Source organism: Allomuricauda sp. M10 (assembly GCF_020782875.1).
Lineage (GTDB): Bacteria > Bacteroidota > Bacteroidia > Flavobacteriales > Flavobacteriaceae > Flagellimonas.
In genome coordinates this window covers 57,672-288,357 of sequence record NZ_JAJGBN010000003.1, presented here as the reverse complement: position 1 = coordinate 288,357, position 230,686 = coordinate 57,672, and the positions used below count along the sequence as shown (strand labels likewise).

At 43.8% G+C, this 230,686-nt stretch carries 194 protein-coding genes and 5 tRNA genes; 79 read left to right on the top strand and 120 right to left on the bottom strand.

Annotated elements, in window-relative coordinates:
• Positions 1-36 precede the first annotated feature (36 nt).
• Complete coding sequence (locus LKX84_RS10205; protein WP_228237064.1) at positions 37-576, bottom strand: RNA methyltransferase; 540 nt, start codon at positions 574-576, stop codon at positions 37-39.
• 278 nt (positions 577-854) lie between these two features.
• Between LKX84_RS10205 and mutS the strand changes: the two genes are divergently transcribed.
• Positions 855-3,437, top strand: a complete 2,583-nt coding sequence (mutS, locus tag LKX84_RS10200; RefSeq protein WP_228237238.1) for a DNA mismatch repair protein MutS — start codon at positions 855-857, stop codon at positions 3,435-3,437.
• On the opposite strand, the gene LKX84_RS10195 is transcribed toward mutS, so the two are convergent.
• On the bottom strand, positions 3,434-5,890 hold the full coding sequence (locus tag LKX84_RS10195) for an outer membrane beta-barrel family protein (protein WP_228237063.1): 2,457 nt from the start codon (positions 5,888-5,890) through the stop codon (positions 3,434-3,436). The two genes, mutS and LKX84_RS10195, sit on opposite strands and share 4 nt — an antisense overlap.
• A 195-nt stretch (positions 5,891-6,085) precedes the next feature.
• On the opposite strand from LKX84_RS10195, the gene LKX84_RS10190 reads away from it, so the two are divergent.
• The 4 genes from LKX84_RS10190 (at position 6,086) to LKX84_RS10175 (ending at position 8,396) form a co-directional block, all read left to right on the top strand.
• Positions 6,086-7,192 (top strand): sensor histidine kinase, encoded by a 1,107-nt coding sequence (locus tag LKX84_RS10190; RefSeq protein ID WP_228237062.1) that lies wholly within the window; start codon positions 6,086-6,088, stop codon positions 7,190-7,192.
• Complete coding sequence (locus LKX84_RS10185) at positions 7,177-7,920, top strand: LytR/AlgR family response regulator transcription factor (protein ID WP_228237061.1); 744 nt, start codon at positions 7,177-7,179, stop codon at positions 7,918-7,920. Before LKX84_RS10190 ends, LKX84_RS10185 begins: the two co-directional genes overlap by 16 nt.
• A gap of 228 nt (positions 7,921-8,148) precedes the next feature.
• Positions 8,149-8,221, top strand: a tRNA-Gly gene (locus LKX84_RS10180).
• A gap of 90 nt (positions 8,222-8,311) precedes the next feature.
• Positions 8,312-8,396, top strand: a tRNA-Leu gene (locus LKX84_RS10175).
• A 51-nt stretch (positions 8,397-8,447) separates the two neighbouring features.
• On the opposite strand, the gene LKX84_RS10170 is transcribed toward LKX84_RS10175, so the two are convergent.
• Together LKX84_RS10170 and LKX84_RS10165 are read right to left on the bottom strand one after the other, a co-directional pair.
• Positions 8,448-8,987, bottom strand: a complete 540-nt coding sequence (locus LKX84_RS10170) for a hypothetical protein (protein ID WP_228237060.1) — start codon at positions 8,985-8,987, stop codon at positions 8,448-8,450.
• Positions 8,988-9,041: 54 nt separating this feature from the next.
• Positions 9,042-10,343, bottom strand: coding sequence for a ComEC/Rec2 family competence protein (locus LKX84_RS10165; protein WP_228237059.1), 1,302 nt, complete (start codon positions 10,341-10,343; stop codon positions 9,042-9,044).
• Between the two features lie 213 nt (positions 10,344-10,556).
• Here LKX84_RS10165 and LKX84_RS10160 point away from each other — a divergent pair, with 213 nt between their 5' ends.
• From LKX84_RS10160 to LKX84_RS10150, 3 genes are read left to right on the top strand one after another with little or no spacing between them, the layout of a single operon-like run.
• Complete coding sequence (locus LKX84_RS10160) at positions 10,557-11,324, top strand: collagen-like protein (protein ID WP_228237058.1); 768 nt, start codon at positions 10,557-10,559, stop codon at positions 11,322-11,324.
• 25 nt (positions 11,325-11,349) lie between these two features.
• Complete coding sequence (locus tag LKX84_RS10155; protein ID WP_228237057.1) at positions 11,350-12,093, top strand: hypothetical protein; 744 nt, start codon at positions 11,350-11,352, stop codon at positions 12,091-12,093.
• A gap of 30 nt (positions 12,094-12,123) precedes the next feature.
• Positions 12,124-12,858 (top strand): hypothetical protein, encoded by a 735-nt coding sequence (locus LKX84_RS10150; RefSeq protein WP_228237056.1) that lies wholly within the window; start codon positions 12,124-12,126, stop codon positions 12,856-12,858.
• Positions 12,859-12,930: 72 nt separating this feature from the next.
• Here the strand turns inward: LKX84_RS10150 and LKX84_RS10145 are convergent, their stop codons facing one another.
• Both LKX84_RS10145 and LKX84_RS10140 read right to left on the bottom strand, forming a co-directional pair.
• Entirely contained in the window at positions 12,931-13,641 is a 711-nt protein-coding gene (locus LKX84_RS10145; RefSeq protein ID WP_228237055.1) for a gluconate 2-dehydrogenase subunit 3 family protein, read from the bottom strand.
• Between the two features lie 3 nt (positions 13,642-13,644).
• Positions 13,645-15,369, bottom strand: coding sequence for a GMC family oxidoreductase (locus LKX84_RS10140; protein ID WP_228237054.1), 1,725 nt, complete (start codon positions 15,367-15,369; stop codon positions 13,645-13,647).
• 267 nt (positions 15,370-15,636) lie between these two features.
• Here LKX84_RS10140 and LKX84_RS10135 point away from each other — a divergent pair, with 267 nt between their 5' ends.
• Together LKX84_RS10135 and LKX84_RS10130 are read left to right on the top strand one after the other, a co-directional pair.
• Positions 15,637-18,012, top strand: a complete 2,376-nt coding sequence (locus tag LKX84_RS10135; protein WP_228237053.1) for a S9 family peptidase — start codon at positions 15,637-15,639, stop codon at positions 18,010-18,012.
• A gap of 80 nt (positions 18,013-18,092) precedes the next feature.
• Positions 18,093-19,337 carry an NRAMP family divalent metal transporter gene (locus tag LKX84_RS10130; protein WP_228237052.1) on the top strand — a complete coding sequence of 415 codons (1,245 nt, stop codon included), beginning with the start codon at positions 18,093-18,095 and terminating at the stop codon, positions 19,335-19,337.
• 1 nt (position 19,338) lies between these two features.
• On the opposite strand, the gene LKX84_RS10125 is transcribed toward LKX84_RS10130, so the two are convergent.
• The 7 genes from LKX84_RS10125 to LKX84_RS10095 form a co-directional block, all read right to left on the bottom strand.
• Positions 19,339-21,288, bottom strand: a complete 1,950-nt coding sequence (locus LKX84_RS10125) for an OmpA family protein (protein WP_228237051.1) — start codon at positions 21,286-21,288, stop codon at positions 19,339-19,341.
• 1 nt (position 21,289) lies between these two features.
• A complete protein-coding gene (locus tag LKX84_RS10120; RefSeq protein WP_228237050.1) occupies positions 21,290-22,282 on the bottom strand; it encodes a type IX secretion system membrane protein PorP/SprF in 993 nt (330 codons plus the stop codon).
• A gap of 3 nt (positions 22,283-22,285) precedes the next feature.
• Positions 22,286-27,256, bottom strand: coding sequence for a Calx-beta domain-containing protein (locus tag LKX84_RS10115; RefSeq protein ID WP_228237049.1), 4,971 nt, complete (start codon positions 27,254-27,256; stop codon positions 22,286-22,288).
• A gap of 175 nt (positions 27,257-27,431) precedes the next feature.
• Complete coding sequence (gene fabD, locus LKX84_RS10110) at positions 27,432-28,316, bottom strand: ACP S-malonyltransferase (RefSeq protein WP_228237048.1); 885 nt, start codon at positions 28,314-28,316, stop codon at positions 27,432-27,434.
• A 121-nt stretch (positions 28,317-28,437) separates the two neighbouring features.
• Entirely contained in the window at positions 28,438-28,953 is a 516-nt protein-coding gene (locus tag LKX84_RS10105) for a gamma carbonic anhydrase family protein (RefSeq protein ID WP_228237047.1), read from the bottom strand.
• Positions 28,954-29,035: 82 nt separating this feature from the next.
• Positions 29,036-29,767 (bottom strand): LytR/AlgR family response regulator transcription factor, encoded by a 732-nt coding sequence (locus LKX84_RS10100; RefSeq protein WP_228237237.1) that lies wholly within the window; start codon positions 29,765-29,767, stop codon positions 29,036-29,038.
• The gene (locus LKX84_RS10095; RefSeq protein ID WP_228237046.1) at positions 29,767-31,980 is read right to left on the bottom strand and encodes a histidine kinase; all 2,214 of its coding nucleotides are present in this window, start codon (positions 31,978-31,980) and stop codon (positions 29,767-29,769) included. Before LKX84_RS10095 ends, LKX84_RS10100 begins: the two co-directional genes overlap by 1 nt.
• Positions 31,981-32,178: 198 nt before the next feature.
• Between LKX84_RS10095 and LKX84_RS10090 the strand changes: the two genes are divergently transcribed.
• Positions 32,179-33,348, top strand: coding sequence for a vWA domain-containing protein (locus LKX84_RS10090; RefSeq protein WP_228237045.1), 1,170 nt, complete (start codon positions 32,179-32,181; stop codon positions 33,346-33,348).
• An 87-nt stretch (positions 33,349-33,435) separates the two neighbouring features.
• On the opposite strand, the gene LKX84_RS10085 is transcribed toward LKX84_RS10090, so the two are convergent.
• Positions 33,436-34,431, bottom strand: coding sequence for a type IX secretion system membrane protein PorP/SprF (locus tag LKX84_RS10085; RefSeq protein ID WP_228237044.1), 996 nt, complete (start codon positions 34,429-34,431; stop codon positions 33,436-33,438).
• A gap of 129 nt (positions 34,432-34,560) precedes the next feature.
• On the opposite strand from LKX84_RS10085, the gene LKX84_RS10080 reads away from it, so the two are divergent.
• From LKX84_RS10080 to LKX84_RS10065, 4 genes are all read left to right on the top strand, one after another.
• On the top strand, positions 34,561-35,457 hold the full coding sequence (locus tag LKX84_RS10080) for a NifU family protein (protein WP_228237043.1): 897 nt from the start codon (positions 34,561-34,563) through the stop codon (positions 35,455-35,457).
• Positions 35,458-35,527: 70 nt separating this feature from the next.
• Positions 35,528-35,728, top strand: coding sequence for a dodecin family protein (locus LKX84_RS10075; RefSeq protein WP_119648456.1), 201 nt, complete (start codon positions 35,528-35,530; stop codon positions 35,726-35,728).
• A gap of 59 nt (positions 35,729-35,787) precedes the next feature.
• Positions 35,788-37,908 (top strand): thioredoxin domain-containing protein, encoded by a 2,121-nt coding sequence (locus LKX84_RS10070; RefSeq protein ID WP_228237042.1) that lies wholly within the window; start codon positions 35,788-35,790, stop codon positions 37,906-37,908.
• 71 nt (positions 37,909-37,979) lie between these two features.
• On the top strand, positions 37,980-38,807 hold the full coding sequence (locus LKX84_RS10065; protein ID WP_228237041.1) for a mechanosensitive ion channel family protein: 828 nt from the start codon (positions 37,980-37,982) through the stop codon (positions 38,805-38,807).
• Here LKX84_RS10065 and tsaB read toward each other — a convergent pair.
• The 36 genes from tsaB to LKX84_RS09885 all read right to left on the bottom strand — a co-directional run bounded on the left by tsaB (position 38,804) and on the right by LKX84_RS09885 (position 83,588).
• The gene (gene tsaB / locus LKX84_RS10060; RefSeq protein ID WP_228237040.1) at positions 38,804-39,481 is read right to left on the bottom strand and encodes a tRNA (adenosine(37)-N6)-threonylcarbamoyltransferase complex dimerization subunit type 1 TsaB; all 678 of its coding nucleotides are present in this window, start codon (positions 39,479-39,481) and stop codon (positions 38,804-38,806) included. The two genes, LKX84_RS10065 and tsaB, sit on opposite strands and share 4 nt — an antisense overlap.
• A gap of 16 nt (positions 39,482-39,497) precedes the next feature.
• Entirely contained in the window at positions 39,498-40,847 is a 1,350-nt protein-coding gene (locus LKX84_RS10055) for a TolC family protein (protein ID WP_228237039.1), read from the bottom strand.
• A gap of 42 nt (positions 40,848-40,889) precedes the next feature.
• Positions 40,890-42,002, bottom strand: coding sequence for an efflux RND transporter periplasmic adaptor subunit (locus tag LKX84_RS10050; protein ID WP_228237038.1), 1,113 nt, complete (start codon positions 42,000-42,002; stop codon positions 40,890-40,892).
• A 35-nt stretch (positions 42,003-42,037) separates the two neighbouring features.
• A complete protein-coding gene (locus LKX84_RS10045) occupies positions 42,038-43,294 on the bottom strand; it encodes an ABC transporter permease (protein ID WP_228237037.1) in 1,257 nt (418 codons plus the stop codon).
• Position 43,295: 1 nt separating this feature from the next.
• Positions 43,296-44,525, bottom strand: coding sequence for an ABC transporter permease (locus LKX84_RS10040; protein ID WP_228237036.1), 1,230 nt, complete (start codon positions 44,523-44,525; stop codon positions 43,296-43,298).
• Complete coding sequence (locus tag LKX84_RS10035; RefSeq protein ID WP_228237035.1) at positions 44,518-45,219, bottom strand: ABC transporter ATP-binding protein; 702 nt, start codon at positions 45,217-45,219, stop codon at positions 44,518-44,520. Before LKX84_RS10035 ends, LKX84_RS10040 begins: the two co-directional genes overlap by 8 nt.
• Before the next feature lie 108 nt (positions 45,220-45,327).
• Positions 45,328-46,428, bottom strand: a complete 1,101-nt coding sequence (locus tag LKX84_RS10030; protein WP_228237034.1) for an efflux RND transporter periplasmic adaptor subunit — start codon at positions 46,426-46,428, stop codon at positions 45,328-45,330.
• A gap of 32 nt (positions 46,429-46,460) precedes the next feature.
• The gene (locus LKX84_RS10025; protein WP_228237033.1) at positions 46,461-47,717 is read right to left on the bottom strand and encodes an ABC transporter permease; all 1,257 of its coding nucleotides are present in this window, start codon (positions 47,715-47,717) and stop codon (positions 46,461-46,463) included.
• Positions 47,718-47,738: 21 nt separating this feature from the next.
• The gene (locus LKX84_RS10020) at positions 47,739-48,983 is read right to left on the bottom strand and encodes an ABC transporter permease (protein WP_228237032.1); all 1,245 of its coding nucleotides are present in this window, start codon (positions 48,981-48,983) and stop codon (positions 47,739-47,741) included.
• Between the two features lie 102 nt (positions 48,984-49,085).
• Positions 49,086-49,298: a hypothetical protein gene (locus tag LKX84_RS10015; RefSeq protein WP_228237031.1), complete on the bottom strand. Its 213-nt coding sequence runs from the start codon at positions 49,296-49,298 to the stop codon at positions 49,086-49,088.
• A 6-nt stretch (positions 49,299-49,304) separates the two neighbouring features.
• Positions 49,305-49,841 carry a DUF420 domain-containing protein gene (locus LKX84_RS10010; protein WP_228237030.1) on the bottom strand — a complete coding sequence of 179 codons (537 nt, stop codon included), beginning with the start codon at positions 49,839-49,841 and terminating at the stop codon, positions 49,305-49,307.
• On the bottom strand, positions 49,838-50,581 hold the full coding sequence (locus tag LKX84_RS10005; protein WP_228237029.1) for an SCO family protein: 744 nt from the start codon (positions 50,579-50,581) through the stop codon (positions 49,838-49,840). The genes LKX84_RS10010 and LKX84_RS10005 overlap by 4 nt, the downstream gene beginning before the upstream one ends.
• Entirely contained in the window at positions 50,562-51,194 is a 633-nt protein-coding gene (locus LKX84_RS10000; RefSeq protein ID WP_228237028.1) for a hypothetical protein, read from the bottom strand. The genes LKX84_RS10005 and LKX84_RS10000 overlap by 20 nt, the downstream gene beginning before the upstream one ends.
• Before the next feature lie 70 nt (positions 51,195-51,264).
• Positions 51,265-51,648, bottom strand: coding sequence for a cytochrome C oxidase subunit IV family protein (locus tag LKX84_RS09995; protein ID WP_228237027.1), 384 nt, complete (start codon positions 51,646-51,648; stop codon positions 51,265-51,267).
• Positions 51,649-51,662: 14 nt separating this feature from the next.
• Positions 51,663-52,637 (bottom strand): cytochrome c oxidase subunit 3, encoded by a 975-nt coding sequence (locus LKX84_RS09990; protein WP_228237026.1) that lies wholly within the window; start codon positions 52,635-52,637, stop codon positions 51,663-51,665.
• A gap of 92 nt (positions 52,638-52,729) precedes the next feature.
• On the bottom strand, positions 52,730-53,311 hold the full coding sequence (locus LKX84_RS09985; protein WP_228237025.1) for a heme-copper oxidase subunit III: 582 nt from the start codon (positions 53,309-53,311) through the stop codon (positions 52,730-52,732).
• A 1-nt stretch (position 53,312) separates the two neighbouring features.
• Positions 53,313-54,215: a heme o synthase gene (gene cyoE, locus LKX84_RS09980; protein ID WP_228237024.1), complete on the bottom strand. Its 903-nt coding sequence runs from the start codon at positions 54,213-54,215 to the stop codon at positions 53,313-53,315.
• Positions 54,216-54,385: 170 nt separating this feature from the next.
• Complete coding sequence (locus tag LKX84_RS09975) at positions 54,386-55,090, bottom strand: energy transducer TonB (protein WP_228237023.1); 705 nt, start codon at positions 55,088-55,090, stop codon at positions 54,386-54,388.
• 54 nt (positions 55,091-55,144) lie between these two features.
• Complete coding sequence (locus LKX84_RS09970) at positions 55,145-55,495, bottom strand: VanZ family protein (protein WP_228237022.1); 351 nt, start codon at positions 55,493-55,495, stop codon at positions 55,145-55,147.
• A gap of 49 nt (positions 55,496-55,544) precedes the next feature.
• Positions 55,545-55,925, bottom strand: a complete 381-nt coding sequence (gcvH, locus tag LKX84_RS09965) for a glycine cleavage system protein GcvH (RefSeq protein ID WP_228237021.1) — start codon at positions 55,923-55,925, stop codon at positions 55,545-55,547.
• A 103-nt stretch (positions 55,926-56,028) separates the two neighbouring features.
• Positions 56,029-63,090, bottom strand: coding sequence for a cell surface protein SprA (sprA, locus tag LKX84_RS09960; RefSeq protein WP_228237020.1), 7,062 nt, complete (start codon positions 63,088-63,090; stop codon positions 56,029-56,031).
• A gap of 62 nt (positions 63,091-63,152) precedes the next feature.
• On the bottom strand, positions 63,153-63,734 hold the full coding sequence (gene ruvA, locus LKX84_RS09955) for a Holliday junction branch migration protein RuvA (protein WP_228237019.1): 582 nt from the start codon (positions 63,732-63,734) through the stop codon (positions 63,153-63,155).
• Positions 63,735-63,770: 36 nt separating this feature from the next.
• Positions 63,771-66,068, bottom strand: a complete 2,298-nt coding sequence (locus LKX84_RS09950) for an NADP-dependent malic enzyme (protein WP_228237018.1) — start codon at positions 66,066-66,068, stop codon at positions 63,771-63,773.
• A gap of 136 nt (positions 66,069-66,204) precedes the next feature.
• On the bottom strand, positions 66,205-67,530 hold the full coding sequence (locus LKX84_RS09945; RefSeq protein WP_228237017.1) for an MFS transporter: 1,326 nt from the start codon (positions 67,528-67,530) through the stop codon (positions 66,205-66,207).
• Positions 67,531-67,659: 129 nt separating this feature from the next.
• Entirely contained in the window at positions 67,660-68,556 is an 897-nt protein-coding gene (queG, locus tag LKX84_RS09940; protein ID WP_228237016.1) for a tRNA epoxyqueuosine(34) reductase QueG, read from the bottom strand.
• Positions 68,557-68,622: 66 nt separating this feature from the next.
• The gene (locus LKX84_RS09935) at positions 68,623-69,699 is read right to left on the bottom strand and encodes a c-type cytochrome (protein WP_228237015.1); all 1,077 of its coding nucleotides are present in this window, start codon (positions 69,697-69,699) and stop codon (positions 68,623-68,625) included.
• Positions 69,700-69,894: 195 nt separating this feature from the next.
• Complete coding sequence (gene ruvB, locus LKX84_RS09930) at positions 69,895-70,917, bottom strand: Holliday junction branch migration DNA helicase RuvB (RefSeq protein ID WP_228237014.1); 1,023 nt, start codon at positions 70,915-70,917, stop codon at positions 69,895-69,897.
• Positions 70,918-70,997: 80 nt separating this feature from the next.
• Positions 70,998-71,822: a GIN domain-containing protein gene (locus LKX84_RS09925; RefSeq protein ID WP_228237013.1), complete on the bottom strand. Its 825-nt coding sequence runs from the start codon at positions 71,820-71,822 to the stop codon at positions 70,998-71,000.
• Between the two features lie 114 nt (positions 71,823-71,936).
• On the bottom strand, positions 71,937-73,751 hold the full coding sequence (locus tag LKX84_RS09920) for a cbb3-type cytochrome c oxidase subunit I (RefSeq protein ID WP_228237012.1): 1,815 nt from the start codon (positions 73,749-73,751) through the stop codon (positions 71,937-71,939).
• Between the two features lie 42 nt (positions 73,752-73,793).
• Complete coding sequence (locus LKX84_RS09915; RefSeq protein WP_228237011.1) at positions 73,794-74,852, bottom strand: cytochrome c oxidase subunit II; 1,059 nt, start codon at positions 74,850-74,852, stop codon at positions 73,794-73,796.
• A 28-nt stretch (positions 74,853-74,880) separates the two neighbouring features.
• Complete coding sequence (locus tag LKX84_RS09910) at positions 74,881-76,218, bottom strand: quinol:cytochrome C oxidoreductase (protein ID WP_228237010.1); 1,338 nt, start codon at positions 76,216-76,218, stop codon at positions 74,881-74,883.
• 17 nt (positions 76,219-76,235) lie between these two features.
• Complete coding sequence (locus LKX84_RS09905) at positions 76,236-76,805, bottom strand: c-type cytochrome (RefSeq protein ID WP_228237009.1); 570 nt, start codon at positions 76,803-76,805, stop codon at positions 76,236-76,238.
• Between the two features lie 4 nt (positions 76,806-76,809).
• Complete coding sequence (locus tag LKX84_RS09900; protein ID WP_228237008.1) at positions 76,810-77,337, bottom strand: DUF3341 domain-containing protein; 528 nt, start codon at positions 77,335-77,337, stop codon at positions 76,810-76,812.
• Positions 77,338-77,339: 2 nt separating this feature from the next.
• Positions 77,340-79,061 (bottom strand): NrfD/PsrC family molybdoenzyme membrane anchor subunit, encoded by a 1,722-nt coding sequence (gene nrfD / locus LKX84_RS09895; RefSeq protein ID WP_228237007.1) that lies wholly within the window; start codon positions 79,059-79,061, stop codon positions 77,340-77,342.
• A gap of 33 nt (positions 79,062-79,094) precedes the next feature.
• On the bottom strand, positions 79,095-82,217 hold the full coding sequence (locus tag LKX84_RS09890) for a TAT-variant-translocated molybdopterin oxidoreductase (protein WP_228237006.1): 3,123 nt from the start codon (positions 82,215-82,217) through the stop codon (positions 79,095-79,097).
• A 33-nt stretch (positions 82,218-82,250) separates the two neighbouring features.
• A complete protein-coding gene (locus LKX84_RS09885; RefSeq protein WP_228237005.1) occupies positions 82,251-83,588 on the bottom strand; it encodes a cytochrome c3 family protein in 1,338 nt (445 codons plus the stop codon).
• Positions 83,589-83,823: 235 nt separating this feature from the next.
• On the opposite strand from LKX84_RS09885, the gene LKX84_RS09880 reads away from it, so the two are divergent.
• Positions 83,824-84,198 (top strand): SPOR domain-containing protein, encoded by a 375-nt coding sequence (locus LKX84_RS09880; protein WP_228237004.1) that lies wholly within the window; start codon positions 83,824-83,826, stop codon positions 84,196-84,198.
• 50 nt (positions 84,199-84,248) lie between these two features.
• Here the strand turns inward: LKX84_RS09880 and infB are convergent, their stop codons facing one another.
• The 3 genes from infB to rimP are packed head-to-tail and all read right to left on the bottom strand — an operon-like array spanning position 84,249 to position 88,745.
• A complete protein-coding gene (gene infB / locus LKX84_RS09875) occupies positions 84,249-86,996 on the bottom strand; it encodes a translation initiation factor IF-2 (protein ID WP_228237003.1) in 2,748 nt (915 codons plus the stop codon).
• A 41-nt stretch (positions 86,997-87,037) separates the two neighbouring features.
• Positions 87,038-88,270 (bottom strand): transcription termination factor NusA, encoded by a 1,233-nt coding sequence (gene nusA / locus LKX84_RS09870; RefSeq protein ID WP_228237002.1) that lies wholly within the window; start codon positions 88,268-88,270, stop codon positions 87,038-87,040.
• Between the two features lie 13 nt (positions 88,271-88,283).
• Entirely contained in the window at positions 88,284-88,745 is a 462-nt protein-coding gene (gene rimP / locus LKX84_RS09865) for a ribosome assembly cofactor RimP (RefSeq protein WP_228237001.1), read from the bottom strand.
• Positions 88,746-89,073: 328 nt separating this feature from the next.
• Here rimP and LKX84_RS09860 point away from each other — a divergent pair, with 328 nt between their 5' ends.
• Positions 89,074-92,475 (top strand): PA14 domain-containing protein, encoded by a 3,402-nt coding sequence (locus tag LKX84_RS09860; RefSeq protein ID WP_228237000.1) that lies wholly within the window; start codon positions 89,074-89,076, stop codon positions 92,473-92,475.
• Positions 92,476-92,511: 36 nt separating this feature from the next.
• Here LKX84_RS09860 and LKX84_RS09855 read toward each other — a convergent pair whose 3' ends face one another.
• Positions 92,512-94,458: a propionyl-CoA synthetase gene (locus LKX84_RS09855; protein ID WP_228236999.1), complete on the bottom strand. Its 1,947-nt coding sequence runs from the start codon at positions 94,456-94,458 to the stop codon at positions 92,512-92,514.
• A 99-nt stretch (positions 94,459-94,557) separates the two neighbouring features.
• Entirely contained in the window at positions 94,558-95,091 is a 534-nt protein-coding gene (locus tag LKX84_RS09850; protein WP_228236998.1) for a GNAT family N-acetyltransferase, read from the bottom strand.
• A 25-nt stretch (positions 95,092-95,116) separates the two neighbouring features.
• Here LKX84_RS09850 and LKX84_RS09845 point away from each other — a divergent pair, with 25 nt between their 5' ends.
• Together LKX84_RS09845 and LKX84_RS09840 are read left to right on the top strand one after the other, a co-directional pair.
• On the top strand, positions 95,117-96,217 hold the full coding sequence (locus LKX84_RS09845; protein WP_228236997.1) for an adenylate/guanylate cyclase domain-containing protein: 1,101 nt from the start codon (positions 95,117-95,119) through the stop codon (positions 96,215-96,217).
• Between the two features lie 141 nt (positions 96,218-96,358).
• The gene (locus tag LKX84_RS09840) at positions 96,359-97,306 is read left to right on the top strand and encodes a TerC family protein (protein WP_228236996.1); all 948 of its coding nucleotides are present in this window, start codon (positions 96,359-96,361) and stop codon (positions 97,304-97,306) included.
• Positions 97,307-97,378: 72 nt separating this feature from the next.
• On the opposite strand, the gene LKX84_RS09835 is transcribed toward LKX84_RS09840, so the two are convergent.
• From LKX84_RS09835 to LKX84_RS09825, 3 genes are all read right to left on the bottom strand, one after another.
• The gene (locus LKX84_RS09835) at positions 97,379-99,637 is read right to left on the bottom strand and encodes a xanthine dehydrogenase family protein molybdopterin-binding subunit (RefSeq protein WP_228236995.1); all 2,259 of its coding nucleotides are present in this window, start codon (positions 99,635-99,637) and stop codon (positions 97,379-97,381) included.
• A 28-nt stretch (positions 99,638-99,665) separates the two neighbouring features.
• On the bottom strand, positions 99,666-100,121 hold the full coding sequence (locus LKX84_RS09830) for a (2Fe-2S)-binding protein (protein ID WP_228236994.1): 456 nt from the start codon (positions 100,119-100,121) through the stop codon (positions 99,666-99,668).
• Between the two features lie 164 nt (positions 100,122-100,285).
• Positions 100,286-100,357 (bottom strand) — tRNA-Gln (locus tag LKX84_RS09825).
• 193 nt (positions 100,358-100,550) lie between these two features.
• Here LKX84_RS09825 and LKX84_RS09820 point away from each other — a divergent pair.
• Positions 100,551-103,910, top strand: a complete 3,360-nt coding sequence (locus LKX84_RS09820) for a DUF2723 domain-containing protein (RefSeq protein ID WP_228236993.1) — start codon at positions 100,551-100,553, stop codon at positions 103,908-103,910.
• 34 nt (positions 103,911-103,944) lie between these two features.
• Here LKX84_RS09820 and LKX84_RS09815 read toward each other — a convergent pair whose 3' ends face one another.
• Entirely contained in the window at positions 103,945-104,241 is a 297-nt protein-coding gene (locus LKX84_RS09815) for a thioredoxin family protein (protein ID WP_228236992.1), read from the bottom strand.
• Positions 104,242-104,504: 263 nt separating this feature from the next.
• Here LKX84_RS09815 and LKX84_RS09810 point away from each other — a divergent pair, with 263 nt between their 5' ends.
• The 3 genes from LKX84_RS09810 (at position 104,505) to LKX84_RS09800 (ending at position 106,744) form a co-directional block, all read left to right on the top strand.
• Positions 104,505-104,858, top strand: coding sequence for a hypothetical protein (locus tag LKX84_RS09810; protein WP_228236991.1), 354 nt, complete (start codon positions 104,505-104,507; stop codon positions 104,856-104,858).
• An 85-nt stretch (positions 104,859-104,943) separates the two neighbouring features.
• Positions 104,944-105,966 (top strand): sensor histidine kinase, encoded by a 1,023-nt coding sequence (locus LKX84_RS09805; protein WP_228236990.1) that lies wholly within the window; start codon positions 104,944-104,946, stop codon positions 105,964-105,966.
• A gap of 4 nt (positions 105,967-105,970) precedes the next feature.
• Entirely contained in the window at positions 105,971-106,744 is a 774-nt protein-coding gene (locus tag LKX84_RS09800; RefSeq protein ID WP_228236989.1) for a LytR/AlgR family response regulator transcription factor, read from the top strand.
• On the opposite strand, the gene LKX84_RS09795 is transcribed toward LKX84_RS09800, so the two are convergent.
• Positions 106,745-107,683 carry a zinc metalloprotease gene (locus LKX84_RS09795; RefSeq protein ID WP_228236988.1) on the bottom strand — a complete coding sequence of 313 codons (939 nt, stop codon included), beginning with the start codon at positions 107,681-107,683 and terminating at the stop codon, positions 106,745-106,747.
• Between the two features lie 204 nt (positions 107,684-107,887).
• Here LKX84_RS09795 and LKX84_RS09790 point away from each other — a divergent pair, with 204 nt between their 5' ends.
• Together LKX84_RS09790 and LKX84_RS09785 are read left to right on the top strand one after the other, a co-directional pair.
• Complete coding sequence (locus LKX84_RS09790; RefSeq protein WP_228236987.1) at positions 107,888-108,664, top strand: sterol desaturase family protein; 777 nt, start codon at positions 107,888-107,890, stop codon at positions 108,662-108,664.
• A 154-nt stretch (positions 108,665-108,818) separates the two neighbouring features.
• Positions 108,819-109,562 (top strand): hypothetical protein, encoded by a 744-nt coding sequence (locus LKX84_RS09785; RefSeq protein WP_228236986.1) that lies wholly within the window; start codon positions 108,819-108,821, stop codon positions 109,560-109,562.
• Between the two features lie 66 nt (positions 109,563-109,628).
• Here the strand turns inward: LKX84_RS09785 and LKX84_RS09780 are convergent, their stop codons facing one another.
• Complete coding sequence (locus LKX84_RS09780) at positions 109,629-110,897, bottom strand: hypothetical protein (protein WP_228236985.1); 1,269 nt, start codon at positions 110,895-110,897, stop codon at positions 109,629-109,631.
• A gap of 146 nt (positions 110,898-111,043) precedes the next feature.
• Between LKX84_RS09780 and LKX84_RS09775 the strand changes: the two genes are divergently transcribed.
• A complete protein-coding gene (locus LKX84_RS09775; protein ID WP_228236984.1) occupies positions 111,044-112,345 on the top strand; it encodes a family 16 glycoside hydrolase in 1,302 nt (433 codons plus the stop codon).
• Between the two features lie 32 nt (positions 112,346-112,377).
• On the opposite strand, the gene LKX84_RS09770 is transcribed toward LKX84_RS09775, so the two are convergent.
• A complete protein-coding gene (locus LKX84_RS09770) occupies positions 112,378-113,610 on the bottom strand; it encodes a metallophosphoesterase (protein WP_228236983.1) in 1,233 nt (410 codons plus the stop codon).
• 55 nt (positions 113,611-113,665) lie between these two features.
• Positions 113,666-114,385, bottom strand: coding sequence for a copper homeostasis protein CutC (locus tag LKX84_RS09765; RefSeq protein ID WP_228236982.1), 720 nt, complete (start codon positions 114,383-114,385; stop codon positions 113,666-113,668).
• Positions 114,386-114,425: 40 nt separating this feature from the next.
• Between LKX84_RS09765 and LKX84_RS09760 the strand changes: the two genes are divergently transcribed.
• From LKX84_RS09760 to LKX84_RS09725, 8 genes are all read left to right on the top strand, one after another.
• Positions 114,426-115,427 (top strand): isoaspartyl peptidase/L-asparaginase family protein, encoded by a 1,002-nt coding sequence (locus tag LKX84_RS09760; protein ID WP_228236981.1) that lies wholly within the window; start codon positions 114,426-114,428, stop codon positions 115,425-115,427.
• Positions 115,428-115,611: 184 nt separating this feature from the next.
• Positions 115,612-118,446, top strand: a complete 2,835-nt coding sequence (gene polA / locus LKX84_RS09755; RefSeq protein ID WP_228236980.1) for a DNA polymerase I — start codon at positions 115,612-115,614, stop codon at positions 118,444-118,446.
• 756 nt (positions 118,447-119,202) lie between these two features.
• Positions 119,203-120,387: an MFS transporter gene (locus LKX84_RS09750; RefSeq protein ID WP_228236979.1), complete on the top strand. Its 1,185-nt coding sequence runs from the start codon at positions 119,203-119,205 to the stop codon at positions 120,385-120,387.
• Between the two features lie 54 nt (positions 120,388-120,441).
• Positions 120,442-121,683 carry a restriction endonuclease gene (locus tag LKX84_RS09745; RefSeq protein ID WP_228236978.1) on the top strand — a complete coding sequence of 414 codons (1,242 nt, stop codon included), beginning with the start codon at positions 120,442-120,444 and terminating at the stop codon, positions 121,681-121,683.
• 51 nt (positions 121,684-121,734) lie between these two features.
• Entirely contained in the window at positions 121,735-122,556 is an 822-nt protein-coding gene (locus LKX84_RS09740) for an NIPSNAP family protein (protein WP_228236977.1), read from the top strand.
• The gene (locus LKX84_RS09735; RefSeq protein ID WP_228236976.1) at positions 122,556-122,837 is read left to right on the top strand and encodes a thioredoxin family protein; all 282 of its coding nucleotides are present in this window, start codon (positions 122,556-122,558) and stop codon (positions 122,835-122,837) included. Before LKX84_RS09740 ends, LKX84_RS09735 begins: the two co-directional genes overlap by 1 nt.
• A gap of 12 nt (positions 122,838-122,849) precedes the next feature.
• Complete coding sequence (locus tag LKX84_RS09730; RefSeq protein ID WP_228236975.1) at positions 122,850-123,290, top strand: DUF1572 family protein; 441 nt, start codon at positions 122,850-122,852, stop codon at positions 123,288-123,290.
• Between the two features lie 139 nt (positions 123,291-123,429).
• Positions 123,430-124,050, top strand: a complete 621-nt coding sequence (locus tag LKX84_RS09725; protein ID WP_228236974.1) for an SET domain-containing protein — start codon at positions 123,430-123,432, stop codon at positions 124,048-124,050.
• A 44-nt stretch (positions 124,051-124,094) separates the two neighbouring features.
• Here LKX84_RS09725 and LKX84_RS09720 read toward each other — a convergent pair whose 3' ends face one another.
• Positions 124,095-124,658, bottom strand: coding sequence for a hypothetical protein (locus LKX84_RS09720; RefSeq protein ID WP_228236973.1), 564 nt, complete (start codon positions 124,656-124,658; stop codon positions 124,095-124,097).
• 358 nt (positions 124,659-125,016) lie between these two features.
• Here LKX84_RS09720 and LKX84_RS09715 point away from each other — a divergent pair, with 358 nt between their 5' ends.
• Entirely contained in the window at positions 125,017-125,766 is a 750-nt protein-coding gene (locus LKX84_RS09715) for a sulfite exporter TauE/SafE family protein (protein WP_410548877.1), read from the top strand.
• Here LKX84_RS09715 and LKX84_RS09710 read toward each other — a convergent pair.
• Positions 125,751-126,197, bottom strand: a complete 447-nt coding sequence (locus tag LKX84_RS09710; RefSeq protein WP_228236971.1) for a MarR family winged helix-turn-helix transcriptional regulator — start codon at positions 126,195-126,197, stop codon at positions 125,751-125,753. The genes LKX84_RS09715 and LKX84_RS09710 overlap by 16 nt on opposite strands.
• Positions 126,198-126,374: 177 nt before the next feature.
• Here LKX84_RS09710 and hppD point away from each other — a divergent pair, with 177 nt between their 5' ends.
• The 7 genes from hppD (at position 126,375) to LKX84_RS09675 (ending at position 134,204) form a co-directional block, all read left to right on the top strand.
• Entirely contained in the window at positions 126,375-127,508 is a 1,134-nt protein-coding gene (gene hppD / locus LKX84_RS09705; RefSeq protein ID WP_228236970.1) for a 4-hydroxyphenylpyruvate dioxygenase, read from the top strand.
• A 77-nt stretch (positions 127,509-127,585) separates the two neighbouring features.
• A complete protein-coding gene (locus LKX84_RS09700) occupies positions 127,586-128,743 on the top strand; it encodes a homogentisate 1,2-dioxygenase (protein WP_228236969.1) in 1,158 nt (385 codons plus the stop codon).
• Positions 128,744-128,953: 210 nt separating this feature from the next.
• Positions 128,954-130,174 carry a fumarylacetoacetase gene (gene fahA, locus LKX84_RS09695; RefSeq protein WP_228236968.1) on the top strand — a complete coding sequence of 407 codons (1,221 nt, stop codon included), beginning with the start codon at positions 128,954-128,956 and terminating at the stop codon, positions 130,172-130,174.
• 293 nt (positions 130,175-130,467) lie between these two features.
• Positions 130,468-131,337: a flavin reductase family protein gene (locus LKX84_RS09690; protein WP_228236967.1), complete on the top strand. Its 870-nt coding sequence runs from the start codon at positions 130,468-130,470 to the stop codon at positions 131,335-131,337.
• A gap of 130 nt (positions 131,338-131,467) precedes the next feature.
• The gene (locus LKX84_RS09685) at positions 131,468-131,926 is read left to right on the top strand and encodes an SRPBCC domain-containing protein (protein WP_228236966.1); all 459 of its coding nucleotides are present in this window, start codon (positions 131,468-131,470) and stop codon (positions 131,924-131,926) included.
• Positions 131,927-132,030: 104 nt separating this feature from the next.
• Positions 132,031-133,017, top strand: a complete 987-nt coding sequence (locus LKX84_RS09680; protein WP_228236965.1) for a DUF2971 domain-containing protein — start codon at positions 132,031-132,033, stop codon at positions 133,015-133,017.
• An 86-nt stretch (positions 133,018-133,103) separates the two neighbouring features.
• A complete protein-coding gene (locus tag LKX84_RS09675) occupies positions 133,104-134,204 on the top strand; it encodes a pyridoxal phosphate-dependent aminotransferase (RefSeq protein ID WP_228236964.1) in 1,101 nt (366 codons plus the stop codon).
• Positions 134,205-134,626: 422 nt separating this feature from the next.
• Here the strand turns inward: LKX84_RS09675 and LKX84_RS09670 are convergent, their stop codons facing one another.
• Entirely contained in the window at positions 134,627-137,281 is a 2,655-nt protein-coding gene (locus LKX84_RS09670; protein WP_228236963.1) for a DUF5916 domain-containing protein, read from the bottom strand.
• Between the two features lie 247 nt (positions 137,282-137,528).
• On the opposite strand from LKX84_RS09670, the gene rplM reads away from it, so the two are divergent.
• The 4 genes from rplM (at position 137,529) to tsf (ending at position 140,577) form a co-directional block, all read left to right on the top strand.
• On the top strand, positions 137,529-137,984 hold the full coding sequence (gene rplM, locus LKX84_RS09665; protein WP_228236962.1) for a 50S ribosomal protein L13: 456 nt from the start codon (positions 137,529-137,531) through the stop codon (positions 137,982-137,984).
• Positions 137,984-138,370 carry a 30S ribosomal protein S9 gene (gene rpsI, locus LKX84_RS09660; protein ID WP_228236961.1) on the top strand — a complete coding sequence of 129 codons (387 nt, stop codon included), beginning with the start codon at positions 137,984-137,986 and terminating at the stop codon, positions 138,368-138,370. The genes rplM and rpsI overlap by 1 nt, the downstream gene beginning before the upstream one ends.
• 213 nt (positions 138,371-138,583) lie before the next feature.
• Entirely contained in the window at positions 138,584-139,669 is a 1,086-nt protein-coding gene (gene rpsB, locus LKX84_RS09655) for a 30S ribosomal protein S2 (RefSeq protein WP_228236960.1), read from the top strand.
• 83 nt (positions 139,670-139,752) lie between these two features.
• Positions 139,753-140,577, top strand: a complete 825-nt coding sequence (gene tsf / locus LKX84_RS09650; protein WP_228236959.1) for a translation elongation factor Ts — start codon at positions 139,753-139,755, stop codon at positions 140,575-140,577.
• Positions 140,578-140,645: 68 nt separating this feature from the next.
• Here the strand turns inward: tsf and LKX84_RS09645 are convergent, their stop codons facing one another.
• From LKX84_RS09645 to LKX84_RS09630, 4 genes are read right to left on the bottom strand one after another with little or no spacing between them, the layout of a single operon-like run.
• A complete protein-coding gene (locus tag LKX84_RS09645) occupies positions 140,646-141,455 on the bottom strand; it encodes a DUF4097 family beta strand repeat-containing protein (RefSeq protein ID WP_228236958.1) in 810 nt (269 codons plus the stop codon).
• Positions 141,452-142,327, bottom strand: a complete 876-nt coding sequence (locus LKX84_RS09640) for a DUF4097 family beta strand repeat-containing protein (protein ID WP_228236957.1) — start codon at positions 142,325-142,327, stop codon at positions 141,452-141,454. Before LKX84_RS09640 ends, LKX84_RS09645 begins: the two co-directional genes overlap by 4 nt.
• A gap of 60 nt (positions 142,328-142,387) precedes the next feature.
• On the bottom strand, positions 142,388-143,182 hold the full coding sequence (locus tag LKX84_RS09635) for a HEAT repeat domain-containing protein (protein WP_228236956.1): 795 nt from the start codon (positions 143,180-143,182) through the stop codon (positions 142,388-142,390).
• A complete protein-coding gene (locus tag LKX84_RS09630; RefSeq protein ID WP_228236955.1) occupies positions 143,179-143,733 on the bottom strand; it encodes an RNA polymerase sigma factor in 555 nt (184 codons plus the stop codon). The genes LKX84_RS09635 and LKX84_RS09630 overlap by 4 nt, the downstream gene beginning before the upstream one ends.
• Positions 143,734-143,893: 160 nt before the next feature.
• Between LKX84_RS09630 and pyrH the strand changes: the two genes are divergently transcribed.
• The 6 genes from pyrH (at position 143,894) to LKX84_RS09600 (ending at position 151,287) form a co-directional block, all read left to right on the top strand.
• Positions 143,894-144,601, top strand: coding sequence for a UMP kinase (gene pyrH, locus LKX84_RS09625; RefSeq protein ID WP_228236954.1), 708 nt, complete (start codon positions 143,894-143,896; stop codon positions 144,599-144,601).
• A gap of 27 nt (positions 144,602-144,628) precedes the next feature.
• Positions 144,629-145,183, top strand: coding sequence for a ribosome recycling factor (gene frr, locus LKX84_RS09620; protein WP_228236953.1), 555 nt, complete (start codon positions 144,629-144,631; stop codon positions 145,181-145,183).
• A gap of 75 nt (positions 145,184-145,258) precedes the next feature.
• Positions 145,259-147,658: an efflux RND transporter permease subunit gene (locus tag LKX84_RS09615; protein ID WP_228236952.1), complete on the top strand. Its 2,400-nt coding sequence runs from the start codon at positions 145,259-145,261 to the stop codon at positions 147,656-147,658.
• An 86-nt stretch (positions 147,659-147,744) separates the two neighbouring features.
• Positions 147,745-149,178 (top strand): asparagine--tRNA ligase, encoded by a 1,434-nt coding sequence (asnS, locus tag LKX84_RS09610; protein WP_228236951.1) that lies wholly within the window; start codon positions 147,745-147,747, stop codon positions 149,176-149,178.
• 46 nt (positions 149,179-149,224) lie between these two features.
• Complete coding sequence (rpoN, locus tag LKX84_RS09605; RefSeq protein ID WP_228236950.1) at positions 149,225-150,685, top strand: RNA polymerase factor sigma-54; 1,461 nt, start codon at positions 149,225-149,227, stop codon at positions 150,683-150,685.
• Positions 150,685-151,287 (top strand): hypothetical protein, encoded by a 603-nt coding sequence (locus LKX84_RS09600; RefSeq protein WP_228236949.1) that lies wholly within the window; start codon positions 150,685-150,687, stop codon positions 151,285-151,287. The genes rpoN and LKX84_RS09600 overlap by 1 nt, the downstream gene beginning before the upstream one ends.
• On the opposite strand, the gene LKX84_RS09595 is transcribed toward LKX84_RS09600, so the two are convergent.
• The 8 genes from LKX84_RS09595 to LKX84_RS09560 form a co-directional block, all read right to left on the bottom strand.
• Positions 151,282-151,983, bottom strand: a complete 702-nt coding sequence (locus tag LKX84_RS09595) for a porin family protein (protein WP_410548876.1) — start codon at positions 151,981-151,983, stop codon at positions 151,282-151,284. The two genes, LKX84_RS09600 and LKX84_RS09595, sit on opposite strands and share 6 nt — an antisense overlap.
• Positions 151,984-152,054: 71 nt before the next feature.
• Positions 152,055-152,537 carry an ExbD/TolR family protein gene (locus LKX84_RS09590; RefSeq protein ID WP_228236947.1) on the bottom strand — a complete coding sequence of 161 codons (483 nt, stop codon included), beginning with the start codon at positions 152,535-152,537 and terminating at the stop codon, positions 152,055-152,057.
• Positions 152,538-152,551: 14 nt separating this feature from the next.
• Positions 152,552-153,160, bottom strand: coding sequence for an ExbD/TolR family protein (locus LKX84_RS09585; protein ID WP_228236946.1), 609 nt, complete (start codon positions 153,158-153,160; stop codon positions 152,552-152,554).
• Positions 153,161-153,170: 10 nt separating this feature from the next.
• Complete coding sequence (locus LKX84_RS09580) at positions 153,171-153,608, bottom strand: hypothetical protein (protein ID WP_228236945.1); 438 nt, start codon at positions 153,606-153,608, stop codon at positions 153,171-153,173.
• 27 nt (positions 153,609-153,635) lie between these two features.
• Positions 153,636-154,364, bottom strand: coding sequence for a MotA/TolQ/ExbB proton channel family protein (locus LKX84_RS09575; RefSeq protein ID WP_119638523.1), 729 nt, complete (start codon positions 154,362-154,364; stop codon positions 153,636-153,638).
• A gap of 79 nt (positions 154,365-154,443) precedes the next feature.
• A tRNA-Ser gene (locus LKX84_RS09570) sits at positions 154,444-154,531 on the bottom strand.
• 66 nt (positions 154,532-154,597) lie between these two features.
• Positions 154,598-155,629 (bottom strand): asparaginase, encoded by a 1,032-nt coding sequence (locus LKX84_RS09565; RefSeq protein WP_228236944.1) that lies wholly within the window; start codon positions 155,627-155,629, stop codon positions 154,598-154,600.
• 3 nt (positions 155,630-155,632) lie between these two features.
• The gene (locus LKX84_RS09560; RefSeq protein WP_228236943.1) at positions 155,633-156,400 is read right to left on the bottom strand and encodes a TatD family hydrolase; all 768 of its coding nucleotides are present in this window, start codon (positions 156,398-156,400) and stop codon (positions 155,633-155,635) included.
• 100 nt (positions 156,401-156,500) lie between these two features.
• On the opposite strand from LKX84_RS09560, the gene LKX84_RS09555 reads away from it, so the two are divergent.
• Positions 156,501-156,941 (top strand): TIGR02281 family clan AA aspartic protease, encoded by a 441-nt coding sequence (locus LKX84_RS09555; RefSeq protein WP_228236942.1) that lies wholly within the window; start codon positions 156,501-156,503, stop codon positions 156,939-156,941.
• Between the two features lie 70 nt (positions 156,942-157,011).
• On the opposite strand, the gene odhB is transcribed toward LKX84_RS09555, so the two are convergent.
• Entirely contained in the window at positions 157,012-158,229 is a 1,218-nt protein-coding gene (gene odhB, locus LKX84_RS09550) for a 2-oxoglutarate dehydrogenase complex dihydrolipoyllysine-residue succinyltransferase (protein ID WP_228236941.1), read from the bottom strand.
• Positions 158,230-158,251: 22 nt separating this feature from the next.
• Complete coding sequence (locus LKX84_RS09545) at positions 158,252-161,050, bottom strand: 2-oxoglutarate dehydrogenase E1 component (RefSeq protein ID WP_228236940.1); 2,799 nt, start codon at positions 161,048-161,050, stop codon at positions 158,252-158,254.
• 209 nt (positions 161,051-161,259) lie between these two features.
• Between LKX84_RS09545 and LKX84_RS09540 the strand changes: the two genes are divergently transcribed.
• Positions 161,260-162,360, top strand: coding sequence for an acyltransferase family protein (locus LKX84_RS09540; RefSeq protein WP_228236939.1), 1,101 nt, complete (start codon positions 161,260-161,262; stop codon positions 162,358-162,360).
• 5 nt (positions 162,361-162,365) lie between these two features.
• Here the strand turns inward: LKX84_RS09540 and LKX84_RS09535 are convergent, their stop codons facing one another.
• The 3 genes from LKX84_RS09535 to LKX84_RS09525 all read right to left on the bottom strand — a co-directional run bounded on the left by LKX84_RS09535 (position 162,366) and on the right by LKX84_RS09525 (position 164,937).
• The gene (locus LKX84_RS09535; protein ID WP_317206470.1) at positions 162,366-162,692 is read right to left on the bottom strand and encodes a hypothetical protein; all 327 of its coding nucleotides are present in this window, start codon (positions 162,690-162,692) and stop codon (positions 162,366-162,368) included.
• Between the two features lie 69 nt (positions 162,693-162,761).
• The gene (gene galE / locus LKX84_RS09530) at positions 162,762-163,781 is read right to left on the bottom strand and encodes a UDP-glucose 4-epimerase GalE (RefSeq protein ID WP_228236937.1); all 1,020 of its coding nucleotides are present in this window, start codon (positions 163,779-163,781) and stop codon (positions 162,762-162,764) included.
• A gap of 1 nt (position 163,782) precedes the next feature.
• Positions 163,783-164,937, bottom strand: a complete 1,155-nt coding sequence (locus LKX84_RS09525) for a DegT/DnrJ/EryC1/StrS family aminotransferase (protein ID WP_228236936.1) — start codon at positions 164,935-164,937, stop codon at positions 163,783-163,785.
• Positions 164,938-165,016: 79 nt separating this feature from the next.
• Between LKX84_RS09525 and LKX84_RS09520 the strand changes: the two genes are divergently transcribed.
• From LKX84_RS09520 to LKX84_RS09510, 3 genes are all read left to right on the top strand, one after another.
• Entirely contained in the window at positions 165,017-166,261 is a 1,245-nt protein-coding gene (locus tag LKX84_RS09520) for a 3-deoxy-D-manno-octulosonic acid transferase (protein WP_317206469.1), read from the top strand.
• A gap of 32 nt (positions 166,262-166,293) precedes the next feature.
• Positions 166,294-167,685, top strand: a complete 1,392-nt coding sequence (locus LKX84_RS09515; protein WP_228236935.1) for a sugar porter family MFS transporter — start codon at positions 166,294-166,296, stop codon at positions 167,683-167,685.
• A gap of 105 nt (positions 167,686-167,790) precedes the next feature.
• Positions 167,791-167,937: a hypothetical protein gene (locus LKX84_RS09510; RefSeq protein ID WP_228236934.1), complete on the top strand. Its 147-nt coding sequence runs from the start codon at positions 167,791-167,793 to the stop codon at positions 167,935-167,937.
• Here the strand turns inward: LKX84_RS09510 and LKX84_RS09505 are convergent.
• The 5 genes from LKX84_RS09505 to LKX84_RS09485 form a co-directional block, all read right to left on the bottom strand.
• On the bottom strand, positions 167,934-168,560 hold the full coding sequence (locus LKX84_RS09505) for a hypothetical protein (RefSeq protein WP_228236933.1): 627 nt from the start codon (positions 168,558-168,560) through the stop codon (positions 167,934-167,936). The genes LKX84_RS09510 and LKX84_RS09505 overlap by 4 nt on opposite strands.
• A 47-nt stretch (positions 168,561-168,607) precedes the next feature.
• Positions 168,608-168,907, bottom strand: a complete 300-nt coding sequence (locus LKX84_RS09500; protein ID WP_228236932.1) for an HPF/RaiA family ribosome-associated protein — start codon at positions 168,905-168,907, stop codon at positions 168,608-168,610.
• Between the two features lie 81 nt (positions 168,908-168,988).
• Complete coding sequence (locus LKX84_RS09495; RefSeq protein WP_228236931.1) at positions 168,989-170,311, bottom strand: ATP-dependent 6-phosphofructokinase; 1,323 nt, start codon at positions 170,309-170,311, stop codon at positions 168,989-168,991.
• A gap of 11 nt (positions 170,312-170,322) precedes the next feature.
• Positions 170,323-171,939 (bottom strand): phosphoenolpyruvate carboxykinase (ATP), encoded by a 1,617-nt coding sequence (gene pckA / locus LKX84_RS09490; RefSeq protein ID WP_228236930.1) that lies wholly within the window; start codon positions 171,937-171,939, stop codon positions 170,323-170,325.
• A 188-nt stretch (positions 171,940-172,127) separates the two neighbouring features.
• Entirely contained in the window at positions 172,128-172,919 is a 792-nt protein-coding gene (locus tag LKX84_RS09485; protein WP_228236929.1) for a universal stress protein, read from the bottom strand.
• Positions 172,920-173,115: 196 nt separating this feature from the next.
• Between LKX84_RS09485 and LKX84_RS09480 the strand changes: the two genes are divergently transcribed.
• Positions 173,116-174,075, top strand: coding sequence for an ROK family protein (locus tag LKX84_RS09480; protein ID WP_228236928.1), 960 nt, complete (start codon positions 173,116-173,118; stop codon positions 174,073-174,075).
• Between the two features lie 99 nt (positions 174,076-174,174).
• Positions 174,175-174,903 (top strand): energy transducer TonB, encoded by a 729-nt coding sequence (locus LKX84_RS09475; RefSeq protein ID WP_228236927.1) that lies wholly within the window; start codon positions 174,175-174,177, stop codon positions 174,901-174,903.
• 51 nt (positions 174,904-174,954) lie between these two features.
• Here LKX84_RS09475 and LKX84_RS09470 read toward each other — a convergent pair whose 3' ends face one another.
• Together LKX84_RS09470 and LKX84_RS09465 are read right to left on the bottom strand one after the other, a co-directional pair.
• On the bottom strand, positions 174,955-176,157 hold the full coding sequence (locus LKX84_RS09470; protein WP_228236926.1) for a succinylglutamate desuccinylase/aspartoacylase family protein: 1,203 nt from the start codon (positions 176,155-176,157) through the stop codon (positions 174,955-174,957).
• Positions 176,158-176,159: 2 nt separating this feature from the next.
• Positions 176,160-178,004, bottom strand: a complete 1,845-nt coding sequence (locus LKX84_RS09465) for a CBS domain-containing protein (RefSeq protein ID WP_228236925.1) — start codon at positions 178,002-178,004, stop codon at positions 176,160-176,162.
• Positions 178,005-178,187: 183 nt separating this feature from the next.
• On the opposite strand from LKX84_RS09465, the gene hemN reads away from it, so the two are divergent.
• Positions 178,188-179,546: an oxygen-independent coproporphyrinogen III oxidase gene (hemN, locus tag LKX84_RS09460; RefSeq protein WP_228236924.1), complete on the top strand. Its 1,359-nt coding sequence runs from the start codon at positions 178,188-178,190 to the stop codon at positions 179,544-179,546.
• Between the two features lie 18 nt (positions 179,547-179,564).
• Positions 179,565-180,386 carry a universal stress protein gene (locus tag LKX84_RS09455; protein ID WP_228236923.1) on the top strand — a complete coding sequence of 274 codons (822 nt, stop codon included), beginning with the start codon at positions 179,565-179,567 and terminating at the stop codon, positions 180,384-180,386.
• A gap of 88 nt (positions 180,387-180,474) precedes the next feature.
• Here LKX84_RS09455 and LKX84_RS09450 read toward each other — a convergent pair whose 3' ends face one another.
• From LKX84_RS09450 to LKX84_RS09410, 9 genes are all read right to left on the bottom strand, one after another.
• Positions 180,475-181,743 (bottom strand): acetyl-CoA hydrolase/transferase family protein, encoded by a 1,269-nt coding sequence (locus LKX84_RS09450; protein ID WP_228236922.1) that lies wholly within the window; start codon positions 181,741-181,743, stop codon positions 180,475-180,477.
• A 16-nt stretch (positions 181,744-181,759) separates the two neighbouring features.
• A complete protein-coding gene (locus LKX84_RS09445; RefSeq protein WP_228236921.1) occupies positions 181,760-182,470 on the bottom strand; it encodes a sulfite exporter TauE/SafE family protein in 711 nt (236 codons plus the stop codon).
• Positions 182,471-182,472: 2 nt separating this feature from the next.
• On the bottom strand, positions 182,473-182,919 hold the full coding sequence (locus tag LKX84_RS09440; protein WP_228236920.1) for a FixH family protein: 447 nt from the start codon (positions 182,917-182,919) through the stop codon (positions 182,473-182,475).
• 11 nt (positions 182,920-182,930) lie between these two features.
• On the bottom strand, positions 182,931-184,340 hold the full coding sequence (gene ccoG / locus LKX84_RS09435) for a cytochrome c oxidase accessory protein CcoG (protein WP_228236919.1): 1,410 nt from the start codon (positions 184,338-184,340) through the stop codon (positions 182,931-182,933).
• 45 nt (positions 184,341-184,385) lie between these two features.
• On the bottom strand, positions 184,386-185,345 hold the full coding sequence (locus LKX84_RS09430; RefSeq protein WP_228236918.1) for a cbb3-type cytochrome c oxidase N-terminal domain-containing protein: 960 nt from the start codon (positions 185,343-185,345) through the stop codon (positions 184,386-184,388).
• Positions 185,346-185,349: 4 nt separating this feature from the next.
• Positions 185,350-185,538, bottom strand: coding sequence for a CcoQ/FixQ family Cbb3-type cytochrome c oxidase assembly chaperone (locus LKX84_RS09425; protein WP_228236917.1), 189 nt, complete (start codon positions 185,536-185,538; stop codon positions 185,350-185,352).
• A gap of 105 nt (positions 185,539-185,643) precedes the next feature.
• Positions 185,644-187,842 carry a cytochrome-c oxidase, cbb3-type subunit I gene (gene ccoN / locus LKX84_RS09420; RefSeq protein WP_228236916.1) on the bottom strand — a complete coding sequence of 733 codons (2,199 nt, stop codon included), beginning with the start codon at positions 187,840-187,842 and terminating at the stop codon, positions 185,644-185,646.
• A gap of 2 nt (positions 187,843-187,844) precedes the next feature.
• Positions 187,845-188,051 (bottom strand): cbb3-type cytochrome oxidase assembly protein CcoS, encoded by a 207-nt coding sequence (ccoS, locus tag LKX84_RS09415; RefSeq protein ID WP_228236915.1) that lies wholly within the window; start codon positions 188,049-188,051, stop codon positions 187,845-187,847.
• A gap of 59 nt (positions 188,052-188,110) precedes the next feature.
• On the bottom strand, positions 188,111-190,495 hold the full coding sequence (locus tag LKX84_RS09410; RefSeq protein ID WP_228236914.1) for a heavy metal translocating P-type ATPase: 2,385 nt from the start codon (positions 190,493-190,495) through the stop codon (positions 188,111-188,113).
• Between the two features lie 120 nt (positions 190,496-190,615).
• Between LKX84_RS09410 and LKX84_RS09405 the strand changes: the two genes are divergently transcribed.
• The 3 genes from LKX84_RS09405 (at position 190,616) to LKX84_RS09395 (ending at position 193,299) form a co-directional block, all read left to right on the top strand.
• A complete protein-coding gene (locus LKX84_RS09405) occupies positions 190,616-191,305 on the top strand; it encodes a Crp/Fnr family transcriptional regulator (RefSeq protein WP_228236913.1) in 690 nt (229 codons plus the stop codon).
• A gap of 80 nt (positions 191,306-191,385) precedes the next feature.
• Positions 191,386-192,297, top strand: a complete 912-nt coding sequence (locus LKX84_RS09400) for a universal stress protein (RefSeq protein ID WP_228236912.1) — start codon at positions 191,386-191,388, stop codon at positions 192,295-192,297.
• Between the two features lie 66 nt (positions 192,298-192,363).
• Positions 192,364-193,299, top strand: coding sequence for a threonine/serine dehydratase (locus LKX84_RS09395; protein WP_228236911.1), 936 nt, complete (start codon positions 192,364-192,366; stop codon positions 193,297-193,299).
• Between the two features lie 14 nt (positions 193,300-193,313).
• Here LKX84_RS09395 and LKX84_RS09390 read toward each other — a convergent pair whose 3' ends face one another.
• Together LKX84_RS09390 and LKX84_RS09385 are read right to left on the bottom strand one after the other, a co-directional pair.
• Complete coding sequence (locus tag LKX84_RS09390; protein WP_228236910.1) at positions 193,314-194,765, bottom strand: sensor histidine kinase; 1,452 nt, start codon at positions 194,763-194,765, stop codon at positions 193,314-193,316.
• Between the two features lie 58 nt (positions 194,766-194,823).
• Entirely contained in the window at positions 194,824-195,213 is a 390-nt protein-coding gene (locus LKX84_RS09385; protein ID WP_228236909.1) for a two-component system response regulator, read from the bottom strand.
• A gap of 568 nt (positions 195,214-195,781) precedes the next feature.
• Here LKX84_RS09385 and LKX84_RS09380 point away from each other — a divergent pair.
• The 4 genes from LKX84_RS09380 to LKX84_RS09365 all read left to right on the top strand — a co-directional run bounded on the left by LKX84_RS09380 (position 195,782) and on the right by LKX84_RS09365 (position 199,198).
• Positions 195,782-196,279, top strand: coding sequence for a hypothetical protein (locus tag LKX84_RS09380; protein WP_228236908.1), 498 nt, complete (start codon positions 195,782-195,784; stop codon positions 196,277-196,279).
• A gap of 44 nt (positions 196,280-196,323) precedes the next feature.
• Positions 196,324-197,016: a hypothetical protein gene (locus tag LKX84_RS09375; RefSeq protein ID WP_228236907.1), complete on the top strand. Its 693-nt coding sequence runs from the start codon at positions 196,324-196,326 to the stop codon at positions 197,014-197,016.
• 99 nt (positions 197,017-197,115) lie between these two features.
• Entirely contained in the window at positions 197,116-198,060 is a 945-nt protein-coding gene (locus LKX84_RS09370; RefSeq protein ID WP_228236906.1) for a hypothetical protein, read from the top strand.
• Positions 198,061-198,064: 4 nt separating this feature from the next.
• Positions 198,065-199,198, top strand: coding sequence for a gliding motility-associated C-terminal domain-containing protein (locus LKX84_RS09365; protein WP_228236905.1), 1,134 nt, complete (start codon positions 198,065-198,067; stop codon positions 199,196-199,198).
• A 64-nt stretch (positions 199,199-199,262) separates the two neighbouring features.
• Here the strand turns inward: LKX84_RS09365 and LKX84_RS09360 are convergent.
• Positions 199,263-199,347 (bottom strand) — tRNA-Leu (locus LKX84_RS09360).
• A gap of 97 nt (positions 199,348-199,444) precedes the next feature.
• Here LKX84_RS09360 and LKX84_RS09355 point away from each other — a divergent pair.
• Positions 199,445-200,833, top strand: coding sequence for a dipeptidase (locus tag LKX84_RS09355; protein ID WP_228236904.1), 1,389 nt, complete (start codon positions 199,445-199,447; stop codon positions 200,831-200,833).
• On the opposite strand, the gene LKX84_RS09350 is transcribed toward LKX84_RS09355, so the two are convergent.
• The gene (locus LKX84_RS09350; protein WP_228236903.1) at positions 200,830-201,408 is read right to left on the bottom strand and encodes a PhnA domain-containing protein; all 579 of its coding nucleotides are present in this window, start codon (positions 201,406-201,408) and stop codon (positions 200,830-200,832) included. The genes LKX84_RS09355 and LKX84_RS09350 overlap by 4 nt on opposite strands.
• Before the next feature lie 132 nt (positions 201,409-201,540).
• Here LKX84_RS09350 and LKX84_RS09345 point away from each other — a divergent pair, with 132 nt between their 5' ends.
• From LKX84_RS09345 to LKX84_RS09330, 4 genes are all read left to right on the top strand, one after another.
• A complete protein-coding gene (locus tag LKX84_RS09345; protein WP_119638483.1) occupies positions 201,541-201,906 on the top strand; it encodes a BlaI/MecI/CopY family transcriptional regulator in 366 nt (121 codons plus the stop codon).
• 2 nt (positions 201,907-201,908) lie between these two features.
• Positions 201,909-204,332, top strand: coding sequence for a M56 family metallopeptidase (locus LKX84_RS09340; protein WP_228236902.1), 2,424 nt, complete (start codon positions 201,909-201,911; stop codon positions 204,330-204,332).
• 108 nt (positions 204,333-204,440) lie between these two features.
• On the top strand, positions 204,441-205,541 hold the full coding sequence (locus LKX84_RS09335) for a DUF4407 domain-containing protein (protein WP_228236901.1): 1,101 nt from the start codon (positions 204,441-204,443) through the stop codon (positions 205,539-205,541).
• Between the two features lie 36 nt (positions 205,542-205,577).
• Complete coding sequence (locus tag LKX84_RS09330; RefSeq protein ID WP_228236900.1) at positions 205,578-206,396, top strand: hypothetical protein; 819 nt, start codon at positions 205,578-205,580, stop codon at positions 206,394-206,396.
• Positions 206,397-206,614: 218 nt separating this feature from the next.
• Here LKX84_RS09330 and LKX84_RS09325 read toward each other — a convergent pair whose 3' ends face one another.
• From LKX84_RS09325 to LKX84_RS09300, 6 genes are read right to left on the bottom strand one after another with little or no spacing between them, the layout of a single operon-like run.
• Positions 206,615-208,384, bottom strand: a complete 1,770-nt coding sequence (locus tag LKX84_RS09325) for a MutS-related protein (protein WP_228236899.1) — start codon at positions 208,382-208,384, stop codon at positions 206,615-206,617.
• 6 nt (positions 208,385-208,390) lie between these two features.
• The gene (locus LKX84_RS09320) at positions 208,391-208,750 is read right to left on the bottom strand and encodes an MmcQ/YjbR family DNA-binding protein (protein ID WP_228236898.1); all 360 of its coding nucleotides are present in this window, start codon (positions 208,748-208,750) and stop codon (positions 208,391-208,393) included.
• 2 nt (positions 208,751-208,752) lie between these two features.
• Positions 208,753-209,151: a Dabb family protein gene (locus LKX84_RS09315; RefSeq protein WP_228236897.1), complete on the bottom strand. Its 399-nt coding sequence runs from the start codon at positions 209,149-209,151 to the stop codon at positions 208,753-208,755.
• Between the two features lie 5 nt (positions 209,152-209,156).
• Positions 209,157-209,780, bottom strand: coding sequence for a DUF4230 domain-containing protein (locus LKX84_RS09310; RefSeq protein WP_228236896.1), 624 nt, complete (start codon positions 209,778-209,780; stop codon positions 209,157-209,159).
• A 1-nt stretch (position 209,781) separates the two neighbouring features.
• On the bottom strand, positions 209,782-210,132 hold the full coding sequence (locus LKX84_RS09305; protein WP_228236895.1) for a DUF4260 domain-containing protein: 351 nt from the start codon (positions 210,130-210,132) through the stop codon (positions 209,782-209,784).
• Positions 210,129-210,881 carry a cyclase family protein gene (locus tag LKX84_RS09300; protein WP_228236894.1) on the bottom strand — a complete coding sequence of 251 codons (753 nt, stop codon included), beginning with the start codon at positions 210,879-210,881 and terminating at the stop codon, positions 210,129-210,131. Before LKX84_RS09300 ends, LKX84_RS09305 begins: the two co-directional genes overlap by 4 nt.
• A 270-nt stretch (positions 210,882-211,151) precedes the next feature.
• Between LKX84_RS09300 and LKX84_RS09295 the strand changes: the two genes are divergently transcribed.
• Positions 211,152-212,600 (top strand): ATP-binding protein, encoded by a 1,449-nt coding sequence (locus tag LKX84_RS09295; RefSeq protein WP_228236893.1) that lies wholly within the window; start codon positions 211,152-211,154, stop codon positions 212,598-212,600.
• Positions 212,601-212,747: 147 nt separating this feature from the next.
• Here LKX84_RS09295 and hemW read toward each other — a convergent pair whose 3' ends face one another.
• The 9 genes from hemW to LKX84_RS09250 all read right to left on the bottom strand — a co-directional run bounded on the left by hemW (position 212,748) and on the right by LKX84_RS09250 (position 222,204).
• On the bottom strand, positions 212,748-213,875 hold the full coding sequence (hemW, locus tag LKX84_RS09290) for a radical SAM family heme chaperone HemW (RefSeq protein WP_228236892.1): 1,128 nt from the start codon (positions 213,873-213,875) through the stop codon (positions 212,748-212,750).
• A gap of 34 nt (positions 213,876-213,909) precedes the next feature.
• Positions 213,910-214,266 (bottom strand): four helix bundle protein, encoded by a 357-nt coding sequence (locus LKX84_RS09285; protein ID WP_228236891.1) that lies wholly within the window; start codon positions 214,264-214,266, stop codon positions 213,910-213,912.
• 84 nt (positions 214,267-214,350) lie between these two features.
• Positions 214,351-214,908, bottom strand: a complete 558-nt coding sequence (gene ruvC, locus LKX84_RS09280; RefSeq protein ID WP_228236890.1) for a crossover junction endodeoxyribonuclease RuvC — start codon at positions 214,906-214,908, stop codon at positions 214,351-214,353.
• A gap of 4 nt (positions 214,909-214,912) precedes the next feature.
• Complete coding sequence (locus LKX84_RS09275; RefSeq protein WP_228236889.1) at positions 214,913-215,392, bottom strand: hypothetical protein; 480 nt, start codon at positions 215,390-215,392, stop codon at positions 214,913-214,915.
• A 44-nt stretch (positions 215,393-215,436) separates the two neighbouring features.
• Complete coding sequence (locus LKX84_RS09270) at positions 215,437-216,579, bottom strand: tetratricopeptide repeat protein (protein WP_228236888.1); 1,143 nt, start codon at positions 216,577-216,579, stop codon at positions 215,437-215,439.
• A 22-nt stretch (positions 216,580-216,601) separates the two neighbouring features.
• Positions 216,602-218,413, bottom strand: a complete 1,812-nt coding sequence (locus LKX84_RS09265; RefSeq protein WP_228236887.1) for a TonB family protein — start codon at positions 218,411-218,413, stop codon at positions 216,602-216,604.
• Complete coding sequence (locus LKX84_RS09260) at positions 218,410-218,772, bottom strand: BlaI/MecI/CopY family transcriptional regulator (RefSeq protein ID WP_228236886.1); 363 nt, start codon at positions 218,770-218,772, stop codon at positions 218,410-218,412. Before LKX84_RS09260 ends, LKX84_RS09265 begins: the two co-directional genes overlap by 4 nt.
• Positions 218,773-219,348: 576 nt before the next feature.
• Positions 219,349-221,577: a TonB-dependent receptor gene (locus LKX84_RS09255; protein ID WP_228236885.1), complete on the bottom strand. Its 2,229-nt coding sequence runs from the start codon at positions 221,575-221,577 to the stop codon at positions 219,349-219,351.
• A 186-nt stretch (positions 221,578-221,763) separates the two neighbouring features.
• Positions 221,764-222,204 carry a hypothetical protein gene (locus LKX84_RS09250; RefSeq protein WP_228236884.1) on the bottom strand — a complete coding sequence of 147 codons (441 nt, stop codon included), beginning with the start codon at positions 222,202-222,204 and terminating at the stop codon, positions 221,764-221,766.
• A 113-nt stretch (positions 222,205-222,317) separates the two neighbouring features.
• Here LKX84_RS09250 and LKX84_RS09245 point away from each other — a divergent pair, with 113 nt between their 5' ends.
• Entirely contained in the window at positions 222,318-222,830 is a 513-nt protein-coding gene (locus LKX84_RS09245; protein ID WP_228236883.1) for a DUF456 domain-containing protein, read from the top strand.
• On the opposite strand, the gene LKX84_RS09240 is transcribed toward LKX84_RS09245, so the two are convergent.
• A complete protein-coding gene (locus LKX84_RS09240; protein WP_228236882.1) occupies positions 222,827-223,381 on the bottom strand; it encodes a nitroreductase in 555 nt (184 codons plus the stop codon). The two genes, LKX84_RS09245 and LKX84_RS09240, sit on opposite strands and share 4 nt — an antisense overlap.
• A 48-nt stretch (positions 223,382-223,429) precedes the next feature.
• Positions 223,430-224,317 (bottom strand): LysR family transcriptional regulator, encoded by an 888-nt coding sequence (locus LKX84_RS09235; RefSeq protein WP_228236881.1) that lies wholly within the window; start codon positions 224,315-224,317, stop codon positions 223,430-223,432.
• A gap of 75 nt (positions 224,318-224,392) precedes the next feature.
• Here LKX84_RS09235 and hutH point away from each other — a divergent pair, with 75 nt between their 5' ends.
• The 4 genes from hutH to hutG are packed head-to-tail and all read left to right on the top strand — an operon-like array spanning position 224,393 to position 230,198.
• Complete coding sequence (hutH, locus tag LKX84_RS09230; protein WP_228236880.1) at positions 224,393-225,970, top strand: histidine ammonia-lyase; 1,578 nt, start codon at positions 224,393-224,395, stop codon at positions 225,968-225,970.
• A gap of 1 nt (position 225,971) precedes the next feature.
• Positions 225,972-227,204, top strand: a complete 1,233-nt coding sequence (gene hutI, locus LKX84_RS09225) for an imidazolonepropionase (RefSeq protein ID WP_228236879.1) — start codon at positions 225,972-225,974, stop codon at positions 227,202-227,204.
• A 2-nt stretch (positions 227,205-227,206) separates the two neighbouring features.
• Positions 227,207-229,222, top strand: a complete 2,016-nt coding sequence (locus tag LKX84_RS09220; protein WP_228236878.1) for a urocanate hydratase — start codon at positions 227,207-227,209, stop codon at positions 229,220-229,222.
• 4 nt (positions 229,223-229,226) lie between these two features.
• Complete coding sequence (hutG, locus tag LKX84_RS09215) at positions 229,227-230,198, top strand: formimidoylglutamase (protein WP_228236877.1); 972 nt, start codon at positions 229,227-229,229, stop codon at positions 230,196-230,198.
• Positions 230,199-230,686: the final 488 nt, after the last annotated feature.

The following is a 230,686-nucleotide window of genomic DNA, read 5'->3' as shown; positions in this document are numbered from 1 at the left end:
GCTTTATATAGAGCCCTGTAAAGAACAGGGCTTTTTTCATTTTTGGGCATTGAGTTTGCACCACACATCCCACACTACTATCCCTGCACTTACCGAAATATTGAGGGAATGCTTGGTCCCCAGCTGCGGAATTTCCAAAACAGCATCACTGGCCGATACCACCTCTTGGGACACCCCCTTGACCTCATTTCCGAAAATCAAGGCCACCGTTGTGTTAGCGTCCACATGAAAATCATTCAACATGATGGCATTCTCTGCCTGCTCCACAGAAATGACCTTAACCTGTTTGGATTTGAGTTCCTCGACCAGTTCCAGGGTATCCTTTCGGTATTCCCAATCCACACTCTCGGTGGCACCCAGGGCCGTTTTCCGGATATCTTTATGGGGAGGGGTTGCCGTAATGCCACAGAGATAAATCTTTTGCACCAAAAAGGCATCGGCTGTTCGAAACACGGAACCAATATTGTTCAAGCTGCGAACATTGTCCAATATTACAATGATCGGCGTCTTTTTTGCTTCCTTGAAACTGGTTACGTCCAGTCGTTCCAATTCGCTATTTTCCAGTTTTCGATTCATTTTTTTAACCATTGATGGCAAAATATCAACAAAAATTTTGGGAACCTGATGAAAGCGATATATTCGTTTTTCCCGTAGCTCGAAATTATTTCTTGTTACGAAAAAACAATTTGGTCGCCTTGAGCGCAGTCGAAAGGTTGACCAAACATCTCGACTCCGCTCGATGTGACATCAGTTGAGTATCGATAACCAATATGAACTTCTGCCTCATCAAAGGGCAAAAATAAACGAATAAAATCGCTTTGGCAGCCAATAAGACAAAGAAGGTAACCCCGTTGATGCAACAATACAATGCCATCAAGACCAAACATCCTGATGCGCTGTTGCTTTTCCGTGTGGGCGACTTTTACGAAACTTTTGGTGATGATGCCATCAAGGCCGCCAAAATCCTGGGGATTATCCTAACCCATCGGAACAATGGTGGCGATAAAACGGAACTGGCCGGATTTCCCCACCATTCCCTTAACACCTATTTGCCGAAGCTCGTAAAAGCCGGGCAACGGGTTGCCATCTGCGACCAGTTGGAAGATCCCAAGATGACCAAGAGCATCGTAAAACGTGGGGTGACCGAATTGGTGACCCCTGGTGTGGCCCTCAACGATGACATCCTGACTGCCAAGAACAATAACTTTTTAAGTGCCGTTCATTTTGGAAGGAACAAGTTGGGCATTTCCTTTTTGGACATTTCCACGGGAGAATTTTTGACTTCGGAAGGTTCGGTGGAGCAAGTGGACAAACTGCTTCAAAATTTTGCACCTAATGAAGTGTTAGTCTCCAAAAACCATAAAAAGGAATTTACAGAATATTTTGGCAATCAATACCACAGCTTTTTTACAGAAGATTGGATCTTTCAGGAAGATTATGCCGTGGAAAGCCTGAACAACCATTTTGGCACCAAAACCCTTAAGGGTTTCGGTATTGACCACCTCAACCATGGCATCATTGCCTCAGGTGCGGTATTGCATTACCTATCGGAAACACAACATAGTCGCCTACAGCATATCAACCAGATTCAACGCATTGCCGAAGAGGAATATGTGTGGATGGACCGGTTCACGATCCGAAACCTGGAACTCTACCATTCCCCTCATCAAAATGCAGTGACCTTGTTGGACATTATCGACAACACGCTGTCGCCCATGGGTGGACGTTTATTGAAACGCTGGCTGGCCCTTCCCCTGAAAAATCTGGAGAAAATTCAGCAGCGCCATCAAGTGGTGGCCCATTTGAAGGAACATGGTGATCAATTGGAAAAGATGCAACATTGGATCAAGCAAATGGGTGATCTGGAGCGTCTCATTTCCAAATTGGCGACCGGAAAAATCAACCCGAAGGAAGTCATCCAACTTAAAAATTCGTTGGAAGCCATCGTGCCCATAAAATTAGCGGCACAGGACAGCACCAATCCTTCACTGCAAAATATTGGAGAACGTTTGGAAGCTTGTGAGAACCTTCGAGCTAAAATCAAGGAGGTTTTGAACGAGGAAGCCCCTGTGAACCTAGCCAAAGGCAACACCATTGCCACTGGTTATTCCGAGGAATTGGACGAATTGCGCAACCTTGCTTTTTCGGGCAAGGACTATCTGGACAAAATGTTGGAGCGAGAAACCGAACTTACAGGGATCACTTCGCTCAAAATCGATTCCAACAATGTGTTCGGTTATTATATTGAGGTACGCAATACCCACAAGGACAAGGTTCCGGAAAATTGGATCCGCAAACAGACCTTGGTGAACGCGGAACGCTATATCACCGAAGAACTCAAGGAATACGAGGCCAAAATCCTAGGAGCCGAGGAGCGCATTCTACACTTGGAGCAACAACTATTCGAACGCCTATTGGTATGGATGCAGGAATTCATCACCCCAGTGCAACAGAATGCCCATTTGATCGCACAGTTGGATTGCCTTTGTGGATTTGCACAACTGGCCAGCGAGAACAATTATGTGCAACCGTTCATGGACAAGTCCACCGCACTGGACATTACAGAAGGCAGACACCCCGTTATTGAAAAACAGCTGCCCTTGGGCGAGCAGTACGTGACCAATGATGTATTATTGAATCGTGATGACCAACAAATCATCATGATCACGGGACCGAACATGAGTGGTAAATCGGCTTTGTTACGGCAAACGGCACTGATTGTGCTCTTGGCCCAAATGGGAAGTTTTGTACCCGCCTCCGAGGCCAAAATTGGCGTCATCGACAAGATTTTTACCCGTGTGGGGGCCAGCGATAACATTTCCATGGGCGAATCCACCTTTATGGTGGAAATGAACGAAACGGCATCCATCCTCAACAACCTTTCCGAGCGCAGTTTGGTGTTGTTGGATGAAATCGGTCGCGGTACCAGCACTTACGATGGTATTTCCATTGCGTGGGCCATTTCGGAATATTTGCACGAACATCCGGCCAGGGCCAAAACGCTTTTTGCGACGCACTACCACGAACTGAATGAAATGACCACCACCTTTACCCGGATCAAGAACTACAATGTTTCGGTGAAAGAACTGGAGGATAATGTGCTTTTCCTACGGAAATTGGTACCCGGGGGCAGTGAGCACAGCTTCGGGATCCATGTGGCCAAAATGGCGGGCATGCCCCAACAGGTCATCCAAAAGGCGAATAAAATCCTGAAAAAACTGGAAAAATCACATTCCAGTGAAGAGATTTCAGATAAACTCCAAGCCTCCCAAAACGAGATGCAGTTGAGTTTTTTCAATTTGGATGACCCCTTGTTGGAAGAAATCAAGGATGAAATTTTGCATTTGGACATTGACACCCTAACGCCTGTGGAAGCCCTGATGAAACTCAACGAGATCAAACGCATGTTGAGCAAAAAGAAGAAGGCCACTTCTTAATTTACCCGATTGAATTCCTCTTTTTCCAGATTACGTGATTTTTTGTTCGCATTTCCTCCAAAACTTCGGGAATAGGTCAAACGAAAAATACGGGTAAAGGCCGATTCATCCCTATACCGAGAGTGTGTATCAATATCAAAAACAATGGGGGTCATCCCACTGATATGGGTATGGATATCCAAACTTCGGAACACATCTGAAACACTGAACTGCAAGGTTCCCCAATCGTTCTTGAACTGTTTTGAAATCCCAAAATTCATCACCCCAAAACCCTCTGTGGAATTGGTGCCGTTATAGTGATCAAAATTGTACCAACCCGACAATTCCACATCCATTTGCCAAGGCAATTTGAAGCTTTGGTTAAAGTTGAGACCCTGGTAGAAATAGGTCTTTGAAGCTGGGTTGGGGCTGTATGAAATTTTATAATCGCGAATGGCCGAAGTGGAGGACACATTGAGCCTAGCCCAAGATGCCCACTGTACGGGAATGTTCAAAAAGAGACCTATACTTTTCTGATAATCTGCATTTTGTGGGGACACTACCAAGATGTCATTCTGGGGTGTGGACGTCAATTGGTATCGAATGATGGGGTCGATTTCCTTTTGAAGCGACAGTCCCATAGAAAATCCATTTTTCACATATTCCAATTGCAACGTATTGGTGATACCCGGCCGCAACATGGGATTGCCCGTAAAAATGGCGGTGGGATCATTGTAGTACAAACTCGTGACCAAATCGGAATAGGCAGGCCTACTGATCCGGCGATGGTAATTCAGGTTGAGTTGCCGATTTTCAGAAAGTTGGTATTGGTAGGAAACCGACGGAAAGAATTGACGGATGGCAAAATCCTCTTCCGAAGTGGACAAGTTGCGTCTCCAATCCTCATACCGTAAACCAAGGTCGACCTTCGATTTTTTATGAAGTTGCACATGAAACTGAGAGTACACTGCCCATAAAGTTTCATCACTCTCAACCAAGCTTTGGGATCGGGGATCCACGATCCATTCCCCATCAACCTGGGTTTCAATCTTGCTATCGTTGGTGTTATCGGAATAACTGCCTTTGAATCCGAATTCCGCCTCCAATTTGTCACTGAAGGCATGGTTGTAATCCAACTTGAGTACCCCCAACTGGATGGTGGATTCACTAAAACCTCGATTCCCATCCGTAAAAATTTCGTTTTCCGGGTCGTAGGGCTCATCGTTTTCATCAAAATATTCAGTCTGGGTGTTGGCCGGGTTATCATTGGTAAAGTTGAGATAGCTCACATCCACAGCAAAACTAGAATGATCGGTCAGTTTATTGGTCAGGTATAGGGAAGAAATCACATTCAACTTCGATGCATTACCGTCTGTAACCAAATGAGATCTAAAATAATCCTGACCTTCTATGATTCGTTGGTTGTTCACATCTGAAATAGCTCTATTCTTGGAAAAATTCAAGGTGAGTTCCCCGCCTAGTTCCATCTTTGGTGAAATTTGATACCCCATTCCTAAATTCAGGTTATGGGCATTGTTGTTATTATTGAAATAGGTGGAAAAAATAGCCTGACTGGGAGCGCCGAGAATAGGTTGAAAACTCGTTCCCGACCCTTCAAACCCATTTTTGCCATGATCGTGGAACAGGGAATAGTTGGCATTCAGATGCATTTTTTCCGTTCCGAAGGAATAGCCCAACGAGGTACTTGCCTTTTCCCAATAGCCATACCCCAAACTGGCGCTGTAGTTCCACTGGCTGCCCTCGTTCATTCCTTTTTTGAAGATAATATTGATGATGCCCGCTCCCCCATCCGCATCGTATTTGGCCGAAGGAGAGGTGACGAGTTCCACCTTTTCAATATTGTCCGCCAAGGTGCTCTCCAAAAGGGCCATCACATCTTCCATGGACATGGATACCCTTCGACCGTTGAAGAGGACGGTAACCCCACTTTGCCCGTTCAAGGAAAACTGGTCGTCCCTTCGGTCCAAAATCACCCCGGGTAACCGTTCCAGCAGTTGCAGGGCATTACTACCCTTGGTCATCACACTGCTCTGCACATTGATTACTTGGCCTTCCGGGGTGCGTTGTACCCAATCCCTTCGTGCCGCCAACACCACCTCATCCAGTTCGTTCACATTTTCGGTCAACACCAAAGTGCCCAATTGAAGTGATGGCACACCTGAATTCAAATGAAAGGGTTCCGTATAGTGATCGGCAAAACCGAGATAGGTCACCCGCACTCGAAATGGGCCTATTGCTTTGGTTTCCAAAGAAAAATGACCCACATCGTCCGTGATAGTGCCGGTCACCAACGTGGTATCGGAGGCCTGATACAACACCACATTGGCAAAAGGAACAGGATTGCCTTGTTCATCGTTTACCCTGCCGGTTACCTGACCCAAAACTTGGGATATTCCAGCAATCAACATAAGGTTCACACAGATTTTTTTACCAGTTAATTCCTTGACTTTCATTTGCTTTGAATTGATTTCTGCCAAATGAAGGTTGCTTTGTCCTACCAACATAATTGGATTGACAGAAGGTGATACTTAGTTGACTTCCTGCTTCTTATCCCAGATAATGATGAAAATTGTCGTTCGTCAATTATTTATGACAGGTCGTCAATTTGGCTGGGGCACAAGGCCAAAAAAAGTAACTTGTACTGATTTATGAATTTGCGGATGGACTTCAACCGACTGAAAAAGATTGCCTTGCGACTCAAACTGTACCACATCCCCTTTTGGTTGGGGTATCATTTGGTATGGTTGACCATCAATGTGGGCAGTCTATCCCAAGTTTGGGAGTATCTACTCCACAGCGACTCTTCCGTCAAATTCTATTTTTATGTGATTTTCCAGATTATCGGGGTGTACTTCAACCTGTACTATCTGATTCCGAAGTTGTTGTATGTTGGCCGCTATGCCAGTTATATTTTTTCGGTGTTGGCCACCATTTTGGTCTGCAATGCCTTTATTGTGAGCGGGTATTTTTTGGCCTCCTATCTTTCTGGAAAGACCCTGTTCGAGTTGTTCGGGGTATATCCGTACCAATTCACCACCATCTATTTTGTGTGGGCCCTGCCCTCCACCGTGGCCAGCATGACCTTGGGCATGAGCATCAAATTGGGCAAGAATTGGCTCCAAGCGGAGAAAAGACGGTTGCGACTGGAAAAAGAACACCTGGAAACGGAACTGAAATACCTGAAATCGCAGATCAACCCCCATTTTTTGTTCAATACCATCAATTCCATTTTTGCTTTGATCCACAAAAATCCGGATTTGGCTTCGGAATCCTTGGCCAATTTTTCGGACATGCTACGCTTTCAATTGTATGAATGCAATGATGAGCAAATTCCGTTGGAAAAGGAACTTCGGTTTATTGAAAATTTCATCGACCTGGAAAAACTGCGTTTGGATCCTGAACATACTGAAATGCAGTTCGATATTCTAGACCAAACGCTGCATCAAAAATCGATTGCACCCTTTATTCTTATTCCCTTTGTGGAAAATGCGTTCAAACACGTTTCCAAAGGAAAGGGGCAACCCAATTTTATCCGGATGACGCTCAAAGTGACCGACTCCTACCTCAAATTGCATATTGAAAACAGTAAAGGTCCCAATGGACTAGGTCATGAGGATGAACGACCCAAAGGCATCGGGCTGACCAACGTGGAACGCAGGTTGCATTTATTGTACCCTGAATCGCATTCGTTACATATTGATGATCAAAAAGATAGATTTTCCGTACTATTGAAACTGGAATGGCAAAAAAACTGAAGTGCATAATTGTGGATGATGAGCCGCTCGCTAGGGAGGTGGTGCAGGAATACGTGCAGGTCATCGACCATTTGGAACTGGTGTGCACGGTTGAAAATGCTTTGGAATTGGACCAAATGTTGGAAAAACAGGCCATCGACCTCATCTTTTTGGACATCCAGATGCCGTATTTAACGGGGTTGGATTTTCTAAAAGTGCGTCACGATCTGCCCATGGTCATCATCACCACGGCCTTCCCCAATTATGCTTTGGATGGGTTTCGGTTTGATGTGATCGATTACCTGTTGAAACCCATCACCTTCAACCGTTTTTTTAAGGCGGTGACCAAGGCCGTACGTTATCATTCTTATAAATCGGGCACCCAAGAACCTACCGAAACAACCGCCGAACCATCTTATTTTTTTGTAAAATGCGACGGGCGGTATCAAAAAATCTACACTTCGGAAATCCTTTTTGTAAAAGCGTTGGAAAACTATGTGCTGATCCACACCACTTCGGACAAGCACATGAGCCTGATGCCGTTAAAGACCATTGAGGAAAATTTGGATACGGAAGCCTTTATTCGGGTGCACAAATCGTACATCGTGCCCATAGCCAAAATACGGTCTTTGGAAAACCACGAACTGATCTTGGAAGAGGGCCATAAAATTCCCGTGAGCCGAAATTATGCCAAGCAGGTACAGGACAAAGTATTGAAGGACAAGGTACTGAAACGAAAAGAACCCTAAAGCCAGAACTGCTTGTTTTTGGGTACTGGCACCCGTTGCTGGACGACCTTATTTTCCTCCTTATATTTTTTTTGAAAACACTTTACATTTTAAAGAATTGTATTAAATTTGCATCCGCGCTTAGAAAAAGTGCAGAGTTCTTTAAAATGCGAAAATAGCGTCCCGATAGCTATCGGGAGTAGAGCATAAAACACCAGTGGTTTGGCTCGAAAGCTATTTGCAGAACATGCGAAAATAGCTCAGTTGGTAGAGCATCACCTTGCCAAGGTGGAGGTCGCGGGTTCGAATCCCGTTTTTCGCTCAAAAACGCTGCTTGCAGCGTTTTTTTGTTTCAAGTCCAGGCTTCGGTGTTGGCCCCGATAGGTATCGGGAGGTAGACACTGGGCAAGTTGCTCGAGTGGTGGAACTGGTAGACACGCCGGACTTAAAATCCTGTGGCCTTTTTGGCCGTGCGGGTTCAAGTCCCGCCTCGAGTACAGAAATCCCTTTTAACTTATTGGTTATTAGGGATTTTTTGTTTAAACTAATTAATATCCACCATAAATTTTGAAATCAGCCAAATATCCATTTTTAAATATTATATCGATTGTCCTCAAATCTCCTCGATAAGAATATATTTTGTTTTCTTGACTATCCTCATATGAGTTTGATGGCTTTCCCAATCTTTTCAAAATGAATAAATCAGTAGCTTTCTTTTCGATAGCATCCATCAAATCATATTTGACCATTCTTTCATGGTCAATGAAATAGTTTTTAGAATGTTCATTTTTGAAAATGTCAAGAATCGATTTAATATATTCCTTTTCTTTTCCTTTAGGAAATTCGCCTAAAATGAAAATTGGTTCATATGAAAACATTTTACAAATAATCGTTGTAAACTCAGCTTCTTTATAATCAACAAAACTGGATTTTGTTAGAACCTCTTCAGGAAAATTCTTTTCCTTAACCGAGTTTATTGAATTTCCTTCACCCACATCAAGAAGATTCCCCTGTAAATCATAAAACTTTAATTGGGAATATAAACCTGAACAAAGAAGCAGGAATAAGTACATAACTAATCTTTTCATAATAAATGGATTGCAAGTGTTTAAAATAGATTATACTTTATCGATTTCCTTTATTCAATTCTCATACCGCATCTTATACGACTCCCACTGGTAACCCATTTGTACCCGTCTATAAGCGTAAATGTATTCTCCATCGGTGCGCACGTTGATGATGCCCGGTAATATCTTTTTAAACCTACGCCTCGCCACTGTATTGGAAGCCGATAGGGAAAAATCCAAGTCGCCCAAAGTGGTCGGTTCAATAATGTTGGAAGCCGCCACATGCTCCGCATCCTCATCATCCACAAACAAAGCGGATAAGGCCGTGGAAAACAACAAGGGCTCCTCCCCACGCACCGCTCTTCCGATCGCTCCCAAAAATTTGGCTCTGGGGTGACCATGATCGGGTACTTCACCGGAAGATACCACCGTAACCATCGGGTTCACCGCCTTGAACAGGTCAGGGTCAAACTCATGGCTACCGTGATGGGGCGCCTTGAACACATGCGCATTTACGTTAAGGGCACCATCGGGTTGGGACAATAGGAGTCCACTCCCTTCAATGTTCAGGTCGCCCGAGAAAAAAGTGCGGACATGGTTATAGGACATCCGGAACACCAAGGAATGCCCATTGATGGTATGCGACTTGCCCCCGAACCATTCAAAAGCCCCGTTGGGTTTTAGGATAGGTCCCAAAATCTCCACTCGGATGTCGGGGTCGCCAATGTTCAGGATGCCTGCCGATTTATCCAGCCGATGGTAATTGATGTTATTCACCTTGATGGCATCGATCCATTTTTTAAACGTTCCCTTCAATTGAAACCCGTTCAGGTCGGTGAGGGTGCTATGTTTGGTCACCAATTCACCGTTCACTTCGTTGCCCAATTCGGTATTAAAGCCAGAATCGAACAGCCCAATCCCGTTATGATAGATGTTGCTCACCGTAATCTGCGGATGCTCGATGAGCGGAATGAGGCCTTCCACATGGTCGGCATCGGCATGGCTCAGAAACATATGGTCTATGGTTACCGTATTACCGGGGATGTCCAAGCGGTATTTCCAAATGATGAACCCCAAGGCACGATCACGAAGGCCACCGTCCACCAAGATCTTGGTATCGTTGGGGGTCACCACAAAGGCGGCATCGCCTTGGCCTACGTCTAAAAAGTACATCTCGAGGCTCCTTTTGTTCACCAAGGACGGACTTTTGATCTCCCCGTCCCTGCCTCTATAATTGATCGGGGTGTACCCTGCGGTTGGGGCGTTGCCGGGCAAAAGTTCCACATCGTCCCCATAAATGAGCACATAGCTTTTGCGTTCCCCTTGATCCTGAAAATAAAAGCGTTGGGTCTTGTTCCCCAAGAATTGTATCGCCATACGAAGTTGAATTTTAATAGCGGGGGAACCATTGTTTTAAAAATAAGGAATTTTCCTATACCCTGCCTAGTTTACGCATGATCAAATGGTAAATGAAATTAAAGAAGCCTGTCAATTGCCAAGAAGCTTTCATCAAATGGTTGGCTACATCCATCAATTATAACCTTGCCCGTTCACAGCCCCCACTACCTTAGACTTCCAAACTTTAATATCATGAGACTGAACAAACTACTCGGCCTGTCCGTCCTTTGTATAGGATTGACCCTTACCTCTTGCTCCATTGAAGATGGCAAGGATGGCATTGACGGAATAGATGGATTGGATGGCAAAGATGGGGCCAACGGACAGGATGGGGCTCCTGGAGAAGACGGTGCCCCTGGAGAGACAGGCGCAGCCGGACAAGATGGTGTGGATGGAGAAGATGGAGAAGATGGGGATGGTCTTGCAGAAATGATCCAATACGGTGCCGTAACTTTAAATTTAAGCGGCAATAGGCCTGACGGGGATGCTTTTGAACATGCTACGATTTTTAAGTATACCCCTATAAATGCCTCAAGCTTCCCAAACTACAATATTTTAGAAACAACGCAGAATGGAGATGACATCCAGTACTTCTTTAACTTCCGTCGTTTTTACAGCTCTCCAGACGATACTTACAATACAACTTTTGTAGACTGGGAAGTTACCGTGGACAATCCGGGTCAGGCCAATCAGAATATAATATCGGTTGTACTTGTGATAAACAGGTATGGCGTTATTGGCACAGACAATAAATATTTTGTAATAACCGACACCTATAAAACCGGTGGCGAAGGGGTTTCGGAAATCGTGATTCCAGACATGGCCTTTGATCCAGAAAATGGCAATCACCTTACTTTCTCCTATGAATTCACAGTTGAAGGTGCCAATAACGATTCTGGCAACTTTTTAAATGTATCCGGCACAGTAGACATAAATCTATTTGAACTGATAGCCCCCTAAAAATCTATATAATAACAACTTGATCATGAAAACAATGAAACTTTTTGGCATGTTGACCTTAGTTTTGGGTCTTACTCTAATTTCCTGTTCCGGCGAGGACGGAAAAGATGGTGTCGATGGTATCGACGGCATTAATGGTACCAACGGCACTGACGGCAAAGATGGCACAAACGGAGAAAATGGAACCAATGGAGAAAATGGAACCAATGGTAATGACGGAACCGATGGAATTGGTTTTGATGAGCTTACCGAATACGGATTCATCACCCTTAAAATGGAAGGGAATAGACCAGTGGACAACTTGGCCTTTACTGACTCCACATCTTTCAAGTTCACCCCTGCTGATGGCTTCTACCTTTCGCAATTTAGCTCTGTTGATTCCTATATGGTAGGTGAAGATCAATGGCATGACTTCGTCGTGGCCCGATTTCTGAGTACTCCAGACGATGAATTCCAGGAATCCGCCATGAGTATCAACCTATCCATTGGCAATATCGGTCAAGCGAACCAAGACTTCACTTTTAGTTACGGCATTTCAGATTATGCTGTGGTCGGGAACGACCAAAAGTATTTCATTGTGAGTCATTCTTATGAAAACGACAACCCTTCAGTCTTGGATTTTCAACTTACTGATGTGGTCTATGACGAGGAATCCAACCATTTAACCTTTTCTTTTGATTTTACCGTACAGGGTGATGCAAATGTTACCGGCAACCCCTTACATATTTCAGGGACTGTGGACGCCATTGTTTTGGAGCAAATCATTTAATCAGTAGGATCAACTATCAATATTCAAGAAATGATGGGACTAAACAAATATTTAGGATTGGCAATGGTTATCATGAGTTTGATCGTGATATCCTGCGCTGATGGAGAAGATGGTACGGATGGGACAAATGGTGTAAATGGAGTCAATGGTATCAACGGAACGGACGGTACAAATGGTGAGGATGGGACCAATGGTGAAAATGGGCAAAACGGGGAAGATGGACAAAATGGGGCCAATGGCGTGGGTTATGAGGAATTGGCCAAATATGGTCATATCAATGTGAAAATGGAAGGCAACCGACCTGATGGAGTAGCCTTTCAAGATTCTGTCATCTATAGATATACATCAGTTGAAGGTTCCTACATATCCCAATTCAACAGCATATCAGTTTCAGACAATATCACAACATTTAAGACAATGCGGTTTCTCAGTACTCCCGATAATGCATTCCAAACATCCTACTTTGGATTGGAATTAGAAGTTCTGGATTTAGGTGCGGCATCCCAACAATTTGGGTTTCTTCATATTTACTTTCTTGGCTATACCGTTGTTGGGCAAGATCACAAGTTTTTTTATTTGGATGGAAGTGATTTTATTTTGATCGAAGATGGCATGATTCAAAATTTTGCCTTTGACGATGCCACCAACCATCTTACTTATGACTTTTCGGCAACCTTACCCGCTGAACAAAACACCTCCAACAACATGGTAACCTTTACAGGCACAGTTGATGTGACGGTTCTGGAGGAACTCAATACACCATAATCAATACAATAATGCAACACAAAAAAGGCCGATACTAAAGTATCGGCCCTTTTATTTTATGATCAACATCACCTAGGTGATCAAATTCCCGTTTTCGTCCCATTCGGCTTTTATGCCACGTTTGCTCTGGTCCACACACTTGGCCAACCATTCTTCCTCATAGGCAACACCATGTTGGGCCAAGACATCATCTGGTACCCCGTCCCAAACATTGGGCATGTTACCCTTGTATCCGATCTCCTCAATCCCGATCTTGGTGGTATAAAAACCGGTCATGGTCAAGTTCCTTACCAACGAAAAGAAGTTCACCTCAAAAGGTCTCTCATTTCCTGGAATCTCAGGGTCGTAAAAGGCAATTGGGTCCAAAATGCTCTTTTGCTGTTCCACGGTACAGTCCTTGAACTCTTTGGCGAATTCCGTATTGCACTTGTGGTCCAACCACATCAGCCCGCCACGCAGATCGGGCTGGTAACGTGGATTGTCCTTTGCCATGAACTCAATGAACCCCACCACATCGGCATCACTGGCCGCCTTGAACTCTTCGCTACCCGGTAAAATAAGGTCGCACAAAATGGTCAGGGTGGCCACTTCGTGTGGGTTCAGGAATTCTTCTGCCTGCAATTCGGCAATCAGTTCCTCTTCCAAGGGAACCCTGCCCGGATAGGTTATTTTCGGGGATTCTACCAATTCCTCGGTCTCGGCACTGGGCTTGCACCCATGCAGTGCCAATCCACCGGCAACAGAACCTAATACGATCGATTTTAAACTCTTTCTCCTATCCATCACTTATATGTTTTGTTGTTTCAACTGGTCAACGATATACTCGGAGGCCCGCATGGAAAGGGCCAAAATGGTCCATGTACAGTTCTTGTCCGCCTGCGAAACGAATGGTCCTGCATCTACCACAAATACGTTGTCCACATCGTGCAACTGTTGGTATTTGTTGGTCACCGAAGTCTTGGGATCGTCACCCATTCGGGTGGTGCCCACTTCGTGGATGATGTTCCCTGGGTTATGAAGGCCGTAATTGGTATCCTTGCCCGGTTTCTTACCCAATGGCTCGCCACCCATGTTGATCAGGATCTCCTCAAAGGTATCCTGCATGTGCTTGGCCTGGTTGATCTCGTACTGCGACCACTTGTAATGGAAACGCAATACCGGGATACCGAATTCATCCACGGTGGTCGGGTCGATCTCGCAGTAGTTTTCCTTTCTCGCAATGGATTCCCCACGACCGGCCATACCTACCACGGCCCCGTAATATTTCTTGGCATCACTTCTCAGCACATCACCATAACCTCCCACCTTGGTGCCGAAGAATTGGTTGAACTCGTTTGCATTGAATCCGAAGCCGTAGCTTGGCATGCCCATACCGCCCCATACCTCAATATGGTAACCCCGTGGGAAATCCAGTTTGGAATTGTCGCCCCACCAAGGGGAGTACACGTGCATTCCACCTACCCCATCCTCGTTGTAGGATACTTTTCGGTTCATCAAATCTGGGATAAAACCAGCGCGGTCAGCCCCAGTGGAATCGTGGAGGTATTTCCCAACCACATCACTGCTGTTCCCCAATCCGTTGGGGTGCTGCTTGCTTTTGGAATTCAATAGGATCCTAGCGGAACTACAGGCAGAGGCACCAAGTACCACTACTTTCCCCTTCAATTTGTATTCTTTTCTATCTTCCTTGTTGATGTAGGACACCCCTGTTGCCTTTCCTTCGGCATCTGTGGTAACTTCACGAACCATGCAGTTCACAAAAAGATCCACCTGACCACCATTCTTTTGGGCAGGGAATATCAAACAGGTCCCAGCGGAGAAATCGGCGTACACCTGACAGGCACGGTTACACTGTCCGCAATAAAAACAAACGCCGCGGTAATCGTTCAGCTTTTTGGTCAACATGGAAAGCCTTGATGGATATACCGGAATGTTGCTCTTTCTTGCTCCCTTGATGTAGAACAACTCGTGCAACCTTGGTTTTGGTGGTGGCAAGAAGAAACCATCGGGATCGTTCGGAAGTCCTTCATTGGTTCCGAAAACCCCGATCAATTTGTCCACCTTATCATAGTATGGTTTAATATCGTCATAGCTGATGGGCCAGTTATCACCGTGTCCATCCACATCTTTGTGCTTGAAGTCCTTTGGACCGAAACGCAGGGAAATCCTTCCCCAGTGGTTGGTCCTACCCCCAAGCATTCGGGATCGGAACCATTCAAACTGCGTGCCGTCCTTTTGGGTGTAAGGCTCACCTTCAATGTCCCAGCCCCCATAGGCGGCATCAAAATCCCCAAAGGGTCTAAAACGGGTACTGGCACCTCTCCTTGGACTTTCGTAAGGCCATTTCAATTGGGTCTGGTGCTCTGGAAGGGCGGGGTCAAAAAAGGGCCCGGCCTCTACAACGGCGACCTTCAGGCCTGCCTCGGACAGCACCTTGGTGGCCATCCCGCCCCCTGCTCCCGATCCCACGATGATGGCATCGTAAACAGTGGAATTTTCAATAATCTGCATTGGCTAATCTGGTTTTATTTGTAAGTAGTTATTTGATAGCAAGTTAAATGTTTCAGTTTGAAGAAATCAATTTGCAACTCCTCCAAAAACAAGGAACGAAAGAACCTTGTAGGTTTTAAAGATACTTTTAAAATGAACAAAAAAAGAAACCTTCCCTCAATTTTTCATTTAACAAAATTTGAACAAACCCAATGCAGGTGCAACTCGTCAAAATACACGATATTTGAAAATACAGGAATCAAACCAACTTTAAACCTTTATTCCGAAATGGGAAAACATCTTACTCTAATCGCTCTTTTTTTACTGACATTCAATGGTTTAATAGCCCAAAAAGGCAATAATTCAACCCTAAAGATCAAGGACATCATGCAAGGGGATGACTTTGTGGGTCACCTACCCTCTAACCACTATTGGTCCAGCAATGGCAGCACCCTTTATTTTGACTGGAACCCTGATGGTGCCATGGCCGATTCGCTATTTGCGTATTCCATCAGTAAAAAGGAAACCAACAAGATGGGTTTTTTGACAGCAAATGCATTACCGTCTTCCAGACTAAACTACAACAAACAAAAGACCAAGGCCCTATATGCCAAAAATGGTGATATTTTCCTGTTGGATGTGGCCACCTACAAATCCACTCCCATCACCAAAACCCAGGAAAGGGAAAACAGTCCCCATTTCACCAACAATGGAAAGGCGATTGCCTATACCAAAGACGATGAGCTTTATGTTTGGGACATGGCAACCGGAACCACAGAGCAAATGACCCATTTTGTAAAGGCGAAGGACAAAGAAGAAAAACGGGATTCGAAGGATGAATTTCTGTACCAAGACCAATTGGGCCTTTTTGATGTGTTGAGCGAACGAAAAGCCAAAAAAGATGCCGGTGAGGCCATCAACAAAAAATTAGAGGCACTCGAACCTTTGGTACTTGAAACAGGAAGCAAATCAGTTATGGGTCTAGAAATAGCCCCATCCGGGAAGTATATCACTTACGTTTTGGTGGACAGACCCAAGACCAAAGGGACCATTGTACCCCATTACGTAACCGAATCGGGTTATACCGAAGACCAAAATACCCGCTCCAAAGTTGGGGACGAACCTACCAAATATGAAATGTTCGTGTATAATTTGGCCAAACGGGAAAGTTACGCGGTGACCTTGGACAATTTGGAGGGACTGGATTATGTGCCAGAATACACCAAGGATTATCCAGACAAGGCCTATAATAATGAAAACCGAATCGGTTTCATCAATGGACCCACATGGAACTCCGATGGCACCAAGGCTATTTTGGACATTCAAGCCAACGATTACAAAGACCGATGGATCGTTCTTCTCGACCCAGAAACGGGCAAAGTGGAACAATTGGACCGCCAACACGATGAGGCCTGGATTGCTGGGCCTGGCATTGGCGGATGGGGAGGCGGTTCCCTAGGCTGGATGCCCAATGACAAAGAATTTTGGTTCATGTCCGAAAAAACGGGATATGCCCATTTGTATAGCATGGACATCAATTCCAAGAAAGCAAAGGCTTTGACTTCCGGGGAGTTTGAAGTTTATGACCCCTTTATTTCCAAGGATGAAACCCGATGGTATTTTGGTTCCAACAAAACCCATCCCGGGGACCGACAGTTTTATTCCATGCCTTTAAAAGGCGGCAAATGGGAACAGTTGACAAACATGGTCGGTAGTAACGATGTGGCGCTTTCTCCTGATGAAAAACAGATGGCCATTCTGTATTCCTATTCCAACAAACCCACGGAACTGTACCTACAGCAAAACCCTTTGTATGCCAAAACAGAAACTAAGGCCGTACAATTGACCCATTCCAGTACCAAGGAATTTGAGGCATACAATTGGAAGGACCCTGAAATCATCACCTTCAAGGCAGAGGATGGAGCTGAAGTGTATGCTAGGCTATATCAACCTGAATCATCCGTAAAGAATAAAGCAGCTGTTATCTTTGTGCATGGAGCAGGTTATCTTCAAAATGCCCACAAATGGTGGAGTTCCTATTTTAGGGAATATATGTTCCACAACCTTTTGGTGGACAATGGGTATACCGTATTGGATATCGATTACCGAGGAAGTGCGGGCTATGGCCGTGATTGGCGTACCGGAATCTACCGCCATATGGGCGGAAAAGATCTTTCCGATCAAGTGGATGGCGCTAAAATGCTGATGGACAAATACGGTATTGATTCGGACAAAATTGGAATTTACGGAGGATCTTATGGCGGATTCATCACGTTGATGGGCATGTTCAATGCCCCTGAAATTTTTAGTGCAGGTGGGGCCATACGTTCCGTTGGAGACTGGGCCGCCTACAACCATGGCTATACGGCCCGTATTTTGAACACTCCTGCAACGGATAGTTTGGCTTACAGAAAAAGCTCTCCCATCTATTTTGCGGATGGTTTGAAAGGAAAACTGTTGATCCTTCACGGCATGGTGGATGACAATGTTCATTTTCAGGATATGGTAAGACTCTCCCAACGCTTGATCGAACTTGGCAAGGAAAATTGGGAAATGGCCCTTTACCCCGTGGAGCGACATGGCTTTGTGGAACCCAGCAGCTGGACCGACGAATACACGCGGATTTTCAATCTATTTCAAGAAGCACTTCTGGATAAAAAATAATTCCGTCGACAAGGATAGCTGCTTCTGGAATTTGAACAAAAAAACATATCTTCCCGCTTGAAAATTAACAAACAAGCGGGATGAAAGCGTTAATAAAAGCACTCGGCCCTGGCCTACTTTTTGCCAGTATGGCCATTGGTACTTCACATTTGGTACTCTCCACCAAGGCAGGCGCACAATATGGTTGGATCATGGTCATCCCGATCCTTTTGGCCAATCTGTTCAAATATCCCTTTTTTGAGTTCGGAATACGATATACCACTGTTACCGAAAAAAGTTTGATCCAAGGGTACCTGAACATGGGCAAGACCTATTTGTGGATCTATGCTTTTGTGACGCTCATCAGCACCTTTACCATTTTGGCCGCGCTCTACGTGGTCACCGCTGGGTTGTTCATGAACCTGTTCCATATCACCAGCATGAGTGCCGGGACCATTTCATTGGGATTGTTCATTTTCATCAGCTTGCTATTGATTGTTGGGAAGTACCGCTTTTTGGAAGAATCGTTGAAAGCTGTTATCACTATTCTATTTGTTGCCTTATTGATCACCACAATCATGGTGTTGCAAAAGGGAACTGTTCCCGGTTCTGAAACCTATCAACGTCCTGAAATTTTCAACAGTGCCGGCATACTTTTCCTTATCGGTTTGGTGGGATGGATGCCTACCGCAGTAGAAGCTTCGGGGTGGGTAAGCATGTGGGGAATGGAGAACTTGAAGACCATGAAAAACAAACCTACCTTGAAGATTGCTATCCAAGAATTCAATGTTGGCTACATTTTAACAGCACTATTGGCCGTATTTTTCATGATTATCGGTTGGATGACCCTTTATGGCACTGGAACCGAATTGAGCGGTAATTCCGTGGTCTTCGCGGACCAGTTGGTGAACCTTTTTACTACCCATATTGGCAATTGGGCCTACTTTTTCATTGCCGTAGCGGCATTCGCCACCATGTTCAGTACCTGCATGACGGCCCATGATGCCATCTCAAGGGTAAGTGTGGACATCCTTCAAAAATTATATCCCAAACAATCCCTTTTTCAAAACAAAAATGCTTTTGCCGTAACGGTAATAGCAATGACCTTGATCAACTGGATGGTGATTACCCTGTTCAGTGCCAACATGGGCAATCTGGTAGCTTTGGCCACTTTTGTATCCTTTGTTTTGGCCCCTTTATTGGGTTGGATGAACTTAAAAACGGTGATGGGCAAAGACATTCCTTTGGAATACAGACCCAAACTGGGACTACGGATCCTTACCTATACCGGTATGGTGTTCCTTTCCCTTTTTGCGCTCTACTATTGTTGGGTATTATTGGTTTGATCTAATCGAAAAGGACATTATCGTTAAGCACAACCACCAACGATCGTTGGTTTTGTTTATGTAAGGTTTCGATACAGAACACCCCATTGGTACAGTTGTTCAATATTTTATCCTCCCCATAACCGATGGAATACAAAATACTGGTAGCAGGCACACCTTTGCTCACCAAATACCGCTTAATGGCATCGGAACGACCTTGGGTCAGTGTAAAATTGGTACTGCTACCTCCCCTACTATCGGTATAGGTCTCTATTCGAAGCTGGGCACTTGGAAAAGCCTTTATGAACGACACGACCTTGTCCAATTGCGCATCGATTTCAGGAGTGAGTTGGATAGCACTGTTGGCAAAATAAAACTTTTCCAGCTTCACCACCTTTTGACCTTCTTTTTCCTCAACCAAATCATCATACAATGACAGTTCAATATTGTAGGCATCACTGCCGGCCAGTCCTTGTAAATCTTCTTCGGCAAACCGTTTTTTGAAAGTGGAATATCTGTCTGCAGTACTTTCTAGAACCAAGGTATTGGTCCATGGAATTTCCATACGATAGTTCCCTTCCTCATCGGAATAAGTTTCGGACAACAACTGACCATTGGCATCCTTAAGTCGCACTACGGCTTTGGCAACAGCTTCACCACGACCATAGGGTTTTACCACCTTTCCCTTGAAGGTAATCGTCTTCAAGCCTGGTTTTTCATCCACTTTAAATCCGTAGATATCATCTTTGCCCTTTCCTCCTGTTCGGTTTGAAGCAAAATAGCCCAACAGCCCTTCGCCCTCATTTCGGATCACAAAGCCAAAATCATCAAATTCGGTATTGATGCCATTTCCCAAGTTGATGGGTATCCCGAAACCATCCTTTTCGATGTTCGCCTTGTAAATATCCATCCCGCCGAGTCCGTAAAAAACATCAGAGGCAAAATAGAAGCTGTCCTCAAAAATATAAGGGGCGATCTCGTTCCCCGGAGAGTTGATTCTTGGCCCTAAATTGATAGGAGCCGACATGACCTGACCATTTGTGGTATATACAAAATAGATATCGGTACCTCCATAACCATCTTCAAAATCCGCAGCAAAATAGAGCTTACCGCTGGCATCATCATAAAATGGGTAGTAGAAGGAAGTGCTCAAATCTTTCAACAACAACTGAAATGCTCCCCCAATGGTTTGCATTCCGATAGACAAAGCATTTTTTCCATTGTCATCAAAGGTCATTTCCCCATTTTGGGTATTGGAAAGCACATAGAACACGCTGTTCAATTTGTTGGAATAAAAGGGCGTGGCCTTATGAAAATTGGAACTGGCCACCTGTTCAAAAGGTTGAATGGCGGTAATCTGACCATCGGGCTGCAAAGTAGACCCATACAAATTGAAATACCCCTCATTACCTGGATCATACTTCACCTTTTTGTTCTGTTGTCTTCCGCTGGAAAAGAGAAGCATACCCTTATAAAAAGCTGGTGCAAAATCGGTTTGTGGACTATTGCCTTCCAAATTGAATATTTCATAGTCCAATCCTGTATTGGCCGATTCACTTTGCAACATTTGGTTGTTGAAATCCATGTTCTCCATCAGTTCCTTTGGAAAATCGTTGGACATGGTTGCCAAAAAGGCTGTTTTACGCTCCTTGTCAGTTGTTTTGGAAAAGCTCTGGAGCATTTTATTGTAATGGTGCCCATCCATTAGGGTATCCCGCTTATAAAGATCGAGATACGCCTCAGAGGCTTTCTCAAAATTATTCGTCTGGAAATAGGCATCTGCCAGGTTCAAAAATTGTTTGGGTGTCAACGTACCATTGGCCAATTGCTCTTCATAGGCATTGACGGCCTTTTGGTATTCGTATTGAAAAAAGAACAGATCCCCTTTGGACTTTTTGGTTTGCGCAACACAAAACACCATGCCCAACATGAACATGAAAAGTACCGACCCTATTTTTTTTATTGGAACCATCTTAGAAAAATCTTGGGGAATCAATCTGTTTGCCTTTGTTTTTAGAATCCTTGTTATTGCTTTTCGTTTTGTTACCAGTACCAAATCCACCTCTACCTATATAGAATTTTAAAATGGCCTCATGGGAGCCACCACTGTATTCGCCAAGTCCGTTAATGGCGTAATCATAGGAATACCCAATGAACATGCCATTGGAAATCTGGAAGCCCGCCAGACCACTCACCGCGTTGTCAAATCGGTAGGAGGCCCCAATGGTCAGGGCATCAATAAACTGAAAATTGGCCGACAGGTTTACCGTTACCGGAGCTCCTTGTAAATAGTTGACTAAAAAAGCGGGTTTAAACTTGGTGCGGTCCCCCAATTGGAATACATATCCTCCAATGGCATTGAACTGCATATTATCTTCCACAATTGTGGAAACCTCATCATTATACAAGGTACTGGTCAAAAAGTTGGGAACGGACAATCCCAGATACCAATCCTCTTCATGGTAGAGAAACAATCCTGCCCCAACAGTCGGATAAAAATTGCTGTACTTATCCCCTAGCAATGATGGATCCGAGGGATCTTCAAAAGAGCCTTTGGAATAATCAATGTTCAATGAAGAGCCGCCAGCATTCAACCCAAAGGATAGTTTGGTGTCATTGGAAAGTTGTATCTGATAGGAATAGGCCACATCAAAATAGGTTTGGGTAGATGGACCCAATTGATCACTTATGATGTTTACCCCCAATCCCATTTTTTCATTTTTAAAGGGAATGTTGGCCCCAGCTCGAATGGTGGTCGGAGCCCCTTCGATATCCACCCATTGTGCCCTATATAGCCCTATGATCTCTGGACTTTCCACAGTGCCCACATAAGCAGGGTTAAAGCTCCCGATGTTGTACATATACTGGGTGTATTGTGGCTCTTTTTGGGCATGGAGCAAACCAACACCCAACAAAAGCATCAAAAGCGTAATCCTATATATCGATAAACCGAATTTCTTTGGCATTTCTTAATCTCTAATGATTTGTATCCACCCTTTCACTACATCCGTGCCATCTCCTCCGCGATCCAGAATATAAAAATAGGTTCCCTTGGGCAAATCCCCATTTTTCCCCGTTCCGTCCCATGAACTGTCATATCCATCCATCTGGAAGACACTGTTTCCATAGCGATCGAACACTTCAAAGGTATTGTTTGGATATAGGTCATCATCTACCAAGGTCAAGGTATCGTTGATTCCATCACCATTGGGTGAAAAGATGGTACAAATGGTACCGGGATCCTTACATTGGCTTTCGTTCACTTGTACCGAAACAGATGACGTATTATTGGCCGCAACTCCGTCATTCGGGAAACTGGCGGAAAGGGTCGCCGTATTTTGCAATTGACCCGCAGTAACCACGGTCACCGTAATGCGCAACGTAACGGCTTCCTCCGCAGTCATTTCATCAATGGTCCATTCCCCGGTTTCGGGATCATAAGTTCCTTTGGAGGCGTTGTGCGAAATATAGTTGAATCCTGAAGCCAGTAGATCATTCACCACAATGTCCAAAACCCGATTCATGGTCAGGTTTTCCAGCGTGATGGTAAAATTGATCTCCGTATTCAACAACACTTCATCCCTATCCACCTCTTTGGTGATGGCCAAATCGATATCTTGAGGATTACAATCAGGCGTTAGGAAAGGATCACAGGCATCCAAGGGGTCCGTGGCATTTTGTGGAACGGCAGTGGTGTTCGGATCATCAATGACCAAAACTTCCTCCCCATCCGTCAATCCATCGCCATCGGTATCAGGATTGTTCGAATCGGTACCCAAGGTGATTTCTTCGGTATCCAACAGTCCATCACCGTCCGTATCAACCATACAATCGCTGACCGTTATGGTAACTTGCACCGAAGCATTTGTACAAGGCGCTGTGGCCCCAGTTGTAGTATATTCAAAAACGTAGTTGCCATCTGGCAAACCGGCAAAATCAACGGTATTGCCCGAACCGATCACCAACACTCCACTGGAAGGATCCGTGATCAAGGCCCAGGTTCCAGCATCGGCACCGGTTAGGGTATTATCCAGATCAATCACATTGGGTCCGCCGTTACCCTGAACATTACAGGCTATAGTATTGGTTGGGGTACCTGCGGATTGAGAATCGTTTACTACTGCGATTACTTCCACCCTCTCGGATACACAACCGTTTGCAGAAGCAGCCACATAATACGAGGTTGTTTCACTTAAATTGTTGATGACAAAAGTGCTACCAGTTCCAAGGGGGGTGCCTCCGGTAGGTACATCATACCAGCGGTAGGTTATGGTGCTTTCGTCCTCTACCGTTGCCGAAGCGGTCAACGTTGCCGTACCTTGTCCACAAACAGGATCTCCTGCATCAGTGCTATTGATCACTGGGGTAAAGTTTCGCACCAAGGTCAGGTCCATAGTTGGACTAGCGCAATTGTTCACTTCATCAAAAAAGAAACCGTAATAGGTTCCTGGGCCTTCCACAAAGCTGCCAATATGGGCATCGACCACCAAAGGGTCGGAGTCCACACTCCAAGTAAGAACAGTTCCTGCAGGTGTTGGGTTGGTCACATAATCATTCAAATCCACTGCGATGACATCGCAAAACTCCAAATTGGCGCTTTGACCTGGAGCTTCACTGCCTGCATCACAAGGAATGGAACAATCATTCACGGTAACCGTTACGTTCACACTTTGGTTTACGCATGGCGTTGCCGCATTGTTAGTGGTATAGGTAAATACATAGCTGCCCGTAGGCTGCCCGTTAAAGTTCACGATGTTAAATCCATCGATGGAAATGGAAGAACCGGTAACCGGGGTGGTCAAAGACCAAACCCCAGGGTCGTTCCCAGAGATCCGATCATCCAAATCCACTATACTGTTTCCGTCTGCAGAATTGTTACAGACCCCAACACCAGTTGTTGTCCCTGCATTGGGTAATTCGTTCACCGTTAAAACAATCTCCAAAGTAGGACTGGCACAATCGTTTACCGCATCATAGTAAAAGCCGTAATACGTACCTGCTGCCGTTACCACACTAGAAGCCAAATAATTGGCAGAAACACTGGTATTGGAGTTAGTGCTCCATCGCAACACGGTTCCGGCTGGTGGGGTACTGCTCACATAGTCATTCAAATCTTGGTTAAAATCCACCAGGTTTTCCACACAGAATTCGGTTGGAATGCCGCTTTGTACAGGTGTACCGGAGCCAGCAAAACAAGTTTCCTTGCTAACGCTGTCAGTTGCAGGAGTGCCGGTACCATTCGTATTGGTCAAGGTGACGGATAGGGTTATCGTTCCATTTACCAATCCACTTAGGTCAATACCACTAATCTGCTGGTTGGCCGATGATATCGTTCCAGAACCTGTAACATTGGTTCCTCCCCCATTACTACTGAAGGTATACTGATATGTTGCATTTACCTCAGCACCGGCAAAAGTAAAACTTACGGCATTTTCATTGGTTTCATCTATGGGATCTTGGTTGATGTTAACCGTATACCCGGAAGGTATTGTGGTAAGTTTTATGGCCGTATCTGTTGTTGGATTACCTTCGGTGCCCAAAACATTTGAAACGGTAACGGTCAACGTTATCAGACCATCTGGCAAGCCACTTAAATTTATATTGGAGACAGTTCTGTTTTGGGTAAGAACGGCTCCAGTGCCTGTAACGGTTGCCACATTTCCATCTCCACTACTGGTGAATGTATAATCGAAAGTTGTTAGAAAAGTTGGTGCGTTGGCAAAAGTAAAACTTACGTTGTTCTGGTTTGTCGAATTGATCGGGTCATTGTTGATGATAACCGTGTAGCCAGCAGGTTGCACATCATCTTCACTGATAATGGTCACGGTATCATTATTTGGGGCACCAACGGTATACCCTGCACCCGCAGCCAATGTTACCACAACTGTTTCATCCAATTCTGTAAGCGGGTCATCAATTGGGGTCACAATAATAGAAGCATTGTTCTGGCCATTTGGAATTGCAACACTGCCCGAAAGGGTGTTGTAATCACTGCCAGGAGTGGCATCCCCGCCCACTGTGTAACCTACCACAATATTAGAACCCGTGTTGTTCACTGCATTGAGACTCACGGTAAATGATCCAGGTGTTGTTCCAAGTTCTTCAGCAGTATTATCCGAAGCAGTTATAGTGGCAATAGGAATATCATCACTACTTATGGTAACCGTATCGCTAGCAGGCGCACCGACCGTGTAGCCCGTGTCCGCGGTAAGTGTTACAATCACCGTCTCATCCCCTTCCACGGTTGTATCATTCACAGGGGTCACTGTAATCGTCGCGTTCTGCTGCCCATTGGCGATATCCACACTGCCCAATAGGGCCGTGTAATCGGTAGTGGCCGTTGCCGAACCGCCCACCGTATAGTTCACCGTTATCGGCCCGCCGGTATTGTTGGCAACATCCAGGCTCACCGTGAAGGTGCCTGTCGTGGGACCCGCCTCCGTGGCCGTGTTGTCATTTGCCGTTATCGTGGCAACAGGGTCCGGTGCGACATCGTCACTGCTTATGGTTACCGTATCGCTCGCAGGTGCCCCGACCGTGTAGCCCGTTCCGGTGTCAAGTGTCACGATCACCGTCTCGTCGCCCTCCACGTCCGTATCGTCGACAGGAGTCAGGGTAATCGTCGCTGTCTGCTGTCCGTCAGGGATGTTCACGCTGCCAGCAAGGGCCACGTAGTCGCTGCCGGAGACCGCCGTGCCAGTGACCGTGTAGGCCACCGTTATCGCGGAGCCAGTGGCGTTCACCACATCCAGACTGACCGTATATTCACCCGTGTCAAGGGGATTTTCCGAGGCCGAATTGTCATTTGCCGTTATCGTGGCGACAGGGTCAGGTGCAACGTCCTCGCTGCTTATGGTTACCGTATCGCTCGCAGGTGCCCCGACCGTGTAGCCCGTTCCGGTGTCAAGTGTCACGATCACCGTCTCGTCGCCCTCCACGTCCGTATCGTCGACAGGGGTAACCGTGATCGTCGCGGTCTGCTGCCCGTCAGGGATGTTCACGCTGCCAGCAAGGGCCACGTAGTCGCTGCCGGAGACCGCCGTGCCCGTGACCGTGTAGGCCACCGTTATCGCAGAGCCAGTGGCGTTCACCACATCCAGACTGACCGTATATTCACCCGTGTCAAGGGGATTTTCCGAGGCCGAATTGTCATTTGCCGTTATCGTGGCGACAGGGTCAGGTGCAACGTCCTCGCTGCTTATGGTTACCGTATCGCTCGCAGGTGCCCCGACCGTGTAGCCCGTTCCGGTGTCAAGTGTCACGATCACCGTCTCGTCGCCCTCCACGTCCGTATCGTCGACAGGGGTAACCGTGATCGTCGCGGTCTGCTGCCCGTCAGGGATGTTCACGCTGCCAGCAAGGGCCACGTAGTCGCTGCCGGAGACCGCCGTGCCCGTGACCGTGTAGGCCACCGTTATCGCGGAGCCAGTGGCGTTCACCACATCCAGACTGACCGTATATTCGCCCGTGTCAAGGGGATTTTCCGAGGCCGAATTGTCATTTGCCGTTATCGTGGCGACAAATGTATCATCATTGGTAATGGTAACCGTTGCTTGATCAGAAATATTCACAGAAAAAATAGTCCCCTGAAGATTATCCATTGTAATGGTCAAATCTTCATCCGTTTCGACAGTAGAATCTGATGTGGGAATCACATCAAAAGTTTGAACTTCTCCGCTAGTTCCTATAAAAGTTAAAGTTTGACTTACTATTTGTGTGTAATCATTATTAGCTATTGTGGCAGAGCCGTCAACAGTATTTACATCTACCGTAAAACCTCCTACAACATCAATATCCAAGGTAACAGAAACAGTAATGGCACCCCCATCCTCGACACCACTAGCATCTGCGATTGTCAGAGTTTGTCCATAACCAATAGTGCTAAAAACCAATAAAAGCAAACACAGGATTCCACCTCGGCACAAAGGGGCCGAAGGCATATTTGAGGTAGTTTTAAACAAGGTCAGCATCACCTAAATCAATCAGTTTCAGTTACGTTCTTAATGCCACGATAGGTTGGTGATTTGGGAGCTACCAATATTACGAAAAAGCAGGGAGTCCCCACTAGCAATTAGTTTAAATCTCTATTTAATCGGATAAACTGTTTGGGTGTATTTACGAAATTATGGCAGAGCTGGTTTCGGCTTCTGGACTGATTTTTTTCACCAATCCCTGCAATACCTTACCAGGACCCACTTCAACAAAGTTGGATGCCCCGTCTTTCACCATTTGTTGCACGCTTTGTGTCCATTTTACGGGTGCGGTCAATTGCAGGATTAGGTTCTTTTTGATTTCGTTGGCATCGGAAACGGCCGTGGTGGTCACGTTTTGGTAAATGGCACAACTGGGCACACTGAACTGGGTGGCTTCAATAGCAGCAGCCAATTCCTCTCTTGCCGGTTCCATCAACGGGGAATGGAAAGCTCCACCAACAGGCAACAAAAGGGCCCTTTTGGCACCGGCTTCCTTCAATTTTTCACAGGCTGCATTTACGGCATCCACCTCACCGGAGATGACCAACTGACCCGGACAATTGTAGTTTGCTGGCACTACAATACCTTCGATTTCTGCACAAATTTGTTCCACGATGGCATCATCCAATCCCAAAACGGCCGCCATGGTACTTGGTTTGATCTCGCAAGCTTTCTGCATGGCCAAAGCCCGTTGGGAAACCAATTTCAGCCCATCCTCAAAATTCAAGGTGCCATTGGCCACCAAGGCAGAGAATTCACCCAAGGAATGCCCGGCCACCATATCAGGTTTGAAGGTGTCGCCAAGCACCTTGCTCAAGATCACAGAATGCAAAAAGATGGCAGGTTGGGTCACTTTGGTCTGCTTCAAATCCTCGGCAGTGCCCTCGAACATGATATCGGTGATGGAAAAGCCCAGAATCTCATTGGCTTTTTCAAATAATTCCTGTGCTACCGAATGGTTCTCGTACAGGTCCAATCCCATACCTACAAATTGCGCTCCTTGCCCTGGAAAAATATATGCGTTCATCTTAGTCAGTTTTGTTGAGTGGGACAAAAATAGGGATAATTTGGAGGATTGGATTGTTGGATTTTTAGATTGTTGGATTAATAGATTTTTGGACTGTTGGACTCTTTTATGGTCAGATATATTATTCCTCCTTGAACCAACTGGAATATTTTACATAATTGTTTGCAATTCTATCAATTTCCCCTGAGCTGAGCTCCGGACTGATATCCTTGATTTTTTTGGCAGGCATTCCGGCATAAATACTGTTAGCTTCCACATGGGTTCCTTTGGTGACCACGGCACCAGCCGCGATGATGGAATTGCTCTCCACCACACAATCGTCCATAATGATGCTTCCCATGCCCACCAACACATTGTCCTTAATGGTACACCCGTGTACGATGGCATTATGCCCAATGGATACATTGTTCCCGATGGTTGTCGGTGATTTTAGATAGGTACAATGGATCACGGCCCCATCCTGAACGTTCACTTTATTACCCATTTTTATAAAATGGACATCGCCACGTACCACCGCATTGAACCATACGCTACACTGATCGCCCATGGTGACTTCCCCCACAATGGTAGCGTTTTCGGCTATAAAACAATCTTTTCCCATTACTGGGGATTTGCCTCTTACGGATTTGATGATCATAATTCGTTTGTTTGATTTTGCAAAATTACATCTTGCGAAGACATCTCGACTGCGCTCGATGTGACAACTTTTTTGATTATAACTACTGAAAATAAGACAATAGCTCAGCTTTTTTGGAAGCAGAAACGGAGAGTTCCTTGCCATTGGACAAGATTACACTGCCCCCCTTGCCTTTTTTATACTTGACCACTTCGGAAACGTTTACCAAATACGATTTATGGATCCTGGCAAATGGATAGGGTTGCAAGGCATCCTCAAAATATTTCAGGGTCTTACTCACCACGATTTTTTTCTTTTCCAGGTAGATTTCGGTGTAATTATCATCGGCCCGACAAAAATAAATATCGCCCACTTCCAAAACCTCAAAGCCATCCTGTTGCGGTAAGGTAATCTTTCCCTCGGCCTTGATAGGCCTTGCCTTCAACACCTGTCCCTCCAACGCATTTTCCTTCTCTTTAATGGCCCGTACATATTCCACCGCCTTAACCAACTCATCTATATTGATGGGTTTCATGAGATAATAAGCGGCGTGGTGGTTTAGGGCATCCATAGCATATTGGTTGTAGGCCGTGACAAAAATGATCTCGAACGAACGGTCTGGAATTTTGTCCAGAAGGTCAAAGGCGTTGCCAAAGGGCATTTCCACATCCAAGAACACTAAATCGGGTTCCTGGTTCTGGATCAAAGCCAATCCTTGCTCAATATTGGCGGCTTCCCCGAGGAGTTTTATCCCTTCACAGTACTTGGCCAAATAGTTCCGAAGGATTTCCCTGCTATTTGCCTCGTCCTCTATGATGATTGCCTTAAGTTCCATCATTGCTTCTTCAGTTTAAGGGACACCTTGGTCCCAGTATGGTCTTCATTTAGGTCGGAAATGGAAACATCCACCCGGTTTTTGTACATATCGTTCAATATCTCGATGCGCTTTTTGATATTCCCCATCCCTTTGGACTTTTGTTTCTTTTGATTACTGGTCTTCAGGTCTGCGGATTTTTTCCTTCCGATGCCGTTGTCCTCAATGGTGATTTCCAGCATATCATTGGTCACAGGACGCACCTTGATCTTTAAAAATCCCTTTTCCTCCTTGTAACGCAAACCGTGCCAAATAGCATTTTCAATATAGGGCTGAAGCAACATGGGAGGAATCTGAAACGCTTCAACATCCACAGTAGGATCTACCAACACTTCATAATCGAATTTATCCGCAAAGCGGGAATGTTCCAGTTTCACATAAAGCTCCAACAATTCGAGTTCCTTGGACAAGGGAATAAAGTCTTCCTCTGAATTTTCGAGTACGCTTCGCATAAGTACCGAAAACTCACTTAAAAAACGGTTGGCGCTGCGCTCGTCACTTTTAGCGATATAGTTGTTGACCGAATTGAGTGCGTTAAAAATGAAATGTGGATTCATCTGGGTTCGCAATGACCTCAATGCCAATAGGTTATTTGCCAGTTTCTGTTGTTTTCCACTACGATAGTATAAAAATGCGGTCAATGACATCATCGCAATTCCGAAGATGAGGGAATAAATGATCCACTTTTGGCGCTTGCTGGTTTCCTCGTACAATTCCTGTTCGGTAACGGCCAAGCTGTACTTGCTCTGCGAAAGTTCCCGTTCCTGTTCCAAACTTGAAATTCGGTTTTGGGTATTGGCTATTTCTCTATTAAACCGGGCTGCACGGGAGATTTCCTGTTCCTTTCTCACATACAAACTGTCCACAACGGCCACATAATCTTGATACGATTCCAGGGCTTTGGTAAAATCGCCCTTGTTCCGATACAATTCCGAAAGTTTACGGGTAGCATCTTTTTGAATGACCAGATCATCATCCTTATCGGCTTCCACAATACTTTTTTCGAGGTAGGGTATGGCCTCATCCAACTTGTCCTGGGCAATGTACGCACTGGCAATCTTGTAATTGATACGTTGAGAAGTAATGGTGTCGGCACCTGAAATACCCTTGCTTTCGCGAGGTACGCTCGGAGGGGAAAGTTGCTTGAGTTCGCTCAAACTTTTCTTGCGTTGTTGTATCTCATCACCGTACCTGCTTTTCTGGTTGTAATAATCGGCTACACGTTCACTTTCCTGAATCATTCGTTCCGGAGCCACTTTCTTGGATAGGTCCAACGAATTTCGATAATACCCTTCGGCTTCCACCTCACGATCTTCACTGGCAAAGGCATCCGCCATTTTTGAATTCAGGTCGATGATCTTGGGAGAAATCTGGTTCTTCTCCGCAATCACCAAACCTTGCTTGTAATACCCTTGCGCCTCTTTTATTTTTCCATTACCCTTGCTGGCATCACCAAGGGCTTCGAAAAGTTCCACTCGTTGATAGGGCACCATATTTTTTTCTTCGATCAAAGGGTTAAGGGTTCTGATGGCCATTTCGTTTTCCCCGTTCAAAGTATACGCTTGTCCCAATAACAACTTGGTCCGATTGGATTCCGTGGCAGAAAGGGCATCCTTAAAATTGTCGATGGCCAGGTCATATTGTTTGTGATACAAGTAGATTTCACCCAAAGTCCGAAGGGATTGGGCAAGTTCCCGTTTGTTGCCCGAAGTACCCAAGGATTCCATAGACTCAGCCACAAAATCGATGCTCTTTTCCAGACTGGATTTTTTATAAAAGTTGGCAGAATCCAACAACCTTTGATGGTCCATGGCCACACTCCTTACTTTTGATGATGTGCTTTCCCGCTTTTTGGAAATTCCGCTCGCATATCCTTCCACCAGAACATCCACATCTTCATTGGAAGTGATCCTATGACGCACGGTTTCGATCTCTGGACTTTCAAAAATGAGCATATCACCAATGGAAGCCCTTATGGTGAACTCTCCTAAACTATTCGTCTTGGTGTATTTCCCCTTGTCAGTGGACACTTCAACCCCAGAAATGGGCACATAGTTTTCCTTGCCCTTCACAGAGCCTTTGATTTCCACCTCGCCATTGGTTTGCCCCACTTGGGACATGGCAGTCAGGGTAGACATCAACAAGAAGATAAATATGTATATCTTTTTCATCATAATTGAAGTAAACTTAGTTCATCCCAAGCGTATTAAAAAATGCCTTTTTGGGGAAAGAGACTCAAATACCCTTCGATTTTACCACTTTACAAAGTCATTCGGTTCGTTGGCTCATTCCAAATGCCACTTGGCTCATTCTCGATTTTTCTTACAAAAAGATGCCCATACTTTTAGGCCATCATTTAAAAACATTGCATCATGAAACATTTGAATAGAGTATTAGGAACAGCATTCGCACTTATGGCCACCGGTGCCAGTTACGGTTGCAACCTCAAAGCGCAGGAAAAAGAAAACACGGTATTGGTAACCCAATCCATTGTGGAAAAACCGAGCAAACACTTTGTAAAGATTGCTTTGTTGTTGGATACCAGTAATAGTATGGACGGACTCATCAACCAGGCAAAAGCACAGTTGTGGGACATTGTGAACGAGTTTACCCATGCCAAATGTGGTAACGATACCCGACCCATGCTTCAGATTGCCCTTTATGAATACGGAAACGACAACCTTTCTTCCCGGGAAGGGTACATCCGTCAGGTATTGAGCTTTTCGGATGACCTGGATGAAATCTCAGAAAAACTTTTCTCCTTGACCACCAACGGAGGTGAGGAATACTGCGGAGAGGTCATTCAAACCTCATTAAAACAATTGGATTGGGGCAAGAATGCGGACGACCTTAAAATGATCTTTATCGCCGGTAACGAACCCTTCACCCAAGGCAAATTGAATTATAGGGATGCTGCGGCCAATGCCAAGGAAAAGGATGTGATCGTGAACACCATTTTCTGCGGTAATTTTCAGCAAGGCATCAGCACCGAATGGAAAAGTGGCGCCTCTTTGACCGGAGGGGAATATATGGCCATTGATCATAACCAGCAGATCGTGCACATCAATACCCCTTATGACGATGTCATCATCAAATTGAATTCCAAGTTGAACAACACCTATATTTCTTACGGTTCCATTGGCTATGAAAAGAAAGCACAACAAAGTGCACAAGACCTTAATGCAGCGGAATTAGAAGAAGCCGTTGTGGTGAAACGAGCCGTGAGCAAAAGTTCCCGACTTTATAAAAATTCCCAATGGGATTTGGTGGATGCCGTGGAAGATGATGAAGCCGTGCTTTCCAAATTGGATGACAATGACCTGCCAAAAGAATTACAAGGTAAATCCAAAAGTGAAATCAAAGCCTATGTTGATGATAAAAAAGCAGAGCGTGAAAAAATTCAAAAGGAAATACAAGAGTTGAACGCAAAGCGTGAGGCTTTCATCGCCCAAAGTCAAAAAGAAGAAAAAGGGGAATTGGAAAACGCTATGCTATCGGCCATTAAAAACCAAGCCTCCAAGAAAAATATGAAGTGGGATTAGTGTGGTGAAAATTGTCACATCGAGCGGAGTCGAGATGCCAAAACAGTTCTCGACTGCGCTCGAACTGACATTTTATAAGTTTGATTCTTAATTGTTGGCAGCCGGGCAATAACAATCATATCGTTTGCCATCATCGCTCTGACCAAAATCATACCCCAAGGTAATCTGGTGGAAACCGCCATTGTCAAAACGGATATCCCCGGATTGGTAGGAATAATTATAAGAGAACAAGAATCGGTTCACGTTCACTCCCACAATTGGCGTGAACAATTGCAAACGTTGCTCTCCAAAAGTGCCGTTGGATTGGTATTGGGCCCCATCAAAACTCCTGCGGTAAGAAAGACCTGCCCAAATGGTGCCAAAACTTACATCTTTGTACACCTTGGCGTTCAGGTCAACGGTTTTTTCCTTGGTATAATCCGTCATCTGGAATAAAATGGATGGTTCTATCCTTGTTTTTTTACCAAAAACATAACCTGCGGATAGTAGATATCTTCTCAAATTATCGAACTCGGCTGCGGTATACAGATCTCGACCACTTCCTAAAATGTTCAAAATGGCAGCATGGGCATAAAACTCGAACAAGTTGTAGGATGCTCCCAAATCCACATTGAAATAACTGGTGGTATTTTTTACTCCTGTCACCACCGGATCGGGAATCACAGACCTGAATTCCGTTTCATCCAAACTACTTAAGATCACTCCGGCACTAAGTCCGAAAGAAAGTTGGTTCAGTGTCCTGAAATCGCCACCAAGCTGCAAGTGGTGAGCATACGTACCTTTAAAACCTGTTTGGGAATGGTACCCGTTGGAATCATTGAATAGAATGCCGCCGATTCCGCTACGTTCTCCAACCCTAGAGTTGATGTTGAACGTTTGAAGGCTCGGGGCCTCGTCTACATTGAACCATTGTTTTCTGGCCGTAAGACGAATCTTGGTGCCCTCAGCAATACCCGCCATGGATGGATAGACTAAATAATAGTTATCCGCCAAGTAGTCAAAATACACGGGGATTCCTTCCTGGGCCTTGGCCAAAAAACCAAAGAACAGGGCAATTATGATCGAGGTTGTGCTGCGTCTCATGTGACGATCTGGGCTAATGGTTGTGATTTTAAAAATAATCAAACAATTAGATAACGGATTGCAAAGGACATTATTATAATATTTTGCTGCACATGTCAACTATTGGTATTTTTGTATCAAATAAAACCGATGAAAGAATATAATATCACCATAATTGCCACCAACAACCCCAAGATCATCAAATTGGAAGCCAACCATTTTTTGGTAAAGGGCAATTACGAATACAAGAATATAGACGAGGCCAAAAACTCACCCTTGGCACAGCAGCTTTTTTACCTTCCGTTCATTAAAACGGTTTACATCGCCAGCAACTTTGTGGCTTTGGAAAGGTATGATATCGTAACCTGGGATGACGTGAAGGCCGATGTGGCCCAACAATTGGTTGAATACCTGAACGCCGGGGAGCCTGTGGTAAACGAAGAGGATGTACAGAAAAAGCAGCCCATTACCGTTTATGCCGAAGTGACCCCGAACCCTTCAGTGATGAAGTTTGTTTGCAACAAGCGGATCGTACCTTCCACTTACGAGTTCAAGAACATTGATGAAGCCAAAGATGCCCCCCTGGCCAAGGAACTTTTCCATCTGCCTTTTGTGAAAGAAGTGTTCATGGATGAAAACTATGTTTCCGTAACCAAATATGATGTGGCCGATTGGGAAGAGATCAATATGCAACTGCGGGAATTTATCCGCGACTTTCTAGCCGATGGAAAGGATGTGGTGACCGCGGAGGCCCTTCAAAAAACGGAAAAATCCAAGCAACAGGAAAAGGCAAGTATCAGTTATGATGATATTTCACTACAGATAATCGATATTTTGGAGGAATACGTAAAACCTGCCGTTGCAAGTGATGGAGGTAATATCCAGTTTCAATCCTATGAAGAGGAAAGTGGAACGGTCAGTGTAATCCTGCAGGGTGCCTGCAGCGGTTGTCCATCTTCCACCTTTACCTTGAAGAACGGGATCGAGACGATGTTGAAGAATATGATGGGCGATAAAATCCGTGAGGTAGTGGCCTTGAACGGGTAATTTTAAGGATTTTCATAACGCCTTTCTGGTCAATTTTTGCTAAATTGAAGAAATTTAAAAAACATTGACCATGGCAGTTTTAAAAGTTATTGAAGTATTGGCAAATTCCGATAAAAGCTGGGAAGACGCAGCTAAAAACGCATTGGAACAGGCCGCAAAATCAGTGAAAAACATTCGTTCCATCTATATCAACGAGCAAAGTGCAACGGTTAAAGACGGAAAGATTGATGATTACAGAGTGAACGTTAAGATCACCTTTGAAGTGCAGTAACACCGCAATACAAAAAGTGCGTCCTTCGGGACGCTTTTTTTATACCCAAAAGTGAAGAAATGTCACTCAAGTTTCCATTCTTCCCCCTAATTTTGATGGCCGTCCTAGGCTGTAACCCAAAATCCAACGAAGTGACCCACGAACATACCAATGCCCTGATCCACGAAACCAGCCCCTATCTTTTGCAGCACGCCCACAATCCTGTGAACTGGGAAGCTTGGCATCCTGAGGTTCTGGAACGGGCCAAAAAAGAGGACAAACTGTTGCTCATCAGCATTGGTTATGCAGCTTGCCACTGGTGCCATGTGATGGAAAAAGAATGTTTTGAAGATCCAGAGGTGGCCAAAGTGATGAACGAGCATTTCATCAATATAAAGATTGACCGAGAAGAACGCCCCGATGTGGATCAAATTTATATGGATGCCATACAGATCATTTCCGGAAACGGTGGTTGGCCCCTGAACATTGTGGCCCTTCCCGATGGCAGACCTTTTTGGGGTGCCACCTATGTCCCTAAGGAAAATTGGATGAAATCATTACATCAATTGGCCGATTTGTATCAAAAAGACAAGCCTCGAATCACCCAATACGCTTCGGACCTTGCCAACGGACTTCATGCTATTAATTTGGTGGAGCACAACAAGGAAAGTGACCTTTTCAACTTGGAACAATTGGAGGCTTCGGTCCATAATTGGTCCCAATATTTTGATATCTTCTTGGGCGGGCATAAAAGGGCACCCAAATTCATGATGCCCAATAATTGGGAATTTTTGTTGCACTATGCCACAACCCAAAATCGTAAGGACATTATGGAATTTGTGGACACCACCCTAACCCGTATGGCCTATGGAGGCATTTTTGATCATGTGGGTGGAGGATTCTCGCGATATGCCGTGGATACCAAATGGCACGTTCCCCATTTTGAAAAGATGCTCTACGACAACGGGCAATTGATCAGTCTGTATGCTAAAACCTATGCCGTCACCAAAAACGAACTTTACAAAAAGGTAGTAGAGGAAACCATAGCTTTTACAAAGGAGGAACTGTTAGATGAAAACGGAGGTTTTTATTCTTCTTTGGATGCCGATAGTCTCGATGAACATGGAAATCTTGAAGAAGGAGCTTATTACGTATGGATGAAGGAAGAATTGGAACGACTACTAGGAAATGACCTTGAGGTCTTTCAGGATTATTTCAACATTAATTCCTACGGGCTTTGGGAAGAGGAAAATTATGTACTTATTCGGGATAGGAATGATGAAGAATTGGCCCAAAAACATGGAATTTCCGTTCTGGGATTACAGAAAAAAATGAAGGCCGATCTGGCCATCTTAAAAAAGGAAAGAAGCAAACGTCCCAAACCCAGATTGGACGACAAGATCCTAACCTCATGGAATGCCCTGATGCTAAAGGGACTCATAGATGCCTATAGATATTTGGGAAACCAAGAATACTTGGATTTGGCTTTGAAAAATGCCGATTTTATCCAAAAGGAAATGGTAAAAGAAGACCATTCGCTTTATCGCAATCATAAACAAGGTAAAAGCACCATCAATGCCTTTTTGGAAGATTATGCCACCTTGATTGACGCATATATTTCTTTATACGAAGTCACTTTTGATGAGCAATGGCTATACAATGCCAAAAGTTTGACCGATTATGCGCATCAGCATTTTTTTGATGTAGATTCTGGTATGTATTTTTTCACTTCGGATGAAGACCGCTCTTTGATCCGACGGAGCATTGAGACCAATGATAATGTAATCTCTTCTTCCAACTCCATTATGGCCAACAACCTGTTTAAGTTGGACAAACTTTTTTATGGGGAAGGATATGGTTCCATCGCTACCCAGATGCTTAAAAACGTACAGCAAGATTTTGGTCAACGCGCGCAAGGATATGCCAATTGGTTGCATCTGGTCCTATACTTGAACCAAAATTTTTACGAGATTGCCCTTGTTGGAACACAATCAAAAACCATGGGAACGGAAGTAGCATCACACTATATCCCCAATAGTATTTTAGCCGGTTCCAAAGGAAAAAGCAACTTGGAATTACTACAAAACAGGGAAGTTCCGGATAAAACCTTGGCCTATGTTTGTATTGAAGGAGCCTGTAAGTTGCCTGTCAGCACTGCAGAAGAAGTCTTGGTCCAAGTCATGTATCCCGAACAAGATTAACAATTGTTTACCTTTCATTTTTTTTATTTTAAGGTAATAATGATTAGGTTGTCCACAAAACAGAAAACTTTATGACACAACTGGAAAACTATCAAGAATACGTTGATAAAGCCGTACTATGGGGGCTTGGAGTACTACCAAACCTTGTAATGGCCATCATTATCTTTTTTGTCGGATTTTGGGTCATCAGGTTCATCAATAAAATGGTCGGTCGCTTTTTCGCCAAGAAAGATTACGATGAGACCTTGGAATCTTTTCTTCAGAGTTTTATCAGCATTGCCTTAAAAGCCCTGCTGTTTGTTTTGGTGGTTACCCAGTTGGGAGTCAAAACCTCATCTTTGGTTGCTATTATCGGTGCCGCAGGTTTGGCCATCGGTTTGGCGCTACAAGGATCCTTGGCAAACTTTGCCGGTGGTGTGCTCATTCTCATATTTAAACCGTTTAAAGTGGGCGATTTTATTTCTGCTCAAGGCATTGATGGCACTGTAAAGGAAATATCCATTTTCAATACAAAATTGAGCACTTTTGGCAACCAGATAGCCATTCTTCCGAACGGGCAATTGTCCAACGGCAACATTATTAATTTTAATATGGAAAGCACCCGTCGCGATAAAATTGATGTTGGAATCGGGTATGGCTCTAACATCAAGGAAGCAAAAGAAATTCTTTTGGAAATCTGTGCCGAAAATCCAAATATCAACACTGAACCCGCCCCGGAAGTATACGTTGGTGCATTGGGTGATAGTTCCGTAGATCTGACCCTACGCTTTTGGGCGAACAATGATGTTTTCTGGGCCGCCCATTTTTATGTGATCGAGCAAACCAAGTTACGCTTTGATGCTGCCGGAATCGAAATCCCTTTCCCGCAAAGAGTTATGCACCAAGCCTTAAAAGGTTAGGTATTCTTTTTTGTCTGAAGGACAAAATCCTTTAAATAATAGGGTTCAAAATAAGCCACATCCTCAAATTCCGCTTTTTGGAATTTTTGATGGGCCAGTATAGCCATTTGCTTTGCAGAAGGCACCACAGTGGTATAAAAATTGAAGTTAGGAGCCTGCAGGATCGGCTTGCACTTTTCCGCACCACTACCCACAACATGCACTTTGGAAAACGAGGCATAATCCCCAAAAGAATTCTCATCAATGATTTCGGCACGGGTTTCCCGGATCTCTTGGTATTGATGGTCAAACACGCAGGAATACACCTCCATTCTTCTGGCATCCAAAACAGGAATGACAACCTCCCCTTCCTTCAAGCTAATCTGATGGGCCATACTTTCCAAAGTGGGGATGGAAATTAAAGGCAAATCCAAGGAAAAGCAAAGTCCCTTAGCTGCAGAAACTCCAATTCGAAGACCAGTATAGGAACCAGGGCCTTTACTGATGGCAACGGCTTCTAGGTCTGAAAATGACAAAGAAGCCTCTTGCAAGGCTTCTTTGATAAAAATGTGCAATTGTTCCGAGTGCGAATAATCTGCTGCATTGTCCTCTTTTAGACAAAGGATTTCATTGCCTTTGGAGACACTTACGGAGCAATTGGTGGTAGCTGTTTCTAAGTTTAGTATGATGGCCATAGCGGCCACAAAGATACTAGTTTAATGAAATGGGCAAACCAAAGTAGAACTCCAATATTTTAAGTCGGAAAATATAATCGTACTTGGTACGGATCACATCTGCCTTCGCATTGTCTACCCTAGCCTGGGCTTGACTAAAGTCAAAGGCGTTCATCAACCCATTGTCATAACGCTCCTTGGCATAATCGTAAGCCAGCGTGCGGGCTTCCAAAGACTTCAGAGCAGCCTCATAGGCTTTTTCAAAAGTACTTACATCTACATAGGCCTGTTGAATGGTATTCTCCAAAGCCAATTTATCCTGTTCGAACTGCACTTTTGCTTTTTCCAAACTGATCTGGGAACGTTTCACATTGTTACGAGTGCTCCATCCGTTAAATATGGGAACGTTCAATTGTGCTCCGTAGCTGATACCATCAAAAATCCACAACTGATCGGTAAAATTTGGTGTATATACACCACCATTACCATCAGGAATTTGGGTAACATCGGAATAACGGCTACCATATTGGAAGAAAGCTCCCAGGGTAGGCAAATAAGCTCCCTTGGCAATCTTTAGATCCTGTTCCGCCAATTGCACGTTTGATTCAGAAAATTTGATGTCATTTCTAAAGGTCAAGGCCTTATCAAAAATCACTTTGGCAGAGTTTTTCAAAATATCGGATGGTGGAATGGCAAACTCTTCCTCGGCTATATCAAAGTTTTCATAATCCGTAAGTTGCAGCAATTGGGCCAAGTTTACACGGGCTATCAACACATTGCCCTCACCGTTCACGATTTGTTGTTCCTGATTGGCGGCAGTTGCCTCAATTTCCAACAGATCGCCCTGTGGCAAAACCCCTGATGCAACCAGTTCCCTGGTCTTTTTCAAATCTTGCTCCGTAACAGCATACTGTGCCCTAAAAGTCTTCAATTGTTCCTTTCCTGATAACACCAACAAATAGGCATTGGCTACATTCAAACGGATATCATCCTTTAGGTTATCCAATCGATATTGGCTGGAAATGGCACTCATTTTGGCCCGATTCAATTGATGAATATTTCTTAACCCGTTGAATAAGGTCACATTGGAGCTAATACTTGCATTTACGTTGAACGCAGTACTGTTCGTTGGCAAGTTGTTCGTTGGGTTAATGGAGAAACCGGTGTTACTTGATACCGAAGTTGAACCGTTCAAGTTTGGAAGCAGGTCACCGAGAGCATCCGACTTATCGATTTTGACATTTTCCAGATCCAATTCAAACTGCTGTATGGTCAAATTGTGTTCCACTGCATATTCCACACATTCCTGAAGCGTCCATTTGCGCATTTGCGCCGTGGACACGGAGACCGTGAACAACAGTAGGAGTATCGTTATGCTATTTTTCATTCGTTTTTTGATTTTTGGTTCTTAATTATTGGTCAGCTGTTATTAGTTATCCTCGGATTTTTTCTCCAGCTTGTTCCAAACCTTGATCTTGGAATTTTCATCGATTCCGGAAACCACTTCCACATCGATACCATCACTTACACCCAACTCCAGGTCTTTTCTTTCGAACTTGTTCTCACCTGTTTCTACTTCAACATAAGGTTTTTCCGTATCCTTATCGAACTGTAGCAAAGCTTCTTTAATGGACAGCACATCCTTCTTCTCTTCCAAAACAATGGAAGCATTGGCACTGTACCCTGCACGGACATAAGAAGTAGTATCGGTCAAAGCCAAATCGCCCTCAATCTTAAACTGTACGGCTCCTTCCTCTTCCACACCTTTAGGTGCGATGAACTTCAACTTGGCCTCAAACTTTTGCTCCTCCAAAGCTCCCAGACTAATTTCCAAAGGCATACCTACATGTAATTTTCCTACCTCGGCTTCATCTACTTCCCCTTCGAAGATCATTTTACCCATATCGGCAATGGTGGCAATGGTGGTACCATCGTTAAAGTTGTTACTTTGGATCACCTGGTCTCCTTCTTTCACCGGAATTTCCAAAATGGTTCCGGAAACGGTGGCCCTGATATTGGTGTTGGCGCTAACCGATCCACCGGCAGATCCTTTTCTAATGATTTGGTAATCGGCCTGGGCATTTTTCAACTCTTGGGTGGCTTGATCATAGGTCAATTTCAAGGTGTTGAAATCTTGACTGGAAATCACCCCTTTATCGAACAATACTTTGTTCCTGTCATATTCAATTTTGGCATTGTTTAAGGCCAATTCGGCATTGCGTACCCTACCGGCCGCTTGGTTCAAGGACTGCTCGTTTGGAACAACTTTGATTACCGCGATAAGGTCTCCGGCCTTAACTTTTACCCCTTCTTCCAAAATGATCTTGTCTATGATTCCGGATATTTGGGGTTTGATATTGATCTCGTCTTCTGGAATGACCTTTCCCGTAACAATTACCTTGTTCACAATATCCTTGCGGGTGGCGGTTTCGGTCTTGTAGAGTTCAACGGGTGTACTGTTCTGTTTTAGAAAGTATACCATGGCAGCCAAAATCCCAATGACCGCTACCCCTATCAATCCGTACTTTACATACTTGTTCATTATCGTTTATTTGATTCGTTATTTATTTGTGTTGATTATTCTTCTCTTAAAGCTTCAATTGGCCTTACCCTTACTGCGCGGTTTGCCGGAATCAATCCGATCAAAACACTCAGTCCGACCATCAATATAAAGGAGACCAAAAACTGTGGTACACTGATCATGGGCTTCACGAAAGGGAAATCGTCCCCACTGCCCCACATGGAATCCATTATGGATAAAATTCCAACGGAAATGGCAAAACCAACCAGACCCGCAAATGTGGTCAATACAATGGCTTCCACCACAATTTGTCGTTTCACGATTTTTGGAGTGGCTCCCAATGCTCTCCGTACTCCAATCTCTTTGGTCCTTTCCTTTACCGTAATCAATAAAATATTACTGATGGCGATAACCCCTGCGAGCAAGGTAAAAATGCCTATGAAAAAGGAGAATCCTTGAAGCACCGTGGTAAAGGCGGTAATGTTGTTAAAGATCTCTGACATATCAAAACTTCCTATGGCACGTTCGTCATCAGGATGTATGTCATATTTGGCCTTTAAAATATCCTTGATCTGGTTTTCTACCACTGGAACAGGTGTATTTTCCTTTACTGCAATGGCCATCCATCCCATTAAATCTCCAGAATTGAATGCTTTTTGAAAGGTGGCAAACGGGATGAACACGGCATTCTCCCCATCAATGTTGATGTTGTTATTGGGTTTGTAAATACCTACAACAGAAAAATATACTCCGTTGATCCGAATATCTTCACCAATGGCATTTTCTCCCTTATCAAACAATAGTTTGTAAGTTTCCTCACCGATAACACAGACCTTTTTGGATTGGTCCATATCGGTCTGGTTCAAAAATCGACCTTCAACCAGTTTCTTTTTGGTGATGTTATCAATTTCCGGGTAATCCCCATAAACGGATGAACCACTGGTCTGGCCATTTCTATAAACGGTTACCGTTCCCCTGTGGCTTGCCAATTCAATCCTGGGCGCCAATACTTCAATTTCAGGAATCTGTTTTTTCAGAATATCGGCATCCTCAATTTTATAGCGGATCCTACGCCCCCTTTCAAACCCTTTGTAGGGCATGGAGGTCTGTTGCCCCCAAACAAACAAACTATTGGAAGCCGTTCCGGCAAAAATCTTATTGAAACCGTTACTCATACCATTGGCAGAACCCAGCAATAGTACCAATATGACCATGGCGAAAATCACACCCAGCATGGTCAAGAAAGTACGGAACATGTTCTTGCCCAATGTGTGAAAAATCTCAATCCATAAGTCCCTGTCGAATACCCACATATTATTTATCGCTTAGTGCTACAATAGGTTTAACATTTGCTGCCTTCATGGCCGGTAACAGGCCGGCCAATACCCCAGCAATGATCAATATGATGGTGGCGGTAATTACTGTAGAGGCACTTACCGATGGATTGCTAAAGGCAGGCGTCTGGAACATAGGACCCAGTGCCGCCAGTATCAACCATGCAATCAATAACCCTACAAATCCGGAAATGGCAGTGATGAAAACAGATTCCAAGAGCACTAGATTTATTATTTGCCTAGGTCTTGCCCCCAACGCTTTACGCACTCCAATTTCCTTGGTCCGTTCCTTGATCGTGAAGACCATAATGTTACCGATTCCCACGATACCGGATATCAATATCAAAAAGGCAACACCGATACCCACTCCATTCAATACTGCAGTAAAACTGCTGATATTGTCAAAAGCTTCCGCATAGTTCCAAACATTGAGTCCAGATTGATCCTCAGGATCTACTTTGTGCCTTCTTTTCATCAAATCCTCCAATCGTCCTGAAAATTCGAGGGCCTTGGTCAAATCGTATTCTGGGTTATAGGTAAGGGCAATGGTATTAATGTCATTGGTATTCCCGTAGATACGCTGATAGGTGCCCAATGGGGCATGTATCCTTCGTTCCGCATTGTCATCCCCATCATCCGTAAAAATACCTACAACCCTAAACGGCAATCCGTTGATTTCTACAAAATTCCCTAGCGGGTCTTCTTTTTTGAACAGATCCTCGGCAACTTTCCTACCAATTACAGCCACTTTTGCTTTGTTAACCTGATCGGCCTCGTTGATATACCTTCCGGCCATAACCAACGTTTTTTCAATGATCTGATCATTTGGCAACACGGCCTGTACAGAATAGGACCCTGTTTCACTTTTGTATCTGGCCGTACCATTGGCATAATATCGGGCGCTGATGTATTCAATATCGTCAGGAAAGCTTCTTTTGATATATTCAATATCGTCGTTCTTGAACTGGATCCTTCTGCCAGCTTCAAATCCGCCATAGGCTTTGGAAGTGGTGCCGGAGCGGACAAAGATGGAATTGGTGGCATCATCATTGAACTGATTGTAAAAACCGTTCTGCATACCGTTGACCGAAGCCAACAACATCACCAAGATAAAGATGGCCCATCCTACGGAAAACCCCGTTAAAAAGGTCCGAAGTTTGTTCGTCTTAATCGTGTTGAAAATTTCCTGCCAAACGTCGCGATCAAACATATTGCCCAGCTCTTACTTGTTCAATTTTTTTATCCTCCACGATTACACCGTCCTTAAGGTGAACAATGCGTTTGCACATATGCGCAATATCCTCTTCGTGGGTCACCACTAAAATGGTATTGCCTTCATCGTTGATTTTTTGGATCAGGTCCATGACCTCATAAGAAGTTTTACTGTCCAAGGCTCCCGTTGGCTCATCCGCCAAGAGCACTTTGGGTTCCGCTGCCATGGCCCTGGCAATGGCCACCCTTTGCTTTTGCCCACCAGAAAGTTCCGATGGATGATGGCTTGCCCAAGGTTTTAGACCTACCCTGTCCAAATACTGCATAGCCTTTTCCTGACGTTCCTTCCTTGGTACTTTTTGATAGTACAGGGGAAGCGCCACATTCTCCAAGGCACTTTTGTAATTGATCAGGTTGAAGGATTGAAAGATGAAGCCCAGAAACTTGTTCCTGTATTGGGCTGCTTTGGTTTCGCTAAGATCTTTGATAGGCACCCCATCCAAGGTATACTCCCCTGTATCAGCACCATCCAACATGCCCAAAATGTTCAACAAGGTGGATTTACCCGATCCCGAAGATCCCATAATGGCCACTAGCTCCCCTTCTTCTACTTTAAAATTGATTCCCTTTAATACATGAAGGGAGTTGCTGCCCATTTTATAGGACTTATGAAGATCTTTGATTTCTATCATGATTGGTTATGTTAGCTATCTTTTTTAACCTCTTGCTTGTTAGACCTACAAGTTGTTAAATTGTTACAGCATTTATTTAAATTTTTTGTTAAATGATTGATTGGAGGCCTATTCTTCTGCGATTGCGTTCCAAACTTTTATCTTATCCGTAGCTGCCAGACCCGATTTGATCTCCACAAAGATGCCGTCACTGACCCCTAATTTCACATCGCGACGTTCAAATTGTTGGTTGGCAGTTTCCACTTCCACGAATGGTTTTTTGGTGTCCCCATCAAACTGAACCAAGGCTTCTTTAACGGCCAACACACTATCGGCACGGGCTAAAATAATAGAGGCATTGGCACTAAGCCCGGCCCTAATGAAAGTAGTGTCCTGTTTTTTCAAGGACCCTTTGATCTCGAACTGAATGGCCCCATTTTCCTCTTTTCCTTTTGGGGCGATGTAATCCAGAACGGCATCAAATACTTTATTTTCAATGGCACCAACCGTAATTTCCAACGGAAGGTCTTCTTTGATTCGGCCTACTTCAGATTCATCCACCTTGCCCTCAAAGATCATTTTGTTCACATCGGCGATGGCGGCAATGGTGGTCCCTTCATTAAAATTGTTGCTCTCTATGACCTGGTTACCCACTTCTACAGGCACCTCCAAAACCATTCCACTCACGGTGGCCCTGATCATGGTATTGGCTGCATTGCTAAAACCACTGGTGGTTCCCGTTTTCACGATATCATATCTTTTATTGGCGGCCGCATAGGCTTGTTTGGCCTGATCATATGTGACCTGGGCACGCTCCATATCAGTTTTGGAGATGACTCCCTTACCAAATAGTGTGGTTTGACGCTCCAGATTTCGCATTTGGTCATCAAGATTGATCTTGGCTTCATCAATGGCGTTCTTGGCATCGTTAAGTGCCGAAAGGTTGGGAACGACTTTGATCTTGGCCAACAAATCGCCAGATTTAACAAAATCCCCACCTTCCACAAATATTTCCTCTATCACCCCAGAAATGTTGGGTTTGATCAATACTTCTTCCAAAGGAAGAATACTGCCTGTGGCCACTGCTTTTTTTACAATGGTCTGTGTGGATGGTGTTTCGGTCTCATAGATTATCGGGTCCTCCGCATTTTTCTGATAGAGATAATACATGGAGCCACCGAACACGATCACGATGAGCAACAGGATGGCAATGGTTACCGACTTTTTCATTTTTGTATGCTATTATTTTGATTGATTTCTATTTATTCTGTTCGCAATGCTTCAATGGGCCTGACCCGAATGGCACTCTGCGCCGGGATAAACCCGGCCAATAATCCAGAGACCATTAAAATGGTCAGAGCACCTGTCACCACCCCAACACTCACACTGGGGCTCATGAACATATCCACTGGACCAACGCTATCCAAAAGGGAATTGATCCCGAAAATGACCAAGGATCCAAAGATGATACCCACCATCCCTGAAATCAGGGTCAAAAAGATGGATTCCATTAAAATCTGTTTTTTTATGGACCAAGGTTGTTCCCCCAAAGCCCTTCGGATTCCGATTTCCTTGGTACGTTCCTTCACCACGATCAGCATAATATTACTGACCCCGATAATTCCGGAAAGCAACACCATGATTCCCACGATATAGGCCACGGCCTTCAATGCACCGAATAGGCTTTCCACCCGATTGTATTGTTCGTACAGGTCAAAATAACCAACAGCCCGGGTATCTTCAGGATGCACTTTGTGTCTCTCTTTCATTACACTCACAATCTTATCCTTCAACACGGAAATGGAACTGCCATCATTGGCCGTAATGGCCATCCAACCTACATCTTCTCCCCTGTTAAAGGCTTGGGAAAACGAAGTGAAGGGCACAAAAATCTCCTTTTGACCTTCTTCCCCTCCTCCGCTATTGTTCTTTTTATAGGTACCGATTACCAGAAAATTCACGCCTTGAATTTTTATGTAGGTCCCCAACGGATCTTCATCCTTATCGTATAGATCATTTTGGACCCCCAACCCAATAATGGCCACTTTTCTTTTCTCGTTGATGTCGTTGTAGTTCAAAAACCTTCCCGAAGTAACCGCCATGGGATCTTGATTGATGATTTCCGGATAATCGCCATACACATTGTAAGCACCGGTTCGAATGCCATGCACTACGTTGTTGTTCCCCCCAAATCCGCCCAATTGGTTCCTTGGAGAAATAAACCGAAGGTTGGGTACATTATCCCGAATGGCCTGCACGTCATCTATCTTAAACTCAAATCGCCTGCCCTGGGGCAACCCTTCATAAGCTCGGGTAGTAGCACGCGTCCACATGAACATGGTATTGGTGGCGATATCGCCAAAATCCTTTTTGATACCATTTTCAAGACCCTTACCTGCGGCCAATAACACAATGAGGATAAAGATTCCCCAACAAACCCCGAAAGCCGTAAAAATTGTCCGCCACGCATTTTTCGTAAGCACCTCCAGTATTTCCTGCCATCTATCTCTATTGAACATCTTGTTTTACTTTGGCATTTTTTATTCGTCCCGAAGGGATTCTATCACTTTAACTTTTGCAGCACGGTAAGCTGGGACAAAACCCGCCAAAGTACCTGCCGCAATCAGCACGAGGACTGTGGAAAAGGCTACATTGAAATTTACGGAAGGGTTCATTACATAATCCACTTCAATATTGGGACCCACAAGTTCCAACAAAGTCATACTGAAAATCAACCCGGCAAACCCTGAAATGGCTGTAACAAAAATGGCCTCGTGCAGGATCATCCCGATGATGGACCATGGTTTGGCCCCCAATGCCTTTCGTATCCCAATTTCACGAGTACGTTCTTTTACCACGATCATCATAATATTGCTGACACCAACCACACCGGCAATGATGGTACAAATGCCCACAAACCAGAAAAAAATCTTGATGTTGTTGGTAAGTCCGTAGTATCTTTTTGCCTCTTCCATGGCACTCCAAACTTGCAAGGCGCCTGTGTCATCAGGAGCAATGGTATGCACCTGTTGCAAATATTTGTTCAGGCCATTTTTAAAATCAATGGCCTGGGCCACTGCTTCGTCAAAGTCTTCCACAGGAGGAAGGGTAAAGGACATATTGTTCACTCGGTTGCCTCCATTAAAGGCTTTTTGGGCTGTGGTTATGGGAATATAAATACGTTCCTCCTCACGGTCTTCCATTTCCTTGTAAACACCAATGACCTTGAAAGGAATTCCGGAAATATCAATGAACTCTCCGATTGGTGTTTCCACTTTGTTGAATACATCCTTTTTGATCTTATTGCCAATGATGGCCACTTTGCCTGCACTCGTTTCATCTTGGTAATTGATGAACCGACCTTCTATCATGGAGGCATTCTCTATAAATTGAAAATCGGCCGACACTCCCTGTACTCCATAAATAAGGGCTTCCTTTCCGTAGTTGACCGTTACCCCACGCACAAAGGTGCGTGATGAACCATACTCAATTTCGTTGTTGAACATGGCCGTGGCATTGTCGTAATTTTCATTGACCAACTGAATGGGTCTACCTGGATTAAGGCCTTTGTATTCTTTGGAAGTAACCCCTGGCCAGACCCAAACACTGGTAGAGGCATCTTCCTTGAACTCGTGCTCAATACCATTACGCATGCCTTGCCCAAAACCTAAAAGGATGACCAAAATGAAGATACCCGAAGCCACGGAAAGCCCGGTTAAAAAAGTACGGAGTTTGTTCTTTCGGATGGTGTCAAATATTTCTTGCCACCGCTCTAGGTCGAACATAGGTTAGCGATTTTGATTGATGAAATACGCAAGCGTACATCTATTAGATGAAAAAAAGCGCTAAATGTTACACTTCAAAAGAAAAAAAGTGAGGTCTGGGGCTTATCCCCTCATTTTTCTGTAGATAAAATAGAAAAGGCCGGCGATCAAAACGTAAGGAACGGCCATTAAATACACAATGCCATTGTTGATGCCTTCGGCCGTACCACCTTCCGCTTCACTTTCCACCACTGCACGGCACATGGCACATTGTGCATCCATCACCGATGGAAAAGCAAAAAGTAAAACCAGAATTAAAAGCAGTCTAGCCTTCATCTCAAATCAATATTGGTAGTAAGGGGAAATCATAAGAAAAACTATCACCCCTGTTACGGCAACATATAGCCAAATAGGGAATGTATACTTGGCCCAAAGCCTGTGGCTTTCAAAATCATCCAAATACACTTTGGAATAGGTAATCAATACCAAGGGAATCACTGAAATGGACAGTACAATATGTGTTAAAAGAATAAAATAGTATACATATTTTATAAAACCTTCCCCACCGTATATGGTGGTTTCCGAAGTCATGTGATAAGCAACATACATCACCAAAAACAAGGTTGACAATACGATGTTAGTGGTCATCAATTTTTGGTGGAGCGACTGCTTGCCATTTTTAATGGCAATGACTGCAATCACCAACAAAATGGCCGTTAACCCATTAATGGTTGCATAAATGGGTGGCAAAAACGATAGGGGTTTTGCATTGGGTATCTTATAACCGAACAACAATGCCACCACTAATGGTATCGCAATGGATATTACCGTAATCCATTTATTGAACCGCTTTTCCCTCAAAGAAATTTCCTCGGTCATTCTGCCAATAATTTTTTAATGTCCTCTTTTAAAATGGTAATCTGTTGGGGCTCGCCCTCATCGTTTACCCCTTCCTTTTCCATAATGGTACCCCTGTAATAAATCAGGGGGTTACCGTATTCATCTTCACGGGAACGAAGATACCCATTTTTATCTACCAATGCGAACATTCCAGAGTGTTCAAACCCCCCGGGGGCCTCTTCATCCTCATTGGCAAAAATGTAAAATCCCTCTTGAGCCAAAGTATAAATTACTTGCTGGTCTCCGGTCATTAGATGCCAATCCTCATCGGTGATACCATATTTTTCAGCGTATTTTTTCAGGATTGAAGGACTATCGTACCTTGGATTTATGGTAAAGGAAGCCACTCCAAAATCATCATCATCTTTGAAGGTCTTTTCAATCTCCACCAAATTTTTGGTCATGATCGGGCAAATGGTAGGGCAAGTGGTAAAGAAAAATTCCACCACATAGACTTTGCCGAGATAATCCTTGTTGGAGATCACTACGCTATCCTGGTCCAAGAAGGAGAACTCGGGAACCTTTCTTCTTTGGCCTTCGTTCACGATAAAGGCCAATGGCCTGTGCTGCATTCCCACGCTCATACGGTCGTTTTCCACAATGGATCCACCTTTTATACGTTTGGTAATCTCATACACGGCAAAACTGCCAAAAATCAAGATGATGGCAGATACCCAAACATAGGTGTATTTCTTTTTGCTATTTGATCCTGTCGGCATTGTTCTTTTTTAGGGCTAGGCGATATTCTGCCAGAATAATCTTGACATCGTCCACCATTTTATTGTTAAGATCCGCCACGGAAGAGGTATCAAAACCGTATTTCATGCCTTGATCCTCATCATCGTTTCTTCCGCGAAGGGCCAAATCTTTATCGATAATAAACACATAAGGGGTTGAAAGGTCATTGGCCAGTTTCAAATCTGTTCCAAGCCAATTAAAATAAGATTGCACCTCCTCCTCTGAACCGTAAACAAAATACCATTTATCCACTTCGGAAAGTTCTCCAAGTTCCTTTTTAAGCTCCATGGCCTTGGCTTCATTCCCTTCGGGAACCACCATGACCACCTGAAAGTCGTTGAATTCCCCAAACCGCTTGTAAATCTTTTGGTTCAGGTTAAAAGCATACCCTTTTTTGTTTTCCAAATCGTTGCCTAAAAATCCCAAAACCGTAATCTTACCTTTTAACTGCACATTCGGGTCCATTTCGGTTATATCAGGAACCTTATCAGTCAAAATGGGAAGTTTGCCAAAGTTGTTCACACCGGAGGCAAAAAACAGATAGGCTACCACCGGGAACACGAAAAGAATAAATAAAACTGCCTTTTTCTTCATGGGAATTTCAACTGTACAAAAATAAAAAAAGACGGTTGGAAAACCGTCTTTTCATATCGTTAATACTTTATTAGAAGTTCCAAGTTACAAACCCGTCCTTGTATACGGTATAGATGTAATCCGCTTCAAAAAGCAAGATGAAAATCAAATAACAAATAAGAAACACAGGGGTCCAGACGATAACCCTTCTCAAAGAGGTTTTCTCATCACGCAAGTGCATAAAGTCCCAAGCAATGTAGTAGGCCTTTACCAAGGTAAGGATGATAAAGATCCAGTTAAGCAATTTCATACCCAACAAATGGCTATGGGTCAACGCTCTTGGTTTACTGATACCCAGAAATACCTCCACAGAAGTCACAATGGAAAGGAATATCAATACGCCCCATATTTTTTGGGTGTTCGACTTAAATTTTAAAAGTCCTCTAAAAATTTCGAGTTTATGATCGTGTGCCATGAAAAATCAATGTTTTAAACCAAGTAAAAGAATGTAAATACGAATACCCAAACCAAATCCACAAAGTGCCAGTAAAGACCAACTTTCTCTACCATTTCATAATGGCCCCTGCGCTCATAGGTCCCCAAAATTACATTGAAGAAAATAACAATGTTGATGATAACCCCTGAGAATACGTGGAATCCGTGGAATCCTGTAATGAAGAAGAAGAAATCTGCAAACAATCTGTGACCGTATTCGTTGTGGACAAGATTGGCACCTTCCACCACCTGAACGGCATGTGAAATTTGTGTAAGCGATTGCGCCCTATCCAAAACGGTCTTGTGGCCTTCTTCATTCAATTGTTCGGTTCTGATAACAATGTTCGGGTTCGCTTTAAAACCTTCCACAACCTCGTTCAAGGAGAAAGATGTTTTGTATCCTTCGCCCTCAAACCAAATGCCTTCACTCTTTTCGTGTTTTACCCTTTCTTCTGGAAGTGTCTTAGCAAATTCCGCCAAAGATAATCTTGCTCCGCTTTCTGCATCCACAAACTGAAGAATTTTCCCGGCTTTGGTCTCAACGGCACCATGGTCTCCCCTGATGAAGGTAGCCCATTCCCAAGCCTGTGACCCAACGAAGATTAGACCACCGATAATGGTAAGGAACATATAGATGATCACCTTGTTCTGCTTCATTTTGTGCCCCGCGTCCACGGCCAATACCATGGTTACAGAAGACATAATCAGAATAAAGGTCATAAAGGCCACATAGTACATTGGAAAGTTACCGTGGAAAAAGGGTACGTGCGTGAAAACCTCATCGGCAATTGGCCAAAGCTCAATGAATTTGAACCTTGAAAAGCCATAAGCCACCAAAAATCCAGAAAAGGTAAGTGCATCAGACATGATAAAGAACCACATCATCATTTTTCCATAGCTAGCGCCCAGAGGTTGATTACCACCTCCCCAAACGCTTTCTTCAGTACCGGTTGTTACCGTTGCATCCATATAAAAGGTCGTTTTATTAAAACTTTCACAAATTTACACCTTTTGATGTATTCGAAAAGATAAAGTTGAAGTAAAACTACTCCAACCTAAATTTATTTCATGAAATACATGAAGACGATCAAATACACCCAAATAAAATCCAAAAAATGCCAAAATGTAGCACCCAGTTCCAGCCCCAACATTTTCCCAGACGTGTACTTACCCCTCAATTGCTGCACCATCACCACCAAAAGAGTGATCAAACCAGCCACAACGTGGGCAATGTGCACGGCGGCAAGCAAAAACACGTAGGACATTTTAATGTTGCTCGTGGGTCCCGTAAAATAATATCCATTCTCCAACATTTGTGAGAATCCGATAAACTGTAACACAATAAAAGTAACACCCAAAACCAAAGTGGTCGCCAAAAATATGGTGGCTTGCTTTTGGTTCTCCTTTTTGATGGAAGATTTTGCCAGCCAATAGGTAATGCTACTCAAAATGATGATTGCCGTACTTATGAAAAACGCTTGTGGCAACTCCAGGTCACTGATCCAATCCTCGCGTTTGCTACTCACAATGTAGGCACTCGTCCAACCGGCAAAGCCCATGGTCAAACTCACAATTCCGAACCAGAGCATCATCTTTTTCGCCCGGATTACTTTTTCTTCTTCTGTTCCTTGGGTTAAATCCATATCAACTTACAAACTTGTCTATAACGTAAATTACTTGAATCAATGAAATATAGGTCACACTGGCCAACATCAGTTTTCTTGCAGATGCATTGTCCCTGTTTTCATACAGTTTGAACGCAAAGAACAACATCACCAATCCGGCCAAGAACACCAATACAGCCGACACAACGGACAATTGCAATCTACCGGTGATCCCAAACACTGGGATAATTGAAATCACGATCATCCAAAACGTATAAAAAATGATCTGAATGGCAGTTCCCTTATCCTTATTTCCTGTGGGAAGCATTTTAAATCCCGCTCTTTTGTAGTCTTCGTCCAACATCCAACCCAAAGCCCAAAAATGGGGAAATTGCCAAAAGAATTGAATCATAAAAAGGGTTCCTGGTTCTATGCCGAAATCATCCGTAGCTGCCACCCATCCCAACATAAAAGGAATGGCCCCAGGAAATGCTCCTACAAATACCGAAAGCGGTGTTTTAGTCTTTAGCGGAGTGTATACACTGGTATATAAAAAGATGGAAATAGCGCCGAACATGGCAGTCTTGGGACTTAATGCCAAAAGTGAAAGAATACCTAGGACCGTTAACGTTATGGCAATGGTCAACGCGGTTTTTACCGACATTCTTCCAGAGGGAATGGGTCGGTTTTTGGTCCGGTTCATCAAGGCATCCAAGTCCTTTTCTATGACTTGGTTATACGCATTGGAAGCCCCAACCATGCAATAGCCACCAAAGGTGAGCAACAAAACGGAAACGAGATTGATTTGGTAGGCACCCAAAAAATACCCCGCTATGGATGAGAACACCACACTGATGGCCAACTTGGCCTTGGTGATTTCCTTGAAATCGGTATAAATCAAGGAGAGGGTATTGTTTTTAACGGAACCTACTGCAGATTTCATCCACTAAGTTAATTGGCTGGCAAAGATAACGTCAGTGGTTATCTTATGCAACCTAAGTTGTGGTTTTATGATTCACTTGCAACAAATTGAAAATGAAATGCCGTAAAAAAAGCCCTGATGTGATTATCAGGGCTTTTTCCATTCCTGCCTCAACAGGAATCAACTATATTTTACTGCAATTTGAAGGTAATCGGAATACTGAAAGGTACTTTTACCGGTCTTCCCCTTTGCTTACCTGGGGTCATTTTAGGCAATTTCTCAATGATTCTTCTTGCTTCAGCTTCCAAGTTTTTATCTGGTCCACGCATTCTGATATCCCCGATGCTTCCATCTTTCTGGATTACGAAAATTACGCTCACCCTTCCTTGAACACCCATTTCTTGGGCGATTTCAGGATAACGGAAGTTTTTACGGATATGCTCCTGCATTTGATCTTGGAAACAGGCTTTTTTATCTTTGGCACCTTCGCAACCTGGAAATACGGGTACATCCTCGATTACGGCAAAAGGAACAGAAATATCTTCTTCAACCTCTTCAACCTCTACCTCTTCGATTTCAACCACTTCTTCTTCTTGGCTGGTTTCGGTAGACTCGATTACGGTTTCCTCCACTTCTTCCTCATCCTCTACAACCTCGATCACTTCTGGTGCTGCTGGAGGTGGTGGAGGTGGTGGAGTCTTGATCTGCTCCGTCATCGGAACTTCTTCGTCCAACTGATCTTCTACGTTCAAGGCAATGTCATAATCGTTCGCCTTGTCGTATTTCTTCCACTCCATAGCGCCATAGACCAAAGCCAAAACAGCAGCCATCCCTACAACAAAGTAAAGGGAGCTGTTTCTACCTACGTCCGCTTTTGGATTCTTTTTTAGTTCCATCCTTTCAAAAATTTAGTGTTCGCTAATTTAATTATTAATTGGTTAAATAAACAATTAAAATTTCCATTTTAACGGCTTTTCTTTAGAAAATAACCATCGAATTAATCCGATTCCTGTTAATGCCCCCAAAGAATTTGCCAAAACATCACCAATTTCGGCCATTCGGTCCGTGGTGAACAAGTATTGTAATAGTTCTATCAATATGCCATAACATATGGCGGTCACTACCGTGATCATTGTTGCCTTGCCCAAAGGAACATTTCCTTGGGTACGCTCCCTTAAACACAGACTACCCAAAAATGCGAACCCGGTATAGAACACAAAATGTGTCATCTTATCCGCGTAGGGAATGTGTATTTTACCTGTATTCAGATGCAAGGTAGAGAAAGAAAATAAGCTGAGCATTGTGACAAACACCGCCCAGCCTATAAACAATAAGGTATATCGGTTTGCTTTAAGCACCAATCAATGCCTTGTAATCGTCAGCGCTCAAAAGTTCTTCAACTTCGGCGGCATCACTGATTTTTATCTTGATCATCCAACCATCACCATAAGGATCAGAGTTTACCTTTTCGGGTTCATCTTCCAAAGCCGAATTGAACTCGATAATTTCACCGGTCAATGGCAAAAAAAGATCGGAAACCGTTTTTACAGCCTCCACGGTTCCAAAAACCTCTTCCTTGTCCAAGGTCTCATCCAAGGTTTCCACTTCAACATAAACGATATCTCCCAACTCTCCTTGGGCAAAATCGGTTATACCAACTGTGGCAATATCCCCATCGATCTTAACCCATTCGTGGTCCTTGGTGTACTTTAATTCTGATGGTATGTTCATTATAATAGGTTTGAATTAGTCGCTGGGCAAATGTAACGGATTGCGGATAGCTTTTCAAACAATACCTTCAATTAAATTGAAGGAAATTTGATTCGATTCCAGATTAGTTTCCAAAGTTGTACCGCAAGGTAAACCCACCATTGATGGTCGTTTGCGGAAATGCTGTGGATACCGCAAACTTGGAAAAAGAATGGTCGTAGAAGAAAAGGGCATTCAAACTTTTGCTCAAGGCGTAATCGGCCGTGAATTTCATGGAGACCAATTTCTGACCAGAAGTGATCTGGTTATTGTCGATATCCAAGTTTCGGATAATGGTGATGTTATCTCTTAACGACAAGTCGGCCTTTAGGTTCAAGTCTCCCTTCAATCTGGTTTTTTCGCCTCCAATATTGGTAACGAACTTTACATCTTTAAATCGATAACCCAAACCAAGGGTATACTCCTTTCCATTGATCTCGGTCAACAGATTATTGTCAAAACTCATGGACAAGGTCCTATCCGTGCGCACTTCTGCCAAAAAGCTAAAGGAATTGACCATTTCAAAATCTACGCGCATCAACGGATTGAACTGATCGGTAAGCACCACGTTATTGATCAAGGTCTCGGGCAACAAATCCCCTGTCTCGGCATCAAATTGGGTATTCTGGCGCTCCAAATTGGTCTGGAACTGGTTGATACTGTATGCGGCACGATAGCCATGGCTCAACGAGAATCGTTTGAATTTCTTTTTGAACCAGCGGTTCTTCATCAAACCGGTGTACTTAATATTCCAGTTCGGAATCGGAATTTCTCGGAACGCGTCCAAATTCACCCGGTTCACATCTTGTCCTGTATAAGCAGCGAAGAAGGCTGGCAACAATACCTCTTGTTGGGTTTTTCCATACATTTCAGGGAAGCCATCCTCATCCAATTCCCCTGGATCTTGACCCCGGTCGGAAACCAAACGATTGGCAATGGTGATCCTGTTCTGCTTGAACTGTTCAAAGGTCTTGGAATCAAATTGGTCGCTCTTGTTGAAAATGGTACCAATCATAACAGTAGAAATACTAAAATTCCCCATTTCGTTGACCAAGCCGTCCTCAAAATTGATCCATTGCTCCGGACTATAATTTTCTTGTGATGTGTTCGTGTATTGTCTGTCCGCACTAAAATCGATGGTGATATCCTGGGTAGGCTGGGCCGTGGCGGTCAGGTTCAATTGTTTCCTTGTATTTTGGATGTATTGCGAATTGTATTCGGGATAACTTGTCAACCAGCCATTACGGGCAGCTTCGTAGCGTACATCGGACTGACTACCGAAAACAAATCCCAAAGTGGGTCTTGCCGTTCCGATGAATCCTACCGATTGGGTGTACCCTGGCAAAACGGTACCGTTATTCTCACTGTAGTTGATGTTTATCCTTTTTACCATCGTCACCACATCTACCAACGTATTGAAACCTTTACTGGTCTTTCTTGGACCCTTGTCTTCTTCGCCACCTGCAGGGTTGCCCGCTTTGTCCCTTCGGATGGGTTGCTGATTGGCCGTTACCTTGCCATCCTTTTTCTTCAACCCCAAAAAGTCGTACAGGCGTTGCATGCTCAAGTTGGCGGTCAGGTTATGGGTATTGGCATTTTGAACTATGTTTACTTGTTCTCCAGGATTTTGTAATTGTATCACTTCATTTAAAGCATCACCTCCACGCTGCCAATCAAAATTGCTCGTATAGGTATATTGGGCATTGATGAAATTCAAGAACGGAATCTTGCTGAACGGCAATTCGTAGTTCAACTGCATTTGTTGTGCATGGCGGTTGGGTTCCCCAATGTCGAAGAAACCATCCCAAAGATCCAACGCCTGGTTGATACCCGAATCGGAATCATCATCTACATTGAAATAATTACGAACAATATTGTTATTGGATGCGGTTAGGTTTACTCGCAATGATTTGGTAATACTGTAATTCAAGGCATATTGCCAATTGAAAAGATAATTTCGCTGTTGCAACAAAGGCAACGCCAAGGATTCCACCCCTGGTTCCAACACATCCCTAAAACGCTGTTGATTAAAGGAACGATTGTAGTTTGCATTGACCGAAATACTGGTTGGCAACAAATTAAAGTTCAGATCCTTTAACCATTGCCAGTACTTGCTCATGAACAAGGAGTCCTTTTTGGCAAACGGGGCCACACTGGCCGGCTTAAAGTTATAATTGTACACCGCACCTGTGGTCACATTTTGATCCTTCAGGTCGGCCACCTCAAAATCGCGGTGATTGGTTTCGTTGTATGAATAATTAAAGGTGAAGTTTTCAATATCGAAGAAATTTTCCTTCGCTTCTTCTCCCCTGTTCTTGCGCACCCCAATCAAGTTGAAACTCGTACGTTTGGTATAATCCTCGGCCTGTTTTTTAATGGTTTCCGCTTCTTCGGCAGTTGATGCAGCGGCGATGCGATCATCCAATTTTAAATCGTCATACACGGGATCGAACTCTGGTGTGATCAAGGTTTCAGAAATTCCGTAGTTGAAAGGCAATTGCAGGTTCCATTTTTTGGGGAACAATTGGCCCACATTCACATTTGTGACCACATCATACGAAATGGCATCTTCCCTAGATCTTTCGTTCGGGGTTTGATCAATGGAACCAAATCCCGAGGTACTTTTGCTACCTGTTGCCGTAACGTTTGCAAAATCGGCCATGTTGGCGTCCAAAGCGGCGATAGCTGCCCATCCCCCTTTGTTGTCCAAGCCAGCCATACGCAATTCGTTGAACCAAACCTCACCACGGGCCGGCACATCATCAATGTTCTTTACACCCACCATCATGGCACGGATGCTTCCCAAAGATGGATTTCCACTGATTCCAATTCGGATAGTTCCCAAGGTCCTTGGTGCGAATTCATCCACAAGCACCGCTTCGCCATCCACTATTTCATAATAATTGACCTGGGTAAGGGTTTGGTCGGAAATGCCCCTGGCCTTTACCTTGTTCAAATCACTTAAGGCGATATTGATCTCGTTGACATCGGGCCAGATTTCTTCTGAAGTGGAAGCACCATAAGAGGTAAACTGCAAAGGCAATTCAATTTGATAGAAGTTCTCGGAAAAGTCGGTTCCAATACGAAGGAAACCAACCAATGGGGTATCACTATCGGAATAATCCCCGTTCAATATTTTTTCGGCGTGCATGAACATTTTAAGGCGTTCGTACTGCCTCACATCAATGTTCACACTTTTGAAAACACCTCTGGAATCCTGAGATTCCAAATTTTCCACTACAAAAGACAAGGACTGTTCGTTCTGACGGATGATGGTGTTGTTGTTGTTCAACTGTTCCCTAACCACCCCTGGAGGCAACACATACGGTATGGGTTGTCTGCCATAATTTTCCTCAATGTTCACGGTGTTCACATCCGTTACGGTACCATCATCAGTTGGATCATTGTCCACATCTGGCTGAAGGGAACTGGTATACGTTCTCCAATCGCCACGCACCAAATCCAAAGTGGCAAAACGGAGCACTACGTCATTGGTAAAACCGGTCAGGTACATCCTCATAAAACTGATGGACCTAAAATCGGCAATACCACCTACCGCATCGGTAAAATCGCTCAATGGAATTTTATACTGGATCCACCTTCTGTTCAACTGTGTACCGTTGGGTAACGTTGGGGTGAGTCCTTCACGGATATCCGTCACGTACTCATCATTGATGGTGGTATTCGGTTTGATCTGGATACGATATTCGTAATAACTGTTCACCGTGTTCATGGTAAGGTCCCTATCAATGTCCTCCACATCCGGAAGCGTAGTAGAACCCCTATTGGTATTGGTCACGGTAATGGGAGAGTTTCCTTGGGTATTGTTAAAATCGAGGTAACGATTCAAGATGCTCCCTTCCCTGTTCAAGTAATATTGATAGTTATCCAAAGCCGGATCACTTGCCGGTCCGTTATAAATGGCTTGTTCCTCGGTGTCATTAAGTCCATCCAAACCGGCATCTTGGGCCGTCCTGTTAGCTTCGTCCGCATCAAAGGCATACACCAATGATTGTGTGGAGGGCACTTGCCCCCAAATGGTTTCCCTTGGGACTTCATTATTGGTGGTTGCAGGAAGTCCGTTCTCGTATTGTTTACGGCCATCCTTCAAAATATCTTCCGAAATGTTACCCAAGTTCAAGACTAATTCGCCCACATTGGCATCCGTAGCTTGTCCATCTACATAAGGATCCAACACCCAAAACTGAACAAACTCCACATTGGATTGCTCAAAGTTGGTGCTGCTCAAAGGCCTCATGATACCCGCCCATTTGTCGTTGGCCGTTTCATTTTCAAAAGTTGGGTTGGCATTGTATGGCCCCTTTTGATTGGGATAGTATGCAATATCCAACGTACTTTGTACTTGGGTCTGGCCTTGGGCAATATCGGTTTCGGTAAACACCTCATCAATGAACACCCTTCGAGTGGCGTTCAAGGAAATATCATTGTCCGATAAGCTGGTAGGTCTTTGGTTGGTATAAAAAATAGGGTCGATGGTGTACCAAGCCATTTTGGCCCTTTCGTACCCCACATCAATTCCTGTTCTGTCCTGCAAAAATTCTACTGGAGGACTTGCTAAGGTCCAACCCAATGAAGAACGGATATCAATCAAAGATTGTGCTCCCTCAAAATCATCGATATAGGTTGTGGTCTCTCCTTGAAAATCGGCGTTCTTTGGCGAGTTCGGCTGTAAAAATGCCACTTCTCCCCTCAAGGATAGATTGGAAGGCACATCGGTATCAATGTTAGGTAACTTGTTCGCCAATCGGGTCAGGAACGGAATTTCGGTACTGAAGTTTCCGTTCAGACCAAAAATGGTATTGTTCACGGGCTCCACTCCGTAATTGGATTTTTGGGTTAGTGGGCGCTCGTTCAGATTGAGCATGGTACCTCCCAAAACAAAATTTTCGTTGAACTGATGTTCCACGTTCACACCAGCAAATCTTCTTGTCTGTTGTCCGAAAACTGCATTGTTTTCCACAGAAATGTTGATCGGGGTATCCGAAGCGGCCAAGCTAGGGTCCAAGATCTGGACCGTGCCCGCTTGATAGTTCACTGTATAGTCGATACCTTCCTGCAATTGTCTTCCTCCTGCGGTCACGCGAACCGAACCTTGTGGTACGTTAAAGGCCCCGATCGGGATGCCGTTGTTTCCGGAAGACTTATATCGACCTTTGATCTGAAAACGGTTTTTTTCCGCATTTTGAAGGGAGGCTGCCTTGGTTTTGGCATACATATTCCTAAATACGTAACGTCTTTGGTTGGAGTTGTATCCTTGGTCATTTTCCACATCATAGGTACCTCCTCCAAGTAAATCGAAAAGGAACTCCCCGAAAGGTTCCACCTTGGTAAAGATGATGCGCCCCGACTGGGAATCTACCGTAATGCCTTCGTAATAATCGAAAAATCCATCACCACCGGGTTGAATATCGTTATAGGAGTTCAATCGGTCCAAGTTGAAAACCCGAAGCAAAATCTGATCTTCCAAACCGGATGGCCACCCAATGTTTTGATCAACAGGCGTTATGTAGTTCCTTGGTGTAGGATCGGAATATAGAATGTTCAACCTGAAATCCTCTTGGCTCAATTGATAGGCACCTGTGGAATAGATGTTTTTCATCATCAAATCCCAAATAGGATCCTCCACATTGGTGATGTTGCTTTTCAAAAGCTTCAAAATCAATGTGTTGTTCTCAATAAGGTTGGTTGTAGTTGAGACGGTAGTAGCATCTATCCCACCGTTGGCAAATTCACCTACCTGATACACCTGTCCGTTAAACGTATACTGGAAGGCAACACCCAATACCTCATCGTTACTCAAACTTTGGCTCAATGAGATATATCCTAATTGGGGATCAAAATCATAATCCCTACCCGATTCCAATTTTCTTGCATTTTCAAGAATGGCATAGTCGAATCCTTGGTTCACAGGATACCCTGGAATGTTAAACCCAGATTCCACTGTGGCGATATCGCGAATGGATTGCGTCAGTGCTCCACTTCCAATTTGGTTAGGGTCATAGGCGTTTGCAGGGTTTTGTGGTAATCCTGATGCAATGGCGGATGGATTGAAAAATCCGGCTGGATCGCCATTGTTCCGTCCGATTCGGGTATTATCCTCATTGGCCTCACCCAAATCCTGGATGGCTACCACATTCCGAACATTCTGTGTCTGTTGGTTCCTGTTGGTCACCCAAACTTCCAAACGGGTAATCTGAACCTGACTTTGGATAAACGGATAATTTTCGAGTGCACGGTCATAATTGTCCCTAAAATAATGGGCCAAGAAAAAGTGCCTGTCCTCGTCATAATCCAAGGCTGTCATGGTAAAATCCTTTACCTGTCCACCACCTTGTGCCACTACTGTATTGTTTTGGGAACGCTGTTCCGAAAAGACAGCCGTAACGGTGGTTTTCCCAAACTTCATTTGGGTCTTTACCCCAAAAAGACTTTGTGCACCGGTAATCAAGGAACTGTTGAGGGGCATGTTCACGTTACCGATTTCTATTTTTTGGAGAATATCATCTTCCGTTGGGGTATAATCCAACTTTACCAAATTCTGAAAATCGAAGGTGGCCTCTGTGTCATAATTGGCGGTCACCTGAAGGCGCTCCCCCACTTTTCCAAGTAAACTCAAACTGATACGTTGATCAAAATCGAAAGACAGGTTGGTCCGGTTACGGGGCGATAGGGCCGGATTATCATTCTTTTGCCACAACACACCCAAATCCATGGCCACTGAACCTTGGGGGATCACTTCAATTGTATTGCCACCAAAAATGGATTCGAAGAAATTACTGTTCACATAAAAGTTGGGCAACAGGTTTTTTCTGGCTTCCTCACTACCTTCCTTTTTACCGGCATAAGCATCCGACTTTTGCTTGAAATAGGATTTCATCTGCTCCTTCCGAACCAGTTCGTAATACTGCTCCGGGGTAAGGATAATGGGATAGTTGATATTGAAGTCCCCAACGCTTTCCGTATAAATGTAACGGTCGGTCTTGGGATCGTAGGTATATTTGGCAATAATGCTATCGGGATTGTTTAAAATAAGGCGACCAAGCTCCACTCCGGTCGGTACGGAATCCTGAGCCTGCTCGGTAGTTTCCTGGCCTTTGGCAATTGCCACGACCATAAAACAGACCATAAAGAAAATGTACTTAAAACGTGTTGGTTTAAGTATTGGTTTCGCCCCTCTTTTCAAACTAGTTACAAATTTTTCAGCGCCAGTTTTATAATGTTCTCTACGCTAAGTGAAGTGTCTTGGGCAACGACCTTATCCACCACCTTTTCAGATTGCTTTCTGGTGAAACCAAGAACCTCTAATGCAGATAACGCTTCTTCTTTATTTGTATTGTTTGTTTGAGGTGAAACTTCACCCATATCGTAAACTTTCAAAATCTTGTCCTTTAGGTCCAAGATTACACGCTGTGCCGTCTTTGCCCCAATGCCCTTTACGGCTTGGATAGTGACCACATCGCCACCGGCAATGGCATCCCTCACATCACTTGGGGAGAGTGAAGATAACATGGTTCGCGCGGTACTGGAACCCACCCCGGAAACAGATATCAACAAACGGAAAACTTCCCGTTCGGAACGCTCCGCAAATCCGAAAAGAGTGTGGGAATCTTCCTTGACCAATAAGTGGGTGTATATGTGGATGTTTTCCTGATCCTTGAGCAAGGAAAAAGTGTGAAGGGAAATGTTCAAAAAATAGCCTACCCCATTGCACTCCACGATAACGTAGGTCGGATTTTTTTCTGCCAGTTTTCCTCTTAAATGTTCTATCATCAGGTTTTTGGATTGCTTGTGTTGCGGGTTACGGAATTACTCCTCGCCCATTCGAGCTTTTCTTCTTTTTTCCCTTTCTTGGGCATCGATGACCGCCACGGCAGCCATATTCACCATTTCATCCACACTGGCACCCAATTGAATGATGTGGGCCGCACGTGGCAAACCAACCATGATCGGACCAATGGAATCGGCATTGTTCAATCCTTTCAACAATTTATAGGTAATGTTGGCAGATTCCAAATTCGGGAAGATGAGGGTGTTCACCTTTTTGCCTGAAATTTTGGAAAACGGAAAATTATTATTGGAAAGATCGGAGCTTAAAGCAAAATCCGTCTGGATTTCCCCATCCACAACCAGTTCGGGGTTACGTTCATGCAAAATGCGCACGGCTTCCCTGACTTTTTGGGCGTGTGGGTGGGCCGATGACCCAAAGTTGGCATAGGACAACATGGCCACTACGGGATCAAAACCAAAGGTTTTGGCAACATTGGCGGTCATTTGTGCAATTTCTGCCAGTTGTTCTGCATCTGGGTCTATGTTGATGGAAGTATCCGCCAAAAACAAAGGCCCCCTTGCCGTGATCATAATATTCACGGTGGATGCATTCTTCACTCCTTTGGCCCTTCCCAAAACCTCAAAAACGGGACGAAGCACACGTGGATATGATCGGGAGTAACCTGAAATCAATCCATCCGCATCCCCTTCCTGCAACATCATGGCACCAAAATAATTGCGTTTGCCCATGTTTACCCTAGCACTGTATTTGGTCTCCCCTTTTCGTTGCCTGGATTCCCAAAGTTTCAACGCATATCTTGTTCTCATGTCACTGAACTCATCGGAACGTGGATCAATGATAGGAACTTGTGCATCAAAATCAAGGTCTTTCTTTAACTGCTCAATGGTTTCCTTATGACCTAAGAGAATAGGTTTCGCAATGCCTTCGTCATGAACAATTTGGGCTGCCTTCAACACATCCAACAATTCCGCTTCCGCAAAAACGATACGTTTTGGATTTAGTTTGGCCCTATTGTGCATCAAACGCACCACTTTGTTATCGTTGCCGGAACGTTGATACAATTCCTCCTCATATTTGTCCCAATCTTGAATGGGCGCTTTGGCCACACCACTTTCCATGGCAGCTCTGGCCACAGCAGGTGGGATTGTGGTGATCAAGCGGGGATCAAATGGTTTTGGAATGATATAGTCTTTACCGAAGGTCAAGCGTGTAGTATCGTATGCAATATTTACCTGTTCGGGAACGGATTCGCGGGTCAAATCTGCCAGGGCCCTTACGGCCGCCATCTTCATTTCTTCATTGATCTTGGTAGATCGAACGTCCAAAGCGCCCCTAAAAATAAATGGGAATCCCAGTACATTGTTCACTTGGTTCGGATGATCGGAACGACCCGTTGCCATGATAATATCCTCTCGGGTCTTACAGGCCAATTCGTATTCAATTTCTGGATCGGGATTGGCCATCGCGAACACAATCGGGGTATCTGCCATGGAAAGCAGCATCTCTGGAGTAACCACATTGGCAATGGAAAGTCCAATAAAGACATCAGCGTCTTTCATGGCTTCCTCCAACGTATCAATTTTTCTATCTGTGGCGAACTCCAGTTTTTCAACACTGAGATTGGGTCTATCGCTTCGGATTACTCCCTTGCTGTCCAACATCACAATATTTTTGGCACTCGCCCCAAAGGCTTTGTACAGTCGGGTACAAGAAACCGCAGCAGCACCTGCGCCACTCACCACGATCCTTACTTCCTCAATTTTTTTATTGGCTATTTCCAAGGCGTTCAACAAAGCAGCGGCAGAAATAATGGCCGTACCATGTTGATCATCGTGCATTACGGGAATATCAAGTTCTTCCTTCAAGCGTCTTTCAATTTCGAACGCTTCGGGGGCCTTGATGTCTTCCAAATTGATACCTCCAAAAGTTGGGGCAATGGTCTTTACCGTTTCGATAAACTTCTCAACATCTTCCGTATCCAACTCAATATCAATCCCATCGATATCGGCAAAAATCTTAAATAGCAAGCTCTTCCCTTCCATTACTGGTTTGGATGCTTCGGGACCTATATTCCCCAATCCCAAAACCGCGGTACCGTTGGAAATGACGGCTACAATATTTCCTTTGGCGGTGTATTTATAGACATCATCCTTGTTCTTTTCAATTTCCAAACAGGGTTCTGCCACTCCCGGTGAATAGGCCAAAGCCAAATCACGTTGCGTAGCATATGGTTTAGTGGGAACGATCTTTATCTTTCCAGGTTGGGGCTCTGCATGATACTGCAATGCCTCCCGTCTTTGTTTTTCCTTGCTCATAAGTTAGCCAATGATGCGGTAAAGTTAGGGCATTCCGATATTTTTAGGGAATAATCAAGCTATCAATTATTGATACCATGTTACCCTAATGTTCCTAAAAGGGAGATCCCATGGTATTCGATTGGTATCCTGAAGGTTATATGTCCACCTCTGGAATATTGGAGCTTTTTGGCATGTTCAAACGTGTGGCCAAAAGACCGGCAATTACAAAAAACACACCTGCAAAAAGCATGGCATTTACGGAGTTTCCTCCTAAAAAATTCTTGAATATGGGTCCGAAAGATACGGTCTGAATGCCCATGGGAATTACAATCATCATATTCAAAATGCCCATATACACCCCTCTCCGTTCCTGTGGCACAATTTTGGAGACCATACTATAAGGGATTCCCATCATGGCTGCCCACCCAATACCGAACAATACCATCGGGAACAATACATATACCGGATCTGAAATATGGGGAATGGCAATCAAAGCAATGGCGGTGCCAAAAAGACTCAGGGCATAAATCTTCTTACCTCCAAACCGAAGGGTAAGCGGAACCAAAATCAAAGCCACAACGGCGGTGACCACGTTATAAGTAGTACTCATTTTGGCTGCTTGTGCGGCTGCTTCGGAAGTATCATAACCCATGGTAACCCGGAACAAGGGCGTTATAAATTGCCAATACACAAAAAGGGCATACCATTGAAAGAGGTACACGGCCGAAAGTCTCCACATAAATCGTGGCATTTCTTTGACCGCGTGGCTGATCTCCACAAACGGCATTTTAAACCTTTCGGCAAAGGGAAGACTTTTATGCCTGTTGATTTCTTCCAATTCTTTATCCGACGGAGGAATTTCAGGGGTCTTGAAAACAGACCATGTAATGGTCGCTATGGAAAGGAACGATCCTATAAAAAACGAATAGTATAACCATTTGGGAATGGTTCCTTCAATATCCTGACCTCCTCCAAACCAATCCTGAAATAAAAACAGGGATGCATTGGCCAACAAAATACCCGCTCCAACAAACAAACTTTGCATTTGATACCCTATGCTCAATTGTTCATCGGGCAATTTATCGCCTACAAAAGCACGGTAGGGTTCCATGGCCATATTGTTACCCACATCCAAAATCCAAAGAAGACCAACGGCAAACCAAAGGGCGGGACTCAACGGAAAGGCAAAAAGACACAAACTACCCATAAGGGCACCAATTAAAAAAAACGGCTTTCTTCTGCCCCATCGAGGGGACCAGGTCTTGTCCGAAATGGCACCGATCAAAGGTTGAATCACCAATCCGGTAACAGGACCAGCAATGTTCAAAATGGGTAGGATTTCCTCTTTTGCACCGAGAAAAAGAAAAATGGGATTGATGGCACTTTGCTGTAATCCAAAGCTATATTGGATTCCAAGAAACCCAACGTTCATATTAAAGATCTGCCAAAAGCTGAGTCTGGGTTTTATTCTGTTGAGCATAGTCTGAGTTTGGTTAATTTTCTATTGGATATATCCTGAAATGTGAATTTATCAAAATATATAGGTTAATATAGCATTTTTCATCATTTCAAGTACTCCATTTTAAAAACAAACCAACCTCACTAGCATTTATTCTTTCAAAAATGTAATATTTCGTCTCAGACCTTCCAGTTTGGTCCTTTTTACCGCCGACTTCTTGAAGATTTTATGGAACACGTCTTCGGTAATTTCTTCCCAATCCTTTTTGCTGAAGTTGAGCAAATCGGGATTCGGGTTGAATAAAGGTTCTTGATGTGGTTTTGAAAATCGGTTCCAAGGGCACACATCCTGGCATACATCACAACCGAACATCCAATCATCCAATTTGCCATGAAACTCGGAGGGTATTTCATTTTTCAATTCGATAGTGAAATACGAAATACATTTGCTACCGTCCACCACATAAGGTTCCACAATGGCCTGGGTCGGGCATGCATCGATGCAGGCTGTACAGGTTCCGCAATGGTCCGTTACCGGAGTGTCATATTCCAATTCCAGATCCACAATGAGTTCTGCAATAAAGTAAAAAGACCCCACTTGTTGCGTCAACAGATTGCTGTTTTTGCCGATCCAACCCAAACCACTTTTGGCTGCCCATGCCTTGTCCAAAACGGGCGCCGAATCTACAAAGGCACGCCCATGCACTTCCCCGATTTCCTCTTGGATAAATTGAAGCAGATGTTTGAGTTTGTCCTTTATCACAAAGTGATAATCGGTTCCGAAGGCGTATTTGGAAATCTTGTATGAATCCGGTTGCTGCTCTTCGGAAGGAAAATAATTCAACAAAAGGGAAATGACGGATTTGGAACCTTCCACCAATTTGGTCGGATCCAAACGCTTGTCGAAATGGTTTTCCATATACCTCATTTCGCCATGCATGTTCTGGTTGAGCCATTTTTCCAATCGCGGCGCTTCGATTTCCAAAAAACCGGCCTTGGAAATACCGCACGACAAAAAACCGAGGCGTTTGGCTTCAGTCTTGATCATTGCTGTATGGTCTTGGGTATTCACAAAACGAATATAGTTATTTGTTTGGCCTACCTAAAAATGATCTTATTTCGTTTTGGTGATATGATATTCCTTTTGGTAGAATTCCATGATGGGTTGGAAGGGTCCCAGCTGATGCTGTTCCTCTGAGAAAGGATCCACGTAGGGGCCGTAGGGCGTGGAGACAGGCTTTTTGAGAAGATTTGGAAAGTCGGCTTCCCGATTGGCCTTAGTGGGCCGAAGCTGTTGGTTGATGAATCCGGCCACATCATAGGCCTCTTCATCCGTCAAAATTGGATTTTCGTATGTAGTGCCAAAGGGCATATTGGCCTTGATGAATTCTGCCGCAGTAATGACACGGGTCATACCTGCTCCGTTATTATAGGAATCAGGACCCCATAACGGTGGATAAAGATATAAATCACTATCGACCATTTTCTGGCCTTGGCCATCCGCTCCATGGCAAACTGTACATTGTTGTTCAAAGACTTTCTTGCCATGCTCCATATCTACGGCACGGTTCGGCAGTTCTACGGTCACAAACCCTTGACCTTCAATATTCCCGTCGGATGGCGCCGTTTTTCCCAGCCAATCCATATAGGCAACCAAAGCTACCATGGCCTCGCTATCCTCTGGCATTTTACTTCCGTTCATGCTGCGTTCCATACAACCATTTACTCGTTCCTGAATGGTTCCGATCTTGTCCTCCCGCCCACGATATTGTGGAAAACGTTTGACCACTCCTATAACAGGAGCAGCAAAAAGTTGGGTACCCGCATTGAGGTGGCAACTGGCGCATGCGAGATTGTTTCCAGCGAATTTCTGATTACTATCCGTTTGTTGGGGTCCAATATGAAGGGGGGTATTCCTGAAAATTTCAAAGCCTTTTTTGATCAGGTCATTTTCAACAGAGGCGGTTAGTTGGTTAACGTCATATTCGCCATACTCAACCATTTCAGGTTCGGTTTCGGAAGAAAGCAACCCATCAAAGGCACCAAAACGCAACATCAAAATGACAAAGGAAAGAAGCATGATCATCCCCATTCCAATTCCAACTTTAAGGCCAAGCCTTTTGATTTGAATCGAAAGCGATTGTCCATCTTCCAAGTGTGATGGTTTCGTGTTCTTTATTGGTTCACCCATAAGGTTTAAAGGTTGTGACCACTTTTCAAATGCAGTAAGTACAAATCGTAGAATTGGGGACTAACACCTTGTTTTTCCATTGTTGAATAGTCAGAAATAATCCTAAACCACTGATAAACATAGCACTATGTAAGATACGAAAAAGAAATGGATTTTTTTAACATTTTGGATGCCCGCCTAAAATGAAAGCAGCTTTTAAAAAAGACCTCCCTGAACGCCTCCTTTAATCCTGCCCAAGTGCTTGTATGCCAATTCGGTAACCTCTCTTCCACGAGGTGTACGCATGATGAACCCTTGTTGGATCAAGAAAGGTTCATACACTTCTTCAATGGTTTCGGCACTTTCAGAAACGGCCGTGGCCAAAGTGGTAATCCCCACGGGGCCACCTTTAAACTTATCGATGATGGTTGTAAGAATCTTATTGTCCATTTCATCCAAACCATGGGCATCAACATTTAATGCTTTGAGACCAAATTGAGAAATACCCAAGTCAATGCTTCCATTTCCCTTGATCTGGGCAAAATCCCTTACCCTACGCAATAAGGCATTGCAAATCCTTGGAGTACCCCTACTCCTACCAGCAATTTCAATGGCCGCTTCTTGGGATATAGGCACTTTTAAAATTTCGGCGCTACGTTCCACGATGGTGGACAACAATTCGGTATTGTAATATTCCAAACGACTTTGTATACCGAACCTGGCCCGCATTGGAGCCGTGAGCAAACCAGATCGGGTAGTGGCCCCGATCAAGGTGAAGGGGTTCAAATTTATCTGGACGGTACGGGCATTGGGACCCGTTTCGATCATGATATCAATTTTGTAATCTTCCATGGCGGAATACAAGTATTCTTCCACTATGGGGCTCAAGCGATGAATTTCGTCAATAAAGAGTACATCCCTTTCATCCAGATTGGTCAACAATCCTGCCAAATCGCCTGGTTTGTCCAGTACCGGGCCGGAAGTAACCTTGATATTTACCCCAAGCTCATTGGCCAGAATATGTGCCAAAGTAGTCTTTCCCAATCCGGGAGGGCCATGAAAAAGGGTATGATCTAATGCCTCCCCACGAAGGTTAGCCGCCTGCACGAATACCTTCAAGTTTTCCAATACCTGTGCCTGCCCTGTAAAATCATCGAATGAAATGGGCCGTAATGCCCTTTCAATATCGAGTTCTTCTTGGCTGAAATTATCCGCAGTTGGGTCTAAGTGTTCGTTCATCGCTTAACAAATATAGTCCAAAACGACATGGCAAGAAATAATCTTGATGTATTGAAAAATGGAGATGTCATTTACCACTTTCACTCTATTTTTTTGATGAGTTGGGAGGTATCCAAAAACTCTAGCATGGTAATTTGTGGGGTTCCATAAAGGTACACCCTGGAGTTGCCTTTTAAACTAAGTTCAATATCCCGAAAGGCATATACCCACGCACTGGGGTCATTTTCCATCGTCAGGATCAAATTGCCCACTTCCATCTTTTCACCTTTCAATTTGGCATCGCCCATTAGCTTGGCCTGGATTCTATCCGAAGTTCCTTCAATGGCCAAGGTGGCATTTCCTTCCAGATCCACCAATCCGGTTTCGTTCACCGCATATACAAAAGCTTCGGCCCTGTGTCCCATGCTGATGTTCAACGAATCCACATCCACATTAAAATTTCCGTTGCTGTTATCTTCCAAATTGATATCCATAACAGCCGCATTTGCCTTGATATCCAATTTGGTCTGATTGAACCCATCCACAAAGAGCTCATCACTTTCAATAATATCCTTTGAAACAACACTGCCATCCTTGAGGGTTATGGCCCTTAGATCTGTATAGTTGATAGTGACATCGAATTGCTTCTTTGCGGTAACATCGTAATAGGAACTGATGATCAACGTACCATCTTCCACATTGAATTTTAGGATATCGATCAAATTATCATCTGCGGTAACGCGATAACCCGGTCCGAATGATTTTTCCAACACTATATCCAAATTATCATTGAGTACAATGGCATTGAACGGAGGAAGTTCTTCGCTCACTTCAGTAACAATACGACTGCCCTTTATTTTGGGTTTTCGTTGACCGATGGACAACAGGGGCAAGAGCGCAATCAATAGCAGAATAATCTTTTTCACGGTGAACTATTTTGGGGTATCGTTATCTAAAGATATTATAAATCTATACATATCAGAACACTACAAACAAAAAAGCCCATCCTAAAGGATGGGCCCTGTATTTGGTTCAACATATTAATGGTTGAGTTCTTCCTCATTTTCTTGCAGTGGAACGTTCTGGGGAACGAAATCCTGTCCTGCAATGATGTACTCCCCATTTTCATAAGTCTTACTATAATCGTAAGCCCAACGGTATACATGGGGAATTTCTCCTGGCCAGTTTCCATGGATGTGCTCCTGTGGAGCGGTCCACTCCAATGTATTGGAGCTCCAAGGGTTAGCTGGTCCCTTTTTACCGTAGAAAATGCTACTGATAAAGTTGTACACGAAAATCAACTGGGCCAAACCTGCGATGATGGCAAAAACCGTCATCAACACCTGAACATTGGTCAATTCATCAAACATTGGGAAAGCGGTGTTCTCATAGTAACGCCTTGGTACACCGGCCATACCCACAAAGTGCATCGGGAAGAAAATACCATAAGCACAAATGGCGGTAATCCAGAAGTGTACATAACCCAAGTTTTTGTTCATCATCCTACCTTGGAACATTTTAGGGAACCAATGGTAAATACCGGCGAACATACCATACAAAGCTGAGATACCCATTACCAAGTGGAAGTGAGCCACAACGAAGTACGTATCGTGTACGTTGATGTCCAATGTACTGTCACCCAAAATAATACCAGTTAAACCACCAGTGATGAAGGTAGAAACCAATCCGATGGAGAACAACATGGCAGGGTTCAACTGAAGGTTACCCTTCCATAGCGTTGTGATATAGTTAAATGCTTTAACTGCAGATGGAATCGCAATCAACAAAGTTGTAAAGGTAAATACGGAGCCCAAGAATGGGTTCATACCTGAAATGAACATATGGTGACCCCATACGATGGTTGATAGGAAGGCAATGGCCAAGATAGAGGCCACCATCGCCCTATATCCGAAGATAGGTTTTCTAGCGTTGGTAGACATTACTTCTGAAGTAATACCCAAAGCAGGCAACAATACGATGTAAACCTCTGGGTGACCCAAGAACCAGAATAAGTGCTCATACAATACGGGTGAACCACCTTGATAATGCAATACTTCACCTTGAATAAAGATATCAGAAAGGAAGAAGGAAGTACCAAAGCTTCTATCCATGATCAACAACAACGCTGCTGACAACAATACTGGGAAAGAAACCACACCGATGATGGCAGTTACAAAGAAAGCCCAAATGGTCAATGGCAAACGGGTCATGGACATTCCCTTGGTCCTTAAGTTGATTACCGTAACGATATAGTTCAACGAACCTAAAAGGGATGATGCGATAAAGATTGCCATGGATACCAACCAAAGGGTCATACCCATACCAGAACCGGATTGTGCCATAGGCAAGGCGCTCAATGGTGGATAAATGGTCCAACCAGCAGCTGCAGGTCCTGCTTCAACAAACAAGGAGAGAATCATAATCACACTGGAAACAAAGAACATCCAATATGATACCATGTTCATAAAACCAGAGGCCATATCCCTAGCACCGATTTGCAATGGAATAAGCAGGTTACTAAAAGTACCGCTTAATCCCTGAGTCAATACAAAGAATACCATCAATGTACCGTGGATGGTGACCAAAGCCAAGTAAATATCGGCATCCATAACACCTTCTGGTGCCCATTTGCCTAAAACAGCCTTGAAAATCCCGAAAGACTCCCCTGGCCATGCCAATTGCATTCTAAACAACAATGACATTGCAATACCGACGAATCCCATGATCAGACCCGTAATCAGATATTGTTTGGATATCATCTTGTGGTCTTGACTGAAGATATATTTGGTTACGAAGGTCTCCTTATGATGATGCCCGTGATCTTCGTGTCCGTGTTCGTGTGCAGTAGCTGACATAATCTCTTTTAAATTTTGTATTGGTTCTTTTCCTAGCCTGTATTATTCCGCGGGTGCCATGCTGGCCTTAAAGGTCTTCTGCTCCGCCATCCATTTATTGAATTCCTCCTCGGTCTCCACTATGATCTTCATTTGCATGTTATAGTGAGACTTACCACAAATCTTATTACAAAGCAAGATATAATCGAATTCCCATGGGTCTGAATTTGGCAAGCCTTCGGCTGCCTTTTTGGCCCTGATCTCATTGGTTCGTTTTACCTTTTCAACGATATCGGGGTTTAAACGCATTTCTTCCGTAGTAATGGTTGGTGTGAAAGAAAACTGTGTGATCATACCTGGTACGCAGTTCATTTGTGCCCTAAAGTGGGGCATATATGCGGAGTGCAAAACATCCTGAGACCTCATTTTAAAGTTTATCTTTCTTCCAACTGGCAAGTGCAATTCTTTTACGATAACATCGTCATCACCATTGGGATCGGATTCATCGATACCCAAAACGTTTGCCCTATCAATATCGATCAAACGCACGTTGGCATCACCCAATACATTGTCTTCGCCAGAGTAGCGAGCGGTCCAGTTGAACTGCTGTGCATATAGCTCCACAACCAAAGGATCATCATCATCATTGAAATCCATAATGTTGCTCCAAGTATATAATCCCCAAAGGATCAAACCTGCCAAAACGATTACGGGAATAATGGTCCAGATGAACTCCAAACGGTCGTTGTCCGCAAAGAAAAGTGCTTTATTGCCTTTTTCTCCCCTGTATTTAAACCCAAAGTAGTGCAATAACGCTTGGGTAATGGTCTGTACAAAGAAGATGATAGCGAAGGAAATCCACATCAATTGGTCATAATCACCACCATGTTCCGAAGCAGCTTCCGGCAACAACATTTTTCCATAGCTCACAAAGCTAAAAATGGTGATTCCATAGATGAAAATCAGGAATCCGAACAAAAGATAGCCGTTGTTCTTGTTATCGGAGTCGTTCGCAATCTCTGCGTACTCTGTTTTAGCTTGTGACAATTCGAAAATCTTGGTCATTTGCCAAATCGCAATCGCCACCAATACCAGAACAGTCAATGTTAATAATGCAGTCATCGTTTATCTATCTAAGACTTAAATCGTATTAATAATGAAAATGCTTACTTTCCTCAATGAACGGGTTACGTTTGGGCTGCAATGGAGCCTTCGTCAAGGTGGTGAACACCCAGAACACAAACAAACCACCAAAGAACAGTACGCCACCAATCTCCGGCAATCCAATATACCACTGATCCCCAACCGTAGCTGGCATCACCATGTTGAAGATATCCAAATAGTGACCTGCCAATACCACAATACCGGCCATTACCACAAACCAGTTTACCCGTTTGTAGTCACTGTTCATCAACACCAACAATGGGAATACAAAGTTCATGACCAACATACCAAAAAATGGCAATTTGTAATCTTGGAACCTTGCGATGTAATACGTTACTTCTTCAGGGATATCCGCATACCAAATCAACATGAATTGGGAGAACCATAGGTATGTCCAGAAAATGCTGATACCGAACATGAACTTGGCCAAATCGTGGATGTGGCTGTTGTTTACATTTTCCAAATATCCTTTGGATTTTAGATAAATGGTCACCATAGCGATAACGGTAATACCCGATACGAACATACTGGCAAATACATACCATCCAAATAGGGTACTGAACCAGTGTGGATCCAAACTCATGATCCAATCCCAAGACATCATGGACTCGGTAACCAAGTAGAACACCAAGAAACCGGCAGACCACCTAAAATTCTTCACAAAGTTGCTGTTGTCATCAGACGCATCTTGGGCCAAGGACAATTTTCTGGAATACTCCCTGTAGAAAATCCAACCTCCCAAGAATAGGGCGGCCCTGACCAAGAAGAATGTAGTGTTCAAATAGCCAGATTTGCCTTGCAACAGTTCGTCATGGGCAACAGTATCTGCATCCATCCAAACGAACAAATGGTTGATATGAAGGGAGGAAAGAACCAAAATCACGAATACAATGATACCACCAGGCACCAAATATCCGGTGATACCTTCCATCACCCTGAACAAAATTGGGGACCAACCAGCCTGAGCGGCCCTTTGAATGGCATAGAATGCCAATACCCCCAATGAAATCATAAAAAAGAAGAAAGCGGCAACATATAGTGCAGACCAAGGTCTGTTCTGTAATTGATGCAACAAATGTGTATCATGTGAAGCATCATGCCCTTCTTCGTGGGAAGCTTGTGCACCATGGCCCTGTTCCTCTCCGTGGCTCTCCACAGTAGCTTCTGCGTGGCCACCTCCATGTCCTTCTTCATGTACCGCTACCATGGCCTTGGCCTCTTCCACTGTTGATGGGGCGGATACAAAACCGATTACCAATAAAATTGCCCCAAGGGCCATGGCAATGAAAGATCCTATTCTAAGTCTGTTTGAAAAGGTGTACATAGTTTGCTCTTATCCAATTATTTTGTTAGGTCTTCCTTTAATTTCATCACATATTCAGATACCTGCCACATCTCTTCTTCATTGGCGAACTGAGAGGCGTAGGAACCCATGGAATTCAATCCGTAGTAGATGGTGTGGTACGTTGTACCAACGGTAATGTTACGGGCCACATCATCATAACTGGGAACACCCAATATTTTTTCACGTTTTACAAGATTACCCTGTCCGTCTCCTTTTGTACCATGGCAAATGGCACAATAGATATCGTACAGCTCCCTGCCCTTGGCCAAGTTGGAATCCATTTGAAGGGAATCCAATGGACTTGGGTTCAATCTTGCCAATTCTTTTCCTTCCGGAGTGTTTTCGAACTCATAGGGCATGTAACCTCTGGAGATGGTACCTGCTACAGGCAACATGGCCTCGGTTCCATCGGGGAACAAGCCATTGTCAACACCTTGATAGGTTTCATAACCAACGGGTTCGTACATGTTCGGCATGAATTGGTAGTTTGGACTGTTCTTATCGGCACAGGATGCCACGAGCAGTACCAAGACCAAAGCAACACTTATTTTACCTAATTGCTTCATATTATTAAGACTCCTTTTCTGTAACTTTTACTTCTACCGCTCCTGTTTCCCACAAAAGATCGGCAAGTTCCTTTTCATTGTCGTGTACTCCAATTTCCATCAAAAAGTGGTCGTCGGTAGTACGTTTATCCGGGTTTTCCGCTTTTTTAAAGGGCCACATCCTACTTCTTAAATAGAAAGTGATCACCATCAAGTGGGCCGCGAAGAAAACCGTTAACTCGAACATGATCGGTACAAAGGCCGGCATGTTTTCCAAATAGCTAAAACTTGGCTTACCACCAATATCCTGTGGCCAGTCCTTGATCATGATATAGTTCATCATGACAATAGCTACTGTAAGCCCCAAACAGCCATACATAAAGGAGGTGATCGCAATACGGGTACCTGCCAATCCCATAGCCTTGTCTAGACCGTGAACAGGGAACGGGGTGTACACTTCCTCTATATGATGGTGCTCTGCCCTAACTTTTTTTACGGCATGCATCAACACATCGTCATCGTTGTAAAGTGCCTGAATAACTTTTGATGCCATAATTACTGTTTATCTTCATTTAGTTTTTTTGCCTGTCCGGCCCAATCATCACGTTGTGCCCTTCCTGGAAAGGAACCGGTAATGGAATCCAACAGGTCATATTCTTTCTCGGTCATGCGGCTTACCTGAGCAAAGGTGTAGATACCAATTTGGTTCAACGTCTGCTCCATTTGAGGACCGATGCCCTTCACTTTCTTCAAATCGTCCGCAGTCTCCGTTTCTGGGTCGAATGTTCCAATAGTCTCCAACAACGTAGAAACATGAGCCTCGTTTGCTTCCGCTTTTGGAGTTTCTGCAACTGTAGTTTTTCCTTTTACAGCAGGCATTTCATACAAAGGCTTGCCTGCTTCACGTAATTTTTTGTACTTCTCACCAGAAGCCTTCAAGATGGATTTTACTTCCGCCTGGGCGATTACTGGGAATGTTCTGGAATACAACAGGAACAATACGAAGAAGAATCCGATGGTTCCCACAAAGATTCCGATATCCACAAAGGTTGGGGAGAACATGGTCCAAGAAGATGGAAGGTAATCCCTGTGCAATGAGGTTACGATGATCACGAAACGCTCGAACCACATCCCAATGTTTACTACAATGGAGATGAAGAAAGAGAACATAATACTGGTACGTAGTCTCTTGATCCACATAAACTGAGGAGAGAACACGTTACAAGTCATCATGGACCAATATGCCCAAGCATAAGGGCCTGTTGCCCTGTTCAAGAAGGCATACTGCTCATATTCCACTCCGGAATACCAAGCGATGAACAACTCGGTGATATAGGCACATCCTACGATGGAACCTGTGATCATGATCACCAGGTTCATCAATTCAATATGTTGTAGGGTGATATATGCTTCAAGGTTGCACACTTTTCTCATGATGATCAAAAGCGTGTTCACCATGGCAAATCCAGAGAAAATCGCACCGGCAACGAAGTACGGTGGGAAGATGGTGGTGTGCCATCCTGGAATTACCGACGTGGCAAAGTCAAAGGATACGATGGTGTGTACAGAAAGTACCAGAGGAGTGGCCAAACCTGCCAAAACCAAGGAAACTTCCTCAAAACGTTGCCAGTCTTTGGCACGACCTGTCCAACCAAAACTCAAGATTCCATAGATCTTTTGTTGGAAAGGTTTTACCGCCCTATCACGGATCATAGCGAAGTCAGGCAAAAGACCTGTCCACCAGAACACCAAGGATACGGACAAATAGGTTGAAATCGCAAATACGTCCCAAAGCAACGGTGAGTTAAAGTTCACCCAAAGGGATCCGAACTGGTTCGGGATAGGAAGTACCCAGTAACCCAACCATGGACGACCCATGTGGATGATCGGGAACAAACCTGCCTGAACAACGGAGAAAATGGTCATCGCTTCCGCAGAACGGTTGATCGCCATTCTCCATTTTTGCCTGAACAGCAAAAGTACGGCCGAAATCAGGGTTCCAGCGTGACCGATACCCACCCACCACACAAAGTTGGTGATGTCCCAGGCCCAGTTAACGGTTCGGTTAAGACCCCAAACCCCAATACCCGTGGAAACGGTATAAATGATACATCCTAGACCCCAAAGGAATGCCACAAGGGCAATGGTGAAAACAATCCACCACTGTTTGTTGGCCCTTCCCTCAACCGGACGGGCAATGTCCACTGTTACATCGTGGTATCCTTTGTCTCCGACAACTAAGGGCTTTCGAATAGGTGCTTCGTAATGCGACGCCATAATTTATCTTCTAGTTACTTCTTTTTTATTTGATTAAGCCTCTGTGGTGTTACGTACCTTAACATGATAGAACACATTAGGTTTGGTTCCTACGTGCTCCAACAAGTGGTACATTCTATCATCTTCCTTCAACTTGGCCACTTTGCTTTCTTTATCGTTCACATCACCAAAGACCATCGCTCCAGTACTACAAGCTGCTGAACAAGCTGTTTGGAACTCACCATCCTTGATCACCCTTCCGTCCCTCTTGGCATCCAAGATGGTTTTCTGGGTCATTTGGATACACATGGAGCATTTTTCCATCACACCACGTGAACGAACATTCACATCGGGGTTGATTACCATTTTACCCAAATCGTTGTTCATGTTGAAGTTGAACTCGTCATTGTTGTTGTACAAGAACCAGTTGAACCTACGAACTTTATAAGGACAGTTGTTGGCACAGTATCTAGTACCCACGCAACGGTTGTATGCCATGTGGTTCTGACCTTGTCTACTGTGAGAGGTTGCCGCAACAGGGCAAACCGTTTCACAAGGAGCGTGGTTACAGTGCTGGCACATTACCGGCTGGAAGGCCACCTGTGGATTGGCCGATGGATCTTCCATTGACCTGAATCCGCCCAAGGAACCTTTTTCTCCCCAAAGGCCGTCCATACTTTCCTTTTTCTCATTGTCTTCTTCAAAAGTCTCTTCGGAAGAATAATATCTATCGATGCGCAACCAGTGCATATCACGGGAACGTCGCATTTCTCTCTTACCAACAACTGGAACGTTGTTCTCTGCATGACAAGCGATCACACAAGCCCCACATCCTGTACAAGCATTTAAATCGATGGAAAGGTTGAAGTGGTGCCCGATGGAACGATCAAAAGAATCCCAAAGATCTGCATCCGGAGATGTAACAGGGATTTCTTGATGGTTCAACGTAACTTGAGGCATGTGGTTCCACTCGGCGTGATCTTTGGTATTGAAGATTTCCAAGGTGGTTTCCTTGATGATATCTCCCCTACCCATCAACGTTTTGTGGGATTGGATACAGGCAAACTCGTGAGTACCTGCAGCTTTTTCAACTGTTACGGACTGTACGTTGGAGAAATTGGAATACAGGGCATAAGCGTTTACACCATTGATCATTTCGTCCTGCATACCGGCCTTTTTGCCATATCCGAAAGAAAGACCAACTGTACCTTCGGCCTGACCTGGCTGCACGATTACCGGAACATTGTCCAATACCTTGCCATCCACGGTCAATTTTACGTAACTACCGTTCAATCCTCCATCAGCAACGATTTCATTTTCAAGGCCCCACTTTTCAGCATCGGCTTTGGAAACGGTTACGTAGTTATCCCAAGACACCCTTGAAATAGGATCTGGGAACTCTTGCAACCATGGGTTGTTGGCCTGACGACCATCTCCCATTCCCGTTTTGGAATACAATACCAATTCGGTACCGGCACTCGTGGCGTTCACCAAGGAGCGAATCGCAGAAGCGATAGGTACCACGGTGGTTTCTTGAGCTTCGGTTGCATCAGCTGAAACAGCCTCGGCAACTTCTTCACTTTCTATAGCAGGAGCCATGAAAACACCATCTTGCAAGGCTTTGTTCCAAGAACCACCTTGAAGTACATCGGTACTCCATGTTTCCTTAATATAATCGTAGTATGTTTTATCACTGCCCATCCAGCTCAACAAAGCGGTTTGGAACTGTTTGGTATCGAACAATTCTCGGATAGCAGGTTGCATCAAGCTGAATTGTCCTTTTTTGAACTGGGCATCACCCCAAGATTCCAAATAATGCGAAGCAGCCCCAACATAAGAAGCAGCTTGTGCCGTTTCATCATTGCTGAACGAGAAGGCCACGGATAAATCCACTTTTTCAAGTCCAGAAACAAACTCTTCTGAATTTGGAAGGGTGTACACCGGGTTCACACCATCCATCAACAAGGCACCTACACGACCTGCGTTCATATCGGCAATCAACTTGGTTACCTTGGCAGTATCTCCCTGACGGATGTATTTTGGATTTTCAGCATCGAAAGCTTCGCTCGCCAACAATTGGTTGATAGCCAAAACTACGGTTTGTGCATTTACGTCGTTAAGACCACTGACCACAACCGCTTTGCTTCCTGCTTTTTTAATTTCAGCAGCTACTTTTTCAACAGCATCATCCACATCGGAAGTACCACCACCAACATTACTGCCATTCAATTTGCCATACAATTTGGCCAAGGCAATTTTCTGTTGGGTCGGGGTCATTAAGTAGCGTTTGTCGGCATTGGCACCAGACAGGGACATGTTAGACTCCAATTGGATGTGTCTAGACATTTTACCATGTTTGGGCACCCTACCTTTGGCGTAACCACCATCAAAACCGCCACCTTGCCAATCTCCAAGGAAATCAGCACCAAAGGAAACGATCAATTCGGCCTTTTCAAAGTCGTAATCGGCCAAGGCACGTTCGCCATAAGCCATTTGATATGCATTAAGCGCGGCATCCTCAGAAATGGCATCGTAAACCACGTGGCTTACGTTTTCACCATAGGCAGCCTTGAACTCAGCAATCAATTTATCGGTAGAAGGGCTCGCATACGTTTGGGTCAATAGGACCACTTGTTTGCTGGAACCTTTCAAGCTGTTCAATTTGGCCCTTACTGTGGCATCAAGAACCTTCCATTCGATTGGTTCTCCTTTTGCCAAAGGACCTTGAACTCTTTTACTGTCATAAAGGGAAAGTACGGAAGCCTGTACCCTGGCATTGGCACTTCCTAGAACCTTGGCATCGGTATTGTTCTCGATCTTGATCGGTCTTCCCTCCCTGGTCTTTACCAAAATACTGGCAAAGTCAAATCCATCGGCAATGGTGGTAGCGTAGTAATTGGCCACACCGGGAACGATTCGGTCCGGCTGCACCACATAAGGAATGGATTTGTGCACTGGGCCCTCACAGGCAGCAATGGTAGCCGCCGCTGTGCTGAAACCCACATATTTCAAAAAGTCCCTTCTGGAGGTATTGGAGGCCGACAGGTTTTCCTTGTCGCCCAAAAACTCATCAACGGGAATCTGTTCTGTAAACTCGTTGTGTCTTAGCGCCTCAACAATGGAATCGTTCGGATTCAACTCCGCTTCACTTTTCCAATATTTCTTGTTTGATGCCATACGATATATCTGAGATTATCTGCTTTTTAATTCTTAATAGTGACACTTACCACATTCGATACCACCCATCATGGCGGCAGTCAACTGCTCCACACCATATTTCTTGGATAGTTCCTCATGAATGGCCTCGTAGTATTCGTTGCCTTCCATCTTCACGTTGGTGGTACGGTGACAATTGATACACCATCCCATGGTAAGCGGGGAGAATTGCTCCACGATTTCCATTTCCTCAACCGGACCGTGACATGTCTGACAGGCAACTCCGGCAACGGTTACGTGTTGAGAGTGGTTGAAGTAAGCAAAATCAGGAAGGTTGTGAACCCTAACCCACTCTACAGGTTGTGTCTCACCCGTGTATTTTTGATTCTCCTCGTCCCATCCAACGGCTTTGTACAGTTTCTTGATCTCACCGGTGTAGAAATCATTGGTATGCCCAGCAGCCAAATCTTCAGCTGAAGGTCCTTCAGGATTTCCAGCGTATTGGTAAATGGATTTGTGACAGTTCATACACACGTTCAATGAAGGAATCCCGGAAGTTTTGGAAACCCTTGCAGAGGAGTGACAATATTTACATTCGATTTTGTTATCCCCAGCATGCACTTTATGGGAGAAGTGGATAGGTTGAACAGGAGCATATCCTTGATCAACGCCTACCTGCATCATGTACCCATAAGCAAAGTATGCACTGGCCAATAAAAGGAGAATCGACGTAACCAACACCAAGAACTGGTTTTGGGCGAATGCCTTCCAAATGGGCAATCTTTTTTCTTTCTCCTGCTCAAGAACAACGCCATTGGCCTCTGCAATACGACGCAAGGTTTTGTTCACCAAGATCAACATCACCACCAATAGACCAAAAACAAGTGCCAAGGCACCTAAGATCATTTCATTGGAGATTCCACCAGAAGCACCAGCAGATCCTGTACCGGCATCAGCGGCAGTTGCTGTTGCAGCTGCAGGGGTTGCGGGAGGCGCGGCTGTATAGGCAAGGATATCATCGATATCTTGATTGGAAAGGGTTGGGAACGGCGTCATGGCTGCTTGATTGTACTCCGCATAAAGCGCAGTGGCATAAGCATCGCCAGAAGCAATTACCCCAGGGCTGTTCTTCACCCAAGCATAGATCCACTCACGATCCAAACCGGCATCGTCAGATAAACGTTGCTCCACATTGGCCAAGGCAGGACCGGTCATCTTGCGATCCAACGCGTGACAAGCGGCACAGTTTTGGTTGAAAAGCTGTTTTCCTTTGGCAGCATCACCTGCACCAGCAGCAGCTGTTTCTTCCTGGGCGTAAAAAGAAGTGGAGAAAAGTAGGAGAGTTAGACCTAAAACTTTTGAAAATAGATGGCGGTATAAAACCTTTTTCATATTTACGAAATTTCTATCGAAATCCTTGGCACGGTTCTTTCTATTGAAATTGAGAACAATAGCTTTTTGCGCTACCAAGAGTGGCAACAAAAGTAAGACATACAGGCATTTTTTAAAATGTTAAGGTATTTATAACATCTAATTTATAAAGATTCTAAATAAACTGGCTCGATCCGGTTTCGAACATAATAAATTACATTTGCACAAACAGATAATCCTAAAATACCGGAATACCATGAAAACTCCCGTATTTACTACCATTTTACTAGGTTTAACACTTCATCTTTCCGCACAGGAGGGCAAGGTGACTATACAGCAAGATCCTAAAATTGACCAACTGGTAAAATTATATGCCGACGTAAATTCCAAATCGGGATTTTACCAAATACAAGTTGGTTTTGGCGACTACCAAAAGGCCCAAAATCTAAAATCCCAAGTGGAAATCGATTTTCCGGATTGGTATTCTAAAATTGAGTTCGAGTCTCCAACATATCGAGTAAGATTAGGTCGATTCAAGACGAAATTGGAAGCAGAACGAAAGTATCTGGAAGTTCGAAAGAAATATCCGGATGCCATGCTCCTAAAACCGGAGAACGAATCCAAATCATAAAAAAATCCCGCCAAGAGCGGGATTTTCTTTTTTTAGTATTATCAAAACGATTACAGCTTTTTCTTTACTGCAACCTCTTGGAAGGCCTCAACAATATCCCCTTCCCTAATATCATTGTAATTCTTGATCTGTAATCCACAGTCATATCCTTTGGATACTTCCTTAACGTCATCCTTAAATCGTTTCAAAGAAGCCAAATCACCAGTATAGACTACCACACCGTCACGGATCAACCTCACATGGGAATTCCTAAAAATCTTACCACTGGTGACCATACATCCTGCAATGGTACCCACTTTGGAAATCTTGAAGGTTTCCCTGATCTCGGCATTACCTGTAATCTCTTCCTTAATCTCTGGCGACAACATCCCTTCCATCGCATCCTTAAGATCGTTGATGGCATCGTAGATGATGGAATAGGTCCTGATATCGATTTCTTCCTTATCGGCAACCTGACGGGCATTCCCCATCGGCCTTACGTTAAATCCGATGATGATCGCGTCAGATGCACTGGCCAACAACACGTCCGATTCGGTAATGGCACCCACACCTTTGTGGATGATGTTCACCTGAATCTCGGCGGTCGACAATTTCTGGAACGAATCGGTCAAAGCCTCCACGGAACCATCCACATCCCCTTTTAGGATAATGTTCAACTCCTTGAAGTCGCCCAACGCGATACGTCTTCCGATCTCGTCCAACGTAATGTGACGCTGTGTTCTTACCGACTGTTCACGTTGTAATTGTGAACGTTTTGCGGCAATTTGCTTGGCCTCGCGTTCATCCTGCAACACATTGAACCTATCACCCGCTTGTGGTGCCCCATCCAATCCCAAAATGGAAATTGGTGTGGAAGGTCCTGCTTTTTTGATGACTTTTCCGCGTTCATCCTGCATGGCCTTAACCTTACCACTACAAGTTCCTGCCAATACATAATCACCGATGTTCAAAGTACCTGATTGTACCAAAACGGTGGAAACGTATCCACGTCCTTTGTCCAAAAAGGCTTCCACCACGGTACCGGAGGCTAACTTGTCAGGATTTGCCTGTAGCTCCAACAATTCGGCTTCAAGCAATACTTTTTCCAACAATTCCTTAACTCCCTGGCCTGTTTTGGCAGAAATATCATGGGACTGTATCTTACCTCCCCAATCTTCAACCAAAAGGTTCATTTGGGCCAGTCCTTCTTTTATTTTATCTGGATTGGCCGTAGGCTTATCCACTTTGTTAATGGCAAACACAATAGGTACACCAGCAGCCTGGGCGTGACTGATCGCTTCCTTGGTCTGTGGCATGATGTCATCATCCGCAGCGACCACAATGATAGCGATGTCCGTAACCTGGGCACCACGCGCACGCATTGCGGTAAACGCTTCGTGACCCGGTGTATCCAAGAAGGTTATTCTTTGACCACCTTCCAAGGTTACTCCGTACGCACCAATGTGCTGGGTGATACCACCGCTTTCCCCTGCGATTACGTTCTCTTGACGAATGTAATCCAGCAACGAGGTTTTACCGTGGTCTACGTGACCCATTACAGTTACGATCGGCGCCCTCGGTTTCAAGTCTTCCGCCGCATCCACTTCTTCCTCAATAGCCTCCTCTATATCTGCGGTCACGAATTCAACTTCGTATCCAAACTCGTCGGCTACAATGGAAAGGGTCTCTGCATCCAAACGTTGGTTCATAGTCACCATGATACCCAACGACATACAGGCAGAAATAATTTTGGTAGTAGGAACATCCATCATGGCAGCTACCTCGTTCACTGTCACAAACTCGGTAACCTTGAGGATTTTGCTTTCCAATTCCTGTTGTTCGAGGTCCTTTTCCGTTTGTTGACGGTGTTGGTCCCTTTTCTCCCTACGATATTTAGCTCCTTTGCCCTTGCTGGTCTTTCCTTGAAGTTTCTCCAAGGTTTCCCTAACTTGCTTTTGTACTTCTTCTTCGGTAGGCTCTACCTTAGGCATGGTTGATGGACGTTGCCCTCCTTTTCGGGGGCCTTGTCCGTTGCCCATTGGTCTATTTTGTTGACCATTGCCCCCTTGTTGTGGACCGTTTTTAACAATACGCTTTCTGCGTTTTCTTCTATCCGCCCCGGCATCCGAACTACCTGCATTGGACTTTTGGTTGTCCTCTTTTTTCTTCTTCGGTTTTTCGAATTGGGAAAGATCTATCTTATCACCCGTGATCTTGGGTCCGGAAAGTTTTTGGTATTGGGTTTTGATAGTCTCGGGTTCGCCGGATTTTTCCTCCTCTTGAACCTTCTCCACTTTTTCAACCTTGGGCTCCACCTTTTCAACTTTCGGCTCAACTTTTACCTCCTCTTTTTTAACCTCCACTACTGGTGGTTTCTCTTCAACCGGAGGGGTTGGCTTTGGCTCTTCAACCACTTCTTGTTTAGGCTCTTCTACCTTGGGCGCACTTGGTTTTTCGTCAAGGTCTATTTTACCTACCGTTTTAGGTCCGGCAAGTTCGGCCTTGGCCTTGATTACCTGTTGCTCGGAATTGCGTTTTTCCCGGGCAATCCTTCGTTCCTCCTGTTCCTGTTCCATTTGGACACGGATAGCTTCTTTTTCCTTCCTCTTTTCTTCTCCAACTTCTTTGGAAGCTACCTTTTTACTCCTATCCGTTTGGAACTCATCCAACAGGACCTGATACACCTCATCTGAAATTTTTGTTGTAGGACGTGCCTCTACATCGTGGCCTTCCGCCGCAAGGTAGTCCACCGCCCTTTCCAGTGAAATGTTCAATTCCCTAAGAACTTTATTAAGTCGTATTGTTGGATTTTCTGCCATAAATTAAATTCCTTGCCCTAAAATTCGCTGCTAATATAAGTCTAATCTTCAAATTCTTCCTTCAGGATGCGAATCACATCCATGATAGTTTCCTCTTCCAAATCGGTTCGCTTGGTAAGGTCGTTCAGATCGTGTTCCAAAACGCTACGTGCGGTATCCAATCCAATTTTCTTGAATTCCTCGATTACCCAGCTTTCGATTTCATCGGAGAACTCGGTCAATTCCACATCTTCTTCCACTCCTTCACGGAACACATCTATTTCATAACCAGTCAATTGACCAGCCAATCGTATGTTATGCCCTCCTCTACCGATAGCCTTGGAAACTTCCTCTGGCTTTAGGTAAACCTGGGCGGTTTTTTTCTCCTCGTTCAATTTTACGGAAGAAACCTTGGCAGGGCTCAATGCCCTTGTGATCATCAATTGTGAATTGTTGGTCCAGTTGATCACATCGATGTTCTCATTACCCAATTCACGAACGATCCCATGGATACGTGACCCCTTCATACCCACACAGGCACCTACCGGATCGATCCTGTCATCATAAGAATCCACGGCGACCTTGGCTTTTTCACCAGGAATACGTACCGCTTTTTTGATGGTGATCAAACCATCGAACACTTCCGGAATTTCTTGGAAGAACAATTGCTCCAAGAAAGTTGGGGAGGTCCTTGACATGATAATGGTAGGTTTGTTCCCTTTCAACTCCACGCTCTCGATGATTCCACGTACATTGTCCCCTTTACGGAAAAAGTCGGATGGAATCTGTTTTTCCTTTGGAAGGATGATCTCATTGCCCTCATCGTCCAACAAAATCACGGCCTTGTGACGGATGTGGTGCACCTCAGCGGTATAGATCTCACCTTCAAGGTCTTTGAATTGCTTGTAGATTGTTGTGTTATCGTGCTCATGGATCTTGGAAATCAAATTTTGGCGCAATGCCAAAATGGCCCTTCTACCCAAATCGATAAGTTTCACTTCTTCAGATACATCTTCCCCAACTTCAAAATCGGGCTCGATCTTTCTAGCTTCGGTAAGGGAGATTTCCTCATTGGGATCTTCCACTTCACCATCTTCCACAACCACACGGTTTCTCCATATCTCCAAATCCCCTTTGTCAGGGTTGATGATGATATCAAAATTGTCGTCAGAACCAAATTTCTTCTTGAGGGCACTTCGGAATACTTCTTCCAAAATGGCCATAAGGGTCACCCTGTCTATAAACTTATCGTCCTTGAACTCCGAAAAGGATTCGATGAGCGCTAGGTTTTCCATTTTTCTACTACGATTAAAATTTTAATATAACTTTTGCTTCCTGGATATCAGAAAAGGCAATTTGTTCCCTTTTCTGTACTGTTACCTTTCCCTTACCGGTGGGTTTGGGCTCACGCGCCTTCCACTCCAAGGTAATACTATTTTCAGAGGCGTCCACCAATGTACCTTCCAATTCTTGGCCGTTGGTGCGCACCTTTAACTGTCTTCCAATATTCTTGGTAAACTGACGGGGCAACCGCATGGGAGAAGCCGCTCCGGCGGAGGCTACCTCAAGCGAAAAATCTTCTTCCTCACGGTCGAGGTTATGCTCTATGGCCCTGCTCACATCCATACAATCTTGAAGGCTCACTCCCTTATCACCGTCCAAAACCACTTTGATCGTGTTATCCCCGCCTACGGTAAAATCAATCAAAAACAAGGAAGGACGTTCTTCCAAGGCCTTGTTCAACAACGATTCCACTTTTTCCTTCAACATAAGAGATCAGCAATAAAAGAGGGGACTCAAAGTCCCCTCATGAATACTTCTATATCCGTTCAGTGGCGCAAATATACGACAAATATTCCTGCAAGTGCAAGTATGTGGCACACAAATCATTTGACAGTACTTTATTCATGTTGCATTTGGTCTAGACCACCCTAAATTTACTTGCCCTTTCCAACATCACTCCACGTAAAATTTCATACGCAAGGCAAGACCCAGACTCAACAAATTTACCCATTAACATGGCTATTTATCCATTTCACAACAAATATTTTCAGTAAAGTATACCAAGATTAGTTTTGTATGCAAATCAACAAGGAACATGACCTCAACATTGTTCGTCAAGGGAAGATATCCTAAAATTTCCAATGGCTATAAGGCTTTATTGGTTTTCTTTTTATGGGGAACCTTCCTCTCTTTTTCGCAGACTACGCTTTGGAGTGAAAACTTCACGTATGGCAACGGCACCACTAGTGGTACGGCCTCGGGGCCATCGGCCTCTAGTTGGACCACCACCAGTGGAAGTGCGCTTTCTGTGCGCAGCAACGAACTACGTGCCCGAAATTTGGGCGGAACAGGTACTTGGCAAGTAAACTCCATCGACATTACCGGGTATTCCTTCATCAGCTTTAGTATGGACACCAGGGTAAATGACCCCAGCCAAATGGACGATGGACAGGACTATTTTATTGGGGAATACCGTATTGATGGAGGTTCTTGGCAACAATTTGTAAATAGATCGGGATCGAATTCAAATCCCCTGAATTCATCTTACACCGTTAATATAGCCTCATCAAGTAACACTTCTCTCGAAATCAGGGTACGGATGTACAACAACAACAATAACGAACAATATTTTATCGACAATGTGGCAGTTGAAGGGGTCTCGGGTATTTGTAACGGGGAAATCGACTTTGATTTTTATGATGGGGTTCCTTCAGGGAGTACGGTAAACAATATTCCCACTTCTGGAGCATTGGGCTCCGGGGTGTATTCCAGTTTTGATGTCAACGCACTTCAAAACCAAGAAGACCCGGGTGATACGGATAGCTTCGGGATACGATATAATGGTTACCTACTCATCGATACCGCTGGCAGTTATACCTTTTATACCTCTTCGGATGATGGTTCCAAACTTTACATTGACGGAGTACAGATCGTGGACAACGATGGAAACCATGGCAACCAAGAAAGATCGGGTTCCGTTACCTTAACAGCAGGCTTGCATGATATTACCGTCCTGTTTTTTGAAAACGGAGGAAGTGCCAACTTGGCCGTACAGTATCAGGGACCTTCCATTTCCAAACAGAATATTCCTTTTTCCAAATTATATTCCAATTGTTCCCAACCCGACTTGGATAATGATGGGGTTCCGGACAGTACGGACGTTGATGACGACAATGATGGCATTTTGGATACGGATGAGTGTGGGGGAGCAACAGGAAGCACCTATGTGCAGACTGCAACGAACGTACAATATTTCAATAACGCCTCTAACGCCCAAGGAAATCCAGGCACCACATATGCGGCCAACTCAACATCAACCTATCAAGGGCAGTCCATCATTACATTACAATTTGCCCAAGTGATACCAACAGGCACAACGGTTAGTGTATTTTTATCGGCAGATCCTGTGGTTTCCACTTCAGATATGCAGATTCAATACACCAATGGAAACTGGTTGGCAAGTGCCAATGCTATTCCTTCAGGATCCATTACAGAAATAACCTTTACCGTTTCAGCCAGTAATTTTCAATCTTTTAGGGTGATGGCGTACCAGATTGGGGCAAGGGTCCATGGTGCCAGTTATGGAGGGGCATTTGATTGCTCCACTGTGGACACTGATGGTGATGGAATACCCAACTATCAAGATTTGGATAGTGATGGGGACGGCATTCCCGATAACGTGGAAGCGCAAACTTCAACAGGTTACACGGCACCATCGGGAACCGATTCTGATAACGACGGATTGGACAATGCTTATGAAACTAGTGGCATCGCCTATATTGATACCGATGGAGATGGCACCCCGGATTTCTTGGATACCGACAGTGACAATGATGGTACCAATGATACTACTGAGGCCGCTTTGACACTTTCTGGAAGCGATTCCGATAACGACGGATTGGACAACAACATCGATACCACATCAGGTTATGGGGACCCAGGAGGTACTATTGACGATCCTACCACGACAAGTGGGGGCAGCTTGGTATTACCTGATTCCGATGGGGATTTGGGTTCTGGAGGGGATCTGGATTTTAGGGATGATACGCTCAATGCCGACCAACCACCTTCCATAACCGCAACAGGAGATCAGATTTTCTGTCCGGGTGGCACCGTAAATATTACGGAGAGTGTGTCCATTACCGACCCAGATAGCACTACTCTTGATGCTATTTATGTTCAGATTACAAGTAATTACAACAATACAGGGGATGTGTTGACCCTCACGGGTACCCACCCCAACATTTCATCCAGTTGGGATGTATCAGAAGGAAGATTGACCTTGACCGGGCCCGCCACCCTTGCTGAATTTGAAACCGCAGTAAGTGCAGTTGTTTTTCAGACGACGGCAACGGTAACCTCTGGAGATACCCGTACCTTTTCCATAGTTTTGGATGAAGCAAATTACTTGGCTTCAACTGGCCACTATTATGAATATGTACCTGCATTGGGCATTACTTGGACAAACGCCCGTGATGCAGCGGCCCTCCGAACTTTTTATGGTCTTCAAGGTTACTTGGCCACCATTTCCATCCAAGATGAGTCCGATCTTTTGGGTTCGCAGGCACCAGGTGCTGGTTGGATCGGCGCCAGTGATGCCGCTTTGGAAGGGGATTGGTATTGGGTAACCGGTCCGGAAGCTGGAACTTTGTTTTGGAGGGGCAATGCAGGTGGTACCGCTTATGGCTATGAGTTCTGGAATGCTGGGGAACCAAATCAGTCCGGAGACGAAGACTATGCACACATAACCGCTCCAGGTGTAGGTTTGCCCGGTTCTTGGAACGACCTTTCCAATACAGGAGCTGCCAGTGGCGATTATCAACCCAAGGGATATTTAGTGGAATATGGAGGCATGGCAGGTGACCCTGCAGCTCCGAATTTGGCTGCCACAACGACCATTACCGTTGATCCAACGGCACCAACGGCAAGTGCTCCGGCCCCATTGACCGTGTATTGCTCCGGAGATATTCCAACAGCGGATGTGACTGTGATTACCGATGAAGCCGATAACTGCGACCCAAGTCCGACCGTTACATTTATCAGTGATGTAAGCAATGGAGGATCCAATCCAGAAATTATCACTAGAACATACAGGATTACAGATGCCTCAGGCAACACATTTGATGTGGAACAGACCATTACGGTGGATCCTTTCACAATTGACACACAACCTGCAGATCAAAACATAATTGTGGGCAACAATGGAAGTTTTTCCGTTTCCACCACTGGAATTGATACCTACCAATGGGAAGTAAGCACTGATGGCGGAAGTAATTTTGTTCCGTTGGCCGATGGCGCCGATTACAGCGGAACTTCTACGGCCAACCTTACGGTGAGCAATCCGGATTTGGATAAAAACGGATATATCTTCCGGGTGTTGGTCTCCAACTCCACAGCAAGTTGTTCCGCTCTAACATCAAGCCAAGCAACGTTGAACCTGAAAGTAGGCACAGTCATCACCAATAGAAAAGTTACCTATCGCGTAAATAAAAACTAACGAAAAAAAGGAGCCAAATTGGCTCCTTTTTTTAAATCATTTTTTCTCGAACACGCCCACCATTTGTCCCTCGAACAGGGTTTGGATCTCGGTCAAAATTTCTGGATCATCAATGGTTGATGGTACATTGTATTCCTTTCCATCGGCAATGGCCCGAATAATTTTTCGGAGTATTTTTCCTGATCGGGTCTTGGGCAAACGTTCCGCTACCAATACCTTTTTCAGTGCAGCAACGGGCCCTATTGCTTTGCGAACGTCGTTCACCACTTCGGATTGCAATTGAAAATGTTCAATCTCCGACCCAGCTTTCAGCACGGCCAGTGCCAAGGGAACCTGTCCTTTCAGGTCATCCTCTATGCCAACCACACAGCATTCGGCCACATCAGGGTGTTTCGCCACCACTTCTTCCATTTCTGCCGTGGACAAACGGTGTCCGGCCACATTGATGATATCATCTACCCGTCCGGTGATGAACACATATCCGGCCTCATCAATATATCCGCCATCACCAGAAAAATAATAGCCTTCAAATCGCTCCAAATAACCTTTGATGAACCGTTGGGTATCTCCCCAAAGATTGGGCAAGGTACCCGGGGGCAACGGTAACTTTACGGCCACATAGCCTTCTTCGCCTGGTTGGGCCTCGGAGCCATCTTCCCTGAGAATCTGCACATCATACCCACAAACAGGTTTAGTGGCCGATCCCGGTTTTACATCAAAATGATGTTCAAATCCCATCATATTGGCCACAATGGGCCATCCAGATTCGGTTTGCCACCAATGGTCGATCACGGGAACCTTCAATTTTTCTCCGGCCCATTCCAGTGTGCTTACATCGCATCGCTCCCCAGCCAAGAAAAGATACCGAAGGTTGCACATTTCAAACTGTTTAATGAATTCGCCATTTGGGTCCTCCTTTTTAATGGCACGAATAGCAGTAGGAGCCGTAAACATCACGTTTACATCATGATCACTGATCACCCGCCAAAAAGTAGAGGCATCGGGTGTTCGGACTGGTTTTCCTTCAAAAAGTACCGTAGTACAACCATAAAGTAACGGGGCATACACAATATAGCTGTGCCCAACCACCCAACCTACATCACTTGCCGCCCAGAAGACTTCACGAGGATTTACCCCATAAATATGTTTCATACTGTAGTGCATGGCCACTGCATGACCGCCATTGTCCCTAATGATTCCCTTTGGCTTGCCCGTTGTTCCGGAGGTATATAAAATGTACAAGGGATCGGTAGCATCCACTTCGGTCCAGCGAACGGGATCGGCAATCTTCATCAGCGTGGCATAATCAATATCATTTTCCCCATCGGGGCGAACGGCTCCCAGTTTTCGATTGAAGACGATGACGTGTTCTGGGGAATGGGTCGCCATTTTTATGGCTTCATCCACCATAGGTTTATACGGAATGATGCGATCCACCTCAATCCCTGAGGTAGCCGTTATAATGGCTTTGGGTTTGGCATCGTCAATCCGGATGGCCAACTCATGGGGAGCAAATCCACCGAACACTACGGAATGGACGGCACCCAATCTGGCACAAGCCAACATGGAAACCACGGCCTGGGGAATCATGGGCATATAAATGATGACGGTATCACCTTTTTCAACCCCCAAACGTTGCATGCCACCGGCAAGGCGGCTCACCATGTCCCGTAATTCGAGATAGGTGTATTTTTTTACGGTTTGGGTAACTGGGGAATCATAAATGAGGGCAATATCATTGCCCCTTCCGTTTTCGATGTGGACATCCAATGCCAAATACGATGTATTTAATTTTCCTCCTTTGAACCACCGATAAAATCCATGTTCATCCTTGGTGATGGCCCTTGTTGGCTTTTGGAACCAACTGATCTGCGAAGCTTGATCCATCCAGAAATTTTCCGGATCTTTTATGGACCGCTTGAACTCCTGTTCATACGTAATCTGCTCCATTGTTCGTGTAGTTTGTTTAATCTGTTTGTGCATGCAATCACTTAATCAGAACTACTTGATTTCAAAGGAGTTCTAAAAGCAATTACCTCTCTAAAGTACAGATTAATCCCCTGCGGAACGGATTTTATTTTGCTAAATTGATATAGGTCCTCTGCCCTCCTTCCACAATCGATACCTAATAAATGTCACTCCGTTTACATCAACCTTTCCTTCCTCCAGAAACCCAAGGCGCAACAAACCTCTGATCTTCGTTCTGGACTCTGGAAATAGCACGGTAACGGAATCCAAACCCATTTCCCCGAAAGCCTTATCTATTATCATCCCGTACAATAATTTGCCCATGCCCCAATGATCAGGATGGAGGACCATGGCCAAATCAGCTTCCCCATCCTCGGGTTGCAAACCGCCCCATCCCACAAAATCACCATCAACATAAAAGGCCCACGGTCCATACCCAAAGTTGGCCCATAATTCCTCTTTGGCGGCTATAAAACTGTCAAGGTCCTGTTTTGTGAATTCCCCTTGGAACAATGGCATTTGTCTACGCACCAGTTCATGGTTCATCAATAGGAGCAGATTACCAGTATTCACTTCATGGAGTCGTTTAAATTCTATGTTCATCTTAACACCTTCGTTTACCATTGGTTCGATTAGGTCTTTGTCCATTACAAAATCCTATTACCTTTATACCATGAGCAACTTCAGGACGCCCAAGACCACTTATTACCTTAAGCGTATTCTTCCCTTCGGAATCATCTGGTTGGTTTTGAGTTGGTTCATTCTGTTGATCGAGTCCATGGCCACCGATTACGAGAACAAGCGACCAGATACGGACATTACAATGGATTGGTCCATTTTTTTCTTTGCCTCTTTTGCCGTATTTGCCGTTGGGATCGCTATGGGCGCGGTTGAAGTACTTTGGCTTGGAAAACAGTTTAAATCGAAAAGCTTTGGACAAAAAATCCTTTATAAAATGGGATTTTATCTTCTGTTCATGCTAGTCATTAATATCATCATGTTCCCTGTAGCGGCCAGCATTGAAATGGGAATTTCAATTTTTGACAGCGAAGTTTGGGACAAATTTTCACATTACATCAAGAGTACCACTTTCTTAAGTACCATGGTATCCCTCTCCTTTAGCATTTTTGTGTCCTTACTGTATTCGGGCATCAGTGAACATTTGGGACATGAAGTGTTATTGAACTTTTTCTCGGGAAAATACCATCAACCTAAAGCGGAAAACCGCATTTTCATGTTTGTTGATATGAAATCCTCCACCTCACTGGCCGAGCAATTGGGCCACCAAACCTACTTTCAATTTTTAAGGGATTACTACAACCAACTGTCGGATGCCATTATCCAGTACAAAGGTGAAGTGTACCAATATGTGGGCGATGAAATTGTGATATCCTGGAAAAAAGAGGATGGCATTGTACATCAAAATTGCATTAATTGTTTTTATGGAATGAAGGCCCGATTGGAGAAAAAGTCGCCCTATTTCAACAAAAAATATGGTGTGGTCCCTTCCTTCCGGGCGGGCATGCATATGGGGCAGGTGACCACGGGTGAAATTGGTGCACTAAAGAAGGAGATCTTTTTTACCGGGGATGTGTTGAACGCCACTTCCCGCATTCAGAAATTATGCAAAACATATCATCAAGAATTGCTTCTTTCTGGGCAACTAAAGGAGGCTCTTGATCAAAAAGGAGCCATTCCATTTAAACCGATTGCAACGGTTACTCTGGAAGGGAGACAAGAACCCATGACCCTGTTTTTTCCAACCCAACTTTAAAAAGCCGTCCATTTGAATATGGGAAGGCCACATACTTTTCCTTGGCAAGGATTTCATTGTTAATTAAAATGAAAATTTAGGGATGAAATTCAGCAATGCCATTGCGGTTTGGTATTTTCGCAGTCGCGATACAGTACAAGTATGATGGTTTGGATTATTTTCCTGTTGGGGATACTTTCCTTTTTGGCTCTCGACCTAGGAGTTTTTAATAAAAATGCCCATATCATCAGTGTGAAGGAAGCGTCGATGTGGACCACTATTTGGGTGACGCTTTCCCTCTTGTTCTCCTTTGTCATCTATTGGCTTTACAGTACGGGCAGAATAGAGAATCCTGATGCCCTGAAACCCACAGAGGCCAGCATGAAATACCTTACTGGTTATCTTATTGAACTTTCGCTCAGTATTGATAATATTTTTGTGATCGCAGTGATTTTCGGCTCTTTTAAGATTCCACAGAAATACCAACACCGCGTTTTGTTTTGGGGTATTTTGGGCGCCATCATCTTTAGGGCGTTAATGATTTTCTTTGGGGTTGCGCTGATCAAAAAGTTCAGCTTTACCACGTATGTTTTTGGCGCTTTTCTGATTTTTACAGCCATTCGAATGGTGGTTTCCAAAGAAAAACCGTTCAATCCCAAAAAGTCGTTTATTTACAGAAACCTGAGAAAGATAATGCCCATTACCTCGCACATGCGGGGACAAAAGTTTTTTATCAAACTTCGTCATATCACAGCGGCCACTCCTCTTTTTATAGCTTTGGTGGTCATTGAGTTTACCGATATTTTGTTCGCCCTGGACAGCGTTCCCGCCATTTTGGCCATTACCTCAGACCCCTTTTTGGTCTTCAGTTCCAACATTTTTGCCATTTTGGGATTACGCTCCATGTACTTTTTCTTGGCGAATATGCTCAATCGGTTCCAACACCTTAAATACAGCTTGGTGGCCATTTTAAGTTTTGTGGGCGTCAAACTCATCTTGGCCCATCACTACACTTTCCCTGAATGGCTTTCCCTTGGTTTTATTGGACTTTCCCTGTTGATTGGCGTTTTGGTTTCTTTCTTGGACAAGAATTCCAACAGCAGTCATTGACCTTAAATATTTGGAAAACAAAAAACCTCCCAATCTCAAGAAGGGGAGGTCATCTATATTCCATTTTGATACTTATCCTTTCAGTTCACGATCCGTGATGAAGGGTTGATGATTCTTCCTGCTACCCGTGGCTTTGTACAAAGCGTTGGCCAATGCTCCAAAAACGGGTGGAAAAGGAGGTTCTCCCAAACCTGTGGGATCAATTTCGTTTTGCACAAAATGTACCTCGATATTTTTTGGAGCCTCACTGTTCCTGATCATTCGATAGCGATCAAAATTCTGTTGCTGCGGAGCTCCATCCTTAAACGAAAGTGTTCCGTACATGGCATTACCAATTCCGTCCACAATACCGCCTTCCGCCATATTGGTCGCTGCATCGGGGTTGACCACAATACCACAATCGATGGCACAATAGGCGTTCTGCACACGGGGATTTCCGCCTTCCATGGCCAGATCCACCACATGGGCAGCATAGGTATTATGGCAAAAATAGGCGGAGACCCCTCGGAACATTCCCGGTTTTGCCTCACCCCAGTTGGATTTTTCCTTGACGAGTTCCAAAACCCCGGCCAATCTATCGGCTTCATAGTCATTTTCCTCCCCTACCGGATTGTTTTTGGCTCGATCTAAAAGTTCCAATCGGAAATCAACAGGGTCTTTTCCTGCCAGTTCGGCCACTTCATCCAAGAAGGATTGCTCTACCCCTGCCATAAAATTAGATCTGGGCGCCCTAAAGGCTCCAACGGTTATGTTCGAATTGATTTCCCATTGTTCCGCCAAATAATTGTCCACCGCCCCAGCTGGGAAACGGTTCGCAAAAAGTGGCGTTTCGGGAACCCCACCTGCCTTCACATGAAATGCCACCAAATTGTTGTTTTCGTCCAACCCCGCTTTGTACGTGGCATGGTAGGATGGTCTATAGATGCCGAAAGTCATGTCATCCTCTCGGGTATACATCAATTTAACGGGGGCGTTCACTTGTTTGGATATCAAAGCCGCTTCCACGGCATAGTGGGCATAGGCCCTTCTCCCAAATCCACCACCCATTCGGGTCATTTCTATTTCAATTTTATCGACAGGCAAACCCAAACGGGCGGCTAATGTTCCTTCAATCAAGGAAGGTGCCTGCAAAGGACCCGCCAGTTTCGCACTATCCTCGGTCACATGGGCAAAGAAGTTCATAGGCTCCATACAGTTGTGGGCCAAAAACGGACAGGTATAACTGCGTTCAATGACCTTGGCCGCTTTTTTAAAGGCTTCTTCCGGGTTTCCATCTTTACGAACCACGTTTCCAGGTTTGGATGCCATGGCCACCATTTGATCGTAATGACCTTCGCTGCTTTCCAAGCCACTGGGCACATCAGTCTTTGCCTTGGCCCCAAATCTATCCACGGTAAAACTATAATTCTGAATAGGTTCCCACTCCACCGAAAGGGCCTTTTTGGCATTCATGACTTCCCATGTACTCTTACCCACCACTACAACAAGCTCGGTAAAGGCATTGGTATCGAAATAATTGCGTTCATAATCGTCATTTAATGTCTTTATGGAAAACACATCCACAATACCGGGCATTGATTTCGCCTGGGTGGCATCAAAAGATTTTAATTTAAGACCAAAAGCCGGTGGATGAGTAGCCATGGCCGTTAGGGTCCCTTCATACTGATAGTCCAATCCGAACAATGGTTTGCCAGAAACAATTTTACTGCCTTCCACATTTTTCTTTGACGTTCGGATAACCTTAAAATCCTTCGGGGTCTTTAAAGTCACTTCTTCTGGAACGGCAATTTTTGCGGCCGCTGAAGCAATTTCACCATAACCTATGGATTTTCCACTGGCACTATGTGTCAACACCCCATTTTCCGTGGTAATTTCAGCAACAGGAACACCCCATTGTTGGGCTGCGGCCTCCTTCAACATTTGTTTGGCGGATGCACCGACAGTGCGCAATCCTTCCCACCTCCTACGAATACCTTGGCTACCGCCTGTAAATTGCATTCCGAATGTTTCTGCATTGAAAGGCGCCATTTCTACCATAACATTTTCCCAAGCAACATCGAGTTCCTCGGCAACGATCATGGGCATGGAGGTCATCACGTTTTGCCCAAATTCCGGGTTGGGACAAAGAATGGTAACTACACCGTTATCCCCTATTTTAAGGTAGGAATTGATCTCGAACCATTCCTTGGGCATTTGCAGCACCTGTTCTTCCGTAACCTGCTTGGGTTTGCAAGAGTTGAGCCAGCTGAAGCCCAGTATCAATCCACCTCCGGCAAGTCCGGTGTTTCTGATAAAAGCCCTTCGTCCTATAGATTTGTTTATCTGATCCATGAAACTTGTTTTCTGAATAGTTTTTTGATTATCCTTCGGCGGCCATTTTCACCGCTTTTCGTATCCTTAAGTAGGTACCACATCTGCAGATGTTACCGTTCATGGCCATTTCAATTTCCTCTTCTGTCGGATTTGGATTTTTTTCCAAAAACGCAGCCGCGGTCATGATCTGTCCGGCCTGACAATACCCACATTGGGGAACATCTACCTCCAACCATGCTTTTTGCACAGGGTGATCCCCATTTTCCGATAGCCCTTCGATCGTGGTAATTTCTGAATTGCCAACCATGGAAACCGTAAGCATACAAGATCTTGTTGCGGTTCCGTCCAAATGCACGGTGCATGCACCACATTGTGCTATTCCACAGCCATATTTGGTGCCCACAAGGTTTAAATGATCCCGAAGCACCCACAGCATTGGGGTTGATGGGTCTACGTCGACCTCACTTTCTTTTCCGTTGATTTTTAACTTAAATAGTGCCATAATCCAATTTGTTGCCCTTAAATTATTGATAAGCAACCGGAAATGGATTACATTATTCAAACAGTTTGAAAAAATTAACTTTTAATGAAGAATGGAATCAGGAAAAGAACTGAAGAAAATGACCCATAAAAAAACCTCCCGATCTTCCGAAAGGGAGGTTTTTGTTGGCCTACTAGGACTCGAACCTAGAATGACTGAACCAAAATCAGTAGTGTTGCCAATTACACCATAGGCCAGTACCACATCAAAGCTAAAATTGTTTCAGCATTTGAGCGTGCAAATTTAGAACAAACTTTGGTATCAGCAAATATTTTGATAAGAATACATGCTATTTTTATCTCCTATCCATGTTAAAGGTTTTTGAAAAATGACCGACCTTCTCTGCTATATTTACTAAATTCGCCCCAACTCGGTTAACAACCAACTCTTATGTTTGCAAAAGACTTCAAAAAATGGGATACCATCGTCGGGTGGATTTCCTTCGCAATCGCCTTTGCCGTTTATGCCCTGACCGTTGAACCCACAGGAAGTTTTTGGGATGCCGGGGAATACATTTCCACCTCCGCCAAGCTACAGGTTGGCCACCCACCGGGTGCTCCGCTCCTTCAGATGATCGGTGCGTTTTTCTCCATTTTCGCCTTTGGGGACGACACTAAAATTGCCTTGATGGTCAATGCAGTTTCCATCGTTTCCAGTGCCTTTGCCGTTTTGTTCACTTTTTGGTCGATCACCAATTTGGCACAAAAACTCATCAAATCGGATAACCCATTGTCCAACAGCAAGGCCATTGCCGTTTTGGGCAGTGGATTGGTAGGTGCTTTGGCCTTCACATTTTCAGATAGCTTTTGGTTCAACGCCGTAGAAACCGAGGTATATGCCATGGCTAGTTTGATCATGGCCCTTTTGCTTTGGCTCGGATTAAAATGGGTAGATGATGTGGACGACCCGAGAGGCAACCGTTGGTTGTTGCTCATCAGTTTTTTGGTGGGATTGACCTTCGGAATCCAGTTTATGGGCTTTTTGGCCATTCCTACTGTTGGACTACTCTATTACTTCAAAAAATACAAGACCACCACTATCAAGAATTTTCTGTTGGCGAATGTTGTTGTAGTGGTCATTCTGATCTTGGTCTATAAATTCTCGCTCACCTATGTATTGAAACTTTTTGGTTGGAGCGAGGTATTCTTCATCAACGAAATTGGCCTTCCGTTCAATTCGGGATCTATTATTATGGGATTGCTCTTTGTGGCTGCCTTCTATTTTGGATTGAAATATACCCGCAAGCACAATTTTTATACAGGCAACTTGATCATCATGTGCCTGATGTTCCTTATCCTTGGTTTTTCCTCTTGGTTGATGCTGCCCATCAGAGCCAATGCCCAGACCGTGGTGAACGAGAACAACCCGGCCGATGCCCGAGCCCTTTTGGCCTACTATAACCGGGAACAATATCCCGGGGTGGACAGTCCCTTCTACGGTGCTTATTATTCCGATGCTTTTGCCCCATCCGGTGAAGAAAGGGACGATAGCCCCAAATATGAAAAAGACCTGAAATTGGGTAAATACGTTATCGTAAACCACTATGAAAAAGCGATTCCGGGTCCCAATGCAAAGCATGTAGGCTTTTTACCGAGGATGTGGAGCGATCAACATGCCGAAAATTACATGAAGTACTTCGGTGTTCTTAATTTCAGGATCAAATCGGAATACATTTCCAATAACGATCTTAGGGAAGCGGTGAACCAGTTTAAGTCGGCCTATGTGAAGGGTGAACTCGACTCGGAACAATACATCCGGTTTTTACGGGAATTTGGGGAATATATCGAGGTAGAGCCACCAACCTTGTGGCAGAACATCCAATACATGTTCGATTTCCAATTCGGATATATGTACATGCGCTACTTCATGTGGAATTTTGTTGGGAAACAGAACGACATCCAAGGCAAGTACGATGAAAATGGAAACTGGCTCAGTGGCGTCGGGTTTATCGATAGCATGCGTTTGGGAAGCCAAAAGAACCTACCGAGTGATTGGAAGAACAACGAGGGTAGAAACACCTATTTCTTCCTACCGTTGATCTTGGGAATCTTGGGCATCGTCTTTCAAATTTCGAAGAATCCCAAGCAGTTTTGGGCCCTTTTCGTGTTCTTCATGTTCACGGGATTGGCCATTCAATTCTACACCAACCCTTACATCTTCCAACCCCGTGAAAGGGATTACTCCCTAGTGGGTTCCTTTTATGTGTTCTGTATTTGGATCGGTCTCGGCGTTTATGGATTGTTTGAAGAGTTCAAGAAAATGATTCCGTCCAAAATTGCGGCACCGGCCATAACCACATTATGTCTTTTGGGAGTTCCAATTTTGATGGGATTCCAAAACTGGGACGATCACGACCGTTCCGGCAAGTATACGGCTCCTTCCACGGCCAAGGCCTATTTGGATTCCTGTCAGGAAGATGCCGGAGCTATCCTGTTCACCATCGGGGATAACGATACCTTCCCACTTTGGTATGCCCAAGAGATCGAAAACTACAGGACCGATGTTCGTATTGTGAACACCAGTTTGTTCGCTACGGATTGGTATATCGATCAAATGAAACGAAAAGCGTATGAAAGTGATCCGATTCCGTCCCAATTAACACATGACAAGTACCGATACGGAACTAGGGATGCGGTTTACTACACGAAAGCTGATGACGTTTTCAATAGATCGGTTTCCGAAAGCAGGTGGTCCATCCAAGATTTTGTGAATTGGATCGGCAGTGACAATCCCGAGACCAAATTTGGATTTGTAGTGGAAAAACGCGGTATGGATGTAGATCAATATCCTGAAAGCACTTTGGATATTGTGTACTACCCTACTAACAAAATCCGCATTCCTGTGAACAAACAGAACGTTATTGCAAGTGGGCTGGTCAAGGAAAAAGATTCTGCCCTTATTGTGGATTATATTGATATTGACCTACCACAAAGTGCGTTGCCCAAGAACAGGATATTGATGTTGGACGTAATCGCCAACAATGATTGGAAACGACCTATTTATTTCTCTGGCGGTAGTTTTGATAGCTCGGAATACATTTGGATGAAGGACTATCTACAGTTGGATGGCCTCGTGTACAAATTGGTACCCATCAAGACCCCCAACAGGAATTCCTTTGAAATGGGAAGAATCGATTCAGACCTCATGTATGATATTGTCAAGGATTGGGATTGGGGTAATTCCGGAAGTGATAAGATCTACCACGATCCGCAGACCCGTTCCCAAGGTCTATCTTTCCGAAGTAATTTGGCCCGATTGATGGAAACCTTGATCGAGGAGAACAAAATTGACAAGGCCAAGGACGTCATCGATATCGCCATGACCAATATGCCTGTGGAGTATTTCAATTTTTATGCCTTTGTGGAACCTTTTGTGGATGGATACTACAAAGTGGGCGAAACCGAAAAAGCCAGGGCATTGTACGGCAAATTGAAAAAGATCTATCAGGAGCATTTGGAATATTATGCCAACATTCCGCTGGATGAACAATATGAAAAGATTGATGATATTTTGGCCGATATGCAGGCATACCGAAGGAACATCGATATCCTAATCGATAACCAGGATAGGGAATTGGCCGAATCGGAAACGGTGATCTTCAATGAATATATAGACAAGTTCTCCCAATTTGTAAATGACGGGGAAGAAGAACTGTTGGAAGAACCGCTACCTTCCGACCCTGATCTGGAAGATTCTATACCCTTGGATACCATAGAACAGCTAACAGATTCGGTAGTACCACAACAATAGCATAAAAAAAGCGAGGTAAAAACCTCGCTTTTTTTTAAATGTATTCGCTTAAGATGCCTATCAGCGTGTTGGCGTCTTGTTCGCCACTCTGTCGCCAGACCATCTCTCCTTTTTTGTAGATCATGAGCGTAGGAAGTCCCTTAATGCGAAGAGCCTGGGAAAGCTCCTTGTTTTTGTCCACATCAATTTTTATGACTTTTCCCTTATCTCCCAATGCTGCGGCAACATCGCGCAACACAGGGTGCATAGAAGTGGATTGCTCGTTCCATTCTGCATAAAAGTCCAACAAAACAGGGACCTTTAAATCTATGAGTTCACCAAACTTGGACATGTATTCTATAGGTTTGTAGTCAAAAGTAAGAAAAAATGTTAAAGTTTAACATCAAGTAATCGCTTTACAAGCTTGACCTTAGTTAAATTCACGTTAAACCTTCAATATAAAATTTATCTTGATTTCACCTCAGTAATAATGAGGATAAATGGTTCAACCCAGATCAAGAAAGCTTTACCCCTCCTTTTTTCCACTTCGCCCTTTTTATGTCTTCACAAGGTTGAATTGTGGAATAACATTGCTTCAAATTTAAAATTGACACCATGAAAAAAATACTTTTTGTAATGATGCTATTCTCGTTCGCTCTTGGTTTTTCCCAAGAAGACGAACAGTACACCGAAATTTTGGAGAAGCAAATCGAGACCCTCCAATTGACCGGTGAAAAGAAAGATGCCTTTATCGAAATCAGTGACAAGTACTATGAAAAGATCAAGGCCACCCGAGATAGTGAAGGTTCCAAAATGACAAAGTTCAAGGAATTGAAAGCGATCCAGGACAGCAAAAACGAAGAAATGAAAGCGCTTTTGAGCGAAGACGAATTTAAGGCTTTTAAGGAACTCCAACAGGAAAACCGAAGTGCCCTTAAAGACCGCTACAAACAAAAGAGTAAATCATAAAGAGCAACTTTTTCATTCTTAATCCCAGGCTTTCCCGGTCAACTGTTGTGGATTGGGGAAGCCTTTGTACTTTTAAAAAATGAAAATGATCAAAACCGAAAAAAGAGTCCTGTTACTGACCTCAGTTTTGGTGGCCATTGCCTTGAACGTGCACCGGTTGTTCGTGCTCTTGCCAGGTGAGGCGAGGACCATTGGCCTTCCATGGGTGTTCAATGCCCCAGAATTGGCTTACCAGACCTTGTTCCAATTCGGTTTCTGTATTTTTTTTGGTTATCTGAACCTATCTTGGCTCAACTGGAACGGAGAAAGAGGAAGCAACCGCCTCATCAAAAACCTGCTTTCCAACGCAGTATTTTTTGCCGTGCTTTTGGCATTGGGAGTGGCCTCCCAAAAGTTGTTGTTCCAAAACGTGACCAACATAAAACTCTTTCGGTTGGGGTATTTTTTTAGGTTGATCACCAGTTTGTTCCTCATTGCCATTTTGGTCAAGATTGTATTGTTGAACCGTATCCAAAAACGCAAGGAACAGGAAAACGAACAGTTGAAATCCGCCTATTTTGATGCGGAGATCAAAAACCTGCGCGCACAGATCAATCCCCATTTTTTATTCAACGCCTTGAGCAGTCTTTCAGCCTTGGTGAGGGAAAACCCTAGCAAAGCACAGGAATACATCAGTCATTTATCCAAAGTGTTCCGGTATTCGCTTAGCAACCACCAGGAACAATTGATTGGATTGGACAAAGAATTGGAACTCTTGGACTCTAACATCCAATTGTTGAAAATGAGGTTCGAAGAAGCACTTCAGGTCCATATTAATATTCCGAAGACACAGGGCGTCCAATTGCCCCATATGTCGCTTCAACCTTTGTTGGAAAACGCGGTAAAGCACAATTATGTTTCCAAGGAAATGCCCTTGCAAATCGATATTTTTCAGGAAAATGGGACCTTACATTTTAGGAATACCCTGAACGAAGCCAAATACAAGGAACCATCAACAGGTATTGGATTGCTAAACCTAAACGAACGCTACCAAATTTTGATGGGACAATCGATAGAAATAGAAAAGACCGATACCCATTTCACCATAAAACTACCCTTAAATACCTGACCCAATGCCGATAAACATTGCCATAATTGAAGACGAACCGGCCATTGCCAGAAATCTGGAGTTCACCCTGAAAGAACTGGAACCTGAAATTCAGGTGCTGAACAAAATGGACAGTGTAAAAAGCTCAGTGGAATGGTTGCAGGAAAACATGGGCGATTGCCACTTACTGTTTATGGACATTCGGCTAACCGATGGACTTTCGTTCGATATCTTCAAAACCATAAAACCCTCCGTACCGGTCATTTTTATTTCGGCCTATGATCATTATGCCCTGGATGCCTTTAAGGTAAACGGATTGGATTACATCCTAAAACCCTTCGAAAAGGACGAAGTGGCCAATGCCCTTGAAAAATTCAAGGAAACAAGAGGTCATAAATTGAGAGGCAATGATAAGATCCAGGAATTGTTGAACTACCTTCAAACTAATGAGAACAAATCCTTTCGTGAGGCGTACCTGGTACATTATCAAAATAAGTTGATTCCCTTACCCGTGGAAAAAATCCATTGGTTCTTTACGGAGCAGGAGGTGGTTTATGCCCATACGGCAGATGGTAAAAAATACATCATCGACTCTACCTTGGATAAAATCATGACCGAAATCTCCCCAAAACGATTTTATCGGGCCAATCGCCAGTTTATTGTGCAGCGTTGGGCGGTAAGGGACATCGATTTTTACTTCAACGGAAGATTGATCATCAACGTGGAACCCAAACCCCACGAAAAAATTATCGTAAGTAAAGCCAAGGCCCCAGAGTTCAAGAATTGGCTGGATGAATGATCAATCTATGGGTTCCTGAGCCAAAACCACCAGTTCCTTTCGTCTGGGGCTCGTTTCCAAAACGGTGATCATACGCTCGGTTTGATCTTTAGTGAAAGTATTCATACAACCGTCATCCGTATAATCCATGTAATTTTCGGTCATTTCCAATTCGGTGCAGGTCATTTTATCCACCGGACAGCCAAAACTTGGTTCTGCAGACAAGGGAGTATCCAAACAATAATCGTCATAAGTGCAGTCGCCATCTCCCCAAATATGTCGCAACCCTAACCAATGTCCAACTTCATGGGTTGTGGTCCTTCCCAAATCATAAGGAGCGATCAAGGATGGTAAATTGCCCTTTTCACTAGAACCAAAATAGTTATATCCGATTACAATTCCGTCGGTATTGTCCGGGCCATTATCCACATTCAAGCCCAATAATCCAGATTCATCCGGAAACTGCGCATAGCCAAGCAAATCCCTGCTCGCAAATCCTCCAAAATTTACGGTCCAGATGTTGAAATATTTTTTGGGATCCCAAATAGTGAACGGTTTCAAACTGGTTTCAATCGGATTTCTAAAAACTCCCTTGGGCCATTCGGAACGGCCACCGTCCACCCTGTCAATACCGGGTTCTTCCATTGCTGCCCCATTGGGATCTTCAATAGCCAGGAAAAACTCGATCAACGTATCTGAACCCTCTTCATTTTCGTTGAATCCATTTGTCCCAAATCTTCTCCTAAAATCTTCATTGAGCACATCAATTTGCGACTGGATTTGGGCAAAACTGATATTGGCACCAGTGCCGATCGCTTCCCCGTTATGCACCACGTGTACCACAACGGGTATTTTATAAATGGTCTGGTATTGCGTTACATTCCCTTTGAAATCTTCCGAATCGCTAGAACATGCGGAGAGCAACAATAATAAAGATGTGGTTGCAAAAAGTCTTTTCATGGTTGTTGTTTTGTGCCAAAAGTATTTTCAATCCTATATAAAGACGGTATTTGATAGGCCAAGCTGAAAAATTCAAGGTTGAAACAAAACCACCCTCACCTTTGAGGAAAATTTAAGAAAACTCAACGCTAATTTTTTCAGGCTCACCGACTTTGCTCCTATACACCCTTTCATTTTGAACCAACTTCGTCCCAAAAAGAAATCATGGACAACAATTTTCGCACTGGATTTGGGGGTATTGTATTCTTGTTTTTATTGGCTTTGGTGATAGTGGAGATCATTTGGAGTTGGCGCAAGGACAAAAAGGCTTACAACACCAAGGATACCCTGGCCAACTTGGCCATTTTTGCCGGCTTCCAGTTTTCGAAGATCTTTTTCTTCGGATTCCAGTATACCACTATGAATTATATGTCCCAATACTCATGGTTCACCATAGAACATACCCCTCTTGTATTCCTGGTCAGTTTTGTGGCGGTGGATTTTGTTTATTACTGGTACCACAGGTTATCACACAAGATCAAAATATTGTGGGCTTTCCACTTGGTGCACCATTCCAGTCTGTTCATGAACCTTACTGTTTCTTATCGTCTGAATTGGCTCAGCGCCTTGCTCACCCCCTTTGTGGTAGCGCCATTGATCTTCATCGGACTACCTTTTGAGTTTATTGCGGTTTCCTTCGGACTTAACCTGCTCTATCAGTTCTTTCTCCATACCGAAGCCGTGGGCAAGTTGGGTTTTATTGAAGGGATATTGGCCACACCTTCCGCACATCGGGTACACCATGGATCCAATGACGAATACATTGATAAAAACTTTGGCGGTGTGTTCATGCTATGGGACAAATGGTTCGGCACCTATCAACCGGAAACCATAAAACCTACCTATGGAGTAACCACGGGCTTTATCAGCAACAATCCATTGGTATTGGTGTTCAAAGGCTTTGTGGATTATTTCAGGGGTAAAATGGACTACAAGGGATAACAGCAGGCTCACCCCCGGAATTGACAGGTTCACCTTTTTTCTGCCCCCTTGACCCTTGACTTGAAAGTAGTTTAGCCAAAAAAATAACAACAAAAAGAAAATTAATCTTAAACCTTAAAAAATCATGAAACATCTAATCTTACCCAAAACAACAATGAAAAGAAACAACCCCTTTATGCTTGGCTTGGCCATTATGACCTTAACCTTTGCTTCTTGTAGCGATGATGATGACTCCAATGATGGCACCGAAACTTCCATTACAGAGGAAGAAGCTGCCGAAGCCATCGCCATGGCCGTATCCCCAGAATCCGGAGGAATGGTGGAGCAGACCAATCAGGCCATTTACACAATGGAGGAAGATAACTCCGCTTCCGATAAAGCCGAGGATTATGAATGTGGTGTGGAATATGGTTCTTCCTACAACATTTCCGGTCAGTCAGCCAATGTTACCTATAGTGCCAGCTTGACTTGGAGTTGGATCATTGACTGCGGTACAGGAATCATTCCTTCAGCGGCCGATTTTGACCTTACCGGAACTTCCAGTTATGATGGACCGAGGATTTCTTCCGAAGCCAGTACCAGTGCCAGTATCAACATCCAAAACTTGGACGATGCCGAATCCAGCTACGTGGTAAATGAAACATTCACCATGGCAGGGTCACAAGAATCCTTTGTACGCAACGAAAATGCTTTCACCAGCACCATTGAGTTTACCACCACGGATCTTACCATCTTGAAGGCCAACTATAATGTGGCCTCTGGAACAGTTTACGCCAGCTTTGTGGGCAAGGCTTCCAATGGAAATACATACGACTATTCCGGTACTTTGGTATTCACAGGAAACCAGACTGCAACACTAACCATGGGCAGTGGGAACACCTACAATTTGGCTTGGTAGTTTGTACCCATAATTCTAGAAGAAAGCCCCTTAAAAGGGGCTTTTTATGTTTCTTGAGTATTGAAACTATTGTTTGGCGCCAAAATCATCCTCAAAAGAGATTTCTCCTTCGGCATTTTTAAGTTGAACGAATTGAATGGAACCTGTTCCCTCGAAAATGTAGCCAAGCCCCATGATATTGCCCAAATCTTCTTTAAAAAGTTCGTTGTAGGCTTCCTCTCCATTTATAAAAATGGTGGCTTTTTTATCCTTGACCCGTATTTCCAAATCGTTCCAATCATAAAGATCAGCTCCCAATTTGGAGAGGTTGTTGTCCTTCCCCGATTTAAAGATTTCCCCCAATTTGTAACTGGCACCGGTTTCACATCCTTTTCCGACCATCCCTACCGAGAAAATATTCTCTGTGGTGACAAGAATCACATTCATCCAAGGACAATTGGAATCTAGGGCATGGTCTGATCTCAACCTCGTCCGAAACGTAAAGGTATCGGAGGAAACCCCATACTCATCACTATGTGAAATTCGGGACATGAAATGGCGGGATGTATCCACGCCTCTTTTTTTAAGCAGGTCCATAGACAAGTGCAACATACTATCCGCTATAAAGGATTCCCCTTTAAAATCGATGTAACGGTCATCCGCCTCTGTATAATATACGTGTGGCTCCCAACCGTCACTGATGATATGCACCGGTTGGGTGGCGATTACGTCTCCATTGGCAATCAATTTGGCCCTGTGGTAACCACTTTCATGATAAATGGAAGTGTAAACGGATTTCTTGGGATCGATTCTTTCACGCCGAAAAGCATTCCAAGATTGTTGGATAAAAAAGCTATCGGCCTGCACATGGCTCAGATCATAGTTGAAGATAAACGTGTTCGGAACACCTTTGGCCACCGTTTTATTGGCAGTAAACGTAACGGGGCCATCTATTTTTACGGTGCTGGCACCACTTTCTCCAAAGGAAAATGCCAAAACCACTACTAGGACCACCACAATTCCTGCAGCCACATAAAGTGGCGTTTTGCTCCTGGGTGAGTTCTTATCCTCCGTAGCGATCGGTTTTCTGTGTTGAAGCTTGAAGTCCTGCCAGTTTTTATACCCCAATACCTGCACCAGGGCATTCAAGGTGGCCAATTGGGGTTGAGTCTTGTACCCTCCTTTCCACACTCTTTTTAAGGTGGAGAGACTGATGTAATAGCCTGTATGTTCCTCAATATAGGAAGAAAGTTGTTCCAGGTCCTTTTGGGTATGACCGTGCCCATTACCGAAAGAAAATTTCTCCTCCAGCAACTTTTTGCACAGGGCAATATGGTCATTTTCGATGTTCGCCATTTGACATGTCAAGATATCAATAAAAGCTGAAAATGATAAGGAAATTAACTCGTGACCGACTTTTGACCGAGGATTAAACCACTTTTGCTACCCTCAATGATTTTTACTGACCGTAGTTTTGGTATTGAATCAAATCAAAAAACAAAATGAAGCAATTTTCTTTTAGCCCTACTTGGGCAATTATGTTACTTCTGTCCTTTACTATGATGGGGCAATCGAACAAAAAACTGACCGATCCCAATAGCTGGGAGGTACAGAACCGAGACGTCTCCTTTGATATGGGTGTCATCCATTTAAATGATCGCCCCGGTGATGGGGTTCTATGGTTGAAGGATTCCGATTTCCATAATGGCACCATTGAACTGGACATCAAGGGGAAAGACAAAACGCAGGGAAGTTTTGTTGGTTTGGCGTTCAACGGAAAAAACGATTCCATCTTTGATGCCGTCTATTTTAGACCCTTCAATTTTAATGATCCCGAAAAACAAGACCATATGATGCAATACATTGCCTTGCCTCATTTGGACTGGAAAAAATTACGGGAAGAACATCCCGGAAAATACGAGAACACCATCTCCCCTGCTCCGCAGCCTAATGATTGGTTTCATGTTACCCTTAACATCAACTACCCAGAAGTGAAGGTGTATGTGAACCATTCCATGACCCCATCCTTGGTAGTGGAACAAATCAATCTGAGCGGCCATGGAAAAATTGGCCTATGGGTTGGGGAAAGTAGTGAAGGCTGGTTCAAGAACATCTCCATAAAAGAAAACAAAATGAATTCCCTTACCCATATTTTAATGGATGTAGGACATAACCCGGTGTTCTGGAACGACCCAAAATCCATGAGCATGGAAAATGAAAAAATCGGTAGGGTCTATATGATGTCCGAAGAATTGATGAAGACGGCCAACAAGGTCCATGCACAGGTTGATTATGTCTACGGCGAACTCAGTGACGACCTTCTTGCGAACACGGATATCCTGTTCATTCATATCCCCAAGAAACAATACACTGAAAACGAGGTAAGGGCCGTCCATCGTTTTATTGATGGAGGTGGAGGCTTGTTCCTCATCATGGATAGTGATTACTGGTCTTCCTTGAACGACACCAACGTGAATGACATCATCGCTCCATACGGAATCCAATACGGGGATGCCATACCCGACAAACTGCCCGGAGGACACACCGTTAAAAGTGAGGTTACCGACAAACCCTTAAAGATTTCCTATCACGAAGCCAGAAAAGTAATGGGCGGAACCCCATTCTGTTTTGGAGACGAATTAGGAACACAATACCCCTTTGGAACCTATACCAAAACCAAAAAAGGTGGAAAAATAGTAGTGATGGGAGATGCCATGACCGCCCTGTATATGACCAGTTGGCAAGGGGTAGACGACTACCAATGCCAAGATTTCATGCAAGATGTCTTCAATTGGCTCAAATAGCAATTACTTCTATTACTGGAATAGTTTAGAAGCTAAGCCAATCCTTTCTTTTTGAGAGTGATTACGGATATTTCCGGCCAGATACCAAATCGGCCGGGATAACCGATAAATCCAAACCCTCGGTTCACATTGATGAACTGATTTAATTCGCTATAAATGCCTGCCCAGTATTTGTAGCGCCATTTGGCAGGGCTCCATTTTACCCACCCCGGGATTTCAACGCCAAACTGCATGCCGTGGGTATGTCCGCTCAAGGTCAAATGGTAGTGGTAATCATCATGGAGTGCCACATCTTCCCAATGGGAAGGATCATGGCTCAATAATATTTTAAAGTCGTCATGGGCAATGCCTTCTTTGGCCTTTTGCAGGTCGCCAGCTTTTTTAAAGCCACCGCGGCCCCAGTTTTCAACTCCCAACAATGCAATCTTTTGACCATCTTTTTCCAAATAGCGATTGGAGTTCAAGATGAGGTCAAAGCCCATATCCTTCTGCATTGCCTTAAGGTCCTCTAGATTCTGCGCCTTGGCTTCTTCGGTATCCCAAGAGGCATAATCCCCATAATCATGGTTGCCTAAAATGGAAAACACCCCATCCTTGGCACTTAAACGGGCAAAAACATCCTTCCAGGGTTCGAGTTCTTCCGAACGGTTGTTCACAATGTCGCCGGTGAAGAAAATGACATCACTTTGCTGTTCGTTGACAAGATCAACACCATAGGAAACTTTGTTGTAATCATCAAAACTACCACTGTGCACATCCGAAATCTGGGTAATCCGATAGTTGTGGAACGCATCTGGAAGGTCATCAAACTCCAACTCATATTTCAACACCTGATAGTTGTATTTACCTCGATACATACCATACAACATGGCACCGAATGGCAGAGAGGCCAAACCAAGGGCCAACCCGCTTACAAATTTTCTTCGGGAAGGGAAATGGCTTGCATCAGCATTGGACATGCCTGCAATTTTGTTGTATCCGAATCCAATCAAACGAACGATATCTTCCAACAAAAGGAAAAATCCCAACACCAAGGCCAATAGGAAAAAAGCTGCAAATATTCCACCAGCAACGGCTGCCGATCCTTTAAATCCCTCACTTGGCACAAAGGTGATCACCTTTATGGTCAGAAAAATGAGCGCTGCCAAAAACAACACAATATAGGCCCAGTGCATCATTGGACTTTTGAACAACGTCCTAAACGCCTGAAACCCATATACGGCCAACACTACATAAAGGATAGCTAGGATAACAAATCGAGACATACAATCTTTTTTGCAAAATTATGGGTAATGAACTAGAATCTAGGGCTTTTTAGTATTATTTAACGGCTTGTATCATCTTTCGGACGGTTTCCACATTGGTGGAAGCAAAGGTATTCTCTACCAAATGTTTGGTGGAATTCATGCTGATCTTCCCCTGAAGCTCAATAGTGTTTCCAAAGGAAGTCCCAGAACAATGAACGGCCCGTAACCCTATTTGCTTGAATAACAAGACGTTGTTTGGCGACACTCCTCCGCCTGCCATTATGGCTATACTGGTATGTTTCTGCCAAGCTTCCAGAAGATGAAGTCCTTGTTCCGCGGAAGGGAATTGCCCTGAGGTCAAAACCGTATCCACACCCATTTCTTCCAAAACCTTTAAACTTTCCATGGGTTGAGCCGCCCAATCAAAAGCGCGGTGGAAGGTAAAATGCATCGGTTTGGAAAGTTCTACCAAGATTTTGGTCCGTTCCACATCCACCGAAAAATCTTCTTTCAATACCCCAGAAACTATCCCATCCACCCCTAGTTCCTTGCAAGCCAAAATATCGGCCTTCATCACGTCAAATTCGGTATCGGAATAGGTGAAATGTCCACTTCGTGGACGCAACAAAACATGAATGGGAATGGACAAACGTTCCTTAACCAACCGAATGAGTCCCATGGAAGGAGTGATGCCCCCAACCCCAAGTTCGGAGCAGAGCTCGATTCTGTCCGCCCCGGCCTCTTGCGCATTTATAGCGGATTCCAACGAATTGGCACAAACTTCTACGAGCATATTGTTATATTTATCCACCTTAAAAATAAACATCCCCTGCATGAAACGACGCAATTTCCTTAAAAATTCCAGTCTTACCGCTGCAGGCTTGGTTTCCGCATCGGCCATAACCGCCTGTAACACCGAAAACAAACCCGAAGAAATCCCAGCTGTGGCCACAACCCCGGTCGACCCCGTAAAACCAATTGTGGTCTGTACCTGGAACTTTTTAAATGCCACGGATAAGGCCTGGGAAGTATTGAAATCGGGCGGAAGTTCCTTGGATGCCGTGGAACAGGGCGTGATGGTGGAAGAAGCCGATGAGACCAATGAGACCGTGGGCAAGGGTGGCAGACCCGACCGTGATGGCAACGTGACCCTCGATGCCTGCATCATGGACAAGGATGGCAACTGCGGCTCCGTGGTGTACCTGCAGAACATCGTGCATCCCGTTTCCGTGGCCAGAAAGGTGATGGAAGAAACCCCACACATTATTTTGGCAGGAAAAGGCGCTGAGAAATTTGCTTACGAGCAGGGCTTCAAGAAAGAGGACCTATTTACCGAAAGTACCCGAAAACAATACGAGGAATGGTTGAAAACCTCCAAATACGAAACCACCATCAATATAGAAAACCACGACACCATCGGAATGTTGGCCATTGATGCGAACGGCGACCTATCCGGGGCCTGTACCACCAGTGGCATGGCCTACAAAGTGGGTGGCCGTGTAGGTGATTCCCCCATCATCGGCGCAGGTTTGTATGTGGACAACGAAGTGGGCGGCGCCACCGCTACAGGCGTGGGCGAGGAAGTTATCCGTACCGTGGGCAGCTTTTTGATCGTGGAACTGATGCGCCAAGGCAAAAGTCCACAAGAGGCCTGTGAAGAAGGTGTAAAACGCATCATGAAGAAAAATGAAGGCCGAAAGGATTTCCAGATCGGATTTCTGGCCATCAACAAAAATGGGGAAACGGGCGGATACTGTGTTCATCCTGGGTTTACCTATCGCGAATACACTGAGAATGGTCATGTGAACAGGGAAGTGAAAAGCTTTTATAATTAGAAACAAGACCGCTGTGCTTTTAGATATTGGAACGCTTCGCTTCTAGACATTTGAACCAAGATGTCCAGACTATTGATTCTTGAATCTTGGTTCTTGTTTCTTGTTGCTTTCCAACATCAATTCGTACTTTTAATCCCCCACCATTTTTTGCAAATTGTTTATTGACCATTGATACTAGAATAACATGTCCGAACAAAAACGACTCTTTTTACTCGATGCCTACGCTTTAATTTTTCGTGGATATTACGCCCTGATCAAAAACCCGAGGATTAATTCCAAGGGAATGGACACTTCCGCCATCATGGGGTTCATGAATTCCCTTTTGGATGTGATCAAGCGCGAACAACCCGACCATTTGGCCGTGGCCTTCGACAAAGGAGGCAGTGTGGAACGCACCGAATTGTTTGAGGACTATAAGGCCAATCGGGATGAAACCCCGGACGCCATCCGGATTGCTGTGCCCTATATCCAACAAATTTTAAAGGCCATGAAGATTCCCGTGGTGGAACTGCCTGGGTATGAAGCGGACGACCTCATCGGCACCTTGGCCAAACAGGCCGAAAAAGAGGGATACAAAGTATTCATGGTAACGCCCGACAAGGATTTTGGTCAGTTGGTGAGTGAAAACATCTTCATGTACCGTCCCGCACGAATGGGCAACGGTATCGAAATTTGGGGCATCCCCGAAGTGCAAAAACGCTTTGGCGTGCAACGTCCGGAACAGGTTATCGATTACTTGGGAATGATGGGTGATGCCAGTGATAATATTCCCGGGCTGCCCGGTGTGGGCGACAAGACCGCCAAAAAATTCCTGGAGGATTTTGGTTCCCTGGAAGGGCTGTTGAGCAATACCGACAAGCTTTCGGGAAAAATGAAGGAAAAAATAGAGGAAAATGCCGAGTTGGGCAGGTTGTCCCGAAAATTGGCCGAGATCAAAATCGACTGTGATGTGCAATTCCATGCCGAGGACTACGAAATGTGTCCGCCCGATGCCGAAGAAGTGCAAAAAATCTTTGAAGAACTCGAATTCCGACGCTTGAAGGAACAGTTCCTCAAATTGTTTTCTGGTGAAGCAGAACCCGGAGCCCCGGTAACCAGTACCGAAACGGCCAAACAAGAAGCCAAGGTAGCCGGGAGCGGGCAGTTTACCCTTTTCGGAGGCGATCCGGCCGAGGCCGCGGCCACCATCAAGGATGTGAACAGCCGAAAGACCATTGCCGATGTTCCCCACTTCTATCAATCCGTGCAAGGCGGAATGGCCATGGAACTCTTTTTGCAAAACCTGATGAAACAATCTTCTGTTTGTTTTGATACGGAAACCACTTCCATCAATCCGTTGGAAGCAGAACTGGTGGGCATTGCCTTCAGTTGGGCAGCGGGCAAAGGATTTTACGTACCCTTTCCCGAAGGGAAAAACGATGCCATGCCCTTGATTGAAAAGTTGCGTCCTTTCTTTGAATCGGAAACCATCGAGAAAATTGGCCAGAACCTGAAATACGACATCAAAGTGATGCAGAACTATGGCGTGGAAGTGAAGGGGAAACTCTTCGATACCATGTTGGCCCATTACCTCATCAACCCCGACATGCGCCACAACATGGATGTGCTTTCGGAAACCTATCTCAACTACACTCCGATCTCCATCACAGAACTCATCGGTAAAAAGGGCAAGAACCAATTGAACATGCGCCAGGTGCCGTTGGACAAACAGACCGAATATGCGGTAGAAGATGCCGATGTTACTTTTCAGTTGGCGCAACATTTTGGCCCTGAATTGAAAGAAACCGAAACCGATACATTGTTCACGGATATTGAAGTGCCTTTGCTCCGAGTGTTGGCAGACATGGAACGGGAAGGCATCAATCTGGACGAAGCCTATCTGAAAGACCTGTCCAAACAGTTGGATACCGACATTCAGAACTTGGAGAAGAAAATTTACGAACAGGCGGGTGAGGAATTCAATATAGCTTCCCCAAAACAGTTGGGCGATATCCTTTTTGAAAAATTAAAGTTGGTGGACAAGCCCAAAAAGACGAAAACGGGCCAATATTCCACCGCGGAGGATGTGCTTTCCTATATGGCCAAGGAACACGAGATCATTCAAAATGTGTTGGACTACCGTGGCCTCAGCAAATTGAAGAGTACTTATGTGGATGCGCTTCCGAACGAGGTGCAAAAACACAGCGGCAGGGTGCACACGGACTATATGCAAACGGTGGCCGCCACAGGCCGTTTGAGCAGTAACAACCCCAACTTGCAAAATATTCCCATCCGTACGGAGCGGGGAAGACAGGTGCGCAAGGCTTTTATTCCACGGGATGAAAACTACCTGTTGCTTTCTGCGGATTACTCCCAAATAGAATTGCGCATCATTGCGGCTTTGAGCGAAGAGGACACCATGATCTCCGCCTTTAAAAATGGGGAGGACATTCACGCGTCAACCGCATCCAAAGTGTTCAATGTGCCGATTGACCAAGTGACCCGCGAACAGCGTAGCAATGCCAAAACGGTGAACTTCGGGATCATTTACGGGGTGTCAGCCTTTGGGTTGAGCAACCAAACGGATCTGAGTCGCACCGAGGCCAAGGACCTTATCGACACCTATTACAAAACCTATCCGAAGTTGCGCAACTACATCAGTGAGCAGATAGATTTTGCCCGCGATCACGGTTATGTGCAAACCGTTTTGGGCCGAAGAAGGTATTTAAAGGACATCAACGCGGGCAACCAAGTGGTTCGCGGGGCGGCGGAACGCAACGCGGTGAACGCCCCCATTCAGGGAAGTGCGGCGGACATCATCAAGATTGCGATGATCAACATCCACAATAAACTTTCCGAAGGAAAATACAAGACCAAGATGTTGTTGCAGGTACACGATGAATTGGTGTTCGATTGCTATAAACCCGAACTGGAGGACATGAAAAAACTCATCAAGACCGAAATGGAACATGCCTATACCCTAGCGGTGCCCTTGGAAGTGGAAGTGGGTGTGGGCGAGAATTGGTTGGAGGCGCATTGATTTTAACCTAAACAAAAATCTCAATTAAAATTACCACATGACCAACATCTTCCTCAGAGCAAAACACTGGCAGTTATTCATGCCCATGATTGGGATTCCATTGCTTTCCCAGATTTATATGTATGCAAAAATCTGGATAATTGAATCAACTCCAGTTGTTGTGGAAAGCAATGAAGGATTTACACAAGTCTTGGAAGAAAAATTCATTCAGTTTGACTGGTATCCGTTTATATTGCTGTTGTTTTCATTGCTATTATTTGGTTGGTTATGGGCATTGGGCATTGGATTACAGAAATGGTTGCCAGCCGAGATAAAAATGAAAACGGTTCGGTTCAAGATATTCTTCTTTATCCCTTTGGTTTACATTTTATTTATCATCAACTCCATGTCAGGAATTTTCACTGGCAATGGGAATGTATTCTTTAAAAATTTGGGAACGATTGTCGCAGTTATTGTACCACTGCACCTTTTTTCCATGTTTTGCATTTTTCACACTATCTATTTTGCAGCAAAAACCATAAAAACAGTGGAATTAAAAAGAAAAGTAGGGTTTGGGGATTTTATAGGTGAATTTTTTCTTTTGTGGTTTTATTTTATTGGAATCTGGGTAATTCAACCTAAGGTGAACAACTTGTATAAAAAATACAATCAAACATTCAATTAAGCAGTCTCTATAAAATCGGCCTAACCAATCTAAAATCATGTATTATCTTTATTTTATTCCCTGAACTTTAATCAGAATTGGGAAACTAATGAATGAAACCCTCCAAAACCATACTTCCCATCATCGTGGTATCACAGTTTTGCTGCACCTCGCTTTGGTTTGCAGGGAATGGGGTCATGCATGACCTCATCGTGAATTTTGGTTTGGCCGAAAGCGCTTTGGGCCATTTAACCTCTGCGGTACAATTTGGTTTTATTTTGGGCACTTTGATTTTTGCTGTGCTGTCCATTGCAGATAGGTTCTCCCCTTCCAAAGTGTTTTTATGCTGCGCCTTATTGGGCGCCATTTTCAATTTGGGCACCATTTGGGAAGGCAATAGCTTGGGCAGCATTCTGACCTTTCGATTTTTTACGGGTTTTTTCCTTGCCGGGATCTATCCCGTAGGGATGAAAATTGCAGCCGATTACTTTGAAAGAGGTCTTGGTAAATCGTTGGGCTATTTGGTCGGCGCCTTGGTGGTGGGCACTGCTTTTCCCCATTTGTTAAGGGACATGACTACGGCATTTCCTTGGAAATATGTATTGATCGGCACTTCCTCCTTAGCCGTATTGGGCGGTGTTTTAATGGTAGGTCTGGTCCCCGATGGCCCGTACCGAAAACCAGGTCAAAAAATCTATTTATCCGCTTTTCTACAAGTGTTCAAAAATCCTAATTTCCGTTCCGCGGCTTTCGGATACTTCGGCCACATGTGGGAACTGTACGCCTTTTGGGCCTTTGTTCCTGTAATGCTAAAAACGTACAGTATCATCCATCCCGATGTTGCCTTCAACATACCCTTGCTATCCTTCCTCATCATTGCAACAGGAGGTTTGGCCTGCGTTTTGGGAGGATATTTGGCCCAAGCGTTGGGCACCAAACGGGTCGCCTTTTTGGCATTGATGCTTTCTTGTGGCTGTTGTTTAGTTTCTCCCATGGTTTTTGCCCAAGGCGAAGCAATTCTTTTTGTGGCATTCCTGCTCTTTTGGGGCATGGTGGTCATCGCCGACTCCCCCTTGTTTTCCACGTTGGTGGCCCAAAATGCCCAACCCGAAATAAAAGGAACCGCACTCACCATTGTAAATTGTATCGGTTTTGCCATCACCATAGTCAGCATCCAATTACTTACTGGAATAAAGGGAGTGACTGCATCCAATTCCGTTTATATGCTTTTGGCCCTGGGACCCATTTTGGGTTTGATGGTTTTATCGAAAAAAAAGCCAACAAAGTGGTATCTTTAATGTACCGCGATTTGGAGCCTGATTAAGGCTAAATTGAATAATACCGTGATTAAAATGAAAAAACTTTCATTCAAGGAAGCTGCAATTAAAATTCTTAGAGATGCAGATGAACCTCTTTCTGCGAAAGAGATAACTCAAATAGCCTTGGCTGAAGAATTGATAGAAACATCTGGAGCTACTCCCGAAGCCACAATGGCTGCTCAACTATATACAGATTCCGGTAAATTCAAAAAAGTTGGCAAAGGGCTTTTTGCTCTTAAAAAACAAACCGAGTCTGCTAAATCACCCCTTTTAGCAATCCAAAATCAAAACAACCTTGTAAAAGACAAGTTGATCGAAAAAATTCAATCAATGGATCCTTTTCAATTTGAATTCTTGGTTGCCGAATTACTCAGAAAAATTGGTTATGAAAATGTAGAAGTAACAAAACGTAGCGGAGATAAAGGAATTGATGTTATCGGGAATTTAACAGTTGGAGGTTTGACCAATGTAAAAACCGTGATACAGGTAAAGCGATACAAAACAGGCAACAATTTATCTGGTAAATATATTACCCAATTAAGAGGAAGTGCTGAAGTCGACCAACGTGGATTGATCATCACCACTTCAGACTTCACCAAAGATGCTCAAAACGAAGCAAAAGCTATTAACAAAATGCCTGTTGCCTTAGTAAATGGTCAAAAATTGATTGATCTTTTGTTCCAATATAAAGTTGGGGTAAAAGAAGATATAGTAAAGGTATACTCAATTGATTCAGAGCTATTTGATGTTGAATTGAGTGATTCAACACTTAGAAGTGGAGAAAATAAAAGTCGTTCAATTTGGCCCTTGCCAGGAGGCATAAATTCTTATGTAGAAACTTTAAACCTTCTTTTAGATAGAATAATTGAAAGGAAAAGTACCAAGGAAGATTTAGTTGATTGGTTCGTGAACACTTTTGAAAATGTCTCCTCTAGAAAAACAGCCTATGGGTATTTAAATGTTCCCAAAAATATGGGATTAATTGATTTTGAAAATGGAACTTGTTTTTTGACAGAAGCTGGCACTCAATATAGAGTCGACAAAAATTTGGAATTTCTATTTAAAACAATTTCCTTGAATATTTTAGCATTTGAAGAAGTTTATCAATTTCTTTTAAACAGTTCTGAACCTAAAACAGATCAAGAAGTACTTGAATATGTTAATGAAAATTTTGATGTTCAATGGAGTACCCTTGCCCAAGTTAATTTCAGATTGCTTTGGTTAATTAATATTGGAAAGGTTGTAAAAACAGATAATGGATATCATGGTAAATAAATTCAATTTTCAAAACGATTTAATTTTTCTAAGAACCAAACTGCACCTAAAATGAAAACAGTACCATTCCTTTCCTTGCTCCTTGCCACCTTGGTTTTGACCAACTGTGGCAATCCCCAACCTGAAGTTGCCGAAACTCCGGAATCGACAGAAACCGTCGCCCAAACCCGGGAATTTTATCAGCTTAAAATCTATTCTTTTAGTTCTGAAAGCCAGATAGCCACTACGGACGACTATCTTCAACATGCCTATATGCCCGCCGTAAAAAAACAGGGCATCCAAAATATTGGGGTGTTTAAATTCATCACGAACGAGAAGGACACGGTGCCAAAAACCTATGTGCTTACGCCATTCCAGTCCATGGAACAATTCCTGGCATTGGAGAACCAACTCAACGCGGATGCCGAATATGCCCAAGCAGGCAGTGCCTATATCGATGCACCATATGACAACCCACCTTATGACCATATCGAATCCATCCTGTTGCAGGCCTTTACCGATATGCCCATAATGGAGACGCCCAAGTTGGATGGCCCTAGGGCGGAGCGCATTTACGAATTGCGTAGTTACGAATCCCCTACCGAAAAATTATATTCGAACAAAGTGGATATGTTCAATGCGGGTGGAGAGGTCACCCTTTTTGACCGATTGGATTTCAATGCCGTGTTTTATGGCGAAGTGATTTCAGGATCCAGGATGCCCAATTTGATGTACATGACCACTCACGCTGATATGGCAAAAAGGGATAAAAATTGGGAGGCCTTTGTGGATTCCCCAGAGTGGAAGGCCCTGACTGCCATGACCAAGTATGAGAACAACGTTTCCCATGCCGATATTTGGTTTTTGTACCCCACGGAGTATTCGGATTATTGATGGAAACACCCAAAATTGAACTTCTTTATTTTACCGGCAAAACCTGCGGGGTGTGCAAAGTTTTGAAACCAAAACTATTGGACGCCGTCCAAGAAAACTTTCCAAACGTGGACATTCGCGTAGTGGATGTGGAAGAGGAAATCGAATTTACAGGACAGTCGATGGTTTTCACTTTGCCAGTGGTCATCCTGAAAGCCGATGACAAGGAAATGTATCGATTCGCTAGAAGTTTTTCGGTGTATGAAGTGTTGGAGAAATTAAAACGACTAAGTGGGGAATAAATAAAGAACAACATGATCGACACCTTAAAATGGCTCTTTAAAAGGGACCTTGAAAAACTGAAAAGCGAATTGCAGCAATATCAATCCGAAGCACATATCTGGCTGGTTGAAAAATCCATTGCAAATTCGGCCGGGAATTTATGTCTGCACCTCATCGGCAACCTCAATACCTATATAGGAGCCGGACTGGCCAAAACATCCTATGTTCGTCAACGCGATCTGGAATTCTCCTCAACTAACATTCCCCTATCAACATTACTGAGTCAAATTGATGAAACGATCATTGTGGTTGAAAAAGGTCTGAGCAACGTAACCAAGGAACAATTGTCGGGTGATTTTCCCATTGTTATATGGGACAAACCAACCGGAATGGAGCACACGTTGATCCTGTTGGCCACGCACTTGAATTATCACCTTGGGCAGATCAATTATCACAGGAGATTATTGGACTAAAATTCAAGTTTTCATCCCAATTAACACATTGTCTTACAAGTTTTTACAGCGCTTCCACAAAATATTGATGCACCCCTAAAATTTCCATCAACGGATCGAACAATTTTATACCTTCATTCGAAAATTCATTACGTATAAAATGATTCATCCAGATACAGAATTACGCTTTATCAGCAACGAAATTGGGTATGGCGTAGTGGCCACCAAGTTCATTCCCGCAGGAACCATTACCTGGGTACTCGACGAATTGGACCGCGAGTTTACTCCGTTGGAGCTTCAACAAATGGCCCCGATCTACCAAAACATTTTGGACACCTACACCTTTCGCAACAACAAGGGCAATTACATTCTCTGTTGGGACAACGGCCGGTATGTGAACCACAGTTTCAACTCCAATTGCCTCACCACTGCATATGATTTTGAGATTGCCATCCGTGACATTCAGCCCGGGGAGCAACTCACGGACGATTATGGCTACCTGAACATTCCCATTCCGTTCAGGGCAGTGGACGAAGGCACGCGACGAAAGGTGGTCTACCCTGACGATTTGTTGAAATATTACAAGGTGTGGGACAACAAGATCAAGAAAGTTTTCGGAACCATTACCAAACAACAACAACCGCTGCGCCCCATCTTAAATCCAGGACTTTGGGAGAAAATTGAGGGCATTACTTCCGGTAAAGAGGAAATGGATTCCATATTGACCAATTTTTATAATGCCAACCACACAAAAGATATAGAATATTATACCAATAAATAAAAAAGGCACCCGATGGGTGCCTTTTCCTTTTCTTTTTCACAGAATTAATTTCCAAAACTGTTGGCCAAACGTGGTGTAGGACTTTTGCTCCTCATAAACAAATCCGTTAGTGGTTTCAAGTGTCGCTTCCACTGAAACGGAGCAAAGTCGAACCACAGTTTAACTTCAAGGGATGCTTCACCGTTCACCTGGAAACCGTTTTCCACGGTAAAGTCCAAGCGCTCAAATTGGTTGGCGGATTCCTCCACCCCATCCTGATAAATGAACTGGTTGCCCCAACCTGCCAAATAAAATCGCAGGGTAGTGTATTTCCCTTCGGGAAGGGTCAATACACTATTGGAGCGTAAAAAGCTACCTGAGGGAATACCTTTTATAGAAACAGGATTCTGACCAGGGAAATCTATTATAAAGTGCTCATTACCTAGTTCGTCCAATGCGGAAAACTTGATAATGTTAAGGGACATTTCAGAAACTTTGAGAGCCTCGGCGGCCTCATTTTTCAAGATCAACTCCGCCCCCTGCTCTGGGGAGGCGTACCAATCCGCCATTACATTTGGAGTGTAAGGCGCTGTTGACCATAACGTTGGATAAAAGCTCATTTTTTTCATAGCTGTATAGTTTAACGTATACAAGGACAAAGTTGCGGCGGTTTTCCCACCCCAACTTCCAATAGATTGACCACTTTCTATGCTCCATTAACTTCAATGAGCCTTTTTAAGATTTTTTTTGGTTAAAATGACATAAAACATAGATAAGACTATCCTCCAACATTACTTTTAGTACGTGTAATAACTCTTTTGGTCTTTTCTTAGGGTAAGAACATGTCAGTTCGAGTTTTTTCCAAGGGAAAAAAGTATCGAGAACAAGCACATGTTGCATGGAATTCTGATTCTCGATACAATTTTTTTCAAAAATTCACTCGAAATGACGAATTTCAAAGCCAAAGACCCGTTTGACGAATCAATTATGAAAATCAACTATATCTTTTTGTTGTTGGCACTGGTAGCCGAGATAGTGGGAACCGTTGGCGGATTTGGTTCTTCAGTTTTCTTTGTGCCCATCGGTAATTTTTACTTTGATTTTTATTCCGTCCTAGGCATGACGGCCATCTTTCACCTTTCCAGCAACCTGAGTAAAATATGGCTTTTTAAAAAGGGGTTGGACAAAAAGTTGTTGCTGTACATTGGGCTGCCTTCCGTGGTTTTTGTGGTTTTGGGCGGATTCATGTCCAAATGGGTGAACAGTGGGGCCCTGGAGATTGTTTTGGGAGTATTCTTGGTAGCCTTCAGCCTTCTGTTTCTAATCAAAAGTGAAATCATTGTGCTTCCCAACAAAAGGAATGCGATGATCGGTGGCACGTTATCCGGCTTTTCAGCAGGGCTTTTGGGCACCGGTGGCGCCATTCGCGGTCTGACCATGGCCGCTTTCAATCTGGAAAAGAATGCCTTTATTGCCACTTCGGCCTTTATCGACTTTTTAATCGATTTCTCACGAACCTTTGTGTACTATGAGAATGGCTATATCGGAAAACAGGAACTGACCTACCTTCCCTTTTTACTGGTCATCGGCTTGGTGGGAACGTATTTAGGAAAAAGGATTTTGTTCCACATCCCCCAAGAAAAATTCAGGAACTTGAGCTTGTTGTTCATCCTGCTCATCGGATTGGCCACCATTGCCAAATTGGCCTTTGATCACTGGGGTCAACTTTCCTCATAATTGTCCCCCATTTGGTCCAATACCTTTAAAAAGATTTCAAATTCGGATGGATCAATGTTTTTCACGGCCAATTTACGCAGCTGTATGGCCGATGGAAGAGTTAAATCCAATAGGTGCTGACCATCTGGTGTCAAAGCCAATTTAAAACGCTTTTGGTCTCCTTCAAATCGGGTTTTGGTGATCCAACCCTTGCGTTCCAAGCCGCCAATGACCCGTGAAGTGGTGGCCCTGTTCCTGAAATTGCTCTTCACAATATTGCTTTGGCTGGCCTTTTTGCCCAATTGGTGGATTTGATACAAAATCACCCATTGCTCAATGGTGACGTCCACTCCGAGCTTATCAAACGCAAGCAGATAGGCCTTTTGAATTTTTCGGAGCACGAGGTCCAAATGCAGACCCATTCCCTGTATTTCATCGATTCGATTGAGCATTTTTTCAACAATTGCCACAAAAATAGCAATTCAGTTTTTGATGGACTTTATCCAACTCCCATGCTTCCCATCAATTTTAACCTAAAATTTAATCTACGAAACCGTTTTCGTGTCCGAAAATAATTATTTTTGTTGCATCAACAACATTATTGACTGAACAACAAAACATAACGCATCATGCAAACATCCACCCTAAACAAAACCGCAGATACCGCAAAGGACTTTATGCCCATTAATGGTACCGATTATATTGAACTGTATGTAGGCAACTCCAAACAAGCGGCCCACTTTTACAAGACCGCTTTTGGATTCCAATCTTTGGCCTATGCCGGATTGCAGACCGGGCTCAAAGACCGTGAAAGTTACGTGGTGGTGCAAGACAAAATCCGTTTAGTGCTTACTTCTCCCCTTAAAAGCGGCACGGAAATAGGAAAGCATATAGACAAACATGGTGATGGTGTGAAGGTGGTGGCCCTTTGGGTTGACGATGCCACCTATGCCTACAATGCCGCCATGGAGCGTGGTGCCAAATCGTACATGGAGCCCAAGGTTGAAGAGGATGAGACCGGAAAAGTGGTACGCTCAGGCATTTATACCTATGGTGAAACGGTTCACATTTTTGTGGAACGAAAGGATTATAAGGGCACGTTTTTACCCGGTTTCAAAAAATGGGAAACCCCGGATTTCAACCCAACTTCCACTGGTTTGCTATATGTGGACCATATGGTGGGAAATGTTGGCTGGAACCAAATGGACCAATGGGTGGGCTTCTATGAAGATGTGCTTGGGTTCCGCAATATCCTATCCTTCGATGACAAGGACATTTCCACAGAATACACCGCACTGATGAGCAAGGTGATGAGCAACGGGAACGGTAGAATCAAATTCCCGATCAACGAACCTGCCGAAGGAAAGAAAAAATCACAAGTGGAGGAATACCTCGATTTTTATGAAGGTGAAGGCGTGCAACACATTGCCGTAGCCACCGATAATATCATCAAAACCGTTCGTGACTTGAAAAGTCGCGGAATCGAATTCCTTCAAGTTCCCGCCACCTATTACGATGCCGTGACCGACCGTGTGGGAGAAATCGATGAGGATATCGCTCCATTGAAAGAGTTGGGCATCTTGGTTGACCGTGATGACGAGGGCTACCTTCTTCAAATTTTTACCAAACCCGTGGAACCGAGACCTACCATGTTCTTCGAAATCATCCAAAGAAAAGGCGCACAATCGTTTGGAAAAGGTAACTTTAAGGCACTGTTCGAAGCCATTGAACGTGAACAGGAACTTAGAGGCACTTTACACTGATCAATTGTTAGTGTTAAATGTTAAGTTTTGGATTAGAACAGCTCAACATTTAGCACTTTTAACTAAACACTCATCCAATGCCTATATATCACAAACTCGGGAAAATTCCGCAGAAACGGCATACCCAGTTCGAAAAACCGAACGGAGGCTTGTATTACGAGCAACTTTTTGGCACTATCGGTTTCGATGGCATGTCGTCCCTATCCTATCACGTCCATCGCCCAACTCAGGTGAAAGAAATTGGAAAGGCCATTGATATGTCGCCCAAAATTGCCGTGGAAAAGAATATCACCAGCAGAAAACTTATCGGGTTCGATGTACAGCCGAAAGATGATTTTTTGGATGCCCGTGAGCCCCTTTTGGTGAACAACGATGTGCACATTGGTCTGGCAGCACCAAAAAAATCCATCACGGATTATTTTTACAAGAATGCCGATGCCGATGAGATGCTTTTCATTCACAAGGGATCGGGAACCTTGAAGACCTTTTTGGGCAACATTCCGTTTGAATATGGGGATTATCTCATCATTCCCCGCGGGATAATCTACCAAATCGAATTTGATACGGAGGACAACCGCATCCTGTATGCGGAATCGTTTCATCCCATTTATACCCCAAAACGATACAGAAATTGGTTCGGGCAATTGTTGGAGCATTCCCCTTATTGTGAACGGGACTATAAACTTCCGCAGGACCTTCAAACCTTTGATGAAAAAGGCGAATTTTTGATGAAGATCAAAAAACAGGGCATGTTGCACCAATTGGTGTATGCCAGCCATCCTTTTGATGTGGTCGGTTGGGACGGGTATAATTTCCCCTACGGATTTTCCATCCACAATTTTGAACCCATCACGGGCCGTGTGCATCAACCGCCACCGGTACACCAAACATTTGAAACGAGTGCCTTTGTGGTATGTTCATTCTGCCCAAGGTTATACGACTACCACCCGAAAGCGATTCCAGCTCCCTATAACCATTCCAATATAGACTCGGATGAGGTGCTGTATTATGTGGATGGGGATTTTATGAGCCGCACCGGGATTGGCCCCGGGTACATTTCGTTGCACCCGGCAGGTATACCACATGGACCCCATCCGGGCACCTATGAGGCTAGCATTGGCAAAAAAGGCACAGAGGAATTGGCGGTGATGATAGACACTTTTAAACCGTTGATGGTCACTGAAAATGCCCTGAAAATTGATGATGGCAAGTATTACAAATCTTGGTTGGAGTAATTTTGACTGAATTGAATGTCATTTCGAACTGTCAGATTGAGCGTAGTCGAAATCAAAGTGAGAAATCTCAATCTTAGATTTCTCAATCGCTTTGCTCATTTCGAAATGACAAATTAATAGATTCCTGCCTTCTGTCTTTTCGAGCGCAGTCGAGAAATGAAGGATTGTTATTGCTCTCGACTGCGCTCGAGCTGACATAAAAACGTATTCATGATCATAAACATCCCTGAAAACTCAGACTTTTCCATCCATAATATTCCCTTCGGGATTTTTTCCACCGAAGACAGGAGTCCACGTGTAGGTGTGGCCGTTGGGGAATATATCCTAGATTTGGCCGCCGTGGCGGAACTCGATGTGTTCGAGTTCAACACGGCCGTTTTGGAAAAGGACACCCTCAATGATTTTATTTCCCTCGGGAAGGAAATCACCAATCGGGTACGGAAAAAAATACAATTTTGGTTGAAGGACGACCACTCCCCCTTGGCGGGGAAGCCCGAACTTTTCGTAAGGCAGTCCGAAGCCCGCATGCATATGCCGGTTTCTATTGGCGACTATACCGATTTTTATTCTAGTATAGAACATGCCACCAATGTGGGAAAAATGTTCCGTGACCCTGAAAATGCCCTTTTGCCTAACTGGAAACATATTCCCGTGGGCTACCATGGTAGGGCCAGTTCCATTATTGTGAGTGGACAACCTATCCATCGACCTAAAGGCCAGACCTTGCCTAACAATGCGGACGCTCCGGTTTTCGGACCCACGCAACGTTTGGATTTTGAATTGGAAATGGGCTTTATCTGCGGAAAGGATACCCAATTGGGCGATTCTATCTCCACCGCAGAAGCCGAGGATTGCATCTTTGGACTGGTCTTGTTCAACGATTGGTCCGCACGCGACATTCAAAAATGGGAATATGTGCCTCTTGGTCCCTTCTTGGCCAAGAACTTTGCCTCTTCCATATCGCCTTGGGTGGTGACCTTGGAGGCCTTGAAACCTTTTAAGGTGGCAGGTCCAACACAAGAACCCAAAGTATTGCCGTATTTGACTTATGAAGGTGACAAAAATTACAACATTAACTTGGAAGTGGGCATTACTCCACAAGGGAGCGAAGAAACTACGGTTTGCCATAGCAATTTCAAGTATATGTACTGGAACATGTCCCAACAGTTGGCGCACCATACCGTGAATGGTTGTAATATTTCTGTGGGGGATATGATGGCTTCGGGAACCATTTCAGGCAAAGAAGACGATTCCTTCGGCTCCATGTTGGAGCTAGCTTGGATGGGTACCAAACCCGTAAAAATGAAGGATGGTTCGGAACGAAAATTCATCAACGATGGGGACACGGTAACCCTGCGAGGTTTCGCCCAAAATGGCGATATTAGGGTCGGATTCGGGGAAGTTTCCACGAAAGTGCTTCCTGCGAAATAAATGGGGTAGCTGAGCGGAGTCGAAGCTACAGGATCCAGAAATAGGGTAGCCGAGCGGAGTCCTGGTAGCTGAGTGTAGTCGAAGCTACAGGATCCAGAAATTGGGTAGCTGAGAGGAGTTCTGGTGGCTGAGCAGAGTTTTGGTAGCTGAGCGTAGTCGAAGCTACCAATCATCAAAAAGTGGCTTCGACTCCGCTCAGCCACCTTGTTGAATTACGACTTAGACTGCGCTCGATATGACAAGAAACTTAAAATTAAGATTCCCGTTTTCACGGGAATGACATAACAGTACTCATGATCAAAACCGTAGACCCAACCCAAGTAAGCCAACCCGAACTACACAGCATTTTGCTCACGGCAGTGGCCCCAAGGCCCATCTGCTTTGCCAGTACCGTTGACAAAGATGGGAACGTGAATCTGAGCCCGTTCAGTTTTTTCAATGTGTTCAGTTCCAATCCGCCCATCATGATCTTTTCGCCTTCGCGAAGCGGTAGGGACAATTCCTTGAAACACACCCATGAAAACGTATTGGAAGTCCCCGAAGTGGTCATCAATATTGTGAACCACAACATGGCGGAACAGATGTCGCTTTCCAGTACGGCCTATGCCAAAGGGGTGAACGAATTTCAAAAGGCTGGATTTACCGAAGTCCCCAGTGAGAAGGTGCGGCCACCCCGCGTGGCGGAATCCCCCGTTTCATTTGAGTGTACCGTACAAGAGGTCATCGAATTGGCCCAAACACCCGGAGCAGGAAACCTGATCATCGCCAAAGTGGAACTTATCCATGTGGACGATGCCTATTTTACCGATGGCATTCTGGACACCGAAAAATTAGATCTTGTTGGCCGTATGGGAGGCAATTGGTACATCCGGGCCATCAAGGATTCGTTGTTTGAAATCCCGAAACCGCTCCGTACCCATGGCATTGGGGTGGATGCCTTGCCAAAAGGCATTCGGGAAAGCGAAGTGCTTACCGGAAACAATCTGGGACGTTTAGGCAATGTGGAAAGCCTGCCGATCACATCCGAAGTTGAAAAGATGGTAAAAGCGGATGGAGTGGAAAATCTGTCCAAAAGGGAACTCCACACCTTGGCCCAACAGCTTTTAGAGGCCGGGGATACGGAAAAGGCGATGGCGTATTTGTTGTTTGGAGAAAATATATAACGACCCTAAGATTTGAATGTCAATGTAATCAAGCGAAGGGATTTAATCATTGTTTTTGCGTTTCAATAAAGGTGGCGTACCTTGAAACTGTCACAGCTAGAAACCAATATTTTAAAACCATCCACACATCATGAAAAAAATACAATACAAAAAAGAGATTAATGCATCTGCCGATAAAGTATATAATACGATGTTGGGCTTGGATACCATTAAGACCTACGAGCAATGGACCGCCGAGTTCAACCCTACCTCCACATATGAAGGAAGCTGGGAAAAGGGCTCAAAAATCTATTTTGTGGGAACCGATGAAAATGGAAAAAGAGGTGGAATGGTTTCTGAAATTGCGGACAATGTTCCCTTCCAGTTTGTTTCCATTCGCCATTATGGAATATTGGATGGTGATACTGAAGTTACGGAAGGCCCTGAGGTTGAAAAATGGGCAGGTAGCCTGGAAAATTATGCTTTGCAGGAGCAAAACGGGGTGACCACATTAACGGTTGAAACGGATGTGGCGGACGACTACCTTGATTATTTTAACTCGACTTGGCCAAAGGCGTTAAACAAGCTCAAGGAGCTTGCTGAGAATTAAAATATGGAAAAGGATATGGCGTATTTGTTATTTGGGGAGAGGATGTGAATTTAAAAAAAATAAAATTCTACGTTTTACATAATACGACAAAAATCTAAGAATTAATGAGCAGGGAAGATTTAGATAAAGTAAGTGACGAATTCATGTCAATTCTTCATAAATATATTCCCAACGAAATGATAGTCGGAAATGGGTACAGTGAAATGTCATTTGATGCACGTTTGTCTAATAAAAATCAAGCATTTTCAGAAGGCCAGTACTATTTCAAAGGAGAAAAAAAATTCATTCATTGGACTTCCGTTCAAAACTTGATGTCCATTATAAACTATCGTGAAATAAGACTTTATAATCTGCACAACTCATCAGATTCCGAGGAGTTTTCTTATGCAGCAGAAAAACTAAATATTGACAAAAACAGAGTCGATTATTCAAAGAAATATTTATACACTTTATCATTTTGTAAGGCCACAGAATTGGCAAATGAGGATCTTTGGAAAGAATATGGAAAAAATTATCAAGGAGTAGCGATTGAATTTGAAATTGTAAATAACCCGAATGAATGGGATAATTTTATGCTTTCAGAAGTGTTCTATGAAATCCCTCAAGATTTTCTAGCAATGGAAAATGAACTAAAAATATTTCATGAAAAATATCCCAACGCCAGAACTTTTATCGATTTAGGAAAATTAATTGCATTTCATAAAAAGCCTGATTTTTCAAAAGAATTGGAAGTTAGGTTGTCAACCTACTTTCCTTTTAATAATACAGAAGCATATGAGAAATTTTGCCATACGGAATTTCGGTTAGAAAAGGGGAGACCAAGAGAAACAGATTATTTTGGACTCAAACTTTGGGTGGATAATGAATCCCCATTTGTCAACAGTGACAACCCAGAATTTGACAGGAGACTGAACCTCGGTACTTCTTACTTTATAAAAAACCCACAAATTATAATTACTAACATATATTTTGGTAAAAATTGTGGGATTTCAAACAAGGAATTCATGCCTTTTTGGACAAAATTAAATCATATAGCACATTACAAGTTAGGTTACCAAATTGAAGATTTAGAAATTAATCTGTACGGGTAATTAAAGTACTATACACAACAATTATTTTAAGTAATTGCTTCCACCCACCTACTAACCATTCATGGCGAAGAACCTTAAATAAGAAAATGAAAAAAAACATCGAATCCATCTTTAAAGCCCATTTGGAGCCCAAAGACGTTTATAAAGGAGGAAAGAACATTCCCCCTTCCGATAAAAAAATCTATAAGTTGTCCTCCAATGAGAACCCCTTGGGCGCATCACCCAAAGCGGTTGCGGCCATGAAAGCGGCCTTGGAGCATATCGACATCTACCCCGACCAGACCGACATGCGCCTGCGGGAAGCTTTGGTAGAAGATTTTGATGGAAAATTAAGTGCCGACCAATTCCTATGCGGCAACAGCGGTTCCGAAATCATTGATATCCTTTTGAGGGCTTTTATTAATGAAGGGGACGAGGTCATCTATTCCAACCCCTGTTTTTTGCCCTACTCTGTTTTTTCCAGATGGTACGGAGCTAAGACTATCGATATTCCTTTGCTTTCCCCCAACTATGATTTGGATGTGGAAGGGATTTTAAACGCCATTACGGAGCGTACCAAGATTATTTTCCTCACCAGTCCGAACAACCCAACAGGCACTTATATACCCAAACCCGTGTTGGACGACTTTTTGAAAAGGGTTCCCAAGAACATTCTCATCGTTTTTGATGAAGTGTACCGACACTTTGCAGATGCAGATGATTATGTGACCGCCCTGCCCTATGTTCTGGCTGGACACAATGTACTTGGCTTGAACAGCTTTTCCAAAACCTATGGTTTGGCAGGTCAGCGCATTGGCTATGCCTACACTACCCCGACCATTGCCAACTATATCCGGTTGATACAAAAACCCTTTTTGCTGCCCTTGACCTCAATTGAAGCGGGCATCGGTGCCTTGAATGATTCGGAATTTATAGAGAAAACCGTGCAAACCGTTCAGGATGGCAGAACATATCTTGCCAGGGAATTTGATAACATCGGTATCAAATACTGGCCAAGTCAGGCCAACTTTTTTATCATTGACCCTCCACTACCCGAAATGGAATTCACGGATCGGATGATGGAAGAAGGTATAATGGTTCGTCCTGTTTCCCAATTTGGCGCCCCGGGAAAAGTGCGCATTACCATAGGTGACCAAGAGGCCAATGAGGCGTGTGTAAAAGCCATTCGGAAAATAATGAGCGTCTAGGGTATCGTTCTGAATGGTGCTTCGACTCCGCTCAGCAACCAGAAGGAATGACATCAATAACAGCAACCGTCATTCCTGCGCCCCGCTCTTCAACGGGATAAAAAAGCAGGAATCCATCATTAATTGAAAGATTCAGTATCCTATCACCAGTGAGAACCTGAAACAAGTTCAGGTTGACGTAAAATCTCCTTGGACTCCGCATCATACTTCGACTACGCTCAGCATCCGTGAGGAATGACAAAATCATCCTGATAAAAGCATTCACTGTCATTCCTGCGAAAACAGGAATCCAATTTAGAATCGAAGATTCAGCATCCCATCACGTGTGAGAACCTGAAACAAGTTCAGGTTGACGTAAAATCTCCTTGGATTCCGCATCATACTTCGACTACACTCAGCATCCATATAGCATAACAAATACATTAAAGCACAAACCGATAGGTAGCCTTCAATAAAAAGATATTATGCGGCTTTTGTCCAAAAATGTTGTCGCCCAAGCTTGGTAAAAGTCCATCTGCCGGATTACCAGATTGGGTAACATCCTGTGACCATACCAAAAAGATTTCAGAGCCAGGAATATACTCCCAACGGATAACCAAATTGGAACGGAACTGCACAAAGGAAAAGTCAGGATCACCAAAACTGAAATCGGTTATGCCGTCCAAGTTTTCATCAATGGAATAGGTTCCATCAGCAAATGATGTCTGCGCTTGATTGTATTGCACAAAACGATCTTCAAAAGTTTGGGCCAATGGATCGGACACATGTTTAAACTCGCTATACCTTCCCCTTGAAATAAACGGTTGCCCCCAATATTGGATGGTAAGGTTAGGGTTGATGGTATAGTTTAAACGGAAGGACATGCTCAAGGTACGCTGATCTATTTTTCCATTGAGATATCTTGGGGAACCGTTCACATCGTCAAAATTATCAATGAACTGCAATTTATCATTATTAAGGCTCAAGGACGGGAAGGCAGAGATTCGCAAAGCATTAATGGGTTGATACACAAATCCACTTTCGATATAATACGACTTTACAGAATTATCGACCGCCTTTCTGCCTTCATGGTAAACAGAGAACCTTATTTTTTTCCTATTATCCGTATTGATGCCATTCCAAAAACTCACCCATGGCGTTTGTCTCAACCTTGGCCCACCTCGGAGCGCAAAATTGGAATAATCCACCGCTGCATAATTCAACCCAAGGTTGGTTTGCCAATTGTTTTTCCAGTTTTGCCAGCTATTGGTATTGAACTGCATATAATTGTGGTTGCCACCAAAATCCCAAGCGGTCCAGTGGTTATAGTTGATTCCTACCTGCCTAAAGGTATTATCGGGTTTTAGGGTCTGGTAACCGATCCAAGTGTAGTGACGGATATCATCTGCCTGACGTTGAAAACCGATATCGTTCAGTTCCAGTTCCGGGGATCTAAAAGTTGCACCAGATTCAAATTTCCAGTGTCCGTTTCCTATTTTCCCGATCTGAAGGTTTCCACCGGAACCGGTGAGTGAGGTTCGGGTCGTATCCACCGATACATAATCAGCATCTACCCGGTTGAACAGGTGGGTGATGGATTGTTGAGTATTGGTAATGGCCTCCGTGCTACCCTTAACATGGCTAAATGTAAAATTGCCACCAACATACCAATCGCGGTTGTTCCACTGGTGTTTAAAATCCAATCCCCCGGTAAATGCCCCTTCATGTAAAAAGTTGAGATTCTCCGGAAGGGTTTCCCTATGAACAGCCGTGAAAATTCCGCCGATATACGAATTGCGTTCGTTAAAATCCTTTTGAAGCCTGCCCACAAAATAGTTGGTAAGGGGTTCCACCATTTCTTTTCTTCTATCCCCTTCCCCATTAATGATGGTGGCCTGCCGTTGTGCCGTCACACTTTCGAGTAATCCAATGGCCCATCCGTTTTTGGTCTTACCGCTGAACTTGGCCGCCCCAATGATCGGGGTATTGTTCGGTTGATCCACAAATTCCCCATCAAAGGTATTCGGATATCCTTGAGGACTACGACCAATTCGCCTTGAATAAAAGATATTGTCTGAGCCAAAGGTGTTCCCTGCTTCGGATTGCGATAAACGAAAATCGAAGATGTTCTTGTTCTCCACAAAGAAGGGGCGTCTTTCCTGAAAGAAAATCTGAAACCCGTCCAGTGCAATGGCCGAAGGATCCGCATCTACCTGGCCGAAATCGGGGTGCACGGTAAGGTCCAAGGTCAGGTCATTGGTGATACCGATCTTGGCATCCAACCCTCCCGTGATATCGTTGTCGCTCCCATCCCTAAAGGGATTTCCGGCCTCTGCCTCATAGGTTTCCATTTTGGCTACGGTGTAAGGCTGAATTTCCAATTGCTTTTGGGGTTCAATGTTCTTCAATCCGTGAAGCTCCCCAAACTCACTGATGAAGCCGGCCACATCACGAGGTAACCGTTGCCAGACGGAACGTTCCTCATCCCTGAAATAACGTCTCATTACCTGCAATCCCCAAACCTGGTTTTCTTCATTACCGAACTTGATCTGGCTTAAGGGAATACGCATTTCGGCGGTCCAACCTTCATCATCAACATTCGTGGCCACATACCAAATGGGATTCCAGCTATCATCTTCGTTGGAGCCGTTGTTGGATTCCAACACATCGCCCTTTACACCCGCAGCGGTTACGATGAAACCAAAACCGGTCCGTTTATCATGGTAACTATCGATAAAGACACCGATCCAATCCCCTTCAAATCCGTCCCTTCTAGACAAGCGTTTTACAATCTTATCAGGTTCCGAATCGTAACAACGTATACCTATATATAAAGACTTTTGGCCATATACGATCTTAAATTTGGTCTGATGGCTGGGCGGTGTGTTTTCATCAGGGCGTTGCTCAATAAAATCATCGCCCCACTCTACAAGGTTCCAAGCGGCATCATCCAAAATACCATCGATTACGGGATGGGCCTCTTCTCCCAAAGACTGGGTCATGTATATTTTTTTGGGTACTTCTACCTGGGTAGAATCTTGGGCCTGAAGAAAAAAAGAAATAAAAAAAAGGGCGACAAAAAGGCGTGTTTGTTTCACTTGGTTAGTTTTTTGATTGATTGACACCCTAAAGACCACCGAAAACGGGAACAGTTACAGTCAATATGTATTTTAAGGTTTATTTAACACAAACAATGGCGAAATTTGAAGCCGCAAAAGAGGCTTAACGGAAAAATGAAAAAAAGCCAAAAAATATTCCCAACCAACCGTTTGTAATTCAATCTAATAATTGTACATTTGCAGCCCGTTTATCGGGATAGGTTATTAAATCAATAATATTCGAGAAGTGGATACATTAAGTTATAAGACTATTTCCGCCAATAAATCTACCGTTGACAAGCAATGGTTATTGGTTGATGCTGAAGGACAGACTTTGGGTAGATTGGCGTCTAAAGTAGCCAAATTGCTTAGGGGAAAATACAAGACCAACTTTACTCCCCACGTTGATTGTGGAGACAATGTTATTGTCATCAATGCCGAGAAAATTACCATGACCGGCAACAAATGGGATGACAAAGTATATTTGAGATATACCGGGTATCCTGGTGGTCAGCGTTCGGCCGCTGCCAAGGAGGTATTGAACAAATACCCTGAGCGTATCATTGAAACTTCTGTAAAAGGAATGTTGCCAAAGAACAAACTTGGTGCAGAAATTTTCAGAAACCTTAAGGTATACGCTGGTGCCGAGCACGGACAAGAAGCACAAAAACCAAAGGCAATAAACTTAAACGACTACAAATAATGGAAGTGGTTCACAAGATAGGTAGAAGAAAAACTGCTGTAGCAAGAGTATATGTTTCTCAAGGTTCCGGTAACATTACCGTGAACAAAAGGGATTTGAACGATTACTTTTCCACAGCTACCCTACAATACAAAGTAAAGCAGCCTTTCACTTTGACCGAAACCGAAGATAACTACGATGTAAAAGTGAACGTTTACGGTGGCGGTATCACTGGTCAGGCAGAAGCTGTTCGTTTGGCTTTGTCCAGGGCAATGTGCGAGATCAATGAGGAAAACAGAGGTATCCTTAAGCCAGAAGGCCTATTGACAAGGGACCCAAGGATGGTGGAAAGAAAGAAATTCGGTCAGAAGAAAGCCCGTAAGAAATTCCAGTTCTCCAAACGTTAATATTTTTCGGTGCCTTGGCACCATTACAATAAGTTCATTGAAAACCCTGGAAACATTTTTCAGGGTTAAATTTTTAACCAAGTTGTCGTTGTTCCAAAAAGGAAATAAAATTCGACTTTTTGGAATTTAGTTTAGCATCTAAATGGATTGGGCGAACCAAAAGTGACCACCAGTGCATTGCTACTACAACGGAACGTAAACTAAGTACTAAAAATGGCAAGTAAAATTGAAGTAAAAGATTTACTCGAAGCAGGTGTACACTTTGGACACCTAACAAGAAAGTGGAACCCAAACATGGCTCCTTACATCTACATGGAGCGTAACGGGATCCACGTGATCAACCTCTACAAAACGGTTGCAAAGCTTGAGGAAGCCAACGAGGCCCTCAGTAAAATTGCTGCCTCTGGAAGAAAAATCCTTTTTGTAGCCACTAAAAAACAAGCTAAGGACATCGTTGCGGACAAAGTTTCCAAAATCAACATGCCATACATCACTGAAAGATGGCCTGGTGGAATGTTGACCAACTTTGTAACCATCCGTAAAGCCGTAAAGAAAATGGCTTCTATCGACAGGATGAAAAAAGACGGTACCTTTAACACCCTTTCCAAAAAAGAAAGACTACAAGTAGACCGTTTGCGTGCCAAGTTGGAAAAGAACTTAGGTTCAATCGCCGACATGACCCGTTTGCCTGGTGCCCTTTTCATCGTGGATACCATGCGTGAGCACATCGCCGTAAAAGAGGCCCAAAAATTGAACATTCCGATCTTCGCCATGGTGGATACCAATTCCGACCCAAGGCCAATCGATTATGTGATTCCAGCAAACGACGACGCCAGCAAATCCATTGAAGCTATCTTGGAAGAAGTAACCAAGGCCGTAGCTGCTGGTTTGGCAGACCGTAAAAATGACAAGAACAGTGACAAGGAAGATGAAGAAGATGATTTCATGGACGCAAAAGCTGTTTTGATCGATGAGGATGATGATGACGCTTCCGATGCCAAAAAAGCCAAAAAAGCCAAGCCTGCCGCAGCTCCTAAAAAGGCAAAAGCCGATGAGCTTACCAAAATTGAAGGTATCGGCCCAAAAGCTGAAGAAGCTTTGATCGGAAAAGGAATCGCTACTTACGCTGACCTTGCCAAGACCGCTCCTGAGAAAATCAAGGAAATCTTGACCGACGCAAGTTCTACCATGGCCCATTTGGATCCAACTTCTTGGCCAAAACAAGCCAAGTTGGCCGCCGCTGGTAAGTGGGGCGAATTGCAAGAATGGCAAGACAGTGTTAAGGGAGGCGTTGAATAACCCAACCTTGATTTAACATTGTCCTAAAACAAAACACTTGAATAGTGTTTTACTTTACATAAATTTTTAAAAAGCATAGAAAAATGGCACAGATTACCGCCGCAGAAGTAAATAAACTAAGACAGACCACAGGGGCTGGAATGATGGATTGTAAAAAAGCTTTGGTTGAGGCTGAAGGCGATTTTGAAAAAGCGATCGAGATCCTTCGTAAAAAAGGCCAGAAAGTAGCCGCCAACAGAGCTGACAGAGAATCCTCTGAAGGTGCTGCCATTGCAAAAGTAAGCGCAGACAACACCCAAGGTGTGGTTATTTCATTGAACTGCGAAACCGACTTCGTTGCCAAAAACGAAAGCTTTGTAAAATTGGCCAACGATTTGGCTGATCTTGCCCTAGGTTTTGATAGCAAGGATGCTTTCCTAGCCGCTTCTTTTGAAGGAATGACCGTTGCCGACAAATTGACCGAGCAAACCGGTGTTATCGGTGAGAAAATCGAAATCGGAAGTTTTGAGAAATTGAGCGCTCCTTTCGTAGGATCTTACATCCACGCTGGTAACAAAATCGCTACTTTGGTAGGTATGTCCGCCAATGTTGCAGGTATTGCCGATGCTGCCAAGGATGTGGCCATGCAAGCTGCCGCTATGAATCCAGTTGCCCTTGACGAAGAAGGTGTGGATCAATCCATCATCGATAAGGAAATTGAGATCGCCAAAGATCAATTGCGCCAAGAAGGTAAGCCAGAAGCTATGTTGGACAACATCGCCAAAGGTAAATTGAACCGTTTCTTCAAAGACAACACTTTGGTTAACCAAGATTTCATCAAGGACAGCAAACTTAGTGTTGCCCAGTATGTAAAATCTGTTGACGCCAGCTTGACCGTTACCGGTTTTAAAAGAGTAGCTTTGGGATAATCCCAAACCATACAGATAAAAAAAGGCCCCATTTTATGGGGCCTTTTTTATGCTTGGATTTTTCCTTATTACTTTGACTTGATCATAATGTCACCGTTAAAGGTCTTGAACAATAGTTCAGGGCCTCCTCCATTGATCTTGCCCCTAACCCACTGTTCCAGTTTTACCTTGTAACTTCCAGAAGTTTGTTTTTTATCCATTTCAGGTTTGTTCTCTGAAAGGGCCATATCAAAATCCGTATAAACATCCCCCATATCCGATTTGGCCTTCACATTCGCCTTTATACTATTCGGAAACGTCACCTCCACATTTCCATTGAAACTGGTAAAAGCCATATCCGACATGTTGCCCATTTTCTTAAAATCGACCTTTACCGGTCCATTAGTAGTATAGGCGATAACCGACCCTTCTACGTTCTGAAGGGAAATACCCCCGTTCACATTACTGATTTCCAGATCTCCCGTAACACCCTGCACCAAAATATCACCATTGTTGATGGTACTCAACTTTAGCGCGAAATTGTAGGGAACTTTGATATCAAAATCAGCCGTTCTGCTCCACATTTCATTATGGATCCTCACCTCATTGCTTTTTTCTTCGGCACTGATGTTAAGACCGGAATTACCAATGCGCTTCATTCCATTCTTCTCATTGCTGGAAGACTTCTTGTCACCAGAAACCGAAACCTTTGCAATTACTTCTTTCCCTTCATAACCGGTTACCGTAATGGAACCGCTGATCTGGTCAAGGACCAGTCTTCCGGATTGCCCAGGGCTACTTAAGGGAATGGTAAACAAATCGATTTGCTTATCCTGCGCAGACAACACACCCGTACACAATACTAGGGCGATAATCACTATACTTTTGATCTTCTTCATGACTTGTTATTTTTTTTGATGAATACATTTCCGTTCAAAGTCTCAAAATCGAATTCTACCTGACCGCTACCTATTTGAACGACAGGTCGAGACTCGAACTTGAATTTAGGCTTGTCGCCATCACCTTCATTTTTACTGGTCTTTACAAATTGTTTGTTGATATCAAAGTCGGTGAACATTTCCCCATTCATGCTTTTGAACGAAATATTGGCCGAAAGCGATTGTTGGTACGAAATATTGATATCCCCGTTCAAGGCATAGTACCGAGAAGCCACATTGGGATTTTTTGAATATGAAATATCCACATCACCATTGATACAGCTTACCTTGGTTTTTCCTGTAATATTGTTCAGGGAAATACCACCATTTATATTCTCCGCTTCCATTGAATCACCATTGGTATTCTTGACCAAAATATCCCCATCATTGACGGTACTCACATTGATCTTGACGGAGTTTGGCACTTTCAAGGTAAAATTCAACTTGTGCTCATAAGGCACATCATTGTTTTTATTGCACCAGTTGTAACTCAATTTGTCCTTATCGAATTGGATGTAAGGAGCATCAGGATGAAGAATAACCCGATTGCTTTCAGCAATGACTTGGAGTTGCAGTTCCTTCTTTCCCAATTCCAAATCTTCCGTGTTTTTCGCTGAAATAATGCGTTCCACTTCCAGAATCACTTCGTTGCCGTTGTATCCTTCTACGTTCACAGAGCCGAATACGTTTTTCACCACCACACTGTTGTTCACACTATTGGCAAGGGGAACACTTTTTTTGATGACCTCCCTAAACTCTTTCTTCTGTGCCGTAGCACCCAACATACCCACCCCCAAGGACAGGCATGTCATAATAAATAACCGTTTCATCATTTTTAAAAATTAGACTGTTCGTAATTTGATTTGTGCCCAATGGGCTGATTGATAAATAAACTATATAATGGATTCTATACTCCTTTCGATTCGTTTTTTGACCGTGGTATCCAATTCCTTTTGCTTCAACAATTGCTTGAAAGGTGCTATAGAGGACTTTTCTTGAAGGGCCACCATTAAATTGGCCAAGGTTATCTGTAATATGGGCGATTCCTGATTTGGAATGGATTGCACCAACCCTTGTCTAACCTCGGGTTTGTCCACATAATTGGTCAAGGATTCTATGGCAGCCAATCTTACGTTTACATTGGGATCGCTATTGAGTGTTTTTAAAAGCGCTTTGATCACAATATCATCGGCATTCTCAAACTTATTGGCCTCACTGACTCCTTGCAGTCGTTGGTTTGCCGATGGCTGGTCCAACAAGGTCAGAACCAACTTTTGGCGCACCTCTTCGGTTTCATTGTTGGCGGCAATGGTCTGTGTTGGAATGGGCTCCACCTCGGGCCTTAAAAAATACCCGACACCCAATCCGATCAAGAGCAGAAAACTTCCGATTACCCATTGTGGCCTAAAAATTCCTGAAAGCATGGACACAATACTTTGCTTGGGCGCCTTTCCTTGTTCCTTTTCTATTACGGAGGATAGCATGTTAAAAAAGGCCTCGTCCATTTTTTCCGAAGGGTCTGGAGTTTGCATGGCTTGCAACTGTTCCCAAGATTGCATTAGCTCCTCGTACTTTTCTCGACATTCCACATGCGCTTCCAGAAAGGTTTCAAATTCCTTTGCTTCCCCTTCTGTTAAGTTTCCGGACAGATAGTCCATCGCTACTATTTCAAACTTTTCGTCCATCATCTCGTTTCCAATTGTAAAAAAATCGTTTTCAAATCCTTCAAGGCCCGGTGTACCCTAACCTTGGCAGCTCCTTCGGAACAACCCAAAATCTCCCCGATTTCTTGAAATTTCAGTTCCCTGTATTTGCTCAACAGCAGTATTTCCTTTTTTTCGGCGGAAAGAAGGCCCAATGCCCTTCTCAATAAATGTGCATCTCCCTGCAGATCCATTGCCTCGTTCAAATAATCTCCTGTTCCTCTGTCCACTTGTTCCGGGGACACATTTCTGGAGACCCCCTCACGGGTAACTTTTTTGTGATGATCATAGTTCACGTTGCGCGCCATGCTGAACATCCAAGCGGTAAAGGGTCCTTCACCGGTAAAGGATTGTCTATACTTTAAAATCCTCACGAACACATTTTGCACCAGATCTTCACTTAAAGAAGCGTTGTTGCCCATGTTATAGAAAAACCCGAACAGCTTCTTTTTATGTCGCTCGTAGAGCAGGCCCAACTTGTCCAAGTCGCCACTTTTCACTTTCATCATTAAGACGTTGTCGGTCAGTGCTTGCAATGAATTGTTTTTTGGTCTGTTGAAGGATATACCGTTGTTTTTGAAAAAGGTTACAGAATGTATGCAATTTTTATTCAATCGAATCTCGGGTCCACGCCTTTTTCAATGGTTTCCCATAATTTTTTTTGATTATTTTTGTCCCGACTTCAAGAAACCTTCAATGCGATACAATAGAATTTTATTAAAACTGAGTGGTGAGGCCTTGATGGGCAAAAAGCAATACGGAATCGATGGGGACCGTTTGGCCGAATATGCCGATGAAATCAAGAGCGTTGTGGATAAAGGCATTGAAGTTGCCATCGTTATTGGCGGCGGAAACATTTTTAGGGGTCTTGCCGGTGCCAGCCAAGGAATGGACCGTGTACAGGGCGACCATATGGGCATGTTGGCCACCGTGATCAACGGATTGGCTTTACAGAGTGCCTTGGAACTGAAAGGCATCCAAACCCGTTTGCAATCGGCCATCAAAATCAATGAAGTAGCTGAACCTTTTATCCGAAGAAGGGCTATTCGCCATTTGGAAAAAGGCCGGGTGGTCATCTTTGGAGGTGGAACCGGAAATCCTTATTTCACCACCGATTCGGCAGCCGTATTGAGAGCTATCGAAATCAATGCCGATGTGATCTTGAAAGGAACCCGTGTTGATGGAATTTACACTTCCGACCCAGAAAAAGATAAAACAGCCACCAAGTTCGATTCCCTTTCGTTCCAAGAAGTACTTTCCAAAGGTTTGAAAGTGATGGATACCACAGCTTTTACGCTTAGCCAAGAAAACGAATTGCCCATTGTGGTTTTTGATATGAACACTAGGGGGAATTTGATGAAAATCGTATCAGGTGAGAACATTGGAACGGTGGTCAACGTATAATTTGATATTGAAATAAAAAATAAGAGCATGGACGAAGAAGTAAAATTTGTACTTGATAGCGCAAAAGAAAGCATGGATGCCAGCATTTCCCACTTGGAAAAAGCCTTTATAAAAATCCGTGCCGGAAAGGCCAGTCCTGTAATGTTATCTTCCGTAATGGTGGATTATTATGGCTCCCAAACCCCGCTTTCGCAGGTTTCCAACATCAATACCCCAGATGCCCGTACCATTTCCGTACAGCCTTGGGAAAAAAACTTGATCGGCGAAATTGAAAACGCCATTATGAATGCCAATTTAGGTTTCAACCCCATGAACAATGGCGAAACCGTCATCATCAGTGTACCACCACTTACCGAAGAACGCAGGGTGCAATTGGTAAAACAGGCCAAAGCCGAAGCCGAGGACGCCAAAGTGAGTATCCGTAGTGGCAGACAAGAGGCCAATAAGGATTTGAAAGCCCTTGAAATCTCCGAAGACCTTTTAAAAAATGCCGAAGTGGACGTTCAAGAACTTACCAATTCATACATTAAAAAAGTGGATTCCCTGCTTACCGTTAAGGAAGCAGAGATCATGAAGGTTTAAAACTTGATCATTGATAAGCTGCTTTCCTAGGAACACAGCCGATCATTTTCTACCTTTGCGCCCAATTAAACCAAAATGGTAGCAAAGCTCACACAAGGTTTTTGGACCAAGGTCGCACGCATTATTCTTCGAAATAGGATCTTGATCCTTGTCGGTATCGTGGCCGTCACTGTTTTTCTAGCTTTTCAGTGGAAAAACATCAAGTTTTCGAATACGGAGGCAAACCTTTTGCCTGACGACCATCCCGCAACCATCCAATACAACAACTTCACCAAAATATTTGGGGAAGAAGGCAACGCCATTGTGTTGGCCGTGAGGGATACCGCTTTGTTCACCCCAGAAAATTTCAACCGCTGGAACCGTTTGGCCAAACAGTTGGACGCCTTCCCGGAAATTGATTTTGTGGTTTCCCTTGAAAACTTGAAGGTTCTGGAGAAGGATGACAAAACCCAGACGTTTGTCATGAATCCCTTTATCAAATCGCCGCCAAAGACCAAAGTGCAAATCGATTCCTTAAAAAATCACCTTTTTAATGAGTTGCCTTTTTATGATAATCTGGTCTACAATCCCAAAAGCGGTACCATTCAGACCATTGCCTATTTGGATAAAGACATCTTGAACACAGCCGTAAGGAACCAGTTTATATTGAACGATCTTGGGGATTTGGTAAAAACCTTTGAAGAGGACACTCAATTGGATGTAAGGGTTTCAGGCATGCCCTATATCAGAACCTGGAATACCAAATCCATCGTGGATGAAATCGGAATCTTCATCGGGGCCGCCCTTTTGGTCACTTCTTTGATTTTCTTCTTTTTCTTCAGGAGTTTCAGGGCCACTTTTATCTCCATGTGTATTGTGATCATTGGGGTGATGTGGGCTTTCGGTATATTGGGATTATTGCAATACGAAATCACGATTCTTACCGCGTTGATCCCGCCGTTGATCATTGTAATCGGGATTCCCAACTGTATATTCCTCATCAACAAATACCAACAAGAGGTAAAGAAACATGGAAACCAAGCCCTGTCGTTGCAAAGGGTCATTTCCAAGATCGGTAATGCCACTTTGATGACCAACATTACCACCGCGTCCGGTTTTGCCACCTTCATTATTTTGGACAGTGATCTATTGAGGGAGTTCGGTATTGTGGCTTCCATCAACATCATAGGCATCTTTGTGCTTTCCTTGCTGATTATTCCGATTATTTACAGTTTTATGGCGCTTCCAAAGACGAAGCACCTAAAACACCTTAACAAAAAGTGGATCGACTTTTTTGTAGGTAAGATGGAGTACATTGTACGTGAGCATAGGATTGCCGTTTACATGGTTACGGTTGGGGTTTTGGTCGTGAGTGTAATCGGCATCAACCAGATGAAAATTACCGGAAGCAGGATCGAAGACTTACCAAAGAACACCGAATTTTATAATGACATCCAATTTTTTGAAGAAGAGTTCGATGGTATCATGCCCATGGAAATTGTGGTGGATACCGAACGGAAAAATGGGGTAATCAAGCCAGCCACCCTAAAACGCATGGACCAATTGGGAACTGTCATTGATGAAATTCCCGAATTGTCACGCCCCATTTCCATTGTGGATTTGATCAAATATTCCAAGCAGGCCTTTTACAACGGAATCCCGAAATATTACCAACTGCCCACCAGCCAAGAGAATACTTTCATCATGGATGCGGCCAGAAAATCATCCACAGATGGAAATCTTTTGCAAAGTTTTGTGGACAGCACAGGCCAAATCGCCCGATTGACCACGTACATGCAGGATGTGCCCATTGACCGTATGGAAGAAATTGAGAAGGATGTGCAAGAGGCCATCACCAAATCCTTTCCTCCTGACAAGTTCAATGTGTACATGACAGGTAAAGCTTTATTGTTTTTGAAGGGAACCAAATATTTGGTCGCCAACCTGGTGATGTCACTCGCCTTGGCCATTGGACTTATTTCCTTGTTCATGGCTTATTTGTTCCGTTCGTTTAGGATGGTCATCATTTCGTTGGTGCCCAACTTGTTGCCCCTATTGATCACTGCTGGGCTCATGGGCTATTTGGGTATCCCGATAAAACCATCCACCATTTTGGTATTCAGTATTGCCTTTGGGATTTCTGTGGACGACACTATTCACTTTTTGGCCAAGTACCGGCAAGAACTGGCCACACACAAATGGCACATTAAACGATCCGTTTATGCTGCTCTAAGGGAAACCGGGGTGAGTATGTTCTATACTTCCATCGTATTGTTTTTTGGTTTCTCGGTGTTCATCCTCTCCAGTTTTGGGGGAACAAAAGCGTTGGGAGGTCTGGTATCGGCCACCTTGTTGTTTGCCATGCTGTCCAATTTGATCTTGCTGCCTTCTTTACTCCTTTCTTTAGAAAGAAGTATTGCCAACAAAGAGGTATTGAAAGAACCACAGATTGACATCTTGCCTCAAGAAGAGGACAATCCCAAGCATAAATCCTAGGAAAAGGGCCATAAATTACTTGGCGGCATTGCCATCGTTTTTGTCCAAAAACCTATCTTTACCGCCTAAATTACGATAGCCTTACAATGAAGTCTTATTCCATAAAAGAATTGCTAGAAAAGCAGCCCGTAGGAGATTCCGTAGAAGTTAATGGATGGGTAAAAACATTTAGGAGCAACCGATTTATAGCCTTGAACGACGGTTCAACCATACATAATTTACAATGTGTAGTAGATTTTGAAAAACTGGATGAAGCGGTCCTCAAACAGATTACTACCGGTTCTGCCCTAAAAATTTCCGGAACCTTGGTAGAAAGCCAAGGAAAAGGACAAAGTGTGGAAATTCAGGCTGAAGATGTTTTTGTACATGGCACCGCCGATCCGGAAACCTACCCCATTCAGCCTAAAAAACACTCTTTGGAATTCTTGAGAGAAAAGGCGCATTTGAGGGTACGAACCAATACGTTTGCAGCTGTAATGCGGGTGCGTTCGGCTTTGGCCTTTGCCATTCACAGTTATTTCCAGCAAAAAGGGTTTTACTATATGCATGCCCCGATCATTACCGGTTCCGATGCCGAAGGTGCCGGGGAAATGTTCAGGGTGACCAGTTTGGATGCCAAAAAACCACCTTTGGATGAAAACGGCAATGTGGATTATTCCGAAGACTTTTTTGGGAAGGAGACCAACTTGACCGTATCAGGGCAATTGGAAGCCGAGACCTATGCCATGGCATTGGGCAAAGTATATACCTTTGGACCTACTTTTAGGGCCGAAAACTCCAATACATCACGTCATTTGGCCGAATTCTGGATGATCGAACCAGAAGTGGCCTTCAACGACCTAGCAGCCAACATGGACTTAGCTGAGGATTTCATCAAATCCATTATCCGATATGTACTGGAGCATTGCAAGGACGACCTTGAATTTTTGGAAGGCCGTTTGTTGGACGAGGAAAAATCCAAACCGCAGGCCGAACGTTCTGAAATGACCTTGTTGGAAAAGCTAAAATTCGTGGTGGAGAACAACTTCAAACGGGTTTCTTATACCGAGGCCATCGATATTTTAAGGAACAGCAATCCCAACAAGAAGAAAAAATTCCAATATATTATTGAAGAGTGGGGTGCTGACCTGCAAAGCGAGCACGAGCGCTTTTTGGTGGAAAAACACTTTAAATGTCCTGTAATCCTTTTCGATTATCCGGCTAAGATCAAGGCATTCTACATGCGTTTGAACGAAGACGGCAAGACGGTTCGCGCCATGGACGTACTTTTCCCAGGTATCGGGGAAATTGTGGGAGGATCGCAACGTGAGGAGCGTTTGGAAGTGCTTCAACAAAAGATCAAGGACCTCGGCATTGACGACAAGGAACTTTGGTGGTATTTGGACCTACGCAAATTTGGTACGGCCGTACACAGCGGTTTTGGACTTGGATTTGAGCGTATGGTGCAATTCGCCACGGGTATGGGCAACATCAGGGACGTAATCCCTTACCCCAGAACCCCACAGAATGCGGAGTTTTAAATTGAATTTATAACTTTACGGCAAGGAAGATTTCAATTCCATCCTTATGCTAAAACAACATCTACAGTTTAAGCTTTCCCAGAAACTGTCTCCACAGCAGATTCAGCTCATGAAGCTCATTCAATTGCCTACACAGGCTTTTGAACAGCGCTTAAAACAAGAGCTGGAAGAAAACCCTGCGTTGGAAAGTGGCAAGGAAGCGGAAATGGAAAACATGGATGATGTTTATGACGACCCTTATGACGATTCCGGGGACAATGAGACCATTGAGGCGGATGACATCAACATTGATGATTATCTGAGTGATGACGAGATTCCCGATTACCGCACCCAGGCCAACAATTACAGCTCGGACGATGAGGAAAAAAGCATTCCGTATGCTGCCGGAATTTCCTTTAACCAACACCTGATCAACCAGCTGAATACCTTTTATTTGGATGATGAGGAATGGGCCATTGCCGAATTTTTAGTGGGCAGCGTAGATGAAAGTGGTTATATCAGAAGACCGATTGCCGATATTATGGACGACCTTGCCTTTACCCAAAACATTTATGTGGATGAAAGCAAGATCGAAGCCGTGCTTAAGATTGTGCAAGAATTGGACCCTCCAGGCGTGGCGGCACGTTCGTTGGATGAATGCCTGATCCTTCAATTGAAAAGGAAAGACCGCAAACCTTCGGTAGAGTTGGCCATCAGCATCCTTGATAAATCTTTTGAGCAGTTTACCAAAAAGCATTACGACAAGCTTATCCAAAAACACCATGTAACCGAGGAGGAGCTGAAAGATGCTATTTCAGAAATTGAAAGACTGAACCCAAAACCGGGTGGTTCCTATTCGGGCGGCACTAGGATGATTGAGCATATTGTTCCCGATTTTTCCATCCGAATTGTAGATGGGGAACTGGAACTAAGCCTGAACGGCAGAAATGCCCCTGAACTTCACGTTTCCAGGGAATATAGCAATATGCTGGAAGGTTATAAAAACTCCAAGGAAAAATCGAAGTCCCAGAAGGATACGGTGCTGTTCATCAAACAGAAATTGGATGCGGCCAAGTGGTTCATTGATGCCATTAGACAACGCCAGCAAACGCTATACATCACCATGAAGACCATAATGGATTATCAGGAGGAATACTTCTTGACCGGTGATGAGCGTAAACTGCGACCAATGATCTTAAAGGACATCGCGGATAAAATTGATATGGATGTTTCCACCGTTTCGCGTGTGGCCAACAGCAAATATGTGGATACGCCTTATGGCACCAAATTGATCAAGGACTTTTTCTCCGAGGCCATGAAAAATGAGCAAGGGGAAGATGTGTCCACGAAAGAAATCAAAAAGATTTTGGAAACCGTTATCGGTGACGAACAGAAAAAGAAACCGCTAACAGATGATAAATTGGCCAAGATCCTTAAGGAAAGAGGCTACCCCATTGCACGGCGTACGGTGGCCAAATACCGGGAACAACTCGGTATTCCGGTAGCACGGCTTAGAAAGCAGATCTGATGCGCCATGTTTACAACATCATCTCGTACATTTTCCATCCACTTTTTATACCATTTGGAGGCACGGTCATTTATTTTGTAATTGCCCCATACAGTACATTGGAAATTGAAAGCGGGAACATTCTCCCCATCTTCATTTTGACGGTCATCATCCCCATTATTTTCTTTTTGATCCTAAAAAATCTGGGAGTGATCAGTTCCATTTTTCTGCCTACACTCCACGAACGCAAATACCCGCTTTATATCAGCTGTGTCATCTTTTTGATGATCTTGTATAAGGTGATACCCAATAACTACGTAAACGAGCTCTTTTACTTTTTTACTGGCCTGTTGACGGCAACGACTACGTGTCTTATTCTACTTTTCTTCAAGTTTAAGACCAGCATGCATCTTTTGGGGATGGGAACTCTTTTGACCTTCATGATCGCCCTGAGCATCCATTTTGAACGGAATATTACCCTTGCGATAAGCCTGTTTACTTTGTTTACCGGATTGGTGGCCACCTCAAGACTTTACTTGAAGGCACACAACAGAAATGAATTGTTGATCGGCTTTTTGATCGGGTGCTGTTCCCAATTGATCATTTTAAAATATTGGCTATAGGATATAAAAGATCACTCCTATGCGCAAGGCCCTAATGTCGATGGCTTCCCCGGTATCGAGCACCGTTCCATCTTTTAACAGTGGATTAAGGGCATAATAGGCATGAATATTCCAGGTATTGTAGCCAAAATTAATCATAAGGCCATATTGCCATTTTTCGATATCATTATTGGCGAAGCCATTTGTTCCAGTATCCGTAACTACTCGGGAGCTACCAGAAAAAACATATCCCAACTTGGCCCCAGCGTAGATTCGCCAGAATTTATATTCGTCCGCGGTTGAAGTCCTCCAACGGATTTCAAAGGGTAATTCAATGGCATGGGTTTCCAACTTGCTGCGATTGAACTCAGATACATCCTTGACTTCGTACAACAAAGCACCAGCATTTTGGGATACTACCATGTTGGAATAATACGAATTGACAGCATAGCCCAAGCCAAGTCCAACACCAAAATTTCTGCGTTGGTTAAAGGGAATATCCTTTATAAACCCGGCCTGAAGATTATAGGACAGGTTTCGCTGCACCACACCATCCGGTTTTCCCAGTAGTACGTTATACCCGAATCCGGCATAGAACTGATCTTCCAAATACCTTGAAAAATCTTGTTGTTCTTCTACGACTTCTGTTTGGGCATTGATTCCTTGGGAAAGAAACCCCAAAACCAATATCCATAAAATTCTGTTCACGTTGATCATTGCATTACTATAAACAAAAAACGCTCCAAATTAATCATTTGGAGCGTTTCCCACTAAATCTAAGCTATTGCCTACTGTAGATTGTTAAAAGCATCTCCCTCATAAGTGGTGTAGTTCACCTTTAGGGCATTCACTTTCCTCAATTCTTGTTTTATATCGGCGATAAGACCCATATTGGCATTCTTATCAACCTTCAATGCAGTAGTCAATACGTTTTGAAGTTCTTGAGGTTTTTTTGCACGCTCTGCCAAAATAAAAGTTCCAACTTCGTCTACATTGGCAAATTTATCATTCAACTGGATTTTTGGTTCAGAACCAAAAACCTTTTGATACTCTTGGGTAGGTTTACCGACGTAGATATATATCACACGGTCCTTTTTTTCCAATTTTTTGATCTCAGTTGCATTAGGAAGCGTGTTCTCAACCATTAAAGAACTGTCTTTCATTGTGGTCACTGTCATAAAGAAGAACAACAACATGAATACGATATCCGGCAAAGATGCTGTAGACACCGCTGGCAAATCCCCATCCTTCTTTTTTGTAAACTTAGCCATACTAAATTCTAGTTTTAATTGGTTGATGTTTCAGCTTCTGAAAGCTTTTGTGGGAACATATCTTGGATACGCTTCACTTTGTCTTTCAAATCATCCCTAATTGCAGAAGGTGTTTCTGGGTTTAGGTACTCGGCTTCCATTTTGGTGAAATCCTGTTTGTACAGTTTTTGAGCCTCACGGTTACGCAAATCGTTATAGGCTCCTACCAATTCGTTTTGAACGGTGATATAGGTACTATACTTGGTCTCCCTGTCATTTTTCAATGAAATGATGGCCTTTGTTGGATTATCAGAGGAAGCTGGATCCTTTTTACCTTTACAATAAGAACAGGAACCATCCGCATTGTTTTCCAAAAACGCGGTAGCAGCTTTTCTCAAATCTTTAAGGTTCATCAGGTTATCCTCTACCAACAGCTGACCATTTTTATTGATGTTCACCGTAAAAATGTTCTTCTGTCTAATAATTACGTCCTGATCAGTCGGCGGCTCCATCGGTGGCAACATACGATCCAAACCTGCATCCGTTTCAATGGTGGTGGTCACCAAGAAAAAGATAAGCAAGAGGAAAGCGATGTCTGCCATGGAACCGGCATTGACTTCCGGCGCTGCTTTTCTTCTAGGCATAGTTCAATTTTTACTTTACAAACATTTTCTTCAATCCTGGGAATACCATTAGAACTACCGCTACTACGGTCAGGATGAAGAATACGTTCAATCCCATTCCAATGTTCTTCACAGTTCCTTCTGTGGTCGTAATACCTCTGCTTGCCATCTCTTCAACAACAGGAGCGTTGTTAGAAGAAAGTCCATAGGAAATAGCCACAACAATGGCCAATCCACCTAGGGCGAACAGGGTTTTCTTGAGGCTTCCCGGAGTGGAAAGCAATTTGGTCAATCCAAAGAACAGTGCTGCTATTACGGCAATGGCCAACAAGATGTACATGATGATGAACATAAAGTTCATTGACCCACTGCTGATTGCATCCGGATCTTCCGCTGATGGCAAAGAGAACCATAGTACGGCAGAAATCAACCCGATTGCAATGAGTGCTATTTTTACAATTTTATTCATGTTTCCCGATAGTTTTTAGTTCCGTAATTATTTCTTGTGTGCTGCCAACATATCAATCAAAGATATAGAGGCATCTTCCATGTCGTTTACGATACTATCGATCTTAGCAATGATGTAGTTGTAGAAAATCTGAAGGATGATGGCCACGATCAAACCGAATACCGTGGTCAACAACGCCACCTGGATATCACCAGCGATCAAAGAGGCACTCAAGTTACCAACAGCGGCGATTTTTTGGAAGGCCTGGATCATACCGATTACCGTACCCATGAACCCAAGCATCGGGGCCACAGCGATAAACAAGGACAACCAAGATACGTTTTTCTCCAATTGGCCCATTTGTACACCTCCGTAAGCAACAACTGCTTTCTCAGCAGATTCCAAACCTTCGGAAGATCTGTCCAATCCTTGGTAGAAGATGGAAGCAACAGGTCCTTTTGTGTTCCTGCAAACCTCTTTGGCCGCTTCTACACCTCCAGAAGCCAAAGCATCTTCAACTTGTTGTTTCAATTTAGCAGTGTTTGTAGTTGCCAAATTCAAATAGATAATTCTTTCGATGGCTACAGCCAATCCCAATATCAAACAAAGAAGTACAATACCCATGAAGGCAGGACCTCCTTGAATAAATTGTTCTTTCAATACCTGGGTGAAACCTTTGCTGGCTTCAGCTTCTTCTTGCAACATTGCTGCAGATGCAGTTGTAGTTCCCATCACAAACATTCCGGCAGCAGCCAGAGTAAAGGATATTTTTTTCATTTTACTTAAAACTTAAATTTAGTTAGTTAATAATGTTAAAGATATAAAAATTTTGCAATTGAAAAACTAAAATACCTTGCAGAGAGGAAGGGATTCGAACCCTCGATACACTTTTGGTGTATACACACTTTCCAGGCGTGCGCCTTCGACCACTCGGCCACCTCTCTATTCCTTCATTTAGGCCGACCAATAAACGAAAAAATAATCAGTTATAGAAATTTGATGCGTTAATTTTACACCATTTCCCCACGCAATGGTGTTTCGTAAATTGTCTTGAACAATGCATCGGGAACACCAGTGCCCAATAGGTACATAGCCTTGGTAATAGCGGCCTCCGTTGTAATATCCTTGCCGTTAATCAGTTGCATCTCCTTCAACTTTTCACTGGTTTCGTAATGGCCCATAAAAACACTGCCTCCGGAGCACTGGGTCACGTTAATTATATGCAAACCTTTTTTTACCGCCGATTTCAATTCTTGCAGAAACCAATCGTCCATTGGGGCATTTCCAGCACCATAGGTCTCCAAAACAAGGGCCTTTAAATGGGGTATTTGGAGCACTGCCTTCATCACATCTTGATTGATTCCGGGAAACAATTTGAGAATTGCCACCCGATCATCCATTTTTTTATGCACTAAAAGGGACTTGTTCTTGGCCGATTTCTTCAGCAAATAATTAGGATGCACCTTTAAATGCACTCCCGATTCCACCAAAGGTGGATAGTTTAAGGAGGCAAAAGCCTCAAAATGTTCTGCATTGATCTTGGTGGTCCGGTTGCCGCGGTACAACTTGTATTCAAAATAAAGCCCTACTTCCTGCACCACTGGTTTCCCATTTTCTTGAAGCGAAGCAATCTCAATAGAAGTGATCAAATTTTCCTTCGCATCGGTCCTGAGGTCCCCGATGGGCAATTGTGATCCGGTAAAAATGACCGGTTTGTCCAGATTCTCCAACATAAAGCTCAAAGCAGATGCCGAATAACTCATGGTATCGCTACCGTGGAGCACCACAAACCCATCATGATCCGCATAATGTTCCTCGATAATGGAAGCAATTAAAGACCAATAACCTGGGTTCATGTTGGACGAATCTATCGGTTTTTTGAAGGACACTCCTTTTAGGGTACAATCCAATTGGTTCAACTCCGGAATATTCTTGATGAGTTCATCAAAATTGAAGGCTCGCAGGGCACCGGTCTCGTAATCCTTGACCATACCGATGGTACCTCCGGTATAAATAAGCAATATGTTCGTTTTCTTTTTCATGTACTACACCCCGAATACGTTTTTGGAATTTTCCGTTGTGATGGCTGCAATTTCCTCCATGGACATACCATATATATAGGAAAGCTTTTCCAACACCTGAACAATATAGGAACTTTCATTGCGCTTACCACGATAGGGAACCGGGGCCAAATAAGGTGAATCGGTCTCCAAAACGATGTGTTTTAAATCGATTTGATCCAAAAACTGGTCGATTTTGCCATTTTTAAAGGTAGCCACTCCCCCAATACCCAATTTCATGTTATAGGAAATGGCCTGATGGGCTTGTTCCAAGGTGCCGGTAAAGCAATGGAAAATTCCGAAAAGGTCAATGCTTTTTTCCTGTTCCAAAACCTCAAAAATTTCATCAAAGGCATCCCTGCAATGGATCACAATGGGCATTTGATGTTTTTTGGCCAACCGAATCTGGAACACAAACGCCTCTTGCTGTTGTTTCAAAAAAGTCTTGTCCCAATACAGGTCGATTCCAATTTCACCCACGGCATAAAATTTTCTTTTGGACAGCCATTCTTCCACCAATGCCAGTTCTTCTTGATAATTTTCCTTAACATGGGTAGGATGCAATCCCATCATCAAAAACACATTTTGGGGATAGTTGGACTCCAGATCCAACATAGACTGGGTATAGGTAGAATCGATGGCGGGAATAAAAAAACGCTCCACGCCAGCATCCAGTGCCCGTTGCATCATGGCATCACGGTCGTCAACAAATGCTTCACTATATAAATGGGTATGGGTATCGGTTATGATCATGTCACAAAAATAGATTTATCTTAGTTGTCCCAAAACTTTCATATCCAATAAAACATTTTGAGATGCTTCACCTGCGCTCAGCATGACATCAATCAACAATATGACATCACTCAAAAAATTCCTGAAATCCAAAGATTACATTAAAGTACCGCTCGTGTTCACCGAAACCAACCATTTTGAAATCGTAGCCAAGATCAATGGAGTATCGGGGAAGTTCATTTTGGATACTGGAGCGTCCAACACTTGTGTGGGCATGGATAAAATCGAATTATTTAAAATGGTCTCCGAAGCTACCGACATCAAAGCAGCAGGAGCAGGTGCCACGGAAATGGAAACCCTTATTTCCACCAAAAACAAAATCCAGATCGGGGACTGGAAAAAGAACGAATTGAAGATTGTGCTCTTCGACCTGGTTCATGTGAACCAAGCCTTGGTTTCCCATAACGCTTTGCCCGTAGATGGCATCATAGGCGCGGACGTACTTAAGAAAGGAAAAGCCGTGATCGACTACAATAAAAAATGCCTCTACTTAAAAAAGTAAAGGCATTTGTCAGTCCGAGCATTGAATTACCCTTCAGCTACGCTCAGGGTACCAGCAACTACTCTTTATATTATAGCTCCAAAGCTCTTTTCACGTTTCCGTCCATCAACAATTCTTCTGGACTTTCCAAAGCTTCTTTCACAGCTACCAAGAACCCAACGGATTCCTTACCGTCAATGATTCGGTGATCATAAGAAAGGGCCACATACATTACAGGTGCAACAACAATGGTTCCATTTTTAACAACGGGACGCTCAACGATATTGTGCATTCCTAAAATACCGCTTTGTGGTGGGTTGATGATCGGTGTGCTCAACATGGAACCGAATACACCTCCGTTGGTAATGGTAAAGGTACCACCGGTCATTTCATCCACAGTGATTTCCCCTTCCCTGGCGCGGATGGCCAATCTCTTGATTTCGGCCTCAATACCTCTAAAGGTCAAGTTTTCCGCATTACGGATTACAGGTACCATAAGACCTTTAGGTCCGGAAACAGCAATACTGATGTCGCAGAAATCGTAAGAAATCATTTCCTTGCCATCGATCATGGAGTTTACAGCCGGGTACATTTGCAATGCCCTAATGACCGCTTTGGTGAAGAAGGACATAAATCCAAGTCCCACATTGTGCTTGTCCTTGAACTCATCTTTGTACTGATTCCTTAATTCGAAGATAGCGGTCATGTCCACCTCGTTGAAGGTGGTCAACATGGCGGTCTCATTTTTGGCAGCTACCAAACGTTCGGCCACTTTTCTGCGCAACATGGACAATTTGGAACGGGTCTCACCACGGTTACCTCCTGTTGGGGTTCCCATAGAAGGAACTGCCTGAACGGCATCTTCCTTGGTGATACGACCATCCCTTCCTGTACCGGCTACGGATGAAGGGGCAATACCCTTTTCATCCAATATCTTTTTGGCAGCTGGCGATGGAGCACCAGAAGCATAGGTTTCTTTTTTAGGCTCCGCCTTCTTAGGTTCCGCTTTGGGTTCTTCCTTTTTAGGCTCCTCTTTTTTCTCCGCTTGTGGAGCGGCACCATCAGGTCTTGGCGCACTGGTATCGATAAGGCAAACCACCTCACCAACGGCTACGGCATCTCCTACCTCGGCCTTAAGGGTAATAATTCCGCTTTCTTCTGCAGGAAGCTCCAATGTTGCCTTGTCCGAGTCCACCTCGGCAATGGCCTGGTCCTTCTCTACGTAGTCACCATCGGCAACCAACCATTCGGCGATTTCAACCTCTGTAATGGATTCCCCTGGTGAGGGAACTTTCATTTCTAAAACCATGCTACTATAGTTTATACTTGTATTATCGAATTAACATATTGTCCTTACTCTTGTCGAAGACATACTCCAACACCTGGGCATGTCGTCTTTTGGAACGCACTGCGCTACCTGCTGCAGGGGCCCCGTAAAATCTTCGGGATGCCACCCTGAACTGTTTGGCCTCATCCAAATGCATCAACATATGGCCCCAAGCCCCCATGTTCCTAGGTTCTTCCTGAGCCCAAACGATGTCGTCGGCATTTTTGTATTTCTTGATGATGTCGCGCATTTCATCCGCAGGCAACGGGAACAATTGTTCCACCCGGACCAAAGCTACATCGTCCCTGTTCAACTCCTCTTTTTTCTCCAAAAGATCGTAGTAGAACTTACCGGTACAGAATACCAAGGTTTTCACTTTGGATACATTCGCTTCGGCATCATCAATAACCATTTGGAAACTTCCATTGGCCATTTCTTCCTTGGTGGAAACCACTTTGGGATGTCTCAACAAACTTTTCGGTGTGAATACCACCAAAGGTTTTCTAAAATTGGCCTTCATCTGTCTACGCAACAAATGGAACAGGTTGGCCGGCGTGGTCACATCGGCAACAAACATATTATCCTTGGCACAAAGCTGAAGATAACGTTCCATACGTGCCGAGGAGTGTTCCGCTCCCTGACCTTCATAACCATGTGGCAACAACAACACCAATCCGTTCTGCAATTTCCATTTATCCTCCGCAGCCGATAGGTATTGGTCGATGATGATCTGGGCACCATTACTGAAATCCCCAAACTGGGCTTCCCAGATGGTCAACGTTTTAGGGCTGGCCATGGCATATCCATAATCAAAGCCCATTACGGCATATTCGGAAAGCAGGGAATTGTAAATATGGAGCTTACCGTTTTGATTGGGACCCAACTCGTTCAACAAGGTAATTTCTTCCTCGTGCATTTCGGTCTTGATCACGGCGTGGCGGTGGGAGAATGTTCCCCGCTCCACATCCTGACCTGACATGCGAACATCATACCCTTCTTGGATCAAAGATCCGTAAGCCAAAAGTTCACCCATGGCCCAATCAAGATTGTTGTCCTTGAAATACATGTCGTGACGGGCCTCGACCAAACGCTCCAATTTTCTCAAGAATTTTTTCCCTTCGGGAAGTGCAGTGATGCTCGTGGCAATCTCATCCAACTTCTTAAGGTCGTAAGTGGTATCCATAGGAGAAAGCATCACCTCTTCGGTCACTTGCTCAAATCCTTCCCACTCATCTTGCATAAATGGAGTAATCCTGGTCTTTTCTATTTTGCGGGAATCCAAAAGGTTCTCTTCCAAGTTCGTTTTGTATTCCTCTTCCAATCGACTCACATAATCTTTGTCGATAATGCCTTCGGCCAACAATTTTTGTGCATAAATGTCCCTTGGATTATCATGCTTGGAAATGGCCTTGTACAATAACGGCTGGGTGAATTTAGGTTCATCCCCTTCGTTGTGACCATACTTACGATATCCCAAAAGATCAAGGAACACGTCACGTTGGTACCTCATCCTGTACTCCAGTGCAAAGGTAGCGGCGTGCACGACGGCCTCTGCATCATCTGCATTTACGTGAAGTACCGGTGACAAGGTCACTTTTCCCACATCGGTACAATAAGTAGAGGAACGGGCATCCAAATAGTTGGTGGTAAAACCGATCTGGTTGTTCACCACAATATGAATGGTACCGCCGGTATGGTAACCATCCAAACGGGCCATTTGTATCACTTCATATACTACACCTTGACCCGCAAAAGCGGCATCTCCGTGTACCAAAATAGGAAGTACTTCCGAGACATTGTCAACGTGGTCATGGTCTTGCTTAGCTCGAGCAATCCCTTCCACAACGGAATTTACCGTTTCCAAGTGGGAAGGGTTGGGGGCAATGTTCATGTTGACCATTTTCCCGGAATCTGTCTCACGCATGGAGGTCCAACCCAAGTGGTATTTTACGTCGCCATCAAAGATGGTTTCTTCGTAATCCTTACCATCGAACTCGCTAAAAATATCTTTAGGCGATTTTCCGAAGATGTTGGTCAATACGTTCAAACGTCCGCGGTGGGCCATACCCATCACAAACTGTTTTACGCCGCGATCTGCCGCTTTTTCAATGATCACATCCAATGCAGGGATCAAGGTTTCGTTCCCTTCCAACGAAAAGCGTTTCTGCCCCACATATTTGGTATGCAAGAAGCTTTCAAAGGAAACGGCCTCGTTCAATTTACGGAGGATGTTCTTTTTCTCGTCCGCAGTGAATTTGGGATGGTTGTCGTTCACGTTCAACCAATCCTGGATCCATTGAATGCGTTCCGGGGTGCGGATGTACATATACTCCACACCAATGGAATTGCAATAAATGCTCTCCAAGTGGGTGATGATTTCCTTCAAGGTTGAAGGACCGATGCCCAAAATCTTTCCGGCATCGAATACAGTGCCCATATCTTCTTGGGTCAGGCCAAAATTGCCGATTTCCAAGGTAGGCTCATATTTTCTACGTTCCCTTACCGGATTGGTCTTGGTAAAAAGGTGTCCTCGGGTACGGTAGCCGTCAATGAGGCGGATGACCTGAAACTCCTTTTGAAGGGTTTCTGGCATTTCCACCTGTTTGCCATTGGCAAGCACGACCATACCGGATTTCTCGGATTCAATTCCCAAGTCGTCCAAGGAGCTTTCGAGACCGAAATCAAATCCTTGAAAAAAAGCCCTCCAACTGGGCTCAATACTATCGGGGTTCGTTAGATATTTATCGTACAGCTCCGCAAAAAACGAGGTATGCGCAGCATTTAAAAATGAATATTTGTCCATTCTTTCTGTTTCTCCAAAACTTTATGGAAAATTTTGTCAAAAATACGGGTTTTACCATTCATACAAATGGCTTTTAACCAAATATTGTCCAAAAATTACAACTCTGTTACAGAACTAACGGGAAAGCCTGAATAATGAAATTTTTAACTCAAAACAGCCCTATAAACTAAAAAAAACATAACTTGGTTTCACCTGAAAACCAACCTAACATGTCCGAACTTAAAAATCGGTATCTCTCCCTCGATGTTTTTCGTGGGCTGGATGTTGCCCTAATGATCGTGGTCAATTCTCCCGGAAATGGCTCTACAACATTTGCTCCCCTAAATCATGCCAGCTGGAATGGCTTTACTTTGACCGACCTCGTATTCCCCACCTTTCTATTTGTAGTGGGAAATTCCATGAGCTTTAGCATGAAAAAATACGAGAGCATGGGAAGCGGTGCCGTATTTAAAAAGGTGTTCAAACGGACAGCGATCATTTTCCTGTTGGGATTTTTGATGTATTGGTTCCCTTTCTTTGATGACGGACATCTAAAACCTTTTGCCGAGACCCGAATTTTTGGTGTATTGCAACGCATTGCACTCTGCTATATGTTCGCCTCGATCATCCTTCATTTTGTGAAGTTGAAGACCGCTATCTGGCTGAGCCTTATTTTTCTGGTGGCCTATCACCTTATTCTCATCGGTTTTGGGGATTTGACCCTTACCGGGAATGCCGTTTTGAAATTGGACGAGTGGCTCATCGGCCCTAACCATATGTACCATGGCGAAGGAATTGCTTTTGACCCCGAGGGACTCTTGAGCACGCTCCCTGCTATTGTGAACGTAATCATCGGTTTCCTCGCCGGGAAGTTCATCCAAAAGAACGGCCAGAACTTTGAGACCATCTCCAAGTTGATGATGGTTGGTTTTGCGCTGATCTTTGCCGGTTTGGCCTGGGATTTATTATTACCCATCAATAAAAAATTATGGACCAGTTCCTTTGTGCTGCTTACCTGCGGAATTGATTTGGTTGCCATTGCCACCTTGATCTATTTCCTCGATATGAAAAAAACGAAGGGTTGGAGCTACTTTTTTGAAGTGTTCGGCAAAAACACCCTTTTCATTTATCTGTTATCGGAATTGTTCGTGATCAGCTTATTTTCCATAGATATAAATGGTTCCTCCCTGTACCGATGGATTGCCGACAATGTATTTATATCGTGGTCGGGCGGCTACGTGGGATCCCTGTTATTCGCCCTTTGGATCATGCTAACTTGTTGGGTGGTCGGCTATTTTATGGACAAGAAGGGTATCTATGTAAAAGTTTGATAGGGTCAGCGACTGTATTTGGCCTTGTACCATACTTTTTGCCATTCCCGCTTCAACAATAGGAAAGCAACTTCGGCCGAAACATCCACTGCATCGGAAGGGGCAATTTTCTTTACTTCCTTTTCCGAAATATCCACTACATATAATAGGTTGAGGTATTCGGAGAACTTTTCCACAATCAGGAAGTAGATCTTTTCATGAAGGAGGCTCTTCAATTCGTTGGGTGTTACATCCATTGTTATTTGGATGGGCACATTGGCAAGGTCAAAATCCTTTTTAAGCTGGAGCAATAATTTTTTGTACAATTGTTCCCGCTGGACTACCTCGAGCAACTCCAAACTTGTATTGAAATTGGACAGCATACCTTATTTACGTCCAAAAGGGACGTTTGGGATTTATCCTTAATCCGAATTTCTGACTTTTTTCTCCCAGTCCCAGGCAGTTTTCATGGCTTCATCCAATGTGGCTTTGGCTTTCCAACCCAAAACTTGGTTGGCTTTTGTAGTATCGGCATATGCCTGGATTACATCTCCCGGTCTTCTACCCACAACCTTGTAATTGAGTTTTTGTCCCGATACTTTTTCAAAACTTTGGATCACTTCCAAAACGGAGCTTCCTTTACCCGTTCCCAAGTTGAACACTTCATAGTTGGATGCATTTTTGCCATCCAACAAACGCTGCAATGCCTTCACATGGGCCTTTGCGAGGTCCACCACATAAATGTAATCGCGGATACAGGTACCATCTTCCGTTGGGTAATCATCCCCAAAAACAGAAAGTTGCTCCCTCAGACCTATACCGGTTTGGGTAATGAATGGAACCAAATTCTGGGGCACACCAAGTGGTAACTCTCCTAAATGAATGGAAGGGTGTGCACCAAATGGGTTGAAATATCGAAGCGCTATGGCCTTTAAATCAGGGTTTACCCTACAGGTATCCCGAATGATCTCTTCTCCTATTTGTTTGGTATTGCCATAAGGAGATTCCGCCGGCTTCACGGGTGCATCCTCGGTAATGGGCATCTCATCTGCCTGTCCGTAAACAGTACATGAAGAACTGAAGATAAAATTGCCACCACCCTTTTTCTCCAATTCCTGAAGAATGTACACCAATACACCTAGGTTGTTCTCGTAGTACAAAAGCGGTTTTTCCACACTTTCGCCCACAGCTTTGGATGCAGCAAAATGAATCACCCCGCCAATGTCATATTTTCCGAAAAACTCTTGGACCTTCAATTTATCCCGAAGGTCGAATTTTTCAAAAATGGGTCTTTTCCCTGTGATGGCCTCTATACCGTCCAAAACATCGATGGATGCGTTGGAAAGATTGTCCACTACGATAACTTCAAAACCTTCGTTCTGTAATTCTACAACAGTATGTGAGCCTATGAACCCTAGGCCGCCCGTAACAAGTATTTTCATTTTATTGGTTTACAAAGTCGATGACCAATTTGGTGATGAAGGCAATCTGCTCATCATCCAACTCGGTATGCATAGGTAAAGATATCACTTCCTTGACCAATTGGTTGGTCACAGGGAAATCCGCTTCATTATACCTACCATCAGCATAGGCTTTTTGCTTATGAAGGGGAACCGGATAGTACACCCCACATGGGACACCATTTTCATTTAAATGTTTAACAAGGGCATCCCTTTTACCGTTTAATATTTTTAAAGTATATTGATGGAACACATGACAATCGCAGGTATTCTGCTCCATACCACATCCACAAACAATCTTTGGTACCACAATATGTTCTTGCCCTTGAAAAGCCTTGGTGTATTTTGCCGCAGATTGCCAACGTTGTTTGTTGTACCCATCCAACTTGGGCAGTTTGGCCTTAAGCACCGCCGCCTGAATGGAATCCAATCGGGAGTTCACCCCTACCACATCGTGATAGTAGCGCTCATACATCCCATGGTTCACAATACCGCGTATGGTATGGGCCAATTCATCATCATTGGTGAAAATGGCTCCACCATCTCCGTAACAACCTAGATTTTTAGAGGGAAAGAACGATGTGGAAGCCACATGACCAATGGTACCTGCTTTTTGCTTTTCCCCGTTCTTGGAAGTGTAGGTCGCCCCAATGGCCTGTGCATTATCTTCAATTACATAAAGATTGTGTTTTTTGGCCAAATCCATGATGGCATCCATATTGGCACATTGCCCAAATAAATGCACGGGAACAATGGCTTTGGTTTTTGGGGTGATGGCTCTTTCAATTGCCGCGACATCTATGTTGAAGGTATCTGGTTCCACATCCACCAAAACCGGGGTCAGGTTCAGCAGGGCAATTACCTCAACCGTGGCGGCAAAGGTAAAATCGGCCGTGATGACCTCATCACCGGGCTGTAGGCCCAATCCCATCATACAGATCTGAAGGGCATCCGTGCCATTGGCACAGGGAATCACATGTTTCACTCCCAAATAGTCTTGCAGTTCCTTTTGGAACGCATGAACATAAGGACCATTAATGAATGCCGAGGTTTCCATTATCTCCGCAAGGGAGTCGTTCACCTCTTTTTTTATGCCTTCATATTGACCATTGAGGTCAACCATCTGTATTTTCTTCATCGGAATTGATTATGTGGCAAAATTAAGAAATTAAGATGCCATAATGCCCTCTTGTGGAAAGAATGTATTTTAGCAAAAATTGAAGCAATTGCATTTTTTGTACAACATTATGGTCAGCATTGCCTGGATGGGACTTCAGGTCATTGCCTTGTTCCAACCCAAGATAAAATTGTTCGTCTCAGGAAGAAAGAAGACTTTTTCAATTCTTCAGGAAAAACTTTCCCCCAATACCAAGACCATTTGGATGCACGTGGCCTCTTTGGGCGAATTTGAACAAGGCCTCCCCATTCTGGAACGCCTACGTTCCCAATATCAAAACCATCAAATTGTACTCACTTTTTTCTCCCCTTCGGGATATGAGGTGAAAAAGAACACCAATGTTGCCGATGTGGTGGTATATCTACCCATGGATAGCCAATCCAATGCCAAACGATTCCTGAACTTGGTCAAACCGGAACTTATCATTTTTGTGAAATATGAGATTTGGCCCAACTATCTGGCCCAATTGAAAAAGAGGGGTATTCCTACCTTTCTTGTATCGGCCATATTTTCCAAAAGGCAAGTGTATTTCAAATTTTATGGTGGGTTTATGCGAAACAGTCTAAGGACCTTTTCGTACTTTTTTGTGCAGGACCAAAACTCCAAAGATCTGTTGCAATCCATCGGCTTTGAAAATGTAACCGTTGGTGGCGACACCCGCCTAGACCGTGTTTCGGAAATTCTGCAAAGGGACAACCATTTGGAGTTTATGGAGCGTTTCAAAAACGAAAAACTTTGTTTGGTGGCCGGAAGCACTTGGCCCGAAGATGAGGAAATTTTGATCAACTACATCAATTCGGTTCAGGAACCAATCAAATTTGTGATTGCGCCGCACGAGATCAAACCTGCACATGTGGAAAAAATAACCAGTGCCCTTCAAAAAAAGGTGGTGTGTTATTCAAGCATGAATGATTCCGATTTAGAAAGTTATGATGTGTTGGTGTTGGACACCATTGGCATTTTGACCAAGGTTTACAGCTACGCCGATGCGGCCTATGTAGGAGGTGGATTTGCCACAGGATTGCACAATACCATGGAGCCTGCCGTATTCGGGATTCCAATCATCATCGGTCCCCAATATCATGGATTTAAAGAAGCCGAAGACCTTGTTGACAAAGGTGGAATTGTACCGATATCCGATCAAGTCAAGTTTAACGAGTTGATAAGCAAACTGATAGCAAATCCAGCAAAAGCAAGGGAGCAGGGCACCATCAATTCCAACTATATTACAACCAACGTTGGGGCTGCCAATCGCATTCTGGATCATATTTCCGAATTTTTATAAAATTTGGTTAGCTTTAACAAATTTCAACCAACATGGACAAACGCATTTTCAGAATTTCATTGACCGCTGCCCTTGCAGGTTTTTTGTTCGGTTTTGATACCGTGGTCATCTCCGGGGCCAACCAGCCCATCAAGGAACTTTGGAACACCAACTGGTTTTTGGGTGATTCCATTTTTACTTTTCACGGTATTTTCATCATGTCCATGGCCCTTTGGGGTACGGTTTTGGGATCACTTTTTGGTGGTATCCCCACGGACCGTTTGGGAAGAAAAAACACTCTGTTCTGGATCGGGATACTCTATTTTGTATCGGCAGTAGGTTCTGCCATGGCTCCAGAAGCCTATAGTTTTTCGTTTTTCAGGTTTATTGGAGGTATAGGCGTTGGCGCATCATCTGTTGCCGCACCTGTTTATATTTCGGAGATTTCCACTGCGGAAACAAGGGGAAGGTTGACTGCCATGTACCAGTTCAATATTGTATTCGGAATCTTGATCGCCTTTATATCCAATTATCTTATCGGAATAGTTTTTGAAGAAAATGTGGCCTGGCGTTGGATGCTCGGAGTGGAAGGCATACCCGCCTTGATCTATACCTTAATGGTTTTGAAAATCCCGAACAGCCCAAGATGGTTGTTGATGAAGGAACGCGCAGATCATATAGTGATGGAATCCATAACCCTTTTGGGCATTGAGAAGGAAAGAGCCACCGTTTACCTTTCCGAAATCAAAGTAGCGCTATACGATACCGCTGAAAAGCATAAGGAAAACCTGTTTTCTGGCAAGTACAACAAATCTTTGGTACTGGCCTTTTTGATTGCATTTTTCAATCAATTGTCAGGAATCAACTTTGTGTTGTACTACGCTCCCGAAATTTTGGAGCGTGCCGGACTTGCTTCTGGCGAATCCTTGTTCAGTTCCATTTCCATTGGGGTAATCAACCTAATATTTACTTTTGTGGGCATTGCCTTGATCGACAAATTGGGACGAAAACAATTGATGTACATCGGGTCCATCGGCTACATTTTAAGTCTTGCCATGGTGGGATGGTGTTTCTACTCCGGTGCCAGTTCTGTTTTGTTATTGATCTTTATCCTGATTTTTATCGCATCCCATGCCGTAGGGCAAGGGGCCGTAATCTGGGTATTCATCTCGGAGATTTTCCCCAACAAGGTTCGCTCTTACGGACAGGCATGGGGTACTGGTACCCATTGGGTTTTTGCTGCCTTGATTACTTTGCTCACCCCCACTTTTCTTGATGCTGAAATTGGGGTTTTCAAAGACAATCCTTGGCCTATTTTCATCTTCTTTGCCGTGATGATGGTACTGCAATTGCTGTGGGTCATGTTTATGATGCCGGAAACCAAAGGAATCAGCTTGGAGGAGTTGGGCAAATTGCTAAGCGGGAAGAAATCCAAATCCAATTAATCGGTTTACAGCACATGCCCTAAAACCATCCTTTAATCGATTATTGGCAATAAAGCCGTGTAGAAACTGCAAATATTTGCGTACATTGATAGAAATAACACTATTATGGCAAATGAAGTTTCTTTTGGGGATAGGCTTATGGTATCCTTTTTAAGGGTGATGGTCTTTGTATTGATCATCATTTTGATAGCGATTCCCGTATGTATTCTTTTGGACTTTTTAGGGGTGATGGATGCCTTGGGTTTCTCCTAGAAAATAACTTCTTGGTCCCCCATTGATTTTGTGATCAACTTGATATAGGAATCAATTGCTTTTTCAACATTTTTAGGTTCGGTGACATCCACTTCGCCACGCCAGATCAAATCCCTTTCCTTACCCACACAGATACAGTATAAGGAAGTTTCTGCATGGTATATATTGAAGCTATCATAGTACTCTGGGTCGTAATAAATGTCTTGGTGCTCCAAGTAATCATTGCTGAAACGCACGAGCATTTTATCAATATTGTTAAGGTGTTCCTTAAAAGTGCTCCTATTTTCAGTACCGACCACCTTGGTGAACAAAATGGCATCAAACCCTTTTTCCAATAATTGCTCTTCCACCTCCTCTATCTCCTTTTCTGATCTTTGGGAAGAGGTAAAATCCACATCGAAAAGATCAATGCTGCGCATGGCATCCACACCCTGCTTTTTCAATTCGTCTACAAACTTGGTCTCGAATTCCATCCTGGCATGGTCATCCCGAAACATCCCCACCACCAAAACTTGGTAGGCATCAAAAAGGACAATATCAGGGTTCTTCCATGTGCCAACGAGCCTGGTAGAGGAACATCCCATAAGGAGTAAAAGGCCTATTATGAACGTTTTGAATTTCATTACTTTGGATTTAAGATGTCATACGCAGCAATAATCAATTTTCCACTTTAGTGTGTGGCAAAAGTAGCCTGTCTTTTTTCAAGCTGTTTTCGCAAGTCTTCGATTGTATTGGCCATGGACTTTTCAAAATCATCAGAACTGGATTTGGCAAAGATTCTTGGACCCGGTGCGCTGAGCTCGATCTCGCATACTTTACCTTCCCCGGATTTATCGTTCTCTGTTTTAAAAAGCACATTGGCCTTGATCAACCAACTGTATTTTGTTTCCAAACCTTCCAGTTTTTTCTTCAACAATTGGGTCAATGATTCACTGGTCATCATTTTCTGATATTGAACATGTACTTCCATGATAATTGTTTTAATATATTCTAAAGCTACTACTACAATAATTGGTATTAAATGACAATTGTCAGTTCAGGTTCCAATCGGTTAGCCTAAGAAGAAAGGTTGCCCTGTACTTTGCAAAACCGAAAACCAAAATTCACCCTCAAGATCGATCTTCTTTCTTTTTTTGGTGACTTCGGAAATGGGCACATAAACATATTTATTGTTCACCTTGCTGGCCACGAACTTGGTCTTACCTGCCATGGCCCCATGAACGGCATGATAGGCCAAAATACTGCAGTACACACTATCACTGGAATTGGCCGGGGCGCACCTGATAATGTAACTGGGGTCGATGTATTTGATGGTAACAGGTGTATTGCGTTCCTTAAAATAATCACCAATTTTTTCCTTTAGGAACACCCCGATGTCTTCATGCTTGATATTGCCCGAAGCATCTTTGACTTCTTTCCTGTTCTTGAACAATTGTTGTCCGGCACCTTCCGCTACAACGATAACCGCATGTTTTTTAAATTCAAGACGATCCTCCAAAGCTTTTAGAAAACCGTTTTCCCCTTCAAGTGAAAAGTTCATTTCAGGCACCAGAACAAAGTTCACCACAGGCATGGCCAAGGAAGCAGATGCCGCAATGAATCCACTATCGCGTCCCATCAATTTTATGATCGAAATGCCATTATAGGCCCCGGTTGCCTCGTTATGGGCATCCCTTAAAATGGGACTGGCCACATCAAAAGCCGTTTCAAAACCGAAGGATTCATCAATAAGGTCGATGTCGTTGTCTATGGTCTTGGGAATGCCGACCACACTGATCTTGGCATTTCTTCGGGAGATTTCCTCACCGATGGCGTTTACCCCTTTCAAGGTTCCGTCACCTCCAATGGCGAACAACATATCCACATTATTTTTCTGAAGGGTATCCACCATGACCCCAACATCTTGTCCACCTCTGGATGAACCTAAAAAAGTTCCCCCAAACTGATGGATGTCCCGCACTTTTTCGGGATTCAATTCAACAAAACCATGTCCCTTTTCAGGGTTCAACCCTTCATACCCATATGGAATGCCAATGATCCTTTTCACCCCATAGAAATAATGCAGGGCCATAACCACTCCCCTGATCACATTGTTGATCCCGGGGCACAATCCCCCACAGGTTACGATGGCGGCAGTGACTTCTTTTGAGTTAAAATAAATATGTTGTCTTGGTCCTGCCTGTTGCAAACAGATGGGCGCTTCCCCTGTATTGAGACAATGGTTGTAATGGGCCAAGGACAGGTCGAATACCAACCGATCCGATTCACTTACAAAATCGAAAAGATTATCCCCTTTGGTGGTACTCAATTTTAAGGGGGAGTCGAAATTCGATTCCCCCAAGTTTTCTATATTAAAACGATTTGTTTCGCTCACTATAATCTTGTTTACAAGTGTTCAGTCAATGTATGGTGAGAATCGATCAACGGTCCACCATTTAAAATTTCTTCGGAAGCTTGACTCGCAAACTTATCAAAGTTGATATGGAAGGAGTGTGCCAACTGGATGGCTTTGCTCACATATGCCCCTTTTTGCAACCAAGTGTTCATGGGGTCCAAGATTTCGGTGGGTACTCCAGGACAATACTTGGGCATATGCAATCCGAAGATGGGGTGTGTTTCATAGTCCACATCATCCAACTTGCCTTCCAAAATGGCGGAAATCATAGCACGTGTATATTTCAATTTAATCCTGGAACCAACACCATAAGGCCCGCCGCTCCATCCGGTGTTCAACAGCCAAACGTTCACTCCGGCTTCTGTCATTTTGGTGCTTAGCATTTCAGCATAAACGGTTGGATGCAAAGGCATGAACGGTTCCCCAAAACATGCCGAGAACGATGGTACAGGTTCATTGATGCCAGCTTCGGTCCCAGCTACCTTGGCCGTATAGCCAGAGATAAAGTGGTAGGCCGCCTGACCAGGAGTGAGCTTGGAAACCGGGGGCAAAACACCAAAGGCATCACAAGTTAAAAAGAAAATATTGGTCGGGTTCGATGCATAAGATGGCACCTGAATATTATCAATATGGTCGATAGGATAACTAACCCTTGTGTTTTGGGTAATGGAGCTATTAAAATAATCCACTTCCTTGGTGCCTTTTTTAAAGACAATATTCTCCAAAAGGGCGCCTGGGCGAATGGCCCTAAAAATATCGGGTTCCTTTTCCTCGGTCAGGTCGATCACTTTGGCGTAACAGCCACCCTCAAAATTGAAAATGGTATTTTCCTTGGTCCACCCATGTTCGTCATCACCGATCAATTTACGGTTGGGATCTGCGGAAAGGGTTGTTTTACCAGTTCCTGAAAGTCCAAAGAATATTGCCGTATCGCCATTTTCCCCAACGTTGGCGGAGCAGTGCATGGGGAGTACTTCCTTTTCCATGGGAAGAATGAGGTTGAGGGCCGAGAAAATCCCTTTCTTCATTTCCCCAGTGTAAGCAGATCCAGCAACCAAGGCAATTTTCTTGGTAAAGTTCAAGATGGAAAAATTCCCGCTCAAAATGCCAAATTCCGAAGGGTTTGGAGCCTCGTACCCGGGGGCACAAAGGACCAACCACTCCTCTTTAAAACCATCCAGTTCATTTTCCTCCAACCGCAAAAACATGTTCTTGATGAAATAGTTGGACCATGGATATTCCGTAATGGTCCTTACATTCATTCGATATTTAGGGTCGGCGCACACATAAGCATCCCTTACATATACCTCCTTACCTTCCAAATATTTGGTAACCTCATCATACAGCTTGTCAAAATTTTCTGGGGAAACAGGCTTATTGATCCTGCCCCACCACACCTTATCGGCGGTATAGTCATCCTTTACCAAAAATCTGTCTTTTGGGGAGCGACCTGTGAATTTTCCAGTATTAACGCAAAGCGTACCGTTTTCGGTCTCTACGCCCATACCTTGTTCCAAGGTCAGTTTTTGTAAGGTTTCTGCACCCAGGTTCCAATGAGCCGTCACTTGATGCAATCCATACTTGCTTAGGTCTTTGGTTGTGTTCATGTCTTTTGTTTTTTAGTGGTTTAGAAGCTCCGATCAGGGAGCTATTATTAGGTTATATTAAGTAAGAGAAGGGGCATTGCCCCTCTTCCCTTAACTATGTTATGAACTTGTAACCTTTTGTCAATGGCATGGAACATTCATCAACACAGAAATGTCCCTCTTTGACTTTATGCAAGACCCCGATCGGCTTAATCCAGAGTCAGTACCGGCACCTCGGAATGCAGTGTCAACAGTTTGGTCAATCGCCCTTCGGATGGGGTACTTCTCATGGTATGGTTCCTCGGCAAAATGGCCAAAAGGTCAATATTTTTCTCTTTGATATAGGTAAGGATTCCCTCTTCCACATCTTGGTTTTTGTTGAAGGTATGTTCGGCATAAAAATGCTCCAAATAATACTCCAACAAATTTTCCGTCTGTTCCTTAACGGCATCTTCCGCATAGACGGATTCTTTGTAGATAGTCAATACATGCACACGAGAGTCAAAGGTTCGGGCAATGTCCAAAAGGGTTTTCAGCACATCCTTGTCATCAATTTTATCGCCTCCAAGAACCAAAGCGATATCTTTGGGTTCTTTAATGGCACATCCGTAAGGAACAGAAATAACAGGGCAATTGGCCTGAAGGACCAATTTGGAGGTATTGGTAATGGCCTCGTCCGTGATTTTATCCCCCATGGTACCCATCATGATAAGATCGGCATCACTTTTCTTTTGGGCCGAAAGAATGGTGGTGATCACATTGCCAGTTTCTGTAGCAAAAGAAGGGGAAACCTTTAATCGTACACTAATGGACTCCAATACTTTTGCAAAATCGGTTTTAAGTTTTTCCCCATCTCTATCATCAATGGGCATACTGCTCACATATAGGGCAAAAATCTCGATGGAACGTTCCGTACCCACAAAGTTGACCACATATTCCAAAGCGTTCAAAGAAGCCTCCGAAAAGTCAAAGGGTACCAATATTTTTTTAAATCTGCTCATACCTATTTTATTTAATTATGCCTTAACTCCTGGTTCAAAAATAGAGTCAGCCCATGACCTAAAATATGACAGGTGTCAGGTTTTAAACTTTTGCTTGATATTAGCAAATTTTCCGCCCTTTTAAAAGCGCTTTGGGTTATTTTTTTGACGGCATTATGGTTATATTTAAAAACTTCAAAATAAGGTACCCCCAATTATGGATTTAGTAATAGGAATAGACATAGGTGGCACCCAAACCAAAATGGGATTGGTGGATCAACAAGGAAAATGCTATGATAAGACCATTTTCAGGACCAGGGACTACCCCGATCTTGAAAAATATTTGGACAAGATCAAGGAAACTTCAGACAATCTTATCAAAAATTTTGGGCAACCCGTCAACATCCTTGGTTGTGGCATCGGGGCACCGAATGCTTCAAGTAAAAATGGAACCATAGAAAATGCGAGCAATCTGGTTTGGAAAGGAAGTGTTCCCTTGGTAAAAAAACTACAGGAACGTATGGACATGCCCATTCGCATCATGAACGATGCCAGTGCTGCAGCCTTGGGAGAAATGCTCTTTGGATGCGCCAAGGACATGACGGATTTTATAGTAATCACCTTGGGTACGGGATTCGGGGCAGGCATTGTTGCCAACGGCAAATTGATTGATGGATTCGATGGGTTTGCAGGTGAACTGGGCCATGTAGATATGACCTTGGGTGATGGCAGGCTTACAGGGCTTGGTGTAAAAGGAGGATTAGAGGCCTATGTTTCGGCCACAGGGCTCAAACGTACCATTATGTATATGCAGAGCAAATACTTAACGGAAAGTAGGTTTCGGGATATTGCCTATAACGATCTGCATGGGGAGGATATTACCAAAGCAGCTGAGGAAGGGGACGAAATTGCCCTCATGGCCTTTGATTATACCGCACGGATAATGGGATTGGCATTGGCCAATTTTACGGCATTTACCCAACCGGAAGCTTTTGTGCTTATGGGCGGACTCACCAATAGTGGCAAATTTATCATGGATCCGTTGAAGGACTATTTTGAAAAGTCATTGTTGGAAGTATACAAAGGAAAGGTGAAATTGATCCTTTCCGGCATGGAAGGAAAAACGGCCGCTATCTGCGGTGCAGCGGCCTTAATTTGGGAAAATCACAAAAATTGATGTTTTCAAATCAATTATTGTCATTTTAATAACCTGATTATTATCATGTTTTTTGATTTTGGACCGAGCTATCTTTAACCTAGTTAAATAGTAAAAGTCATGAAACCAAAAAAGAACCCAAATGCCGAAATAGGACGCAATAGTAGTCTTTATTTCATGTTAGGCCTTACTTCGGTATTGTTAGTTACATGGCAATCCTTGGAAGTAAAGGTCTATGAAAAGGAAACCTCCGCCTCAGAAATTGTTCAGGTAATGGATGAGCTTAAGGAGGATGTTCCCATCACCGAAATGATGAGAACCACACCCCCACCCCCACCACCCTCCGCACCAGACGTTATTGAGATTGTGGAAGATGTGGAAGAAGTGGAAGAAACCGTCATCGAGAGTACCGAAAGTAGCCAAGACACCTACATTGAAGACGCCATTGTAAAAGTGGACGATGTGGATGTGGAAGAAGTGGAGGAAGAAATAGTGGTACCCTTTGCAGTAATTGAGTACGTACCTGTTTTTCCTGGATGCGAAATCTACCAAACCCAAGAAGAACGCAAGGAATGTTTTAACGAAAAGGTGCAAGAGCACATCAAGCAAAACTTTAACTACCCACCTGCTGCATTGGATATGCACATCACCGGAAGGGTCTATGTACAGTTTGTGATCGATTCCCAAGGTAGGGTAAGCGGAATTGAAAAAAGAGGTCCGGATAGGTTATTGGAAGATGAAGCAGCCCGCATCATATCTTCTTTGCCCAAAGTAAAACCCGGACAACAACGTGGTAAGGCCGTAAGTGTTAAATACAGCATACCCATTAACTTCATCATGAAGCAGTAAGTTGAACTGCAGGATGAAGTAGAAAAGGCCCAAACTTAGTTTGGGCCTTTTTTATATATTATACCATTCGGTGGATTTGTACTGTTTGGTCTTGGAGGCCCGTTCCCTGTTCTTGGCCACTAAATGGGTCGCATCAAACTTACGGGCCCTGTACCCCAGCAAGTGCAAGAAGGATTTGGCAAAAAAACGAGCCACTCTTTGATCTACCATCAACGTATCCTTGTCCTTGGATTTCCATTGTACCCCAGGCAATTTTACCAACAAATGATCCACTTTAAACCTTCGTAATTCCTTGGATAACCATAATAGAAATTTGGGGATAGGCCGGATGAAGTAAAAACCTTCATTCCCCTGGTTCTGGTACAGGGGCATAAAAATCTGTCTCCCTTTTAGCGTTTTCAATTCGATACCATTTTCAACCGCAATGCTTTTCCCTTTGGGAATGTTTTGAAAATTTACAAACCCGGGCAGCATTTTAAAGCGGTTATTTGGTCCTATCAAATGCTGATGGTAGATTTCATAAAACTTATGACTTTCTTCCCCTTCCCCCAAAATGGCTTTTCTCAATTTTTCCCTCTCTTCGAAAGAAGCCAAAATAGTTTCCGTGAGCGCCATGGAGTACCGAATAAAGGCAACACAATTTTGAATGGCCTTACCATCGTTGTGCTGACCACTTTCAAAGCCAAGGGAAACGTAACCCAATTCGTTGATATAACTCAGCAGGGCACCTTCCAAATATTCTTCGATCCCCAAAATAATGGGCAACGGATAATGGGAAGCATACTTTCTGTTCAACAAACTATCGTTCATGACCATGAATGGGATGGTATCACTGGAGGTGGTATGAAGGTCCAAAAAATAAAATGGCGGTTTTCCGTTCTCCAGTATTTCCTGTAACAATATGTACAAATGTTTCAGTTCATCCTCCTCCTGATGTTGGACGACATCCTTGTCCATCACGGACGAAATCCGTTCCGGGAACCAGATTCGGTTCAGATCTTCTTGTTGATACCTTAAACTTTTTGCCAATGCCCCAAGATTTCCGGTAATGGCATACACTTCACCATGAATGGGGACATTTTGGGACCTGATTTCTTGAAAAACCTGTTTCAGGGCAAAAACCCCGGCAGGTTCATTTCCATGGATGCCCCCAAAGAAAACCAAAGTGGGGCCCCTCGATTCTCCTTGCAAATGATCGAGGACCCGATCCACCTCAACGGTTTCGTTCAATGCTATACTATGCACTTTGCACATGATTACAGATCTGCTTTGCTAATGATACCCACGATATGGTTATCCACGCAAACTGGAAGACAACCAATCTGATGGTCTTTCATCAAATTCTTGGCGGTTACAATTTCCGTTTTGGGCTGAACCGTGATTACCTCCTTGATCATGATGTCCGACACCTTGGCCTCTTCTTTATCCAGTCTTTCCAATTTTTCCATATGGCTCCAAGTAAGTAACCCTATCAATTCACCCTTGCTATTTTCCACAGGAAGATGATGTATGTTGTTCCATTTCATGATGGCCACGGCCAAATTCGCATAATCATCTTCATAGAGTTTTATAAGTTTGGTGCTCATGATCTGTCCCGCCCAATGAAAGGATTCAGCAGTCTCGGCCATTCCCTCGATCGGTTTCCATTCATGAACCGGCAATCGGGATTCCTGGTTTTGGTGCATGGCCTTGGTCAATTGCACAATGGCACTATCCAGCTTCATTTGACTCCTGAGACCCCTAAAGTTCTTGATCTGCCATTCGGCCCCTGTTCCATTTTTGATTCTTCCTTCAATGACGCCCAACAATCGTGAAATATCGGCTTCATCAATTTTGAATTTTCGCAATCCTGCATAGGCAATGGGCAAAAGTTCGTCCCGTACCAACTTTTTAGCCGAAACGATCCTGCCCATCCATGAGAACATGGCCTGCCTACCGTTCATCGCTGCCCGAAGGAAATTGAGTTTGGCTTCCCTAAAATCCATCACTGCTGGCATTTCGTCAAACTGTGACGGCCTGCCTGCCATTAATCCGACCCAGAATGCAAAATTGGCCATCTCATCCAATACCGTGGGACCGGAAGGAATGTATCTACTCTCAATCCTGAGATGGGGTTTTCCGTTCCCAACGCCATAACAAGGTCTGTTCCATCTGTAAATGGTACTATTGAAAAGATTGAGGGCCTCCAACTTGGGCACTTTTCCATCGTTCAATAGATCCAAGGAATTTTGAGCAATGGGTTTGGTAAGCAATATGCGATGGGTAGAAATATCCTGTTTAAATATTTCGGCTACGGAGTTTTGCTGCCACCGTTCCCCAAAACCTACCCGTGCCACTTGTTCCTTTACGGCCTTGGTCCATTTTCGGGTATCAAGACTTTGTTGAAAAAGGGCTATTCGTGTTTCCCTCCAGAGTTCCTTGCCCAAAAGCAAGGGCGAATTACAGCAAACGCCCAACACCGGACCTGAAATGGCCTGTGCCCAATTGTAACTTCTGGTAAAATCTTCAGGCGCAATCTGTAAATGCAATTGAAAACTGGTATTACAGGCCTCAAAAAGTACGGAATCATGATGCAGGGATAATTCATCCGCACCTTTTATCCGTACCGTAAAATCATCTCCCCGCCATGTTTTCAATATTTCATTGATCCGATAATATCTCGGTATCGGGGTCATAAAATCCATTCCCAGTTCATCTTTGCTTATGGTGGGTAAAATTCCTGTCAACAAAATCTTTGCTCCGGATAAACCAGCTCGATCATTGGCTTTCCCCAACAAACCTTCCAACTGGTTCTGCATGGATCGGAAACAATCCTGCTCAAGTGTCAGGGGATCCAGATTGGCTTCAAGGTTGTAACTGGCCAACTCTGTGGTAAAATGGGAGTCGTCCAGTGCCTTAATCACTTCCAAAGATTTAGGCGCAGGTCTATAATCCTGATTGATCAGGCACATTTCCTGTTCCGCACCGATGCGGACCTTATCGTTTTCAATAAGTCCATCACGAATCATGCGTTCCAGGGCATTGATATCGTCTATCAAATGGGCCACAAAGGCTTTGCGTTCCTTCTCATCGGAAAGGCTTTCGGCAATATGTTCTCCCATGAAATTGGCGTTTAAAAAGCTACTGCAATTTCATAAAGTTACTGTACCACAACACCTTAAAATATGATAGTTGTCAGCCCAACATACCTTAAAATGGCTCTATTAGGATCAATACTGATATTTGTCATATTTTCTGAATGCACCTCAAACTAATTTTGGCCTATAATGTTAAGGTATGCAGTAATGTGTGAATTAGTTCAAAAATACAATGTGCCAGGTCCGAGGTACACCAGTTACCCCACGGTACCCTACTGGGAAGACGATAGTTTTTCAGGAAAACAATGGCAATCCAGCATTTTAAGGGCCACTGAAGAACATCCGGGTGAGGGCATCAGCCTTTATGTACATCTTCCCTTTTGCGAGAGTATGTGTACCTTTTGCGGGTGCCATAAACGCATCACCAAAAGGCATGAAGTAGAGGTTCCGTACATCAAAGCGGTTCTTAAGGAATGGGGGTTGTATGTAAATCTTATGGACTCCAAACCCGTGATCAAAGAATTGCACTTGGGTGGCGGTACCCCCACTTTTTTCTCCCCAGAACATTTAAAAATGCTGATTGAGGGCATTTTGCAATTGGGCAAAAAGGCCGATGACATCGAATTCAGTTTTGAAGGACACCCCAACAATACTACCAAAGCCCATTTGCAGGCCTTGTACGAGGTGGGTTTTAGAAGGGTATGCTTTGGCGTTCAAGATTACAACTTGACGGTACAACGCGCCATCAACAGGATCCAGCCCTTCGAAAATGTGAAGAACGTTACGGAATGGGCAAGACAGATCGGGTATACTTCTGTTGGCCATGACATCATCTACGGACTGCCCTTTCAAAATTGTGATGATGTGGAGCAAACGATCATGAAGACGAACGCACTAAAACCTGACCGCATTGCGTTTTATAGTTATGCCCACGTACCATGGTTGAAAGGCAACGGGCAGAGGGGGTATGATGAGGCAGACCTACCTTCCACTGTGGAAAAAAAGGCCCAATATGAAATGGGAAAAAGAATGCTTACCGAATTTGGTTACAAGGATGTGGGTATGGACCATTTCGCCCTGCCTACCGATGATTTGTACCTGGCTTTGGTGAACGGCACATTGCACCGAAATTTCATGGGCTATACCGCTTCCAAGACCCAGTTGATGATCGGTTTAGGTGTATCGAGCATCAGCGATAGTTGGTATGGGTTTGCCCAAAATGTAAAGAATGTGGAAGAATATGAAGATTTGGTAACACATGGAGTAATTCCTATTTTTAGGGGACATATTTTGAGTTCTGAAGATGAGGTGCTACGTAGACATATCCTCAACATCATGTGCCAATTTAAAACTACATGGACCAATGAGGAAGAGCAAGTGGCCGATTTCCAAAAAATACATGAAAACCTCTCCGAATTGGAATCCGATGGACTTGTTGATATAATGGAAAACTCCATCACCGTAACCGAAAAAGGAAGGCCATTTGTGAGGAACATCAGTATGGCATTCGATTTAAAATTGCATAGAAAAAAACCAGATACCCGAATATTTTCCATGACCGTTTAACCTAAAAAAACAGAAAAAATGAAAAGTATAATCGTACCCGTTGATTTTTCAAATCAATCCGAAAAGGCACTCAAAGTGGCCGCCTCTTTGGCCAAAGACCACAGTGCCGAGCTATTGGTGCTTCATATGTTGGAACTTTCTCCAGCAATTATGGGCGAATCAGGCTATATTTCCCAAGAACAGGTGGTACATCTCCTTAAAATTGGGGAAAAACGATTCACCGACTTTTTGAACAAACCCTATTTGAAGGATGTAAAGGTTACTCCTGTGATCAAACATTACAAAGTGTTCAGTGAAGTGAACGAAATTGCAGAAAAACACAATGCCGACCTTATTGTTATGGGTTCCCATGGTGCCGATGGCCTGCAAGAAATCTTCATTGGATCAAACACCGAAAGAGTGGTAAGAACTTCCGATGTGCCCGTATTGGTCATCAAAGGTGAAGCTGAAGGATTTAAACCCAAAACCTTTGTGTTTGCCATTGATTTTGAGGAAGAAAACCTTCCTGCCCTTAAAAAGGCCAAGGAAATGGCAGACTTGCTCAAGTCAAAGTTCCATTTGGTGTACATCAATACTCCTGGGGACGAATTCTTGAGCACCGGGGATGCCTATACCAAAATTTCCAAATTTTTGGATGCTGCCGGCATGGGAGTACCTGTTGAAATTTACAATGATTACACCGTGGAAAAAGGTGTGCTCAATTATAGTGACAAAGTTTCTGCCGATTTGATCGGAATCCCAACCCATGGTAGAAGGGGATTGTCCCACTTCTTTATGGGCAGTATTGGTGAGGACATTGCCAACCATTCCGAAGTACCGGTGATCACTTTTAAAATCTAGTGGATTGCATTTTTGATTGGTTTCATGTGATTCAAGAAAGGGGACAATTTCGAAAAATTGCCCCCTTTTTTATGCTTTAATTTGAATATTATCCATGAAATCTTTCAAAGGCCGCTTTCTCCAATGCTTCCCTATGATTAGGATGTGCAATGGAAATAAGGGCTTTTGCCCTTTGTTGAAGATTCTTTCCATATAAATCCACCACACCATGTTCTGTGGCCACATAATGTACGTGGGCCCTTGTGGTGGTCACCCCGGCACCTTGCTGTAAAAACGGTGTAATCTTGGAAACTCCCTTATTGGTAACAGATGGCATGGCAATAATGGGTTTACCCCCTTTGGACAGGGATGCTCCCCTGATAAAATCCATTTGTCCCCCAACGCCAGAGAATTGTTTAAACCCAATCGTATCTGCACACACCTGACCGGTAAGGTCAATTTCTATGGCGCTGTTAATGGCCGTTACCTTTGGGTTCTTCCGGATAACCGCCGTATCGTTCGTGTAGGCGGCCTCCTTAAAGTCGCATAACGGGTTGTCATCAATAAAATCGTAAAGTTTTCGGGAGCCCACGGCAAAACAACTTACAATCTTGCCTTGTTTCACTCTTTTCTCTTCTCCGGTGATTACACCTTGTTCAATGAGTGGAAGGATGCCGTCCGAGAACATTTCGGTATGGATTCCCAATCTTTTGTGATTGCTCAAGTTGGCAAGTACCGCGTTCGGGATGTTGCCGATTCCCATTTGAAGGGTGGCCCCATCTTCAATCAAAGAAGCCACATGGTACCCGATCTGTTTTTCCACTTCGGAAATCTCGGTTGGCTCATGTTCATGTATCGGATGATCTACCTCAACGGCAAAATCTATCTTATTGATGTGGATGATACCATCTCCATGCGTTCTTGGCACTTGTGGATTGATTTGGGCCACTACTTTTTTGGCTTTTTCCAGTGCAGGCAGCGTAACATCCACAGAAACTCCCAAAGAGCAATAGCCATGCTTGTCCGGTGGTGAAACCTGAATAAAGGCCACATCCAAGGGAATAATGTCCCTTCGGAACAACAGATGGATCTCGCTCAAAAAAATGGGAACATAATCCCCACGGAATTCATTCACGAACTTTCGCACATTTCCACCAACAAATAGACTGTTGAGGCTAAAACTAGTGTTGCAGGGCGACTGCGTATATCTGGCTTCGCCCTCGGTATGGATGGACACGATTTCAATGTCCTTGATCTCGGTATGTCTATCACAGAGTGCATCGATGAGCACGTTCGGGGTCATCGCCGCTCCTTGAAAAAATACTCTGTCTCCTGATTTTACTACACTTACCGCTTCTTGGGCCGTTGTTATTTTCACTTTAGATATATAGATTTTAGGGTTGATGGCATTCCATGGTGGCTGTTACTTCACCTGAAGACATGGGTTTTGGGGATACATACGGAATCCCGAGACCAAGTCCCCTTACAATGAACAAAATACCGATGAGCACCACAAATACCGGAATCAATTTTTGAAACTTCATTTTAATGGAATTACCCAGCATGCCTTTGGAATAGACCACGAGGGACATCAAGGGAACGGTTCCTAATCCGAACAACATCATATAAAGTCCGCCTTGTAAGGGACCTCCCAAGGCAATGGCTCCCAAAAGGGCCATATATACCAATCCACAGGGTAAAAATCCGTTTAAGAATCCGATGGTCAAAAAGGCATCGGGCGTCTTTTTTTTGAGCTCTCCCCCAAGTTTGGACTTTACTTTTCCCAATATGGAATAAATGGGAGACAGCACTTTATGTCCGTTTAAATATTTGGCGGGAATGAGCACCAACAAGATCATGAGCACCCCTATCCCAATGGACAGTTTTTGTTGCATCCCGAAGAGGGACAACCCCTTACCTAGGAACCCGAACAACATACCAATGATGCCATAGGCCAACAATCTTCCGAAATGGTAAATGGATAGTTGGACCGTTTTCTTTGCCGCGTTTTCATGGTCTAGCGGTAGCATAAAAGCAATGGGGCCACACATACCAAGGCAGTGCAAGCTTCCCAATAATCCCAAGACCAATGCGGACGTCAACATGGTTAATAGACAAGTTTCTGTTTATGCAAAAAGGGCTTACCTTCGTATTGCCACTGAACAGTAATGTCCCAGCGACCGTCTACCAAGCGATTGTCAGGTATGAGCAAATGTGTATTGGACAAACTTATAGGAAAGTTGGAATCCAAGTGCTTGTTAGACGGTCTATATAGGGACACTGTTCCTGTTATTTTTTTGGGGTCGAAACGCTCCGGAAAGGAAATCACCAAACCTTCTTCCGTTTTTTCAACCTTTAGGTTGGCGTTCATTTCGGTGGCAGATTCCGAGTCATCTATCTGCTTTTGATAGGTTAGTTCCTGTTTGTAGTATTCATCGGTAACCAAATCGTGGTTGGCCCTGTCATCGGTACTCATCCTTACTACAAAATACAGGATGAAACCGATAAAACCGATAAATGCCAACACAATGCCTGTTCCCCAATTTATTTTCATTTCACTATTATTTAGTTGTAGCTCCGTGGTGCCAAAAACTGGGTCACCGTTGTTTCTATAAGTTTATCACCACTGTACACCCCTATCTTCAATTTATCCTTATCCCCTGTGAGGGCCGACGCATTGATCTCAATGAACAGGGTGCCTTCCGCCAATTGCTCTGCAGGAATGGTAAACTTGTCTTGTGACACCATGATGATGGCACCGTTGTGCGACATCAATTTGAACGACACATCGGTAATATCCGTTGTGGTCTTGTTCACCAATTTATAGGTGTATACGTTGCTGATGATGTTGTTATCCTTTCTTTCATACAATTGACCTGGCAATCGCAACACATTGGCCTCTACCTCATTCCGAAGGAACAACATTCCTATCAAGATTCCGGTCAATACTACAAGAACAGCGGTATACCCCTTCATACGGGCCGTGAACTTGAACTTGTCCTTTTTGGTGATTTCGTCCTCACTGGCGTAACGGATGAGCCCCCTAGGTTTGTTGATGCTGTCCATGATATGGTCGCACTCATCAATACAAGCGGTACAGTTCACACATTCCAATTGTGTTCCGTTACGAATGTCGATACCCGTTGGGCATACATGTACGCACTGAAAACAATCGATACAATCCCCAAAACCTAAAGCTTCACGGTCTTCATTTTTTCGGAATTTTTTACGTCCGTTTTCCGCTTCACCGCGTTTATGGTCATAGGCCACCACAATGGATTTGTTGTCCAGCAGCACCCCTTGCAACCTTCCGTAGGGACAGGCAATGATACACACTTGCTCTCTGAACCACGCAAAGATGAAATAGAACACGCCGGTAAAGATCAACAAGGGCACCATGGTACTGAGGTGGGCCATAGGACCATCAGTAATGTATGCGAGCAACTTATCACTTCCGATCAAGTACGCTAAAAACACGTTTGCAATGAAAAAGGAAATGATGAAAAATACGATCCATTTCAACACCCTTTTTCTGATTTTTTCAGCATTCCATGGCGATCTATCCAATCGCATTTGGGCACCACGGTCGCCATCGATCCAAAATTCGATACGACGGAAGACCATTTCCAAAAAGATGGTCTGGGGACACATCCATCCACAAAAAATACGGCCGTAGGCCACGGTGAACAATGCGATAAAAATGACCCCAATGATCATGGAGATCACCACCAAGTGAAAATCCTGCGGCCAAAAAGGAAATCCAAAGATATTGAAGCGTCGCTCCAACACGTTGAACATCAAAAACTGATGGCCCTTAATTTTGACAAAGGGTGCGGCGATCAAAAAAATCAGCAAAAAGTAGCTTACGTACTTCCTGTAATCATAAAATCGTCCACTGGGTTTTTTTGGAAAAATCCATGCCCTTTTACCTTCTTCTGTGATTGTGCCTATGGAATCCCTAAAGTTTTCTTCCATTGCATGTGTGTTTTGTGAAAAATTGATGGCAATGTCCTATGTGGACTAGTCCATGGCCACTGTTGTGGAATCTATTACCTGCTCCATCGGTGCGGTTTCAGATTCGGTTCCTGTTGGCTGCTGTGGTGCATTGGGATCCACCCAAAGATCGCCTTGTGCTTCTTTTGGATTGGCTGGAGTTGTTCCTCCCAATGTTAACACGTAACTGGCCACCTGGGCTATTTCGGCTGGCTTCAGGCTTTGCTTCCAAGCGACCATCCCTTTACCGTCACGACCTCCTTCGGAAATGGTATGGAAAACATTTTTGATGCCCCCACCCAAAATCCAATACTCATCGGTCAGGTTAGGTCCAATACCACCGCCACCATCGGCCATGTGACAAGCCACACAATTGCTCTGGAATATTTTCTCACCAGCACTCAAATCCGAAGCATCGGAAAGGAATTCCACGGTATTTACATCCACAAGATCCTTGGCTGTTTTTTTGTATTCATCTATGGCCAATTGGGCTGCTGCCACTTCTTGCTCATACTCCAATTTTTGGTCGTAATCGCCCACAATATGGAAACGCACCAAGTAGATCACGGCAAAGATCATGGTACCATAGAACAGGTACACCCACCACGGAGGGAGTACGTTGTCCAACTCGCGGATACCATCGTAGTTATGGTCGAGAATGATCTCGCCTTCCCTTTCAATGGAACGGCTTCGGGTCAATTTAGACATGACATTCTTGGCCCATTTCCACTCGAATTTCTTGTTCTTGGCAGCAAGATATTTTTCCTTGCCTTCTGCAGAAAGCGTTTGGAACATAATGTTCTCAATGGAACTCAAGATCAGCTCAATGGCAATCAAGATCATCAAGACCAAGAGCATAAAAAACTGCGTAATGGGGTATTCGATGATGGCTGGTTTATCTCCAGAGTCTATAAAGTATTCCATCAATCCGAAGATCAAAAAGAATAGTACGGGTACGCGTATCCACCAGGGTGTTCTTGTGCTCATAGTTTTATAGTTTGTTTTGTTGATCGTTGTCTTCCAAAGGCAGTTCGCCCATCTCTTTGATGTGTTCCTTGGTGGCGGTCAGTACCCACCATCCCAACAGGACAAAAAATACAAAGAAGATTAGCAGGGAAATCATCGGGTAATTGGCTACTCCGTCAATGGTTTCCATATGGTTCTTTACGAATTTCAACATGGTTATGTTAGATTTTAGATATCAGAACCAAGACATAAGACCTTTCTGCCTTGATTGTTTTTGTCTTGGTTCTTGATTCATGATTCATGATTCTTTTTTAACTCGTTACTTTTCAGATGACAGTTCTGCCGATCCTTTGATCTTAATGTCCGTACCCAATCGTTGCAGGTAAGCAATGAGGGATACAATCTCACGATCGCGCATTTCAACAAAATCCTGACCGTTCTCCGCGGCATATTTTTTGTCCGCTTCATAAGTTTTCACAAACTCTGGATCGGAGTACAGGTTTTGCTCAATTTGCTCTGCTTGGGCCGCCATGCTCTGTGATGCGTTGGCAATATCTTCCTCTGTGTAGGGAACTCCCAATTTTACCATGGTTTCCATTTTGGCCTGAACACCACTGCGATCATGTTGGTCCGTCACCAACCATTTATAGGAAGGCATGATGGAACCTGCAGATGTACTTTGGGGATCGTACATGTGGTTCAAGTGCCAGTTATCGGAATACTTACCACCTACCCTAAGCAAATCGGGTCCGGTACGCTTACTACCCCACAAGAATGGGTGGTCGTAAACAAACTCCCCTGCTTTGGCATATTCGCCATAACGTTCCACTTCGCTTCGGAAAGGTCTGATCATTTGGGAGTGACATCCCACACAACCTTCTCTGATATAAAGGTCACGTCCTTCCAACTCCAAAGGAGTATAAGGTTTTACACTGGAAATCGTCGGAATATTGGATTTCACCAAGATGGTCGGAATAATCTGTACGATACCTCCGATCAAGATGGCGATAGTGGCCAAAATGGTCAACTGAACCGGTTTTCTTTCCAACCAGTTGTGGAAGGTTTCTCCGGCCACACGCCTTTTGGATACCCTGTCCAAAGCTGGAGCTTCTGCCAATTCGTCCTCAACCCTGGATCCGGCTTTAATGGTCATCACCACGTTGTACAACAACACGAACATTCCCAAAATATAAAGGCTACCTCCAATGGCCCTCATCCAATACATAGGGATGATCTGGGATACGGTTTCCAAGAAGTTACCATAAACCAAGGTGCCATCCGGGTTGAAATCTTTCCACATCAAGGCTTGGGTAAACCCTGCCACATACATGGGTAGGGCATACAAGATAATACCCAAGGTACCGATCCAAAAATGGAAGTTGGCCAATCCTTTGGAGTGGAGGTTTGTTTTGAACATACGAGGTACCAACCAATATATCATTCCAAAGGTCAAAAAACCGTTCCAAGCCAAGGCACCTACGTGCACGTGGGCAATGATCCAGTCACTGAAGTGGGCTATCGCATTCACGTTTTTAAGGGAAAGCATTGGGCCTTCAAAAGTGGCCATACCATAACCGGTAATGGCAACCACCATGAACTTAAGCGTTGCATCACTTCGTACTTTGTCCCAAACCCCTCTCAATGTCAAAAGACCGTTGATCATACCACCCCAGGAAGGAGCGATCAACATCACGGAGAAAACTACACCTAGGTTCTGTGCCCAATCTGGCAAAGCAGAATACAACAAGTGGTGAGGACCTGCCCAGATGTAGATAAAGATCAAGGACCAGAAGTGGACTATGGATAACCTATAGGAATAGATGGGCCTGTTGGCCGCTTTGGGCACAAAATAGTACATCAATCCCAAAAAGGGAGTGGTCAAAAAGAACGCCACCGCGTTGTGACCATACCACCATTGTACCAAGGCATCTTGTACACCGGCATAAACGGAATAACTTTTCAATGCCGATACCGGTAACTCCAAGCTGTTGAAAATATGGAGTACCGCTACGGTAACAAAGGTTGCCAGATAGAACCAAATGGCCACATAAAGGTGTCTTTGTCTCCTCTTCAGGATGGTTCCGATCATGTTCCAGCCGAATACCACCCAGACTACGGCGATAGCCAAGTCAATGGGCCATTCCAACTCTGCATATTCCTTGGAAGTTGTATAACCCAAGGGCAAAGTCAATGCCGCGGCCACAATGATCAACTGCCAGCCCCAAAAATTGATGTTGCTCAGCACATCACTAAACATACGGGCCTTTAGCAACCGTTGTAGGGAGTAATAGACCCCTGCAAAAATGGCGTTACCCACAAATGCAAAGATCACCGCATTGGTATGCAACGGACGCAAGCGGCCAAAACTCAACCACGGAATTCCATCCGTAACATTAGGGAATAAAAACATAAAGGCCAACAAGAGACCTACCGACATACCCACTACGCCCCAGAGAATGGTGGCGTATAAGAACTTTTGCACGATTTTGTTATCGTAGCGGAACTGTTGTATTTCCATATTTATTGGTTTGTACTATTCTTGTTTGATTTTTGATTATTCAGGTTTGAATTGTCCTTGTCCTTGACAATCTCGTCTTCAAAAAGCATGCGAACGGAAGGAGTGTACGTATCATCATACTGCCCACTTTTGACCGACAGTACGAAGGCCGCAAAAAAAGCCACGGCCACTGTGACACTTATGGCCAACAACACATAAATAACGCTCATACCTACCTTAATTTGATGGTAAAACTACTGCTATGCCCTACTTCAAAAAATGACATTTATCAGATTTCAATATTTTTTAATCCCTTGCCCAAATAATTTGTCGCCACCGTGGTAAATACCACAATACTGATGGAACTCAAGGGCATCAATATGGCCGCGATCACAGGCTGCAACTGCCCTGTTACGGCAAAGTACAATCCCACTACATTATAGCAGAGGGACAGTAAAAAACTCATTTTAATGATCTTTACGGCACCTTTGGACAACTTGATGAACCTGGGCAACAACTTTATTTTGGAAGCATCCAAAATTCCATCACAGGCCGGAGAAAACACATTGATGTTCTCCGAAACCGCAATGCCTACATCACTTTGGGCCAATGCCCCGGCATCATTCAATCCATCACCTACCATTAAAACCGAATGTTTTTTTTGGAGTTCCTTGATGTACTCTAACTTATCTTCTGGTTTTTGGTTGAATGCCATTTTGGTCTTTTTGGGTAAGATGTTTTCGAGAATGGGTCGTTCCCCGTCATTATCCCCGGAAAGCACACCCAAATCCATCTCGGTCGAAAGCGTTTCAAAAATCTCACCCAGGCCTTTTCGGTAGGTATTCTTAAAGACAAATCGGCCTTTTACATCCTCATCAGCGCTTACGTAAACAGCGGTACTGGTCATGGATGGCGAAGCTTCTTTGCCCACATAACTGGCGGAACCTACTTTTATAGAATGCTCCTTAACCCTGCCTTCAATGCCTTTTCCTGTATGTTCCTGGAATTCATCCAAGGTCATGATGGCATTCGATTTTAAAATATCGTACAAGGAACGGCTCAAAGGATGGTTGGATGCCCGCAACGTAGTCTTCAAAAGAGCGGTCTCCTCATCTGTCAAGGCCATACCTTCATACACAATGGCTTCCTTTTGATTGGTGGTAAGGGTACCCGTTTTATCGAAAATGGCGGTATCGATTTTAGCCAATCGTTCAATAACATTGGCATTTTTAAGATAGAATTTGTGCTTGCCAAAAATGCGAAGGATATTTCCCAAAGTGAATGGCGCCGCCAAGGCTATGGCACATGGACAGGCAATGATCAAGACCGAAGTGAACACATTCATGGCCATGCTGGGCAAATAGATCATCCAAAAAACAGTGGCCAAGGTGGCAATGGACAAAACCGCGATGGTAAATCGTTTTCCTATGCTATCCGTAAGTGATTGGAAATGGCTCACCTTATCTTTGGAGAATACCGAGTTGCCCCACAATTGTGTCAGGTAACTTTGAGAAACCGTCTTGAGCACTTCCACCTCTAGCACATCTCCCAATTGTTTGCCCCCAGCGAACAATTTTTCTCCCGATTCCCTAAAAACGGCCTCGGACTCGCCTGTCACAAAACTATAATCGATTTCGGCATTGCCCTTGATCAAGATTCCATCCACGGGAATGATCTCATGACTACGGATCAAGATCCGATCACCTACTTCAACATTATAAATCTGTACATTTTCTTCCTCCCCGGATGTATTCAATCGGGTAACGGCAATGGGAAAATAGGATTTATAATCGCGTTCAAAGGAAAGATAGGCATAGGTACGCTGTTGGAAGAATTTGCCCAACAGCAGAAAAAACACCAATCCCGTTAAGCTATCAAAAAAACCGGAGCCCAAATCGAACACAATATCAACGGTACTGCGAAGAAACAGGGCAAGGATACCCAAGGCAATGGGCACATCAATATTCAACATTTTGGAACGCAGTCCTTTGTATGCGGAAATGAAGTAATCCTGACCCGCATAAAATACCACTGGCAGGGAAAAGGCGAACATCAACCAACGGAAGACCACTTTGTACTGGTCCAGCCAAAATTCCTGCACCTCAAAATATTCAGGGAAGGAAAACAGCATCACATTCCCGAAGGCAAACCCAGCCACACCCAATTTGTAGATCAGGGAGCGATCCACTTTTTTACCCTTTTTGTTGTATTCCTCCAACGAGATATAGGGTTCATAACCGATGCTGCCTAAAAGCAGCACCAAAGCTTTCAAAGAAAAATCGTCTGTTTTATAGGTAACCCGGATGGTTTTTTGGGGAAAATCTACTTGGGAGACCGTAATGGCCGAATGTAGGCGGTTTAGGTTTTCCAAAACCCAAATACAGGAACTGCAATGTATGGTGGGAATACTCAAACTCACCACCTGAACTCCTTCCTCATTGAATTCCACCAGTTTTTCCACGATTTCCTGGTTGTCCAAAAAATCGTATTTCTTGCGGATCTCGTTAGGGGTGGTTCCAGCTTTGGCCTCTATTTCATAATACGTGGCCAGTCCGTTGGATGTAAAAATCTCGTAAACGGTCTTGCAACCATTGCAACAAAAATCTTTATCATCAAACCGAACCCCATGGTTCCCACAATCGTCCCCACAGTGATAACAGGTTGAGTCTGCCATTATACATTTGCTTTACCTAACGCAAAATTGGGATAGTCTGCCCCTTAAAAATATGATATTTATCAGTAAATTGTGGTCACTATTCTCTTAATTTTGTTCAATCAGGTAAACTAAAACAGTATGGAAAGCAGATGTGAAAATTGTATCATTAGACAATTTAACTCGCTCCGGGCCATGAGCAAGGAAGAGTTAAAGCATGTATCTGATTCCAAGGTTACAAAGACCGTTAAAAAAGGGGAGGCCCTTTTTGAGGAAGGCGATAAACTCAATGGTGTGTATTGCGTTCGCAACGGTATTTCCAAGCTTTCCAAACTAAGTGCCAACGGTAAGGACCAGATTGTAAAATTGGCCACCAAAGGTGAGGTTCTTGGGCAACGCTCCGTGATTGCCGAAGAGAGCACCAACCTTTCCGCCATTGCGGTGCAGGACATGGAGGTGTGCTTTATTCCAAAGGAAAGTATTACCAATACCCTTCAGAAAAACCCCAATTTTACCTTGGAGGTGCTGCGCCATATGGCCCACGATCTTAAGGAAGCCGATGACGTAATCGTGAACATTTCCCAAAAAACGGTGAAACAACGTATTGCCGAAGCTTTCCTTTATTTAAAGAACAACTTTGGGGAAGATGAGCAAGGTTTCTTGGCCTTGACACTCTCCAGGGAAGACATTTCCAATGTGGTGGGTACCGCGACCGAATCCGCCATCCGTATCATTTCCGAATTCAAAAAGAAAGGGCTTATCCACACATCCGGTAAAAAAATCGGCATTAAGGATGAGCGCAAATTGATGGAAATGGTAGATGGTTTTTAAGCCCTGTTTCCAAACCTGACAATTGTCATAGAATCCCCCTCCCCATAGGTTTAATTTTATCGCATCATATTCTTAGTCAGATGCAAAAGATTTTAATACCTACGGATTTTTCGGAAAACGCATGGAATGCCATCGACTATGCCATGCAATTGTTCCGCAACAAACGTTGTACTTTTTATCTACTCAATACCTACACCCCGGTGATTCCGAGTAGCCGTTTTATGGCGAAAATGGTGGATGGCGTTCGTATTGTTGATGCGGTGAGGGAGAGTTCTGAACGAGGATTACAGAAAACCGTTGCCCGTATAAAAAGTAAGTATGGTAATCCCAACCATACGTTTGAGACAATTTCTTCCTTCAATCTGTTGATGGAAGAAGTAAAAGATATTGTGGAGACCTTGGGCATCCATTTAGTGGTAACAGGAACCAAGGGAGCTTCGGGTGTGGATGAAGTTTTTATGGGAAGCAATACGGTGCGTATCATCAAGAGCACCAAAAAATGCCCCATTTTGGCCATCCCCTATAATTTTGAATTTGTAACCCCTTCGGAGATTGCCTTTGCCACCGATTTCAATAGGTTTTATACCACTTCTGAGCTATCTCCTTTACTGGAAATGGCCAAAATGTTCAAAGCCACCATTCGGATAGTCCATGTACAATATGGGATAAAAGCCCTATCTGAACTGCAACAGTTCAACCTGAACATGTTGAGAAGGTATTTGGGCGATGTGGAACATTATGTGCATACCGTTTCCGAACTTAACTCCGTTTCCCACACTTTGGAGATGTTCTCCAAAGAGCTGGACATCCATTTGTTGGCCCTGCTGAATTATCAGCACAGCTATATGGAAAAAATGACCAGGGAACCTATCATCAAAAGAACGGCGTTCCATACGCAGATTCCCTTGTTGGTGATTCCGGAATTGGGCATGGAAGGCATTTCCATCGAAGAGGAACAGGAAGAGGAACAAAAGATGGAATCCCATCATTAATTGAGCGTCCCTTCCTATCTTTAAGCCCGGATTTTGTATTGTCAAATCCGGGCTTAATTTTTTATCATGACCAAGCAAGACCTTATCGACTGCCACGAACGGATAAAACCTTTTATCCACATTACCCCTGTGCTTACTTCCCGATTGATCAATGAAATGGTAGGCGCGCAACTCTATTTCAAGTGTGAAAACTTCCAAAGGATGGGCGCTTTTAAAATGCGTGGGGCAGCCAACGCCATCATGCAACTTACGGCGGAACAAAAAAAGAACGGAGTGGTAACACATTCCTCGGGCAATTTTGCCCAGGCTCTTTCCTTGGCGGCACAAGGCTTGGGAGTGAAGGCCTATATTGTGATGCCCAATACCGCTCCACAAGTAAAAAAGGACGCGGTTAGAGGTTATGGCGGCATGGTGATAGAATGTGAGCCTACTTTGGAAGCACGGGAACGCGAATCCAAAAGTATTGAAGACCGATATGGGGCTACTTTTATACACCCATCCAATGACGACCAGGTTATTTTAGGACAGGGTACCGCTTGTGTGGAATTGTTGGAGACCCAACCTGATCTTGATTATGTGGTGACCCCTGTTGGTGGTGGCGGATTGATTGCAGGCACGGCCCTTGCAGCCCATTATTTTGGGAAGCATTGCAAAACGATTGGGGGCGAACCCTTGGCTTGTGACGATGCATACCGATCGCTAATGAGCGGCCAAATTGAAACCAATGAAACGGCCAATACCATTGCGGATGGTTTAAAAACCCAGTTGGGCGACCGTAATTTTCCCCTCATTTTGAAATATGTGGATGAAATCATCAGGGTAACGGAAGAGGAGATCATTGTCGCCATGCACCTTATTTGGGAACGACTCAAAATTGTATGTGAACCTTCCAGTGCCGTTGCCTTGGCTGCAGTATTACAACAAAAAGAAAAATTTGCCAGAAAAAATATAGGCATCATCATTTCCGGTGGAAATGTTGATCTGTCCCAACTGCCTTTTTAAAATAGGGGGGATTTCTATTTTGGGAAATGCAGGATGAAGGTGGTCCCTACATCCTTTTTACTTTTCACCTCAATTTTACCATCCATGGCCTCCACTTGGGTCTTCACCAAATAAAGTCCCAATCCCTTACCTTCGGTGGCACCGCTCAACCTTCCATACATGTCGAAGATCTTGCGTTCCTTTTCCGGGGTCAGTTCAATTCCGATACCATTGTCGGAAACCCTTAGGATCACTTCCGTTTCTGTATCTTCTGTGGAAAGTTTTATGAGAGGTCGTTCATCTTCTTGGGAATAATGCAATGCATTGATAATGAGGTTGTAAAAAATATTGCTGAAATAACTTTTTATCCCTTTGATGACTTCAACTTGAGAAAAATTGGTCTGGATGATAGCCTTTTTCTTTTCAATCTCATCGAACAACAGACCGTCCACATCTTTCATGACCTCCTTCAACCTGACTTCCTTAAACTGTTCCTTGTCCACCCGTTTTAAGGACAAGGAAAGGTTCAGGTCTTTTATGGTCTGATCCAACGCCTCAGTGGTATGTTCAATTTTTTTCATGATGTCGTCATTCATGTCATGGATTCCCCAGTCATAAATCTTACACAACATCAACAAATTGGAAATGGGACCCCTTAAATTATGGGATATGATCCTTACAAAGTTTTGTAGTTCGTTGTTCTGTTGAACCACCTGTTGATTGGTCAAGACATCTTTGGTAACATCCTGCGTAGTTCCCGACATACGGATAGGCACACCGTTTTCATTGAAATAAGGCTTTCCTTTTTGATGCAGGTAGCGTATTTCATCTTTGTTCACTATAATACGATGCACAATGTCATGAAGCACATTTTTATTGATGCTGCGCTCCACGTCTTCATTAAAGGCCAGTTTGTCCTCTGGGTGGACAATACTCATTACGGCATCATAATTGGCTTCAAATTGCCCTGGTATCTGCCCAAAAATGTGGTACAACTGGTCGGACCAAGTAATCTCATCCTTTTCCATATCCCAATGCCAGTGGCCCAAATTGGTCATTTCTTGAGCTTCTCGATATTTTTGTTGGCTATCTTCCAACTGATGGATGTTGTTCACCTCTTGGGTCACATCTTTCTGCCAGATACAACAACCGATCACGTTGCCCGTGCTATCCATAAAAGGTTGGAATTTGAACTCATGAATGACCGTACTACCGTTCTGTGAAAAGGTATGTTCCGAAGAGGTGGCATATCTATTCAGGGCCTTTTCGCATCCCTTTTCACACGGACTGAAGAATACGCCCTTACCATAAATGGTGCGAAGATCCATCCCCTTGGCGGCATCGCCCAAATGCTCATCCCTCAATCTTTGTTCGAATGAGGTATTGAAAGCGGTTAACTTGTAATCGTTATCCATTGCCCACACAACGTCACCTCTATCCTCAACAATTTCTATCTTGTTATGAATAAGTATCTGTTTTTCTTTCACTGTTCAAAATGTTGAATTTCAGCTTTTGGACTATGGAAATTTACAAATCTTTGACTTATTATTTGTAGGAACCCTGAAGGTAATCCTCCAAGTGGGCAATCTGCAAAGGCTTGGTAATGAATTCCTTTACATATTTTTTATATTTCTTCGCCTCTTCCTTGTCGGCATCGGATTCCGAAGAGGTTACAAGCAACACTTCATTGGATTCGGGGAAATCTTCGAGCATCATGAATTCCAAGAATTCGAAACCACTCATTTCCGGCATGTTGATGTCCAATAGGATCAATGTTTTTGTATTGGGGTTTTCCCTAAACCGAAGATCGTCAAGGGCCAGTTCAGGATTGGTAAAGCTCTTCACCCTATCTTCCATCCCCATCCTTCTAAAATGGATTGCATTCACCGTGTTTACTAGATCTTCGTCATCTACCAAATAAATTTCCTTGTACATAGTGTCTGGCAAAAATAAATTAAGTTAGTTTTTAGTTTGAGTGCGCTAAATATCGATAAAAAAACGATAGTTGACAGAAAGTACAACTCCAAATTCAATATTTTATTGCAAAATTGAATAGGTAAACAAACTCTATTTACTTCTACCCCCAAGGTTTCATAACGATACTCGAAAGTAAAAAACCGTCAGTTTATCGTGGTTTCCCGAAAATTGCTGATATAGGAGCACACAACGATTAAAGATATTTATTTTTTTTCATAAAATAATACACATAATTCAATATTTTTCATTTTTATATCGATTTATTACGAATATCTGAATTAAAATAATTGGTTTTGTAAGAACAATTTATGCGTTTCAAGCTTTACTTCTCTTTCTTAAAATCCATTTTTTGAAAACCAACACCATTAGAAAAACCATGATTTAAAGTCTTATATTAACATTTAAGACATTAATTATTAATTGCTTAACTACATTTTTTCACTATTATACAACAAAATAATGCTATCCATCAAGCCTTTATCTACTTTCAAATAAGTAATATTTTACTTACATATTCTGTAGAATTATGAAAATCAGACCCGTTGGTATTGTGTGGTTGTTGCTTTTCGGCACTTCGTTCCTATTCTCCCAAGTTAAAATTGGGGAGAACCTGCAGGCTATTGACCCATCATCCCTGTTAGAACTGGAAAGCACACAACGAGCCTTGGTCCTGACCAGGGTAAGCACTGCCCAAATGAATACCATAACACCACTTCATGGAGCACTCGTCTACAATACGGATTCCAATTGTATATATGTTTTTAATGGGCAGGACTGGAAAAGCCTTTGTGATAACGGTAGACAAACCAATACCTTGGTACAACGGGCAGAATCCATAGTAATAGCCAGTAACGGGCAAAATCAATTTACAACACCACAGACTATTACCGATATCCATAAAATAGATGTATACCGAAATGGCATTAAAATAAATTTCACTGCCATTGGGACGAACATCATCCAATTGGAACCCAATGTAGTCTGTTTTGATAACGACGAAATCAAGATTGTTCAACTCCTCTAAACTTATAATACATGTAATCAGCAATTAATTAAACACCTATCATTATGAAGACTTCAACAATTTCTAAAATCACTTTCCTGTGCTCAGCACTGTTCTATTTTGGTGCCGTACAAGCCCAACAGACCTCAGGGGATGTCACCAAAAATGCTGACATTGTTCCCGGAACCACGACAACCGGCGGATCGGTTCGCGTTGTAGACAATAAAGGTACCATCAAGTACCTTCAAACCCAAAATGGCATTACAATGCTTTCCAACACTACCAACAATGTTACCACGACTACTTGGCAATTGGGCGGCACTTTGACCGATGATACCTTCATTGATGTGGACGGAAACGTATTCGGATTGGATGGAATTGATTTGATCTCTTCGGAAACCGCTTCTACCGATGCTACAACGGGTTCCGACCATGGAACCGGAACCGGGTACACCATTCTGGTTCGTGATGAGGCCACTGGGGCCATCAAAAAACTTTTGGCCGCGGACCTTAACCTAATCCAAAGTGGTCATGAGAGCTTTACCGCAACTGCCGGGCAAACAGCTTATGCCTTAACAGGTAGTCCCACGCTCCCCGCGTACAGTCAGGTTTGGGTGTACCGCAATGGCGCTAAATTATTGGCCAATGTGGATTATACCATCGCATCCTCAACGGTTACTTTGGTTCCTGGCGGAAGTGCCCCGAACGATTGGGCGGTTTATGCAGGGGATGTTATTGAAGTGCAGTACGTTAAATAACATACGCTTTCCTGAACAAATTTAAGCCTAGCTCTTAATCTTGATGCCAGGCAATTTCCCCTTGCAAAAACGGGATCAGACCCCAATAATCCATTGTCTATGAAGGTATTCCTTACCCTAAAAACAATCATCGTCTTCGCATTCCTTCTCGGTCTGTGCGAGATGGCCCATGGTCAGGAACACCGGAGTATCGACAATAAGGGAACCAAAATAACGGTAAGGAACACTACTACAAATATTGGAAGTGCAACCCCATCAAATCCCGTATTGAACGATATTTGGTTTGATACGTCGGATGCGGACCGACAAGTGGTAAAAATTTGGAATGGCTCCGCTTGGGCCGCATTGACTTTTACGGGAATTCCCGGTTCCGTCTTCTTTGCTGGCTCGGATGGCATACCCACCCAGGATAATGATCAACTTTTTTGGGACAATAGCAACAAACGATTGGGCATTGGCACTTCAACCCCCAGCCAGTCCCTAGATGTGGAAGGTTATGCAAGAATCGGCAGTCTTGATTATGCAAGCAGTTCCGATGAAATCGTCAAGGTAGATTCCGGCGGAATACTACACACCTCCAAGGTAAATTATGGAGGCCGATGGACCAACACCAATACAACAACCAACCTCAACGTGGATGGTACGGTGGTGCCCATTTTCGGTTCCAACACTTATGTGGACGATGGCACCAATCTGTATGAAGTTAGTGGCAACACGCTGGTTGTGAAAGAGGCAGGCAGATATGACATCAGACTGAACGTAGCACTCTTGGGCATTGATGATAGTGCCCTCAATCTCAACGAATTTGACACCAATGTATACGTCCGGATTGCCATAAACGGAACTCCAGCGAGTGCTTATGGGGCATCTGGCCATATCAGTTTTAATAATGGACAACGGGAAGCCAGTGTGCATTTAAGTGAAATTTTGCAACTGAGCGCCAGTGATGTCATTTCCATTTTGGCCTACCGGGAAGCCAACATTGGCACCGTCCGGTTGAACGGTAGTGGGAGTTCCAGTTTTGTGATCAATAAATTACGCTGATGTCATGAAAAAAGGATGGATACTTTTCTTCATGATAGGTTTCTTATTTGTGAACGCACAGGAAGGCACCCGAAATTGGGGCATGCTCAAGATTCATGATCAAGGTAGTTTGGGTTTTCATTCCAATTTGATCAACGATGGGGTTTTTGATGACAACCAGGGACTTGCCGGATTTTACAACGATGGCTCGTTGAGCCTTTCTGGGCTGTTCCCTCCTGTTTTTCAGGATGTGGAACTGTTGGCCGACAATGGATTGGAACTTCAGGTTTCGATGGCGTTGACCAACAATATGAACTTTATTCTGGGCGATGTGGGAACCCGTTCGGATCCTTTTGTTTCCTTGCAGTTTCTTTCTGATACATTCCACACGGGATCACAAAATCTATCCAAAGTGGATGGACTTGCATCTGTTTCCAACAAGCAAAACTTTATTTTTCCCGTTGGCGATGCCGAACAATTGAGGCCCTTGATCATCAACTCGGAAGGCGTCAACAGCACTGCCCAGTGTATTTATTTCTTCGGAAATGCCAACGATGCAGGTTTCTTGACTTCCGTTTTCGACAATACCATTTTAGAAAACATCAGTGACCAAGAGTTTTGGCAGTTGGAAGGCTCGGTCCCCTCCACCATTCAAATTTCCTGGAACAATCGCAGTCAACTTTCCCTGATCACCGATCAAGTGGAAGCCGTTACCATTGTAGGGTGGAGTAAGGCCCAAAACCAATGGGTCAATTTAGGGGACTCAGCCGTTGGCGACCTTAATCAGGGGTTTGCCGCCTCAGCTTCTTTTGTTCCGAACGATTATGAGGTCCTAACCTTTGGATCATTACACTTACCTGAAATTTTTCCGGATTTGGGCAATCATCTTCTTACCCCCAATGGTGATGGGGTCAACGATTTTCTTCATTTTGAAGAACTCGCTCAATCCCTGAACAACCGTGTCCTCATTTTTGACCGCAATGGCCTACTCGTATTTGAAAAGAAAAACTACACCAACGAATTCAATGGCTTTGCCAACACAGGAGATTTGGTCATTAGTAGAAGCAGTGGGCTACCCTCTGGGGTCTATTTTTATCTAGTGGATATGGATGACTTGAAATTAGAATACCAAGGGTATCTGTATTTAGCGAGGGATTAAGCCAAAGAACTATCAGCTCATTACAAGGCATAAAAAAAGCTCCCGAAAAAGGAGCTTCTATCTTTGGTGCGGATGACAGGAATCGAACCTGCACACCTTGCGGCACTAGATCCTAAGTCTAGCGTGTCTACCAGTTCCACCACATCCGCGGAAAGGAGTGCAAATATAAATCAATTTTCCGATTTGCAAATCTGATACCTTTAAAAACTTGTTTTTTGTACTTTTAGGGTCGTTTTTAACACATTTATGGAAGACATCAACAACTACATCCACTCCAACAAGGACAGATTCATCAACGAACTTATTGAACTGCTAAAACTTCCCTCCATCAGTGCGGATACCGCTTATTCCCACGATGTACTGGAAACTGCCAAGGCCGTTGAAAAATCCTTGATCGACGCGGGTTGCGACAATGCCGAGATTTGTGAGACCAAGGGCTATCCCGTGGTTTATGCCGATAAGATCATCGACCCCAATTTACCCACTGTACTGGTCTATGGCCACTATGATGTACAACCACCGGACCCCATGAACCTTTGGGACTCCCCTCCGTTTGAACCCGTCATTAAAAAAACAGAAAAACATCCAGATGGAGCCATTTTTGCCCGTGGTGCCTGTGACGATAAAGGTCAGTTTTTTATGCACGTGAAAGCGGTGGAATTTATGATCAAGAACAACCAATTGCCCTGCAATGTCAAGTTTATGATCGAGGGCGAGGAAGAGGTCGGCAGTGATAGTTTGGCCGGTTTTCTGGATGCAAACAAGGAAAAACTCAAGAATGATATCATTTTAATCTCCGACACCGGGATGATTTCCAACCAAAACCCTTCCATCACCACCGGTTTGCGTGGCCTGAGTTATGTGGAAGTGGAAGTGACCGGGGCCAACCGCGACCTGCATTCCGGAATTTACGGCGGAGCAGCTCCGAATCCCATCAATGTATTGGCCAAAATGATTGCCGCCATGCATGACGAAAACAACCATATCACCATTCCCGGATTTTATGATAAGGTACAGATCATTTCTGATGAGGAACGTGCTGAAATGGCCAAGGCTCCCTTCGACCTAGAAGAGTACAAAAAAGCTTTAGACATTGGCGATGTGCATGGTGAAAAAGGATATACCACCACGGAACGATTCGGTATTCGACCCACGTTGGATGTAAACGGTATTTGGGGCGGCTATACCGGTGAAGGCGCCAAAACTGTGATTGCCAGTAAGGCCTATGCCAAAATTTCCATGCGTTTGGTGCCCAATCAGGATTGGCATGAGATCACGGACCTGTTCACCAAATACTTTACCTCCATTGCGCCCAAAAGTGTAAAAGTGAAAGTGACCCCGCACCATGGTGGTCAGGCTTATGTGACCCCTATTGATAGTGATGGGTACCAAGCGGCAGCCAAAGCCATAGAAAAAACATTTGGTAAAAGTCCCGTACCCCAACGGACCGGGGGCAGTATCCCAATTGTTGCCCTATTTGAAAAGGTATTGGAAAGCAAAACCATTCTATTGGGATTTGGGCTGGACAGCGACGCCATCCATTCGCCCAACGAGCATTTTGGGGTTTGGAATTTCTTGAAAGGGATTGAGACCATCCCTTATTTCTATCAATATTATGCGGAGATGAAAGCTTAAAGCTTCTTCACGTATTTGGTTAGGATGACGATTTGTTGACCGTCCACCTTGCCTTCAATATATTCAGCATTTTCGCGATCCAGGGAAATCCGTCTCACAGCGGTTCCCTGTTTTGCGACCATGCTTGACCCCTTCACCTTCAGGTCTTTGATGAGCACCACGTTGTCGCCATTTTCCAAAACAACTCCATTGGAATCACGATGTACTACCATATCCGCGGCGTCCTGACCTTCGCCCGTTGCCTTTGCCCAGGCCAAAACTTCATCATCCAAATACATCATATCCAACAGATCTTGCGGCCATCCTTCGGATTTTAAACGGTTCAACATACGCCAAGCCACTACCTTAACGGCATCTTGCTCGCTCCACATGCTATCGTTCAAACAACGCCAATGGTTGGAGTCCACAGTCTCAGGATTTTCTATCTGACCCAAACAGGTGGCGCAGGCCATTACACTACCATCCAGCCCTCCGGTAGACACTGGTGGTACTTCATACACCTTCAAATCTTCCGTTGCGCCACAAAGCTCACATTGGTTACCACTCCTGTTCTGTAAATCTTCCAATAATCCCATGTTGTTGTATTTGATGGCAAACTTAACATTTTTGGAAAGTAAAACATCCTCTTATCAATTTTAACAAACTCTACATTTGTAGAATTAAAATTTTTATTCTATGTTTGTAGAGCACAATTAAAAACACCACAGATGCAGTTGTCAAAAGCAGAGGAAGAATTGATGAACATTGTTTGGATGTTGAAGAAGGCCTATATGAAAGACCTCTTGGATGCCTACCCGGAACCCAAACCGGCCACCACCACCGTGGCGACCCTTTTAAAACGGATGGCAGACAAAGGCTTTGTGGCTTACAACACTATTGGGAGAAGTAGGGAATACTATCCGCTGGTAAAAAAGCAGGATTACTTTTCCAAACATGTGAACGGACTCATCAAAAACTTTTTTAACGACAGTGCGAGCCAATTTGCCTCCTTCTTTGCCAAAGAAACAAACTTGAGCAAAGCCGAATTGGAAGAATTGAGAAAATTGATAGACAACGAAATCAAAAAGAAATAACCATGTTGGTCTTCCTATTAAAATCTACCGCATGCCTTGTCATTTTCCTGGCCTTTTATAAACTGGTTTTGGAAAAGGAAAGCATACACCAATTCAAGCGATTCTTTCTTTTAGGAGCGTTGATTGCTTCCTTTTTGATCCCAGCCGTAGTCTTTACCGAATATGTGGAAGTTGCCCAACAAACCACCTTCAACACAACTCCGATCACTGAAATTTCGGATGCAGCAACCGGGCAAGTGGCTACTGAAGGGTCCTATTTTGATTGGGAAATTGGATTGTGGATGGTTTACGTTATTGGTGTTATCGGATTTGGAGTTCGTTTTTTAAGGAACCTGGCCCAAATCGCGTTACGCATCCGCAAGAATCCCAAATTCAAGGAAAACTTTATCACTAGGGTGTTGTTGAGACAATCCCTTCCACCGCATACCTTCTTCAACTATATCTTTTTGAACCAAAGGCAATTTGAGGAAAAACATATTCCGCAGGAAGTGCTTTTACATGAAGAAACCCATGCCAAGCAACGGCATAGTCTGGATATCCTGCTCATTGAACTGGCCCAGGTCATTTTGTGGTTCAACCCCATCATCTACTTTTTTAAATCGTCCATTAAGCTGAACCACGAATTTTTAGCGGACAGGGCAGTAATCAATGGAAATAATGACCATTCGCATTATCAAAATACCATCCTATCGTACTTATCACACGGTAGTTTTGAACAACATCAGTCGACCGGCATTGCCAATGCCATTAATTATTCATCAATCAAAAAACGGTTTACAGTCATGAAAACAAACACATCAAGAAAATCATTTGTATTGAGGAGCCTGCTCGTGCTCCCACTTACCGCCCTATTGTTATTGGGGTTTAGTGAAACAGAGGTAATCCCCGTGGTAAAAAACGTGAGTTCAGAAACATCCATTTATCCAAAGTCCAACAATCTAAATACTGTCGAAGGTTTGTCCCGGAGATCAATAGAACTGGCCGGTTTAGTGGTAGATTCAGAAACCTTATTACCCTTGGAAAATGCGACTATATTGGGGACCGATGGACAAATTCTCTCCAAAACCGACAACCGAGGTTATTATGCGGTTGAGCTTGAAGTTACAAACCCAGGGGAGATTTATTTTGATTTCTCAGTAACCAAAGAAGGTTATAAGCTAATTAATCAAAAAGAACATTGGGGAGATCTACAAGGCAACATTAGTTCCGCCATGTATTTTGCCATGCGACAAAAGAAGTCAAGTGCAAAAGAGCTTTCTTCCTTGGTAACCAATCCTAAAAATCTGGATTATGAAACGATTCTAAGGAGCTATAAACAAGTTAAAGAGGATTTCGAGTTTCATAAAAAGATGGACGAGGCCAAAAAGGGCAATCAAAATGTTTTTATGCAGGTGGAGGGCCAATACTATTTGGTGAGTGATAGTTGGATAAAACTAAATTCCAAGGATGATTTGGTCATGGTCGATGTCAAAACCATTGTGCCTGCCTATAAATTGAATAAATCTATCAAAAGAAGCCAAATTACAGGGATGACACCTTTGGAAAAAGGACAAGGAGCAGGCTTTGCCATATACACGGTGTCTGCCCAAAAAGCCATCGATTTCATTGAAATCTACATCAATAATAACGGCAAATTATTATTTCAAGGTAAGATGGTTCCTTTGGAGGATTTAAAGGAAACACTTTCCAAAATCAACGAACACCTTTCCTTTGATCAACGCAAAAAACTGGTCCGTTCCGTCATTCAATTACAGGACAATACGCCCAAAGATGTGATTCAAAAGGTAGATAAAATTCTAACCGAATACGGTTCCGCCACGATCAACATTGTAGGTCCAGAGGCTACCCCTCAATCCAGTGCCTCGCGTGAGGAAATGAAGGAATACAATGCCTTGGCCAAAAAGTACAACGACATGGACCGTAACCATATGTACATTAAAAAGCAAGAGGTGATTCGGTTAAAGGAAATCTATGGCAAAATGTCCAAAAAACAACGGGAAGATGCAGAACCCTTCCCTAATTTTCCGCCCCCACCTCCTGCTCCGAGTGCGCCTGAACCACCTAAAAATGTTTCGGATACAGAGTATGCTTCAAATCAAATTGAGAATATAATCGACACCCAAGATCCCTATGATGACCTTGGGAGCAATATCCGAAAACCAGGGTCTCCTATTGCCCCAACTTATACCAATAACACAAAGATCAATACTCCCCCTGCTCCACCAGAACCCAAATCGCCCATGGAGCACATTAAGGAAATGGCAGCCAAGGGAGCCACCTTTATGCATAATGGAAAAGAAATATCCGCCAAGGAAGCCATCAAGGTTTTGGAAAACAATAAGAGCATCAATATTGATACCAGAGGATCCAATAGCGGCAAACCTATCGTGAAACTATCCACGGAGCCCATCGTGATGGAAAACTAGACCTCCACAAACTCTCATAATGTTAAAAGCCCCTTAATTGGGGCTTTTTATGTAACAATATTTCCAAAATCACGTTCTAATACCCTATCAATCAAAGAGAACACGAACATGCTACAACGTTTTTTTATTTTTTGCTCCGGAGCCGATACTGAAATCCTAAAAACCTGCTCCAATGGGGAACAGAACAAATATGCCGGGATTGGCGCCACCGTATTCTTCACTGCTGTTATGGCATTCATTGCGAGCGGTTATGCCCTTTACACGGTATTTGACAATATCTACACGTCCATCTTTTTTGGGTTGATTTGGGGTCTGTTGATCTTCAATCTGGACCGATACATTGTTTCCACCATCAAAAAGAGGGACAATTTTAAAAGTGAATTGCTCCAGGCAGCACCTCGGATCGTTTTGGCGATCATTATTGCCGTGGTCATTTCCAAGCCCTTGGAAATGAAAATCTTTGAAAAGGAAATCAACCAAGTGTTGTTGGAAGAAAAGAATTCCATGACGTTGAACAACAAGGAACAACTGGCCCTTCAATACACCCCAAAAATTCAAAGTCTTAATCAGGACATTGCCAACCTGAAGGGAGAAATCGCCACCAAAGAAGCGGAAACCAACGCCTTGTACGACACCTATATTTCCGAGGCCGAAGGCACTGCCGGAACTGGTCTTTTGGGCAAAGGACCCGTATACAAGGAAAAACGTGATAAACACGATGCTGCCTTGTCGGAACTCAATACTTTGAAAGAAACCAATGCCACCAAAATAGCAGGCCTAGAAGCCCAAATTGCGGCCTTGGAAACAGATTATAACTCGGCGGTGACCAGCTCCCAGCCCATTATCGATGGTTTTGACGGACTCATGGCGCGCATCAACGCTTTGGGTAAATTACCTTGGTTCCCTTCGTTTTTTATCTTTTTGTTATTCTTGGCCATTGAAACGGCCCCTATCATTGCCAAATTGTTGGCACCAAAAGGGGAATACGACTTCAAGTTTGAAGAGCAGGAAAGTGTGGTGGCCACTTGGGTGACCCAAAAAGTGGAACAGCGCAAACTGTTGCTGGCCACCGATGGAAAAATCAATCAGCAAATCTATGCCGATATCAAGAACGAGGAGGAACTGTACCAATACAAAAAGAAGAAGGCAGAGGAATTGCTGCGCTTGCAGGCCGACTCTTTCCACAATGTGCAGGTAAAGGGCTTATAGCCAAATTTGAGCCCAAAGCCCAGTTATATTACAAGGATGTCCATCTATTGGCGATGGAATTTTAACCGGAAAAACCCTAACTTCACTCCTGTAAGCCGACAGGCAGGTATCGGTCCATATAATTCACTTTGTACTGAGCGCAGCCGAAGTATTGTAACGAATCATATCTTTAACGTTGGCACTAATTTGAAAAAATCTATGAAAAGAAACTTATTTCATCTGACTTTAGTTCTGTACTCTATATCAGCTTATTCACAAACATTCTCTGAAAACTACTATGACTTATTCAGAAAATCTTGGGAAAAAGAACCGACTAAAGAAATGATTGACCAAGTTGACCCGAAAATGGACAGTTTGTACAGAGCGACAACAGGAAAAGGATTTTGGGAGATGCAAGCAGAGGGATTAAAAAAATCTACAACAAACAATATCAATAATTATAAAAAAGTCTTTGACCTCAAAAACTTGGACATCGATAAAATTGACAAATTAATTATCATTGAGGAATCTAATAGAGGAATGAACTTTCCTCCTGACTTTAGCCGTAAAGGATTTGTAGTAATTGGGTCAGATATGTTCACATATTACTATAATCCTGAGAATGAAAATTCCTTAAAATTGACAAGTGACTTTTTTGACGAATCTAATCCTAATTATAAATCAAGACAGATTGTAACTGATATTGCAAAATCGAATAAAATAGAGCAATTTTCGATTTTAGCAAAAAAGGAGATGGAAATAGAAATTGGAGAACCAAAAATAGAATACGAAATAGTTGTTTTTGATAAAAAAATGGAGGAAAAACCACTCAAAATAATCTACCTGCACGATTTTATCACTGAACTAAAAGATTAATAAAAACTAGTGCCAACAACGTATAAAAATAATGCGTAGTTTAGTACAAACCCAAAGTTAGTGCACATTTGGTCACTCTGATTTTCCTACGGAAAATCCTCGGACACAAAACCGCACTATTCTTATACAAACCGATAAGTGTAATTCTTTTTTTGGCTTCATGTAAATCATCAGTACATCCCCTTTGGCAGAAAATCAAAAAGGATCATTTGGAGGCACTAATCCACAATTCCCATTTTTTTTAGGAGAAAGGAAGCATTCATGTTCTGGCAGATGCCTTCCTTAAAACGGTAGTCAAAATAGAGTTCCCCGTTTACGATCTGGGCATCAAAATAATGGTTTTCCACTTGCGGAAGTTCATTGGCCAAGGTGCATAGACTCAAATCGTGGGTGGCGACCAATCCAGTAGCTCTGGAGCACACCAATTTTTCCACGAATTTTTTGGAGCCTTCGGCCTTGTCCACACTATTGGTGCCTTTCAAGATTTCATCGAGGACCACAAAACAATTGCCTTTTTCCAGCTCGTCCACAATGTATTTCAACCGCTTCAACTCCGCATAAAAGTATGAGGTTTCATCCGCAAGGGAATCCGAGGAACGCATACTGGTGAGCAATCGAACAGGTTGGTATTGCACCTCTTTTCCTTTAACGGGCAAGCCCATGTTGGCCATGACGATTTGCAGGGCCACCGCCCGTAAAAAAGTACTTTTCCCGGCCATATTGGCGCCAGTAACAATACTGAATCGGCCCTCATCCAAGGAAAAGTCGTTCAGTACATTCTTTTTTGGATCTACCAAGGGATGACCCACCGCATTGGCCTGCAGGGTCATCGGTCCATCCGTGATTTGGGGATAGGAGTGATCAGGATGGTTAAAAGCATAATTGCCCAAGGAGTTGTAGGCATCAAAATAGGCAATGGCCTCGAACCAGCCTTCCACTTGTTTGCCATATTTGCCAATCCAGTTTTCCACTTGGTAAGCAAAATACAGGCTCCACAGGGCAAGACCTTGACCGAACATCATAATCAACAAGTTGTTCTGTTGGTCCAACATAGCCATATGTCTGGTGAACTTCTTCAATATCTTGGAGGTCTTTTCCCCATCCAAAACCAATTTCTGTTGTAGATCCCGAAGCAGTTCCGAAGCAAATTCCTTTTGTTCCAGTTCCGAAATCAGTTTTTGATATTGCTCAATGGTATCCTGAGCTTTGGACACATCAGAGGAGAACCGCAAAATGTTCTTTCCGTACCGTCCAACGATTCCGATTCCAATAAAATACCAGTACAACACCAAAGCTTCGGGAATCCACCCTGAAACAGCAGCAATGATGAGGCCGATAGAACCCAAGGCAAAAGCTGGAGCCACGTATTTTATCCATTTGGGCACAAAGGCCACATGTTCTTTCAACCACTTGGAAACCACATGGTGGGGCACTTCGGGATGGGTACCGCCTGCCAATGCCGAAAACCGTTGTCGCCATTCAGGCAACTGGGCCAATTCTTGAACGGCTTGTTGTTTTTTGGCAATATCCTTTGGATATCCATCCAATAAAAGACCTGCAAAAACTTGGCTCCCTTGTTTCAATGCCGTTCGGTTGGCATATTGATAAAAAGACCCTCGACCAAAAAGATCCAAATCTTGGGCATACGGATGTTCAGGCACCAAAAATTCCTTTCCATCTGGTAAATGATGAAAGCGGCGGGCCGCTACTTCCAATTCGGTCTGGTTGATGGCAATCAATCGCTCCACATAACCCTTTTGCCATTTTAGGTCACTGTATCTGGAAACGAGGTATAAAAATCCCGCCAATCCCAAAGGGAAAATCCAAAAGACCAAACTGGTGGTCCACAGAAAATACATTGCCAAACCCGTTGCCACAAAAACGAGCAGTCGCAACGAAGCCAACAAGGCCAATTGCTTTTTTAACCGTTTGAGTTCTTCGTAATGCTTGTCCCGTTGGTGGGTATAAAAAGTCGTAATCCCGTCCATTCAGATTTACTGTAGGTCTTTCAATTCTTGTTGCAGTTTTTTGGTGAGGCTGGCAACCACCAGTTCATAGGAATGGTCCACCAATTCCCTGATCAGTTGGGGAGGCAATTGTTCCACATACAAGGTGTTCCAATGCACTTTGCTCATATGGTAGCCCGGGGTAATGATCCCATCATAGGTATCACGGAGTTCTTCGGACCGTTCGGGATCACACTTGAGGTTGCATTGGGAGGGTACTCTTTCCAAGGGCACCAAGGCGAACATTTTCCCCATGACCTTGAAGACCAAAGTCTCTGCATCAAAAGGGAATTCTTCCGTTACGCCTTTTTTAACGATGCAATACTCCCTCAGTTCCTCCACATTCATGGTCAGATGCCTTCAGAATCGTACACGACCACCTTCTCCCACAAATCCTGACATTCTTCGATAAAGACCAAATGGGGAGGCTCTGTTTGATAGGCCGTTTGGTCTTCTGCCGACTCAAAAGTCAAGATCAAGGAATAGGTAAAGGAATCGTCCACCACGTCACGAGTGGCCTTGGGTGCGGTGCCAATAAATTTGGTCTTGGCGTATTGGGAGTTCTCCAAGAACTTCTTCAAAGAGGCCTCGAACTTAACCCTATCTGCATGGTTGTTGGGCTCTTTGAACCAAAAATAGACGACGTGGGTAAAGGTGGGATCAAAATTACTGTTCATTTCGTTTTTGAATTGTACACAACTGGAGGCAAATACACCCACAAGTAGTAAGATTACGATTTTGATTTTCATGGTTGTTATTCTTCTATAAATTGTTTTTCCCTGTTCGATATTTCCAAAGCGGAATAATCCAGTTTCCACCCGATGGTCTCCACAATCTTCTCCACCACAAAAACGGCCTGCAAAGCTTCCTTCCGCGCTGTTTCCATCAAACCGCTTTCCGGTATTTTTTGTTTGATGTGGTCCTTGGCCTCTTGATTCAATTTGGTAAGGTCCGTGGGCGAAAAACTATTGAAAATACCGTTCTTAATGTCGTAAAACTGAAGGTCTGGCTCAATGGACAAGACTTCCGGCTGCGGAAAATGGCTTAAAATGATCTTACGTTTGTCATTGTCCGCTTTCAATTCCAGTTTATTCAGATCGTACCCGATATGCGCCTTCGCCTTGATTACGATCAACGCTTTCTTTTTGCTTTTGAACAGGCTCATAAAGCTGTCCTTGGTGTTTTCGTAGTGATAGATTTCGGCAAAATCCCCTTCCACGGAAACCAATTTGCACACGCTGCGGATCTTGTTCAAAATTACGGTGGACTGCTGCTCGGTAATTTCCTTGCTCTTCTTCTTTCCAAAAAAGGAATAGACCCAATACATCAATATTGCGCCTAAAATCAGTCCCAAAATGCTATCGATCACTTCGCCCATGTCAATTGCCTATTTCACCCAAATGGGTAAACTTGAACCCTTTGTCATATTTCAGTCCGTAGCCCATGGCCCTATCCAATGCGGAATGCGAAAACAGGATGATCCCAATGAGCTGGCATAAAGGTATTGAAAAGTAGACACCCGCCAAGTAGACCAAAATGGCCAAGCCCTTGTGATGAAACAGATTGTAGGTGAGGGCTCCTATCTTGTTGTTGAAAAGATAGCCGACCATGCCAATATCCGGGGCCAAGATCAGGACCAGAAACCACCACCAAGCGAAGTCTAATTGGCTGAATAGATAAATTCCAAATACGAACATGAGGATTTCCTCCAATTTTAGAACGGTCTTCATTTTTCTTCGATTTTATAGAGTACGGGGCGACTGGGACTGGCATCATTTTCGAACGGTGCTACTTGAAGGTTTAAAAAATAGGTGCCGTCCTTAACCTTGTTCGGCACATAGATCAGTTCCGTTATGGTGGCCTTTTCCCGGGGTTTTCCTTTCATGTTCCAAAAGGCATTGTGGCACAAAAGTGCCCCACCGTCCCGTTCCTTATCCACCGAAGGCAGATCGATCAATAAATGTTCCACCCCTTTTTTTACTAAAAATTGGGCAGCATCCTCTAGAAGATATGGTGGATTGGTATCGGAATAGTTTCGGGAACGTTTCTCTTTGGTGTTGGGCAACGTTCTGATGATCACTGCCTCCCTTTTTTTGTTTCCCAGAAGGTATTGCAATTGCTTTTCGGAAATGACAAAATTGTCCCCCATTTGTTCGGGGGCCACGGTGATCACTTCGGCCAAAAAGAAGAACTTTTTCAGTTTTTGGTTGATGGAATGGAAGCCTTCGGTGATGTGCCCCAAGCATTCCGTGTGGGTTACATGAGAATGCGGATTAAAATAAACATCGTTGAAATTGGTGGAGGCCCCTTCCGTGACCTTGCCTACATATCCCTCCTCGGCATGGGGCTCAATTTTAGGTGGCCCCAAATACCAGGCATTGATGTTGGCCTCCCCACCCGAAAGGGCAATGGAAATGTCCAACGGTTTGGAAAGGTCTATCTTGTAATTTTTGGAAAGGTGTTTTAGGGTTGCAATCATGTAATTGGACTTGTTGCAGTAATTAACTCAATTCCGTGGAGAAATGCAATACTAGGCAACCAGAACTTTTGATTTAAATCCAGTATCTTCACTATTAGATTGGTGTTTTTCATTTTAAAAATGAAATCATTGTGATCAATGGCCTCCCATTTATTTCAGAACTCTTTATTAGAAAATAATGTACATTTGGTTATGTGACTGTTATGTGACTATGTATTAAAACCACAAAAACAAACGCCTATAAATCAATATATTAATAAATATATTAATGTGACAAACGATGATTTAAAAATACTGCTAAGTGAGTTACGTTCACTTCCAAATGAGACTGAATGGTTAGAATTTAAAAGTAACAATGCCCAAGAAATTGGCGAGTATATTTCTGCTTTATCCAATTCTGCATGTATTCATGAAAAGGAATTTGGTTATATCGTTTATGGCATAGATGATAGTACTCACAGAATTGTTGGCACCAATTTTTCTCCATTTCAAAAAGGCAAAGGAAATGAAGATTTAATCCCTTGGATTACTCGATTATTGAATCCACGAGTACATTTTGATCATTTTGAATTCGAGGTTGAAGGAGAACAAATTGTACTCTTCAGAATAAGAGCAGCTAATGGAATACCCGTCAAATTCTCAGGTGAAGCTTATATAAGAATTGGGTCTTATAAAAAGAAACTTTCTGAGCATCCAGAAAAAGAAAGACTAATTTGGACTAAGGAACCATCAAATACATTTGAAAAAGGATTAGCCTATTTTGGTGCAACTGCTGATGAAGTTTTAAAATTAATAGATTATCCATCTTATTTTGATTTGATGGGAATCCCACTTCCTGACAATCGGGCTGCAATTTTTGAAAAATTAAAACAGGAAAAAATAATTTTTAGTAAGGGCCAAAATTATGATATAACTAACTTGGGAGCTATTCTATTTGCCAGAGAGTTAGATGCATTTGAAACAATAAGCAGAAAAGCTATCCGTGTAATTATTTACCAAGGAAAAACTAAATTAAAAACCAAGAAAGAGCAAGAAGGAAAGAGAGGATATGCAACAGGCTTTAAAGGTTTAATCGGATATATTAACGACCAACTTCCTGTCAACGAAGAAATTGGAAAAGCATTTAGGAAAGAGGTACGTATGTTTCCCGAACTTGCAATTCGTGAACTTGTTGCAAACGCAATCATTCATCAAGATTTTTCAGAAAAAGGAACAGGACCAATGATAGAAATATTTGATGATAGAATCGATATTTCAAACCCTGGCAAGCCTTTAATAAGCACTATGCGCTTTGTTGATCATAATCCACAGTCTAGAAATGAAAAATTAGCTCACTTTATGAGACGACTTAATATTTGCGAAGAACGAGGTAGCGGAATTGATAAAGTAATTTTTGAGTGTGAATATTATCAGCTCCCAGCTCCTAAAATAATTGAAGGAGACAACTATACCCGAGTTACACTATTCGCACATAAATCACTTAGAAAAATGGATAAAGAAGATAAAATTAGAGCATGTTATCTTCATGCATGTCTTAAATATGTTTCAGGAGAATATATGACGAATGCATCATTGCGGGATAGATTCGGTATTGAAGAAAAAAATTACTCAATTGCTTCTAGAATCATTGCGGAGGGAATTAAGTCAGGTCTAATCAAAGATCAAGACCCTGAGAGTAACTCAAAAAAACACGCCAAATACATTCCATTTTGGGCTTAATCCTATGTGATCTAACTTCATAAATATCTCAAAGATTCAGAAAATACTGGTGGTTTCATAATGCCTTTATGTGACTGAATGAGATTAATACAATCTACTCTTCAAAAAAGATAAGCCCAGCACATCTATTTAGGAACTTACTTTAAACTATTCCAAAAAAAACAAATCCGCCGCAATCCCATCCGCTAAAAACTTGCCTTGCTTGGTAGTGCGTAAAATAGCGTCTTCCCAAAACAGCAATTGCTGTTCAATGAATTTTTCTGATTGTTGTTCCAAATAGTTCGCATAGCTCGATCCAAATTCCTTGGCAATTTTCTCCTTGGACACTCCCCAAATGGTCCGGAGGCCCGTCATCACATATTCGTTGTACCGATCGGTCACGGTCAGGGTTTCCTTTTCACTCGGCAAAATCCCTTGTTGGATCTGTTTGATGTAGAGGGAGTTGTTTCGGATGTTCCAAGCGCGGGATAGTCCATCATAGGAATGGGCAGACGGACCGATGCCCAAATAGGTTTTGCCCTGCCAATAGGCGGTATTGTTCTTGGAAAAATAGCCCGGTTTCCCAAAATTGGAAATCTCATAGTTCACAAAACCGTGTTCTTCTAACACATCCACCAAAATATGAAACTGCTCCTGTGCCTGACCGTCATCCACTTGGGGCACGGTTCCTTTTTGGATCAATTTTTCCAGTGCCGTTTTGGGTTCCACCGTTAAGGCGTAGCTAGAGATATGGGGCAACCCGAAATCCAGGGCTTTTTGGATGTTCGCCTTCCAACGGTCATGGTCCATCCCTGGAATGCCATAGATCAGGTCGATGGTGATGTTATCAAAATGTTTTACGGCTTCCTCGATACAATTTTCGGCTTCTTGGGCATTGTGGGCACGGTTCATCAGCTTCAGATCTTCCTCAAAAAATGATTGGATGCCGATGCTGAGACGGTTCACTGGACTTTTGGATAGTTGGATGATTCGATCGTTGGACAAGTCATCGGGGTTGGCCTCCAACGTGATTTCTGGATTGTCCATTACTTTGTAATGGTCATACACGGCTTGGATCAAACGCTCCAGTTCCTGCAACTCCAAAACCGAAGGGGTTCCACCACCAAAATAAATGGTCTCGACAACCTCATCGCCCAACTCGTTTTTGCGCAATTCCATTTCCCGTATTAAGGCATCCACCATCGCGTCCTTCTTCTTCATTTGGGTGGAAAAATGAAAATCGCAGTAATGGCAAGCTTGTTTGCAAAACGGGATATGGATGTAAATACCGCTCACTTATTTTCAATTAACAATAAACAATTTACAATTATCATTTGGTCCTTTTGGTGGTTTTGAGAATGGAGAACATGATTTTGGAAAGTTCATCTGCATTAACAATCAACTTGTTGGCAATTTCATTAGAAATATACTCGGAATCCTTCAACAAGGACAACCAATATTTCACTTCCAAGCTTTCTTTGTAGGCAATGGAAATCTTTGCGGAAAAATCGGCGTTGGAAATGGCCCCATTCGCTTCGGATATATTGGCCCCGATGGAAGTACCCGAACGAAGCAACTGTTTGGACAAAATGTATTCCTTGTTCGCGTGAATGATAGACTTGTACAGCTTGATGATTTTCAAAGCAAAGTCATATGACTTTTTCAATAATGGGTTCTCGGCTTGCATAAAGTAGGTTTTGGGATTCTAAATAAAAGAATTGATTATGGTAAACTGTTCATTGCTTATTGTTCATTGGTCATAGACCATTGTTCATTGTTTACTGATCTTACCAGGGTTCTGTTTAATGAAGGCTTCCCAACCGGTATAGCTTTTACCGAGTTCCACCTTCCCCTCATTATAAAAATGACAAACGGCTGCGGCCAGTCCATCGGTGCTGTCCAGGTTTTTGGGCAATGACTTCAATTTCAATACACTCTGAAGCATTTTCGCCACTTGTTCCTTGCTCGCATTTCCGTTGCCGGTAATGGCCATTTTTATCTTTTTGGGCATGTATTCCGTGATGGGTATCTGTCTGGAAAGTCCGGCTGCCATGGCCACGCCTTGGGCACGACCCAATTTCAACATGGATTGGACGTTTTTGCCATAAAAAGGGGCTTCAATGGCAATTTCATCGGGATGGAAGGTATCGATGAGTTCAATGGTCCGTTCAAAGATGAGCTTGAGTTTGGTATAGGGATCGTCGTATTTTTTGAGCATCAATTCGTTCATCTGCACAAAGTGCATCTGCTTGTTGATGACCTTGATGATTCCAAAACCCATAATGGTCGTTCCGGGGTCTATTCCCAATATGATCTTTTCCGTAGCCAAAATTTTAAGGGGTATTTAAAACCAGTGGAAGCCTAAACCGAAGACTTACCGGATTGCCTCGTTTCAGGGCGGGTGCCACTGTGGTCAAATCGTTTAAACGCTCGGATATCTTATGGTTGAAATCTGCAATTTCATTGAGGACATCGGTCTTTTCCTCCACGTTCAGCACGGAGATAAAACCGTGTTCGTCCACCAAAAAATCGATATAGACCGTGTCGTGCAATTCGTGGTCCACTTCAAAAGTAAGTCCGGACAACGCTTTGGAAAAGAAATCCAACATCACGCTTTCAAAACATTCCTTTTGCGCCTGCTTGGTCGCTGTTTCATCACAATTGTCGAAATGCGGGTATTGGTCCACATCGTTCCAATCAATGGCCATAAGTTCCTCATTGACCAGTTTTTGGGTCTTTTCCTCTTTGGACTCAAAGAGCTCGCAACTGCAAAGCAGACCAAAAAGAAAGAATAAGAACAAAAGCTTCCGCATAACAGCCCCGAGAATTTGGCTGAAATTACGATATTTTGAAGAAATCAGTTGCCCGCGTAGTGTATTTCCTCCTTGATCTCGGATACGCGCTTGATCACCCGCTCCTTGATGAAGGGACTCAACTTGGGGTACATTTCCAACAAAGATTCGTAATACTGCAATTTCGTTTTGGGGTCTTTGTAATATTCATCGGCCAAAATACAGAACTGGTAATAGTTGTAGGGGTTGTCCTTGTTTTCTTCCCATGCTTTTTTGTAGTAGTCCAGCGACTCCTTGGTCTTGTTTTGCAAACGGGCAATTCGGCCCAAATCGGCATACTCGTTTTCAAAGGTTTGGGTGCGTTCTTCTATTGATTTTTTGATGTAGTACTGGGCACTGTCCAATTCTTTTTCCTGAAGGTACACCTGCCCCATACCGGAATAGGCATCGGCCAAAGACCAAGGATCCAAGGCCAACATGCGATAGGTTTGAATGGCCTTTTCCGAATCGTAGTTGCGGTAATAGCTAAAAGCAGTGCGTTCCAAAATAAAAGGCCGGTCTTCCCCTAGCTCCAATAAACGCTCAAACCACGGAATGGCTTGTTTGTACTGGCCGTTGTTGTAATACGCCTGCGCTTTCAAATTGATCATGGAAACATCATCCTCATAAAATCTAAGCCCTTGGTCCACATAGACCAACGCGGAATCCCGAATTTCTTGACCCACAAAATATTTGCCCAAAGCATAGAGACTGCGCAAATGGGTACTGTCTTTGGCCACTGCCTTGCGGAAAGCTTTATTGGCCTCCTCCTGTTGCAATACAGATTCATAGGCCCTGCCCAGATAATAAAAGTACTCGGGGTTTTCCTGTCCTTTGGCAACCAAATCATGGAAAGCCTCCAAAGCGGGTTGGTAGCTTTTGGTCTTTAAAAGGAGTTTACCCAATTCAAAACGGGCAGTGTCCATAGCGGGATTCTTGGCCAAGGTAGCCTGGTACTGCGCAATGGCCTTGTCAAAATTCCCGATAGCATTGTAGGCCCGTGCAATCTGAAGGCTCGATGTGGCATCCCCTATTTTGGCATACTCGTTTATGGCCGCGGTGTAATTGCCCAAGGTGTACAGACTATCCGCAACGGACAAAGCCGATGACTGTGCACCGGCTTTGAAAGAGAACAAAAGAATTGCAATACTAAATATTGATTTTATCATCAAATTAAAAATACTTAAAACATTAATAATCTGACACTTTTACCACTTTATTTGGCAAACCTGAATATTGAAATTTCACCACATCAGCTTCGTCAACAGCCAAGGAAAAGATGCCGTTGAAATTTGACATAACCCCGGAATCCTTACCTTCAATTGAAACTATCACTCCGGATAGCGGCATGGATTCCTTATCCATTACTGTTCCTTCAAAAATAATCTTACCATCCTTTTTAACCCGTTTACCACTTACCAATAAATAATCCTTGGAACCATTCACTGTTGTGCCCTCAGGTTGGTTTTGCAATCTAAAAGTAATGGGAATGGAATAGGGTACCTTCATAACCTGCCCTTTTTGCTTGCCGGGTAACATTTTAGGTAGTTTTTCCAAAATTCTTTTGGCTTCTTCCTCTAAAAGTGGATGCGGTCCACGTGTTCTGATATCGGTAATGCTCCCATCAACATCGATCACAAAAATGGTAGCCACCCTTCCTTGAATGCCCTTCTCTTGGGCAGCTTCAGGATAGTGGAAATTTTTCTTGATGTGATTTTCAAGATTCTCCATAAAACATTCCTTTTTATCTGCGGCATTTTCACATCCCGGAAAAACAGGAACCTCTTCTATGGTTGCAAAGGGAAATGTATCGGCATTAATTTCATCAGTACGGCCATTTAATTTCTTTTCAAACTCCCAGAATGATCTTTTTTCTTTATCGGATAAGTTTTGAATATTGCTAGCAATGAATTCAAATGCTTTATTGATTTCACCTTGTAGATTATCAATTTTCCCATTCAATTCTTTAACAAGCTTCAATTCCTTATCAGTGTTAGATTCAATTAATTTGTTTCGTTCAGACACCAACAAATTATGTTCTTTTGATAAGGTATTGATTCTATTAATCCCATCGGTATACCACTCAAACTCAACTGGTACAATTTCTTCAGATGAAACTGTTTCAGAATTCTCAATTCCAGCTTTCTCCCCTTCACAGGAAGTATACACCAACATCCCTAAAACCAAGGGCAACAACAACACATACTTTAATTGCCAAACGGCTTTTGATCGCTTTTTTTGTAACATGACTATTCGTTTTTTGATTAATGATTTATTGAAAAATTGATTCACAAAACTGATATGTTGTGTCTTGAACGCTTCGGATAACAGCATTTCAAAATGCTCCCTTTTATTGTCCTTTACCACCTGGGCATCAGCAATGAATTCATGAAGTTCGGCCACGCGGTTTTGGTACACGTAGGTCAACGGATTGAACCAAAACACGATCCTGGCGAGTTCAAAAAAGAGCAGGTCAAGGGTGTGCCTTTGTTTAACATGCACCAGTTCGTGTGCAATGATGTTGGCTTCCTTTTCTTTTTGTATCTCGGCCCCTAAAAAAATATTCCGGAAAAAGGAGAAGGCCAAGCTGCTTTGTTGTACCGTGATTTTATCATACTCTGGAAACTGTTGAATGGTTCCCGAGCGTTTTAACCTTCCAATCTGAATCAGTTTAACCACAAACCAAATAATAGACAATACACTTCCCAAAACTAGGACGCTATAATACCATGGAAAACTGGACCAAAAAGAGGTTTCCGCACCTTCGGGCGTCAATATCACCTCATCCAATTGCGTTAGGAATATAGTGACGTTTCCCAACTCTTGTGGCATGGTGGTTTTTAACATTTCAAACTTTACCCAAGGCAACACTAGGGACAATACAAAAGTGGTCAGTAGATACACCCTGTTCCATTGGAAAAAGGTTTCTTTCTTTAGAAAGAGGTCATAGGTCAACAAAAAGACCAACTGAAAAGCAAGGGTTTCCAAGATATAGGTAATCATTTTTCCTCTTCTTTAATGTTTTTCATGATTTCTTCCAGTTCTTTTAGGCTGATGTCGTTCTTCTTCATAAAAAAGGACACCATGCTTTTGAACGAACCTTGAAAATATCCATCGACCAAGGTATTGAGCCGTTGGTTGCTGTACTCTTCCTTTTTCATCAAAGGAAAATATACATGCCCCTTCCCTACTTTTTCATGGGACACAAAGCCTTTGTCCTCCAAAATCCGAACAATGGTAGAAACGGTATTATATGCCGGTTTGGGTTCCGGCAATTCGTCCAATAGGGAAGCTACATTGGCCTTTTGTAAGGTCCAGAGCAATTGCATAACCTCTTCTTCTGCTTTGGTGAGCTGTTTCATTTGATGCGTTTTATTTGTCATTCCCGAGAAATCGGGAATCCATTTGTTCGTTCGTATACAATGCGCAAACTCTAGGTATCAAGTTGAGATTTCTCATCTTGACTTCGACTGCGCTTAGTCTGTCAATTCGAAAAGCTGGAGTATTATATCTATAAGAATTTTCAAAAAAAAGCCTTTAGATTTCTCACACTCCCTGCACTCGGTTCGAAATGACATTGCTAATATAACTAAATATTTAGTTTAAACTAATTTTTTAGTTAAAAAGTGAATAAAAAATCTATCTGTGTGGTTTTCTAGCGGATAATTGTTTAACTTAAATTCTACTTTTCACTGATAATCAACATGTTTTAACCATGATGTCAGGTCGAGCGCAGTCGAGACCTCATTCAAAAACAAAATACCAAAGCATCTCGACTGCGCTCGATGTGACAATTGTCAAAACCATCATTTCGAGTGAAATTCCGAAGGAATTTTGCATCGAGAAATCGAAGATTCAGCGTAGCTAACCGGCTTTGGGTTTGAAATTCTGGTTCTCGATACGATTTTTGCAAAGAAAAATCACTCGAATGACATTATTTAAAAAGTAACCGTAACCTTTCCTCTTAAATAAAATGGCGTTCCCGGTGTAAAATGGATTTCCTCCACAGCCGTCGGTTCATTAAATAGACGGCTTTCCGTAGCAAATTGGGTTTCGTTCCATTCCGTGTCGAATAGATTCTCCACAATCAAACCAAACGTCCAATTCTTGAGACTATAATTCAAGGTGGCATCGGTAACAAAATACCCTTCCGCTACGATGGAATTGTCCTCATTCGCAGGCCTGTCATCCACATACCGATAGCTGATTCCACCTGAAAACCCTTCATTGTTGTTCCCGAGCGTAACACCACCCACCATAGTAAAATCTGGAGCCAATGGAATATAATCCTCACCTTTTGCCTCTTCGGTACTGCGACCTTGGGTGAAATTAGCGTCCGTGTACAGGTATATCCAATCCGAGGGTTGGTACCTGGCCCCCACCTCAATACCTAATCGTCTGGTTTTGCCGCTGGGTTCCACTACACCTGCATCACCCACGTATACAAATTCCTGATCCAGGAACAAGCTCCACAAGGTAGCGTTCAAGACCAATTTGTCCACTGGTCTGATAATGGCACCCAAATCGACCCCATAAGCCGCAGGCAGGATATCCTTCCCATTGTTGGCCACTACCACCCTGGCATCATTGGAATGGAACCCTATTCCCGTTTTCAAGAAAATCTGGGTGTTTGCCGTTGGACTGAAAATGGTATTGAACTTAGGGCTGAAGGCCACTTTCTCATCACTCTGGTTATCATAAACCGAACTGAGTTTATTCAAATAATCGAACTTGAAATAATCCAACCGAACCGCAGGTTCCAAAGTGAACTTTCCTGATTTGAAGACTGCCCCTGCAAAGCCGTAGGTATTCACCTCATCCACATCGCCATAGGCCAATCGCTCTAAAAGTTCCTGTCGGTTTCTGGTATGCGAGAGTTCCATATCATCCACGTTATCATATCGAAAACCGATGCCTGCATTGTACTTAAAACGGAGTTCCCCCAATTGGGCCGAATCATCTTGGAACACGGTTTTTGCACCCATCAGAATCCGATTTTCCTTTTGCCTGATCTGATCTCCATTTACAGGATCTTCCAAGAAAAAGGTGAAGTTGGAATAGAGTTCAAAATCATAATGGGACACAAAGGCCATGGTATGGAGCGATTTACCCGTTCCCAAGTTCTTGTTATGATCCAATACAAAGTTGGTCCTGCTCGTTTGGCCCCCTTCGGTATCATCAATGGCGCCAAAACGACCTATCAGTCCTTGGTCAATGGCTCTTTGAGGAATCTGCCCTGATGCATCCCACTTGCTGGAAAAATGTGATGCGGTCAACAGCAACTCCTGATTACCGGGCAAGGCATATCGGTACCGACCCATGATATTGAGACGATTAAAATTCTGTGGCGAATCGAAAGCACCATCGGTCAAGTACAGTTCCGAAGCCAAATAGGCCGTGCTGTTCCCTTGGTCCAACACATTGAACATCCCCATAAACCTTCGGGTATTAAACTGGCCGACTTCTGTGGAAAGCATACTTTTGTCCAAACGCTTCCGCAATTGGAGGTCCACATACCCTGCCGTGTTGAAGTCACCTTGTTCCATGTAATACGGTCCTTTGCCGAAGTTTACATTTTCGATGGTCTCCGGAATCACAAAATGGAGATCGGCATAACCTTGCCCATGGGCATGGGAGGCCATGTTCACCGGCATCCCATCCACGCTGATGGCCACATCGGTACCGTGGTCCACGTCAAAACCGCGTAAAAAGAGCTGTTCAGCCTTTCCTCCCCCTGCGTGTTGGCCAATGATCAATCCAGGAACTTTTCTCAGGATTTCCTGTGATGATTTCACGGGATTGGTCTTCACGTCCACATCCACTACCCTGCTCAGGGCATCCACTTTGGCCACCAGCACCACTTGATCTAAAGAAATGGAACCTTCCTTGAGCACAATGGTCACTGGGTTATTTAAATCCGATAGGGCGATCACCTTGGTGAGGGTCTCAAATCCCAGTCGTGAAAAATAAAGGGTATCGGTTACTAATGTCTGGTCCAAAACAAAATGTCCCGTACCGTCAGAATGGCTATGTTGGCCGTTGGTCTTGTTGAAAATGCCCACATCCTCCAATGCAGAATCAGCTTCGTCGACCACTTGTCCTTTTAAATTTTGCGCAGCAATTGTGCCCATGCAAAGCATGGACAGAGCCGCCATAAAATATTTCATGTCGTTGTCTTTAAAATTGATTTGTAAAAACTATTATCTGTCTAGCGCGTCAGAAAAGTTCATTTGAATGTCATGCTGAACAAGTTTCAGCATCTCACAACCAATATTCTTTTTCGTAATGTGACACCGAAACAAGTTCAGGGTGACGGTTTTGTAACGCTACTAGTAAATCCGCTAAGCTTAATTTCAGCAGTGTCGGGGAGGCGGTGTGGTCACACCTTCATACCCAACAGAAGTTGTGTTGTGGTACACCCAATGGGTTTTGGTATTCGTGGAAAGTATATGCTCAAATACAATATCCTGTGTTTCAACAAAATGTTTATCAAACTTAAAACTAATGGTGTTATTAGATTCCTGCTCGTCCTGCTGATTGGTATTCAACAACTCTTTCAAGGCCTCCAATGCCTCGTGGGAGTGCCCGACCATGGCTTCCAAGGATGAATAATCAACTTCTTCCTGTTCGGCAAAAAAACTATGGTGGTGCGTCTTTGGCCCCATGAAGTGGGACACCTCATGCAATCCTTCCAACACCAGACCGTTAAAAAGTCCAATGGCATAGAAAGTGCAAAGTAAAGCGCATCCTACCTGTGCAAACCTTGATTTCCGATATGTTTTTGTCGTTTTCAAAACCTTTGGGCTATCTTCTTCAAATCTACTTACGAAATTTGAAAGTGAAGGGTTTTAATTTCACTTGTTTGTAACATTTGTGGGCTACATTTGTCTAACAGGAAAAGAAAGCCATGGACATTGCCTTGTTGATTTTGGGATTTCTGTTGATGCTGGTCGGCATTTTGGGTAGCTTTCTGCCCGTATTGCCCGGACCACCCATTAGTTGGGTTGGACTGCTCCTCCTCTATTTGACCAAAGCCGTCCCCGATAATTGGTGGGTACTCGGCATCACGCTGGTCATAGCCTTGACCATAACCATTTTGGATTATGTGATCCCGGCAATGGGCACCAAACGCTTTGGGGGCACCAAAGCAGGCATGTGGGGTACGATCATTGGGTTGTTAGTGGCCATTTTTGTTCCTGTATTCGGTCCCTTCGGAATCATTATCTGGCCCTTTATTGGTGCTTTGGTAGGCGAATTGTTGAACAAGGCCAATCAAAAAACCGCCCTGAAGGCGGCTTTTGGTTCTTTTTTGGGCTTTTTGACGGGCACCTTTATGAAACTCGTGTTGACCGTCATGTATGCCATTTTCTACGTCTACATTGCCGTGAAATACGCAGGAGAACTTTTTACCTTTAGCTAGTCCAACCACTCTACTTTTTCAGCAATGGGCGTACGGCTAGATGGTTCCACTTCACCATCATAATAACCCATGTAAAGGAACCCAAGACATTTTTCACCTTCGTTAAGGTCAAAGAATTCACCCATGAATTTGATCAGTCCCGGTGATGCCCAATAACAGCCTATGCCCAGTTCGGTACAGCACAACCACATATTCTGTACAGCCATGGCAACGGCCGCAATCTCCTCCCATTCGGGTAGACTTTCCATAGGGTCGCGTTGCATACAAATGGCAATGGCAGCAGCGGAACGAACCGCATTGTCCTCCAGTTTTTTAATAGTGACCTGTTTTGGTTTAGGGTCAACAGCTTGGTATTTTTGTGAAAGGAAGGCTCCCATCTCATCCTTTTTCTTTCCTGTTAGCACCTTGAAACGCCAAGGCTCCGTTTTCTTATGGGTCGGGGCCCAATTGGCAGCCTCCACAATTTTTTCCAATGTTTCTTTGGAAATAGGTTTATCGTTGTATTGAACAGGAAAAATGCTCCTTCTTTTCGCAATAAGATCAAAAATCATGATAAGTATTTAAGTTGAATCCCAAAGGTAGGCCCCAAAAACATGTCGTCATAATTTCAAGAGTAAATCCATACAGTTTTTTAATGCCGGATTGCGATTGTCAGCTTTCCATACCATTGACAATACCGCTCTTTGCCTGATCTGTTTCATCTCGATGAACTTCACCTCCATCTGAAACCCATGTTGTAATGTGGTCGGAACAATCGCAATACCCAATTTGTTCTCCACCAACTTGAAAATGGTTTGCGCATGAACCGATTTATGGGACACTTTCGGCACAAAACCACTGTCCTCACAAATGCTCAATACCGTATCGTAATACTCAGGGCTGTAATCTTGGGAGAAAAGGATAAAATCCTCATGGACCAACTGATCAATGCTCTTAAAGTTCATCACATCAATAGGATGGTCTTGGGGCAACACCAATGAAAAAGTATCTTCAAAAACAGGTTTTACTTCCAAACCTTTGGGCACGCGCGACATCCGCACAAATCCCAGATCCAACCGATCAGAAAGGATGGCATTGATCTGAGCCCGGTTAGACAATTCTTCCAAAGTTGTGTGCACCGAGGGGTATTTTTCCTTCAATCCCACCAAAAGTTCAGGAACCACGTTCTGCATGGCCGAACCCAAAAATCCGATCCGTACCTCGCCCATGTGGCCGTGCCCGATAAGTTTCAATTGCTTTTTGGTCTGATCCAGATGATTTAGGATGAATTCCACTTCCTTTTTTAGAAATTCCCCTGCCGGGGTCAAACGCACCTTCTTTTTGTCCCTAACAAATAGTTGGGTTTCCAAGATTTCTTCCATCTGCTTGATTTGGGTACTCAATCCTGGCTGAGAAATGAAGAGCTTTTCTGCAGCTTTTCTATAGTGCAATTCTTCAGCTACAGCCAAAAAGTAGATGAAATGTCGGAGTTCTATTTGATAATTCATACTTATTAAATAATACAAAAATAAGTATTGGTAATTATCATATGCAAGTGCTAATTTTATATCAAAAGATAGCCCATGTCGCAAATCAAGACATTTCAATATGGTGAAGACCATTTGACCACAGGTTTGGCCCTTGGTCTGGCAAACGGTACCGTAAAAGGCATTTTATCCGACACCTGCCTCAAAAAAGTCAACACCAGTCACCAAAGGGTACAACGCATTGTGGAAAAAGGCCATACGGTCTATGGCATCAACACCGGTTTTGGCCCCTTGTGCAACACCAAAATTTCGAAGGAAGACACCAAAATCCTTCAATCCAATATACTACAGAGCCATAGTGTGGGGGTGGGCACACCCATTGCCAACCAGTTGGCCAAGATCATGCTGATCCTAAAGATCCATGCACTTGCCAAAGGCTTTTCGGGCATTGCCGAAACTACTTTGCAACGGATGCTTTGGCATGTGGAACATGATGCGATTCCCGTGGTTCCCAGTCAGGGTTCGGTAGGCGCTTCGGGTGATTTGGCGCCGTTGTCCCATTTGTTCCTCCCCTTGATCGGCTTAGGTAAAGTAGAATATGAAGGAAAGACCATCTCAACCCAAGAACTTTTCCAAAAAACCGGATTACAACCTTTGGATCTGGGTCCCAAAGAAGGATTGGCCTTGATCAACGGCACACAATTCATTGCGGCCCATGGGGTGCTTGTGCTTCATAAGCTACAGCATTGCCTAAAACATGCGGACATTATCGGGACCATGATGATCGAGGGGCTTCAGGGATCTTTGAAACCTTTCTACGAGGAACTGCACCAACTCCGTCCTTTTAAAGGTAACCAACATGTGGCGGGTAGGATTCGCACCTTGCTCCAAGGTTCCGAAATATTGGAAGACCACATCGATTGTGAACGGGTACAGGACCCCTACTCCCTTCGTTGCATTCCACAAGTACACGGAGCATCAAGAAATACGTGGTTGCATCTAAAAGAATTATTGGAAATCGAACTCAATTCCGTGACCGACAACCCTGTTATCATTGATGACGAACTCACCATCAGCGGAGGAAATTTTCACGGTCAGCCTTTGGCCATGGCTTTGGATTATGCCGCTTTGGCCGCATCGGAAATCGGAAATATTTCGGACCGTCGCATTTATCTGGCATTGGAAGGTAATAGTCCAGGTGTTCCCAAATTGTTGATGAAGGACACCGGGATCAATTCGGGTTATATGATCCTGCAATACACAACGGCTGCCTTGGCCAGTGAAAATAAGAGCCTTTGTTTCCCTGCCAGTGCCGATAGCATTCCTACCTCATTAGGACAAGAGGACCATGTGAGTATGGGCTCCATTAGCGGACGAAAGGCCCTGCAAATCATTGAAAACGTGGAGAAAATATTGGCCATTGAACTCTTGACCGCTGCTCAAGCTTTCGAGTACCGAAAACCTTTAAAATCGGGGATCGTTCTGGACGAAATCCACACCTTCCTGAGGACTAAAGTGGCGTTTGCTGAGCACGACAGGGTATTTGCCGATGATATCGAGAAAGGAATCGAAATCATCCAAAACAACGACATTATTCATTTGGTGGAGGATGTAATGCAGGAAAAAAACCTGCACTGGAACACGCCCCACATGGAAGCATTTGAAAACTACTAGTATGAAACCACTTTTAATTGGACCCTTTTCCCAATTATTGCCGATGACAGGTTTGCCCTTGAAAGGGGCATTAAAAGACGAACAATTGCCGATAATTGAAAACGGGGGCATTGTGGTTTCCGAAGGAAAAATTGTGGCTATCGGCATTTTTGATGACTTGAAATCGAACGAAGTCGACATCCATCACATAGAAGGAAAAACTGTTTGTCTCCCCGGATTCGTGGACTCCCACACCCATATCTGCTTTGCAGGAAATCGCGCTCGGGATTATGCGTTCAGAAATGCCGGAAAGTCCTATCTGGAAATTGCCAAGGCAGGTGGTGGCATTTGGGACACGGTTACCCAAACCCGAAAAGCGACCCAAGAGGAATTGGTTTTGGGAATCGTTTCTAGAGGCAAAACACACCTTCGGAACGGCATTACCACCATAGAAGTGAAAAGTGGGTATGGCCTTTCTGTGGAAGAAGAACTGAAAATGCTTCGGGCCATAAAACTGGCTAATGAAAAGATAGCGGCTACTCTAGTGCCGACTTGTTTGGCAGCCCACATGAAACCCAAAGACTGGAATCTTCAGACCGAGTATCTTGAAGAAATAAGCACGACCCTTTTTCCCATCCTAAAAGCCGAAAACCTGGCCCATCGCATCGATGCCTTTGTGGAAGAGAGTGCTTTTTCCCCTGAAGAAATCAAACCCTATTTCCAAAAAGCGAAAACCATGGGATTTGATATTACCGTACATGCCGACCAGTTTACCACTGGAGGAAGTCGGGTTGCAGTTGAATTTGGAGCCGTGAGCGCCGACCATTTGGAAGCCAGCACCGAAAAAGAAATACAGCTTTTGGCAAAAAGCGAAACCATCGCCACGGCATTGCCCGGCGCTTCGCTTGGTTTAGGTTGTGCCTATACCCCGGCCCGAAGAATTTTGGATGCCCGCGGAGCATTGTCCATCGCCAGCGACCATAATCCAGGCTCCGCCCCCATGGGCGACCTGTTGACCCAGGCCAGCATCTTGGGCACTTTCGAAAAACTGTCCAATACCGAAGTATTGTCAGGCATCACGTTTAGGGCTGCTGCTGCATTACGTTTGAAAGATAGAGGAAAATTGGAACCAGGAACTTGGGCCGATTTCGTCGTTTTCCCAACGGATAATTACCAAGATATTACCTATTATCAAGGACAAATGAAACCTAGTGAAGTCTGGAAAAAAGGAGAACCCATCCATCAAAACGATTGAGCATGACCACAACATTGACCGATTTTCAAACACAGATATTACAAGGAATCCCAGAGCAACTTCCCGCTAAAAGACCCTATCCCAAAAATGGGAACCCAGCGCCCAAACGAAAAGATATCCTCTCCAAAGAAGAGAAGAAACTTGCCGTGCAAAATGCGCTGCGTTATTTTCCAAAAGCATGGCATGCGGAACTCGCACAAGAATTCGCCGATGAGCTTAAAACGTATGGAAGGATCTATATGTACCGCTTTAAACCGGAGTATGATATGTATGCCCGGCCTATTTCGGAATATCCTGCCAAAACCCATCAGTCGGCGGCCATTATGCTGATGATCCAAAACAATTTGAACCCCGCCGTGGCGCAACATCCCGAAGAACTCATCACGTATGGGGGCAACGGGGCTGTTTTTCAAAATTGGGCTCAATACCTGTTGACCATGAAATATTTGGCTACCATGACAGAGGAACAGACTTTACACATGTATTCCGGACATCCGATGGGATTGTTCCCATCATCCAAGGAATCCCCAAGGGTGGTGGTCACCAACGGGATGATGATCCCCAACTACTCCAAACCTGATGACTGGGAAAAATTCAACGCCTTGGGCGTTACGCAATACGGACAAATGACTGCCGGTTCCTACATGTACATTGGCCCGCAAGGGATTGTACACGGAACGGCCATTACCGTAATGAACGCCTTCCGAAAAGTATTGGACAAGAACGATTCCCCAAAGGGGAAAGTGTTTCTGACCGCAGGATTGGGTGGTATGAGCGGGGCGCAGCCCAAGGCCGGAAACATTGCTGGTTGTATTACCGTTTGTGCCGAAGTGAATCCAGAAGCAGCCAAAAAACGGCACGAGCAAGGTTGGGTGGATGAACTTTTGGTAGACCTTCAATTGTTGATGGTTAGGGTAAAAGAGGCCATAGCCAACCAAGAAACCGTCTCCTTGGCCTACATTGGTAATGTGGTGGATGTTTGGGAGCATTTTTATGAAGAGGGCATTTTTGTGCACCTGGGTTCCGATCAGACTTCCTTACACAATCCTTGGGCAGGTGGGTATTATCCCGTTGGGCTTTCCTTTGAAGAAGCGAATACCTTGATGGTCGAAAATCCCGAAGCGTTCAAGGAAAAAGTACAGGAATCCCTCAGAAGACAAATCAATGCCATCAACAAGCATACAGCGAAAGGCACTTACTTTTTTGATTACGGGAATGCCTTTTTGTTGGAAGTTTCCCGCGCCGGTGGCGATGTGATGGCGGGGAACAATATCGATTTTAGATACCCATCCTACGTACAGGATATTTTGGGGCCCATGTGTTTTGATTATGGTTTTGGACCTTTTAGATGGGTGTGTACTTCGGGCAATCCAAAAGACCTTCAAAAAACGGATGCCATTGCATTGGCGGTCATGAACGAAATCAAGGCCGAAGCCCCGGAGGAAATCCAACAACAGATGCAGGACAACATCAAATGGATATCCGAAGCGGAGCAGAACAAATTGGTAGTCGGTTCCCAGGCACGTATCCTTTACGCCGATGCCGAAGGACGAAGCAAGATTGCCGATGCCTTCAATACGGCCATTGCCAACGGTGAAATCAGTGCCCCGGTGGTTTTGGGCCGTGATCATCATGATGTAAGCGGAACCGATTCCCCTTTTCGAGAGACTAGCAATATTTATGATGGCAGCAAGTTCACCGCGGATATGGCCATCCATAATGTCATTGGCGATAGTTTTAGAGGAGCTACCTGGGTATCCATCCACAATGGTGGCGGTGTGGGTTGGGGAGAAGTCATCAACGGAGGTTTTGGTATGGTACTGGATGGTTCGGAGGAAGCCTCCAACCGATTGAAAAAGATGTTGTTCTACGATGTGAACAATGGTATTTCCCGAAGAAGTTGGGCCCGCAACAAAGAAGCGTTGTTTGCCATTCAACGAGAAATGGATCGTACTCCAAATTTAAGGGTAACTTTGCCCAATCTGGTGGAACCGAATATACTGGACGACCTTTTTTAATGTGATGAAACACTACGAGCCCCCAAAAAAGAACCTCTGGACTGGACGCATTTCCAACAAGTGGCTGTACCTCCACGAAAAAGTGCATTGCACTCCATTGACCGAAATTCCCGAAGCCCAGAAAAAATCAATTGCTTTACTGGGCTATGCCTGTGATGCCGGGGTACACCGTAACCAAGGTCGGGTCGGTGCCGTAGATGGTCCGGATGCCATAAAAAGTAGTTTTGGAAAAATGCCCAACCACTTGGCCAGTCATGTTTTGTTGCACGATGTAGGCTCCATCACCTGCACCAACAGTGATATGGAAGCATCCCAGGACCAACTTGCCGAAGCCGTTGCCACTCTTTTGGAGAAAAAGCAATTTCCTATTGTGTTGGGTGGCGGGCACGATATGGCCTATGGACATTATTGTGGCATCAAAAAGTATCTGGATACAAAAAAAGAAGGCCAGACCATCGGTATCATTAATTTTGATGCCCATTTTGATCTTCGAAAAAATACGGAACAGAGCAATTCGGGCACCCCATTTTATCAGATTGCCCAAGATTGCCTGAAAGAAGGCATCGATTTTAATTACCTCTGCCTCGGTATCCGAAAAGATGCCAATGACCGTAATCTTTTTCAAACAGCCCGGGATCTGGATGTTACTTATGTCATGAACGACACCTTTCAAGTTCCTCTGTTACAAGAAATCACCACTTGGATCAATGCTTTTGCGAAAAACGTGGATCAGGTGTACGTGACCATCGACCTTGACGGGTTTTCCTCGGCGTTTGCGCCAGGAGTCAGTGCAGCCTCGCCCATGGGTTTTACCCCACACATTGTTTTGGAATGCCTAAAGACCATTATGTCCACCGGTAAACTGATCAGTTTGGATATTGCCGAGATGAACCCCAAATACGACATTGACGGACAAACAGCCAAACTGGCCGCTTCTTTGGTGCACCATGTAGCGCATACGGTTTCAGGGAGTTGACATTACCTTAAATCGTCTTCTCAGATTTCTCACACTCCCGACAACCATCTGGATTCGGTTCGAAATGAGTAGCTTATCAACAATTGAGGAATCCAATTGTCATTCTGAACGGAGTGAAGAATCTAATGCAAGGAATGGTTTGACACGAATTTCACCAATTTTCACTAATTCCTTTTTATGTAGACAGCATATGTCAGGTTGAGCACAGTCGAGAGGTCTTACTGTCTAGGTCTCGACTGCGCTCGACCTGGCAACTTTTATAATCCATTTGGAAAAGATTCCGCTGCAGAGCGGAATTTGTTCAAACACCAATTAAGAATTAAGTTCAAAATTGGGTTTCACAAACAAAAAAAGCCTTCCAAACGGAAAGCCTTTCATTGGCAAGCATCGCTTCGATGCTTCAACCTGATTCCAATCGCTGGGATTGAAATCCAACACAACAGGACAAAGATAGTAAAGGTTTTGGATTTATATGTTTCTAAAGCTCC

Coding starts and splice junctions, on each gene's coding strand:
- LKX84_RS10000 (WP_228237028.1), bottom strand. CDS start 51,194: ATGAAGAAAAAGGCAGTTTTATTTATTCTTTTCGTGTTCCCGGTGGTA.
- LKX84_RS10150 (WP_228237056.1), top strand. CDS start 12,124: ATGATGGGACTAAACAAATATTTAGGATTGGCAATGGTTATCATGAGT.
- LKX84_RS09710 (WP_228236971.1), bottom strand. CDS start 126,197: ATGCTCAATCGAATCGATGAAATACAGGGAATGGGTCTGCATTTGGAC.
- LKX84_RS10145 (WP_228237055.1), bottom strand. CDS start 13,641: ATGGATAGGAGAAAGAGTTTAAAATCGATCGTATTAGGTTCTGTTGCC.
- hppD (WP_228236970.1), top strand. CDS start 126,375: ATGCAAACATCCACCCTAAACAAAACCGCAGATACCGCAAAGGACTTT.
- queG (WP_228237016.1), bottom strand. CDS start 68,556: ATGATCAAGACTGAAGCCAAACGCCTCGGTTTTTTGTCGTGCGGTATT.
- LKX84_RS09945 (WP_228237017.1), bottom strand. CDS start 67,530: ATGCTCAACAGAATAAAACCCAGACTCAGCTTTTGGCAGATCTTTAAT.
- LKX84_RS09345 (WP_119638483.1), top strand. CDS start 201,541: ATGCAGTTGTCAAAAGCAGAGGAAGAATTGATGAACATTGTTTGGATG.
- LKX84_RS10065 (WP_228237041.1), top strand. CDS start 37,980: ATGACACAACTGGAAAACTATCAAGAATACGTTGATAAAGCCGTACTA.
- LKX84_RS09350 (WP_228236903.1), bottom strand. CDS start 201,408: ATGGGATTATTGGAAGATTTACAGAACAGGAGTGGTAACCAATGTGAG.
- LKX84_RS09270 (WP_228236888.1), bottom strand. CDS start 216,579: ATGATAAAATCAATATTTAGTATTGCAATTCTTTTGTTCTCTTTCAAA.
- LKX84_RS10100 (WP_228237237.1), bottom strand. CDS start 29,767: ATGGAACTTAAGGCAATCATCATAGAGGACGAGGCAAATAGCAGGGAA.
- LKX84_RS09815 (WP_228236992.1), bottom strand. CDS start 104,241: ATGTCCAAGTTTGGTGAACTCATAGATTTAAAGGTCCCTGTTTTGTTG.
- LKX84_RS09380 (WP_228236908.1), top strand. CDS start 195,782: ATGAAAATCAGACCCGTTGGTATTGTGTGGTTGTTGCTTTTCGGCACT.
- hemN (WP_228236924.1), top strand. CDS start 178,188: ATGTGTGAATTAGTTCAAAAATACAATGTGCCAGGTCCGAGGTACACC.
- LKX84_RS09565 (WP_228236944.1), bottom strand. CDS start 155,629: ATGAAAAAGAAAACGAACATATTGCTTATTTATACCGGAGGTACCATC.
- LKX84_RS09905 (WP_228237009.1), bottom strand. CDS start 76,805: ATGAAGCAATTAGGTAAAATAAGTGTTGCTTTGGTCTTGGTACTGCTC.
- LKX84_RS09675 (WP_228236964.1), top strand. CDS start 133,104: ATGAAAAAAAACATCGAATCCATCTTTAAAGCCCATTTGGAGCCCAAA.
- LKX84_RS09285 (WP_228236891.1), bottom strand. CDS start 214,266: ATGCAAGCCGAGAACCCATTATTGAAAAAGTCATATGACTTTGCTTTG.
- LKX84_RS09220 (WP_228236878.1), top strand. CDS start 227,207: ATGACCACAACATTGACCGATTTTCAAACACAGATATTACAAGGAATC.
- LKX84_RS09990 (WP_228237026.1), bottom strand. CDS start 52,637: ATGGATGCAACGGTAACAACCGGTACTGAAGAAAGCGTTTGGGGAGGT.
- LKX84_RS10195 (WP_228237063.1), bottom strand. CDS start 5,890: ATGAAAGTCAAGGAATTAACTGGTAAAAAAATCTGTGTGAACCTTATG.
- LKX84_RS09335 (WP_228236901.1), top strand. CDS start 204,441: ATGCTACAACGTTTTTTTATTTTTTGCTCCGGAGCCGATACTGAAATC.
- LKX84_RS09505 (WP_228236933.1), bottom strand. CDS start 168,560: ATGAAATTCAAAACGTTCATAATAGGCCTTTTACTCCTTATGGGATGT.
- LKX84_RS10130 (WP_228237052.1), top strand. CDS start 18,093: ATGAAAGCGTTAATAAAAGCACTCGGCCCTGGCCTACTTTTTGCCAGT.
- LKX84_RS09320 (WP_228236898.1), bottom strand. CDS start 208,750: ATGAATGTGGAGGAACTGAGGGAGTATTGCATCGTTAAAAAAGGCGTA.
- LKX84_RS09590 (WP_228236947.1), bottom strand. CDS start 152,537: ATGGCTAAGTTTACAAAAAAGAAGGATGGGGATTTGCCAGCGGTGTCT.
- LKX84_RS09765 (WP_228236982.1), bottom strand. CDS start 114,385: ATGCTCGTAGAAGTTTGTGCCAATTCGTTGGAATCCGCTATAAATGCG.
- LKX84_RS10125 (WP_228237051.1), bottom strand. CDS start 21,288: ATGGTTCCAATAAAAAAAATAGGGTCGGTACTTTTCATGTTCATGTTG.
- LKX84_RS10095 (WP_228237046.1), bottom strand. CDS start 31,980: ATGATGAAAAAGATATACATATTTATCTTCTTGTTGATGTCTACCCTG.
- LKX84_RS09855 (WP_228236999.1), bottom strand. CDS start 94,458: ATGCACAAACAGATTAAACAAACTACACGAACAATGGAGCAGATTACG.
- LKX84_RS09910 (WP_228237010.1), bottom strand. CDS start 76,218: ATGTACACCTTTTCAAACAGACTTAGAATAGGATCTTTCATTGCCATG.
- LKX84_RS10085 (WP_228237044.1), bottom strand. CDS start 34,431: ATGAGACGCAGCACAACCTCGATCATAATTGCCCTGTTCTTTGGTTTT.
- LKX84_RS09585 (WP_228236946.1), bottom strand. CDS start 153,160: ATGCCTAGAAGAAAAGCAGCGCCGGAAGTCAATGCCGGTTCCATGGCA.
- LKX84_RS09305 (WP_228236895.1), bottom strand. CDS start 210,132: ATGAAGACCGTTCTAAAATTGGAGGAAATCCTCATGTTCGTATTTGGA.
- LKX84_RS09310 (WP_228236896.1), bottom strand. CDS start 209,780: ATGGGCGAAGTGATCGATAGCATTTTGGGACTGATTTTAGGCGCAATA.
- LKX84_RS10055 (WP_228237039.1), bottom strand. CDS start 40,847: ATGAAAAATAGCATAACGATACTCCTACTGTTGTTCACGGTCTCCGTG.
- LKX84_RS09395 (WP_228236911.1), top strand. CDS start 192,364: ATGACCAAGCAAGACCTTATCGACTGCCACGAACGGATAAAACCTTTT.
- polA (WP_228236980.1), top strand. CDS start 115,612: ATGTCCGAACAAAAACGACTCTTTTTACTCGATGCCTACGCTTTAATT.
- LKX84_RS09580 (WP_228236945.1), bottom strand. CDS start 153,608: ATGAATAAAATTGTAAAAATAGCACTCATTGCAATCGGGTTGATTTCT.
- LKX84_RS09330 (WP_228236900.1), top strand. CDS start 205,578: ATGTCCATCTATTGGCGATGGAATTTTAACCGGAAAAACCCTAACTTC.
- LKX84_RS10035 (WP_228237035.1), bottom strand. CDS start 45,219: ATGATAGAAATCAAAGATCTTCATAAGTCCTATAAAATGGGCAGCAAC.
- LKX84_RS09445 (WP_228236921.1), bottom strand. CDS start 182,470: ATGTTGACGTCCGCATTGGTCTTGGGATTATTGGGAAGCTTGCACTGC.
- sprA (WP_228237020.1), bottom strand. CDS start 63,090: ATGGTCTGTTTTATGGTCGTGGCAATTGCCAAAGGCCAGGAAACTACC.
- LKX84_RS10015 (WP_228237031.1), bottom strand. CDS start 49,298: ATGAAGGCTAGACTGCTTTTAATTCTGGTTTTACTTTTTGCTTTTCCA.
- LKX84_RS09795 (WP_228236988.1), bottom strand. CDS start 107,683: ATGAAAAGACTTTTTGCAACCACATCTTTATTATTGTTGCTCTCCGCA.
- nusA (WP_228237002.1), bottom strand. CDS start 88,270: ATGGAAAACCTAGCGCTCATCGAATCCTTTTCGGAGTTCAAGGACGAT.
- LKX84_RS09725 (WP_228236974.1), top strand. CDS start 123,430: ATGATTCATCCAGATACAGAATTACGCTTTATCAGCAACGAAATTGGG.
- LKX84_RS09740 (WP_228236977.1), top strand. CDS start 121,735: ATGAAAACAGTACCATTCCTTTCCTTGCTCCTTGCCACCTTGGTTTTG.
- LKX84_RS09900 (WP_228237008.1), bottom strand. CDS start 77,337: ATGGCATCAAAAGTTATTCAGGCACTTTACAACGATGACGATGTGTTG.
- rpoN (WP_228236950.1), top strand. CDS start 149,225: ATGCTAAAACAACATCTACAGTTTAAGCTTTCCCAGAAACTGTCTCCA.
- LKX84_RS09595 (WP_410548876.1), bottom strand. CDS start 151,983: ATGATCAACGTGAACAGAATTTTATGGATATTGGTTTTGGGGTTTCTT.
- LKX84_RS09575 (WP_119638523.1), bottom strand. CDS start 154,364: ATGAAAAAAATATCCTTTACTCTGGCTGCTGCCGGAATGTTTGTGATG.
- LKX84_RS10070 (WP_228237042.1), top strand. CDS start 35,788: ATGTCACTCAAGTTTCCATTCTTCCCCCTAATTTTGATGGCCGTCCTA.
- LKX84_RS09915 (WP_228237011.1), bottom strand. CDS start 74,852: ATGACTGCATTATTAACATTGACTGTTCTGGTATTGGTGGCGATTGCG.
- LKX84_RS09760 (WP_228236981.1), top strand. CDS start 114,426: ATGAAACGACGCAATTTCCTTAAAAATTCCAGTCTTACCGCTGCAGGC.
- LKX84_RS09890 (WP_228237006.1), bottom strand. CDS start 82,217: ATGGCATCAAACAAGAAATATTGGAAAAGTGAAGCGGAGTTGAATCCG.
- LKX84_RS09805 (WP_228236990.1), top strand. CDS start 104,944: ATGATCAAAACCGAAAAAAGAGTCCTGTTACTGACCTCAGTTTTGGTG.
- LKX84_RS09455 (WP_228236923.1), top strand. CDS start 179,565: ATGAAAAGTATAATCGTACCCGTTGATTTTTCAAATCAATCCGAAAAG.
- LKX84_RS09340 (WP_228236902.1), top strand. CDS start 201,909: ATGTTGGTCTTCCTATTAAAATCTACCGCATGCCTTGTCATTTTCCTG.
- LKX84_RS09715 (WP_410548877.1), top strand. CDS start 125,017: ATGAAAATCAACTATATCTTTTTGTTGTTGGCACTGGTAGCCGAGATA.
- LKX84_RS09640 (WP_228236957.1), bottom strand. CDS start 142,327: ATGATGAAACGGTTATTTATTATGACATGCCTGTCCTTGGGGGTGGGT.
- LKX84_RS09375 (WP_228236907.1), top strand. CDS start 196,324: ATGAAGACTTCAACAATTTCTAAAATCACTTTCCTGTGCTCAGCACTG.
- LKX84_RS10010 (WP_228237030.1), bottom strand. CDS start 49,841: ATGACCGAGGAAATTTCTTTGAGGGAAAAGCGGTTCAATAAATGGATT.
- LKX84_RS09685 (WP_228236966.1), top strand. CDS start 131,468: ATGAAAAAAATACAATACAAAAAAGAGATTAATGCATCTGCCGATAAA.
- rimP (WP_228237001.1), bottom strand. CDS start 88,745: ATGTTGAAGGAAAAAGTGGAATCGTTGTTGAACAAGGCCTTGGAAGAA.
- LKX84_RS09995 (WP_228237027.1), bottom strand. CDS start 51,648: ATGGCACACGATCATAAACTCGAAATTTTTAGAGGACTTTTAAAATTT.
- LKX84_RS10155 (WP_228237057.1), top strand. CDS start 11,350: ATGAAAACAATGAAACTTTTTGGCATGTTGACCTTAGTTTTGGGTCTT.
- tsf (WP_228236959.1), top strand. CDS start 139,753: ATGGCACAGATTACCGCCGCAGAAGTAAATAAACTAAGACAGACCACA.
- LKX84_RS09830 (WP_228236994.1), bottom strand. CDS start 100,121: ATGGCACTATTTAAGTTAAAAATCAACGGAAAAGAAAGTGAGGTCGAC.
- LKX84_RS09545 (WP_228236940.1), bottom strand. CDS start 161,050: ATGGACAAATATTCATTTTTAAATGCTGCGCATACCTCGTTTTTTGCG.
- LKX84_RS10135 (WP_228237053.1), top strand. CDS start 15,637: ATGGGAAAACATCTTACTCTAATCGCTCTTTTTTTACTGACATTCAAT.
- mutS (WP_228237238.1), top strand. CDS start 855: ATGCAACAATACAATGCCATCAAGACCAAACATCCTGATGCGCTGTTG.
- LKX84_RS09745 (WP_228236978.1), top strand. CDS start 120,442: ATGAAAAAACTTTCATTCAAGGAAGCTGCAATTAAAATTCTTAGAGAT.
- LKX84_RS09730 (WP_228236975.1), top strand. CDS start 122,850: ATGATCGACACCTTAAAATGGCTCTTTAAAAGGGACCTTGAAAAACTG.
- LKX84_RS09370 (WP_228236906.1), top strand. CDS start 197,116: ATGAAGGTATTCCTTACCCTAAAAACAATCATCGTCTTCGCATTCCTT.
- LKX84_RS09430 (WP_228236918.1), bottom strand. CDS start 185,345: ATGAGCACAAGAACACCCTGGTGGATACGCGTACCCGTACTATTCTTT.
- LKX84_RS10205 (WP_228237064.1), bottom strand. CDS start 576: ATGAATCGAAAACTGGAAAATAGCGAATTGGAACGACTGGACGTAACC.
- LKX84_RS09810 (WP_228236991.1), top strand. CDS start 104,505: ATGAAAAAAATACTTTTTGTAATGATGCTATTCTCGTTCGCTCTTGGT.
- LKX84_RS10170 (WP_228237060.1), bottom strand. CDS start 8,987: ATGAAAAGATTAGTTATGTACTTATTCCTGCTTCTTTGTTCAGGTTTA.
- LKX84_RS09720 (WP_228236973.1), bottom strand. CDS start 124,658: ATGAAAAAAATGAGCTTTTATCCAACGTTATGGTCAACAGCGCCTTAC.
- LKX84_RS10160 (WP_228237058.1), top strand. CDS start 10,557: ATGAGACTGAACAAACTACTCGGCCTGTCCGTCCTTTGTATAGGATTG.
- LKX84_RS10090 (WP_228237045.1), top strand. CDS start 32,179: ATGAAACATTTGAATAGAGTATTAGGAACAGCATTCGCACTTATGGCC.
- LKX84_RS10020 (WP_228237032.1), bottom strand. CDS start 48,983: ATGTTCGACCTAGAGCGGTGGCAAGAAATATTTGACACCATCCGAAAG.
- LKX84_RS09860 (WP_228237000.1), top strand. CDS start 89,074: ATGACCTCAACATTGTTCGTCAAGGGAAGATATCCTAAAATTTCCAAT.
- LKX84_RS09325 (WP_228236899.1), bottom strand. CDS start 208,384: ATGGACGGGATTACGACTTTTTATACCCACCAACGGGACAAGCATTAC.
- LKX84_RS09245 (WP_228236883.1), top strand. CDS start 222,318: ATGGACATTGCCTTGTTGATTTTGGGATTTCTGTTGATGCTGGTCGGC.
- LKX84_RS09985 (WP_228237025.1), bottom strand. CDS start 53,311: ATGGATTTAACCCAAGGAACAGAAGAAGAAAAAGTAATCCGGGCGAAA.
- cyoE (WP_228237024.1), bottom strand. CDS start 54,215: ATGAAATCTGCAGTAGGTTCCGTTAAAAACAATACCCTCTCCTTGATT.
- LKX84_RS09410 (WP_228236914.1), bottom strand. CDS start 190,495: ATGGCAGACTCAACCTGTTATCACTGTGGGGACGATTGTGGGAACCAT.
- LKX84_RS09850 (WP_228236998.1), bottom strand. CDS start 95,091: ATGGACAAAGACCTAATCGAACCAATGGTAAACGAAGGTGTTAAGATG.
- LKX84_RS09275 (WP_228236889.1), bottom strand. CDS start 215,392: ATGCGGAAGCTTTTGTTCTTATTCTTTCTTTTTGGTCTGCTTTGCAGT.
- LKX84_RS09425 (WP_228236917.1), bottom strand. CDS start 185,538: ATGTTGAAATTCGTAAAGAACCATATGGAAACCATTGACGGAGTAGCC.
- LKX84_RS09790 (WP_228236987.1), top strand. CDS start 107,888: ATGGACAACAATTTTCGCACTGGATTTGGGGGTATTGTATTCTTGTTT.
- ccoN (WP_228236916.1), bottom strand. CDS start 187,842: ATGGAAATACAACAGTTCCGCTACGATAACAAAATCGTGCAAAAGTTC.
- rpsI (WP_228236961.1), top strand. CDS start 137,984: ATGGAAGTGGTTCACAAGATAGGTAGAAGAAAAACTGCTGTAGCAAGA.
- LKX84_RS09475 (WP_228236927.1), top strand. CDS start 174,175: ATGAAACCAAAAAAGAACCCAAATGCCGAAATAGGACGCAATAGTAGT.
- LKX84_RS09840 (WP_228236996.1), top strand. CDS start 96,359: ATGATGGTTTGGATTATTTTCCTGTTGGGGATACTTTCCTTTTTGGCT.
- LKX84_RS09385 (WP_228236909.1), bottom strand. CDS start 195,213: ATGTACAAGGAAATTTATTTGGTAGATGACGAAGATCTAGTAAACACG.
- LKX84_RS09845 (WP_228236997.1), top strand. CDS start 95,117: ATGAGCAACTTCAGGACGCCCAAGACCACTTATTACCTTAAGCGTATT.
- LKX84_RS09555 (WP_228236942.1), top strand. CDS start 156,501: ATGACATCACTCAAAAAATTCCTGAAATCCAAAGATTACATTAAAGTA.
- LKX84_RS10140 (WP_228237054.1), bottom strand. CDS start 15,369: ATGCAGATTATTGAAAATTCCACTGTTTACGATGCCATCATCGTGGGA.
- ccoG (WP_228236919.1), bottom strand. CDS start 184,340: ATGGAAGAAAACTTTAGGGATTCCATAGGCACAATCACAGAAGAAGGT.
- LKX84_RS09500 (WP_228236932.1), bottom strand. CDS start 168,907: ATGGAAGTACATGTTCAATATCAGAAAATGATGACCAGTGAATCATTG.
- LKX84_RS09240 (WP_228236882.1), bottom strand. CDS start 223,381: ATGATTTTTGATCTTATTGCGAAAAGAAGGAGCATTTTTCCTGTTCAA.
- LKX84_RS10075 (WP_119648456.1), top strand. CDS start 35,528: ATGGCAGTTTTAAAAGTTATTGAAGTATTGGCAAATTCCGATAAAAGC.
- LKX84_RS09315 (WP_228236897.1), bottom strand. CDS start 209,151: ATGAAAATCAAAATCGTAATCTTACTACTTGTGGGTGTATTTGCCTCC.
- LKX84_RS09600 (WP_228236949.1), top strand. CDS start 150,685: ATGCGCCATGTTTACAACATCATCTCGTACATTTTCCATCCACTTTTT.
- LKX84_RS09785 (WP_228236986.1), top strand. CDS start 108,819: ATGAAAAGAAACAACCCCTTTATGCTTGGCTTGGCCATTATGACCTTA.
- LKX84_RS09615 (WP_228236952.1), top strand. CDS start 145,259: ATGGTAGCAAAGCTCACACAAGGTTTTTGGACCAAGGTCGCACGCATT.
- hutI (WP_228236879.1), top strand. CDS start 225,972: ATGAAACCACTTTTAATTGGACCCTTTTCCCAATTATTGCCGATGACA.
- LKX84_RS09935 (WP_228237015.1), bottom strand. CDS start 69,699: ATGGGTGAACCAATAAAGAACACGAAACCATCACACTTGGAAGATGGA.
- LKX84_RS10030 (WP_228237034.1), bottom strand. CDS start 46,428: ATGAAAAAGTCGGTAACCATTGCCATCCTGTTGCTCATCGTGATCGTG.
- LKX84_RS09800 (WP_228236989.1), top strand. CDS start 105,971: ATGCCGATAAACATTGCCATAATTGAAGACGAACCGGCCATTGCCAGA.
- LKX84_RS09510 (WP_228236934.1), top strand. CDS start 167,791: ATGGCAAATGAAGTTTCTTTTGGGGATAGGCTTATGGTATCCTTTTTA.
- galE (WP_228236937.1), bottom strand. CDS start 163,781: ATGAAAATACTTGTTACGGGCGGCCTAGGGTTCATAGGCTCACATACT.
- LKX84_RS09700 (WP_228236969.1), top strand. CDS start 127,586: ATGCCTATATATCACAAACTCGGGAAAATTCCGCAGAAACGGCATACC.
- fabD (WP_228237048.1), bottom strand. CDS start 28,316: ATGAACGCATATATTTTTCCAGGGCAAGGAGCGCAATTTGTAGGTATG.
- LKX84_RS09465 (WP_228236925.1), bottom strand. CDS start 178,004: ATGGGAGAACATATTGCCGAAAGCCTTTCCGATGAGAAGGAACGCAAA.
- ruvA (WP_228237019.1), bottom strand. CDS start 63,734: ATGATAGAACATTTAAGAGGAAAACTGGCAGAAAAAAATCCGACCTAC.
- LKX84_RS09470 (WP_228236926.1), bottom strand. CDS start 176,157: ATGTGCAAAGTGCATAGTATAGCATTGAACGAAACCGTTGAGGTGGAT.
- LKX84_RS09560 (WP_228236943.1), bottom strand. CDS start 156,400: ATGATCATAACCGATACCCATACCCATTTATATAGTGAAGCATTTGTT.
- hutG (WP_228236877.1), top strand. CDS start 229,227: ATGAAACACTACGAGCCCCCAAAAAAGAACCTCTGGACTGGACGCATT.
- LKX84_RS09440 (WP_228236920.1), bottom strand. CDS start 182,919: ATGAAAATAAATTGGGGAACAGGCATTGTGTTGGCATTTATCGGTTTT.
- LKX84_RS09485 (WP_228236929.1), bottom strand. CDS start 172,919: ATGAGCAGATTTAAAAAAATATTGGTACCCTTTGACTTTTCGGAGGCT.
- LKX84_RS09645 (WP_228236958.1), bottom strand. CDS start 141,455: ATGAAGAAGATCAAAAGTATAGTGATTATCGCCCTAGTATTGTGTACG.
- LKX84_RS09525 (WP_228236936.1), bottom strand. CDS start 164,937: ATGAAGAAAATACAGATGGTTGACCTCAATGGTCAATATGAAGGCATA.
- LKX84_RS10025 (WP_228237033.1), bottom strand. CDS start 47,717: ATGTTCAATAGAGATAGATGGCAGGAAATACTGGAGGTGCTTACGAAA.
- ccoS (WP_228236915.1), bottom strand. CDS start 188,051: ATGAGCGTTATTTATGTGTTGTTGGCCATAAGTGTCACAGTGGCCGTG.
- infB (WP_228237003.1), bottom strand. CDS start 86,996: ATGGCAGAAAATCCAACAATACGACTTAATAAAGTTCTTAGGGAATTG.
- LKX84_RS09355 (WP_228236904.1), top strand. CDS start 199,445: ATGGAAGACATCAACAACTACATCCACTCCAACAAGGACAGATTCATC.
- LKX84_RS09480 (WP_228236928.1), top strand. CDS start 173,116: ATGGATTTAGTAATAGGAATAGACATAGGTGGCACCCAAACCAAAATG.
- LKX84_RS09735 (WP_228236976.1), top strand. CDS start 122,556: ATGGAAACACCCAAAATTGAACTTCTTTATTTTACCGGCAAAACCTGC.
- LKX84_RS09405 (WP_228236913.1), top strand. CDS start 190,616: ATGGAAAGCAGATGTGAAAATTGTATCATTAGACAATTTAACTCGCTC.
- LKX84_RS09885 (WP_228237005.1), bottom strand. CDS start 83,588: ATGAAAAAGGTTTTATACCGCCATCTATTTTCAAAAGTTTTAGGTCTA.
- frr (WP_228236953.1), top strand. CDS start 144,629: ATGGACGAAGAAGTAAAATTTGTACTTGATAGCGCAAAAGAAAGCATG.
- LKX84_RS09540 (WP_228236939.1), top strand. CDS start 161,260: ATGTCCGAACTTAAAAATCGGTATCTCTCCCTCGATGTTTTTCGTGGG.
- LKX84_RS09820 (WP_228236993.1), top strand. CDS start 100,551: ATGTTTGCAAAAGACTTCAAAAAATGGGATACCATCGTCGGGTGGATT.
- LKX84_RS10050 (WP_228237038.1), bottom strand. CDS start 42,002: ATGAACAAGTATGTAAAGTACGGATTGATAGGGGTAGCGGTCATTGGG.
- LKX84_RS09780 (WP_228236985.1), bottom strand. CDS start 110,897: ATGGCGAACATCGAAAATGACCATATTGCCCTGTGCAAAAAGTTGCTG.
- LKX84_RS09260 (WP_228236886.1), bottom strand. CDS start 218,772: ATGAAACAGCTCACCAAAGCAGAAGAAGAGGTTATGCAATTGCTCTGG.
- LKX84_RS09690 (WP_228236967.1), top strand. CDS start 130,468: ATGATCAAAACCGTAGACCCAACCCAAGTAAGCCAACCCGAACTACAC.
- LKX84_RS10105 (WP_228237047.1), bottom strand. CDS start 28,953: ATGATCATCAAATCCGTAAGAGGCAAATCCCCAGTAATGGGAAAAGAT.
- LKX84_RS09970 (WP_228237022.1), bottom strand. CDS start 55,495: ATGCTCAGCTTATTTTCTTTCTCTACCTTGCATCTGAATACAGGTAAA.
- LKX84_RS10080 (WP_228237043.1), top strand. CDS start 34,561: ATGAAAGAATATAATATCACCATAATTGCCACCAACAACCCCAAGATC.
- tsaB (WP_228237040.1), bottom strand. CDS start 39,481: ATGGCCATCATACTAAACTTAGAAACAGCTACCACCAATTGCTCCGTA.
- LKX84_RS10190 (WP_228237062.1), top strand. CDS start 6,086: ATGAATTTGCGGATGGACTTCAACCGACTGAAAAAGATTGCCTTGCGA.
- LKX84_RS09235 (WP_228236881.1), bottom strand. CDS start 224,317: ATGAATTATCAAATAGAACTCCGACATTTCATCTACTTTTTGGCTGTA.
- LKX84_RS09835 (WP_228236995.1), bottom strand. CDS start 99,637: ATGGATCAGATAAACAAATCTATAGGACGAAGGGCTTTTATCAGAAAC.
- LKX84_RS09400 (WP_228236912.1), top strand. CDS start 191,386: ATGCAAAAGATTTTAATACCTACGGATTTTTCGGAAAACGCATGGAAT.
- hutH (WP_228236880.1), top strand. CDS start 224,393: ATGTCGCAAATCAAGACATTTCAATATGGTGAAGACCATTTGACCACA.
- LKX84_RS10005 (WP_228237029.1), bottom strand. CDS start 50,581: ATGCCGACAGGATCAAATAGCAAAAAGAAATACACCTATGTTTGGGTA.
- ruvB (WP_228237014.1), bottom strand. CDS start 70,917: ATGAACGAACACTTAGACCCAACTGCGGATAATTTCAGCCAAGAAGAA.
- LKX84_RS10165 (WP_228237059.1), bottom strand. CDS start 10,343: ATGGCGATACAATTCTTGGGGAACAAGACCCAACGCTTTTATTTTCAG.
- LKX84_RS09515 (WP_228236935.1), top strand. CDS start 166,294: ATGGACAAACGCATTTTCAGAATTTCATTGACCGCTGCCCTTGCAGGT.
- LKX84_RS10040 (WP_228237036.1), bottom strand. CDS start 44,525: ATGTTTGATCGCGACGTTTGGCAGGAAATTTTCAACACGATTAAGACG.
- LKX84_RS09680 (WP_228236965.1), top strand. CDS start 132,031: ATGAGCAGGGAAGATTTAGATAAAGTAAGTGACGAATTCATGTCAATT.
- gcvH (WP_228237021.1), bottom strand. CDS start 55,925: ATGAACATACCATCAGAATTAAAGTACACCAAGGACCACGAATGGGTT.
- LKX84_RS09975 (WP_228237023.1), bottom strand. CDS start 55,090: ATGGAACTAAAAAAGAATCCAAAAGCGGACGTAGGTAGAAACAGCTCC.
- rpsB (WP_228236960.1), top strand. CDS start 138,584: ATGGCAAGTAAAATTGAAGTAAAAGATTTACTCGAAGCAGGTGTACAC.
- LKX84_RS09300 (WP_228236894.1), bottom strand. CDS start 210,881: ATGATTGCAACCCTAAAACACCTTTCCAAAAATTACAAGATAGACCTT.
- LKX84_RS09635 (WP_228236956.1), bottom strand. CDS start 143,182: ATGATGGACGAAAAGTTTGAAATAGTAGCGATGGACTATCTGTCCGGA.
- LKX84_RS09770 (WP_228236983.1), bottom strand. CDS start 113,610: ATGTCTCGATTTGTTATCCTAGCTATCCTTTATGTAGTGTTGGCCGTA.
- fahA (WP_228236968.1), top strand. CDS start 128,954: ATGATCATAAACATCCCTGAAAACTCAGACTTTTCCATCCATAATATT.
- LKX84_RS09365 (WP_228236905.1), top strand. CDS start 198,065: ATGAAAAAAGGATGGATACTTTTCTTCATGATAGGTTTCTTATTTGTG.
- LKX84_RS09920 (WP_228237012.1), bottom strand. CDS start 73,751: ATGTCAGCTACTGCACACGAACACGGACACGAAGATCACGGGCATCAT.
- LKX84_RS10185 (WP_228237061.1), top strand. CDS start 7,177: ATGGCAAAAAAACTGAAGTGCATAATTGTGGATGATGAGCCGCTCGCT.
- LKX84_RS09265 (WP_228236887.1), bottom strand. CDS start 218,413: ATGATTACCTATATCTTGGAAACCCTTGCTTTTCAGTTGGTCTTTTTG.
- pyrH (WP_228236954.1), top strand. CDS start 143,894: ATGCGATACAATAGAATTTTATTAAAACTGAGTGGTGAGGCCTTGATG.
- odhB (WP_228236941.1), bottom strand. CDS start 158,229: ATGGTTTTAGAAATGAAAGTTCCCTCACCAGGGGAATCCATTACAGAG.
- asnS (WP_228236951.1), top strand. CDS start 147,745: ATGAAGTCTTATTCCATAAAAGAATTGCTAGAAAAGCAGCCCGTAGGA.
- LKX84_RS09750 (WP_228236979.1), top strand. CDS start 119,203: ATGAAACCCTCCAAAACCATACTTCCCATCATCGTGGTATCACAGTTT.
- LKX84_RS09880 (WP_228237004.1), top strand. CDS start 83,824: ATGAAAACTCCCGTATTTACTACCATTTTACTAGGTTTAACACTTCAT.
- LKX84_RS10115 (WP_228237049.1), bottom strand. CDS start 27,256: ATGCCTTCGGCCCCTTTGTGCCGAGGTGGAATCCTGTGTTTGCTTTTA.
- nrfD (WP_228237007.1), bottom strand. CDS start 79,061: ATGGCGTCGCATTACGAAGCACCTATTCGAAAGCCCTTAGTTGTCGGA.
- LKX84_RS09950 (WP_228237018.1), bottom strand. CDS start 66,068: ATGAGCAAGGAAAAACAAAGACGGGAGGCATTGCAGTATCATGCAGAG.
- LKX84_RS09775 (WP_228236984.1), top strand. CDS start 111,044: ATGAAGCAATTTTCTTTTAGCCCTACTTGGGCAATTATGTTACTTCTG.
- LKX84_RS10045 (WP_228237037.1), bottom strand. CDS start 43,294: ATGTGGGTATTCGACAGGGACTTATGGATTGAGATTTTTCACACATTG.
- pckA (WP_228236930.1), bottom strand. CDS start 171,939: ATGAACACAACCAAAGACCTAAGCAAGTATGGATTGCATCAAGTGACG.
- LKX84_RS10120 (WP_228237050.1), bottom strand. CDS start 22,282: ATGCCAAAGAAATTCGGTTTATCGATATATAGGATTACGCTTTTGATG.
- LKX84_RS09255 (WP_228236885.1), bottom strand. CDS start 221,577: ATGAAATATTTTATGGCGGCTCTGTCCATGCTTTGCATGGGCACAATT.